This is a genomic window from Klebsiella sp. D-Nf1 (assembly GCF_002810515.1).
Taxonomy (GTDB): domain Bacteria; phylum Pseudomonadota; class Gammaproteobacteria; order Enterobacterales; family Enterobacteriaceae; genus Klebsiella; species Klebsiella variicola.
Genome location: NZ_PIOK01000002.1, coordinates 567,730 through 746,127, shown reverse-complemented (window position 1 = coordinate 746,127; position 178,398 = coordinate 567,730). Strand labels below are relative to the sequence as shown.

The following is a 178,398-nucleotide window of genomic DNA, read 5'->3' as shown; positions in this document are numbered from 1 at the left end:
AGCAAGCTCTCTGTGCTACCGCTCGACTTGCATGTGTTAGGCCTGCCGCCAGCGTTCAATCTGAGCCATGATCAAACTCTTCAATTTAAGTTTGATGCTCGTGAATTAAACTTCGTAATGAATTACGTATGTTCACTCAGAGACTTGGTATTCATTTATTGTCCGAAGACATTAAGAATCCATGTCACTTTGAGTGCCCACACAGATTGTCTGATAAATTGTTAAAGAGCAGTTGCAACGCGGCTTTCAGCTCACCGTTGCGAGGTCCCGTATAATACGTTTTCCTCATTCAGAGTCAAGCACTTATTTTGCTTTTCTCTGTCGGTTTTCAGCGTTGAACTTCACCGCCGAAACCCTGCTAACCCGGCGGCTTGCTTGCCGTTGTTCCGTGTCAGTGGAGGCGCATTATAGGGAGTAATTCTGAAGTGACAAGGATAAATTCAAAAAAAGAATCCAACCGCTCACTTTTCAATCAAAATGATTGTTGAGCTTTAATTCTTGCCTGGTTTTTAAACAAAAACGAGCCCGTTGGGCCCGTTTTTGTCGTTTTGTGACTTACTGCACTGCCACGATACGGTCGTCTTTCACCACCAACTCGACGGTTTTTCCCGGAACCAGCTCACCGGAAAGGATCTGCTGGGCTAACGGGTTCTCAATCTGCTGCTGAATAGCACGTTTCAATGGACGAGCGCCGTACACCGGATCGTAGCCATTGGCACTGAGCAACTTCAACGCCTCATCGGACATCCGCACTTCATACCCACGCTCTTCCAGACGTTTATACAGACGCTGCAGCTGGATCTGGGCAATAGAAGCAATATGTTTTTCACCCAGCGGATGGAAGACCACCACTTCGTCGATACGGTTGATAAACTCCGGACGGAAGCTCTGGCTAACCACACCAAGCACCAGATCCTTCATATGACCGTAGTCCAGCTCGCCAAAACGTTCCTGAATCAGATCGGAACCGAGGTTCGAGGTCATGATGACCACCGTATTACGGAAGTCGACCGTTCTCCCCTGCCCGTCGGTCAGACGCCCGTCGTCAAGCACCTGCAGCAGAATGTTGAACACATCCGGATGCGCTTTTTCCACTTCATCCAGCAGAATGACGGAATAAGGACGACGACGCACCGCCTCGGTCAGGTAACCGCCCTCTTCATAGCCGACGTATCCCGGAGGCGCACCGACCAGACGCGAGACGGAGTGTTTCTCCATAAACTCGGACATATCGATACGCACCATCGCGTCGTCGCTGTCGAACATAAAATTAGCCAGCGTTTTGCAAAGTTCGGTTTTACCGACCCCGGTTGGACCGAGGAACAGGAACGAACCAATCGGCCGGTTCGGATCGGACAGCCCGGCACGGCTGCGGCGAATAGCGTTAGATACCGCTTCAACCGCCTCATCCTGGCCAATCACCCGATGATGCAAATCCTGCTCCATACGCAGCAGTTTTTCACGCTCGCTTTCCATCATTCTCGCCACAGGAATGCCGGTCCAGCGTGCCAGCACTTCGGCAATCTCCGCATCCGTTACTTTGTTACGTAACAGGCGCATGGTTTTACCTTCGGACTGAGTGGCAGCCGCCAGCTGTTTTTCCAGTTCCGGAATTTTTCCGTACTGCAGCTCGGACATCCGCGCCAGGTCGCCGACGCGGCGCGCCTGTTCAATAGCGATTTTCGCCTGTTCAAGCTCGGCTTTAATAGTCTGGGTACCGGAGAGGGATGCTTTTTCCGCTTTCCACTCTTCTTCCAGTACCGAGTACTGACGCTCTTTATCCGCCAGCTCCTCATTGAGCATATCAAGACGCTTCAGGCTCGCTTCATCAGACTCTTTCTTCAGCGCCTGCTGTTCCAGTTTCAGCTGGATAATACGGCGATCGAGACGGTCCAGCTCCTCCGGCTTGGAATCGATCTGCATACGGATGCTGGACGCCGCCTCATCGATAAGGTCGATGGCTTTATCCGGCAGCTGACGGTCGGCAATATAGCGGTGAGACAGCGTCGCCGCCGCGACAATCGCCGGGTCAGTGATCTGCACGTGGTGGTGCAGCTCGTAACGTTCTTTCAGGCCACGCAGAATAGCAATGGTATCTTCTACCGTCGGCTCGGCGACGAACACCTTCTGGAAGCGACGTTCCAGCGCGGCGTCTTTTTCGATGTACTGACGGTATTCATCAAGCGTGGTCGCCCCGACGCAGTGCAGTTCACCACGCGCCAGCGCTGGCTTCAGCATGTTGCCCGCGTCCATCGCGCCGTCGGCTTTACCCGCGCCGACCATGGTGTGCAGCTCGTCGATAAACAGAATGACGTTGCCTTCCTGTTTTGACAGGTCAGTCAGCACGCCTTTCAGACGCTCTTCAAACTCACCGCGGTATTTCGCCCCGGCCACCAGCGCCCCCATATCCAGCGCCAGCACCCGACGGCCTTTCAGCCCTTCAGGTACTTCGCCGTTAACGATGCGCTGCGCCAGCCCTTCGACGATTGCCGTTTTACCCACCCCGGGTTCACCAATCAGTACCGGGTTGTTTTTGGTACGACGCTGCAGTACCTGAATGGTACGGCGAATCTCTTCATCACGGCCGATCACCGGATCCAGCTTGCCCTGCTCGGCTCGCTCGGTCAGATCGACGGTAAATTTCTTCAATGCCTGACGTTGGTCTTCGGCACCCTGATCGTTCACGCTTTCACCTCCGCGCATTTGTTCAATCGCCTGAGTCACGTTGGCGGTTGTTGCTCCGGCGGATTTTAAAAGGTCGGTCAGCGTACCGCGCGATTCAAGCGCCGCCAGAACGAACAGTTCCGACGAAATAAAGTTGTCCTTTTTCTTTTGCGCCAGCTTGTCGCAAAGGTTCAGGATCCGCACTAAATCCTGAGAAGGTTGTACATCGCCGCCGGTGCCTTCCACCTGCGGTAAACGGCTCAAGGCCTGTTCGATGTCAGTGCGTAGTTTCCCGGCATTCACGCCCGCCGAGGTTAATAAAGGACGTACCGATCCCCCTTCCTGATTCAGCAAGGCGCTCATTAAATGAAGAGGTTCGATGAATTGGTTGTCGTGCCCGAGTGCGAGTGACTGGGCATCGGCAAGAGCAAGCTGGAATTTATTGGTAAGACGATCCAGACGCATAACTCCTCCCATAAACAGGTCAAATTTGCTACTGGAGATTAAATGAGGTCATCCCTCAATTATTCAAGGTTAAAGACCTGAACTATGCGAAAAATAAGTTTGCCTTCTGGATCGTCTTGATTCTCTAGGTTATATCAGCCAAATGAAACTTGCCATACGACCAGTGGTCTTGTCGCGCCGGTAAGAGAAAAAATCATCCTTTTCGCTTAGCGTGCAGCGATCGCCGCCGAAAATCTGCTCAACGCCGACGTTTGCCAGACGCTGCCGAGCCAGTTGATAGATATCAGCAAAATATTTCTCGCCTGCCGGACGAAAAGCCCGGTGCGCGTTCTCGTCCTTCGCCATAAAGGCATCCCGGACTTCCGGCCCCACCTCAAACGCCTGCGGACCGATGGCAGGGCCCAGCCACGCCATCATGTTTTCGGCTTTATCGGCGAAACGGGCAACCGTCTCTTCCAGAACCCCTTCGCATAAGCCGCGCCATCCCGCATGCGCCGCGGCGACTTCGGTGCCGTCGCGGTTACAGAACAGGACCGGCAGGCAGTCAGCGGTCATCACCGCACAGACGGTGCCTGGCGTACGACTATAAGAAGCATCTGCGCGTTTCGACGGATAGGGTCCGCCGTCCAGCGTCAGAACGTCGGTGCCATGAACCTGCTCCAGCCAAACCGGGTAAGACGGCAAGCCACCGGCGGCAAACATCCGCCGCCGGTTTTCTTCAACATGCTGCAGATTGTCTCCGCAATGGGCGCCCAGGTTGAGCGAGTCATAGGGCGGCAGACTCACGCCGCCAATGCGGGTCGAACTACAGGCCGCCACGCTGCGGGGCATCGGCCACTGCGGTACAATCAGTTTAGTCATAACCAGTCAATATCGTCCTTATGGGCTTCAAAATCGGCACGCATCGCCTCGATGAGCTCGACCATATCCTGTGGGATGGGCGCATGCCACTCCATTTCAATGCCGGTGATCGGGTGGTACAGACGCAGCATGGTGGCGTGCAGCGCCTGGCGGTCGAATTTACGCAGTGCGGTGATGAACTCCTCCGACGCGCCCTTAGGTGGACGCGGCCGGCCGCCATACACCTGGTCACCCACCAGCGGATGGGTGATATGCGACATATGCACGCGGATCTGGTGCGTACGACCGGTTTCCAGGCGCAGGCGCAGGCGCGTATGGATGCGGAAATGTTCCATAATCCGGTAGTGGGTCACCGCCGGTTTGCCCATCGGATGCACCGCCATATGGGTACGTTTTGTCGGGTGACGACTGATCGGCTCTTCCACTGTGCCACCGGAAGTCATGTGGCCGATGGCCACCGCTTCATACTCGCGGGTGATCTCGCGCAGCTGCAGCGACTCCACCAACCGGGTTTGTGCCGGAATGGTTTTCGCCACCACCATCAGACCGGTGGTGTCTTTATCCAGACGGTGCACGATCCCCGCGCGCGGCACATCGGCAATCGGCGGATAGTAGTGCAGCAGCGCATTCAGCACAGTACCGTCAGGGTTGCCCGCGCCAGGATGCACAACCAGATCGCGCGGTTTGTTAATCACGAGGATGTCATCATCTTCGTAAACGATATTGAGCGGAATATCCTGCGGCTGGAAGCGCGCTTCTTCTTCGATTTCGACATCGATAGCGATGTGCTCTCCCCCCAGCACTTTTTCTTTCGGCTTATCGCCAATGGTGCCATTGACTAATACGCGTTGGTCAAGGATCCATTCTTTTATCCGCGATCGCGAATAATCAGGGAACAATTCGGCCAAAGCCTGATCTAAGCGTTGACCGAGTTGATTTTCGGTCACCGTTGCGGTGAGTTGTACTCGTTGTGCCATATACAGCTTCTTCGTTTAACGTTGGGTTTTACGGCTTTGCCGTTTAATATAGTGTGCTATTGTAGCTGGTCTTAATCGGGAGCAGGAACAGAGATTCTCCCGCATAAACATTTTGAGGAAGTCAAAACGTCATGACGCGCATGAAATACCTGGTGGCAGCCGCCACACTGAGCCTGGCTTTGGTGGGTTGCTCCGGCTCTAAGGAAGAGGTGCCTGATAATCCGCCGAATGAAATCTACGCGACTGCCCAGCAAAAGCTGCAGGACGGTAACTGGAAACAGGCGATAACGCAACTGGAAGCGTTGGATAACCGTTATCCATTCGGCCCTTATTCCCAACAGGTACAGCTGGATCTGATTTATGCGTATTACAAAAACGCCGATCTGCCGCTGGCTCAGGCGGCCATCGATCGCTTCATGCGTTTGAACCCCACCCACCCGAATATCGATTACGTCATCTATATGCGCGGCCTGACCAACATGGCCCTGGATGACAGCGCCCTGCAGGGTTTCTTTGGCGTCGACCGCTCTGACCGCGATCCGCAGCACGCGCGCGATGCCTTCAATGACTTCTCCAAACTGGTTCGTGGTTACCCGAACAGCCAGTACGCCACTGACGCCTATAAACGCATGGTGTTCCTGAAAGATCGCCTGGCCAAATATGAGCTGTCGGTCGTGGATTACTACACCGACCGTGGCGCCTGGGTTGCCGTCGTGAACCGCGTGGAGGGTATGATGCGTAACTATCCGGATACCCAGGCCACCCGCGATGCCCTGCCGAAGATGGAAAACGCCTATCGTCAGATGCAGATGAACGCCCAGGCAGACAAAGTCGCCAAAATCATCGCCGCCAACGACAAGAACACCTGAGGGTAATACCCGAAAGCAAAACGGCAGCCAGCGGCTGCCGTTTTTTTATACTTTATCCCGGCTAGCTGAAGCGGTTTAGCGCCGGGTTAACTCATCAAATATGGCCTGCTTTGTCGGGTTCGACAAGTAAAATCTCACTTCTTCCTGCCCTGTCTCACAAAATGAATTCGTTGACAAAAAGTGACAATAAAATGTGATTTAGATCACACATTTTGACATTGGGAAAGGTATGCTGGATTCACCAAGACGGGAAAGACAAGAGGTAAAATTTATGACAATGAACATTACCAGTAAACAAATGGAAATTACTCCGGCAATCCGCCAGCATGTCGCAGACCGTCTCGCCAAACTGGATAAGTGGCAAACTCATTTAATTAACCCGCACATCATTCTGTCTAAGGAGCCGCAGGGTTTTATCGCTGATGCAACCATCAATACGCCCAACGGTCATCTGGTTGCCAGTGCGCGCCATGAAGATATGTACGTCGCCATTAACGAATTGATCAACAAGCTGGAACGGCAGCTGAATAAAGTGCAACACAAAGGGGAAGCCCGCCGCGCCGCGACGTCGGTGAAAGAGGCAGGCTTTGTGGAAGAAGAAGAGTAATCCTTAACTTAAGTTGTGTCATGCCACGCGCCTTCGGGCGCGTTTTTTATTGACAGAGTGAAAACAGTACAGGTACTGTAATCCCCACTACCTAAAGGAATTCATCATGAAACGTGTCCCGTTCTTCTTCGCATTCTTTTTTACCTTCCCCTGATCGGGAGGCAATTCGTCGTATAAGAAAGAATGCGAAGACGAACAATAAGGCCTCCCACCCGGGAGGCCTTTTTTATTTGATAACGACAAAGGCAACATCTATGACCGAGGAAAACCCATTACTGGCGCTGCGCGATAAGATAAGCGCACTGGACGAGAAACTGCTTGCTCTGCTGGCGGAGCGCCGCGGGCTGGCTGTTGAGGTTGGTAAAGCCAAACTGGCTTCCCACCGTCCAGTGCGTGATATTGACCGCGAACGCGATCTGCTGGAGCGTCTGATGACCATCGGCAAGCGTCATAATCTGGATGCACACTACATCACCCGCCTGTTCCAGCTGATCATCGAAGACTCTGTCCTGACCCAACAAACCCTGCTGCAGCAGCATCTGAATAAAATTAATCCGCATTCGGCCCGCGTGGCGTTCCTCGGCCCTAAAGGCTCTTATTCGCACCTGGCGGCGCGTCAGTATGCTGCTCGCCACTTTGAGCAGTTTATTGAGAGCGGCTGCGCGAAGTTCGCCGATATTTTTAATCAGGTAGAGACCGGCCAGGCCGATTACGCGGTGGTGCCGATTGAAAACACCAGTTCTGGCGGGATCAACGACGTCTACGATCTGCTGCAGCACACCAGCCTGTCGATCGTTGGCGAACTGACGATCCCTATCGATCATTGCGTGCTGGTCAGCACCTCGACGGATGCCGATAAAATTCATACCGTTTACAGCCATCCTCAGCCGTTCCAGCAGTGCAGCCAGTATCTGAGCCGCTACCCGCACTGGAAAATCGAATATACCGAGAGCACCTCGGCGGCAATGGAAAAAGTGGCGCAGGCTAACTCCCCGGCCGTTGCGGCACTCGGCAGCGAAGCGGGTGGCGCCCTGTATAGCCTGCAGGTGCTGGAGCATTGCCAGGCCAACCAGACGCAGAATATCACGCGCTTCCTCGTCCTGGCGCGCAAAGCGGTGAACGTCTCCGATCAGGTTCCGGCCAAGACCACGCTGTTAATGGCAACCGGTCAGCAGGCGGGCGCCCTGGTGGAAGCCCTGCTGGTACTGCGCAACCACAATCTGATCATGACCAAACTGGAATCCCGTCCGATCCACGGCAATCCCTGGGAAGAGATGTTTTACCTTGATATTCAGGCCAACCTGGAGTCATTGCCCATGCGCAAGGCACTGAAGGAGCTGGCGGAAATCACTCGCTCCATGAAGGTCCTCGGTTGCTACCCCAGCGAAAACGTGGTGCCGGTGGATCCGGTTTAACGTTCGCGGAACGGTAATTTCTTCATCCCTGCCACCGCAACCGGCAGGGTGAAGATGGCGCCTGACAGCGGATACTGAGCCAGCTCATCGTCCCCCATATTTTCCCGGGTTGTGGTGATATAGAGCGTTTTCATATCAGCCCCACCGAAGCAGACCATTGTCGGACAACGAACCGGCATCGGGTAAGTCTCCAGCTCCTCGCCCTGCGGCGAGAAACGAGCAATCCGCCAGCCGTCAAACATCGCGCTCCAGTAACAGCCCTCCACATCGATCGCCGCCCCATCAGGGATGCCTTCGCCCGGCTGGAAACGGCGAAACACCTCGCGTCGTCCAGGCTCACCCTGTTCATCCAGCGGCGTACGGTAGATCACGGCGTTCGGCGTATCAGAGGTATACATCCAGCGCTGGTCGGCGCTAAACGCCAGACCGTTGGCGCCATGGATATCACACTGGATCACTTTCGGCTTCAGGTCATTATCGACTCGCATCAGCAGCGCGCCGTTGTAATCCCCCGGCCCCCAGAAGGTGCCGGCATAAAAACGCCCCTCGCGATCGGTCCCACCATCGTTAAACCGCGCCAGCTCCGGATTGCTCGGATTATCACAGACTTTCCGCCGCAGCAGGCCGTGGGCGTCGGTCAGCCAGATGCCACTGCGTAATGCAACGATAAACCCGCCCTTCTCACGCAGGGAGAAACAGCCGACCTCCTCCGGAAACTGCAGCACCTGGTGTTCGCCGCTGCGGGTATCGTAGCGGTGGATTTCACACTCCATGATATCGGCCCAGTAGAGGGCCTGTTCAGCCTCGCTCCAGGTCGGGCATTCCGGCAGGTATCCGGTGTAGTCAAACAGCGGTTGTGGTTCAGCCATCGTTGTCATCCCTATAAATAAAGCCAGCGGTCGCTGGCTTTATTGTATACATCTTTTTCGCTTTACTGCCGATTATCGTTCGCCTGACGCAGTAGCGTGCGGCTCTCGCTCTGGAAACGCTGAGCGTAATCGCCAAACCAATGTTCGACTTTACGGAAGCTGTCGATAAACGCCTGCTTATCGCCCTGCTCCAGCAGGCCAATCGCTTCACCGAAACGCTGGTAATAGCGCTTAATCAGCGCCAGGTTGTTTTCCGATGACATAATAATGTCGGCGTACAGCTGCGGATCCTGGGCAAACAGGCGCCCCACCATCGCCAGCTCCAGCCGGTAAATAGGTGACGAAAGCGCCAGCAGTTGCTCAAGACGCACATTCTCTTCTGCCAGGTGCAGACCATAGGCGAAGGTGGCAAAGTGGCGCAGCGCCTGAATAAACGCCATGTTCTGATCGTGCTCAACGGCGCTGATGCGGTGCAGCCGCGCGCCCCACACCTGAATCTGCTCGAGGAACCACTGATACGCTTCCGGCTGGCGGCCATCACAATAGACCACCACCTGCTTCGCCAGGCTGCCGCTGTCCGGACCGAACATCGGGTGCAGGCCAAGAACCGGACCCTGATGCGCTGCCAGCATCGCCTGCAGCGGCTCCGCTTTCACCGAGGCAAGGTCGATCAGAATGCAATCCGCCGGCAGCGGCGGCAGCCTGCCGATCGTCTCCACGGTGGTGTGAATCGGTACGCTGACGATGACCATGCCGGCATCGGCGACGATATCCGCCGCCCGCGCCCAATCCTCTTTTTCCAGAATACGCACCTGGTAGCCGGACAGCGTTAACATCTTCTCAAACAGACGCCCCATCTGCCCGCCGCCGCCGACGATAACCACCGGTCGCAAATTCGGGTGCAGGGTTTTGAAGCCTTTGTCGTTTTCGCTGGAATAGGATTCCCGCATCACGCGACGCAGAACATCCTCGATCAGATCCGGCGGTACGCCGAGCGCAGCCGCCTCTTCACGCCGGGAGGCGAGCATCGCCGCCTCGCGCTCCGGGACGTAAATCGGTAGGCCATACTGGCTCTTCACCTCGCCGACTTCGGCCACCAGTTCCAGACGCTTAGCCAGCAGGCTAAGCAACGCTTTATCTACTTCATCAATTTGATCGCGTAACGCGGTCAGTTCAGCAACCATACTTTCCTCTTACATCAAACGGGCCGCCAGATGGCCGCGGAGATCCTTATCCAGTTCACGCAGCAGCGCATCGGTGCTTTCCCAGCTGATGCAGGCATCAGTCACCGAGACGCCGTATTTCATCGCCTCACGCGGCTGTTCAGAGGACTGATTACCTTCGTGGATATTACTCTCGATCATCAGGCCGATAATGGAGCGGTTGCCATCTTTGATCTGCGCGACAACGGATTCAGCCACGGCTGGCTGGCGGCGGAAATCTTTATTGGAGTTCCCATGACTGCAATCTACCATCAGCGACGGTTTCAGTCCCGCCTGCGCCATCTCTTTTTCGCATTTCGCCACATCTTCCGGACCGTAGTTCGGCGCCTTGCCGCCGCGCAGGATCACATGGCCATTCGGATTACCCTGCGTTTGCAACAGACAGACCTGCCCGGCCTGGTTGATGCCGACGAAACGGTGCGGCATTGCCGCGGCGCGCATCGCGTTGATGGCCGTCGCCAGGCTACCGTCGGTACCGTTTTTAAAGCCGACCGGCATCGACAGGCCGGAGGCCATTTCGCGGTGCGTTTGTGATTCCGTGGTACGTGCGCCGATGGCAGACCAGCTGAACAGATCGCCAAGGTACTGCGGACTGTTCGGATCCAGCGCTTCCGTCGCCAGCGGCAGTCCCATGTTCACGAGCTCGACCAGCAGACGACGCGCAATCTTCAGGCCGCCTTCAACATCAAACGAACCATCCATGTGCGGATCGTTAATCAGCCCCTTCCAGCCCACGGTGGTACGGGGTTTTTCAAAGTAGACGCGCATCACCAGGTAGAGGCTATCGCTGACCTCTGCGGCAAGGGCTTTAAATCGACGAGCATATTCAATCGCAGCTTCCGGATCGTGAATCGAGCAAGGACCGCAAACCACCAGCAGGCGCGGATCGCGGCCAGCGATGATATCGGAGATGGTCTCACGGGCATGCGCAATCTGCGCTTCCTGTTCAACGCTCAGCGGGAATTCCGCCTTCAGTTGCTCCGGGGTCATTAACACATGTTCGTCGGTAATATGTACGTTATTCAGCGCGTCTTTTTGCATGATTGCGATCCTGTGTAGCTCGTTTGCGATAAAGGTTGCCTCAGCGGGCATGACGTAACGATACCACACGGAGTAAAGAATTCAATCCATATTCCGTAAATTTTACTTTACACCAATAAATTAATTGGCTCTTAACCCGGCAATAAACGTACAACAATGTTTACATCACCCTAAATCACACCAAACTTGCGCACTATCGCTATCGCTATTACGAAAAATCCTGGTGAGATTTGTCCCAAAGCAAAGGGCGCATGTAATGACGGGTTTTGTTAACAGTGGTATTCTGCGCCGGGCATCGGCAGCGGTATTTCCCGCGCTATGGCGAATTTGACGGAAGCGTTAATGACAGTATTACACCGTCTTTTATTGACTGTATTTTTTCTCATCGCGGTATCTCCTGTTTTTGCTGCCGGACCTTCAGAACATGTTCGCGCTATTGTTTCCGGGATCGTGACCTACACCCGTTGGCCGGCATTAACAGGGGCGCCGAAGCTGTGCATTTTTGCCTCATCACGCTTCACCCATAGCCTGGCTCATGAAGATCCGGATGCCTTGCCCTATCAACCGGTGATAGTACGTAATAGTGAAGAAGCGTTAAAAACGACCTGCGATGGTTTTTATTTTGGCAGCGAATCACCGACCCAACAGTCGGAATTAACTCGCCGCTATGGCCCGAAGCCGCTTTTACTCATCGCAGAACAAAATACGGATTGCTCCATTGGTAGCGCGTTTTGCCTGATCATCAACGACGACAGGGTCCGCTTCTCCGTTAATCTGGACGTTCTGACGCACAGCGGGGTCCGGGTTAACCCGGACGTCCTGATGCTTGCCCGGAAAAAACCACATGAATAAGGACTTTTCACAGACCGCGCGCCCGACATTTAAACGCGCGCTTCGTCGAATTAGCGTGATAAGCGTGGTGATCTCCATGACGCTGGTCTGGCTGCTGCTAAGCACAGCCTCAATCTTCACGCTCAAGCAGTACGCGCAGAAAAATCTAGAGCTCACTGCCGCGACCATGGGTCGCAGCCTTGAAGCCGCCCTGGTATTTGGCGACAGCGCGGCGGCAGAAGACACCCTCGCTTCACTGGGGAAGCAAGGGCAGATTTCCCAGGCCATTGTACTCAATGGCCAGAAGCAGCACTTCGCCGCGTGGCGCCACGAACCGCTGGCCAACAAAGAGCAAGTGAGCGGACTTGTCAGTAAATGGCTGTTTCCGGAGCCCACGGTGCAGCCCATCTGGCACCAGGGCAAACAAATCGGCGAACTGCAGCTGACTGCTCTCGATAAGCTGATCAGCCACTTTCTTGGGATCTCGATTCTGGTACTGACCGGCAGCATTCTGCTCGCCTCGTTTATCGCCCTGCTGCTGACTCACTCTCTGCACCGGGGGATCGTTGCCGCGCTGCAGAGCATCACCGAAGTCGTGCACGATATTCGCGAAAATCGCCATTTCTCGCGTCGGGTGCCCGAGGAGCGTATTGAGGAGTTCCATCTTTTCGCTCAGGACTTTAACAGTCTGCTAGGGGAGATGGAGGACTGGCAGCGACAGTTGCAGGCCAAAAACGCCCAGCTGTTACGTAGCTCGCTACACGACCCGCTGACCGGCCTGGCTAACCGCGCTGCCTTTCGCAACGCGCTCGCCGAACTGATGAAGAACGAGGTGGGCCATCAGACCTCGGCGTTACTGTTTCTTGACGGTGATAACTTCAAGCTGATCAATGACAACTGGGGACACGCGGCGGGCGATAAAGTGCTGACGGAGGTCGCCAGCCGCCTGATGGCCTTCGCCGGCAAACGCCATCTGGCGTGGCGCCTTGGCGGCGATGAGTTTGCCGTTCTGCTGCGCGAGGTGCGCTCGGAAGCCGAAGTGCAGGCCCTGTGCCAGGCGCTGTCCGAACAATTTCTTCCGCCATTCAACCTGCACAATGGCCATAGCGCCACGCTCTCGTTGAGCGTCGGTTATGCCCTGGCGTGGGAGCACGCCACCGCGGAATCACTGCAAGAACTTGCCGATCAGAATATGTATCGGATGAAAAACCAACGTATCCAGCAGACGCTGAAATAATAAAGGACTCATTATGCTCAGGAAATATTTCGCTCCCGCCCTGATGGCGGCGGCGCTTTTGACAGGTTGCCAGGCTCCTCAGGGAAAATTTACCCCCGAGCAGGTGGCGGCGATGAAATCTTACGGCTTCACTGAAAACAATGGCGATTGGTCCCTGGGCTTATCCGATAGCATCCTGTTTGACAAGAATGACTACCGACTACGTCCCGACAGCCGCCAGCAGATCACCACGATGGCCTCGCGGCTGGCGGCGACCGGGATCACCCATAGCCGCCTTGAAGGCCATACCGATAATTACGGTGAGGATAGCTATAACGAAGCCCTGTCGCTTAAGCGCGCCAATAGCGTGGCCGATGCCTGGGCGGAAGGCGCCCATGTCCCGCGCAGTCATTTAGTCACCCGCGGCCTAGGCAAGAAATACCCGATTGCCAGCAACGACACGGCGGCCGGGCGCGCTGAAAACCGCCGGGTCACGGTGGTCATCAGCACGCCGTAAGCCTTCGCTTAATCGCTCGACTTCGCCGTCCTCATTGCCGTTGCCGCGCGCCAGCGCAGGTAGTCAACGGCAATGAACAGCACCAGACTTGCCCCCATCAACGGCATGGCCAGCCCCAGGAATAATGCTATCCCCAGCACCAGCCCACGGGCAGGCCAGACGAGTGATAACCACGCCTGCAGCAGCGAATGCGCCGGATCCCAGACCGCCTGAGGCGGACGACGGATCCACCACAGCCGATACCCCACCCCGATAGTGACGCACAGCGCGCAGCCGAACCCCACCAGCAGCAGCTGATTCGCCAGACCAAAGAGGATCCCCATGTGGAAATCGACGCCCCAGCGGGTCAGCTTCGCCATCAGCGGGAAGTCGGCGAACCGGGTGCGATCCACCACCTGCATCGTGGCGCCATCGATCGCCACCGCGTCCACCTGCGTCGGCCAGCGGCGGTCTATCTCATTCACCGTCCAGGCACGTTCCTCCGAAACCGGCGGACGGATCTCCAGCCGGCTGGCGTTCAGCCCCGCCTGACGGGCCACCGCCAGTGCCTGGTCAAACTGCGCTGGCTGCAGCGATGACTGATGCTGCATGGCCATCCCGTCCATATGATGCCCGGCGTGGGGATCGTGCGCCATCGGCGCCTCACCGTGCAGCAGGGTATTCACCTGCGGCGTCCACCAGCCGAAAGCCGCCCGCATTTTATCCACATTACCGCCAGCCCATTGCGACCAGGTCAGGCCGGTGGCGGAGAAGAGCAGCATGCCCAGCAGTAAGCTCCAGCCCAGTGTCACGTGCAACCGACGATGATTCTGCAGGGCGTTATTGATCCGCCGTTTTGGACGCGTCATCGCCCACAGGGCAATTCCCCCCAGCGCGGCGACCCACATCCATGAGGCAGCCAGTTCGCTATAGAGTCGCCCGCTGTCGCCCAGCAGCAGCGAACGATGCGCATAATCAATCCACTGGCGCAGCGGCAGGATGCCGCTGGTACCATAGACCGTCATATCGCCCTTCACCCGTAGCGAGATCGGATCGACAAAGATGGCCCGGGATTCTGACTCGCCCAGGCTCGGGTCAACAAACATAATCCGGGTGGTCTCCCCCATCGCAGGGGCCGGCCGCACCGCCAGCAGCCGCAGATTACCCTGGGTCGCTTCTTCCGCCACCGCAATCTGGGCACTGAGCGGCTGCGGGGTCCCGTCGGCAAGGCCATGCAGCGCGTCGTGATAGAGCCAGTTTTCCAGCTGCGGCGTCGCCACGTACAGCGTGCCGGTCAGGGCAGCGACAAAGATAAACGGTCCGATAAACAGTCCGATGTAGAAATGGAGGCGGCGCAGCAGGTTTAACCATGCCGCGCGCGAGGTGCAGGTTGTCATACTTTTCCTTTTTTAAAGCAAAAGAGGTCATTGCGCGGTGCGCAGATTGATTTTTATTAAAGGGAAAAAGCAGACAGCCGCGGCGGGGCGCGGGTTTCAGGGTAGAGCCAGGGAAAGTAGTGCCAGTGTTTTAATACCGGGCGAGAAGCCGGCAGGCTAATGCGCCGCAGGAGCATGGCGACGAACAGCGCCAGCGCGAAAAGCAGTCCCGGGACATGGGCTAACAGCACGCAATAGCCACACGCTTCGGCATGGTCCAGCGGCAGTTCGTGTCCGGTATGCGTGGCGCCGTCTGTGCTATGCATCATCGCCATCTCGTGGTCGGGCATTTGCGCCATGCTCGCGGAAGAGCTGTCCATCATCATGGCGTGGTGCATGCCAGGCATGGCGCTCATGGGGTCTTTTTGCAGGGAGATGGAGATCAGGGGGGCCACGACGATCAGCAGGATCGCCAACAGCGCCAGCCAGGCGGCTCGCCGTTTAGGTGTCGTTTGCTGGAAACTGTTGCTGACCACCGCCCCTCCGAAATGAGGCCGTATTGTAAATGATTTGCATCACGATGGTTACAACAAAGATAAAAAAAGGGCCAGCCACTTGGCCAGCCCTTCTGTCAGGATGTCGCGAAAGCGAATCTTAGTTAAGACGCTCTTTGATACGAGCAGACTTACCAGTACGCTCACGCAGGTAGTACAGTTTAGCTTTACGTACAGCACCACGACGTTTAACAGCAATGCTGTCAACTACCGGAGAGTGAGTCTGGAAGACACGCTCAACGCCTTCGCCGTTGGAAATTTTGCGAACAGTGAATGCAGAGTGCAGACCGCGGTTACGAATAGCGATAACCACGCCCTCGAATGCCTGCAGACGTTTTTTGGAACCTTCAACAACCCATACTTTCACTTCCACGGTATCACCCGGACGGAAGGAAGGTACGTCCTGCTTCATCTGTTCTTGTTCAAGTTGCTTAATAATGTTGCTCATAATTTAATCTCTTATCCTGGGTAAACTGATATTGGGGGCTCACGCCTGCCCATCATGTTTATGCTGCTGTTGCGCGTGTTCGCTTTTGAACTGCGCCAGCAACTTTGCTTGCTCTTCAGTCAGAGCCAGGTTTTCCAGAAGTTCAGGTCTTCTAAGCCAGGTGCGGCCCAGCGACTGCTTCAGACGCCAGCGACGTATCTCAGCATGGTTTCCCGACAGCAATACTGGCGGTACCTCCATCTCTTCTAACACTTCAGGACGGGTATAGTGCGGGCAATCCAGCAACCCATCAGCAAAGGAATCTTCCGTTGCCGAAGCTTCATGGCCCAGTACTCCCGGAATGAACCGGGAAACGGAGTCAATCAGCGTCATTGCCGGTAACTCACCACCGCTGAGAACGTAATCGCCGATTGACCATTCTTCGTCAATTTCGGTTTGGATTACGCGCTCGTCTATCCCTTCGTAGCGACCGCACACCAGAATCAGTTTCTGATTCGTTGCCAGTTCGCTGACGCCCGCTTGATCAAGCTTGCGTCCCTGAGGTGACAGATAAATCACCTTCGCGCCTTCACCTGCCGCGGCTTTTGCTGCATGAATAGCATCCCGTAAAGGTTGCACCATCATTAGCATCCCCGGTCCGCCGCCGTAAGGACGATCGTCCACGGTACGGTGCCGGTCATGAGCGAAGTCGCGAGGACTCCAGCTTTCGATGCTCAGCAGGCCATTTTTTACTGCCCGGCCAGTTACCCCGTAATCGGTAATTGCGCGGAACATTTCAGGAAACAGGCTAATTATGCCAATCCACATAGCGCCGTCTTTTACCGTTTATCCGGAGAATTTAAAAACCAGGATCCCAATCTACTTCGATAGTACGCGTAGTGAGATCGACTTTCTTGATAACCTGCCCATCGAGGAACGGAACCAACCGCTCCTTGATGCCAAATGCATCTTTCAGGTTTGCCTTGATGACGAGTACGTCATTAGACCCGGTTTCCATCATATCGATGACTTTACCGAGGCTATAGCCTTCCGTTGTCACTACCTGGCAGCCCATCAGGTCTTTCCAGTAGTAGTCACCCTCTTCCAGCTCCGGCAACTGCGATGAATCCACGATAATTTCGCAATTAGTCAGTAGATTCGCGGCATCACGATCGTCAACGCCTTTCAGCTTGATGATGATGTCCTGATTGTGGTGGCGCCAGCCTTCCAGCTCAACAACCTGCCACTGACCCGCCTTCTGGATTAACCAGGGCTGATAGTCAAAAATGCTTTCGGCGTCTTCGGTGGAGGAAAACACTCTGAGCCAACCACGGATACCGTAGGAAGAACCCATTTTCCCCAATACGATCGGATCAACAGGTGCTTGTGCGGTGTGTTGCTTGCTCATCATGACCACCGTGACAGATTAAGCTGCTTTGTTAGCGGCTTTGATCAGCGCGGCAACGCGATCGGAAACAGTAGCGCCCAGGCCAACCCAGTGAGCGATACGATCCAGATCCAGGCGAGTTTCTTCTTCCGCGCCGCTAGCGATCGGGTTGAAGAAACCAACGCGCTCGATGAAGCGACCGTTGCGTGCATTACGGCTGTCGGTGACAACAACCTGGTAGAACGGACGCTTTTTAGCGCCGTGACGTGCTAAACGAATAGTTACCATAACATCCTCTTGTGTGAATAAAACAACCGGGCCCCATCGAGGAACGGAGCCCGGTGTCATATTAAAAGCCCGAAAATTTTACTGATTTCTGTGCAAAAATCAATTCAAAACTACATACGCTAAATAATTTGAGTTGCAGGACAAAACGCGAAAGCGTTTTGAACAGCGCTTGCGCTGGCCCCGAAGGGGTGAGGCCGAATGGCCGAATCACGCGGCAAGTGAGTAAATCCCCGGGAGCGTACACAAGTACATGACCGGGGTGAACGAACGCAGCCAACGCTCCTGCGGCTTGAATTATGACGCGTATTAGCGGCCCGGGAAACCTGGCGGCATCATCCCTTTCATCCCGCGCATCATCTTCATCATGCCGCCTTTCGACTTCATCTTCTTCATCATGCGCTGCATGTCGTCGAACTGCTTCAGCAGACGGTTCACATCCTGCACCTGCATCCCGCAGCCGGCGGCGATACGGCGCTTACGTGAGCCTTTGATGATTTCCGGCTTGGCGCGCTCTTTCAGGGTCATCGAGTTGATGATGGCTTCCATACGCACCAGCACTTTGTCGTCCATCTGCGCTTTTACGTTGTCCGGGATCTGGCCCATACCCGGCAGCTTGCCCATCAGGCTGGCCATGCCGCCCATGTTTTTCATCTGACGCAGCTGCTCAAGGAAGTCGGTCAGATCGAAACCGTCGCCTTTCTTCAGCTTGGAGGCCAGCTTCTCGGCCTGCGCGCGGTCAACTTTGCTCTCGATATCTTCGATCAGCGACAGCACGTCGCCCATGCCGAGGATACGGGAAGCGACGCGGTCCGGATGGAACGGCTCCAGCGCTTCGGTTTTCTCGCCGACGCCGAGGAATTTAATCGGCTTGCCGGTAATATGGCGAATCGACAGCGCCGCACCGCCGCGGGCGTCGCCGTCCACTTTGGTCAGCACCACGCCGGTCAGCGGCAGCGCTTCGTTAAAGGCCTTCGCGGTATTCGCCGCATCCTGACCGGTCATCGCATCGACGACGAACAGGGTTTCAACCGGGTTAATGGCGGCGTGGACGTGCTTGATTTCGTCCATCATCGCTTCGTCAACGTGCAGACGACCGGCGGTATCCACCAGCAGCACGTCGTAGAATTTGAGTTTCGCTTCTTTCAGCGCCGCATTGACGATATCCACCGGCTTCTGGCCGACGTCAGACGGGAAGAAATCGACGCCGACCTGCTCGGCCAGGGTTTCCAGCTGTTTAATCGCCGCCGGACGGTAAACGTCCGCGGAAACGACCAGCACTTTCTTCTTGTGCTTCTCGCGCAGGAATTTCCCCAGCTTACCGACGCTGGTCGTTTTACCGGCACCTTGCAGACCCGCCATCAGCACCACCGCCGGCGGCTGCGCCGCCAGGTCGAGCGTCTGGTTCTCTTCGCCCATCGCCGCCACCAGCTCGTTGCGGACGATTTTGACGAACTCCTGACCCGGGGTCAGGCTTTTATTGACTTCATGGCCGACCGCGCGCTCTTTCACGCGGCTGATGAAATCACGTACTACCGGAAGCGCAACGTCCGCTTCCAGCAGCGCCATGCGCACTTCGCGCAGGGTGTCTTTAATATTGTCTTCTGTAAGGCGTCCGCGGCCGCTAATGTTGCGCAGCGTACGCGACAAACGATCGGTTAAATTATCAAACATTGTCTCTCGCCTGAGGTGGAAACGGTCGGTCGCCGCAGCGACACACAAAACGAATGTGGCGGAGTATAACACGACATCAATCTGAATGTGCTGCAACGGTTGGAGCAGAGGCCTGCTGACGTTATACTGCTTCTCTTTCTTATTTAGCCAACAGCCGACACCTATGCCTGTTTTTGCTCTACTCGCCCTTGTCGCCTACTCCATCAGCCTGGCGCTGATTATCCCCGGCTTGCTGCAAAAAAACAGCAGCTGGCGGCGTATGGCGATTTTATCTGCGACTATCGCGTTGATCTGCCATGCTTTTGCGCTGGAAGCACGGATATTCCCCGGCGGCGAGAGCGGGCAAAACCTCAGCTTACTGAACGTCGGGTCGCTGGTCAGCCTGATGATCTGTACGGTGATGACTATCGTGGCCTCGCGCAATCGCGGCTGGCTGCTGCTGCCTATTGTCTATGCCTTCGCGCTAATCAATCTGGCCTTCGCCACTTTCGTGCCTAACGAATATATCACCCACCTGGAAACCACCCCGGGGATGCTGGTGCATATCGGTCTGTCGCTCTTCTCGTACGCCACGCTGATCATTGCCGCGCTGTATGCGCTGCAGCTGGCGTGGATCGACTACCAGTTAAAGAACAAAAAGCTGGCCTTCAGTAGCGAAATGCCACCGCTGATGAGCATTGAGCGCAAAATGTTCCACATCACCCAGGTCGGCGTGGTGCTGCTGACCCTGACTCTGTGCAGCGGCCTGTTCTATATGCACAATCTGTTCAGCAGCGAAAACATTGATAAAGCGGTGCTGTCGATTATTGCGTGGTTCGTCTATATCGTCCTGCTGTGGGGCCACTATCATGAAGGATGGCGCGGACGTCGCGTGGTCTGGTTCAGCGTCGCTGGCGCCGGTCTGCTGACGCTGGCCTATTTTGGTAGCCGCGTGCTGCAGCAGTTCGTGAGCTAAGTCTTTTAAGGAATCCTACGTGGAACATATCTCCACCACCACGCTGATCATAACACTGATCGTCATGGTGATTATCTCTGCCTATTTCTCCGGCTCCGAAACCGGCATGATGACGCTGAACCGCTACCGGCTGCGTCATATGGCGAAACAAGGCAACCGCCAGGCTAAGCGCGTGGAGAAGCTGCTGCGCAAGCCGGACCGCCTGATTAGCCTCGTGCTCATCGGCAATAACCTTGTCAACATTCTCGCCTCGGCGCTGGGCACCATCGTCGGCATGCGCCTGTACGGCGACGCCGGCGTTGCGATCGCCACCGGCGTGCTCACCTTTGTGGTGCTGGTATTTGCCGAAGTGCTGCCGAAGACCATCGCCGCCCTCTATCCGGAAAAGGTCGCCTACCCCAGCAGCTTCCTGCTGGCGCCGCTGCAGGTGCTGATGATGCCGCTGGTGTGGTTGCTGAATACCATCACCCGCATGTTGATGCGCATGATGGGCATCCGCACCGATACCGTCATCAGTAGCGCCCTGAGCAAAGATGAACTGCGCACGATTGTGAATGAATCCCGTTCACAAATCTCACGGCGCAACCAGGATATGCTGCTGTCGGTCCTGGATCTGGAAAAAGTCAGCGTTAACGACATCATGGTGCCGCGCAACGAGATTGTCGGCATCGACATCAATGATGACTGGAAATCTATCGTCCGCCAGCTGACCCACTCGCCGCATGGCCGCATCGTGCTCTACCGCGATTCACTGGACGATGCCATCAGCATGCTGCGTGTTCGCGAAGCCTACCGTCTGATGACGGAGAAGAAAGAGTTCACAAAAGAGATCATGCTGCGGGCGGCAGATGAGATCTACTTTGTTCCGGAAGGGACGCCGCTCAGCACCCAGCTGGTGAAATTTCAGCGCAATAAAAAGAAAGTCGGTCTGGTGGTCGATGAATACGGCGATATTCAGGGGCTGGTCACCGTCGAAGATATTCTTGAAGAGATTGTCGGCGACTTCACCACCTCTATGTCACCCACCCTGGCGGAGGAAGTGACCCCGCTTAACGATGGCACGGTGATTATCGACGGCAGCGCCAACGTTCGCGAAATCAACAAAGCGTTTAACTGGCACCTGCCGGAAGATGAAGCGCGCACCGTCAACGGTATCATCCTCGAAGCGCTGGAAGAGATCCCGGTCCCGGGCACCCGCGTGCGCATTGAGCAGTACGATATAGATATCCTCGACGTGCAGGACAACATGATCAAACAGGTGAAAGTGATGCCGGTGAAATCATTACGCGAGAGCGTCGCGGAGTAGCGCGAGCGAAGGAATTAACATCACGGCGGGCTGCGGCCCGCCGTTTTTTTATCTCGCGCCGGGAGCGGTGGCATAAAAAAACGGCCGCCCGCGGGCAGCCGTTGAGCAATGCAGCAGACGTTATTTCGCTTTCGCTACCGTCACCATCGCGGCGCGAATAGTACGGCCGTTCAGGGTATAACCTTTCTGCATCACGGCCAGCACGTTGCCCGCCGCCACGTCTTCAGATTCGACCATCGCAATGGCCTGGTGGACGTTCGGATCCAGCGGAACGTTGGTGTCGGCGATCACTTCCACGCCGAACTTACGCACCACGTCCAGCATGGATTTCAGGGTCAGTTCGATCCCTTCCACCATCGGCGCCAGGTCCGGATTAGCCTTGTCGGCCACTTCCAGCGCGCGGTCCAGGCTGTCGATCACCGGCAGCAGTTCATTGACGAATTTTTCCAGCGCGAATTTGTGCGCTTTCTCGATATCCTGCTCGGTACGGCGACGCAGGTTATCTTCGTCGGCTTTGGCACGCAGCATCACTTCACGTTCACGTTTCTGCGCTTCAGCCAGCTGGGCTTCCAGATTCGCAATTTTTTCATCGCGCGGATCCACCTGCTCAGCCGAAACTTCAGGCTCTATTGCCTCAACGTCGTCGTGCTGCTCCGTGATAATTTCTTCCGGGGCTTGCCCCTCAGGCGTTTTCTGTTCTTTACTACTCATGAATTTCTCCGCGTTTTTTTTCGCATTCATCTCGCTAACTTCGCTTATTATGGGGATCAGTTTCCGGGTTTCAAGGGAAGCGGACAGATTGTCACTATTTCATTTAACGCAAGGACATCCAGATCATGAAGAACCATTTCAAGTGTATCGGCATTGTGGGACATCCTCGTCACCCCACCGCCCTGACCACACATGAAATGCTCTGGCGCTGGCTGTGCAGCAAAGGGTATGAAGTGCTGGTTGAACAGCAGATCGCCCATGAACTTCAGCTCAGCAACGTGAAAACCGGCACGCTGGCGGAGATTGGTCAACAGGCCGACCTCGCGGTGGTGGTGGGCGGCGACGGCAATATGCTCGGCGCGGCGCGGACCCTGGCCCGGTATGACATTAACGTCATCGGCATTAACCGCGGCAACCTCGGCTTTCTCACCGACCTTGACCCGGACAACGCCCTGCAGCAGCTCGCCGACGTGCTGGAAGGCCACTACATCGCCGAGAAACGCTTTCTGCTGGAGGCCCAGGTGTGCCAGCAGGATTGCCAGAAACGCATCAGCACCGCCATCAACGAAGTGGTGCTGCACCCGGGCAAAGTGGCGCATATGATTGAGTTCGAAGTCTATATCGACGAAGTCTTTGCGTTCTCTCAGCGCTCTGATGGCCTGATAATCTCCACCCCGACCGGCTCCACGGCCTATTCGCTGTCGGCCGGCGGCCCGATCCTCACGCCGTCGCTGGACGCCATCACCCTGGTGCCGATGTTCCCGCATACCCTTTCAGCGCGACCGCTGGTGATCAACGGCGACAGCACCATCCGTCTGCGCTTCTCTCATCGCTGCAGCGATCTGGAGATCAGCTGCGACAGCCAGATTGCCCTGCCGATCCAGGATGGCGAAGACGTTCTCATTCGCCGCTGTGATTATCACCTCAATCTGATTCACCCTAAAGATTACAGCTATTTCAATACATTAAGCACCAAGCTCGGCTGGTCGAAAAAATTGTTCTGATTTACATCGCTGCCTCTTTACTGGATAAAAAACCAGTCTATACTGTACGAAAACACAGTATTGGTTTTTCATACAGGAAGGCAGCTATGTTGGCGCAACTCACCATCAGTAATTTTGCTATCGTTCGTGAACTGGAAATTGATTTCCACAGCGGCATGACCGCTATCACCGGGGAAACCGGCGCCGGGAAATCCATTGCCATCGACGCGCTGGGGCTGTGCCTCGGCGGCAGAGCGGAAGCCGACATGGTGCGTCGCGGCGCCACCCGTGCCGACCTGTGCGCGCGCTTCGCGCTGAAAGATACCCCGGCCGCCCAGCGCTGGCTGGAAGAGAACCAGCTGGAGAGCGGGCGTGAGTGTTTACTTCGCCGGGTGATCAGCACTGACGGTCGCTCGCGCGGCTTTATCAACGGCACCGCCGTCCCGCTCTCGCAGCTGCGCGAGCTGGGCCAGCTGCTGATCCAGATCCACGGCCAGCATGCGCACCAGCTGTTAACTAAACCCGAACACCAGAAAACGCTACTCGACGGCTATACCGGTGAGTATGCGCTTACTCAGCGTATGGCCGAGCATTACCGTCAGTGGCACCAGAGTTGCCGCGAGCTGGCTCAACACCAGCAGCAGAGCCAGGAGCGCGCCGCCCGCGCCGATCTACTGCAGTATCAGCTTAAAGAGCTGAACGAATTTAACCCGCTGGCGGGCGAGTTTGAGCAGATTGACGAAGAGTACAAGCGCCTGGCCAACAGCGGGCAGTTGCTCAGCACCTGCCAGCACGCCCTGACGGTACTGGCGGACGGCGAAGAGGCCAATCTGCAGAGCCAGCTTTATACCGCGAAGCAGCTGGTCAGCGAGCTGGTGGGTATGGACAGCAAGCTCTCCGGCGTCCTGGATATGCTGGAAGAGGCAGCCATTCAGCTCAGCGAGGCCAGCGACGAGTTGCGCCACTATCACGACCGTCTGGATCTCGATCCGAACCGTCTGTTCGAACTTGAGCAGCGGATTTCCCGGCAAATCGCGCTGGCGCGTAAACATCAGGTGATGCCGGAAGAGCTGCCGGCGGTTTATCAGGCGATGCTGGAAGAGCAGCGCCTGCTGGACGACAGCGCCGGCTCGCTGGAATCCCTCAGCCAGCAGGTGGTCGAACATCATCAGCTGGCGCTGGAGACCGCGCGCCAGCTGCACGCCCTGCGCCAGGCCAGCGCCGACGAGCTGACCCAGCTTATCACCGAGAGTATGCACTCACTTTCGATGCCACACGGGGTCTTCGCGATTGAGGTCGCTTTCGATGAACGCCATCTGACCGCCGACGGCGCCGACCATATTGAGTTCCGTGTCACCACTAACCCGGGTCAGCCGCTGCAGCCGATCGCCAAAGTGGCCTCCGGCGGCGAACTGTCGCGCATTGCACTGGCGATTCAGGTGATCACCGCGCGTAAAATGGAAACCCCGGCGCTAATCTTCGACGAAGTGGACGTCGGCATCAGCGGTCCGACCGCCGCCGTGGTCGGCAAGCTGCTGCGCCAGCTGGGCGAGTCCACGCAGGTGATGTGTGTGACCCACCTGCCGCAGGTTGCGGGCTGCGGCCACCATCATTTCTTTGTCTGCAAAGAGACCGATGGCGAGATGACCGAAACCCATATGCAGCCGCTGGATAAGCGCGCTCGTCTACAGGAGCTGGCTCGTCTGCTGGGCGGCAGCGAGGTCACGCGCAACACCCTGGCGAACGCGAAAGAGTTGCTTGCGGCGTAAACTTTTTGATTTTCACAGGGTCATAGTGAACAGCAAATTGCCTGCTGACCTGCAGCCGGAGGTTTCCATCGGCGCGAAGGTCTATTATTATCGGCATATTACAGATGAGCCACGTACTGCTCGGGCCCAAAAAGGAATCAAATCACTATGCGCTGTAAAACGCTGACTGCTGCCGCAGCGGTTCTTCTTATGTTGACCGCAGGCTGTTCCACTCTGGAACGAGTGGTTTACCGTCCTGACATCAACCAGGGTAACTATCTGGCACCTAACGATGTAGCAAAAATTCGTGTCGGTATGACGCAACAGCAGGTTGCTTATGCTCTCGGAACGCCAATGATGTCGGATCCGTTCGGCACCAACACCTGGTTCTATGTATTCCGTCAGGAGCCAGGCCACGAGAAAGTGACTCAGCAGACCCTGACCCTGACCTTCAACAGCGGCGGCGTGTTAACTAACATTGATAACAAGCCCGCGCTGACCAGTCAGTAAGGCCCGGAAAAGCAAAAAGCGCTCAGTGAGCGCTTTTTTTATGACTGATAGCCGGTCTGCTGCTGCGGGTTACTTCGCAGCGCTTTTCTCTGCCCGCTGGCGACGCAGCTCTTTCGGGTCTGCGATAAGCGGGCGATAGATTTCTACCCGGTCGCCGTCGTGAACTTCGTCATGCAGCTTAACCGGACGACTGTAGATCCCCAGCTTGTTCTTCGCCAGATCGATATCATCACGCAAGACCAATAGCCCGCTGGCGATAATCGCCTGCTCGACCGTCGCTCCCTCATCCAGGGTGACTCGCTGCAAATACTGCTTTTCAGGCAGCGCGTAGGCGACTTCAACACGAATATTAGCTGGCACTGTAGACCTCTTTGGCGCGCGAAGTGAACGCCTGCACCATGTTGGCGGCCAGCTCTTTGAAGACCCGGCCAAAGGCCATCTCAATCAGCTTATTGGTAAACTCAAAATCGAGATGGAACTCGATTTTGCACGCCTCGGGGCTCAGCGGAATAAACTTCCAGCCGCCAATCAGTTTCTTGAACGGGCCATCCACCAGGCTCATTAAAATGCTCTGGTTGCTGGTCAGTGTATTCCGGGTCGTGAAGGTCTTACTGATGCCGGCTTTGGACACATCAACCGCCGCCGTCATTTGCGTCGGCCCGAATTCCAGCACGCGGCTACCGGTGCAGCCTGGCAGAAAATCAGGATAGGACTTCACATCGTTTACCAGTTGATACATCTGTTCCGCGCTGAAAGGCACCAGCGCAGTACGGCTAATCTGAGGCATAGCAGGTTCCACATTTAAACACAGTGCAAATAATATCATTTATCTGCTGCTAAAAAAAACGCTGTGCCGCAACTCGTGCTAAGATGCGCAGTACACCTCGCAGGATGCGATCGAGGTAACTGTGTATAAGACGATGACTTCAGGACATTATGACTAAGAAAAAAGCCCACAAACCTGGATCAGCCACCATTGCGCTGAATAAACGCGCCCGTCACGAATACTTTATCGAAGATGAATACGAGGCTGGTCTCGCCCTGCAGGGCTGGGAAGTCAAATCCCTGCGTGCAGGCAAAGCCAACATCGGCGATAGCTATGTCATCCTGAAGGATGGCGAAGCCTTCCTGTTCGGCGCCAACTTTACGCCTATGGCCGTGGCTTCCACCCACTATGTGTGCGACCCGACGCGCACTCGTAAGCTGCTGCTTAACCAGCGTGAGCTGGACACGCTATACGGCCGCATTAACCGCGAAGGTTACACTGTCGTCGCCCTGTCACTGTACTGGAAGAACGCCTGGTGCAAAGTGAAAATCGGCGTCGCCAAAGGTAAGAAACAGCACGACAAGCGTACCGACCTGAAGGATCGTGAATGGGCGCTGGATAAGGCGCGGATTATGAAGCACGCCGGACGCTAACCCCCTCCCCTGAGGGCCAGCTCTCGCTGGCCCTTACGCTATATCCTTGTTGATGCTGCTTTTTCATCCACCCCGTTGAAACAATCCTGCGTAATGGGGCTGGTAACGACATTCACAAATCTGTTATACTTGACCTACACATTGGGGCTGATTCTGGATTCGACGGGATTTGCGAAACCCAAGGTGCATGCCGAGGGGCGGTTGGCCTCGTAAAAAGCCGCAAAAAATAGTCGCAAACGACGAAAACTACGCTTTAGCAGCTTAATACCCTGCTCTGAGCCCTCTCTCCCTAGCTTCCGCTCTTAAGACGGGGATCAAAGAGAGGTCAAACCCAAAAGAGATCGCGTGGATGCCCTGCCTGGGGTTGAAGCGTTAAATCTAATCAGGCTAGTTTGTTAGTGGCGTGTCTGTCCGCAGCTGGCAAGCGAATGTAAAGACTGACTAAGCATGTAGTGCCGAGGATGTAGGAATTTCGGACGCGGGTTCAACTCCCGCCAGCTCCACCAAAATTCTCCATCGGTGATTACCAGAGTCATCCGATGAAGTCCTAAGAGCCCGCACGGCGCAAGCCCTGCGGGCTTTTTTGTGCCTGCAATTTGTCCCGCGAAGTCCGAAGAGAACTAATTAAATCCGAACCTTTTAGGCCCATTGATAGGCCCAACGAAAAGCTCTATTGTTTTCGTTGGGCCTATACGCATGGAGACTCCCCATGGCAAGAAAAACCAAGCCGTTAACCGATACGGAAATCAAAGCCGCCAAACCTAAAGATGCCGATTACCAGCTGTATGATGGTGACGGGCTTACTCTGCTAATCAAGTCCAGCGGTAGTAAGCTCTGGCAGTTCCGTTACTATCGCCCTCTAACCAAGCAGAGAACCAAACAGAGCTTCGGTGCCTACCCTGCCGTCTCGCTTTATGATGCACGTAAACTCAGAGCCGAATCTAAAGTTTTACTAGCGAAAGACATTGATCCCCAAGAACATCAGAAAGAACAGGTCAGAAATTCACAAGAGGCCAAAACCAACACTTTCTTGTTGGTCGCCGAACGTTGGTGGAACGTGAAGAAAGCCAGCGTAACAGAGGACTATGCCGACGACATCTGGCGTTCACTTGAGAGAGATGTTTTTCCAGCAATCGGTGATATCAGTGTCACTGAGATTAAGGCTCATACTCTGGTTAAAGCAGTCCAGCCGGTTCAGGCCAGAGGGGCATTAGAGACTGTCCGACGCCTTTGTCAGCGTATTAACGAAGTCATGATTTATGCTCAGAACACAGGCCTAATTGATGCTGTTCCCAGCGTTAACATCGGGAAAGCATTCGAGAAACCGCAGAAGAAAAACATGACTAGTATCCGCCCGGATCAACTTCCACAATTAATGCAGACTATGCGTACGGCAAGTATCAGTGTGTCCACGCGGTGTCTGTTCATGTGGCAGCTTCTCACCATCACCCGCCCTGCCGAAGCCGCTGAAGCTCGATGGGATGAGATCGATTTTGATGCTAGCGAATGGAAAATTCCTGCTGCTCGAATGAAGATGAACCGGGACCATACGGTTCCATTATCTGATGAAGCTCTCGCTATTCTGGAAATGATGAAGTCTCTCAGTGGTGGCCGAGAGTTTATCTTTCCCAGTCGCATCAAACCAACCCAGCCGATGAACAGCCAAACAGTGAATGCAGCACTCAAGCGCGCTGGTTTAGGAGGCGTACTCGTATCTCACGGCTTGCGTTCTATCGCCAGTACGGCACTCAATGAGCAAGGATTTCCGCCTGATGTTATTGAAGCAGCATTGGCTCATGTGGACAAAAATGAGGTACGTCGTGCTTACAACCGCAGCGACTATCTTGAGCAGCGTCGTCCAATGATGCAATGGTGGACTGATTTCGTGATGGCCGCGGACCGCAGAAGCATGATTGAAAATGGAATAAAAGGAATGCGGCTTGTGGAATGATTCGATAGTACTAAAACAGAGCTATTCATTAACCCTATGTTGTAATTAGGAATATTTATAATCAATATTGAAATTGATAAAAGATTAATTCATTATAAAAGGTGTAATAATCATGAAAAAATTAATTAAAAAACCTAAGTGTTGTAACGATGCAGAAATCGCAATATTTGAAGCACTTGTTAACGAGGGTGGAGAAGTAGAATTGGCAGGACTTCAAGAACGGATTTTGCGCGCAGAACTGCTTATTTTTATTTACGACAATGACGACCAAATTCTTGCAGTTGGAGCTATCAAAAACCCAAGTAAAGCATATAAATCCAAGACCTTTGAAAGGTCTGGTGTTTCCGGACAAGACAATTACGACTTTGAGCTAGGCTGGCTATATGTTGCAGAAATAGCACGAAATAAAGGTTACGGGCACATCTTGATGGAATTAATTTGCAAACAACTAACTGACAAATCATGCTTCGCCACGACGCGTGAAAATAATACAGCAATGCAGTATTTATTTAACAAATTTGGCTTTTCCAAAGTTGGCAAACCTTACAAAAGTAAGAGAGGAAACCATTCTCTTATTCTTTACGTCAAGGAATAACCTAGTAGCTTGAGGTAAGAACATCTCTCATGCTCAATTTAGCATTCAATATAATTTCGAAAATATTAAATTCTGTAAAAATATCAGTATATTAGAATTATGAGCGGAACATAAAAACATCCGCTCAACACTCCTCAATTGCTGCGAGATTTCAACTTCATTATTTTACTCGCTGATAATGGTAGTGCCTATGAGTAAAACGCTAGCGTAGCAACCATTTTATATTGGTTATGTTTAAGAGGATTTGAACCAAGCATTCCCTGTCTGCTCCGACTCAATCTGAATTGCTTTTACCTGATAAGGGGCACAACTCACAATTTCAACAGCGCTTAGGTCAAAGATCGCAATGTTATATCCCAATTGCTTATCGTTATCTCCAAAGTGACTCTTGTATGCAATTGCATCATAGCCAACACTACGAAACAGTTCAGTCAGTATCTGAGTGGGCGCATAATCGGCACGGTCATCCGAGTGTGTGACAGGAGTTGAAAAGGCGTTATCTATATCAATCCAGACGGCTTTCTCTTTCTCCTGTGCTGTTGGCTCTCGTCCTCCCAGCACGTGTCTTAATATAGGCCCAGAAAGTGATGATTGGCCATGTCCAAGTGAAAGCTCAAGAGTCCGCAATGGACGCAAGAGCTGACAGACAGCAACCGACACATCAGCACCAATCCAAGGCCGCACCTCGGAAATCGCGGTCTTCACTGTCGTTCCTACATATAGGACCGGGATACCCGAGGAATTTGCACGTCCTTCTCTGGCTCGGTCGGTAAGAGGCTTCATACGTGAAGCTCCGAAACCCCATATATCCTCGCCAATCCAGTTGCCGTCACTATCGATCCTGTCACATTGATCTATCCCAAGCTGTGCCCGATAGAACACATCCCCTTCTTTCAACTCGCCGTCACGCCCCCTAATCGTCGCAATAACCGTATTAAGGAATGTTCTCTGTTCTTCACTTAAGATATAACGATTGACACTACTAACGTAGCGCGCGAATCGAGAATAACTGTCCCAGTGTGCAAACTCAGGTCTACAGTTCAAGTCGTTTTCACTGATAGTCATTAGCAAGTCCACTACTGAATAAAGCCTCTGCATCTTGGGCCGTAGCAATTGCGTCTTGTACTTCCTGCCGTTTCAAGTCTAGAACTCGCAATTTTCCGTTCATCTTAATCTGCGCGATGGACTCAATTCGGCGGTATACATTGGCATGGCTTGCGGCGTATTGCGCCAAGCCCTGTAACTTAGCAAGTGCGTCACTCAAATACAGCCCATGTGGATCAACTAAGTCGACAGCGATAGAACCATCCTGTTCGGCAAAGAATAAAAAGTCAGGACGAACAATTCCATATTGCCCAGCCTTTTCGTAAGCTATGCCAAGCGAAGATTGTCCTGGTTGTTGCGGGTTACGATACCAGTAACAGAATCCAGATCTCCCAGATTCAGTCTCAACAACCGTCCGCTCCCAGTCATTCAGCTCAGTTGGGTATTTTCCATCCAATCCACACAACAGGTGGTCATCCCAGACAGGCAGAACTTTCACATTTCCATTTTCGTTCGCTTTAGTCGCCTCATAGCGGGCCTCAGGCTTCAGCAATCCAACATCCTGTGGTTCAGTACTCATTTCAATGATCTGCCGATAGGACTCCCTGCGATCATCGCTTAACATATTAATCTGTTGGTTATATTTTGACAGCCAATCTTTCGCAAGCTTTTCGGCCTCGGAATCGACATAAGGCTGCACTTCCGTTACAAGTCCCAAACTAGCAACTGTTACACGTGCTTCGAAAATAGCCTCAAGAAATGCTTCTGGATCAACTTTGCGATCGGAAACCTGACTCGCTAGGTGATCAACATACGAATGCGCAATAGATGGGCTAAAGATACGTGCAGCCCGGCGGTATGCATCATCGATCACTGCCACGTCCGCATCTTCCCAGAATTGCTCCAAGCTACGTCCTTGTCCTAGCATGTCTGCTTTCACAGTCTTTCCATCTACAACCAACACGGATCTACGCTTGGTGTTTATTTTATCCTCATTTTCGTACTGAAATTTATCTAAGATGGAATGGATTTTAGAATGTGCAATTTTGCCTGCACTAGGCAAAATATCGTCGGAGGCCAATTCATGTGCTAACGCAGTCAACCTAACAGCTGGCTTAGCGCCTCGTTGAGGACGTGTTTGAGACGGTAAAGCCTCGAATACTGCCCATACAGTAGAGGAAACCACCGGGTTTGGCAGCACTTCAATATAATCAGTCAAAACGCGACCAGGTGTTGCGGCTTCGCTACCACTCGTTAATTCGTCAACCACTTGCTCAACAGCCTTACGGTTGAATTTCGGCAATAGACAATCCACCGCATTCAAACGATCATTGCCCGGGATGCGGCGAGCTAATGGTGAACGAACAAGGCGCCCTAGCAACTGCGTGATGTGAGTCTTATCGCTGGCCGCACGGAAAGAAACCATTACCTCGGCGCGAGGACAGTCCCACCCTGTACTTATAGCATCCTTTGCAATCAATATCCGTACCCACGTCGAATCCTCAACTCGCTGCGGCTCGATATAAAGTACGTCACGGTTTCCAAATCGCTGTGTGGTACGCTCCCCGAAAACATGCGCCACACTTGAAGAGGTTAGTTCCGGGTAACGTTCGAAAATTATATCTAAAGCCCGCCCAATTTCATCTGGATCCGGTGTGTTTGGAACCTGCAAGACCATTAATGGAACAACAATATGGGCTTCCTGTTGCTGCCTGGAGTATGCACTCCAAGCCAAACTGGATTCTTTCAATTTATCGGTCGCACGCCGTACTAGCACTGTATCGAAATCACCAACATTCTCGGGAATCTCCAGCAGGATAGTATCTTTGATAAGGCCTGACTCCTGAACTTTGGATACATCCACTTCTACATTCGGCAATTTTATATGCTTGCCTGCAGACTCAATAGCCTTGTTGAAACGTTCGACCGTGGCGGATATTCCCCATACCACAGGAATACCGGGCACACTGCCCACACCATTGATAAGGCGCTGGACGATAGTGCTCTTGACATTCTGACTGGCCGCAGTCTGGAGGCCCATGCCTCTATGCGCCTCATCCAACACAAGATAAAGCGTCAAATCAGGGTCTTCAATGGTATTTTGAATCGTGTCCCAAATCGTATAGGCTCGCAGGTCAGGTCTCATTTCAGGGAATGTTGCATCAATTTTGGCCGACATTTCCTCAGGATCGTAACCACGCACCAGCAAACTGTTCTTACTCAACTTCTGAGTGTTAAGAAAATAAATTTTTCCCGCCTGAAATTTCGGTCTGCTGAAAGTATTTCCCACAACTACGAGGTCAGTATAGTTGATGCGATCGCTGGCCTCGATGAAGCGAAAGCGAGTCTGCTCGTTCAATAATGGATCGTCGCTAAACCAGATTACAACTGCGCCGGGGTCGGCATCAAAATTGAAATCATCGTCACCATGGAAAAGAGCCTCAAAAGTGGCTGCAGCCATAACTGTCTTGCCCGCGCCAGTTACTGCAGTCAAAGAGAAGGCTGTCTTATCTGAATCCCTGTGCCACAAGCGCCGAGCCTTATTCAGGTTGTTCAAGGAATCACGGATAGCATCGCGTTGATAGTCTTTGAGTGTGAACTTCATCCGTTAATCCCCATTACTGAAGCTAAAATTGTTTAGATACGATTCATATAAGCGCACAGCCTCAATACCATCAGGTAAACGTTTTGCAATGGCTTGAAAACGGCGGTCATCGTTAGTAACGATATAAGCAATATTTAGCTCCTTCCCTAATGCTTTAATAAATGGCGTAACAGCGTCCACATTAGTTAGCAATCCATAAGTATCCGCTACAGCCCAACCTTCGTCTGGAAGATTTTCGATACGACTTCCCCTCGCCCCCGCCCGTAACCACAGTAATGGAGCAATTCGGTGGAACGCCAAGTTATAACTTATTGATATAGGAGTTTCATAAGTCAGAGTAAAAAACTCAGCATTCTCTTCAAAACCCTCGGACATAGGAAATTCATCGATAAATTTGTAATCACCCACGACTTTATTGCCCTCAGGCGTCTTACCTGTTATCGCGGCGGCTACTCGAGGTTTAGTGATGTAATCACAGATACCAAATTTTTCCCACTCTACATCACCAGGACGCAATTTCTTGGCTAATAGTATTTTTTGCTCATCTGCACTAACTTCATTGTTAGTAATACAAATACATTGACGACTGCCTCCATCCTGCTTATTAAGGCGCATCACCGCGTGAGCGGTGGTACCTGAGCCAGAGAAAAAATCCAGGACGATTGCATCTTTTTTGTTCGCCACAAAAAGACGCAACGAATCTTCAACGGCATACAATGATTTTGGAAAAGGGAACGTCCTTGCAGGAATAAGCGCTCCTAGTACTTTCTTTCCGTGATCGGGAGCACTATGCCGACTTTCAGCCCATACGGTTGTCGGTCGAGTAGTTTTGCCACTTGGCGCAATAACAATTTTTGTTCCATCCTCTCGAAGTCCAGATACGATGTACTCGCCAGACTCGACTTTACTAATCGCTGGAGCGGTAAGGTAGGAAATCGCATATGGCTGGAGAGAATTTGTACGATTTGCACGAGCGAAACCGCCACGCACAGCGCGCATCAGACTGGGCCCGGTAAGCCCCCATTCCATCTCGACCCCATCGTCGCGAACAGGAAATACTGCAACAACACCGGGAGGTGGCTTGATGCTTTCTCGTGATACATCATGAGCTAAAGGCTCACCTACACCAACAATCTTCGAGGTTTTCGGATCGACAAATACCGGATAAAATTGTCGAGGTCGGTGTCCTCTAGTCGATTGCTCATCTGAACGACGTAAATATGGCCAACGAACTGGCTGTCCCTGCGAATCATTTACTGTAATTCCAGAAACGCTGGAATTACCAATCAAAACAAAATAAGCAAACTCATCTACCCTAGCAAACATATCAGGGCGAGAAGCTCCTTTTGGATTTGTAGTGATCGATACCATTTGGATCCGTGCTTCTGGAAAAATTTGTTCCAGTAGTAAACCCAATCGTAGATATTCCTTCTCGTCAATAGTAACGATTAGTACTGAATCTGCTGGATTAAGGAGCTGGTGTGCAATCAACAAGCGACGCTCCATCATCGCCAACCATTTACTGTGGCGGTAAAGGTCATCAGCTTCTACATAATCATTATTATATTTCCAATCCTTTGCCCCAGTATTATATGGTGGGTCAATGTAGATAGCATCAACACAGCCTCGATGTGTATATGTTAATGCCTTAAGGGCATGGTAATTCTCACCATTAATGACAGTGTGGAATGGTTTCTCCCCTCCGCGCAATACCTTACCTGTACTAACAAGACCAGGATAGATAATGTCACGAGACTCCGCCACCACTACCAAGTCCTCAAGCATGACTGTCTGTGTATCGTTCTCTGCAGCCCCAGTTAATTCTAAAACAGCAACCATCTTAGCCTTATTAATGCTTTTTACCTGCCAAAGCCGCTGGTCACCTTTCTTGACCGCTCCACGCTCCGGTAGAATACGCACCTTGTCACCTTTTCGGACAGGTCGCAATGGTAACTCAACAGCTTCAGGGCTGTGCCGCTCAAAATTTAGTCCGAATGGAAGGCGCGACGACAAAATTTTGAACTCTCGATCTAGTTCAGCCCCTAATACCGGGTCTTTAGCTTTTGCTTTAGCAAGCAAATCAGTCAGTCTGGACACTGAAATTTTTTCTCTCTATTGTGTATCTTGTTATTGACGATGCGCTTGAACCATGCGCCATAAGCCCTGCAGCATGCTGATTCAGTTTCAAATCATCAGTTGGGGAAGACTTTACCTCTACGTTCAATAACCTATACAACTAATGCACTGAAAATTTAGAGTAATGTTAACATCCATCATCAATACCGACGACCCCCAAAAACGGATGACATTGTGAACGACTAAGTGATGCTAAGGTATGAACTGCACTTCTTCTTCATTAAACCATTGACTTTCTTTAATTCTGGCCATTGCTGCAGCTGGATCGGACGACCAAAGCACTAAGGCGAGCGATTCTTGCGCCCTGCTACAAGTCACGTACAGCAAACGTAACGTCCGGTCGATTGTTGTCTCCTTACCAGACTCTGCATTCTTTTTATCTGTTGGACTTAACTCCGTACCACCAAAAATCTTGTCGTATTTAATGAGGAACCCTCCGGCAAGCTCATCATCCATTACAACCATAACATGCTTGAACTCAGAGCCTTTAACTACCTGATGTGTTGCAAGCTCTGAAATCCCAGCAAGGTAACTCCGATAGCACTTAAGTTGTTTCCATGGAGCAGCCAACAGTGCACACCATCCACGGCGCATTCTTGTTTGTTTTGACTCATCCTCACCTCGTCCAGGAGCTGGGGGTGTTGGTGACTTATCGGCATAAGCCTCATGAAGGCGATGATCTATCTCGAACAAGCTTGCACACAAGACTGGAGCTAACACATCAGCAACCGTTGACTCTGGTTTAGCGCAAGCCGCCGCAAATATATTTACCGCCTTGAGTATTTCGTCAGTACGTGCGGCTCTTGCTTCATAGTCTTCAGGAATATTATCTAACCTGCCATATCGTCTAAAAACCTCAGTTGCCATGTACTCATTTACAATCCCGTCATTGCTTATACAGGCTTCCAAGTGTGCCAGTTCATTAAGCAATGTTTGTACAGATGAAGGCCCCTTATTATCACCACTGCCAGATGGCGCTGCTGCATGAGGATCTAACAGAACCATTGCCTCATAAACATCAAGAAACGAGCCACGAGTGGCGACAAGCTTATGCTCAAGCGCAAGCAACTGATATTGCCCTTGATTCCAATCTGCCAAACCACTAATTTCAAACATTCGCTCAGCGCACCAGCGTTCACTAAGCACTTTATCTTCTGGACTTCGTGATGTATCCCCCAAGAAGAGCCGAACCGTTCCACCAGCTTTTTCCGTTCGGGGATGTTGTGCTGAACCCTTTGTTGGTTGCGTCCTGCCTTCCAGTTCAGTTTCCCAGATTTTATTAATCAGTGTGACTATCCGCCGCTGACTACGATGATTCATTTGTAACTCAGGCGTTGCCCAGCTTTCCGGAACAATGCTTGGAAGATCGGCATGACCATCCATATAAATTCGTTGTCGATGATCTCCCAGCAGACCAAGAGTCAAATCTCTCTCCCGTTTTTTGGCAAGCACCATCAAGGAGTCCAGTACACCTTTCATCGTGTCCTGCGACTCATCAATCAGTATGATTGGATGTCGATCTTTGAGAATGGATTGGAGTGTTGGCTTATTTTGAAGCAACCAAGCTGTCGCATCGAGTACGTAATTGTGCGGTAGTGCGCCAGGCCCATATGTATTGCGATCGGGATGGTATTTGAATACTTCAGTTGTCCGAAGATCCTCGATTTCATTCGTGATTTCGTCAAGGTCACGCTGTTTTGCTGCAGTAATACCCTTCGGTTTCGCTTGTGCCTCTGCAGTCTCTTTAGCGAGTTGAGCTTCTTTTACTGCTATAAGGGACTCGCGAATATCATCGTTGAACCCATTAATTAACTCCCAACAAAATGAATGGATAGTAGACACACTGACTAAGCTATTGTCCCCAAGACGTCCGTTGATTACAGAGACAGCATTCTTTGTGTACGTCACCACTCTAATCGAACGCCCATACATCTTCAGGGACCGTGCCAATTGTCCCCCCTTCTCATGCTCGGTCACACCCGTAAGGCGACGTAAAACTTCCACCAATGTTCTTGTTTTACCAGAACCAGCCCCCGCAAAAAGGAAGTAGTTACGAGGTGGAATGTCTGTAAGATAGCCGCAAATCTCTTCTACTACCCCTGCATCGCGATCATTACCGTCAAGGATTGGTGAGTTAGTCATGGCATCACCTCCTTGCTTGGCTCAAGCTGTGTCTGGAGCCATTCCAATGCATCCACGATATATTTAGGACAGACAATCGGCTCTTCCGCAGCGACCATTTCAAAGATGCTTGCGGCAAAGTCTCCTTTATTAAAAGACCCATGCATTAATTTATGAAGAGCCGCGAGAAGTTCTGGAATATTATCATTTTCAGCAACCTGTCTTGCTACTGAGCCCAGCGCGCCTTTCGGCGGTGTGATTTGCTTGCCTTCGTCATCGACTTTTTCATTCATCAACTCCTTAAGCCAAGGAATATTCCTTAGTATGAGAGAATCCTCAAAAGTACTTGGCCACTGACTATCAGCCTCGGCTACAGGCAACTGCCATGCGAAACGTACAGAACATTCGGCAATTTCGTTCCAGACAAGATGCTCATCTTTCGGGTTCTTGAAATCCTCAAGCTGTTGCAGCTTAGGGTGCCATCCGCGAAGAGTCGGGTTCCCACATTGCAGCCCGGGTTGTCCTGTATTAGCTACAGCAACCAAGGTTGTAGTCGGCTCCCCATTTTTCTTAGGCTTACCAGGTCTTTCTTCAACTGGATCGATATCAGTAATAATTACAGTTGGAATACGGAGTCTTTCAACGAGAGACCTTAGCCGATGAGCATGGCTACCTCCAATATCAAGGAAGGACAGATAGCGACTGTTGAGTATTGCAAAATCTCTTTCAATGAAAAGAGGTAAGAGCATTCGCTCAGCAACCCCCTCGACAAAGATTGCAGCATTGGCAAATAAAAGATCTGTGTGTTGAACGCGAAAATAACGCTCAGCGAATTGACGGGTCGTTTTATCATCACCAAAAACTTGCCCAAGATTGACCACCTCAGTGGCAGGCATGTTTTGTTCTTCACTCTTAGCAATGCGGCGAACATAACGCAGCCGGTCAAAACTCTCAGCATGTGCTAGATGACTAGAATGAGTACTGATAATCAATTGGCTTTTAAGACCAGACTCATCGCTACCGTTAGGACTGATTAACTTATGTGCCTTACCCGGGAAAATACGTTGTACCTGTACGTGCAAATGAGCCTCGGGTTCCTCAATCATAACCAGATGAACAGGTGCAGGAGCGCCCTTTTCAGGATTTAGTCGAGCAGCTTTGAAAGAAACTAGTTGGTAACTAAGGGACTGTAAATTCTGATAACCGAGTCCAATGGAATATTCCGGTAGAAGCTCTTCTAATGAATCCTTCTGCATACTGTATTGAACAGCTGTCCCATGGTCGAGTAATTCGGCTGTCTGTATGCGCGTGCGGAAACGAATCTCTTGGGGATCATGCAAGCCGGGGTACCCAAGCTCTTTAACCTCTTCTACCGATGGTCCAATAGCCTCATGAATCTTTTTATCCAGCGCCTGCTGCGCCTCAGCAACAGCTTTTATGAGGTCAGCTCGGTGCCCATGGCCTGTTGCTGCCACATTTAGATGCTGTCGAGCAAATTTGAGAAGCTGATTAGAGAATAAACCTATGCGATGGGGGCCAGAAGCAGATCGGGAATCAGCTTCCTCACTACCAAGGCCACGCTGTGCAGCCACAAAGTCTACTTTTATTAGTTTCTGCAGATGCTTACGATCAATTGGGCTAGAGTCAGCATCCAGTATCTGGCTAACATAGGTCTTTATTCCGTCCAAAGGATTATTATCTGCATCCAACTTATAGGCCCGAACCTGGCCGAGTAAAGAAGGTTCTCGCAACCAAAAATCGAGAAGATCAATCGGCCATGCAAGCGAATCTTTGCCCATATCTTTCACAGGTATTCTCGCCAGGTGATACTTCCAAGCCAACTGCTTCAGATCCTCAATATTTGTAGCAGGTTCCAGACGTAATCGGACACCTACCCCGCCCCCCTTCCAACTAAATTTTGACAAGAACGGGGACACATAGTGGAACATACCAGCCTTAGCATCGAACCATAGATCTAGCGTTGGCATCGCCGAAAGTAAGGTTCCAAGTTGCTCTCCCCATTCACCTTCGGATGCGCCAGAAGTGGACGGATCTTCCTCTAATACGTCCCAAGCTCTTCCAAGTTCCCGCAATTTTGGCCATTGAGAAACACTGATGTCAAAAGCACCAAATGGCGAACCATCTGCGAGGAAATGGCGCAGCGCTGCCAGAATTGATGTTTTGCCGCTATTATTAGCACCGACGAGAATAGTAGTCTTTGGATCAACCTCAAGCTGGACCTTACCAAGTCGGCGGAACTGGCGAAGCTCAACAAATCGAAGGGATATCTGCCCAGATAATGATGTGGTGGCGTCTGCTGCTGACATTGTGGCTCCTCTCAATCCGTATAGGGATGCGCCAACCTGTAGCAGCTTAGCGCCACGCCGTAAGCTCGAGTCCTTCTAACTTAAGCCTTTTAACTAAGAATCATTGAGTTGACTGAGAGTCGATACGGCAACTTATTTTACCACTCCGCTAAAAAATGCCCATCAGTAAATACGCTTTAAATGACTATTATCACACTACTTTTGCCCTCTGCTGACCACTCTTGTAACTGCAGCATTCACAGATAAATCGACTTTCAGCCAAACCTGCAACCTTTTGGGTAGTCCTAACTCAGTCAACATATAGGTTTTTCTACTCATGGCTTTTCAACTTTTTTATTTTTACTTCATTATTTCTTTGCTGAATGAACGCTCTTAATTAATTAACAATACTATTAATAGCAGCCTCCTATATGTTAGGTTTTACATGAGACAATCACCTATAATCATCAATGCCGCACTAAGTGGTAGTTACTGAAAAAAGTCTGCAATTTTGCTGAAACTGTCAGCCCATCCCCCGGAAATAAAGATGAACTGGCAGAAGCGTAGCGATATTCGGAGCGCTTATTTAGGGGGGCCGTTTCGCGTTACAAAAAATTGAACCTTCCCCCGACGTAATCAGATTCCGGGCCTTTTTAATATTTCATTAACCTTCTTGCCAAATTCGGGCGACTTCTTGTTCCGACACCAGTCACCAATCAGACGTTGCAAGTCAATATCAATCGGTTCAGGCTTTATTTTTAGTCCGGCGATGAATACACGTAACTCAGGCGCGACAAGCTTTACTGCTTGGGCCCGGCTTTTCCAGCCCCCTGAAGGCATATGCTCTTCGATCAGGGATAAAAATTTTTTTTTGACTAACTCAAAAGCCCTGCTTTTCGCCTTTGCCCCTTTTTTTCCAGCCTCGCTCCGCACTTCACTGAGTGACTCACGCACCTCCTCCTTATCAAATTGATTACGGGCTCCCTGCCATGCCCCCAAACAGTGAGCGGCTCGCAGCATGGCGCGAATACCTTCTCTCCGGCCACCTCTCTTCCAGGCATATTGCCCCCACAAGAACAAAACCCCAGCAGCATCCAGATAATGATCAATATCCTTTCCGAAAACACCGACCATAAGGTGAGACTGCTCGTAACAATCATTCACCTTCCCATTAACAATTCTGGTTTTAGATTCTCGGCTCCACCCCCTCATATCACTCAAGGCATCCCGGAACCATTGTTTTACTCGTCTTTTTTCCTCTTCGCTGGTAAGTCTTTTTTCCTGATGAAGCAGGGAATACATGCTCTGCACCTGATCTTTAACCATTGAGAAAAAAACATCCGTGCATTCAGCATCACATGAACACAATTCGTTGTTATCAGACAAAATATCTCCTTAAAAAGTACGTTGAGCAAAATCTTTTAGTATTTTTGGTCTGCGTCTACCCGATCATTTTTACTCCCTGTACCGTGACACTATCAATCCATGTAGCGCTAAAGGGGATCAAATGAGTACGATCATACAAAGCATCAGGGTACTGCGCATTCGCGCCGTTGTTAACAAAACGGGCATCGCCCGCTCAACCATCTATGACTGGATCAACCCGAAGTCACCGCGCCACGACCCGACCTTCCCAAAACAGCGCAGGCTGGGTATGCAGTCCGTCGGCTGGCTTGAGTCAGAGCTGGATGCATGGCTGCTGGAACGCCAGCAGGCATCATAAGCGATGAGATAGTGGTGGTAAAAATTAAAGGAGGATACGCAGGTTATATAACAACGTCTCTGATTTAAATATGTGCTCGCTGCGCCATATTTTTGCCAGTTGCAAAGAAAGTGAATGCGATTATTTATTGGGTAAGGTTATTACTTTAAATAAACAAATTTTGACGTCTGGCTATTTATTATATTCACAACTAACCCGTTACTGAAAACAGTAACTAGGAGATTATTACATGCAGAATTTACTGCCATACACTGCCATTCCGAAAATGCCGGAGCCTTATATCCCCGTACAAAACAGAACCCCGGAGGGTTACCCTGTCGGTGCGTTCCCGTCGGTGATGCGGGATGTCATTGATGCTCTTTATAACGAGACGGGTATCCCGGCGGAACTGATAGCGGGGGCCGTACTGGCAGCCGCTTCCCTCGCCTGTCAGGCTCATATTGAGGTGGTACCACCACACTCATCGGATCCGATGCACTGCGCACTGTATTTACTGACGCTGGCGGTCTCCGGTGAAGGTAAGACCAGTATCAGCAAAAAAGTGATGAAGCCTTTTTTCCGGTTCTCTGAGCAAATGAAGCAACAGCACGACGGTCTGATGAAAGCACACCTGCGTGCTGACAATATCTGGAAAATACACCAGAAAGCGCTGACCAGTAATCTGTACACTGCCATCAAAAACGGTTCTGAAGGGACGGAGGAAGAACGGCTGTTAGATGAGCATGCAGAAAGCCGGCAGCAGCCCCCAGCCCGTCTGGCGATGCTTTATGATGACACCACCGCAAAGGCGCTCCTGGAAGGTCTGAGCCGGTATTCTGAAGCCGGGGTGCTCTCAGATGAGGCGATTACCTTTTTTAAAGGGTATCTGAAAAACAACCTCGGTTTACTGAATAAAGCCTGGGACGGGGAGACCTATGAATACCACCGCCCGGGCGGCGAGGAGTACGATATCAACGCCTGCCTGACCCTGGCATTAATGGTTCAGCCTCCAGTCTTTGAAAATTACCGCCGTAACCACGGTGAACTCAGCAAGGGAAGTGGTTTTCTGTCACGGTTTCTTTATATCAATACCATCAGCACGCTGGGACGTCGCCGCGCAAATACGGACCACGCTCATTCTGATGAAGCATTAAATGTGTTCCACAGTAAAATTAACCAGTTACTTGATAAGCAAAAGGCGCGTTTTTATAGTCATGAAACGCAGAAACAAACGCTCAGGTTATCTGATGATGCGACCACTTACTGGGCAGACAAACAGTCAGAGCTCAGCCGTAAAACAGCCCCCGGACAGCAGATGGAGCATATCAGTGAAATTGCAGCCAAAGCGGGGGCGAATGCACTCAGGGTTGCGGCCATTCTGACATATATGTATTCACCTGAGAGTTTATGTATTTCGCGGGGGGTCATCCAGGCTGCCTTCAACATTGTGGAATGGCACCTTGAAGAAGCGGAAAGGCTTTTTTTCCCCTCTTCTGAACGGAATGCATTTATGGAAGACGTTTACGAGATGTTCAGGTGGCTTAAGGAGAAATTTCTCGATAATGAGGGATATCCACTCAGGAAAAATGAAGTAAACCGGAACGGCCCGAACCGGCTGCGTGACGCCAGTAAATCACAATCTGTTCTTGAGCAGTTAATCGCACTGGGTCTGATTTGTTTTATTCGTCCCGGCCGTCATTCTGCGGTGTATATTGCCATGCCCTCCCTGGAATGTCGCCACTCATGGTGTATTCCACCGGCATTCCTGGAGAACGGACATAATCCGATTATTGCATCGCCAGAGAATGTCACTGGCAGGTATGGTTTTGAATACTTTGACTTTAACAGGCTGGAATATTAATCGGGACACCTCACTACAGAGACCCGAATGGCCAGAGCGTAAACCGGTTAAATGTCTTCGAAAAACAGCCACAGAGGCAAAAACCCCGCGCCAGTCGCGACTGGTCGCAATCCGCGCGGGGTTTTCTCAGAATACAGTGCTAAAAAACAGATAATGACGACTGGTGGAAAGCTCTGTGGATATGAACCATTAACAGCCATCAAAACATGTAATTTAACACAATGTGTTTTGCTAGTGTATTTCTTACTCATTTGAGACAAATACATTAACATTTAATTAATGTTGATTAATAAATATATTTAATGACATATAAAAATAGCATCATTGTTATTAACAACAAAAGCAAAGACATTATCACATTAAATAAGAGTTTAATTATGGCCGTATGTAAAAGAAATAACTGCATGGCACAGATCGGCCATTCACCCGCCGAACGGATATTACGGCTATGCCCGGTACATTATCAGGGCAGACAGTTAAATGCAGCCAGACGAACGGAAAGAGCAGCATTAATATGCCAGTATCCCGCCTGTGGTATCAGTATATCTGAAACCCGCAATCAGTTTTATTGTTGTAAGGAACATCGGGATAAAGCCCGGAGGTTAATCGATGACGATGCTATTATAAGACTGGTTAAGCACTCTTACTGGCTCAATGTGGAAGCTATGCTAAAAAATAATTCCCTTGGACTGGGGAGTATCACCGCTCCGACGGATATTGCAGACCTCATTCGGTTATATCAGCGCAAAGCTGTCCACCAAAAAACGTATAATATGCTGAACGGGCACAGAGTTGCTGATACGACAAAAAGGTTAATCCCCTGGCTGGATCTTGAGCTATGCCACATTTACCCTAACTCTAAGGGCGGTGCAAATATCGCCAGAAACATTATCATCGCACCTGCTGCTATAAACCGGATGATGAAGGATTTTATCCCCTGCTGTCAGTCAGGAGTGCTGAGTGGCATAAAAGCAATGGAAACACCTCAACCGGTTAAATCGACCTTACTGAAAGCGTTAACGGATAAATACGGTTCAGATGCCGTACAGGAAGCATTGTACGGAGTTAAGCATCTTGCCTTTGCTGATTTAAGTCTGTCACGCAGGCTATTTGACACTGATATTTACGCATTCCCTCCACTAACCCGTCTGTTAAAAGAGGAAGCCTTACGCCTGAATTTGATGTCACTATGGGAAACGCTGGTTTGTACCGAAGTCAGCGTCTGGCTTAATGCCGGGCCTGCGAATGAATTATTTGCCGTTGCCGCGTTTCATGCGTTGCTGAACGGCGACGCCGACCACCTGCTGGAGCAATGTTATCGTTTAGTCGATGAAATCAGGGTGAAGCACAAGCGGGGGTCTCAACAAATCTACGACGAATTTCAGCATATACTCAGCCAGTACATGGCAAAATATTTTCACATTGACACCAGCGACCACAGAGCCTGTAATCTCTTCTATAACCGCTTTTTTAGTGTTCCTCCTGTCACAGAGGACGGTGTCTGCGCCATACCGCCTCAGTGATGCATTTCCTCAGCCTGTGTTCAATAAAATCTCAGATATATATCACCCTTCTGAAGTGAAACCGGACCATCGATAAACTCGGGCGAGGTTTACGGTAAATATATTTACTGAACCACGATCAATTTTGTCGATCGGTTCGATCGAATTTCATCGTTATCCCCTTCTTTTTTGCAGCTATAAAATCCCAACGGGATGCTTATGACTGTCTGTCTTCTACTAAAAATCATGCAGATACCCTTTCCGGGTAGCGTTTTACGAAAACCAGAGGTGCACAAAAATGAACAGAAAAATGATTCACCCTTTACTACTGACCTGTGCGCTGGTACCGGCAGTGGCAATGGCCTTCGGTAATCAAACCACCTGGACCCGGGGATGGGGCCAGGGAGTATCAGAGTTTGTTATCAATGGGGAAAGTCAATCGCAACTGTCTCTGACCTGTGAGGATTACGGCTCGCAACCAGCCACGGTCATATTCACTGACGCCAGCGGGCATCAGGTCAGTATGGATGAAGATAAAAGCCTTCAGGTCAGTATCGACGGTGGAGCCCCCATCGACATCAGCGAATCTGGCAGTCGAGTGGGCGGTAATAACCTGGCGCTGGCCTGGGCTCAGTTACGTAATGGCAAACAGGTCTCAGTAACCGGAGACGGTGTTAAGGATGCCACATTCACGCTGGCTGGGGCAGCAAAGGTATTGCCGGTATTCGGGACCCACGGCTGCGTGGGTAAAGATGCACTCTAGCCTGCATCTGAATTTAATACCTGTTGATTACGTTATTTTTAAAAGGAATAGTTTATGAAATTTAAACACATGCTGGTGCCCGCACTGTTTGCACTGTCAGCCCTGGCGCTGGCAGAGCCAACGCCATCCATCAAAGTGGAGACCAGTAATCAGGTTCACCCTGCCGGAACACGCTACGTCACTGTCGTGGTCACTGCACTGGATAACACCGTGAAAGTCGAAGATATTGACGTGAACCGGGGAAACTGTCGCATTGCCAACCAGAAATATCTGTACTCCAGCAATAAAGAAACTATTTTGCCTGCCACCCTGCGTTACGGGCAGTCCGTCAGCGTAAGTTTTTATAATAACTGCGTGGCTTCAGAAGTCGTCGTCACTACTGATAAGGGGGGATGGCGTTACACTTACCACTGAGTCCCCCGCCCCTGATTAACGTTTCCCAACCTAAAAAATGCCACATGACCAACGGGCTGCCGCTGCGCAGTCCAGAGTAAATCCTATGACCTTTCTGAAAATGCTGGTGACCGCCCTGAGCCAGGTGCTGACCTGGTGCGGCGGACATCATGCCCGGCAGTATATTGAAATCCGCTTTCGTCAGGCCGGTTACGATGACGACTGCATTGATACAGCCCGGGAAGCGGTCACGTTGCTGGTCACTGCACTTATCACCGCCCTGATGGCGCAGATACTGAAGATTCTGGATACGCTGTAATCCCGCCCACCCTATCCGTTCATTGAGAACAACACATCCAGCCCTGCCTCCTCACGGAGCAGGGGCTTTTGCTTTTATGCCTTCAGATTAATCAGATGAGGAATCAACTATGCGATTAGCCAGCCGTTTTGGTCGGGTGAACCAGATTCGCCGTGACCGCCCCTTAACCCACGAAGAACTGATGCGGCATGTCCCCAGCGTCTTCGGGGAAGACAAGCACGACTCCAGAAGCGAAAAGTACACCTACATACCCACGATCACCCTGCTGGAGAACCTTAAACGCGAAGCGTTCCGGCCATTCTTTGCCTGTCAGTCACGAGTGCGCGACCAGAGCCGACGGGAACATACAAAGCATATGCTCCGACTGCGTCGTACCGGTCAAATAAACGGTCAGCAGGTGCCGGAAATCATCATTCTGAATTCGCACGATGGCGCATCAAGTTTTCAGTTACTGCCGGGGATATTCCGAAGCGTCTGCACCAATTCGCTCGTTTGCGGACAGTCGTTTGGCGAGATCCGCGTGCCACACAGGGGCGACGTTGTCGGGAAGGTGATTGAGGGGGCCTATGAGGTTCTCAGCGTCTTTGAGCGGGTGGAAGAGAAACGTGAAGCCATGCAGTCCGTGCAACTCCCGTCACCCGCACAACATGCACTGGCTAAAGCGGCGCTCACATATCGTTTTGGGGAAGAGTACCAGCCAGTAACTGAATCGCAAATTCTTGCTCCTCGACGCTGGCAGGACGAGAGCGATGACCTGTGGACCACTTACCAGCGCATTCAGGAAAACCTGCTGAAAGGCGGGCTAAGTGGCCGTACCGCGCAGGGGAAACGTACCCACACCCGCCCAGTAAACGGGATTGATGGCGACGTTAAGTTAAACCGTGCGCTCTGGGTGATGGCGGAGAATATGCTGAAACTGTTGGACAGGTAATCATCCGCGCCCCGCCACCGAAATCAATCCCCGGCCCGAGACCTACATTCGACTGCATAAGGAAAAATTAACATGACCGACATTATTAATATTAACGACAACCATCAGCTACCTCTGCAGGCTGGCGATAACGGTTCTGCACCTGCTCTGACAGCCACGCCCGTACCGGACGAACAGCGTGTGGAGTTCTGGCCGCAGCACTTTGGTAACATCCCGCAGTGGATGACCCTTGAACCGCAGGTCTTTGCGTGGATGGACCGGTTCTGCGCTGACTACAGCGGTGGTATCTGGAATTTTTATACTCTCAGCAACGGCGGGGCCTTCATGGTTCCGGAAACGGACAACGATGCCTTCTGGTCGCTGTTCAACGCCATGAATGGCAACGCCGCAGACATGAGCGCCGAAGCTGCAGGGATTGCAGTCTGTCTTGTCGCTTACAGTCATCACGCATGCCGCACAGAATGCGATGCCATGACGGAACATTACTGGCGTCTGCGTGACTATGCGCTGCATCACCCGGAATGCAGCGCCATCATGCGCATTATCGACTGAGTGTCCCGCCATGCCGTATGAACTGTCTCACCTGAATGCCCTGTGGGATGCGCTGGGGAAAACAACGGTCAGGGATGAGGACGGTGACGTTGTGATCGACGAACCCTTCCTGCATTTCCCGACGGGTTCGTCGTTGCGGTGAAGCTGTACAACACATCCGTCCCGGATACGTCAACAGACAGGAAAAGCAAATGAATACCACCACGTGTCCCCCTGACCGCGGGGGAATATCTCCCGTCGCACAGCGCACTATCAGACGCGCACTGACCCTGCTGGAACACCAGTTACGCGAACCCGGCGAGGCATTCACCTCCAGTCAGGCGGTCCGCGACTGGCTCCGTCTGCAGCTCACCACGCTGGAGCGTGAAGTCTTCATGGCACTCTTCCTCGATAACCAGCATCGTCTTATTGCCCATGAAACGCTCTTCACCGGCACCATCAACCATACGCAGGTACATCCCCGTGAAGTGATAAAGGCAGCACTGAAATACAACGCGGCTGCCATCGTGCTTTCACATAATCATCCGTCAGGTTATGCGGAACCTGGCCATGCCGACCGGCTGCTCACTGACCATCTGAAACAGGCACTTAAACTCGTGGATATCAGTCTGCTGGACCACCTGGTCGTGGGAGGCATGGACATCGTCTCGTTTGCCGAGCGTGGCTGGCTTTAGGGAGAGAATTACGATGAAAATCATCAGCAAACGTCAGGCAATGGCGATATACCGCCAGCATTCTGAGTCCCGGCTGTTTCGCTTCTGTACCGGGAAATATAGGTGGTCCGGCAGTATCTGCCATTACCACGGCAGGGAAGTGCAGGATATCCGGGGTGTGCTGGCCGTGTTTGCTGAACGCCGACAGGACCGCAACGGTCCGTATGTGATCCTGCGCAGCGTTACCCTGAACTGACTCACCGTTAAGGAGTACTTACATGCAGAAAGCAACCCGTGTAATCAACCATAACATCACGGAACCCTGGTGGGGCCTCAGACGCAACATCACGCCGTGTTTTGGTGCCCGGCTGGTACAGGAGTGTAACCACCTGCATTACCTTGCTGACCGCGCCAGCATTGCCGGGACATTTAATGACGCAGATTTACGCCATCTGGACCAGGCATTTCCGGTACTGATGAAGCAGATGGAGCTTATGCTGACCAGCAATGAACTCACGCCCCACATTCAGCGCTGCATCACGATCCACGAAAAAGGGCTGATATGTGAGGCCGATACGCTCGGTTCCTGTGGCTATTTGTATATCGTAATTTATCCGGCGTCTGCAACAACCGCATAAACCCCGGACGCTTTTCCTTCGTCAAAAGAGTGCAAACCATGCAAATACAATCCCTGCCCCCTCAAACCGTCGGGTCCGTCGGGTGAGGTCACCGCCTTTATCATACCAGTGTTCGACGATATCCCTTGCGGAGCGAATGGAGTCATCACCCGTTGTCGCAGTTTGCCACGACCGCACCAGAAGCGTTGCGATATCCATAGATTAACGCCGCACCTGCGAAACGGCTGCGGGAGTATTGCGGACACCAGGCAGATAAATATTGCGGACCAGCTTCAGGAGGAAAAAGACATCGCTCAGGTTGCTCACGCCGGATACCAGATGGCGAAAGGCTATCCGCGCACGAAAACGCGCCCGGACTGCCAGCCGGTCATTCACCCTGCGCCGGTACAGGCCCAGAAAATGGCGGCTTTCCACCAGCGCATGCCTGACCAGCGCTCGTCTGACAGATCGGTACTGCGTCTGTGTACTGAGTGCCAGAATATCTGCAATCACGTCGCAATAGCTGAACGCGCGGATGTCGTAATAATCCGGGCGGTGGGTAATTGACGCCGGGTTATTCACCCACAGGTAATCCTGTCTGTCAGAGAAATAAAATCGGCCATCTGCGGCGGCAAGCTGTATCGTCCAGAGAATGTCCTTGTGGCTTTTCCCTTCCTGGAATCGCAGGTCATGCTCGCGAATATACGCTGAACGGATTATCTGCAGCCACAGATAATGCGGCCATTCCCTCTGACTGACGCAATGGCGTATCCACTGCTGACCCGTCAGCGTCTGACCGTAAGGCTGTCTGCGGTGAACGGTATGCCGCAGATGTCCGGCGCTGTCTGTATGCCGGGCATTGAAAAGGACGACATCGGCCTGTGCTTCGCGGGCTGTGCACAGCCGCTCCTGCAGAAAATCTGCCGCAACCCGGTCATCCGCATCCAGGAACACCACCCATTCACCACGGTGAATCGCCAGTGCAGCATTACGGGCAGCATACACGCCCTGATTTTCCTGACGAATGAGAATAAGCCGTTCATCTGTAATGGCGCTGAGTAGCGTCCATGTTTCGTCGGTTGAGCCATCTTCCACAACAATGATTTCAGTACTCAGCGTTGTTTCGCCAAGTAGTGTATGGATCAGACCCCCGATACTCTCAGCCGCATTGAAGACAGGAATGATGACGCTGATATCGATGTTGTTTTTCATTGAACAAAGGAAATGTAAACAGAGGGAAAGTTCAGCGTTGTCACCCCATCAGAGGTAATAACCTGCCGGGTAAGATGCATTATCAGGAAGAACGCTCCAATGATTTTTGTGCTGGCGCGGACACCGCTCGTTTTTCTCTGATTTCCTGGTTAACCACCATCAGACAGTCATCGCAGAATTCTTTATCAAGCCCGAAAATTCGGTCCAGAACGCCTCTTTTCTTGTTGCATCTGGTACATCTTTTCATTCCATCACCTGCTGTCGCATTCCCATGCCGTGCCCGCAGGACAAAAGAAGGCCGCCCGCCAGAAGACAGGAAATAAATTAACAAACAATACGTTAAATGAGTTTTTGGGAATTTATCACAGGGACTACCGGGCCGGATAATTCATTTTGCAGATCAATTTTTACCAATCGATCGGTTTAATCGATCATCTTTTCACTCTGCGTTATACGCCATCCATGTGCCTGCACACCCTGTCGGAGCGTTCAGTTTGTCTGATCTGTAAAGGATGCTATGCCTGCTGGATAGTCAAACAAATCCAGATAACTGAGATTATGTGGGAAAAATTATTAACTCCTTGAATGGCCGCGTGGAGCAGAGGTTCGAGTGGTTCTGCGAGCGGGTAGTGGTTTTGCTAACGTGGTCGCGTATTAATTAACAAGGGATTGGTCAACATCCACGTGCCGGTGACAGTGAACCGTAACTGGTAACAATAGGCCACCTTCGGGCGGTTTATCTCAACTAAATGATGACAAATTAAGCATCATCTGTATAAATTAGAAGGGTGATTAATACCAAGGGCTATTACTGTCACTGTCACTGTCACTGTCACTGTCACTTTATGGATGATTCATATGGCACAGGCTAGTAAGAGAAACAAAAAGCATCCAAAGGCAACACCTAGTGCTGAAGAAATTGTTCAAGGTTTTCTGACTCACTTCGTACGCTTAACCACCATCAATCTGGTTATGCACGAATCTAAAAACCCGCCAAAACTCCCCGGTGGGCATACCATATTCAGGCATGTAAATATGACTGACGCACAGCTTCAGAACCGGTTAGATACAGAAAATATTCCAGCTGCAGGAAGATTTACTGATCTCGACACGGCTCATGCAGCGATTACTGAAACCATCGCTGCAAATTTCCAGCAAGTGCTAAGATGGGCAACTAAGACTACATCAACCTCCATAACCCTCTCCCATGAACTTAGCTACGATATTGGGGTTGTGATTGAAAGAGACAAACCGGGTAAAATACAGAAGGCGAGAAGGATTGTAGTTAGCTTTTCTAAAGACAGAACAGGTGCTTATCCACTGGAGAATAGCATTATCACCTCTCACCCCTCCCTGGAGGAACGTTAATGTCTGCATATCCAACACTTGACACCCTCATGTCTCTATATTTAGGCCAAGATAGTTTTTATTTTACAGGGGAAGGGGATGCCTCCAAATGCATTGATTTTTATTTGAAAAATGAGTCAGAAGAAACCAAAGCAGAACTTTTAGACGAACTATTCGACTTTGTTAGTGAACACAATGACGCATTGACAGAAAATTTCAATCGCCGCTACCGTCATTCAATTTATGACCATGCGGATGTATGCGGCTTTTTAGAGTTAATAAATGACAAGGTTAGTCAGTATATTGGCATTCCTACTGAAAAACTCATGAAACCACTTCAGAAAACAGATGCCTTCTTAACTGTAGTCGGTGGTAATGTTCAACAACCAAAAAGCGTCACTACTAATCGAACTAGAAGAGTGCCTCAGAACGATAGTGAGTCTCTATTGCGCGCAGTGGCTGAGTTAGGAAGAAATGGTACACTCATGATTCGCACTACAGCAGGGGGCTACATTTTACAGCCTACACCAAGAGCTGCCGGGCGATCGGCAAGTGCGAAACGCAAGGCACGACTCACTCCAGGCCAGAACCAGAAGCCTACAAAACAAAGAAGCTAATCCCTTCAAGATGTATGCTGGCGTGGTGCGGTATCTTAATTGAATAGTATTGCTGGTTTGATGGTGAACGCTATTCAATTCATGCTAGGCGCAAAAATTACCCACCAGCATTGTTCTATTCATGGTAAATAGCCCATATTCGTGCAAATACTGACAATTTCCACTCGTTTCAGACAGTTTTACCATGAAACTAGAAAAATTATCCATGAAGTGACAATCAGTACTTGCAAGTATGCTGTTTTAACAGATACTTCTTCAAAGCTTAAAGGAAAGCAAACCGCTAATCTCTAAGAAAAAAAGCTCCCGTAGTAACGTCTGCTACTCTATAAATAACCTAACATTTTCTTTTAGGACCAACAATGGGACCAAAATGAAAATTGAACTGAAGATTACAATCAATTTAACAACAAGTTACATAACCAATTCAGACTCCGCCAGCCCACCAAAATTCTCCATCGGTGATTACCAGAGTCATCCGATGAAGTCCTAAGAGCCCGCACGGCGCAAGCCCTGCGGGCTTTTTTGTGCCCTCAATTTGTCCCGCAAAATCTCAAGAAAACTAATTTAATCTGAACTTTTTAGGCCCATTGATTGGCCCAACGAAAAGCTCTGTTGTTTTCGCGCTACCAATTACCCGCCCCCCCTCTCAGGATAAGACCACCCACAACATCTCGCACAACCCTTTCACCCTCCGGCCGCGTCCGCGGCCGGAGAGATAGATTTACCCCTTGGCAGAATAGGCGTCCAGCATGGCAAGGACCGCCCGACGCGCCGCATCGTCTGCGATATTGTCAGGCAGCGCATCAGCCCGCAGAGTGACATAAGCGTCAGCAGCCCTTCGAATGGCAATCCCGACGGAGTCACGATCGTGCGTTGCCAGGGTGGAAGTCAGCAGGCCATCGGGATCAATGCCGAGGGCTTCTATTCGGCGAACGCCGCGTTGCGGTAGATTGGCGCGACGGAACAGCATCGGCCCCAGCACTTGTTCCCGGAAGAAGGACAGCATCCCCAGCGCTTCGAAGAGTTCGCCCCTCCCCAGCTTAACCACGGCATAATGCAGCCAGATCCAGGCTCGGGACTCAAACCACTCCGGCGTCATGTTCGGCCAGTGCGCGCTAAATTTTGCCAGCTGTCGCTCGAGAGCATCATTATCACGGGTAAATAGCACGGCAGGCTCCTCAACGCGCTGAGTGAGCATGTCCAGGGTGATAAATTTCATATCGACATGCAGAAGTTGCGGGCCAAACAGGCAGATCAGCAGGCGAGGCTCACCGACGTGTTCCCCGGTGAAAGCATGCAGCAGATGGCCGAGCGTTCCGGCGAACGCCATACGCTTAGCCATGATTTCGTCATAATAGAGAGGGTCGACCACCACCACAAAATCCAGATCGGAGTATTGATCAAACCCGCCATGGATAAACGAGCCGCCAGCGAGAAGGGAGTGGATCCGCGAATCAGACTGTAATTTAAGCTTCAGTTGCTCTGCAAAACTTCTGTGTAAATCGGGTAGCGTATTAAGCATACTTTTTCCTGTTCACAAAAAAGACAAAGCATTACAGAATATCGAGCGATTCATCCGCAGACCAGATATTTCTGCTGGAACCCTCCCCTCCCTGGCGGGGCTCCCGACGCGCTATATCGGAAGCAATACCTCCCTCAAACCACCTCGTTCATCCACTCAGCAAACGCCCGCACGGCGGGAGAGAGAAAGCGCTGGTGCGGATAGAGCAATGTGACGGGTACCGGGGGCGGCTGCCAGTCCGTCAGCACTTCCACCAGCCTCCCCTCCTGTAGATGGTCAGCAACGATATTCTCCGCCAGCTGCGCCAACCCGAAGCCCGCCAGGCACATTTTTATATAGAGCCCCGTTTCATTCACCGCGGCGTTGCCGCTGACGGGTACAGAAAAGGTCTCGCCGTGGCGAACGAAGCGGAACTCATCGGCCCGCCTCGCCTGACCGGAGAAATAATGCACCGCCCGGTGCTGAGAGAGTGCCTCCGGTGATGGCGGCACGCCATATTCCCTGAGATAGTCCGGCGACGCGCAGGTTACCCAGCGAAAGCGGCCCAGAGGGCGGGCCACCAGGCTGGAGTTGTTCAGCTCTCCCGTTCGTATCACGCAGTCGACGCCTTCCTGAATGAGATCGACCTGGCGATCGCTGACGCCGATCATCAGGTAGATATCGGGATAGCGCCGGTAAAAGTCCGGCAGATGCGGCATGACGATGAAATGCGCGATGCCCGCGGGCATATCAACCCGCAGGCGTCCCTGAGGCCGCGCGACAGACTCGCTCAGGCTGGATTCACTATGTTCGATGAGGGCGAGAATTTCCCGGCACTGCGCCAGATACTGCATCCCTTCCGGGGTAAGGCTCACCCGCCTTGTGGTCCGGTTCAGCAGCCGCACCTTCAGGTATTTCTCAAGGTTTTTAATGGTACTGGTGACAGTGGAGGCGGGCAGGGAAAGGGTTTCCGCGGCACGCACGAAGCTCCCTGCCTCCGCGACGCGCATAAACATCTGCATAGCCTGGATACGATCCACCTTCTTTCTCCCCTGTAGCGAGCTGCTTACCGACAGACGGCATGATTATTCGTTGATTATGAATAATGAAAACAATTTATGCACCTTTTTGCGCTTAATCGCCTGGCGTATCGTTGCTCGGTGGATGACGAAGGAGGGGCCGAAAATGAACATGCCCTCAACAAATATCCAGATAATCATTACGTTAAATAGCATGCGCAAAGGAAAAACCATGTCCGTTCAGCCTGTCGAATTAAGTAAGGCGTATCGTTTATTGCAGGTCGGGTCCACCACCATGATTTCCGCAAAATATAATGGCGTCGAAAATGTCATGTCAGCCGCCTGGGTTGGGCTGGCAGGCGAGCGAAAAGTGGTGGCCTATATCGGCCCCCAGGCCTTCACTCGTCAGCTGGTCGAAAAGAGCGGCTATTTCGTGGTGCAGATCCCCGTAGTCAGCCAGATGGCAACCGTCCTCTACGCTGGCGGGCGCAGCTATGCCGACGCGCCGGATAAAAATGACTCCATCCCCTTCATTTATCAGCCGGGGTTCGACATCCCCCTCGTGGCAGGCTGCGCGGGCTGGCTGGTGTGCAAAGTGATGCCCTACCCGGACATTCAGCAGCAACACAATCTGTTTATGGGCGATATCATCGCCGCCTGGAGCGATGATCGGGTATTCCGTAACGGACACTGGATCTTTGATGATGCGCCGGACGAGTTGCGGACCGTTCACTATGTCGCAGGCGGGCAGTTCTATGCCATCGGTAAGGGCAGCAAATTCGATCATGGGCCGGGTCAGGACTGACCCTGCCCGGTCATGCGGATCACTGGCGAGATGTCTGCGCAGCAGAGCGGCTGATGCTCCGGCGCCAGACGCCGGGCGCCTGGCCATACTGGCGCTTGAAGCTGCGGTTGAAGGACTGCTGGGAGTCAAAGCCGAGGGCGATCGCCACGTTCAGGATCGGCTCGTTGCTGTGGGCTAAGCGTTCGACCGACTTTTCAAGCTTTTGCGCCCGAATATATTCTCCGAGGGGCTGACCGGTATGTTCTTTGAAGATCCGCTGCAGGTGCCACTTCGAATAGCCGGATCGTCGGGCAACGGTGTCAATATCCAGACGGCTATCAAGATGGTTATCGATCCAGTCAATGAGATCCTGAATGATGGCGCCAGTGTTCATCATGTTACCTCCGCGCAGCCGGTTAAAAGCATCTTTGTCAGTTGCATTTAAAGGTGGACTGGTTTGACACAAAATGCAAGTTTTATTGTTACATTTAAATCCGCGCCGGGATCGCGGTTTTTGTCTCCAGCCAGGACCGCACATAAAGTGCAACAATTATTCTTGCACTTAGTTAAGCGCCTTCCTACAATCGCCGCGATAGTGTATTCGAAATTGTTACAGTTTTGTGGCGATGATCGACACAAATGGCCTTAAGCCAGCCCGGTCAAAGGAAGTGGCGCAGCGTCTCGCGCTGCGTCTTGCCCGGCGGCTACAATTACCGGAATAAAAATAATGAGCCTGCAAAAAACCTGGGGAAACATTCACCTGACCGCGCTCGGCGCGATGATGCTCTCCTTTCTGCTCGTCGGCTGCGACGACAGTGTCGCGCAAAACGCCGCGCCGCCCGCCCCGGCGGTCAGTGCTGCGACGGTGGTAGTGAAGTCGATCAGTCAGTGGGATAGTTTTAACGGTCGGATTGAGGCGGTGGAAAGCGTTCAGCTTCGCCCCCGCGTCTCGGGATATATTGATAAAGTGAATTACACCGACGGTCAGGAGGTGAAAAAGGGCCAGGTGCTGTTCACGATAGATGACAGAACCTATCGCGCCGCGCTGGAGCAGGCGCAGGCGACGCTGGCGAGAGCCAAAACGCAGGCCAGCCTGGCGCAAAGCGAGGCGAACCGCACCGATAAATTAGTCCATACCAATCTTGTCTCCCGTGAAGAGTGGGAGCAGCGCCGGTCAGCCGCGGTTCAGGCGCAGGCTGATATTCGCGCCGCGCAGGCGGCGGTGGATGCCGCGCAGCTTAACCTCGACTTCACCAAAGTGACCGCGCCTATCGATGGCCGCGCCAGCCGGGCGCTGATCACCAGCGGTAACCTGGTCACCGCGGGCGACACCGCCAGCGTGCTCACCACTCTGGTCTCGCAGAAGACGGTGTACGTCTACTTTGACGTCGACGAGTCAACCTATCTTCACTATCAAAACCTCGCCCGCCGCGGGCAAGGCGCGTCCAGCGATAATCAGGCGCTCCCGGTGGAGATTGGCCTGGTTGGCGAGGAGGGCTACCCCCATCAGGGCAAAGTGGATTTTCTCGATAATCAGTTAACGCCGAGTACCGGCACCATCCGCATGCGCGCGCTGCTGGATAACTCGCAGCGCCTGTTCACGCCGGGGCTGTTTGCCCGCGTGCGTCTGCCGGGCAGCGCGGAGTTCAAAGCCACGCTGATCGACGACAAAGCGGTACTGACCGATCAGGACCGTAAATACGTCTATATCGTTGATAAAGATGGTAAAGCGCAGCGACGTGATATTACCCCGGGGCGTCTGGCAGACGGTTTACGCATCGTTCAGAAGGGGCTGAACCCTGGGGATAGCGTCATCGTCGACGGGTTACAAAAAGTATTTATGCCGGGTATGCCGGTGAATGCCAAAACCGTTGCCATGACCACCAGCGCCACCCTCAACTGATCCCTAATCAGAGAATCCAACACATGGACTTTTCCCGCTTTTTTATCGACAGGCCGATTTTCGCCGCGGTGCTGTCGATTTTAATTTTTATCACCGGGTTAATCGCTATCCCGCTGCTGCCGGTGAGCGAATATCCGGACGTCGTCCCGCCGAGCGTCCAGGTGCGCGCGGAGTATCCCGGCGCCAACCCGAAAGTGATTGCCGAGTCCGTGGCGACGCCGCTGGAGGAAGCGATCAACGGCGTTGAAAACATGATGTACATGAAATCGGTCGCCGGCTCCGACGGCGTGCTGGTCACCACCGTGACCTTCCGCCCGGGTACCGACCCGGATCAGGCGCAGGTTCAGGTGCAGAACCGGGTCGCGCAGGCGGAAGCGCGTCTGCCGGAGGATGTACGCCGTCTGGGGATCACCACCCAGAAACAGTCCCCGACGCTGACCCTGGTGGTACATCTGTTCTCCCCCGGCGGAAAGTACGACTCGCTGTATATGCGCAACTACGCCACGCTGAAAGTGAAGGATGAGCTGGCGCGCCTGCCCGGCGTCGGCCAGATCCAGATTTTTGGCTCCGGTGAATATGCGATGCGCGTCTGGCTGGATCCCAATAAGGTCGCTGCCCGCGGTCTGACGGCCTCGGATGTGGTGACGGCGATGCAGGAGCAAAACGTCCAGGTGTCTGCCGGACAGCTTGGCGCCGAGCCGCTGCCGCAGGAGAGCGATTTCCTGATCTCCATTAACGCCCAGGGCCGTCTGCATACCGAAGAAGAGTTTGGCAATATCATTCTGAAAACGGCGCAGGACGGCTCGCTGGTCCGCCTGCGCGACGTGGCGCGCATCGAGATGGGTTCCGGCAGCTATGCGCTGCGTTCCCAGCTCAACAATAAGGATGCGGTCGGGATCGGTATCTTCCAGTCGCCGGGGGCTAACGCCATCGATCTGTCGAACGCGGTACGCGCCAAAATGGCCGAACTGGCCACCCGCTTCCCGGAAGATATGAAATGGGCGGCGCCGTACGACCCGACGGTTTTCGTGCGCGACTCCATCCGCGCGGTGGTGCAGACGCTGCTGGAAGCAGTGGTGCTGGTGGTGCTGGTGGTGATCCTGTTCCTGCAGACCTGGCGCGCGTCGATTATCCCACTGATCGCGGTGCCGGTATCGGTGGTAGGTACCTTCAGCATTCTCTATCTGCTGGGCTTCTCGCTGAATACCTTGAGCCTGTTCGGGCTGGTACTGGCTATCGGTATCGTGGTGGACGACGCCATCGTGGTGGTGGAGAACGTCGAGCGTAATATCGAAGAGGGGCTTGCGCCGCTTGCCGCGGCGCACCAGGCGATGCGTGAGGTCTCCGGGCCGATTATCGCCATTGCACTGGTGCTGTGTGCGGTGTTCGTGCCGATGGCGTTTCTCTCCGGGGTCACCGGCCAGTTCTACAAACAGTTTGCGGTGACCATCGCCATCTCGACGGTGATCTCGGCCATCAACTCGCTGACGCTCTCCCCGGCACTGGCGGCCCTGCTGTTAAAGCCGCACGGCGCGAAGAAAGACCTCCCTACCCGGCTGATCGATCGTCTGTTTGGCTGGATTTTCCGTCCGTTTAACCGCTTTTTCCTGCGCAGCTCGAACGGCTATCAGGGACTGGTGAGCAAAACGCTCGGACGCCGTGGCGCAGTGTTCGTGGTGTATTTGCTGCTGCTCTGCGCCGCTGGGGTGATGTTTAAAATCGTCCCCGGCGGGTTTATTCCCACCCAGGACAAGCTGTATCTCATTGGCGGCGTGAAGATGCCGGAAGGTTCGTCGCTGGCGCGCACCGATGCGGTGATCCGCAAAATGAGCGAGATCGGGATGAATACCGAAGGGGTCGATTATGCGGTCGCCTTCCCGGGTCTTAACGCACTGCAGTTCACCAACACGCCGAATACCGGGACGGTCTTTTTTGGCCTCAAACCGTTCGATCAGCGCAAACACTCGGCAGCGGAAATTAACGCGGAGATCAACGCCAAAATCGCGCAAATTCAGCAGGGCTTTGGCTTCTCCATCCTGCCGCCGCCGATTTTAGGACTGGGCCAGGGCTCCGGCTATTCGCTCTACATCCAGGATCGCGGTGGGCTGGGCTATGGCGCGCTGCAAAGCGCGGTGAATGCGATGTCCGGGGCGGTTATGCAGACGCCGGGGATGCACTTCCCTATCTCGACCTACCAGGCTAACGTGCCGCAGCTGGACGTGCAGGTTGATCGCGATAAGGCGAAAGCCCAGGGTGTATCGCTGACCGATCTGTTCGGCACGCTGCAGACTTATCTCGGCTCGTCTTATGTCAATGACTTTAACCAGTTCGGGCGTACCTGGCGCGTGATGGCCCAGGCCGATGGGCCATTCCGTGAGAGCGTGGAAGATATTGCTAATCTGCGCACCCGCAATAATCAGGGCGAAATGGTGCCGATCGGCAGTATGGTGAATATCAGTACCACCTACGGGCCGGATCCGGTGATCCGCTACAACGGTTATCCGGCGGCGGACCTGATTGGCGATGCCGATCCGCGGGTCCTCTCTTCTTCACAAGCGATGACGCACCTGGAGGAGCTGTCGAAGCAGATCCTGCCGAACGGGATGAATATTGAGTGGACGGATCTGAGTTTCCAGCAGGCCACCCAGGGCAACACGGCGCTGATCGTCTTCCCGGTGGCGGTGCTGCTGGCGTTCCTCGTGCTGGCCGCGCTGTATGAAAGCTGGACTCTGCCGCTGGCGGTGATCCTTATCGTACCGATGACGATGCTCTCCGCGCTGTTTGGCGTCTGGCTGACCGGCGGCGATAACAACGTCTTCGTGCAGGTGGGTCTGGTGGTCCTGATGGGCCTGGCCTGTAAAAACGCCATTCTGATCGTCGAGTTTGCCCGCGAGCTGGAGATCCAGGGGAAAGGCATCATGGAAGCGGCGCTGGAGGCATGCCGCCTGCGTTTGCGCCCGATCGTGATGACCTCCATCGCCTTTATCGCCGGGACCATTCCGCTGATCCTCGGCCATGGCGCGGGGGCGGAAGTCCGCGGTGTCACCGGGATCACGGTGTTCTCCGGGATGCTGGGCGTGACGCTGTTCGGTCTGTTCCTGACACCGGTGTTTTACGTGACGCTGCGGAAGTTCGTGACCCGCAGGAAACCGGTCGAGGAGGATCTGCCCGCCTAACCTGCAGCAGATAACAAAAAACCGCCTTCACAATGAAGGCGGTTTTTTTTCGTCACCAGAAAATGATTAATGCGCTTTTTTAAAGCGGGCGATCATTTCCGGCACCGGGTCGCAGCCGCTGCTATCACCATTTTTCACCGCCTCCAGCGCGCTTGCCACGGTGTGACGAGCGAGGACGTTTAGCGAAGCCTGCTCTGCTTCATCGGCGATAGATTTGAAGTACCAACAGGCGTTGGCGCTGACCACGCAGCGGGCCGGAACTTCGGGACGCGACGCCCACAGCTTTTTATCTTCAATAACCGAAAGATAGATATCACGCAGGGTGATCTTGTCTGCCGGGCGGCCAAGATGAATAGAGCCGTTGCGGCCAAGCGTGGAGACGATGATGCCGTCACGAGTAAGCGGAACCATTAGTTTACGGATAAAGCTCGGGTTCGCTTCCAGGCCGTAGGCCAGAATCGCACTCGTCGAACGTTCACCCATCTGCTCCGCCATTGCTACGCTGAGAACCATCTGCAAAGCTGTCGGGAAGCGGTAATCTAACATGGTATTGTCCTGGGTTGCGGTGAATCTTGTTCTTTTTGGCACCGCAGAGGTGAATAATCAATGAACAACAATATAACAAATACGGGAATTTTTTTGAAGCAATCTGCGGTTAGCCTGCGAAGTAAATTTTCTGATTTCACGGGCAAAGGCTGCCGGATGACAAACCCGGCAACCGCATACCGTGCCATCTAAAAACCGCGAAGATCATCCACCGGTAAGTTCAGCTGGCTATTCTCAACAATGCGTTGCAGGGTCAGGCTGATCACATCAATGTTGTTATCGAAACTACCGTGGGAAGCATCGATCATCACGCCTGGGCCACTATTGACCTTGTCGGTATCAATGATATTGGTTCGGTCGCGCTTTTCCAGCCCCGCCTCAGCCGCGGCATGACGCCAGTTACGCAATGCTTCCCCGGTGCTCGACGAACCGTCCCAGCCCGAGTAGTTTTTGTCGCGTATCTTGTCCATTCCCAGCAGCGGTGTTCGCCGATCCCCTTCTAAGGCGTTGGAGACGAAATAGAGGAGCGACTTGCGATAAATAGCTGCCACATTGTCGGCTCGTTCAATGCGATCGGACAGGATATGGAGATACATACGTTTCATCAGCAATTCATGCGGGGCATAGTGTCGGTTGGCAAACTGTACCGTACATGCCGGCGCATAGAGATGCGCAGACTTGAGAGCGTCACCCAGGCCGCGGGATGACAACAGATCGACGAAATGGCCGAGAATAATACTGCCCGCCGAGTGACCAATTATATGAATTTCAAGCGCTTTCCCCCAGGTTTCCACTAACTTTTGCAGGGCCGTCACCAGCAGATCGCCTGCGCGTCCTGAAACGCAACTAAATTCAGCGTTCTCCTTCATTTCGCTCCACAGAGGCTTCGCGGCCGGCCGACCAATAGTTTCCTCAATCAGCAGATCGGAAGCCTCAGTCAATGCCTCACGCACGCCACCCGCGCGCGAGGGTTCACGGCGAAAATGGTCGGAGAAGATATCGCCAATGGACTCCAGGATCCCTGTTTTCCACACCAGAAAGAGTGGATAGCAATCGTTGCCAGTGAAGTAACGTCCCATCGCCCGCGCCCGCGCAATCGACCCCGCCTCATTGTTGAGCCCGCCATGCGCATAGATGACTAAGCGTTTAGTCTCTTCGTGTTGTAAGCGAAACCAACGATCGGGCAATACGCATCCCTGATACATCAGCGTACGCGTCATCTCGTCCTGGGTCAGGTAGCGATCCACCCGACCATCGTTGCCGATAACAATACTGTGCTGATAGGCCGTGGTTTCGTCCCACCACTGCGGGTGATTACCCGCGGCGGCCGGTGTGGCAAGGGCTGGCGAACCCGTTGCAAGCTGCCCTGGCACCACGCCGGGCACGCCCAGCGCCGCCACCCAGGCATCCATCGCGTTGGTCAACCAGTCGGCATAACTCAGTACCGCGAAGCCACCGCATCCCCACTCTGTACCCCAGGAGTTTTGTACGATAAACCCGTCGCGGTTAAACCCAACCAGCGCAAACGCATGACCGCCCGTTTTAGTAGGCTTGCCATTGAACGCGATGACGGCCAGCGAGTCATGATTGGTGGGCGTCTTTTTCGCCGTCGGGACCGTCTGCCAGCCCTCATGGGTAAAGGCGGAAACGTAGATAGCCCCCACGTCATGGATGGCGGCCTGCATATCGGTAATATTTTTGATATCAATACGATAGTAGACCCCCAGAGTCGTATTCACCGCGCGCTCCGCGTATCCGTATTGCGGCGGGATATTTTCCTGCTCCCGGTAAGGCCAGTCAGACTCCAGACACACGCCGTGATGGAACCACCCTTTAAGCGCACCACGGCAGCTCGAACCGTCATAATCTTCCCCGGCGTATTCGTCGTATCGCCGGGCAAAGTTGTAAAGCATGCGGGGGCTCACTGAATCGAGTTTTTTCGGGAAACCGGCTTTACGCCAGCGCAAATAGTTCACCACGCAGGCTAAGCCAAAACCCGTGCAGGCGCCTTCCCGCCCCTGATCGAGGATCAGCTGCGCCTGGGTGTAGACGGTCAGTAGCGTGGCGATATCCTTATCAACCGGAAAGCGGTCCGGTAGGCTCACCGGCGGCGGCGTATAGGTACGATCGCGCAGATCAAGCGGATCCTTTGACGCATTGAGAACCGGTCCCTCTGCCGGGACCGCGATCGCGGCTGCGCCCGCCTGCTGTCTGGTCCCTCTGCCAGCTCCCGCGCCCTGAATCTGGCTGGTCTGCTGCATAACCGCTGGCAAGACCGCTGCAAGCGTGAAGACTTTTTTGAAACTATCCAGCCCGTGCGCCCCGCCATTCACCAGCCTGCGCGCTTTCCGATAGTCGGGGGGCGTGGCTGTCAGGGCCGTGGTTAACGCCTCTCGACGATCGCCGAGGAACATCGCCAACAATACCGCCGCCACCTCGGGTGCATTAGCTAAATCGGGAGAGCCGATAATGTCCACACCTATGCGGGAAGCATATTTCTGGTAGTTCGAACGCCCCGTAAGCTGTACGAAACCACGTCCGCGAAACCTGGCGCCATCCCCAAGGGTCATGTTACCAAGATTCTTGCCTTTGTCGGTCCCTGCGTCGTAGGCGCTGAACGCCGGCAGCCCTGGCAGCGTGTTGAACTGCGAGGGATATTCGGAAATCGGCACGAAGCCTTCGGTCTCCGCGCGGATGGTCCCCAGGGCGGCCAAGATCAACGGGATCGTCGTGAGTCCTTCGCTGGTTAACGCTGCCGCGACGTACGGCAGATAGCGCAGCACATTGGATGGTTTGGTGGCGGGGAATAAATGCTGCACCTCATCTGCCCGCAGCGTAAACGCAGGCAGCGTGATAAGCGCCAGCAGGCTCTGGCAATAGGGACCGACGACGCCATCGGCGATGATGCCGATATGCGACTGCCAGTGTCGGACCGCCGAGGCCAGCGTGGCATCGAACGTGTCGCTATTCGATGACAATGCAAACATGTTCGCATCCGCCCCCAGCGTTTTCGCCAGACGTTTGCGTAACTGGACAACCTCCGGGCCGGATGAGCCCTGCAACAGCAATTTAACCATGACAAGAATCCTCGAAAAGCGATGACCGTGCGGCGATATTGATATAGGCCGCAGTACGCAACATGACGTTGAGCTGTCCTTGTGAAATGAGGCTGACAAGTGGTATTGCTTCAGGCTTCAAAGCGACCCGGCGGCCGCGGATGATATCCCTCGACAAAGATGGCGCGTGTCGCCCTCTCGTTTGAGGCGGGCAAACTTCGTCTGGGCAGGCGTTCCGGCATGCTCGTATGAGTATAGGAGAAGCGTAACGGCACCCGAGGATTTATTACTGGCTGAAATCTGGCACGGGTCAGCCGTTGACAGGTGGTTCAGGAGACATCATCCCCTCCCCGTTCGCCAACTATCCGCTGCCATAACGGCAGCGGATCCTGCGAGATTTGTCTGGCGCTGATCTGCCTGCACAAACTCTCCACCATCGCGATTGCGGAAAAAACCATTAAAGCGAATCGCTAACGACTGCGCTGCCCGACGACCTGTCCACACCAGCGGCGCCTAACCCTGTGGATAACCTGGAGGCAGTTGCCTGGCAGCCGCAGCCCGGGCGGGCTACCGGCTGCCGTTCGTTTTTTGAACAGGAGAAATGCCACCGCCGGGCTGCGCGCTGAGCGCCAGAGTCACCACCGCGGCGGAGGGAAGCCCCTACCCCACTCAGTAATTCCACTTCGGCCGCGCCACCGTGTTTTTCTTCAGCAGGTCGCGGAACGCTTTCAGGTAGGGCTCATTGCTGCGCCCGCGCTTACAGATGGCCGAGAACGGCGACTGAAAGCCAAACTCGTTGGGCAGCAGTACCCGCAGGCGGTTCTCTTTGATCCACGGCCAGGCGTAATGCTCCGGCAGATAGCCAATATATTTCCCCGAGAGGATCAGCAGCAGCTGGGCGTCGACGGTCTCGACGGTGGCGCTGCCTTTGCTGAAGCCCCGGCGGCGCAAATCGCTGGTGTTCCAGTAGCTGCGGGTCACCAGCGGGCACTGGCTGATCTGCTCTTTATCCAGCTGACGGCTGAAGAACATCGGGTGCAGATCGCTGCAGTAGAGCCAGTGCTGTTCGCGGTACAGCGGCTCGCTGATGATGTTATGCACCTGCGAGTTGTAGCTGCCGATGGCCAGGTCGATATGGTTGTTCAGCACGCCGTTCAGTTGCTCCGCCGGGGTGCGAATAATCAATTTGATATGCACATGGGGAAATTTGTCGCTGAAGCTGCGCAGAACCACCGGCAGCGAGAGCGCCGTTTCGGTCTCGATGGAGTCGAGTGTCGAGATGCACAGGGTACCGCTGTGCTCCCCTTTGAGCAGTGCTGACTGCCGCTCCAGCTCATTGAGTTCGCTCAGCACGCGGATCGCCTGCTGTAAAAACTGCTGACCTTTCTCGGTCAGGGAAAAGCCGCCGCGCCCGCGCTGGCAGAGGGTGAAGCCGAGCTGTCCCTCCAGCTGCGACATCGCATTACTGATGGCGGAGACCGAAATGCCCAGCTCCTGCTGGGCCCGGCTATAGCTCTCCAGGCGGGCCACCGCCTCGAAAACCTGCAGCTGTCGAATATTAAGGCTGGCGTCGTGATGCATCGTATTTAGTTCACCAATAAATGAACTGAGTATTTACGTCAGACGATGTAAAGTCCAGCGCGGGTTGCGCACTATCTCTCCTGTTACGTTTCATCCGTCAGATTCAGGAGCAGACATGGATAACCTCTTTCACCAACCGCAGGGTGGCAATGAGATGCCACGCTTCGCCGGCCGCGCCACGATGATGCGCCTGCCGTTTATCGAAGATTTACAGGGACTTGACGCGGCATTTGTCGGCATTCCGCTGGATATCGGCACCTCGCAGCGCTCAGGCACGCGCTACGGACCGCGCTATATTCGCGCCGAATCGGTGATGATCCGTCCGTACAATATGGCAACCGGCGCCGCACCGTTCGACTCGCTGTCGGTGGCCGACATCGGCGATGTGCCGATCAATACCTACAGCTTGCTCAAATCGGTGCAAATTATCGAAGATTACTACACCGGTTTGAATAGTTATCCGCTGATCCCGCTGACCCTCGGCGGGGACCACACCATTACCCTGCCGATCCTGCGGGCGCTGACCAAAAAACATGGTCCGGTGGGGCTCATCCACGTCGACGCCCATACCGATACCAATGATGAGATGTTCGGAGAGAAAATCGCCCACGGCACCACCTTCCGCCGCGCCGTTGAGGAGGGACTGCTCGACCTCAAACGGGTGGTGCAGATTGGCCAGCGCGCCCAGGGCTACGCCGCCGGCGACTTCCAGTGGGGCGTTGACCAGGGCTTTCGCCTGGTGCAGGCGGAGCAGTGCTGGCATACCTCGCTGGCGCCGCTGATGGCCGAAGTTCGTCAGCAGATGGGCGACGGGCCGGTGTATCTCAGCTTTGATATCGACAGCCTCGATCCCATCTGGGCTCCGGGAACCGGGACGCCGGAAGTCGGCGGCCTGACCTCCATTCAGGCGCTGGAGATCGTCCGCGGCTGCCGCGGCCTGAACCTGATTGGCGCCGATCTGGTCGAGGTCTCTCCCCCCTATGACGTGAGCGGCAATACCTCCCAGCTGGCGGCCAACCTGCTGTACGAGATGCTCTGCGTCCTGCCCGGCGTGAAGTACGCCTGAGGGAGCCGCCATGGAGCTGAAATGCTTTCGCACCCTCTGGGGAGTCACCACCCCCTGGTCGCAAACGCTGGATGAACTGCAGCGCGTCGGCTGCTGCGGTATCGAAGCCCGCGTGCCGTTAACGGTGGCCGAGCGGCGGCAGCTCGCCGACCGCCTGCAGGCGTCGGGGCTGGAGTATATCGCCATTCTTTTCAGCGGCGGCGGAGTGCTCCCCGCCCAGCATGAAACGCCGGAGCAGCATCTGGCGCGCCTGCAGACCCGCTTCGCCGAGGCCAGCAGCCTCAACCCGCGCTTTGTCAATCTGCTGGCGGGCAACGATCGCTGGCCGCTGGCGCAGCAGGTCGATTTTCTCGGCAAGGCGCACGAGCTGGCCGCCGGGTTTGGTTTGACCTGCAGCTTTGAAACCCATCGCGCCACCTCGCTGTACAGCCCGTGGCTCACGCTGGAGATTATTCAGCAGCTCCCCCAGTTGCGCTTTACCGCCGACATCAGCCACTGGGTGGTGGTCAGCGAGCGCCTGCTGGATGACCCCTGCGATGACTTCAGCGCCTTTATCGACCGCGTGCATCACGTGCAGGCTCGGGTGGGCTACGACCAGGGGCCGCAGGTGCCGCACCCGGCGGCGCCGGAGTATCAGCCGGCGCTGGCTTTTGCCGAGCGCTTCTGGCAGCAGGTCTGGCATTCACAGCGCCAGCGCGGCTACCCGCAGACCACGCTGACCCCGGAGTTTGGCGCCGACGGCTATCTGCACCATCTGCCGTTCACCAACGTTCCGGTGGCCGACCTCTGGTCGCTCAACGCCTGGATGGCCGCGCGCCAGCAGGCCCACTTTCAGCAGTTTTTAACGCTCACTGAACAGGAGCCGCAGCCATGACCGCCGTGAAGCACGCTTTTACTGAACTCCCGACCATCGATATCCGCGATCTGGCCGGCGACGATCTCGCCAGGCGCCAGGCGGTGGCCGACGCCATCGGCCGCGCGGCGCGCGAGGTGGGCTTTTTCTACATCACCGGCCACGGCATCGACCCGGCGGTGATCGCCGGCGTCCGCGAGGCGGCGAAGCAGATCTTCGCCCTGCCGATGGAGGAGAAGATGAACTATTACATCGGCCACTCCAAAAGCCATAAGGGCTACGTTCCGGAAGGAGAAGAGATCTACGGCTCCGGCAAGCCGGACCATAAAGAGGCTTTCGATATCGGCTTCCAGGCAGCAGATGACCATCCGCTGGTGCTCGCCGGCACGCCACTGATCGGCGCCAATGAGTGGCCCGATCTGCCGGATTTCCGCGCGCGGGTGCTGGCCTACTACGACGCAGTCTTCGCCCTCGGCCACCGTCTGTTCGACGCTTTCGCCCTCGCGCTCGGCCTGCCGGAAGGGTATTTCAAACCGATGGTGACCTGCCCACCGGCCAAGCTGCGGCTGATCCATTACCCGTTCGACGCCAGCGTCGAAGATGTTCCCGGAATTGGTGCACATACCGACTATGAGTGCTTCACCCTGCTGCTCGCCGACCAGCCCGGGCTTGAAGTCCTCAATGAAGAAAGCGTGTGGATCGATGCACCTCCCGTCAAGAACGCCGCCGGAGAAGAGGCGTTCGTGATCAATATCGGCGACATGCTGGAAGTGCTCAGCGCTGGCACATTTGTTGCTACAGCCCACCGGGTGCGCAAAGTGCCGCAGGAGCGGTACTCCTTCCCGCTGTTTTTCGCCTGCGATTACCACACGCTGATCCGCCCGCTGCCGACCTTCCTCGCCGCCGGCGAAGCCGGTGAATATCAGGAGCTCAGCATCGGGGAGCATATGTGGAGCCAGGCGCTGCAAACCTATCGCTACCTGCGCGAGAAGGTCAATCGCGGTGAACTTCAGCTACCGGAGCGCGCGCGCGGCACCAATACGTTTGGCCATTTGAAAAAACAGGCACAGCAAAAAAACCCCTAACCACCCGTGAGGAACCATGATGACTAGCACCCTAAAAAAAATCTCGCGCCGTGTCGCGCTTACCCTCGCCGTCAGCGCCTGTTTTTCCCCTGTCACCCAGGCGGCGGAACTGCTGACCGAGGGCGTCTTTAAGGTGGGGATGGAAGTCACCTACCCGCCGTTTGAGTCCTATGACAGCAATAACAACATCGTCGGTCTCGACCCGGATTTTGCCGCGCTGATCGCCCAACATCTGCAGGCCAAACCGCAGCTGATCGACACCAAGTTCACCAGCCTGATCCTCGGCATCGGCAAGAAATATGATGCGGTGATCTCCGGGATGTACGTAACGCCGGAACGCCAGAAGCAGGCCGACGCCATCCCTTACGCCCTCTCCGGCGCGTCGATCATCGCCCTGAAGGGCGGCGCGGTGCAGCCGAAAACCGAAGATGAGCTGTGCGGTGTGAAGGTCGGTCTGCAGGCAGGCACTACCTGGGTGACCAGCCTGAAAAAACACTCCGATGAGTGGTGCCTGAAAAACGGCAAACCGGCCATCACCATTCAGGAGTTCCCGACGGCGCCGGAAGCCTCGCAGGCGCTGCTGTCGAAGAACATCGGCGCCCAGCTTGAGATTGCCCCGGCGGCGCAGATCATCGTCGACAAGAGCCGCGGCCGCCTGGGGATAAGCTCTACGCGCCTGGTCTACCCGCTGCCGCTGGGGATCTACGTCGCCAAAGGCAACACCGAGCTGGCGGAGGCGATTAAGGCCACCCTGGCCACGCTGAAAGCCAACGGCCAATATGCCGCGCTGATCAAGAAATACAACTTAGAAAGCATCGATTAAAACAATAAGCACTGCGCAACAGGAGTCGGTATGGCGTTCGATTGGGGATACTTTTTTTCATTGTTTAGCATTGGAGCATTCTGGCAGGCGTGCGTGACCGTGATCGTGGTCAGCACCTTGTCCTGGGGGATCGGCCTGGTGGTCGGTTTTCTGTTAGCCTGCGCGAAGCTCTCCGCGCCGCGCTGGGTCAAGATCCCCGTCGAACTCTATATCTGGTTTTTTCGCAGCGTGCCGCTGATGGTGCTGCTGGTGTTTGTCTACAACCTGCCGCAGCTGTTTCCGGTGACCCAGCCGCTGCTCGGGGTGCCGTTTATCGCCGGGCTGGTGTCGATGACCGTCACCGAAGCGGCCTATATGGCGGAGATCCACCGCGGCGGACTGCTGTCGGTGGCCAAGGGGCAGAGCGAGGCGGGCCATGCGCTGAGCTTCAGCTTTATCGGCATCCAGCGGCTGATTGTTATTCCTCAGGCGTTTCGCATCTCGCTGCCGACGCTGATCAATGAATACATCACCATCATTAAGCTGAGCTCGATTCTGTCGGTGGTCTCCTTACCCGAGCTGCTGCTCACCGGCCAGCGCTTGTATGCGCAGAATTTTCTCGTGATGGAGACCCTGCTGGCGGTGGCGGTGTACTACGTGATGGTGGTTACCGTCTTCACCTGGCTGTTCCGGGCGCTGGAAAATCGTCTCGATATTCAGCGTAAGCGTCCGCAAACCCTCAGCGAGGCGGAATGCCAGGCACTGCGCCAGAGCCTTCCGGCGCTGACCGAAGAGATCAAAACCCCGGCCGTCAACGGCGCGCCGCCAGCGCTCGATCTGCGGGGCATCCGCAAATCCTGGGGTCAGCATGAGGTGCTGAAAGGCATCGATCTGCAGGTGGAGAACGGGGAGGTGATCAGCATCATCGGCCCGTCCGGCTCCGGCAAAACCACCCTGATCCGCACCATCAACGCCCTCGAAAGCATTGATGGCGGGGAGATCATTCTCTACGGCGAAGACTATCTGAAAGGCGGAGCCATCGTTGATAAGCGCCAGATGCGCGCCGGGGTGCGGCGCATCGGCATGGTCTTCCAGAGCTTCAACCTGTTCCCCCACCGTACGGTGCTCGACAACGTGATGCTGGCCCCGCGCTATCACCAGCTGCTGGACCAGCCGGTCGCCAGAGAACAGGCCCTAGTGCTGCTCGACCGCGTCGGCCTGCTGGCCCATGCCCACAAATACCCCTGGCAGCTCTCCGGCGGCCAGCAGCAGCGCGTGGCGATCGCCCGGGCGCTGGCGCTGAAGCCGGACATTATGCTGTTTGACGAGCCGACCTCGGCGCTGGATCCGGAGCTGGTGGGCGAAGTACTGAAGGTCATTCAGTCGCTGGCCCGCGAAGGCATGACCATGCTGATTGTCACTCACGAGATGGACTTCGCCCTGTCGATTTCCGACCGCGTAGTGCTGATGGAGAACGGCGTGGTACAGGCCGATATCGCCCCGCAGGTGATCCGTAGCCCGCTGGAGGCCCCTTCTCTGCAACGAATCCGTGAATTTATGGGAGTACGCTAAATGGCAACTGAGCAACACCTGCGCCAGCAGCTGGCCGCCGCCTACCGGCTGGCGGCGCTGTTCGGCTGGGAGGATACCCTCTACACCCACTTCTCCGTGCGCCTGCCCGGCGATGGCGAGCCGCGTTTTTTAATTAACCCCTTCGGCATGATGTTTGACGAAGTCACCGCCAGCAACCTGATCGTGGTGGATATGCAGGGCAAGGTCGTAGAGGGCGACGCGCCAGCTAACTCGGCGGGCTTTACCATCCACAGCGCGGTGCATATGGCCCGGGAAGACGCCCACTGTGTGATCCACACCCATACGCTGCCGGGAATGGCGGTGGCCGCCTGCGAGGACGGCCTGCTGCAGCTCAACCAGATCAGCACCGAATTTTACCAGCGCGTCGGCTACCATCCCTATGAAGGGGTGGCCTTTGACCTCGACGAACGGGCGCGCATCCAGCGCTCGCTGGGGAATAATATCGCCATGATCCTGCAGAGCCACGGCCTGCTGTCGGTGGGCCGCACCGTGGCTGACGCCTTTTACATCATGTACTACCTGAACCGCGCCTGCGAGATCCAGATGGCCACCGCCCAGCTGGCGGCTCTCAGCCCGATCCACACCATCGCTCCGCACCTCAGCCAACACGCCTGCGAACAGCTGATGGGCGTGGAGCATGAACGTCAACAGGTCTGGCAGGCGTGGCTGCGCCGTCTTGACCGTCTCGATACCTCTTACAAAGACTAACGCCTATGTCTGATATCACTATCGTTGTGGATTGTAACGACGCGGATTTCGCCCGCGATATTTGCGCCGCCCTGCAGCAGTTTCCCGACGTCACGGCGCTTCTGCCCCATCACCAGGCGGCGCGTGACGCCCAGTACGCCAGTTGCTGGTTCCCGGACCCGCAGCTGCTGAGCCGCTCGCCGGGGCTGAAGCTGATCCAGGCCGCGTCAGCCGGGGTCGATCATCTGCCGCCCGCGCTGTTCGCCAGCGAGATCCCGCTGTGCCGGGTGATCGATGAAGATTTTCGCCACGGCATGTTCGAATATGCCCTGTGGAGCGTCCTGTGGTTTCAGCGCCATTTCGACCGGGCGCTGGCCCACCAGCGAACCCAAACCTGGAAGCTCTATCCCCAGCGCGCCGCCGCCGACTTCCATATCGGCATTATGGGTCTGGGCGAAATTGGCGGCTATATCGCTGACCAGCTGGCCCGCCTCGGCTATCGGGTCTCCGGCTGGTCGCGCAGTGAAAAGCAGCTGGCTGGCGTCACCTGCTATCGAGGCGAGGAGGCGCTCGGCAACTTCCTTGGGTCGCTTGACGGGCTGATTAACCTCCTGCCGCTCACCGCGCAGACCCGCGGTATCCTCGCCGCGCCGCTGTTCAACCAGCTACCCGCCGGGGCGGTGTTGATCAACTGCGGCCGCGGGGAGCATATGGTCAATGAAGATGTGCTGGCGGCGCTGGAGAGCGGCCAGCTCGCCGGGGCGGTGCTCGACGTCTTCCCGCAGGAGCCATTGCCGGCGGACGATCCGCTGTGGCGCCATCCGCAGGTGGTCATCACCCCGCATATGGCCTCTGCGGCCCCTGCCGAGGTGATCGCCCGCCAGCTGCTGGAGAACATTCAGCGCCAGCGCCGTGGACTGCCGCTGAAAAACCTGGTCAATAAGCACGCCGGTTACTGATCCCCAACCATACCGCCGCTGCTACGCTTAATGGGAGATCCACAACCAGAAGGCAGGAACATGAAGATTGATTTAGCGGGGAAAGTCGCACTGGTCACCGCCTCCACGGCGGGGATTGGCTTCGCCATTGCCAAAGGCCTGGCGGAGAGCGGCGCAGAGGTCATCATTAACGGGCGCAGCGAGCAAAGCGTGAACGCCGCGATCGCTCGTCTGCAAAATGAGGTGCCGGGCACGAAGGCGCGCCCCGCCATCGCCGACCTCAGCGACGCCGACGGCGCAGCGCAGCTGCTGCGGGCGGTGACCGGCGTCGATATTCTGGTCAATAACGCTGGGATCTATGGCCCGCAGGATTTCTACGCCACCGACGACGCGACCTGGGACAACTACTGGCAGACCAACGTCATGTCCGGCGTACGCCTGTCGCGGGGGCTGCTCCCGGCGATGGTCAGTAAAGGCTGGGGGCGGCTGGTGTTTATCTCCTCAGAATCGGCGCGCAATATCCCGGCGGACATGATCCATTATGGCGTGACCAAGACCGCGCAGCTGTCGCTGGCCCGCGGCCTGGCGAAATATGTCGCCGGCAGCGGAGTGACCGTTAACAGCATACTGCCAGGGCCGACGATTTCCGACGGCTTTGCCGAGATGCTGAAAGACGACGTGGCGAAAACCGGCCAGTCGCTGGAGGAACTGGCGAAAGCGTTTGTCATGACCCATCGTCCGAGCTCGGTGATCCAGCGGGCGGCCTCGGTGGAAGAGGTCGCCAATATGGTGGTCTACATCTGCTCGCCACAGGCGTCGGCCACCTCCGGCGCCGCGCTGCGCGTCGACGGCGGCGTGGTGGATGATATTCTCTGAATCGCAGGGGAGACCCTCTCCCCTCTTAGCTCAGCGGTTAACCGCGAATTTTCCACTTCCGTTTGAGAACCTCTTTGTCCTGGCTATCCAGCCACTGGTTCACTTTCTCCAGCAGCGCCGGGTTATCCTTATTCATCATATACACCTTGTCGCTGGCGGTGCCGGCAAACGGCGTTTCGTTAGCAACGCAGAACACGCCGGGCTCTTTGCTCTGGTAGTAGTCGCCTTCGATCAGATCAGTCACCATCATATCGGCCGTTTTCTGCCGCAGCGCCTCCAGGTTGTCGACGTTGTTCTGCACGCGAATGATCTGCGCCTGCTTAATATGCTCATCGACAAAGCTCTGGTTTGTGCCGCCAGGGTTGACGACCACCTTCACCTCCGGGCGGTCAATCTTCTCCAGCGAGCCGAGCCGCGGGGCGGCCTGGCAGTTGGCTAAGGCGATTTTACCGTTCGCCACTACCGGGTGACTGAGGGCGAAGGCTTGCGCCCGCGCCGGGGTCTGCGTCACGCCGCCCATTGCAATATCAAACTTGTCCGCCTGCAGATCGGCGGCGAGCGCGGGCCAGCTGGTGTAGACGAAGCTCACCTTCAGCCCCAGCGTGCGCCCGAGATCGCGGGCCATGTCCACGTCATAGCCCTGCAGCTCGCCGGCGGTATTGCGAAACGCCAGCGGGGCATAATCGCCCGGCACGCCCACCTTCAGCTCACCGCTGTGCTCGATGGTTTGCATATCGCGCGCCTGGGCGCCGCAGGTCATTATCGCCAGCGTCAGCGCCAGCCCCACCGTCAGTTTCATCTCGCCATCCTTATCATTATCGGTTTTTCGCGCCGGGGTGATCGGCCGCTTATCAGTCAACACCATCCGCAGCATGTGCCAGGGCATTCATCCTATTTTTAATCATCGTGACATACAACCCGGCAGCGCGGTTGCCGATCGCAAATCTGGCGATAAAAAACAGCCCCCCTCCGGTGAATGATCTCTCATCCGCCGGGCGTAGCCTTACGTGAACGATCGTATTTTCCACCATGAAGCGGGTTCGAACACCTGGTAAAAAAGAGCAATAGGCTATTTCTAATCTATTGAATTAAAATAGCAATTTATTTTATCGAGAGATATTTAGCATTCAACTCGCGTTAATAACCGTCTTATTTACGTCGCAATTCCCCCACGCTACTATCCCGACAAAAGCAGCCCATAAATAACAAGCCAGTTTATTTCCAGGCATTAATAAATTTGTCAGTCAGATGAATTAATAAAAAACATACCTGGCGTAAATAATTCTCACCAAATAACGGCCCTGGCGCCGGCTTTACGGGCACTAGAGAAGGAAAGAAAATGAAAATAATCACGCTGTGTCTGGCGACGGTCTTTGCCGGACTGGCCGCCAGCTCAGTACTCGCGGCAGAGGGCAAGCTGAATTTCATCGGCAAGGTCGTGAACGCCTCCTGCAAGCTCGAAGGGGTGAGCGACAGCGGGGTCATCGACGTCAGTATGGGCGCTATTCCGCTGTCGAGACTGAAAAACAGCCAGTCTGGCACCGGGCCGGCGGTCGGCATCGACATTCGCGTTAAAGATTGTGAGAAAGGCACTTACTACATTGTGGTTGACGGCCCCTCGCCTGCCGGCACGCCTGAAAACCGCGTGCTGGCGCTCGACGGCAGCGGCAAGACGGCCAGCAAGGTGGGCATTCTGCTCACCGACCGCACGGGCACCCCGCTCAGTCTCGATGAACGCCTTGATCCGCAACATGATCCCCGCATAGAGATCCCGGTGGACGGCGGCTCCGGAACCTTCAGGCTGAAAGCCTTCTATTACACCTGGGATAAAGCCCACGTGGATCCCGGCGACGGCAACGCAACGGCCCGATTTACCATTATGCAGGAATAGCTTCCCGGTCAGGGATGAGACGTCAAGGGAGTCTTCATGAAAACACAGCTGGCGGTTCTGCTCTGCGCCGTGACCTTTCAGACCTGCGCCGGGATCACCATTAATGCCACGCGGGTGGTCTATTCCGGGAAAGAAAAGGTCGCCAGCCTGAACATTCACAATCGCAGCAGCACGCCTTATAAAGTGCAGATCTGGCTGGACGCCGGACTCAATACCTCGCGCGTCGGCCTGCCGATAGTGGCGACGCCGCCGCAGGTCTATTTATCGCCGCAACAATCCGCCCAGCTGCGCTTTATCTATTTCGGCGGCGGGCTGCCCGGCGATCGGGAAAGCGTGTACTGGGTCAATATCCAGGAGACGCCTCCCGCAGCCGTCGGCACGCATACGCTGCAATTTGTCGTCCGTACCCGCCTGAAGCTCTTTTATCGTCCGCCCGCCATCACCACCACCCTCGCCAGAGAGGTGCAAAAGCTGCAGTGGCAGCAGAGCGGGAATAACCTGCGTTTTACCAACTCAGGCCCACTGCATATCACCCTGGTCAACGGGACGCTGATCGATAATAAAGGCCACCTCTCGCCGATGAGAAACGTGATGCTCCGCCCGTACAGCAGCCATACCGTGATGACCACCGACAGCACTCGCCTGTACCAGCTGAACTATATCGACGACTACGGCGCGGTGGTGCCCATCCCCCTGCAGAATGCCCATGCGCCAGCGTCAGGTTAGTTATACTCCAGGGCGAAGGTCACCATGCTGTTGGCCGTGCCCGCCCCCACCGTGGCGTCAGTCTGCACATACTGGGCGTTAAAATTGATCGCCTCGGCGGTACCGGCGTTCGTGCCGGTCACCCTTTTCAGGATCGGCAAGTTGCTGGCCTCATTGATCTTAACGCTGGTGCCATCAGAGACCGCCGCGCCGGGGTTATTGCCGTAGGTCAGCTTCACGCCGACGCCGCTGGCGCTGTTGCTGGCCTTGCTCAGGGCCAGGGTATCGCTCTCCACGCTGACGCCGAAAAAGCCGATGCGCACGTCGGTCGGCGACGGGCAGAACACCGGAATCGAAAAGCGCTTCGCCTGGCCGCCGGTGCTCCCTTTACCGTGAAATTCCGCCCGGTTTACCGTGCCCAGAGTGACCTGGATCGTCGACGTCGCTACCTGACAGCTGCCGCTGCTGCCGATGTCCACGTTCAGGGCAGCCATATCGAGACTGACCGGCGCGCTGGCGACATAGCCGGCGCTCCCGCTGGCCTGCTGCTCAATGGTCATCTCCCCGACCAGCGGCAGCGACGGTGAGTTGGTGTGCGTCCCGTCCGCCAGCTGCACCGTCCCGGTTTTATAGAAGGTCACCGCGATCCTGACCGTGGTTTGCTGCTGCGTCATCAGCGCCGGGAGCATTGCACTGTCGCACACCACCACCGACTCGCCGCCCGCGGAGTGGCTACCGTCGATAGCGCGCATCGGGCCGCCCGCGCACTGAAAGCTGAGCGAGTAACCGATGCCGTCGATGGCGCTGGGGTAGACGTGCTGTCCGTTAATTACCACCGGCGCGCCGCCGGTTTTCAGTTGCTTATAGACGATGCGTTTGGCGCTCGCCGTCGGCAGCTGCAGGTCGCAGGAAAAGGGGATCCCGCTGCCGTTATCCGCCATCGCGCTGGTCATCTGGGTATTGACCGGCAGCGTGGGTAAATATTTGATATTGGGAATATTGACCGTGGTCTGGCCGATATTCGCGCGGCAGGTTTCAGCCCGCACGCCGGGGAGGTAACCACTCAGCGCCAGCAGAAAGAGAACAGGAAGTAGACGAAAAACAGATTTCATAGCCGCCTCAGCGTGTCTTGCACAGCCCGGAGACGGTTTTCACCGTATTCAGACTCTGCTGTGGGTTATCCGGAAGTTGAAAATGCAGCGTGCAGCTCTGCGACTGGTTGTTAACGACCCAGCTCACCGCCAGGGTCCCCTCCTGCGGCACGCCGCTGAGGTACACCTGCCCACCGTCGGCCACCATGCCGCCCGGCGCGTTGCTGCCCTCCTCCGTCGTGACCAGCCGCGCGCTGGCGCCAAACGGCAACGGCCCCTGGGCATTGCGCAGGGTAAACAGCACCCGGTTGCCAATGTGGGTCCGGTAGTTGGCCATCACCACCGCGCCGCCGCCGGGGATCACGGTCTGCCCCTCCTGATCGACGTCGGTATCGTCGGCCATCGACTCTGTGTCGAGGGTAATGACATTTTTTCGATAGGCGGTCAGGGATGGCACCACGGCATAGCCGCGCCAGTCGGTGTGCACATTGTTGCCGTTTTGTACCGCCACCCCAGCGGCCCCCGGCGCGCGGACGATGGCGAAGCTCTCGCCCACCGTCTGGCCGAAGGTGACGCCGTGCGGATGCGCGACCACCGAGCCGGCGCCTCCCCAGGTCAGCTGGTTGCTGGCGGCGTCATGACGATAGCCGAGCTGGGCGTTGCCGAAGCCGCCGTGGTAATCCAGCGCGACGCTGCTGTTGCTGCCTCGCCCCTGGTTGCCATAGCCCTGCTGGACCGAATAGAACAGATTTGGCCGCGTCGGCACCGCGCCATACAGCGAGACCTGCTGCGAGGTATAGCCATTGCTGTCCGAGGTGGTGTTATAGCTTACCGCGCTGTCGGACAGCGGGCCGCCCAGCGGGATGTTGATATTAAATGACCAGGAACGGTCATTTTTTTCCTGATTGCTGGCGCGGGTGTAGTAATAGCCCACGCCCCAGGAGATCCCCTTCCAGGCGCTGTAGAACCCGAGGTGTACCGTCTCATCCCGGCTCTGCCGGTGCCAGTAATCCTGCGACCAGGCGGAGATCGCCAGACTGCCGAGGCCGCCAAGGCTTTGTGTCACCGACAGCTCTTCCCGGCGACGCCGGTTGTCCACCTGCCCCTGCGCGCTTTCCAGCGCGCTGGCTTCGGCAAAATCGTAATAGCCGCTGGAGGAGTAGCGGTAGCTGGCGAGGCTGAATGAGGTCCCCGAGCTGACAAAATCTTTCTGATACTGGGCGCGCAGCGAATGGCCCGCGTAGCGCTTGCCCGACGGTGTGCGGGTGACGGCCTGGGTCACGTCGCCTCCCAGCGACCCGAACTCGCCGAAGCCACGACCCAGGCCCAGCGCCCAGGACTGATAGTCCTGCGCCAGTTGCGTACCGCCGTAGAGGGTAAATCCCGCCGACAGACCGTAGAACAGGGTTCCCTGGAGGAATTCCGGCGAGCGGACGGTATCCGCCCCCGAATGGTAGCGCCCGGCGCTAAGGCTGAATTTGCCGCGCCCTTCGCGCAGCATAAAAGGAACTGCGGAATAGGGCTGAGTAAAGGTGCGCACCGAACCATTGCTCTCGGTCACCTTCACCTCCAGATCGCCGCTCTGCGAGGTGGGGTAAAGATCGCTGATGGCAAATGCCCCCGGCGACACGAAGGTTTCGTAGATCACATACCCGTGCTGAGAGACGGTCACTTTGGCATTGCTGTGCGCCACGCCGCGGATGGTGGGGGCAAAGCCGCGCTGGCTGTCCGGAAGCATCTCATCGTCAGACATCAGCTGGACGCCGCGAAAGGGGATGCTGTCAAACACATCGCCGGTGGTGTAGGTATCGCCGATCCGCAGCAAGCTCTTCAGCGAGCGGACGTCGCGCTGCAGCCAGGTGCTCTGGGTATCCCAGTGCCGGCGCTGCTGGTCGTACTGCATTGAGGAGACGTTGCGCAGCCGCCAGGCGCCCAGGTTCACGCCGCTGCGTAAATTGAGGTAGTTTGAGCGGCTGCTCTCCCCGTCATCGGCGTTCTTTATTTGCGCGCCGGAAAAATAGTAATCGACAAACGCGGCCGGCACGCCATCGTCCCAGCGCGAGGGATCGACATAGCCGCGGCTTTGCACGTTCATCGCCGCCTGGGGAATACTCAGCGTCAGGCGCTGGTTAGCAAAGGTGAACCGACTGCTGGCATCGGGAATAAACTTCTCGATCCGGGTGAAGGTTTCTCCTTCATGCAGCGTTTGAAAGGCGGGAAAGGCGCTGACGTTGACCCCATAATCCGCCAGCTGAGCGGGCGTCAGCACCGGCTGCAGCTTCCCGCCATCGTCAACAAACGTAATATCAGCCTGACCCAGCTCCTGATCGTTAACCACCACGGTGACAGAGTAAGTGCCCGGCTGCTGCCCGCCGGGTTTGGCGAAGTAGTGCAGGTCGGAGGTTTGCTGCTGCGGGTCGGCAAACTCCAGCGCCGCCGGGTCAAAATAGTCGTCGGCCAGCGCCCGGTTCAGCGGGCTGAGACAAAACATCATCGTCGGCACTGTCGCCAGCGCCAGCGCCCGTCCTGCGGTCACTGGCATTGCGGCATACTCCCGCACCTTCGCTGTTGTTGTTCTTTTCATGCTGGCGCCGTCCGGTCATGTCATCACAAAAGGGAATTACTGCTGGGCGAAATCGCTGACGCCACCGTAGTCGTTAATCGCCCGCCATTTGACGGCGCCGTGCCCGCTCACCGGCCACGTTTTCTGGCCGAACGGAGCCACCATGCCTGGCTCATCGATGCTCTGCCCGCCCACCGCGACGGAGTAAAAAGAGACAAAATAGGGAGTGGGGTTTGCCACCGTCAGATGACCGCCGGACTGGGTAAACTTCAGTTGCTGCCAGGCTTTTGCCGGGTCGCCTGCCAGACCGTTGGGGCGATAGAAAATTTTGAATTTCGACTTAATATTGACCTGCAGCTTATTCACCTCGCCCTGCGGCGTCGGAGAAATACTTTTGACGTTCAGCCAAAACACCGACTCACGATCGCCGGGCAGCGAGGCGCCAATAAAGTTAATACGCAGAACGTTATTCTGCTCCGGATCGAGACGGAACAGCGGTGGGGTCACAATAAAGGGCACCTTGCTCTTGTCATTTTCCGCGTAATTTTCCACCCACGACTGCACCAGATAGGGTGTGTGAGTATCGGCATTGGTGACTGAAATAGCGGCTTCACGCTTCCCTTCCTGATAAATCACACGGGTTCCCCCCATGACAATACCGGCCTGCGCTGCCGTGGAGCACAGCAGAAAAGCCGCAACGGCAATTATTTTCTTCATCATTAATAACCATCAGGTAAAGGTTGAACAGACAATAAAATAAAGCTGTGAATAACAGAGCCAGTAACCATTGAGATAATTAGCAGGAACAACAATACCGTCACGAATATATATCGCGACTGCTTCGCCATTAATATTTCAACAGACTGCTATGGATCCAGACGCAATGGACTGGCTCTGAATAACGCGCAATATGCTTAGTTATAAATCATATTGAAATTAGCCGTACCGTTGGCATCGCCCGCCGCCACGGCCCCGGTAGAGACATAGTCGGCGTAAAACTCGAGGTCAGCAGAGCCGGTGCCGGCAGTGGCGCCCGCGACGACCGGGTGATCTTTGGACACTTTGCCGAGGCTAACCGCCGTGTTCTGGTCGTCTTCATACAGCTTGATCGCCACGCCGGTGGCGCCGCCATTGGTGGCCAGCAGAGTGGTATCAGACTGATCGCGCGCGCCGTCAAACAGCACCGCAACCTTGGCCACGCTTGCCGGGCAATCTTTGACTTTGATATGGAAGGGAGTTTTGGTGGTTTCGGAGCCGGTGCCGGTAAAATAGCTGCTGGCCCATTTGCCCAGATCCACGGTCTGGCCGGTTGAACCGCTGTCGACGTTGCAGGAGCTGTCGGTAATAGAGCCGTTAAAAATTACCTGCCCACCGGTACCCTGAGTGCCTGCGCTGGCGCCTGGGTTAACGGTCATTGTCGATCTTGCCGGTTGCGTATTGCCTGAAATTGCCGCGCCAGAAACCAGCGCGCCCATGAGAATTGCCATAATACGAAGTTGGGTTTTCATTATTTATCTCATCGTTAACGAATATATCGCACAGTCATCGGCAATAGCGCATGGCTATCGCGAAGCTGCTCATTAGTTCCTCCCTGTAAATGTTCATTGCGTTCCTTCCGCAGGATAGTAGGCACACGCCCTCTCACTCTGTTTTATTTCGACAAAGTGTCGCTAATAATAAAAAACAGAAGACAAAGAGTTATTTTGGTGTGCGAAATAAATATATTACCGGTCCCACCAAAAGGCAACCCAACGCAATGTTGCGGATAAGTTAAGGATTATCGGCGTCATAGAATTTATTTTTGAAATGCCTTTTCAATGTTAATTTACATATCTATACAAACGGTAATTAAACACGTTCAAACAACAACAGATCAAAGCCATTAACAAATTTAAAAGTAATCGCCCAAAAAGTCGTCTTGTTTTATCGTGCTTCCGATCGGTAGTAGAGGAAAATTAGGAATTTTCCTGGTATTAATATTCATCATTTCTACATAAATGAAGCCCAAGTGTCCGCCTCACTGCGCATAATTTCTTGTTGTGGAACCGTTTTTATTTTCAAGTGAAAGATGTTACATCAGCAGTGTGAATGTGTTGGTCATGCCGCTCAATAAAGTCGACTAAATAGCAGGGTTATTTTGCAGTTAAAAAAAATCCGCAACCCGGACGGATTGCGGATAGAGGATGGGTCAGACGCGCGGGAATGCCTCAGAACAGGCCCAGTGGCGCGGTGCCGTAGCTCACCAACAGGTTTTTGGTTTGCTGGTAAGCATCCAGCGCCATCTTATGTGTTTCCCGGCCAACGCCGGACTGTTTATAGCCGCCGAACGCCGCATGGGCCGGGTAGATATGATAGCAGTTGGTCCATACGCGACCGGCTTTAATCCCGCGGCCCATGCGATAGGCAAGGTTGGTATCCCGCGTCCAAACCCCGGCGCCAAGGCCAAACTGGGTCTCATTGGCGATGGTCAGCGCTTCCGCTTCGTCCTTAAAGGTGGTCACCCCGATCACCGGCCCAAAGATCTCCTCCTGGAAGCTGCGCATATCATTGCGGCCTTTAATCAGCGTAGGCTGAATATAAAAACCGTTATCCAGCGCCGGGGCGATGACCGCCCGCTCGCCGCCGGTCAGGATTTGCCCGCCCTCTTCGCGGGCAATCTGAATATAGGAGAGGATCTTATCGAACTGTTGGCGGGAAGCCTGCGCGCCGATCATGGTGTCGGTATCTAACGGATCGCCACGGCGGATCTGCGCCACTTTATCCATCACCAGCGCCATAAAGGGTTCATAGATGGATTCATGGATCAGCGCCCGCGACGGGCAGGTACAGACCTCACCCTGGTTGAAGAAGCCAAGCACCAGCCCCTCCACCGCCTTTTCAATAAACTCTTCTTCGCCGTCCATCACGTCGGCAAAGTAGATGTTGGGCGATTTTCCTCCCAGCTCGACAGTGCACGGGATAATATTCTCCGCCGCACAGGCGAGAATATGCCGGCCGACCGGCGTGGAGCCAGTAAACGCCAGCTTGGCGATACGCTTGCTGGTGGCCAGCGCCTCGCCCGCCTCTTTGCCGAATCCCTGTACCACGTTAAGCACCCCGGCCGGGAACAGATCGCCGATCAGCTCCAGCAGCAGGGTAATGCTCAGCGGCGTCTGTTCAGCCGGCTTGAGCACCACGCAGTTACCCGCCGCCAGGGCCGGGGCCAGCTTCCACGCGGCCATCAGCAGCGGGAAGTTCCACGGGATAATCTGTCCAACCACCCCCAGCGGTTCATGGAAATGATAGGCCACCGTCGTTTCGTCAATCTCGGCGGTGCTCCCCTCCTGGGCGCGCAGGCAGCCGGCGAAGTAGCGGAAATGGTCCACCGCCAGCGGCAGGTCGGCATTCAGGGTTTCGCGGATCGGTTTCCCGTTGTCCCAGCTCTCCGCGACGGCCAGATACTCAAGGTGCTGTTCAATACGATCGGCGACCTGTAGCAGCAGCCTGGAGCGCTGCTGCACTGATGTTTTACCCCACGCCGGCGCCGCACGGTGAGCGGCATCGAGGGCGAACTCAATGTCTTTGGCGTCCGAGCGGGGAAACTGCGCAATGTTGCTGCCGTCGACCGGGGAGGTATTCATAAAGAATTCACCGCTCAGCGGCTCGACAAATTTACCGTCAATGAAGTTGCCGTAAGCGGATTTAAATGAAACCAGGGCGCCGGGCTGGCCAGGGTGTGCATAACGCATCGCAAATCTCCTTCTGTAGGGTTGAGACGCAGCGGCATATTGATTATTTAAACTTGCCGCCGAACGCTTCTCACTTTGCAGGGGTTATGCCAGTTTTTTATTGCCAATAATTTATATTATTTATTAATGGGTTAGGATTATTGATTTACCAGACGGGCAGGCGCTGTCGCACAGATGTCCACTTATGTGTCGCAAATCGCAACACCAAATAAACCAAATAGCTACAATATTGCAACACAGCAACATCGACCCTGAGGTGCCCTGTGCCAGGCAATCCCTATCTTCTCGCACCAGAGGTTAACGCTAACCCCCTGCTCAGCGATTCGTGGTCTCGCTGCCAGCGCTATGGTCTGGATCCCGCTACCGAGGATTTTCCCCGTCTGCGCGCCGGGGAACTGGCGGACCGGCTCGCCAGCCACCGCAGCCTGCAGCAGCTGGCGCAGCCGATGGTGGAGGCGCTGTCGCGCCAGGTGGCGGACCTGCAGTCGGTGGTGATCCTCTCCGACCCCAGCGGCCTGGTGTTGCACACCGTCGGCGATACCCAGGCGATGCTGAAGGCTCAGCGCGTCGCGCTGGCCCCCGGTAACCTGTGGAGCGAAAGCGGGCGCGGGACCAATGCCATTGGCACCGCGCTGGTCATTGACGACGGCTGCGAAATCGATGGCCGCCAGCACTTTCTCACCCGCAACCAGAATCTGTACTGTGCAGCGATGCCGCTCCAGCGGCCGGACGGAAGCATTGCCGGCGTGCTGGATATTTCCGGCCCGGCGGATTTTCCCCACCAGCACACCTTCGGCTGGGTGAAGGCGGCGGCAAAGCAGATTGAATATCTGTGGGTGAAACAGAGCCTGCATCCGGAGCAGTGGCTGATGAGCCTGCACCGGCAGGTGGACAAGCTCGACAGCGTCGAGGAGCTGCTGCTGGTCTTTTCTGACAACGTCCTCACCGCCGGCAACCGACTGGCGATGCGCGAGTTCGGCCTGAGCGCGGCGCAGTTTGGTCAGCTCACCTTTGCGTCGCTTTTTCCGACGCTGGCGCAAAGGGCGGTCAGCGTCCCGCTGCCGCTGACCACCCCGCAGGGCCGCTATCACTATCGCCTGCGGGAGCCCACCCGCCGCCGGGTGGCGGTAAGCGCCCCGCCGGTCATGCATCTCCCTTTCACCAGCCCGCGCGAAGGCGAAAAGCTGCTGCGGCTGCTCAACGCCGGCATTGCGCTATGCATTGAGGGGGAAACCGGCAGCGGCAAGGAGTATGTCAGCCGCACGCTGCATCAGCACAGCCGCTGGCGCAGCGGCAAATTTGTCGCCATCAACTGCGCGGCCATCCCGGAATCGCTGATCGAATCCGAGCTCTTCGGCTACCAGCCGGGGGCATTTACCGGCGCCAGCAAAAACGGCTATATCGGTAAAATCCGCGAGGCTGAGGGCGGGGTACTGTTTCTCGATGAGATCGGCGATATGCCGCTGGCGCTGCAGACGCGGCTCCTGCGGGTGTTGCAGGAAAAAGAGGTGGCCCCGCTGGGCGCCAGCCGCAGCGTGCCGGTGAATTTCGCCTTGATCTGCGCCACCCACCGCAATCTGACGCAACGGGTCAGCGTCGGCGAATTCCGTGAAGATCTGCTGTGGCGCCTGCGGGAGTATGCCCTGGCGCTGCCCCCGCTGCGCGAGTGGCCGGCGCTGGAAACCTTTATCGCCACGCTGTGGCGCGACCTGGGCGGTGTTTCACGCCGGGTGACGCTGTCAGGCGCGCTGCTGAGCCACCTCAGCCAGCTGCCGTGGCCGGGAAACGTGCGCCAGCTGCAGAGCGTCCTGAAGGTGATGCTGGCTCTGGCCGATGAGGGCGACACGCTGACGCCCGACGCACTGCCGGAGGCGTATCGCACCGCGCCTGCGCCGCTGCCGCGCGGGGGATTGCAGGCCCATGACGAGCAGTTGATTGTCGATACCCTGGCCAGCGTCAACGGCAACGTCAGCCGGGCGGCACAGATGCTGGGTATCGCCCGCAGCACGCTGTACCGCCGCGCCGCCCGTGCCGGACGGCCTCGTCGCTGAGGCTACGGCGTAAAGCGCGCCGGCAGCCAGGAGAACATCCGCCGGCTGACGGCCTCGCACAGCAACACCAGCCGTGGGCCGACCGCCTGCCAGACCCGCTTCGCCACGATGACCCCGCCGATGGAGACCAGGGCCGCGCCCACCATATCCAGCGGAAAATGTACCCCAAGATAGATGCGCGACCAGGCCACCGGCAGCGCAGCCAGCAGCACCAGCAGGCCAAGCGCCCGCAGGCGCAGCGACAGCAGCGCAAACGCGGCGCTGAACATCACCGTACCGTGATCGCTGGGGAAGCTATTATCCGCCGGATGGCTTATCCAGGTATGACCGAGGGGGATCATAAACGGCCGCGGATGGAACCAGAGCGTCCCGCACACCATCCCCAGCCCGAGGGAAATGACCACGGCCAGGGTCATAAACAGCGCCTGGCGGTGCCCCTCGCGACCACCGAGAAACCACAGACCGAGCGCGATCGCCGGCATAATAAACACGATGCCGCTGGCACAAATACGCGCCAGCGACAGCAGACTCTCCGCGGCGCCAGGCTGCGCGTTAAGCGCGAAAAAAACAGATTGATTCAGGGTTTCCAGGGCGTTCATAGCGATAGCTCTCAGTCGTCATCTTTCTGTCATTATCGCCCGGACGCCTTAAGATACCCTTAACCGCTGGACGGTGTGCTTTTAGCAAGGCGCAGTCCTTCCCGCAGAGCATCGATCGCCACCCGCGTTTTTTGCGGCAACCACGGCCCCTCCGGCCACACCGCGTGGATGGCGAAACGCGCACAGGCACTGGATGCCAGAACCTGCTGTAGCGCCCCATCGGCAAGCCCCTTGGCCACCAGCCAGTCCGGTAGCCAGGCGATGCCCATCCCCTGCTGCACCGCCGCCGCGATGGCGGCAAAATCATCCTGTACCAGCCCCGTCTCCGGACTGAAGCGCACTTCACCCTGCTGCGGGTCGTACAGTTGCCATTTTTGCAGTTGGCCGTTGTGCAGATAGCCGAGGGTGCGGTGCTCGCTCAGCCCGGCGATGGTCTGCGGCGGCGGCTGGCGTCGCAGGTAATCCGCCGCCGCGCACAGCACCATGCCATGCTCCCCCAGCGCCCGCGCCCGTAGCGACCCGGTATCGGCCAGGTTTCCGATACGCACCGCAAGATCAACCCCCTCCTCCAGCAGATTGACCTGCCGGTCGCTGTAGTGGAGCTCGAGCTTCAGTAACGGATAGCGCTGGCTCAGGCGGAACAGCAGCGGCGCCACGCAGCGCTGACCAAACAGCACCGGTAACGAAATCCGCAGCCGCCCCTGCACCTCACCCTTCCCGCGCTGGAGCGCCTCTTCGGCCTCGTGGATACGCGCCAGCGCTTCCCGGCACTGGTGGTAGAATTGCTCCCCCTCTTCCGTCAGCAGTTGCCGACGGGTGGTGCGCTGGAATAACGCCACGCCGAGGCGCGCTTCCAGCCGGGCAATGGTTTTACCCACCGCCGAACGCGTCACGTGGAGGATCGTCGCCGCGCTGGCAAAGTTACCGCTCTCGACCACGGTGACAAACACCGGGATCGCGTTCAGATCGTCGCGCACAGATTGGTTCCTTATGGGATACAATAGAGGAAAATAATGTCACTCCAGAGAGAAAAAAGACAGTGTTAGTCTCTGCCTCCATCCTTCACTTGAGGCATCCCTTATGGCAAACGTTCTGGTGTTAAAATCCAGCATTAATGGCGAAACATCCTTGACCAATCAGCTGATTAACGAATTTCTCGCGGCGCGCCAGGCGGCGGGACACCGCGATCGGCTCACGGAACACGATCTCAGCGCCATGGCGCTGCCAACGCTGGATCACCCCCTGTTCGCCGCCCTGCGCGGGGCGGTGGATCCGCAGCCGGCCATCCGCGCGGCGGTTGCGCTCTCCGACCAGCTTATCGCCGAGTTAAAAGCCAGCGACCTGCTGGTGATCGGCGCGCCGATGTATAACCTCAACGTCCCGACCGATCTGAAGAAATGGTTCGACCTCGTGGCGCGGGCGCGGGAAACCTTTCGCTACACCGACAGCTGGCCGCAAGGGCTGGTCGAGGGCGTTCGGGCGGTGGTCGTCAGCAGCCGCGGCGGTATTCACCAGGGAGAGACCACCGATGCCATCACGCCTTATCTGCGCGCGGTACTGGGGCTGATGGGGATCGGCGAAGTGGAATTTATCTATGCCGAAGGGCTGGATAATCGTCCGCATGGTCGCGACGCAGGGATCGCCAGCGCCCGGGCGCAGATTGCCCAGCTCGCCGTTCCGGCCTGAGTCACGGATAACCTGAGTCACGGATAAATAGTGCTGGCGCAGGCGATGTTTTTATTTTAGAGTTATCTAAATTTAGAGAAAGCTAAAATACATGACCACACCTGAAGACCTGCAGGCCCGCGCCGGAGAAGCCGCCGCGCTGATGAAAGCCATGAGCAATCCTCACCGATTGCTGATCCTGTGCATGCTGTGCGATGCGCCGCGCGCCAGCGCCGGTGAACTGGCCCGCGCCACCGGCCTGAGTCCTTCCGCCACCTCGCAGCACCTCGCGCGGATGCGTGACGAGGGGCTGATCGACAGCGAGCGCGATGCCCAGCGTATCCACTATTTCATCACCCACCCTGCGGTACAGCAGGTGATCAACACGCTGAAAACGCTCTATTGCCCGTGAGGATCCTATGACTATCGCCACCTTAACCCCTGCCGAAGCCCGGGCGCTGATTGCCCAGGGTGCCAGACTGATTGATATCCGTGATGCGGATGAATACGCGCGCGAACATATTCCCGATGCCGAGCTGGTGCCGCTCGCCAGCCTGACCAACGGTGCGACCCTCAATGCCCGGGCCGGTGAGACGGTCATTTTTCACTGCCAGGCGGGTTCCCGGACGCAGAATAACGCGATTCATCTGGCCGCCGCCGCCGCGCCGGCGCAGGCAAGCCTGCTGGCCGGGGGGATTCAGGGCTGGAGGGCCGCGGGGTTCCCGGTTGAGGAGGATAAATCCCAGCCGCTGCCGCTGATGCGCCAGGTACAAATTGCCGCTGGCGTCCTGATTTTACTCGGTGTACTGCTGGGCTATACCGTGAGCAGCGGCTTCTTTCTGCTCAGCGGCGCGGTCGGCGCCGGGCTCACGTTTGCCGGGGTGACCGGCTTTTGCGGCATGGCGCGCCTGCTGGCGATCATGCCCTGGAACCGGCGTCAGGAGGGTTAAAACGCACTCCAGATAAGCCAGGCAATGCCGCCGAAGAGCAGCCATTTAACGATGTAATAGACCGTCTTATTCCATTTTTTCAGCCGCTTGCCGACAATGCGGATCTGGTAGATATAGCGAAACGCCCGGTTAATCCCGCCAATGCGATCGCCGGTATCGTTGGGCGCCGAGGCGGCGCTCATCAGATGACGTCCCAGCCAGTGGTTAACCTGTTGCGCCCAGCGGTAGCGCATCGGCCGTTCAATATCACAGAACAGAATCAGCCGATTCTCACCGCTGGTATTTTCCGCATAGTGAATATAGGTCTCATCAAACAGCACCCCTTCCCCATCGCGCCAGCTGTAGCGCTGGCCATCCACCTCAATAAAGCAGCGGTCATCGTTCGGCGTCGCCAGGCCGAGATGAAAGCGCAGCGAACCCGCGTAGGGATCGCGGTGGCGCGGCAGACGGCTGCCGTCCGGCAGGGTGGCGAACATGGCCGCTTTCACCGATGGGATATCGCGCAGCAGCGCGGTGGTGTATGGACAGAGTTGGCTGGCGGAGGGATGGGCATCCTCATACCATTTCAGATAAAAGCGTTTCCAGCCGGTTTTAAAAAATGAGTTAAATCCGGCATCGTTATATTTATCGGCCGCTTTAATCTGCTCCAGTTGCTGCAGGTGGATCCCTTCGTCGCGAATAACTTGCCAGTTCTGCTGCAATATCGCCAGCTCGGGAAACATCTCCGGGCGCAGATATGGCGTATTCGGCACGCGGGAAAATAAATACATAAATCCATTCAGCGGAGCAGTAAATGTTGAATGATCGGAGAGCTGTCGCCAGAAACGATAGCGCACCCGCCCGCGGTAATGGACGTACAGCACAGCAATAACAATAATTAATAGAATGATATACTTCATAATGTCTTTCCTGACCAACTCGGTGGTAACCCTACCTTCGCCGTCCCCCTTGTCAGCAGCGGTTTGGCGCCAGCAAAACATTAACAACACTAATACATATACCACCAAATTGTTTTAACAAAAAACAACACAGCCGGTGTTCAGTGGCCAGCCGTTGAGCTATGGTTGAGGTTCATCCAGGATGTTAACCGTGAGGAGTGAATGATGTTTTCTGTCGGCGATCTGGTACAACCGCGTGCGGGTGGGCCAAAACTGAAAGTGGTTGAAGTGCAGGGAGAACAGCTGGTGGTGGTTCAGGCCGCGCAAGAGCAGGGTGAGCGCTATACGCTGAAGTCAGACGAGGTGACGCCCTATCAGGAAGAAGGCGACTTCGGCGTCTGCTAAAGCCCCCCTCCCGCTGATTCACAAGGCCAGACTGAACGGTGGGTCTCCCCCCACCGTCATGACACTGGCCGGATCGGCTTTAAATGAGAAAACTGTCCAGCGATTTCCCCTGAGCGACCGCCTGAGCAATCGGCTTCGGCATTCTTCCCTGACCGGTCCAGGTTTTTTCTGCGCCAGTATGATCGGTATAACGATATTTCGCCGGGCGCGGTTGCCGCTTTTTCCCTGCCGCCATCGACGGCTGAATATCCGCCACGAGGTCGTCAGGAGAAATACCGTCGGCGCGCATCAGCTCAAGCCAGGTATTCACTTTTTCCTGATATTCAGCCTGCTGCTGCGCTGCCAGCTGCTGTTGCGTACGTTTTTCTTCAGTGACGATCCTGAGCTTTTCCAGCATCTCTTCAAGCACGTCAATGGAGAATTCACGGGACAGGGCACGGAGTGAACGGATATTATTCAGTTTGTGTAACATTAAAGACATAAAATTAAAAAATCCCAGATAACCAATTAAAAGATACAACGCGGCAAGTGTAATAGAAACGCTTATTTATTTCCAGCCTTCGGTTATCCAGAAAAATATATTACGCAGAAAGTAGTGGTTATCCGCATGACTATATTGGCAAAGTGCCTTGCCTTTTTCATCAATACCCACAAAAGAGAGAATGAATAAATAAAAACAGCGCAATAGCGCACAATAAAATATATCTCATTGAGGATATTATCTTTATGGTCAGAGACTTACCTTCTGTTCATCAGTGACCGTGCCGATATGCCCCTCACGACACACTGAATAGTTAATCAGGTATTCAGAATAAAACGACACACACCGATTAAGAGTTTTACACCACAAAAAAGCGACTAATGGCATAAAAAATTCTAAACACGATATCAGTCACAGTCTAACGTGATTTTGCTCCACAGCGGGCAGTCAGGCGTCAACTCGCTGACCAGAGACGATAGAAAAATAAACCATAAGCATCTGAAAAATAATAACTTTATTAGAGATGGGAATAAAAGTAGCGTAACGGACAGAAAATGAACCATTGCAGAGTATTTTATCGACAAAAAGGCAATAAATAAAAATTTATAGCTAGTTGCCACTTTTAATGCAGAGATATACTCTACGCACATCAAAACAGGCAGCCCAAAAACGCTATACCAACGCGCATTTTTCGGCGTTATTGACTTCATTTTCGAGGAGCACTCCGATGTTCTCTGCGCACTCCCGCTTGCGGCATGCGGTTGCAGACACCTTTGCGATGGTGGTTTACTGCACCGTCGTCAACATGATGATCGAAATTTTTCTCTCTGGTATGACGTTTGAGCAGTCGTTATCGTCGCGCCTGGTGGCAATCCCGGTCAACATTATTATTGCCGTGCCCTATGGTTTTTATCGCGACTTTGCGATGCGTCAGGCCCGGCGCATTAGCCCGGCCGGCTGGATGAAAAATATGGCCGACGTGCTGGCCTACGTCACTTTTCAGTCGCCAGTGTATGTCGCGATTTTGTGGAGTGTGGGTGCAGACTGGCACCAGATTGTCGCTGCGGTGAGCTCAAACCTGGCAGTATCGATGATGATGGGCGCCGCTTACGGTTACTTCCTCGACTATTGCCGCCGCCTGTTCCGCGTGGCCCCTTACCAGCAGGCGAAAGCCTGACCGACGCCATTCCAGCGACTGGCCCTGCCAGTCGCTCTCTCGTCAGCCTGCTCCGCCCCGGTCCTCAACCACCGTATTAATTTGTCGACATCGCCGGCTGGGCTTCGCCAAATAGTCCATTCAGAAAACGCTCAAGCGCCATCCGTGAGCTAAATCCATGCGGAATACCATAATGCTGCTGCGCATCTCCGGCTAAATACAGCGGAAATTGTTCATAATGGTCGCAGGTTTTGATATCTGAGGCCGGTTCGGCCAACATATTGCTACGCTCTTTTAGCGCTGGATGAATAATTAACGCTGTCCGCCCCATGCGCGCTTCGCGGTTCACATAAACATAATTATCGCCTCGGCGATAGCCGTACGCTTTTTGCGTCACAACATCCATGGTGAAGCCGGCTTTTTCAAGAACACGCGCCACCTCATCGGGTCTTAAATACATACTGATTCCTCGTTATCTTTTACCGCACATTGACCTTACCTTATTCGTTAAGCGCAGTGCTTTCGGAAAATTCCAGAAACCACAGCAGTAAGCATAATTCAAAATCTTGTCCTACACTTACTCACTCGATGGAATTAAGGGAGATAACGATGGCTAACCATGTGAACCGCAACAATTTTGACGAGAATGCTGAGGATATCCATAACGATGTCAGTCAATTAGCGGATACGCTGGAAGAGGTGCTGAAATCGTGGGGCAGTGACGCGAAAGAGGAAGCGGAAGCGGCGCGCGTTAAAGCACAGTCGCTGCTAAAAGAGACCCGTGCCCGCCTCAACGGTCACAACCGGGTGCAACAGGCGGCGTTGGATGCCCGTCAGGCAGCCTGTGATGCGCTGGGCTGCGCCGATACCTACGTGCGCAATAAACCGTGGCACAGCGTCGGCGCCGCCGCCGCCGTCGGGGTATTTATTGGCGTATTGCTCAATTTACGTCGATAATAGAGACAGCGTCAGCTTCCGCGCGCGCCTGGCGAGCGGAAGCCCGCGAGCTTCACGGAATCTAATGAAGATAACAAATACGCGTCAGCCCCTGCGCGCCTCTGGCCGCAGGGGTTTTTTATGCGCCATCGTTCGCGATCGCCTCTCTGAGCCGCCGGGCCAGTTCGTCGGCCATCGCCGCTGAGCGAATATTGGTAAAACTCATCAGTAATCCCCCCTCGCCTGCATGGCGAAGACGCCAGTCGCTCAGCGCCTGCACCGCCAGCCCGGCCTCAACCGCCTGCCGGGCCAGCAGGCGATCGTTGCCGCTGACCGGCATGACCAGCTGAATGCCACCCTGCTGCGGCGTGACCTGAAAGCCCTGCGCCTGCAGGGCCGACTCCAGCCACTGTCGGCGCTGGCTATAGCTGGCGCGCATTTTTTTCAGATGACGCCAGAAATGTCCCTGCTGGATAAAATCCGCCAGCGTCTGCTGCCACAGAGTAGGAACGGTACAGGGCTGGCGCTCCGCCGTCTGATGAAAACGCGCCACCAGCGGGGTCGGCACCACCAGCCAGGCGGTGCGCAGCGCCGGAAACATCGACTTACTGAAAGTGCCCGCGTAGATAACCCGCTGCGGCGCATCGAGGCTTTTCACTGGCGGCAGCGGTTTGCCGTGATAGCGAAACTCGCTATCGTAATCGTCCTCAATAATCCATGCGTCGCGCGCTGTCGCCCACGCCAGCAGCTGGCGACGCCGGGGAAGCGACAGCGCGACCCCCAGTGGACTCTGGTGCGCCGGGGTGAGCAGGGCAAACCGCGCTTGAGGATGATGGCGCAGGCCCCAGCCAACATTCATTCCTTCGTCGTCCACCGGGATCGCATCCACCACCAGCTGCCTGGCCTCAACGACCGGGCGGATAAAGGGATACCCGGGATCCTCCATCCACATATGCTGTCCCGGCTGCGCCAGCGTACGCAGGATAAGATCCATGGAGGTAGTATAGTTGCCGGTAATCAGCACCTGCTCCGGCTGGCAGTCAATACTGCGCGACAGGCGCAGATAGTCCACGATCGCCTGGCGCAGAAGCGGGTCGCCGCCAGGATCGCCAGGAGCAAGGTCGAACCGCGACTGCGTCCGCAGCCGACGCCCCATCACTCGCGCCCACAGCCCGCGCGGAAAGAGATCCAGCGCCGGCAGCCCCATCTGAAAGGGCAACGGGTCCGTCGAGGCGGCTAATTGCGCTGGCGTTACCGGTGCCAGCTGGCGCGGACTGAGCCGCTCGCTGACAAAGGTCCCCGCCTGCCCACGCCGCTCGAGCCACCCCTGGGCGACCAGTTCGCCCCAGGCGTTTTCGATAGTCGCCCGGGAGACACCCTGCTCCTGAGCAAACACCCGGCTGGCGGGCAGACGGCTACCCGGGGTCAGTTCGCCACGTTCAATCGCCGATTTCAGCTGGCGGGCAATACGCTGATAGAGAGGGAGGTGGGTCGCTTCCATTATGGTCTGCTTTTTTCATCACAATATGGCTATCTTTTGCAGTCCATTATAGTGCTATTTTGGCTGCCGTCTTAGAGAGGAGAACACCATGAGCCAATTACGTCAGCCATTCAGTGAACTGAGCCCGGAAGTCTATAAAGGGCTGGTACAGGCCAGCATCGCGCTGGAGAAAAGCGAACTGGGCAGCGCCCTGGTGGAGCTAGTTTATTTACGCGTCTCGCAGATCAACGGCTGCGCCTTCTGCCTTGAGAAGCACAGCCAGGCGCTGCGCAAAGGCGGTATGGCACAAAGCAAACTGGATGCCCTGGCGGGCTGGCGGGTAAGCGCTCACTTCACACCTGCCGAACGCGCAGCGCTGGCGTGGGCCGAGTCGGTCACCGACATTGCCGTCAGCCATGCGGAAGATGACGTTTACCTGCCGCTGCGCGAACATTTTACCCCGCGTCAGATAAGCGATCTGACCTTAGCCATCAGCCTGATGAACGCCTTTAACCGTCTCGCCGTCGCCATGCGTCTGTAGTTCCGCACAGCCTTCCCCCTCCTCCGCCGAATTGTCCTGGCGGGGGATCTTCAGACTAAAAACGCTATATATTGAGTGGTTGAACTTTTAAATAACTACATCTAGTATTTCCTTATCGAATGACCCACAACGTTCGACGCTGCGTTTAGCGCCGTGCTGTTATCTTAAATGGAAATACGAATCATGCGCATTATTATTTACACTCGAAATGACTGCGTGCAGTGCCATGCCACACGGCGAGCCATGGAGAGCCGGGGACTGGCCTTTGAAATGGTGAACGTCGACCAGCAGCCGGATGCCGCCGACACCCTGCGCGAGCAGGGGTTTCGCCAGTTGCCAGTGGTGATCGCCGGTGACCTGCGCTGGAGCGGCTTCCGCCCGGATATGATCAACCGCCTGCGCCCCTCCGTCACGGCGGCCAGCGCATGAGCCTCATCGTCTACTTCTCCAGCCGTTCGGAGAATACCCATCGCTTTGTGCAGCGCCTGGGGCTGCCGGCGGTGCGCATTCCGCTGAACGAGCGTGAACATCTGCAGGTAGACGAACCCTATATTCTCATCGTTCCCAGCTATGGCGGCGGCGGCACCGCCGGCGCGGTGCCGCGTCAGGCGATCCGCTTTTTAAACGACGTGCATAACCGCCAGCTGATCCGCGGGGTGATTGCCGCTGGCAATCGCAACTTTGGCGACGCCTGGGGGCGTGCCGGGGAGGTCATCGCGCAAAAATGCGCTGTGCCCTATCTCTACCGCTTCGAGCTGATGGGAACCCCCGACGATATCGACAACGTGCGTAAAGGAGTCAGCGAATTTTGGCAACGACAACCGCAGAACGTATAACCGCCGCGGCGGATTTTCACGCCCTCAACGCGATGCTGAATTTGTACGACAGCGAGGGCCGCATCCCGTTTGAGAAAGATCGCCAGGCGGTGGAGGCCTTTATGACCGCCCAGGTCCGGCCCAACACCCTCACCTTTGCCAGCCAGGACGATAAACTCACCTGGCTCGTCCGCGAGGGCTATTACGATCCGCAGGTGCTGGCCGGCTATGACCGCGGGTTTGTGCTGGCATTGTTCGCCCATGCCCGGCGCGCCGCGTTTCGCTTTCAGACCTTCCTCGGCGCCTGGAAGTTCTATACCAGCTACGCGCTGAAGACCTTTGACGGCAAGCACTACCTCGAGGATTTTGCCGATCGCTGCGTAATGGTGGCGCTGACGCTGGCCCAGGGGGATGACCAGCAGGCGCGGCAGCTAATGGAAGAGATGCTCAGCGGCCGCTTCCAGCCCGCGACCCCCACCTTCCTCAACGCCGGAAAACAGCAGCGCGGGGAGCTGATCTCCTGCTTCCTGCTGCGCATTGAAGATAATATGGAGTCCATCGGCCGGGCGGTTAACTCGGCGCTGCAGCTGTCGAAGCGCGGCGGCGGCGTAGCCTTTTTACTCTCCAACCTGCGCGAGGCCGGGGCGCCGATCAAGCGCATCGAAAATCAGTCCTCCGGGGTGGTGCCAGTGATGAAGATGCTGGAGGACGCCTTCTCCTATGCCAACCAGCTTGGCGCCCGCCAGGGGGCTGGAGCGGTCTGGCTGCATGCGCACCATCCCGATATTTTGCGCTTCCTCGATACCCGGCGTGAGAATGCCGATGAGAAAATCCGCATCAAAACCTTGTCGCTGGGGGTCGTGATCCCCGATATCACCTTCCAGCTGGCAAAAGAAGACGCGCAGATGGCTCTGTTCTCGCCATATGACGTCGAGCGGCTGTACGGTAAACCCTTCGCCGACTGCGCCATCGGCGATCTCTATCCGCAGCTGGTGGCCGATGAACGGGTCCGCAAGCGCTGGATCCGCGCTCGCGATCTGTTCCAGCGCCTGGCGGAGATCCAGTTTGAATCCGGCTATCCGTACATCATGTTTGAAGATACCGTCAATCGTGCCAATCCGGTGGCCGGACGGATCACCATGAGCAATCTGTGTTCCGAAATTCTGCAGGTCAGTACGCCATCCACCTATGATGAGAACCTCAGTTACGCCCATACCGGAGAAGATATCTCCTGTAACCTCGGCTCGCTGAACATCGCCCATACCATGGACTCGCCGGATTTTGCCCGCACTATCGCCACCGCGGTGCGCGCCCTGACCGCGGTGTCCGATATGAGCGACATACAGTCGGTTCCCTCGGTGGCGGCCGGCAATGCGGCCTCCCACGCCATCGGCCTGGGTCAGATGAATCTTCACGGTTACCTGGCGCGGGAAGGGATTGCCTACGGTAGTCCGGAGGGGCTGGACTTCACCAATATCTATTTCTACACCGTGACCTGGCATGCCCTGCACACCTCAATGCTGCTGGCCCGCGAGCGCGGCCAGCGCTTCGCCGGCTTCGAACAGTCGCGCTACGCCAGCGGGGCGTACTTTGACAAATATCTGCAGGAGGAGTGGCAGCCGAAAACCGAACGGGTGCGCGCACTGTTCGCCCGCGCCGGTATCTCCCTGCCCGACCGGGAAAGCTGGCGCCAGCTGCGCGACGATGTCATGCGCTATGGCATCTATAACCGCTATCTGCAGGCGGTGCCGCCCACCGGGTCGATCTCGTACATCAACCATGCCACCTCCAGCATTCATCCGATCGTCTCGAAGATTGAGATCCGCAAAGAGGGGAAAACCGGGCGGGTGTACTACCCCGCGCCGTTTATGAATAACGACAATCTGGCCCTTTATCAGGATGCGTACGAGATAGGGCCCCAGAAGATCATTGACACCTACGCCGAGGCGACGCGCCACGTCGATCAGGGGCTGTCGTTGACGCTGTTCTTCCCGGATACCGCCACCACCCGCGATATCAACAAGGCGCAAATCTACGCCTGGAAGAAAGGCATTAAGACCCTCTACTACATCCGTCTGCGCCAGCTGGCGCTGGAAGGCACTGAAATTGAAGGCTGCGTGTCCTGCGCACTGTAAGGAGAACAGGATGACCCATTTAACGCGCATCAGCGCTATCAACTGGAACCGCATTGATGACGACAAAGATCTTGAGGTCTGGAATCGTCTCACCAGCAACTTCTGGCTGCCGGAAAAAGTGCCGCTGTCAAACGACATTCCCGCCTGGCAAACCCTCAGCGCGGCGGAGCAGCAGTTGACCATTCGCGTCTTCACCGGGCTGACGCTGCTCGACACCATTCAGAACACCGTCGGCGCCCCGGCGCTGATGGCGGACGCCCTGACCCCGCATGAGGAGGCGGTACTGTCGAACATCAGCTTTATGGAAGCGGTTCATGCCCGCTCTTACAGCTCCATTTTTTCCACGCTGTGCCACAGCAAAGAGGTGGATGCCGCCTTCGCATGGAGTGAAAGCTGCGAACCCCTGCAACGTAAAGCGCAGCTGATGCTGGGCTACTATCAGGCCGACGAGCCGCTGAAGAAAAAAATCGCCAGCGTGTTCCTCGAATCCTTTCTCTTCTATTCCGGCTTCTGGCTGCCAATGCACTTCTCCAGCCGGGGAAAACTGACCAATACCGCGGATCTGATCCGTCTGATCATTCGCGATGAAGCGGTACATGGCTATTACATTGGCTACAAGTATCAGAAAGGACTGGAGATCGTCAGCCCCGGAAAGCGCGAAGAACTGAAAAATTTCGCCCTCGATCTGCTGATGGATCTTTACGACAACGAGCTGGTCTACAGTCGGGAACTGTATGGCGAGAGCGGCTGGTTTGACGACGTCAGCGCTTTCCTGTGCTACAACGCCAACAAAGCGCTGATGAACCTCGGCTATGAAGCGCTGTTTCCGGCGGAGATGGCGGCGGTTAACCCGGCGATCCTCGCCGCGCTGTCGCCTAACGCCGATGAAAACCACGACTTTTTCTCCGGCTCCGGCTCCTCGTACGTGATAGGCAAAACGGAAGAAACCGCCGACGACGATTGGGACTTTTAACCGTACTTTCACCAGGAATATGGCGGGCTGGTTCCTGGTGATCTATTTCGCAGAAAAGTGGGTTCATCTGCCAAATATTCTCTCCATCGCATAACCGTCATCACTCCGTCATATTTAACAGAAAACTGGTCCATTTCAGTCGAATAACCCAGAGATAATCAAAAAATATTACCCACAACGAATTGACGCTCAGCCCTTATATCACGGGGGCTGCGCCGCTCTGTCTCTCACGCCATTTTGCCGAGAGTTTGCCATTGAGGGTTGTCACAGAATCTGAGTATGTTAGGGTGTAAAAAGATCATAATCACCATCGGGTATCGTATCGCAATAAACAAATAACAGGAACTTCTCTATTGCATGGCAATTAAATTAGAAATTAAAAATCTTTATAAGATATTTGGCGAGCACCCAAACCGGGCTTTCAAATATATTGAGAAAGGACTCAACAAAGCGCAAATACTGGAAAAAACGGGGCTGTCGCTTGGCGTCAAAGACGCCAGTCTGGCCATTGAAGAAGGCGAGATATTCGTCATCATGGGGCTCTCCGGCTCGGGGAAATCCACCATGGTTCGCCTTCTCAATCGCCTGATTGAACCCACCCGCGGCCAGGTGCTGATTGACGGAGTCGATATCGCCAAAATGTCGGATGCCGAGCTGCGCGAGGTGCGTCGCAAGAAAATTGCGATGGTTTTTCAGTCCTTTGCGCTGATGCCACACATGAGCGTGCTCGACAACACGGCGTTTGGCATGGCGCTGGCCGGCGTCCCGACCGCCGAACGAGAGCAAAAAGCCCGGGAGGCGCTGCGGCAGGTGGGGCTGGAGAATTATGCCCACGCCTGGCCGGATGAACTCTCCGGCGGGATGCGTCAGCGCGTCGGTTTAGCTCGCGCGCTGGCGATTAATCCCGATATTCTGTTAATGGATGAAGCCTTCTCCGCGCTCGACCCGCTCATTCGCACCGAAATGCAGGATGAGCTCATCAAATTACAGGCGAAGCATCAACGCACTATCGTCTTTATTTCTCATGACCTTGATGAAGCCATGCGAATTGGCGATCGCATTGCCATTATGCAAAATGGCGAAGTGGTCCAGGTCGGTACGCCGGATGAAATACTGAATAATCCGGCCAATGATTATGTGCGCACCTTCTTCCGTGGCGTGGATATTAGCCAGGTCTTCAGCGCCAAAGATATTGCCCGTCGCAGCCCGGTTGGATTGATTCGTAAAACCCCAGGTTTTGGCCCCCGTTCCGCGCTGAAATTATTACAGGATGAAGACCGGGAATATGGCTATGTCATCGAACGCGGAAATCGCTTTGTCGGGATTGTCTCGATCGATTCTCTGAAAACCGCGCTCAGCGTCGGCCAGGGGATCGAGGCGGCGCTGATTGACGCCCCGCTGGCGGTGGAGGCGCAAACGCCGCTCAGCGATCTGCTCTCCCACGTCGGCCACGCCCCGTGCGCCGTCCCGGTGGTGGATGAAGAACAACAATACATTGGCATCATTTCCAAACGAATGCTGCTCCAGGCTTTAGATCGCGAGGGGGTGAATCATGGCTGATCAAACTAATCCGTGGGACAGCGCCCCGGCAACCGACAGCGCTGCGCAGGCCGCCGATGCCTGGGGTGGCGCCTCTACTGCCGCGCCGGCCAACGGCGGCGGCGCCGACTGGCTGCACAGCGCGCCCGCGCCGCAGCCGGAATCGTTCAACATCATGGACCCGTTCCATAAAACGCTGATCCCGCTCGACAGCTGGGTCACTCACGCTATCGACTGGATCGTGCTGCACTTCCGTCCGCTATTCCAGGGGATCCGCGTGCCGATCGACTACATCCTCAGCGCCTTCCAGCAGCTGTTGTTGGGGATGCCGGCGCCGGTGGCGATTATCGTCTTCGCGCTGATCGCCTGGCAGATCTCCAGCCTCGGCATGGGGGTCGCCACCCTGGTTTCGCTGATTGCCATCGGCGCCATCGGTGCCTGGTCGCAGGCGATGGTCACCCTGGCGCTGGTCCTCACCGCCCTGCTGTTCTGCATGGTTATCGGCCTGCCGCTGGGGATCTGGCTGGCGCGCAGTCCGCGGGCGGCGAAAATTATCCGCCCACTGCTCGATGCCATGCAGACCACGCCGGCGTTCGTCTATCTGGTGCCGATCGTGATGCTGTTCGGCATCGGCAACGTGCCCGGCGTGGTAGTGACGATTATTTTTGCCCTGCCGCCGATCGTCCGCCTGACCATTCTCGGGATAAACCAGGTGCCAGCGGATCTGATCGAAGCGTCGCGCTCGTTTGGCGCCAGCCCGCGCCAGCTGTTGTTTAAGGTTCAGCTACCGCTGGCGATGCCCACCATCATGGCTGGGGTAAACCAGACGCTGATGCTGGCCCTGTCGATGGTGGTGATCGCCTCGATGATCGCTGTCGGCGGTCTCGGCCAGATGGTGCTGCGCGGCATTGGCCGCCTGGATATGGGTCTGGCTACCGTCGGCGGCGTGGGGATCGTGATCCTCGCGATTATTCTTGACCGCCTCACCCAGGCCGTCGGTCGCGACGCCCGCAGTCGCGGCAACCGCCGCTGGTACACCACCGGCCCACTGGGGCTTATCACTCGCCCTTTCTGTCGATAACAGCGCTGCCCCCCGGCAACAGCCGATGCCGGGGAGCCGGCCTCCCCATTAAACAATAAGAGGAACCACCATGCGACATCGCACGATGATGGCCACCGCCGCCTTTGCCACCCTGATCGCCACCAGCGCCTTCGCCGCCGACCTGCCGGGCAAAGGGATTACCGTGAAGCCTGCTCAGAGCACCATTTCGGAAGAGACCTTCCAGACCCTGCTGGTCAGCCGCGCACTGGAGAAGCTAGGCTACACCGTTGAGAAACCCAGCGAAGTGGACTATAACGTCGCCTACACCTCCATTGCCGCCGGCGATACCACCTTTATCGCCACCAACTGGCAGCCGCTGCACGATGATATGTACGCTGCGGCAGGCGGTGATAACAAATTTTATCGCAAGGGGGTGTTTGTCACTGGCGCCGCCCAGGGTTATCTGATCGACAAAAAAACCGCCGAGCAGTACCACATCACCTCCATCGATCAGCTTAAAGATCCGCAGATCGCCAAACTGTTTGATACCAATAACGACGGTAAAGCGGATCTCACCGGCTGTACACCAGGCTGGGGCTGCGAAGCGGTCATTAACCATCAGATTAACGCCTATGGCCTGAGCAACACCGTCACCCATAACCAGGGCAATTACGCGGCGATGATGGCTGACACCATCGCCCGTTATAAAGAAGGCAAACCGGTGCTCTACTACACCTGGACGCCGTACTGGGTCAGCGACGTGCTGAAGCCAGGTAAAGACGTCGTCTGGCTGCAGGTGCCGTTCTCCTCCCTGCCAGGCAAACAGAAAGACATCGATACCAAACTGGCCAACGGCGCCAACTATGGCTTCCCGGTGAACACCATGCACATTGTCGCCAACAAAGCGTGGGCGGAGAAAAACCCGGCCGCCGCCACCCTGTTTAGCGTCATGAAGCTGCCGATTACCGACATCAACGCCCAGAATGCGATGATGCATGAAGGCCATGCTTCCGAAGCCGACATTAACGGCCATGTCGATGGCTGGATCAAAGCCCACCAGCCGCTGTTCGACAGCTGGGTGAAAGCGGCGCTCGCTGCGCAGCAGTAACCCAGTCTCCCGGATAAGGCGCTCAGTCTTATCCGGGCTCCCTTCCCCTCCAGCATGCAACACAGGTTGCGGAAAAACGGATTGCGGTCATTTTCATAGTGTTAAGGCGCGCCGCGCTCTGTTAAGGTGGACCCATCGGTCAAATTGCCACCTTCTCATGGATCCAGCGATAAGTTATTCATATGGAAAACCCCGCGCCCTTAACCTGTGCCTTACCTGAACGTGTCGCCACGGTTGGCGAAGGCATCAAAGACAGCCTCCCCATCGTTATCAGCTACCTGCCGGTGGCTTTCGCCTTCGGACTAAACGCCACTCGGCTGGGATTCAGCCCGCTGGAAAGCCTGTTTTTCTCCTGCATTATTTACGCTGGCGCCAGCCAGTTTGTGATCACCGCCATGCTGGCCGCCGGCAGTTCACTGTGGGTCGCAGCCCTGACGGTGATGGCGATGGATGTCCGTCATGTGCTGTATGGCCCCTCATTGCGCAGCCGCATTCGCTCGACGCTGGATAAAAAGAAAACCGCCCTCTGGGCCTTCGGCCTGACCGATGAGGTTTTCGCCGCGGCCACCGCCAGGCTGGTCCGCGATAACCGCCGCTGGAGCGAAAACTGGATGCTCGGTCTCGCTTTTACCTCCTGGGCGTCGTGGGTGTGCGGCACGCTGGCCGGCGCCTGGTCCGGCAACGGCCTGCTGGTGGATTATCCCGCGGTGGAAGCCGCGCTCGGCTTTATGCTGCCGGCGCTGTTTATGAGCTTCCTGCTAGCCTCATTCCAGCGCCAGCAGTCACTCTGCGTCACGGCAGCTCTGGCAGGCGCGCTGGGCGGCATTCTGTTATTTTCCATTCCGGCGGCGATCCTCGCCGGGATTGTCTGCGGGTGTCTGACGGCGCTGGTCCAGGCCATGCTGAAGGGGATGCCGGATGAACAGTGAAGTCCTTCTGCTCGGGGTGATTGTCGGCAGCGTGAATTATCTGTTTCGCTATCTTCCCCTGCGCCTGCGCGCGGGCCATGCCCGGCCTGCTCGCCGTGGCCCGGTCAGCGTGCTGCTGGATACCATTGGCATCGCCTCGATTTGCGCGCTGCTGGTGGTCTCCAGCGTGCCGGAGATCCTCGCCGATGCCCATCGTCTGGCGCCGACGCTGATCGGCTTCCTGGTGCTGGGGGCCGCCTTCTGGAAAACCCGCAGCATTATTGTCCCGACGCTGCTGTCGGCGTTGGCCTATGGTCTGGCATGGAAAATCACCAGCGGACTCTAAGCCTTACGTATCAATTTTAGTCAATAATTCATTTGATTTATTTGTCACAATAGTTATTATATCGGCTGTAATTAATGAGGTCATACCCAAATGGATAGTTCGTTTACTCCCATTGAGCAAATGCTCAAATTCCGCGCCAGCCGCCATGAAGATTTCCCGTTCCAGGAGATCCTGTTAACTCGTCTTTGCATGCACATGCAAGGTAAGCTGCTGGAAAACCGCAATAAAATGCTCAAAGCGCAGGGAATTAACGAGACATTATTCATGGCGCTGATTACCCTGGAGTCGCAGGAAAACCACAGCATTCAGCCGTCCGAGCTAAGCTGCGCGCTGGGCTCGTCGCGGACCAACGCCACCCGTATCGCTGATGAACTGGAAAAACGCGGCTGGATTGAACGCCGCGAGAGCGATAACGATCGCCGCTGTCTGCATCTGCAGCTGACCGAAAAGGGCCATCAGTTTTTGCGTGAAGTCCTGCCACCGCAGCATAACTGCCTGCATCAGCTGTGGTCTTCACTCAGCACCAGCGAAAAAGATCAGCTCGAACATATCACCCGCAAACTCCTGAGCCGCCTTGACCAGATGGAAGAAGAAGGCGTGCTGGCGGACTCTCTACGCTAAGGGCGGCGTCGCTCAATCCATTTTTACGTTGCAAGGAAAACAGCCAGGCCAGCAGATCTCTGCTGGCCTTTCTGATAAACAGGTCGGCTCAGCCGATGTGAAATAATAAGATCGTGGAGAATAACATGAGCGCAAATGCGGAGAGCCAAACCCCGCAGCAACCAGGCAGCAAAAAAGGAAAGCGCAAAGGCGCACTCCTGTTGCTGACATTGCTCTTTATTATTATTGCCGTGGCATATGGGATTTACTGGTTTCTGGTACTGCGTCACTACGAAGAGACCGACGATGCCTACGTGGCAGGGAACCAGGTACAAATTATGGCCCAGGTCTCGGGCAGCGTGACCAAAGTCTGGGCGGACAACACGGACTACGTGCAGAAAGGCGATCCGCTGGTGACGCTCGATCAGACCGATGCCCAGCAGGCGTTTGAGAAAGCCAAAACGCAGCTGGCCGCCAGCGTCCGTCAGACCCGCCAGCAGATGATCAACAGCAAGCAATTGCAGGCGAACATCGACGTCAAAAAAACCGCCCTTGCCCAGGCCCAGGCTGACCTGAATCGCCGCATCCCGCTGGGCGCCGCGAACCTGATCGGCCGCGAAGAGCTGCAGCACGCCCGCGATACCGTCGCCAGCGCGCAGGCCGAACTCGACGTGGCAATCCAGCAGTACAACGCCAACCAGGCGATCGTGCTGGGCACCAAACTGGAACAGCAGCCGGCGGTGCTGCAGGCGGCCACCGAAGTGCGTAACGCCTGGCTGGCCCTGCAGCGTACACAAATCGTCAGCCCGATTAGCGGCTACGTTTCCCGTCGCTCGGTACAGCCTGGGGCGCAGATTGGCACCACCACGCCGCTGATGGCGGTGGTCCCGGCGACCAACCTGTGGATCGACGCCAACTTTAAAGAGACCCAGCTGGCGCACATGCGCATCGGCCAGCCGGCTACCGTAATCAGCGACATCTATGGCGATGACGTGAAGTACACCGGCAAAGTGGTCGGCCTCGATATGGGCACCGGCAGCGCCTTCTCCCTGCTGCCGGCGCAGAACGCCACCGGTAACTGGATCAAAGTGGTACAGCGCCTGCCGGTCCGCATCGAGCTGGATGAAAAACAGCTGGCGGAACACCCGCTGCGCATCGGCCTCTCCACGCTGGTGGAAGTCAACACCACCGATCGCGATGGCGAAATGCTGGCCAGCCAGGTGCGAAGCTCCCCGGTTTACGAGAGCAATGCCCGCGAAATCGCGCTTGAGCCGGTCAATAAACTGATCGACGGTATCATCCAGGCCAACGCCGGATAATTCGGGGTGAGCGTAATGCAACAGCAAAAACCGCTCGAAGGCGCGCAACTGGTCATTATGACCATTGCGCTGTCGCTGGCGACGTTCATGCAGGTGCTGGACTCCACTATCGCCAACGTGGCGATTCCGACCATTGCCGGTAACCTTGGCTCGTCGCTGAGCCAGGGAACCTGGGTCATCACCTCGTTCGGGGTGGCCAACGCCATCTCCATCCCCATTACCGGCTGGCTGGCGAAGCGCGTCGGCGAGGTGAAGCTCTTCGTCTGGTCGACGGTGGCATTCGCTATCGCCTCCTGGGCCTGCGGGGTGTCGAACAGCCTGACGATGCTGATTTTCTTCCGCGTCATTCAGGGGATCGTCGCCGGTCCGCTGATCCCGCTGTCGCAGAGCCTGTTGCTCAGCAACTACCCGCCGGCGAAGCGGTCGATTGCGCTGGCCCTGTGGTCAATGACCGTGATCGTCGCGCCGATCTGTGGCCCGATTCTCGGCGGCTATATCAGCGATAACTATCACTGGGGCTGGATCTTCTTCATCAACGTGCCGATTGGCGTGGCGGTGGTGATCATGACCCTGCAAACCCTGCGCAACCGTGAAACCCGCACCGAACAACGGCGCATCGACGGCGTGGGTCTCGCCCTGCTGATCATCGGTATCGGTAGCCTGCAGGTGATGCTCGACCGCGGTAAAGAGCTCGACTGGTTCGCTTCCAACGAGATTATCATCCTGACCATCGTGGCGGTGGTGGCGATAAGTTTCCTGATTGTCTGGGAGCTGACCGACGATAACCCGATAGTCGACCTCTCGCTGTTTAAGTCACGCAACTTCACCATCGGCTGTTTGTGTATCAGCCTGGCCTATATGCTCTACTTCGGCGCCATCGTGCTGCTGCCGCAACTGTTGCAGGAGGTCTACGGCTACACCGCCACCTGGGCCGGTCTGGCGTCGGCGCCGGTGGGGGTGATCCCGGTTATTCTGTCGCCAATCATCGGCCGCTTTGCGCATAAGCTCGATATGCGGCGGCTGGTGACTTTCAGCTTTATTATGTATGCGGTGTGCTTCTACTGGCGCGCGTGGACCTTTGAACCGGGTATGGACTTTGGTGCTTCGGCGTGGCCGCAGTTTATCCAGGGCTTCGCGGTAGCCTGCTTCTTCATGCCATTGACCACCATCACCCTCTCCGGCCTGCCACCGGAGCGGCTGGCGGCGGCGTCGAGCTTGTCGAACTTTACCCGAACGCTTGCCGGTTCCATCGGTACCTCGATTACCACCACCATGTGGACCAACCGTGAGGCGCTGCACCATGCGCAGCTCACCGAGTCGGTGACGCCGTTCAACCCCAACGCCCAGCAGATGTACGATCAGCTGCAGGGCATGGGAATGACCCAGCAGCAGGCTTCCGGCTGGATAGCACAGCAGATAACCAACCAGGGGTTGATTATCTCCGCCAACGAAATCTTCTGGGTGTCGGCGGGGATATTTATTCTTCTGCTCAGCCTGGTGTGGTTCGCCAGGCCGCCATTCAGCGCCGGCGGCGGCGGTGGGGGCGCACACTAAGTATCAGACTAAGGGACCTGCGGGTCCCTTTTTTATGGCGTCAGATTGTCCAATTCTCGCTAGTTTCTGTCTCGTTTGCGAGAGCCCGCCACCCGACGCTCGGGCAGGATAAAGGCTGACCATTAAGGAGAATACTATGCTGAGCCATCCTGCTGAAAAGTACCGTCCCTATCCGCCGATTGCCCTGCCCGACCGCCGCTGGCCCGACCGGCAAATCAGCCACGCCCCGCGCTGGCTGTCGACCGACCTGCGCGACGGCAACCAGGCGCTGGCGGAGCCCATGGACAGCGCCCGCAAACTGCAGTTCTGGGATCTGCTGCTGGAGTGCGGCTTTAAAGAGATTGAGGTCGCCTTCCCTTCCGCTTCGCAAACCGATTTCAACTTCGTCCGCCAGCTGATCGACGAGCAGCGCATCCCAGAAGATGTCACCATCCAGGTGCTGACCCAGGCGCGGGATCCGCTGATCCTGCGCACCTTTGAGGCGCTGCGCGGCGCCCGCCAGGCCACCGTCCACCTCTACAATGCCACCGCGCCGCTGTTTCGCGAGCTGGTCTTTGGGATGGATAAAGCCGAAGTGATCGCCATGGCGACCCCCGCCACCCGACTTATCCGCCAGCAGTGCGAACAACAGCCGGAGACCCGCTGGCAATACGAATACTCACCAGAGACCTTCTGCTTTACCGAACCCGAGTTTGCACTTGAGATTTGCGAGGCGGTGGCGGACGTCTGGCAGCCCTGCGCCGAACGGCCGATGATCGTCAATCTGCCGGCGACGGTGGAAGTGAACACCCCCAACGTCTATGCCGATCAGATCGAGTATTTTTGCCGCCACTTCTCCCGCCGTGGCGAGGTCTGCATCAGCGTGCACCCGCATAACGACCGCGGGACCGGTGTCGCCAGCGCCGAGCTGGCGGTGATGGCCGGCGCCGATCGGGTGGAAGGCTGCCTGTTTGGCAATGGCGAACGTACCGGCAACGTCTGCCTGGTCACGCTGGCCATGAACCTCTACAGCCAGGGCATCGACCCCCAGCTTCGCTTCGAGCAGATGAACCGGGTGGTGGAGGTGGTGGAAAACTGCAACCAGATCCCCGTTCACCCGCGCCACCCGTGGGCGGGAAGTCTGGCTTACACCGCCTTCTCCGGCTCCCATCAGGATGCGATCAAAAAAGGGTTTGATACCCGTCAGCCAGGCGATCCGTGGCAGATGCCCTACCTGCCCATTGACCCACAGGATATTGGCTGTAGCTATGAGGCGGTGATCCGCGTCAACAGCCAGTCGGGGAAAAGCGGCAGCGCCTGGCTTATCGAACAAAACCATGGTCTCAAGCTGCCCCGCGGGCTGCAGCAGGACTTCAGTCAGCATGTACAGCAGGCGACCGATAGCGACGGCAAAGAGATGACCCACCACGCGCTGTGGCAGTTGTTCCGCACGCGCTACGGCCTGCTGGCGCAGCCTGCGCTGACGCTGCTTGATTATCAGAGCGCCAGCCAACAGGATGGCCAGCTTTCGCTGCAGGCGACGCTGCGACACCACGGCGAAACCCGACGCCTGCAGGGCCAGGGCAACGGCCTGCTGTCGGCCGCCGCCAGCGGCCTCAGCGCACTGCTCAGACAGCCGTTTATGATCAAGGACTACCATGAGCATACCCTTGGCGCGCGCAGCGACAGTCGGTCGGTCGCCTATATCCGCTGCGTTTTTCCGCAAGGTGAAAGCTACTGGGGGGTAGGGATTGATAATGACGTGGCGCGCGCTTCGCTGCAGGCATTGTGCAATGCGATCAGCGTCGCCGATCAGGTCGGAGGGCGAAAATAGTCGCTGGGAGCAACGCCCATCACCCGACGAAACATGGCGCTGAAGGCGCTGTGGCTGCCGTAGCCCAGCTCCAGCGCCACCCGCAGCACGGAGTGACCCTGTGCCAGGCGAATCAGCGCTTCCATTAGCTTCGCCCGGCGCACCCACTCACTCCACGTCAGGCTAGTCTGCTGCTGAAAATGGCGGTTAAGCGTTCGCTCGCTCATGCTGCACGCCTTCGCCGCCTGGCCGCTGCTCCAGACATCGCCCGGCGTCTCACGCACCTGCTGACATAGCCGACGCAGCGTGTCGCTTTGTGGTTCCGGCAGGCCAAACGGCAGGATCGCCATCCCGCGGATCTCATCGAGGATCAGCTCATAAATGCGTTCGTCACGGCTGGCGGGGGCATAGCGCTCGGCCAGTCCCAGGGATGAGACGATCAGTTCCCGTAGCAGCGGCGTGATCTGTACGATCTGGCAGCCCGCCGGGAGATCGGCGCGCGCCAGCGGATCGATAAACAGCGTGCGCGCCGCCACGTTGCCGGTCATACGCAGCGCGTGCGGCGTTCCCGCCGGCAGCCAGACGCCGCGTCCGGGCGGCACCACCCAGTAACCTGCCGGTGTCGCGACCCGCACCACGCCGCTTAAAATATGCAGCAACTGGGCGCAGTCATGCTGATGCCAGTCTTCCTGGTCACCGTGGGCATAATCATGGGCAAAAGGCACCAGCGGGCGGTGCTGAAAGGAGAAAGCCGTGGTGGTCGTCATGGCGGCGTCAGGAGAGCGGCCCGGCGACAGGCGTCGGGCCGTGGCGGAAGCACTAGATGTGCAGTTCCTGCAGTTTTTCTTTCGGCAGCGCCAGTTCGTCGTTGCTGTTGATGCGCACATCGCGCTCAATGATATGACGAGCGATGTCCTGGGCCTCTTCCAGCGAGTGCATCGTGTAGGTTCCGCACTGGTAAACGTTCAGCTCCGGGATCTGGTTCTGATCTTTTACCTTCAGTACATCGGCCATCGCCGCTTTCCAGGCGTCAGCGACGCGCTGCTCATCTGGCGTACCAATCAGGCTCATATAGAACCCGGTGCGGCAGCCCATCGGCGAAATGTCGATAATTTCCACGCCATTCCCGTTCAGGTGATCGCGCATAAAGCCCGCGAACAGGTGCTCCAGGGTGTGGATACCGCGCTCCGGCATCACTTCCTGGTTCGGCACGCAGAAGCGCAGATCGAAAACGGTGATTTCATCGCCATGCGGCGTGTTCATTTTCTTCGCGACACGCACCGCTGGGGCTTCCATTCGGGTATGGTCGACTGTGAAACTATCTAACAACGGCATTCGTCACCTCCGGGAGTGATTTTTTTTTAAAATAAAATGAACTCTTTGTTCAGCCGCGAGTCTCAGTATATGAAAGACGCGCATTTATTATCATCATCATCCCTGAATCAGAGATGAAAGTTTGGCCACATTGATGTGGCCTTTTTCTTTTGTATCGTCAGCGGCTACGCGTGTCGTGCCAGCAGCGCTTCAAACGGCTCACTGTCTTCCGCTTCCACTTTCTTCTGCCGCGCCACCGATGCCTCGCACTCGGCGATGAAATCGGCTTCGCTCAGGATCTCCAGCGGCTCTTCACGCAGCTGCGTCCGATAGCGATCCGCCAATGCACGGCCAGTGCCGCCAATCCCTTCTTCAATCATAGAACGCAGAATGCGGGCTGAGAAGGTTAATTCCGGATCGTCAAAGCAGGCCAGCAGCTCGTCGCAGACCTGCTGATATGCCTGGCCACCGTGGATACTGTCAAGGGTCTGCGCCACGCGGCGTAAATCGCGGAACAGATCTTTGCCCACCTGAGCCAACGGGAACTGCGCGCTTTCGCAGCCAATCCCCAGCGTTAAGCCCGGCTTACGCCCTTCCAGAATCACCCGATTCCAGTTGGTGCGGGTGCACAGCAGCTCATCGCTGCTCATCTCCGGCGCGTCGGCCAACGCGCACCAGACCATAAACAGATCGAGGAAACGCACCTGCTGGGCGTCAACGCCGATCGGCGAGAACGGGTTGATATCCAGCGAACGCACTTCAATGTACTCAATGCCGCCGCGTAGCAGCGCATCGGACGGGGTTTCGCCCCGACGGGTCACGCGTTTCGGACGGATCGGCGCATAGAGTTCGTTTTCAATCTGCAGGATATTGCTGTTGATCTGCAGATACTTGCCGTCTTTCTGCAGCCCGATTTTGGCGTACTCTTCCGACGGCGTTTTAATCGCCCGCTTCAATCCTGCCACATACTCGTGCAGATCGTTAAACGTAATTCCGAGATTGCTTTGCGACTTATTGGTATAACCGAGGTCGCTGAGGCGCAGCGAGGTGGCGTACGGCAGGTAGTACATACCGTTACCCGCTTCCTCAAAAGGCAGCGTCGTCGGTTTCCCTTGCAGGAACGAAGAGCAAATCGCCGGCGAAGCGCCGAACAGATAAGGGATCACCCAGCCAAAGCGATAGTAGTTACGAATCGAGCGGAAATAGCCCGCCGAGATAGCTTCTTTACCGCTTTCGACGTCTTCCACGCCGCACTTCGCCTGCCAGAACGCCATCGGCAGCGAGAAGTTATAGTGCACGCCGGAGATAGTCTGCATCAGCGCGCCATAGCGGTTCTTCAGCCCCTCGCGATACAGCGTTTTCAGACGCCCCACGTTTGAGGTGCCGTACTGCGCCAGCTCAATATCCTGACCGGGAGCGATATAGCATGGCATACTCAGCGGCCACATCCGCTCGTCGCCCAGCTGACGCGCGGTATAGCGATGGACATCGCGCATAAAGGTCAGCATATGCTCAATATCGCCATCTACCGGCGTAATGAACTCGAGTAAAGCTTCGGCAAAATCGGTGGTAATCCATTTATGCGTCAGCGCTGAGCCTAACGCCAGAGGGTGACCGGTCGTTGCAAGGGTGCCGTCGGCGTTAACGCGCAGCGTTTCCCGCTCCAGACCACGTTGAATACCCTGCAGAGCCTGCGGATGTTTTTCCAGCCAGGCCAGCGCCTGTGATACGTCCGGGATCAATTTGACCTCCCGCCTGTCGAAATCGTTTGAATAAGCATAATTGTAATGGATGAACTATCAGTCCAATTAGTGCCACCACGTCATGCCCTGAAGCGTCGCTGCCGCAATAACGATATAGCGCAGCGCCTTACCAAGGCATAAGAAAAAGAGTACCGGTCCCCAGGAAATGCGCATCCATCCCGCCAGCAAACACAGTAAATCACCGACAACCGGCGCCCAGCTCAGTAAGAGCGTGACCGCGCCGTAGCGCTTAAGCCAGCCGGCCGCCCGCTCCTGCCAGCGCGAGGTTTTGCGCAGCGGAAACAAGCGCCCCAGAATAACGTTAGTTACCCCTCCAAGGCTATTGCCGATTGTTGCTATTAATACTAACCACCATGGATGACTGACCCCTGCAAGTAGCATAGCCACCAGCACAACCTCCGAATTACCGGGAAGCAGCGTGGCGCTTAAAAAGCTACTGGCAAACAGCGAGGTGAGTGACAGCGCGTCGCTCACAGCAAACGCACGTCAACAGCGTCCATGCCTGCGCGCTTCGCCGCCTGCAGACCAAAGTCGGCATCTTCGAAGACCACGCAGTTTTCCGGCGCGACGCCCATGCGCTCGGCGCACAGCAGGAAGGTATCGGGCGCGGGTTTATGGTTGACCACATGATCGGCCGCCACCACCGCGGTGAAGTAATGACGCAGGCCCAGGTGCGCCAGCAGTGCCTCGGCGACGGCGCTTTCGCTGCCGGTACCCACCGACATCGGGCGACGGCCATGCCATGCCTTGACCACCTCAATCAGCGGCAATGGGCGTACGCTGTCCAGCAGCATCGCCTTAACCGCCTGGGTTTTTTCCTGCGCCAGGCGATGTGGATCGAGATCCGCCTGGTTGAGTTCAATAATCGCCTGGGCAATCCGCCAGGTTGGTGAGCCATTGAGCGCGACCATCGCCTGTTCGTCGAAACGCATACCGTAGCGGCCCAACACCTCGTTCCATGCCTGACGATGCGTCGGCTCGGTATCGAGAATGGTGCCATCCATATCAAAGATCAGTCCTGCGTAACCTTCGTACATTGTCTTCTCACCAACCGGTTAATGAATGGTTACTCTATCGCAAAAGCCCGTCGTTGTCGCGGCCAGCGGCTTAAACGACAAAGGCGCCCTCAGGCGCCTTCAGGCATAAAACCAGATAGCCGGTCTTATTTAATACGCAGATCGTTCTCGACCATTCGCACGCCCTGCACCCGACGGGTGACTTCTACCGCACGTTTAGCGCTATCAGCAGAGGAGACAAACCCGCTCAACTGCACGCGGCCTTTAAAGGTCTGGACGCTGATTTCTGAGGACTTGATTTCTTTATCATTAAAGAGCGCCGTTTTCACCTTAGTGGTCACCACGGTATCGTCAATGTAACCGCCGGTGCTTTCTTTGGTGGACGAACCGGCACAGCCAGTAAGGGCCGTCGCCACCAGCAGCGTCGCGCAAAAAGCAGGTATTGCTTTGAACCATTTCATGGATTTCTCTCCTTGCATTTATCTCAGCCTGATAACGCTGATATACAAGGATAAATTATAGTGGAAAGCGCGGCTTGCCAATAAAAAAAGTCAGGATGAAATCGGTGATGGAAAACGAGGTAATCGGGATGGAGAGAGAAGAGTGAGGATGGTGTATTCGAAAGGGTGCTGGCGATAATTTCGCAGACCGTAAAACAACATCGTCGCTGTTATTAAGGAGAATATGGTGCATCCGGGAGGATGACTCGGCTACGCCTCGCCCTTCGGGCCGTTGCTTACGCAACGTTATCCCCCCTGGTGCTGGCGATGATTTCGCAGACCATACAACAACATCGTCGCTGTTATTATGGAGAATATGGTGCATCCGGGAGGATTCGAACCTCCGACCGCTCGGTTCGTAGCCGAGTACTCTATCCAGCTGAGCTACGGATGCATCGGGAAAGCTATTTTACTGCGGGGTTACTCTCCTAGCACTTGCGATGGTTTCGCAAACCAGATAACAACAATGTTGCTGTTACTAAGGAGAATATGGTGCATCCGGGAGGATTCGAACCTCCGACCGCTCGGTTCGTAGCCGAGTACTCTATCCAGCTGAGCTACGGATGCATCGGGATTACTGCTGTAATTCTGATATCAAATTTCGCGATTTGCCATTCTTATTAAAGAATGGTGCATCCGGGAGGATTCGAACCTCCGACCGCTCGGTTCGTAGCCGAGTACTCTATCCAGCTGAGCTACGGATGCATCGGGAAACTTGCTTTACTACGCGTCAGTGTCACAACTAACACATGCCACACTGAGTATGATGGCCTAATCGGTAGAGTGACTCGATTATGCCTCGCACTGCGGGCCGCTGCTTTCACAGCGTTCTTCTCTCTTAATTCAGAAAGAAGATGGTGCATCCGGGAGGATTACTCGGCTGCGCCTCGCCCTACGGGCCGTTGTTTACTCAACGTTATCCTCCCTGGTGCTGGCGATAATTTCGCAGCCCCTGCAACAACGATATCGCTGTTACTAAGGAGAATATGGTGCATCCGGGAGGATTCGAACCTCCGACCGCTCGGTTCGTAGCCGAGTACTCTATCCAGCTGAGCTACGGATGCAAAATGGCGGTGAGGCGGGGATTCGAACCCCGGATGCAGCTTTTGACCGCATACTCCCTTAGCAGGGGAGCGCCTTCAGCCTCTCGGCCACCTCACCACACACACGCCTCTTTCGAGTGCTTTGAAGAACTTGTTTCTGCTCTTCGTCGCTGCGATGGCGCACATATTACTTTCTGGTACTTATAAGTCAAACACTTTTTCGAGACCTTTTTTCGTTTGCACACTTCGCACGCAATTCGCGTGCAAAAACGGCAAAAAGGGCAATTTATCAACAGGAAATCAGACCTGGCGCTGGCATAACGCCAAACAGCCAAAGCGGTAAAGGGTGATGAAAACCGGTATTGCGCAGGGGGAAAAAGTGAAAAAGGCAAAAATAACGGCGGGAAGGGATGCGCCTCACTGGACAGCGAGGCGCGGAAACCTTAGTAACTGGACTGCTGGGATTTTTCAGCCTGAATACGCTGGTAGATCTCTTCACGGTGAACAGATACTTCTTTAGGGGCGTTTACGCCAATACGAACCTGGTTACCCTTCACCCCTAAAACTGTCACAGTGACCTCATCTCCAATCATGAGGGTCTCACCAACTCGACGAGTCAGAATCAGCATTCTTTGCTCCTTGAAAGATTAAAAGAGTCGGGTCTCTCGTATCCCGGCATTATCCATCATATAACGCCAAAAAGTAAGCGATGACAAATACCTTGCGGTATAAGGCAGTCATGGCATCACATTCTGTTAAACCTAAGTTTAGCCGATATACACAATTTCAACCCGACTTTATCGTTATCAGTACTTATGACGCAAGGTGCCGTTCCCCCGAGGTTACGGCACCTATACCCGTCATACTTCACGTTGCATGTGTGTTGGCTTTCCTCACTCACCCCAGTCACTTACTTGAGTAAGTTCCTGGGGATTCGCTACGTCGCCGCCTTCCTGCAACTCGAATTACTTAGGGTATAGGCGTTTATAGTTATTACAGTTTTGCGCTGACCCAGCCTTTCACACTGGCTAACGCTGCAGGGAGAGCAGACGCATCGGTACCACCGGCCTGCGCCATATCCGGACGACCGCCCCCTTTACCGCCCACCTGCTGAGCGACCATACCAACCAGCTCCCCTGCTTTCACGCGATCTGTCACATCCTTAGACACACCGGCAATCAGGGAAACTTTACCGTCTGCGACCGTAGCCAACACCACAATCGTCGAACCCAGCTGGTTCTTCAGATCGTCAACCATGGTACGCAGCATCTTCGGCTCCACGCCGGCCAGCTCGCTGACCAGCAGCTTAACGCCGTTAATCTCTTCCGCTTTGCTGGAGAGGTTTGCGCTCTCCTGCGCCGCAGCCTGCTCTTTCAGCTGCTGCAGCTCTTTTTCCAGCTGACGGGTACGCTCCAGCGCGGCGCGAACTTTCTCGCCGAGATTGTGGCTGTCACCCTTCAACAGCTGTGCGATATCGCTGAGCTGATCGCTCTGCGCGTGCAGCATGGCTATCGCGCCTTCGCCGGTTACCGCTTCGATACGGCGCACGCCAGCGGCGGTACCGGACTCTGAGGTGATACGGAACAGGCCGATATCACCGGTACGCGCCGCGTGAGTCCCGCCGCACAGTTCGGTGGAGAAGTCGCCCATCTGCAGCACGCGGACACGGTCATCGTATTTCTCGCCGAACAGCGCCATGGCGCCGGATGCGCGCGCGGCGTCGATATCCATGATATTGGTTTCGATAGCCAGGTTACGACGGATCTGCGCGTTCACCAGATCTTCCACTGCACGAATTTCTTCCGGCTTCATCGCTTCGAAATGCGAGAAGTCAAAGCGCAGCGCTTTATCGTTAACCAGCGAACCTTTCTGCGCCACATGGGTGCCGAGCACCTGGCGCAGCGCCGCGTGCATCAGATGCGTCGCGGAGTGGTTCAGACGAATACGCTGACGGCGAGCCTCATCCACATCGGCCTGCACCGCGTCACCCACTTTCAGGGAGCCGCTGGCGACTTTACCGATATGACCAATGGCCTGGCCGTACTTCTGCGTGTCGCTGACGGCGAAGGAGAAGCCCGCGCCTTTCAGTTCGCCTTTATCGCCCACCTGGCCGCCGGATTCTGCATAGAACGGGGTCTGATCGAGGATCACCACCGCTTCCTGGCCGGCGCTGATGCTATCCACCGCTTTACCGTCGATAAACAGCGCGGTGACTTTGCCGTTCAGCTCCAGATGGTCGTAACCTTTAAATTCAGAGGCGCCATCAACGCGGATCATCGCGTTATAGTCAGCGCCGAAACCGCTGGACTCGCGCGCGCGGCGGCGCTGCTCTTCCATGGCGGCTTCAAAGCCGGCTTCGTCAACTTTAATGTTGCGTTCGCGGCACACGTCCGCCGTCAGGTCGACCGGGAAGCCGTAGGTGTCATACAGACGGAAGGCCGTTTCGCCATCCAGCGTGTCGCCTTTCAGCTTCGACAGCTCCTCATCCAGCAGCGCCAGTCCGCGCTCCAGAGTGCGGGCAAACTGCTCTTCTTCGGTTTTCAGCACCTGCTCAACCTGAGCCTGCTGCTGTTTCAGTTCTTCACCGGCGGAACCCATCACGGCGATCAGCGGGGCAACCAGTTTCCAGAAGAAGGTGTCCTTCGCGCCCAGCATGTTGCCGTGACGGATCGCACGGCGAATGATGCGACGCAGCACGTAGCCGCGGTTTTCATTCGACGGGATCACACCATCAGCGATCAGGAACGCACAGGAGCGAATGTGGTCGGCAATCACGCGCAGCGACTTGTTCGTCAGGTCGGTCGCGCCGGTGACTTTCGCCACGCTGGCGATCAGATCGCGGAACAGGTCGATATCATAGTTGGAGTTAACGTGCTGCAGCACAGCGGCAATACGCTCCAGCCCCATACCGGTATCAACGGACGGCTTCGGCAGCGGCTCCATGGTACCGTCAGCCTGACGGTTGAACTGCATGAAGACGATGTTCCAGATCTCGATGTAACGGTCGCCGTCTTCTTCCGGGCTTCCCGGAGGGCCACCCCAGATGTGATCGCCGTGGTCAAAGAAGATTTCGGTGCACGGGCCGCACGGCCCCGTGTCGCCCATCTGCCAGAAGTTATCAGAAGCAAACGCCGCGCCTTTGTTGTCGCCGATGCGGATGATCCGCTCACGCGGAACGCCCACTTCGTTAGCCCAGATGTCGAACGCTTCGTCATCGGTCTCGTAAACGGTAACCCACAGCTTCTCTTTCGGCAGGGCGAACCAGTTTTCACCGGTCAGCAGTTCCCATGCGTATTTGATGGCATCCTGCTTGAAATAATCGCCGAAGCTGAAGTTGCCCAGCATTTCAAAGAAGGTGTGGTGACGCGCGGTGTAACCGACGTTTTCCAGATCGTTGTGTTTACCACCCGCACGCACGCAACGCTGCGCGGTGGTCGCGCGCGAATAATTACGTTTGTCGAGGCCAAGGAAGACATCCTTGAACTGGTTCATCCCGGCGTTGGTAAACAGCAGGGTTGGATCGTTGTGCGGCACCAGGGAGCTGCTGGCAACTACCTGATGTCCCTTACTATGGAAAAAGTCGAGAAACGCCTGACGGATCTCAGCGGTGCTCTTGCTCATAATTATCCTGAAATCAAGCTACACGTCATCCTTCAAGTCGCCTCTGTCCTGGCTGCGCTTGCTCTCCCGGCACCGAACTGACGTGCGTTCCAGAAGATGTTCTCTCTTGCCGCCCTGATGCAGCTTGAATGATTTTGTGTATAAGGAATAATCGCCCTGGACGCTGTCTGTACTGTCACAACCAGCGGCCCGACGGAATAAAGTGGGAATAAGATAAGTTTTCTTTACGGCGAAGTAAAATCCCCGATGGGTCAATCTGCAAAATTTCGCCAGATTTCCTGGATATCTTCCATCAGGTAGCCGCGGTAGAGCAGGAATCGCTGAACTTTCACTTTTTCAGTAAAGGCGGAAGGTAACGGTTCGCCGTATTTACGCTGCGCCTGCTCCCTGGCAAGGCTCACCCAGTCGATATCGCATTCGCGCATCGCCTGTTCAACGGCCTGCCGCGCAATCCCTTTCTGGCTGAGCTCCTGGCGAATACGCGCCGGGCCATAGCCTTTGCGGCTCCGGCTGGCGATGAACTGGCCGACAAAACGATTATCGTCGAGATAGCGGTTTTCAATACACCAGGCAACCACCTGCTCCAGCTCTTCGGGGGTGACGTCCAGCGCCTCGGGGCCATTTTTGCTCATTACCGGAGCAGCCAGTTTGCGCCGCAGCTCCTGTTCGCTGTGGTCGCGCATGGCCAGAATGCGGATAGCGCGGTCCAGCAGGCGAGCGTAGCCGGAGCGGCGTGATGAAGGTTCAGTCACAGGCACCTCAATAATCTAAGAAAAGCAAAAGGGCCGCATAAGCAGCCCTTTATCACTCTGTTAGACGATATCAGAAATCTTGTTCCGTTTCTTCTGCGCCGTTGCCGTCAACGGCGAAGTCCGGCGTAGAGTCCTGGTTGTTGAGCAGCAGTTCGCGAACTTTCTTCTCAATTTCTTTCGCCGCCGCCGGGTTCTCTTTCAGCCAGGTGATCGCGTTCGCTTTACCCTGACCAATTTTGTCGCCGTTGTAGCTGTACCAGGCGCCCGCTTTCTCAATCAGCTTCTCTTTCACGCCAAGGTCAACCAGCTCGCCGAAGAAGTTGATGCCTTCACCGTAGAGGATCTGGAATTCAGCCTGTTTGAACGGCGCGGCGATTTTGTTTTTCACCACTTTCACGCGGGTTTCGCTGCCGACAACGTTGTCGCCCTCTTTCACCGCGCCGATGCGACGGATATCCAGACGCACGGAGGCGTAGAACTTCAGCGCGTTACCGCCGGTGGTGGTTTCCGGGTTACCGAACATTACGCCGATTTTCATACGGATCTGGTTAATGAAGATCAGCAGCGTGTTGGACTGCTTCAGGTTACCCGCCAGCTTACGCATCGCCTGGCTCATCATACGCGCCGCGAGACCCATGTGAGAATCGCCGATTTCGCCTTCGATTTCCGCTTTCGGCGTCAGCGCCGCCACGGAGTCGACGACGATAACGTCAACCGCGCCGGAGCGCGCCAGCGCGTCACAGATTTCCAGCGCCTGCTCACCGGTGTCCGGCTGAGAACACAGCAGGTTGTCGATATCCACGCCCAGTTTGCGCGCATAGACCGGGTCCAGTGCGTGTTCGGCATCGATGAACGCACAGGTTTTACCTTCACGCTGCGCTGCGGCGATAACCTGCAGCGTCAGGGTGGTTTTACCGGAAGATTCCGGCCCGTAGATCTCGACGATACGGCCCATTGGCAGACCGCCGGCGCCAAGCGCAATATCCAGAGAAAGCGAGCCGGTGGAGATGGTTTCTACGTCCATAGAACGGTCTTCACCCAGGCGCATGATGGAGCCTTTACCGAATTGCTTTTCGATCTGGCCCAGTGCAGCCGCCAACGCTTTCTGTTTGTTTTCGTCGATCGCCATTGTTACTCCTAATCATGCAGGGTGAAGCGTGTTCGCTTCGCCGTTAATATTTGTTCAGTTGAAGCAATTATACTGTATGGTCATACAGTATCAAGTGTTTTGTAGAAATTGTTGCCAGAGCAGATTTAGCGCATAGGCCGTCGCCTGACGACGCACCGCTTCGCGGTCTCCGGCAAAGCATTCCCGCCGCGTCACGCCTTGCCCGCTCACGCTGGCGACACCAAACCACACTGTGCCGACCGGCTTTTCGTCGCTGCCGCCATCCGGCCCGGCGACGCCGCTAACGGAGATGGCATAGTCCGCGCGCGCCGCGCGCAGTGCGCCGATCGCCATCTCGACCACCACCGGTTCGCTCACTGCGCCGTTGTCCCGCAGCGTCGCTTCGCTGACGCCGATCATTTGCGATTTGGCTTCGTTGCTGTAGGTCACAAAGCCGCGTTCAAACCACGCTGAGCTACCGGCAATATCGGTGAGCGCTTTCGCTATCCAGCCGCCGGTGCAGGATTCCGCCGTGGTCACCGTCGCACCACGCGCCTTCAGCGCCCGGCCCACCTTCTCGCTTAGCTGCATTAATTCTGAATCGGTCATTATCGCCCCGCTTTGGTCTGGATAAAGAGGCCATCAAAGATAGCACTTTCCACAGAGATATGGGGACGAGGTGTGGAATTTACGAGGGGACATCCAAAATGAGTCATCCCGGCGACGCCGGGATGATAAATCGCACGATTACTTCATGCTGGCGGCGATCAGCGCCACGTTATGACGCATCATTTTCACATAGCTATCCGCGACGCCACCCGGTGCGGAGAGCGCCTCCGGATAGAGTTCGCCCCCCGGCTGAGCGCCCGTCGCGTTGGCGATTTGCTTCACCAGCCGCGGGTCAAGCTGGTTCTCCATAAACCAGGTATGGACGCCATCCGCTTTGATTTGCTTAATCAGCGCCGCCACCTGCGCCGCGCTGGCCTCGCTCTCTGAAGAGAGTCCCTGCGGCGCGAGGAAGGTCACGTGATAAGCCCGGCCAAAATAGCCGAAGGCGTCATGGCTGGTCAGGACCTTGCGCTTTGCCAGCGGAATGGCGCTGAACTGCGCTTTCGCCCAGCCGTCGATGTTCGTCAACTGGTCGATATAGCGCTTGCCGCTGCTGGTCAACGCTGCTTTATCTTCCGGGTCGGCTTTCACCAGACCATCGAGGATATTCTGCGCATACAACGCGCCGTTCGCCGCGCTGTTCCAGGCGTGGGGATCGGTCACCGTTTTACCATCCTCATCAAGGGTATGGGTCTTGACGCCTTTCGACGCCACCACCAGCTCGCCCTTGAAACCGGAGGCCTTAATCAGGCGATCCAGCCACCCTTCCAGCCCCAGGCCGTTGACCACCACCACGTCGGCCTTGCTGAGCAGCGCACTATCCTTCGGCGAAGGTTCGAAGGTATGTGGATCGCCGTCCGGGCCGACCAGCGTATCCACATGGACATGCTCGCCGCCGACCTGCTGCACCATATCACCCAGCACCGAAAAACTGCTTACCACGTTCAGCGTTTTTGCCATCGCCCCCTGCGCCATCAGCCCCAATGCCAGCGCCACAACCATTGCACTACGTTTCATCATTTCCTTACCCCATCAATTTGCGCCAGCCGACCAGCAGCCGGCTATGCGTGCCAAAAAACAGCGAAATAAAAAACAGCGCGCTGGCGGTCAGCACGATGGCGGGCCCGGCGGGAAGACCGACCGCCCAGGAGAGACTTAATCCCAGCCAGGCGCAGAGTGCGCCGGAGAGCGCCGCCAGCAGCAGAATGCCCGGCAGCGTTCGCGCCCAGCAGCGTGCGGCAACCGCCGGAAGCATCATCACCCCTACCGCCATCAGCGTGCCGAGCACCTGAAACCCCGCCACCAGGTTAAGCACCAGCAGCGCCAGAAACAGTCCATGCAGCAGCGCGGGCAGTCGGGGGTTATTCACCTGCAGCCAGGCGCTGTCGAACGCCTCGCTGACCAGACCGCGGTAGCACAGCGCAATGCACAGCAGCGTCAGGCTGGCGACGCCGCTGACAAACAGCGCCGCATCACGATCGACCGCCAGAATAGAGCCAAACAACAGATGCAGGAGGTCGACGCTGGAGCCGCGTAGCGACACCAGGGTGACGCCCAGGGCCAGCGATCCCAGATAAAATCCGGCAAAGCTGGCGTCCTCTTTTAACGGTGTCCGCCGGCTCACCCACCCGGCCACCAGCGCCACCACGATGCCGGCGATGAAGCCGCCCAGGGTCATGGCCAGCAGCGACATGCCACTCAGCAGATACCCCACCGCCACCCCGGGGAGAATGGCGTGCGACAGCGCATCGCCCATCAGGCTCATGCGCCGCAGCAGCAGGAAGACGCCCAACATGGTGGTGCTCAGCGACAGCGCCAGACACACCACGAGGGCCCGGCGCATAAAACCAAATTCAATAAAGGGCTGAAAGAAGGTGTGCCAGATCATGCCGACCTCGCATGACTGAAAGCCGGAAGTACCGCCCGGGTGACGCCCCAGCAGGCGCGTTGGGCGGTCAGCAGCAGCGTCTCGGGGAAAAAGTCGGCCACCCGCTGGTTATCATGCAGCACCGCCAGGATGGTCTGCCCCTGCTGATGCATCTCGAGGATCAATTCCATCAGTTCGCGGCAGGTCGCTTCGTCGATGCCGGTGAAAGGCTCGTCGAGCATCACCAGCGGCGCCTGCTGCACCATCACCCGGGCAAACAGCATGCGCTGAAACTGGCCGCCGGAGAGCGCCTCAATCGGCGATTTCGCCAGACCCGCCAGCCCGACCCGCTCCAGCACCGCGCTGATACGTCGCCGGGTATCGCCGCCCAGACCGCGTAGCAGCGACACGCCGGGCCATGCGCCCTGACTCACCACATCCTGCACGTTGAGAGGAAACTGCGACTCGAGGGCATGGCGCTGCGCCAGCCAGCCAATCACCGGCCGTTTGCCCTGCCAGCGCAGGCGGCCACTGACTGGCGGAAGAAACCCGGCGAGCGTTTTTAGCAAGGTTGATTTTCCGCAGCCATTGAGGCCAACGATTGCCGTCAGGCTGCCGGGGCATATCATCCCGCTCAGCGGAGGGGTGATCGCCACCCCGTCATAGCCAGCGACCAGCTGCTCCAGCTCAATCATGGCAGCGCCACCGCCCACCAGGTCGCTAACCATAGCGCCACCAGCAGCACGCCTGCGATGGTCGCGCGCGTCGCGCCGGAGGCCATAAAAACTGATGTGAACATATTTCACCTCTTTTGATGTTATAACATAACAATACAGAAGCGAAAAAAGAATGTAAATCAGTGTCAGTGGGCAGAAATGTAACAAAGGTCAACAACAGGCATGCGGGCGGGAAAAAACAGGAGGTTAAGCGCGGCCTCCCCGGCGTCATCCCCCGGTCGCGCTGTGCTTACCGGGGCTACCAATCGGATACCAGACCGTAGCCCGGATAAGGCGCTACGCGCCGCTATCCGGGGAGGCTCGAAATCTGTCAGTAACGTAGCCGCAGTGTTGCCGATGGGCGACAAGCTGTCATTGAACTCTCCCCCGGTCGCGCTGCGCCTACCGGGGTTACCAACCGGATACCAGACCGTAGCCCGGATAAGGCGCTACGCGCCGCTATCCGGGGAGGTTCGAAATCTGTCAGTAACGTAGCCGCAGTGTTGCCGATGGGCGACAAGCTGTCATTGAACTCTCCCCCGGTCGCGCTACGCTTACCGGGGCTACCAACCGGATACCAGACCGTAGCCCGGATAAGGCGCTACGCGCCGCTATCCGGGGAGGCTCGAAATCTGTCAGTCGGATGGATCAGTACCCGCCACGGGCCTGCGAAACCGCCAGGCCCAGCTGCCAGACGGCCATCGCGTAGTGCGTGCTGTGGTTGTAGCGGGTGATGGTGTAGAAGTTCGGCAGCCCGTACCAGTACTCATAGCCGGTGCCGACATCCAGCCGCAGCAGACTGGCCTGCTGATGGTTACCCAGCGGTTGGGTTGGGGTAAGCCCCGCCGCCGCCAGCTGCGAAATGCTGTATTTGGTTTTGAAACCATTCTCCAGCCCCGGCGCCTGGCCCAGCGCCTGCACCGCCACCAGATCGCCGCTCACCCAGCCATGCTGTTTGAAGTAGTTGGCCACGCTGCCGATGGCATCCACCGGGTCCCACAGGTTGATATGGCCGTCACCGTTAAAATCGACCGCATACTGCTTATAGGACGACGGCATAAACTGGCCGTAGCCCATCGCCCCGGCGAAAGAGCCTTTCAGATCCAGCGGGTCGTCGCTTTCGCTGCGCGCCATTAACAGGAAGGTTTCCAGCTCCGATGAGAAGTATTCGGCGCGGCGTGGGTAGCTAAACGACAAGGTCGCCAGCGCATCAAGGATACGGGTTTTGCCCATCACCCGGCCCCAGCGAGTCTCCACGCCGATAATGCCGACGATGATTTCCGGCGGCACGCCATAAACCTGATAAGCGCGGTTCAGCGCATCCTGATACTGGTTCCAGAACACTACGCCGTTCTGCACATTATCCGGGGTAATAAACTGTTTCTTGTAGCGCAGCCAGGCGCCGGTCGGCCCGGTCGGCGGCAGGCCGGTCGGCGCCTGACGATCCATCAGCCGCAGGACGTAATCCAGGCGCTTAGCCTGCGACAGGATCTCCTGCAGCTGCTGTCTGTCGAAGCCGTGCTTCGCCACCATCTTATCAATGAACTGTGCCGCCGCCGGGTTGTTGGCGAAGTCGCCGCCCATCTGCATCACGTTATGCTGCGGTTCCAGCAAAAAGCCGCCGGTTCCACTCGCCATCTCCGTTTCCGCGGGGGTCTTGGGTTTGCTGCTGCAGGCAGCGAGGAGCACACAAAGGGGAAGTAAAGCCAGATAGCGACGCTTCAACATGGGAATTCCATTTAACAAATTCAGCAAGGGATAATTATGGTAAAGCATGCGACGACCAACAAGAAAGCGGCAATCCGTTTGTAGACAAAATAGTCCTTCACCGCCCCCTTCCCGGCATGCTGTCATGCGCCTGATCGTTTCATCCTTTTACCTCCAAACTTTCAAAATAAAATATTTATCTTTCATTTTGCGATCTATTTAACACTTTAAAACCTTTCAAAGTGATTAAAATCAGCCTGCAGTTAGCAAGAAAAATAACACGCTGAAGGAGAGAACAATGATTGACGTCGTTACCCACGGCGCGGAGTGGTTTATCGGCCTGTTTCAGAAAGGCGGCGAGGTATTTACCGGCATGGTGACCGGGATCCTCCCCTTACTGATCAGCCTGCTGGTGATCATGAACGCGCTGATCAACTTTATCGGCCAGCAGCGGATCGAAAAACTGGCGCAGCGCTGCGCCGGAAATCCGATCTCCCGCTATCTGCTGTTGCCCTGCATCGGCACCTTCGTTTTTTGTAACCCAATGACCTTAAGTCTCGGCCGCTTTATGCCAGAGAAGTACAAGCCCAGCTATTACGCGGCGGCGTCCTATAGCTGCCACTCGATGAACGGTCTCTTTCCACATATCAACCCCGGCGAGCTGTTTGTTTATCTCGGCATCGCCAACGGCCTCACCACGCTTGGCCTGCCGCTTGGTCCCCTGGCGGTGAGCTATCTGCTGGTTGGGCTGGTGACCAACTTCTTCCGCGGCTGGGTCACCGACCTGACCACCTCTATTTTCGAGAGAAAAATGGCGATTCAGCTTGCCCGGAAAGTGCATCTGTCAGGAGCGACATCATGACCCGTATTCGTATTGAGAAAGGCACCGGCGGCTGGGGCGGCCCGCTTGAGCTCGACGTCGTCGAGGGCAAAAAGATCGTCTATATCACCGCCGGCACCCGCCCGGCGATCGTTGACCGCATCGCCAGCCTGACCGGCTGGCAGGCGGTGGACGGTTTTAAAGAGGGGGAACCGGCGGAGAGCGACATCGGCATCGCCATTATTGACTGCGGCGGTACCCTGCGCTGCGGGCTCTATCCCAAGCGCCGTATCCCTACGGTGAATATCCATGCCACCGGCAAATCGGGGCCGCTGGCGCAGTATATCGTCGAGGATATTTACGTCTCCGGGGTGAAAGAAGAGAACATCAAATTGTTGGAAGATAGCGGCGAGACGGCAGCGCAACCACTCCCTGCCGCGGGTCGCGATTATGACGCCAGCAAAAAGATCACTGAACAGAGCGACGGCCTGCTGGCAAAGGTCGGCATGGGGATGGGATCGGTGGTGGCGGTGCTGTTCCAGGCCGGACGCGACACCATCGACACGGTGCTGAAAACCATTCTGCCGTTTATGGCCTTCGTCTCGGCGCTGATCGGCATCATCATGGCCTCCGGCATCGGCGACTGGATTGCCCACGGCCTGGCGCCGCTTGCCAGCCATCCGCTGGGGCTGGTGACCCTGGCGCTGATCTGCTCCTTCCCGCTGCTGTCGCCGTTTCTCGGCCCCGGCGCCGTTATCGCCCAGGTCATCGGCGTGCTGATCGGCGTCCAGATCGGCCTTGGCAACATTCCACCGCACCTCGCCCTGCCCGCGCTGTTTGCCATTAACGCCCAGGCCGCCTGCGATTTTATCCCGGTAGGCCTGTCGCTGGCCGAAGCCCGTCAGGATACCGTGCGCGTCGGCGTGCCGTCGGTGCTGGTCAGCCGCTTCCTCACCGGCGCGCCAACGGTGCTGATCGCGTGGTTCGTTTCCGGATTTATTTACCAGTAAGAGGTTCCTGAAGATGACCGTCATTTACCACACCACCATTACCCGCATCGGCGCCTGCGCGACGATGGCGCTGGAAGAGCAGATGCTGATCACCTTCCGCGAGGGCGCCCCGGCGGATATCGAAGAGTATTGCTTTATTCACAACCACGGCGAGCTTGCCGGCCCCCTGGTACCGGGCGCAGAGCTGCAGCTCGGTGACAGACGTTATCCGGTGACCGCCGTCGGCGAGGTCGCCGAACAAAACCTGCGCGAGCTGGGTCACATCACCCTGCGCTTCGACGGCCATCGTGAAGCGGAGTTTCCCGGAACCGTTCACGTCGCCGGCCCGGTGCCGGATGCTATCGCGACCGGCTGCGTACTGAAATTTGTTGCTTAGAAGGAGAGAAAGATGAATCAGGTTGCTGTTGTCATTGGTGGCGGACAAACCTTAGGAGAGTTTCTGTGCCGCGGTCTGGCCGCCGAGGGCTACCGCGTGGCGGTGGTCGATATTCAAAGTGAAAAAGCCAGCCGCGTCGCCCAGGAGATCAACGCTGAATATGGCGAAGGCACGGCATACGGCTTCGGCGCCGACGCCACCAGCGAAGCCAGCGTCACTGCCCTGGCTCACGGGGTGGATGAGATTTTCACGCGCGTCGATCTGCTGGTGTACAGCGCCGGGATTGCCAAAGCAGCGTTTATTAGCGACTTCGCGCTGGGGGATTTCGACCGCTCGCTGCAGGTGAACCTGGTGGGCTATTTCCTCTGCGCCCGCGAGTTCTCACGACTGATGATCCGCGATGGCATTAAGGGACGGATCATTCAGATCAACTCGAAGTCCGGCAAAGTCGGCAGTAAGCACAACTCCGGCTACAGCGCGGCGAAGTTCGGCGGCGTCGGGCTGACCCAGTCGCTGGCGCTGGATCTGGCGGAGTACGGTATTACCGTCCATTCGCTGATGCTCGGCAATCTGTTGAAATCGCCGATGTTCCAGTCGCTGCTGCCGCAGTATGCCACCAAGCTCGGTATCGATGAGAGCGAAGTCGAGCAGTACTACATCGATAAGGTGCCGTTGAAACGCGGCTGCGATTACCAGGATGTGCTGAACGTGTTGATGTTTTACGCCAGCCCGCAGGCGTCGTACTGCACGGGTCAGTCAATTAACGTCACCGGCGGCCAGGTGATGTTTTAAAAGGTTCCCGGATGGCGCTGCGCTTATCCGGGCTACAAAACCGGCGCACCACGCCGATCCGTAGCCCGGGTAAGGCGCTCGCGCCGCGACCCGGGTTCTTCCCGGCCCCATAAAGGAGACACCTATGGTTACCGCATTAATCACCGTCGCCGCTATCGCCTGGCTGACTCAGCTGGCTTTCGGCGGCTGGCAAATTCGCCGCTTCAATCGCGCCTTTGATAGCCTTTGCCAGCAGGGCCGCGTTGGCGTCGGCCGTTCCGCCGGGCGCTTTAAACCACGTGCGATTGTCGCTATCGCCGTCGATGAAAACGATCGTATTTGCGACACGCTATTGATGAAGGGACTCACCGTCTTCGCCAGTCCGCAAAAAATCCCCACGCTTACCGGTAAACATCTCAAGGAATTGCAGCCTGATGTGATCTTTCCCAATGATCCGCTCTGTCAGAATGCACTATCATTAGCGCTTAATCCGAAACATGCATAATTTCGTTGTGAAAGTTAATATCTTGCGAAATTATCATTTCGAAACTTAAACGCAGGATACAACGCCTATGAAACCACGTCAGCGCCAGGCAGCCATTCTCGAGCACCTGCAATCGCAGGGCAAATGCTCGGTCGAAGAGCTGGCGCAACACTTCGACACCACCGGCACCACTATTCGCAAGGATCTGGTGATTCTGGAGAATGCCGGGACCGTCATCCGCACCTACGGCGGCGTAGTGTTGAATAAAGACGAGGCCGACCCGCCTATCGACCACAAGACGCTGATCAACACCCACAAGAAAGCGCAGATTGCCGAGGCCGCCGTGCGCTACATCCACGATGGCGATTCAATTATCCTCGACGCCGGCAGCACCGTGCTGCAGATGGTGCCGCTGCTGAGCCGCTTCAATAACATCACGGTGATGACCAACAGCCTGCATATCGTCAACGCCCTTTCTGAGTTCGATAACGAGCAGACCATCCTGATGCCGGGTGGCACCTTCCGTAAAAAATCGGCTTCATTCCACGGCCAGCTGGCGGAAAACGCTTTCGAACAATTCAGCTTCGACAAACTGTTTATGGGCACCGATGGCATTGATCTGGTGGCAGGCGTTACCACCTTTAACGAGGTGTATACCGTCAGTAAGGCGATGTGCAACGCCGCCCGCGAAGTGATCCTGATGGCCGACTCATCAAAGTTTGGCCGTAAAAGTCCCAATATCGTCTGCGGCCTTGAACGCGTGGATAAGTTGATTACCGATGCCGATATTGACCCTGAATTCCAGCGGGCGCTGGAAGCCAAAGGTATTGAAGTCATTATTACTGGAGAACATCATGAGTAACTTTTTGTTAGAGGCCGGACGCCAGACCCTGATGCTTGAGCTGCAGGAGGCGAGCCGCCTGCCGGAACGCCTGGGCGACGACTTCATCCGCGCGGCGGAAACCATTATCCACTGCGAGGGCAAACTGATTGTCTCCGGTATCGGTAAATCCGGCCACATCGGTAAAAAGCTGGCGGCAACCTTCGCCAGCACCGGCACCCCGGCCTTTTTCGTCCATCCGGCGGAAGCCCTGCACGGCGATCTCGGCATGCTCGATAGCCGCGACGTGATGCTGTTTATCTCCTACTCCGGTAGCGCGAAAGAGCTGGATCTCATCGTGCCGCGGCTGGAAGAGAAATCCATTCCGCTGCTGGCGATGACCGGCAAATCCACCTCGCCGCTGGCGCTGGCGGCGAAAGCGGTGCTGGATATCGCCGTGGAGCGTGAAGCCTGTCCGATGCACCTGGCGCCGACCTCCAGCACCGTTAACACGCTGATGCTGGGCGACGCGCTGGCGATGGCGGTGATGCAGGCGCGCGGTTTCAATGAAGAAGATTTCGCCCGTTCCCACCCGGCGGGCGCCCTCGGCGCGCGTCTGCTGAACAAGGTGCATCACCTGATGCGCCGCGACGAAGAAGTGCCGCGGGTCAACGCCGAGGCCAACGTCATGGACGCCATGCTCGAACTCAGCCGAACCGGGCTCGGCCTGGTGGCGGTCTGCGATGAGGCCAGCCGCGTGCAGGGCGTTTTCACCGACGGCGACCTGCGCCGCTGGCTGGTTGCTGGCGGTACGCTCGACGATGGCGTCACTCAGGCGATGACCCGCAACGGCGTGACGCTGCAGGCGGAAAGCCGCGCGGTGGAAGCCAAAGAGCGGCTGATGAAACACAAAATCAGCGCCGCGCCGGTGGTGGATGAAAACGGCCAACTGGTCGGCGCCATCAACCTGCAGAATTTTTACCAGGCAGGGATCCTTTAAGTCCCAGACGTTTCGCCAGCCGATGCAGGTTGGCGACGTCCAGTTCCAGCGCACGGGCGGTCGCCGCCCAGTTGCGCTGGTTCGCCTCCAGCGCGCGGCTAATCGCTTCCCGCTGAAAAGATTCGGTCGCCTCGCGCAGATTGACGTTTCCCGTCGCGGGTGCCGCTGCCGCCGTCTCAGTCGGCAACATCGGCGCCGCCACCGCAAACTGGAAATGCTGCGGCTCCAGCACCACTTCATCGCCGGCCTGGGTGGCCCGCGCCAGCACCACCGCCCGGTGAATAGCATGCTCCAGTTCGCGCACGTTGCCCGGCCAGGACCATTGCTGCAGCCTGCCGCGCGCCGCTTCGCTGAGTATCACCCGCGCCAGCCCCATTCGCAGGCGGCACTGCTCGCAGAAATAGCCCGCCAGCAGCACCACATCGCTGTCCCGCTCGCGTAGCGCCGGTACCGACAGCGGAAAGACGCTCAGCCGATGGTACAGGTCGGCGCGAAAGCGCCCTTCCACCACCTCCTGGCGCAGATCGCGGTTCGTCGCCGCCAGCACCCGCACATCGACTCGCAGACTGCGGTCATCGCCGACGCGCTGAATATCGCCATACTGCAGCACGCGCAGCAGTTTGGCCTGCAACGCCAGCGACAGTTCGCCGATTTCGTCAAGGAACAGGGTGCCGTTATCCGCCATCTCAAATTTACCGCTACGGTTGCTGATAGCCCCGGTAAACGCCCCTTTCACATGACCGAACAGCTCGCTCTCCGCCACGCTTTCCGGCAGCGCCGCGCAGTTGAGATAGACCAGCGGGTTGGCCGCCCGCGGAGAGCCCTGATGCACCGCCTTCGCCACCAGCTCTTTACCGGTGCCGGTTTCGCCGCTAATCAGCACGTTTAAATCCGAGGCGGCGACGATATCGATCTCTTTTTTCAGCTGCAGCATGGGCGCTGACAGGCCGATAATTTCCTGGCGCTCGGGTTGCGCATAATTGACCGGCTGCGCCGGCAACACGTTTTGCGCCTCAAGGCGGGCGATGAGCAGCGCGTTATTCAAGGCGCCGGCCACCAGGGCGGCAATCAGCCGCAGCTCTTCATCGCTGAAGCTGTCAAAACGATCGGCATCCATCCCATCAAGGGTCAGCGCGCCAATCAGCGTCTGCCCGGCAAACAGCGGCAGGCCAACGCAGGCGTGAACCTTCAGACTCTCATGACCGGGGATCAGCCCGTCGTAGGGGTCAGGCAGATCGCTATCCGCCGGGAAGCGCACCACATCCCCGGCACGCGCAATCGCCTCCAGCCGCGGGTGCCCTTCCAGGGCAAAGCGCCGACCAAGCACATCCTGCGCCAGGCCATCGATCGCCAGCGGCACAAACTGATGCGCCTCATAGCGCAGCAGCGCCGAGGCATCGCAGCCGAGGATCTGCCGCAGGGTAGTAATCAGACGCGAAAAACGGTCGGTATGACCAATATCGCTTTGTAAATCAATGGCGATTCTCGCCAGCTCGTCGACGGAAAAACTCATTGCCGCTCCATTGTCATTTTGACAACACCCATTGTCATATCGACTATTTTAGTCATTGTCATTTTGACAGCAACAAAAATCATAAAAAATTAAAAATAGATAATTATCAATGAATTAAAAAGTTGGCATGTAACTTGATATAAGCCAGTCAACTGAGTTTAAACACACTGTATTGATTGAGGTTGCTATGTCTATTGCGGTTAAAAATAACATTCTTTGGGTTGGCCAACGTGACTGGGAAGTGCGTGATTTCCACGGCACCGAATATAAAACGCTGCGCGGCAGCAGCTACAACAGCTATCTCATCCGCGAAGAGAAAAACGTGCTGATCGATACCGTCGATCATAAATTCAGCCGCGAGTTCGTGCAGAACCTGCGCAGCGAAATCGATCTGGCCGACCTCGACTATATCGTCATTAACCACGCCGAAGAGGACCATGCCGGCGCGCTGACTGAGCTGATGATGCAGATCCCGGATACGCCGATCTACTGCACCGCCAACGCCATCGACTCGATCAACGGCCACCATCACCATCCGGAGTGGAACTTCCACGTGGTGAAAACCGGCGATACTCTCGATATCGGTAATGGTAAACAGCTGATCTTCGTGGAAACACCGATGCTGCACTGGCCTGACAGCATGATGACCTACCTGACCGGCGATGCGGTGCTGTTCAGCAATGACGCCTTCGGCCAGCACTACTGCGACGAACACCTGTTCAACGATGAAGTGGACCAGATTGAACTGTACGAACAGTGCCAGCGCTACTACGCCAACATCCTGACGCCCTTCAGCCGCCTGGTGACGCCGAAAATTACTGAAATCCTCGGCTTCAACCTGCCGGTGGAGATGATTGCCACCTCCCACGGCGTGGTCTGGCGCGATAACCCGACGCAAATCGTCGAGAAATACCTCGAGTGGGCGGCGGATTATCAGGAAGATCGCATCACGATTTTCTACGACACCATGTCCAACAACACCCGTATGATGGCGGACGCCATTGCCCAGGGGATCACCGAAGTTGACCCGCGGGTGGCGGTGAAAATCTTCAACGTCGCCCGCAGCGACAAAAACGACATTCTGACCAACGTTTTCCGCTCGAAAGGCGTACTGGTGGGCACCTCCACCATGAACAACGTGATGATGCCGAAAATCGCCGGGTTGGTGGAAGAGATGACCGGGCTGCGTTTTCGCAATAAACGCGCCAGCGCCTTTGGCTCGCACGGCTGGAGCGGCGGCGCGGTAGACCGCCTGTCCACCCGCCTGCAGGATGCCGGCTTTGAGATGTCGCTGAGCCTGAAAGCCAAATGGCGCCCGGATATCGACGCGCTGGAATTGTGCCGCCAACACGGACGCGACATCGCCCGCCAGTGGGCCCTCTCGCCGCTGCCGGTTGCTGAAGCAGCGACAACGCCGGAACCACAGGATTGCGCCTGTGCCGCCGCCGCGGGCGCCGATCTCGGTCCCATGATGCAGTGCAGCGTGTGCCAGTGGGTCTATGACCCGGCGAAAGGCGAACCTAATCAGGATGTCCAGCCGGGTACGCCGTGGAGTGAAGTGCCGGACAATTTCCTCTGCCCTGAGTGTTCTCTTGGCAAAGATGTCTTTGACGTTCTGGCAACGGAGGCAAAATGAGTGATGGCATCGTCATCATCGGCTCGGGCTTCGCGGCCCGCCAGCTGGTGAAAAATATCCGTAAGCAGGATACACAAATCCCGCTGACCCTTATCGCCGCCGATAGCATGGATGAATACAACAAACCGGACCTCAGCCATGTCATCAGCCGCGGGCAGAAGGCCGACGATCTGACCCTGCAAAGCGCCGGCGAGTTCGCCGAGCAGTACAATCTGCGTCTGTTTCCCCATACCTGGGTAAGCGATATCGACGCCGAAAACCGGTTAGTGAAGAGCCAGGATAACCAGTGGCGATATGACAAACTGGTGCTGGCCACCGGCGCGACGCCGTTTATCCCGCCGGTGCCGGGACGCGAGCTGATGCTGACGCTGAACAGCCAGCGCGAATATGGCGCGGCGCAGAGCCAGCTGCACGACGCGAAGCGCGTGCTGATCGTCGGCGGCGGCCTGATTGGCTGTGAACTGGCGATGGATTTCTGCCGCGCCGGTAAAGCGGTAACGGTAGTCGATAACTCCGCCAGCGTGCTGGCGGCGTTGATGCCGCCGGAGGCCAGCAGCCGCCTGCAGCATCGGCTTACCGAGATGGGCGTACATCTGATGCTGAAATCGCAGTTGGAAGGGCTGGAGCAAACCGCCGATGGCATCCGCGTCAGCCTTGACCGCCAGCGGGCGATAACCGTCGATGCGGTGGTGGCCGCCGCCGGCCTGCGCCCGGAAACGTCGCTGGCGCGCCACGCTGGATTGCAGATTAACCGCGGCGTGGTGGTCAATAATCAACTGCAAACCAGCGACCCGGCGATTTATGCGCTTGGCGACTGTGCGGAAATCAACGGTACGGTACTGCCGTTCCTGCAGCCGATTTTACTCAGTGCCATGTGCCTGAGTAAAAACCTGCTGGCGCAGACGGGCGAGCTCACCTTGCCGCCAATGCTGGTGAAAGTGAAAACGCCGGATCTGCCGCTGCATCTGGCCGGCGACACCCGCCGCGACGATCTGACGTGGAATATCGTGGCCGCCAAAGAGGGGCTGGTGGCGAAAGGCGTGGATGCCGAAAACCAGCTGCGGGCCTTTGTGGTGAGTGAAGACAAAATGAAGGAAGCCTTTGCGCTGCTCAGGCAACTGGTGAGGTGATTACCGTCCAGGCGACCCTGTTTTGCCGGGTGGCGCTACGCTTACCCGGCCTACGGAGGCCGCCCGTAAGCTCATATACTGTACGCCCCCGCCGGGGCAGGGGCGGCGACTGGCCGCCCCCTGTGCGCACCCTGCGCCACGGAAAACAGAGTGCAGAAAAATTAACCGGGAGCGCAGGTTCGGTTAACACTTAATACGTTGATTCTGTCTGAGCCGACTCCTGCAGCACCTGCAGAATGTTGGCCGCGGCGGCGGTCCCCATTTTGATGTAAGAGGCGTCGCTTACGCCGCCAACGTGCGGAGACAGAATGACATTATCAACCGCCTGCCAGATGTGCGGCGTAGTTAATGGTTCACTGTTAAAGCTGTCGAGCGCCGCCCAGCGCAAGGTCCCCGCTTTTAATGCTGCGGCCAGCGCCGCATCGTCAATCAACCCGCCGCGCGCAGTATTCACCAGGATAGCGCCCGGCTTACACTGCGCCAGCGTGGCGGCATTGATCATTCCCCTGTTGTGTTGCGTCAAGGGACAATGAAGGGACAGAACATCGGCCTGCATCAGCAGGTCTTTGAGTTCGTCAACACGTTCACATTCCGGCGGGACCGTTTTCGCGTAGGGATCGTAAGCCAGAACCTTCATACCAAAGGCGACGGCAATTTTCGCCACACGGCTGCCAATGGCGCCGAGGCCGACCAGTCCCAGCGTTCTGCCCTCAAGTTCGAGCGATTTATGCGTTGATTTATCCCAGTGCCCTTCACGCAGGCGGCGGTCAAGGGGAATGACCGACTTGGCACAGGCCAGAATTAACGCCCAGGTGTGTTCGGAAACCGCGGCGGCATTGGCCCCCGTCGCCGCGCGAACCATTATGCCGCGCGCGGTGGCCGCCTCAACGTCAATGACATCAATACCGCTGCCATGTTTGGCAATCACCTTCAATGCCGGGGCGGCATCCATGACGGCGGCCGTGATTTTGCCATAGCGCACCAGTATCGCGAGCGGATTGTGCTGCTGGCACAGGGCTATCAGCTGAGATTCTGTTGGCTGGCGGCCGGCAAAGACAAGCTCGTAATCTTCCAGCATCCCCAGCGCTGCTGCAGCCAAATCGCTGCCGGTAATCAGTATGACATTTTTAGCGCTCATGGCAGTGTCTCCCCTTCGCTCAGCATCCCTGCCTGACGCAGAGCGCTCTCCAGCCAGTGCGGACGAAGGTCGCCGTCGCGGATAGCAACCAGACGTTTTGATTCCATCGCCAGTTTGCCTTTCGCCAGTTCGATGATGGTGCGGACTTCATCGCGCGGGATAACGACCACGCCGTCAATATCCCCTACCACTAAGTCACCTGCCTGCACGGCGGCGCCACCGACTGAAATAGCGTGATTGACCCTGCCTGGAATGAACTTGGTGGGGCCGCACGGATTCAGGCCGGCGGCGAAAACCGGAAAGCGTTGTTTACTTAAGGTTTCCGCATCGCGAACGGCGCCGTCGATGATGATCCCTGCGATACCGCTGGCCTGGGCCTGCGTCGCCATGATCTCTCCCAGCAGCGCGCAGGAGAGATCGCCCTTCCCGTCGATGACCAGCACGTCGCCAGGTTTGGCGACGGCCATTGCGGCGTGAATAGCCAGGTTATCCCCCGGGCGGACCTCTACAGTAATCGCCGGCCCGGCAACCGCCATATGCGGCGCCAGCGGCTTGATGCGGCCATGTAATGTGCCACGGCGTCCGGCCACGTCAGCCAGAATGGCGGCCTGAAATTCGGCGGCCTGGCGGACCTCTTCCGCGTCAACACGCGCAATATCAAAGTTGATGAGTTTCTGTTGCGAAGCAGGCATGGTTACTCTCCATTTGTTTTACTAGATACAACTCACGTGTACTATATAAAACAACTATACGAGCATTGCTTCGCTTTTCGCCAGTGTTGCGAAGTTGTTTGTGATGTAAACACGAAGTTACTCACAAAATTCAGGTACAATTTTGTTCGGCAAAAAGGAGAACATGATGGGGAATGAAGGTGTAATTGCCGTTGAAAAGGCGCTGGCTTTACTTGATTGCTTCCGTCCTGGTAATGACAGTCTGACGTTAACGGAGCTGGCCCAGCTTTCGGGATATCACAAAACAACTGTTTATCGCCTGATGAATTCGCTTGAGCGAATGAACTACATCATCCGGCACGACGATGGCACCTATACGCTCGGCCACCGTCTGCTCTATCTCGGCAAGCTCTATGAACAATCATTTGAACTTGCCAGAGTCGTACAGCCGGAATTGCAGGCGCTGTCACAGGCCTCCAGCGAAAGCGCGAGCTGGTACGTGATTGAGGGGGGGCAACGCCTGTGTCTGTTCCGCGCCGAAGCCTCCCAGGGATTACGCCACAGCAACCTGCCCGGCAGCCAGTTCCCGCTGGATGGTTCCGCTATCAGCAAAGTTTTACGCCACTGGGGATTGGGTGAATCGTTGCAGGAAGACGAACCGACGCTGCCGTTTTATACCTCCGGCGCGCGCGACCCGCACACCGCGGCCTTCGCAATGCCAGTGTTTGGCGTCCACGATAAACTGATCGCGGCGCTGGCCCTGACCGGGCCGGCATCGCGTCTGACGGAAGATCGTAAAGAGAGCGGCATCAGCCAGCTCATGCAGGAGACGGCCAACCGCCTGTCGCTCAAGCTAGGCGCCAGCAAGCCATTCTGCGAAAGGTTTTACGGTCTGAAAGAGTAAGATTGGCTAAGAAGGCGGGAAAAATCCCGCCTTTGCTTATTAATGGGTCACCTGTTTTTCCTGCCTGGCAGTCTGCGAGTAACGGCGTCCCATGGCCAGCACCGCAATGCCGCCTGCCAGACACAAGGCGGCCAGCGGCAGCATCGCCAGCGTATGGCTTCCTGTCCGTTCGTTAATAATGCCATAGGCATTCACCATCACCGCGCCGCCAATCAGGTTGGCGATCGCGCCGATGGCCGCCAGCCCGGCGGCAGCTGACGTGCTGCTCATCCAGCCCGATGCCAGCGCCCAGAAGGGGCCCTTCGCCGCATAAGCGCCAATCAGTATGGTACTGAGGATCATAATGGTGGCCGGAAGCGACAGATTGATAAACGCCGCGAACACGCCAGCCGCAATCATAAAGAGGGTAAGCGCCGTGTGCCAGCGACGTTCATTTTTCCGGTCCGAACTGCGTCCCCAGACAATCATCAGCACCGACGCCAGTCCATAGGGGATGGCATTCAGCAGCCCGGTGGTCAGGTTATCAAGATGGAACGACTTCAGCAGCTGTGGAGACCAGACGCTAAGCGTGGTGCCGGCAGACGACGCGCCGGCGTAAATCAACGCCATCAGCCAGATTTGGCGGTGCTTCAACAGTTGCCATGTGGTGGTGTGGCCGATCTGTGTCTGCTGTTGGCGCTCCGCCTGAAGCGTGTTTTCCAGCCACGCTTTCTGCCGGTCGTTTAACCAGGCAGCCTGATGCGGGCGGTCGCGCAAAATAAAGAAAGCGGCAATCCCCAGCAGCACCGCCGGCAACCCTTCAATAATGAATAACAGATGCCAGCCGCGCAGCCCTAACCAGCCATCCAACATCAGGATCAGCCCAGAAAGCGGTGAGCCGATAAAGTTAGCCAGCGGAATGGCCACCATAAAAGAGGCAATGATGCGCGCACGGTAGCGTGACGGGATCCACCAGGTAAGATAGAGCACCACACCAGGAAAAAAGCCCGCTTCGGCAGCACCCAGCAAAAAACGTACGATGTAAAGGGAGGTGGTGTTTTGCACCAGCGCCATACACATCGATACCACTCCCCAACTGATCATAATGCGCGGGATCCACAAGCGGGCCCCCACCTTCTGCATCGCCAGGTTGCTGGGCACCTCAAAGATAAAATAGGCCACAAAATACAAACTGCTGGCGAAGCCAAAAGCCGCCTTACTCAGGCCCAGATCCTCATTCATCTGCAGCGCAGCCATACCAATATTGCCCCGGTCAATAATCGACACCAGGTAGCTGACAACCAGGAAAGGCAGGATGCGCCAGATAACCCGCCGCATGGTCTCTTTTTCCAGCGCGTCGTTATCGGTCGCGCGGTTCGGTAATTGATCGATCATGGTTTCCTCGCAGGGTTTCATTATGTTTATCAGGAAAACGATGTAGTGACGAAATAAGTGGCTTCAGCCTGATGCGTCCGTTTTGCCGCGCCCGGAGATGAGGATGGGCTACCTGGGTTGTCATGTTGCTTCACCAGGTAACGCAAGCCACACGTTTCTGGCCGCAAGGTGCGGCGCGGTTACGATCTCCATGAACATCTCGCCTTTGTTGCACTGTGTACAACTTAGTTTTATTTTACAAAACTACTATAACGAGGCTGCCGTGTTTTTATCCAGTTAACGATTGGTTTAAATTATGTAAATAAGAGGTAAATCACAGATGCTTCGGGTCGTTAAAACGAGGGAAAATGAAGATTTGATAAAAAATAATAATTTTTCAATGAGTTAAGTAATTGAGATTATTGACGCAGAGCGATGCCTCGCCAATACCTGGGTCAGCCTGCGCAGAGCAGCGCCGCCTGGCAGGTCGGGTAGCCCGGCTAAGCGCAGCGCAAGCCGGGAAAATATCCAGGCTAACGCGCCAGATTGTCGTAGCCGCGCCAGCGGTAGTTAAGCACCGACAGCGCCCAACAGGCGACAAACAACCCGACCACCACAAATCCGGCGTCGCCAAGGTTATCGTTTAACATCCCCACCCAGCGCCATATCCCGCCACTGAGCGCAAACTTATCCATCAGCAGGCCCAGCGCTTCCAGGCCGCCGATAAACAGCGCCACCACCACCGAGGTGCCGGTGATGGTCATATTGTAATAAAGCTTGCGCTGCGGTTTGCTGAACGCCCAGCCGTAGGCGCCGACCATCAGCACGTTATCGAGGGTATCCACCAGCGCCATACCGCTGGCGAACAGCGCCGGGAAGACCATAATCGACCAGACGGAAATCCCGCTCGACGCGCCGGCGGCGGAGATACCCAGCACGCCGATTTCGGTAGCGGTGTCAAAACCGAGGCCGAACAGGAAGCCGACCAGGTACATCTGCCAGCTGCGGCTGACCAGACGGAAGGTTTTGCCAAACAGCCAGCTCATCACCCCGCCGCCGCTGACGATTTCGTCGCTCACTTTCTCACCGCGCTTCCACGCCCGAAAGCTGCGCCACACGCTGCGTAAAATCACCAGGTTGATAAAAGCCATCGCCAGTAAAAACAGGGCCGACACGGCGGTGCCGATGACGCTACCGGTGTCATGCAGCCAGCTCATCTGCGCGCTGAAGGCCGTGGCGGTCGCGGCAATCGCCGCCGAGGCCAATACCACAATCGATGAGTGGCCCAGCGAGAACCAGGCCCCGACGGCGAAAGGCCGCCGCCCCTGCTGCATCATCTTGCGGGTCACGTTATCAATCGCCGCGATATGGTCGGCATCCACCGCGTGGCGCAGGCCGTAACCCCAGGCCAGAAGGCTGGCGGCCATCAGCGCGCCGCTGTCGCCAAAGGCCTGCAGCGCCCAGCACCAGGCCAGTAAGTTTGCCGCGATCAACCCCAACACCAGTCCCGCAGCGCGCGGCTGCTGGCGTAAAACTGTCATTATCATTGTTGTGTTCCTTGAGCCTGCCCGCGGGCGGCGGCGATCACCGCCTGACCATATGCGATTGCGCCGTCGCCGGCCGGCAACTGCTGCGCAAACAGCAGAGTAAAATCCGCCAGATAAAAGGTCAATCGCACCGCCAGCAGGCGGTTATGCAGCACCCCGCCGCTGCAGACCATCGTGTCGATGCCGCGGGCGGTGGCGCAGTCACGGGCCATCGCCGCCAGCCCACAGGCCAGGGCGTCATGGAAGGCCCAGGCTTTCTGCGCCGGGGTCGCCTGCCAGCCCAGCCATTGTCGCCAGAACGTTGCTAAGTCCAGCGCGTCGTCGCGCCACGGCAGCGTAACCGGGTGGCGGACGCCGGGGCAGCTGGCGGCCAGCGCCTCCAGCCGACAGGCCGCTTCGCCTTCATAGCTCAGGCTCTCCGGCGCGCAATCCAGCGCACAGGCAACGGCGTCAAACAGCCGTCCGCAGGACGAGGCGCGCGGCGCGTTAATGCCGCGATCGATGGCCTGCGCCAGCAGCGGCCAGGTGCGCTGGCGCAGGGGGGCGGTCTGCGGATAATCCTGCCAGTCAGGGACAAAGGCCAGACAGTGGGCCAGCAGATTTCGCCACGGCTGGCGCGCCGCCAGGTCACCGCCCGGCAGCGCGACGGCCGGCAACCCGCCAAGATGTTCGCACTGGCGATAGTTAACCCGCAGGCACTCCCCGCCCCACAGCGCGCCGTTCTCCCCCATGCCGATGCCGTCGAGGGTCAGGGCGATAACGTCACCGCCGTCAAGCGGCCAGCGGTGCTCGGCCAGGCACGCCGCGGCATGAGCATGGTGATGCAGCACCGTCTCCACCGGCAGCGACAGGGACGCCGCCCACTGCGTTGAGCGATAGCCGGGATGGGCATCAACCACCACCCGCTGCGGCACAAACGCGTAAATGCTTTGCATCAGTTGCAGGGTGCTGCGCCACTGCTGTTCAACGCCTTCCTCGCCAAGATCGCCAAAGTGCTGGCTCAACACCGCTTCGCTGCCGCGCGCCAGGCAGAAGGTATTTTTCATATCCGCGCCGAGAGCCAGCAGCGGCGGGATGTCTCGTAGCCCCGGCGGCAGCGGCAGCGCATCCGGGACGTAGCCCCGGGCGCGGCGCAGCATTTCACCGCTTGACCGCACCAGCGAATCATCCAGCCGCTGCACAATGTCGCGATTATGCAAAAGAAAGCCGTCGGCAATGTCGGCTAAATCGTTGAGCGCCTGGGTATTACTTAACGCCGGCGGACGGCCGCTAAGGTTGCCGGAGGTCATGACGATGGGGCGCGCCAGAGCCTGCAGAAGCAAATGCTGCAGCGGATTAGACGGCAGCATCACCCCTACTTCCGCAAGCCCTGGCGCAATCTCGTCACACAGGCCGGAGACCTGCGCTTTAGCAATCAGTACGATGGGCGCCGCCGGGGAGCCCATCAGCGCCGCGGCGTCGGCGGGTAAGCCCGTCGCTGACGGCAACATCACCGCCAGCGGTTTCGCCGGACGGTGTTTCCTCGCCCGCAGCGTGGCAACGGCAGCGGGATTACCGGCATCGCAGGCCAAATGAAAGCCGCCGATACCTTTTATCGCCACGATGTCGCCTGCCGCCAGCCGCGTGATGGCCACCTGCAGCGCCGCCTCGCTGTTCAGCGTTTCCCCCTCTGCCCGCCATTCCAGGCGCGGCCCGCAGTCGGGGCAGGCCACCGGCTGGGCGTGAAAACGGCGATCCGCAGGATTGCGGAATTCAGCCTCACAAGGGGAACAGAGCGGGAACGGCGCCATTGCGGTGAAAGGCCGGTCGTAGGGCATGGCGCGGATAATGGTCAACCGCGGCCCGCAGTGGGTGCAGTTGATAAAGGGGTAGCGGTAGCGGCGCGCCCGGGGGTCATTCATCTCCGCGAGGCACGCCGGACAGGTCGCGGCATCGGGCACGATCTGGGTGCGCATGCGTCCCGCCCCGCTCTCGCGGATGGTGAAATCCTGCGGCGTGGCCGTCCAGCAATAAGGGGTGCAGTCGGTGCTGTCGATACGCGCCAGCGGCGGGCAGTGGTCAGCCAGGGCGGCAGTAAAACCATCGTCGCCCCCGGCCAGCCGCACCAGTACGCCGTCACCGTCATTACAGACATCGCCGCAGCGGGCCTGCGTCCGGGCCAGCTGCCAGACAAAGGGGCGGAACCCCACCCCCTGCACTTTACCGCGAATGCGGATTTGCACCCCGTTCATCCCGCGACTTACCAGGCCAGCGCCGTACGGCGACGTTTCTCGATATTCATCTGCTCCAGCTTGTTGCGGTCAACGCACACCAGGGCGTGCGTCGGGCAGACTTCCATGCAGGCCGGGCCGCTCTCGCGGTGGAAGCAGAGGTCGCACTTGTTGGCTTCGGCTTTTTCCGCCACAACGTTCAGTCCGGCGCCGCTATGGCGGATCACCGGGCGCACCACCACCTCCATCGCCCCGTACGGGCAGGCAACAACGCAGGTTTTGCAGCCGATGCAGCGCTCCTGCATCACATGGACAAAGCCTTTATCGCGGCTGATGGCGCCGTTCGGGCAGACGTTGGCGCAGGGGGCGTCTTCACACTGACGGCAGGCGGTCGCTGTGGAGACATTGACCCCTTTGATCACGTGAATACGCGGTTGAAAGGTGTGAGGCGTCAGGGCGGCGCAATCCTGATGTTCCTGATGGGACACCACGCAGGCCACTTCGCAAGTGCGACAGCCGATACATTTGCTCGCATCGGCGATAATGAAACGGTTCATCCATTTCTCCAGCAGTAAGAAGGTTAGGCGCCGGAGTATGCATAATACGTTCCAGTTTTTATATTATTGATAGTTAAGAGAATTGAATCGAATATTTGCTGTCATCGTCAGTAGTGACGATGACAGCTGACGACGTCAGGCACCGGGACCCGCCACCAGTGAATCACGCTCAATTAGCGCCCCGGGGAAGCTCTGCTGAAAGTTGAATTCCCCACCATCCAGCATAAATATCAGCCGATTGATGCTCTCTTTAATCATCTCCGTCACCGGTACCCGAACGCTGGCGAGCGACGGCACCATATACGGTGCCAGCACAATATCGTCAAACCCCACCACCGAGACCTGATCCGGTACCTTAACGCCCAGCTGGTGAAGCTGCTTCATCGCCCCGATCGCCATATCGTCATTGCTCGCCACCAGAGCGCTGTAGGTCACCCCGCGTTGACGCAGGCTCTCTACCGCCGCCGCGCCGGTTTCCGGCGTCCAGCGCCCCTCCGCGATGAGCGCCTCGTTCAGGGCGATGCCGTGGCCAGCCAGCGCGTCTTTGTAGCCGGCAAGGCGTTCGACGCCGGTGGGTGAGTCAAGAGAGCCGGTAATAAAGGCGATATCGCGATGGCCAAGCGCAATCAGCCGCTCCACCACCCGCATCGCCGAGGCTTTTTGATCGGACCAGACGCAGTGGCTGGCGTGGCGGCGCAGACGGCGGTTAAGCACCATGATCGGCTGCGAGTGGTTCTCAACGATCTCGTCCATCTCGTCAACGGTGAGAAAGCGCGGGTAGATGATGATCGCATCGCAGCGCAGGTCCAGCAGGTACTGGATCGCCTCCCGCTCCTCTTGCGCGCTGTGCTTGCCGTCGGCCAGGATCAGCTGTCGTCCCTTGTCTTCCGTCATCCGCGCCACGTGATACAGCAGCTCGCTGAAATAGACGCCGTGGTACAGGGTGTTGGTCACCACCAGACCCAGGGTTTGCGTCGTTTTGGTCGCCAGGTTGCGCGCCAGCAGATTAGGCCGATAGCCGCTCTCCGCCACTGCCTTAAACACCCGGTCTTTGGTCTCCTGACTGACATAGCCGTTGCCCGACAGTACCCGCGAAACGGTTGCCTTCGATACCCCCGCGCGCTTTGCGACCTCCAGCATCGTTGCCATGTGATTCTTCCTGTTGCAAAAGTTGCAGGCAGTGTACTGCACGTTTCCCGCTTTTACAGCATTCCCCTGTTCACCACCGCGATCCGGCTCACGGCGACGCTTAGCGATCAAAATCACAAAATTGAGATCATATTTTTTTATTTCTTGTGCAATCAAATGAAACTCACCATGATTTTGTGGAACCGGTTTCCTATATAAACATGGTATCGCCCGGCGATGCGGCGCGGTAGCAGATCAGTACCCTATTGATAAACAGGATAAAATCCGATGTCGAAAAATTATGCAGCCCTGGCGCAACAGATAGTCGCGGCAATCGGCGGAGTCGATAACGTCGCCGCCGTGACCCACTGCATGACCCGTCTGCGCTTCGTGGTCAAAGACGACGAAAAGGTCGATAGCCCCACCCTGAAAGGCCTGACCGGGGTACTCGGCGTTGTGCGCAGCGATAACCAGTGCCAGGTGATCATCGGCAATACCGTTTCCCAGGCCTACCGCGAGGTCGTGAATCTGCTGCCTGGCGACCTGCGTCCGGCTGAGCCGCAGGGCAAAGCGCCGCTGACCCTGAAACGCATCGGCGCCGGGATCCTTGACGCGCTGATCGGTACCATGTCGCCGCTGATCCCGGCGATTATCGGCGGATCGATGGTCAAGCTGCTGGCGATGATCCTTGAGATGAGCGGCGCGTTGCCGAAAGGCTCACCGACGCTGACCCTCCTGACGCTTATCGGCGACGGCGCGTTTTTCTTCCTGCCGCTGATGGTGGCCGCCTCCGCGGCGGTGAAATTCAAAACCAATATGTCGCTGGCTATCGCCATCGCCGGGGTGCTGGTACATCCCGGGTTTATCGAATTGATGGCCAAAGCCGCCCAGGGCGAACACGTTGAATTCGCCTTTATTCCGGTTACTGCGGTGAAATACACCTACACAGTGATCCCGGCGCTAGTGATGACCTGGTGCCTGTCGTATATCGAGCGCTGGGTGGATCGCATTACCCCGGCGGTGACGAAAAACTTCCTTAAGCCGATGCTGATCGTGCTGATCGCCGCCCCGCTGGCGATCCTGCTGATTGGCCCGCTGGGTATCTGGATCGGCAGCGCCATTTCCGCGCTGGTGTATACGATCCACAGCTATCTCGGCTGGCTGTCGGTGGCGATCATGGGCGGACTGTGGCCGCTGCTGGTGATGACCGGGATGCACCGCGTCTTTACGCCAACCATCATTCAGACCATCGCCGAAACCGGCAAAGAGGGCATGGTGATGCCATCGGAGATCGGCGCCAACCTGTCGCTCGGCGGCGCTTCGCTGGCGGTGGCGTGGAAAACCAAAAACCCGGAGCTACGCCAGACGGCGTTGGCCGCCGCGGCATCGGCGATTCTGGCCGGGATTTCCGAACCGGCGCTGTACGGCGTGGCGGTGCGCCTGAAACGCCCGCTGATCGCCAGCTTAATCAGCGGCTTTATCTGCGGCGCGGTGGCGGGAATCGCCGGTCTGGCCAGCCATTCGATGGCGGCGCCGGGGCTGTTTACCAGCGTGCAGTTTTTCGATCCGGCCAATCCAATGACCCTCGTCTGGGTGTTTGGCGTGATGGCGCTGTCGGTGGTGCTGTCGTTTGCCCTGACGCTGATCCTCGGCTTTGAAGATATTCCCGTTGAACAGGCCGCTGCCGACGCCAGAGCGCGCCAGGCCCGGGCCCAGGCATCCCACGCCTGAACACACAATTGATAATGAGGTAATGCATGGCGAGTTTCCCACAGGGATTTTTATGGGGCGGCGCACTGGCCGCCAACCAGTCTGAAGGCGCTTATCTTGAAGGCGGCAAGGGGCTGACCACCGTGGATACCCTCCCCCACGGCGCCCACCGCCTGCCGGTAAAATTAGGCCTGGAGAAGCGCTTTACGCTGCGTGAAGACGAATTTTACCCCAGCCATGAGGCGATCGATTTTTACCATCGCTATAAAGAAGATATTGCCCTGATGGCCGAGATGGGGTTCAGCGTCTTTCGCACCTCCATCGCCTGGAGCCGCCTGTTCCCGCGCGGCGACGAGCAACAGCCGAATCCGCAGGGCATCGCCTTCTATCGCTCACTGTTTGAGGAGTGCAAAAAGCACGGTATTGAGCCGCTGGTCACGCTGTGTCATTTCGACGTGCCGATGCACCTGGTGATGGAGTACGGCTCCTGGCGCAACCGCAAAATGGTGGATTTTTTCAGCCACTACGCTCGCACCTGTTTTGAGGCCTTTGACGGGCTGGTGAAGTACTGGCTGACCTTCAATGAAATCAATATCATGTTGCACAGCCCCTACTCCGGCGCCGGGCTGGTGTTTGAAGAGGGAGAAAATCAGGAGCAGGTGAAGTACCAGGCCGCGCATCACGAGCTGGTGGCCAGCGCGCTGGCGACAAAGATCGCCCATGAGATTAACCCACAGAACCAGGTCGGCTGCATGCTGGCGGGCGGCAATTTCTATCCTTACTCCTGCAAGCCGGAAGATGTGTGGATGGCGCTGGAGAAGGACCGCGAAAATCTGTTCTTTATCGACGTCCAGGCACGCGGCGCCTATCCGGTGTGGGCCGCGCGGGTGTTCCGGGAAAAAGGGGTCACGATTGCGAAACAGCCGGGCGATGACGAGATCCTCAACAACACCGTCGATTTCGTCTCCTTTAGCTACTACGCTTCGCGCTGCGCCTCGGCGGAGATGAACGCCAGCAACACCAATGCCGCCAATATCGTCAAGTCGCTGAAGAACCCGCACATCCCGGCCAGCGAATGGGGCTGGGGCATCGACCCGCTGGGCCTGCGCATCACCATGAACATGATGTATGACCGCTATCAGAAACCACTGTTCCTGGTGGAAAACGGGCTTGGCGCTCGCGATGAGATCGACGCCAATGGCGACATCAACGACGACTATCGCATCAGCTACCTGCGCGAGCACATCAGGGCAATGCGCGACGCTATCGGCGACGGCATTCCGGTGCTGGGCTACACCAGCTGGGGCTGCATCGATCTGGTCTCAGCGTCAACCGGCGAGATGAGCAAGCGCTACGGCTTTGTCTATGTCGATCGCGACGATGCCGGCAACGGCACGCTGGCGCGTAAGCGTAAAAAGTCATTCTTCTGGTACCAGAAGGTGATAGCCAGCAACGGCGCCGATCTCGACTAAGCACCCTCGCCCACACGCGCCCATTTCACGCGATAAACGGGGATGGGCGTCTGCTTTCTGTTGCATCCATTACATGCTTTTTTCTCGAGCCTGATTCCAGTTTCTGGTTTGCCTCCTGTTTACAATAACTGGTATTTTATCCAGTACTTTTACAGGGGTATCTTCAGCAAGGAGCACATCATGAGCGCACAGCACCCTACCGCAGCCAGAGGGATAGCCAGGGCCATTCGCCAGTTAACCGTGGGATATGTCAGAAAACGCCATGAGGACCGCAAAACACGGGAGACGCGGCGCTACACCCGCCACGCAGCCCTGAGCCTGAACGGCGACTGGCTGGAGCAGGCGGGGTTTCCGGTCGGCACGCAGGTCAGAGTCTCGGTGTCGCCCGGGAAATTAGTGATAGAGAATCTTGAGCTGGCGCCGCCGGGAACGGGGCTCCCGGCCGGTCAGTCGTGCGCCGGCGGAGAGCCCGGTTCGCCGCTGGGTTAATCGTCTTCAGCCTCCAGCCGGGCAAAGCCGCCCTGGCCCTGCCAGCCTGCCAGCTGCTGGTACACCCGGGCAACGGCCTCTTTTACCGGCTGGGTCATCGGATAATAAAAACCGACGATATCCGGCTGAATGCCGAGGAAGATCACCTCGCCGACGTCCTCTTTCAGCTGATCGACCAGATAGTTGAGCGGCATGTTATGGGTGGTCATCATAAACATCTCGGCGATATCGTCGGGATCGATGACGCGAACGTCACCGGGGTTGAGTCCCATATCGGTGGCATCGACAATCAGCAGGCGTTCGGGGCGTAATTCGCGGATCGCCACGATGTCGTTTTCCGGCGCGCTGCCGCCGTCGATGACCACCCACTGGCCGGCCGGGTTCGCCGCGCACATCTCCGCCAGCAGCGGGCCGGCGCCGTCGTCGCCCATCATGCTGTTGCCAACACAGAGTAAAACGTCAGTCACGTAATCTCCTCACCATCAGGTAGATGGCGCTCTCCTGGTGAATATCATGCAGCATGCTGAGCAGGGTTTTGCTCCACGCCTGCTGCTGCGGGGTCTGCGCGGACTGCGCTTTATCAAAGGCGTTGGCCAGCATCGCCACATGGCTGCTGTCGATAACGATCTCGCCATACTTCGGCACGCCCTCCATTTTGCGCCGCGCGACGCTCCCGGCCTCAAGGGTGGCGATCCATGCCAGATACGCGTCCCACGGGCAGCTCAGCGCCGCCTCCAGACAGTCGATAACGCCGAGGTGGTGGCCAATCGCCAGGCTGTAATAGACCACCTGCTGCGCCTGATCCGGCGTGGCGTCGTTCTCATCAATAAATTTACGGCTCAGCTGACTGAACACCACCGTCTCGCTCATCGGATACGCGCCCCCTCGACCACCTGGTTGAGATGGGTGACGATCTCGGTCAGACGCGGATCTTTCTCCGCCTCCAGCCAGCGCAGCACCTGACTGTCGCCCTGGCCAAGCAGACGCATATAGTCGTCAGCAATCTGCCGGCCATAGCGATAGCCCGCCAGACGCCGCGCTTCGCGATCGATGCGCACCCGCAGGGGTTGCACCATATCGGCATGCAGCAGCTCGGTCGGCTGTTCGTCGAGCTCGCCCGGCAGACGAGCATGGATTTTCTGCTCCAGCAGGCCGAGCGCCATGGCGAAGCCGTACAGGGTAGCAGCGGGCGTCGGCGGGCAGCCCGGAATATAGACATCGACCGGTACGATTTTATCAGTGCCGCCCCAGACGCAGTACAGGTCGTGGAAGATGCCGCCGCTGTTGCCGCAGGCGCCGTAGGAGATACAGATCTTCGGATCCGGCGCCGACTGCCAGGCGCGCAGCGCCGGGGAGCGCATGGCGCGGGTCACCGCGCCGGTAAACAGCAGAATATCGGCATGGCGCGGCGAAGGCACCACCTTAATGCCGAAGCGTTCAGCGTCGAACAGCGGCGAAAGGGTAGCGAAGATCTCGATTTCACAGCCGTTGCAGCCGCCGCAGTCGACGCGGTAGACGTAGGCCGAACGTTTAATTTTCTTCAGCAGCGAGGCCTTCATGCTGGCGATGGATTCATCCACCGTCATCGGCACGGGAATGCCGTTTTCATCGCGCGGGCCAAGTAAAGTACTCATCAGTTGGCCTCCCTCATATGGCGGGTCAGTTCAATACGATCGGACGGCACCAGGCATTTCTGGCGCTTGCATTCCGGGCAGGTTTCGAAGCTTTCGCGGTGCAGCTCGGCGCGGGTATCGCCGTTATGCTTGAGCAGCGCGATGGCGTAGTCGATCTCCTTCTGCACCGCGAACGGACGCTGGCACTCCCGGCAGTGGCAGATAGCGAAGCGCGACTGCTGGAGGAAATCCTCTTTCTTCCACACCGCCAGCTCATACTCCGGCGACAGCTTAATCGCCGCCGTCGGGCACACCTCTTCACAGCGGCCGCAGAAGATGCAGCGCCCGAGGTTGAACTGCCACGCCAGCTGGTTAGTGGTCAGATCGGTCTCGACCGTCAGGGCGTTCGACGGGCAGGCGTTCACGCAGGCCGCGCAGCCGATACACTGCTGCGGATTGTGCTCCGGTTTGCCGCGGAAGTTTTTGTCCACCGGCATCGGCTCCAGCGGGTAGGCGTGCGTCGCGGTGCCGGTCTTAATAACTTTTTTAATAAAGGTAAACATGGCGATTCCTTATTTCAGCGGCGAGTTTTTACGCTCGATGCTGTACCGCTCCAGCTCTTTGTACGGCACCACTTTGCTCTTCTTCTTACGTACATCGACAACGGTCATGCGGTCGGTACAGGAGTAGCATGGGTCGAGGCTGCCGATGATCAGCGGCGCATCGGAAACGGTATTGCCGCGCAGCATATAGCGCAGGGTCGGCCAGTTGGCGTAGGTCGCCGCCCGGCAGCGCCAGCGGTACAGTTTCTGGTTGTCGCCGGTCATGCTCCAGTGGATATCGTCGCCGCGCGGCGCCTCGGAAAAGCCCAGTGCGAAGCGGTGCGGAATATAGGTGAACCCTTCCACCATCAGCGGGCCGCCCGGCAGGTTATCGAGACCGAAATCAATCATATTCAGCGCGGTATAAACCTCGTTGATCCGCACCTTGAGGCGAGATATCACGTCGCAGCCCTGCTCGCTGTGGACTTCCATCGGCAGCAGGCCATAACCGACAAACGGGTGGTCGGCGCGGGTGTCGCGGGCGTGGCCGCTGGCGCGAACCATCGGGCCGACGTTACTGAAGTCGCGGGCGATTTCCGGATCCAGACGGCCAATACCGACGGTACGCTGTTCCATGTTCGGCGTGCTGAGCAGCATATCCACCAGCTCCTGCACGTCGCGGCGCATCTGCTGCGCCAGCTGACGGGTCTGGATCATGTCCTCTTTCAGCAGGTCGCGGCGGATCCCGCCGATCAGGTTCAGGCCGTAGGTTTTACGTGCGCCGGTGAGAATTTCCGCCATCTTCATTGAGGTTTCGCGCACGCGGAAGAACTGCATAAAGCCAGAGTCAAAGCCGGTAAAGTGGCAGGCCAGACCGAGGTTCAGCAGGTGCGAGTGCAGGCGTTCCACCTCCAGCAGAATGGCGCGGATCATCTGCGCCCGCTCCGGCACCACGATGCCCATCGCGTTCTCCACCGAGGTGGTGTAAGCGGTACTGTGGGCGAAGCCGCAGATGCCGCACACCCGGTCCGACAGAAAGGTCACTTCGTTATAACCCATGCGGGTTTCCGCCAGCTTTTCCATCCCGCGATGGACGTAGAACAGGCGGTAGTCGGCATCGATAATGTTCTCGCCGTCAACGAACAGGCGGAAGTGGCCAGGTTCATCAGAGGTGACGTGCAGCGGGCCGATCGGCACCACGTTGTTTTTCTTGCTGCCGAGCTCGTTAATGAACTCGTAGGTTTCGGCGTCGGTGGTCGGCGCCGGACGCTGGCGATAGTCCATGCTGTCTTTGCGCAGCGGATAGAGTTCGTCCGGCCAGTCGTCCGGCAGCACCAGACGACGTTCGTCCGGCAGACCGACCGGCACCAGACCGTACATATCGCGCACTTCGCGCTCGCCCCATACCGCCGCCGGGACGCGCGGCGTCACCGACGGGTATTCCGGTTTGTTGGCATCCACTTCCACGCGCACGGTGATCCAGCATTTGGTGCCCTGCTCCATCGACAGCACGTAATAGACCGCGTAGTGGCCGTTCAGCTTGCGCTCATCGTTGCCGAACAGCACCGACAGCCAGCCCCCCTGCTGGTAGTAGAGAAACTCAACCACTTCCGGCAGGTAGTTGACCTTCACGGTGATAGTTAACTGGTCTTTGGTCTGCCAGGCTTCGTCCAGCACCACGCCCGGAAAGGCCTGGTGCAGCGCCGCAAGATAGTGTTGACCGATTTTTTCTTCAGACATGCTCAAACTCTCTTAATCACGCCACCAGCAAGGAGACGAAAGCTAAAAAGGCAAAACCAAACCCGGCCCAGGTGACGCGGGAGGTGGCACAAAAACGCAGACGCGCCATGCTGTTTTCAAACAACGCGATAATCAGCACCCCTACCACCAGCTTGACGACGGCGACCACCAGCGCCAACAGCAGGCCGCCGACGCTGAAGCTGGTCATCTGGCCCCACGGGAAAAAGACCCCGACAAACATCTGCAGCACCACCAGCTGTTTGAGGCTGATGCCCCACTTCAGGATGCCAAAGCCGCTGCCGCTGTATTCCGATAGCGGGCCCTCCTGCAGCTCCTGCTCCGCTTCCGCCAGATCGAACGGCAGTTTGCCCATCTCAATAAAGGTGGCGAAGGCGCAGGCGCACAGCGCCAGAATCAGTGGAATGCTGCGCGCCGCCGGCCAGTGGTAAAGGGTATCGGTGATGGTGCTGATATGGGTCGAGCCGGCGACCTGCGCCGCCACCCACAGGCCCAGCAGCAGGATCGGCTCCACCAGCACGCCAAGCATCGCTTCGCGACTGCTGCCCAGCGCGGTAAACGGGCTGCCGGTGTCCAGACCAGAAATGGCAAAGAAGAAACGGGCGATGGCGAACAGGTAGATCAGGGTGATGAGATCCCCGAGCACCGGCAGCGGAGAGTCCACCGTCACCACCGGCAGCGCGGTGGCGATGGTCAGCATCACGCCGACCATGACGTACGGCGTCAGGCGGAACACCCAGCCCGAGGCGTCAGGACCGACGCTCTGACGGCCCAGCAGTTTCAGGATATCGCGATACTCCTGCAGTACCCCCGGTCCGCGGCGGTTATGCAGCCGCGCGCGGGCGACGCGAACGATCCCGGACAACAGCGGCGCGACGGCAAACAGCACCAGCGCCTGTAGCAATGCAATTAACAAACTCATTCTCAGGCTCCTCGCGAAATGACAATCACCACCAGCACCGCCAGCTCAACCAGCGCGATCCCGCGCAACAGCGCTGGCGCCGAGGCCGATTGCCAGCCCGGCACCAGACGCACCGGGTTTAGCCAGTGGCGCAGCTTCAGCAGCGGCGCAAAGGCTTCTTTCACCGGCATGGCGAAGCCGTGGGCCGTCACCACCATCGACTGCTCATGGTCATACCCGCAGACCCACGCCGCGCCGCGCGAGCGCGCCGCCAGGCGATCGCCTTTAAAGAAGATCATCAGCAGGAACGGCAGCAGCGGGCAGGCGATAAGCAGCAGCGCGATCATCGGCTGCGATACCACGCTCGACACCTGGGCCTGCACCGGGAAGGCACCGCTCACCAGCGGCAGCAGCCACGGCGCGGCGATGCCGCCAACAAGGCAGAAGACCGCCGCCAGCACCACGCTCAGGGTCATCAGCCAGGGGGCGCAGGTGGCGTTCTCCGCCTCTTTCGTCCGCGGCGCGCCGAGGAAGGTCACGCCATAGACTTTCGCCATACACATCACCGCCAATGCGCCGGTGATCGCCAGGCCGACGGCCAGCAGCGGCCCCAACAGACGGCCAATAAACAGGTCGCCGGTGCTCATTTTGAAGAAGGACTGATAGATAACCCACTCGCCGGCGAAGCCGTTCAGCGGCGGCAGGGCCGCCATTGCCATCAGCCCCACCAGCATGGCGAGGGAGATCAGCGGCATTTTTTTACCAATGCCGCCCAGCTTCTCGATATCGCGATGGCCGGTACGGAACCACACCGCCCCGGCGCCAAGAAATAGCGTGGTTTTGAACAGGCTGTGGTTAATCAGGTGATACATACCGCCGATAAAGCCCAGCACCATCAGCGTGCTGTTACTGGTCGCCACGCCGGTGACGAAGGCGCCCAGCCCCAGCAGGATAATGCCGATGTTCTCCAGGGTGTGATAGGCCAGCAGACGCTGAATGTTATGCTCCATCAGGGCATACAACCCGCCGATGAAGGCGGTGATCATCCCCAGCGCCAGCAGCATGACGCCCCACCACAGCGGCGGCACGCCGCCGGCCAGCGAGACGGTCAGCATGCCGTACAGACCGACCTTCATCACCACGGTGGAAAACAGCGCGGCGGCCGGCGCACTGGCCCCGGCGTGAGCCTGCGGCGCCCAGCCGTGCAGCGGGATCGCCCCGGCCAGCAGGCCGAACCCCACCAGCCCCGGCAGCCAGAGCAGCGGGTTCTGCATCATATCCACCGCCTGGAGGTTGATCTGCGCCAGCTCGAGGGTGCCGTAGGTCGACCATACCAGCCAGCAGGTCCAGGCCATCAGCAGAGTACCGAGACGGCCCAGGACAAACCACAGCTTACCGGAGGCGGCGCAGCCGGTGAGAAACGCCGCGCAGAGCGCCATGATCTCCGCCATCACCACCAACGAACCGATATTGGTCACCACCACCGCGCAGGTGGCGGCGGCCAACAGCAGGTTGACCAACAGGCCGTTGGCCTTCACCTGCGGATGGCGATGCCAGCTAATATTGAACAGCGACACCGGCAGCGCCGACAGGCCGATGGCCAGCAGCCACAGCGCATTGACACCGCCCACCCGCATCGTCAGATGCAGAAACTGCAGCATGCCGCCGTGGATCCGTTCCGGCATCAATAGCGCTGCGCCGCCGGCAACCACCAGCATGGCGCTGGCCACTGCGCCGCCGATCCCGGCAATAGCGCCGCTGAGCGGTTTACGCATGGCAAACACAAAGGCCAGCACGGCGCTGGCGGCGTACCACATCACCGCCTGATTGACTAATCCCATTACACTCATTCCCTCTCCCCCTGTTGCGCCTGGAACAGCGACAAGTCGCCAAGGTCGGTATTAAAGGTCAGCTGGCGTTTACGCTTGCTGGCCTGGGCGATATCCCGGCTATCCACCAACAGCAGCGCGTTGGTCGGGCAGGTCCGCACGCAGGCCGGGCCCTGCTCATCGAAGTGGCAGAGGTCGCATTTCACGGCAATGGCGCGCACGCCGGGCACCCAGTCGAGCAGCGAGCTGACACGGGCCGGCGCCGGCGGCGCGGGGGGCGCCAGTCGGGTATTGGCATTGGCCGGAATATCCAGCGGACGGCTGCCGGAAAATTCGATGGCGCCAAACGGGCAGGCGATGCCGCACAGTTTGCAGCTTACACACAGGCTCTCGTTGAGCTGGACGGCGCCATCGACGCGCTGGATGGCGTTAACCGGGCAGACGGTGGCGCAGGGGGCATCTTCGCAATGGTGGCACATCTGCGGTGCCGATTCTTTTTCATTACGCATCACCTGCAGCCGCGGCATAGCCTGCAGGCCGTGCTGGCGATGCGTCTCAGAGCAGGCGGCTTCGCAGGTGCGGCAGCCGATACAGACAGTGGAGTCAGCAATTACAAAACGGTTCACCGGGTCATCCTCGGGTGAAAGTCATTTTTGACGAAATCAGGTTGCGCAGGTGTCATTTTCGACACGTGTCGACACCTCGCGATCAGTGGGTCAGGGCCAGATGGCTTAAATCCACCGGTTGGTCTTGCTCCATGGCGTCATACAGACGGTCATAGACGGTGGCGATAATCGCCAGATAGTGCTCCAGCACCTGGTCGCGGGAGCGGTTGCTGATCCGCCCGTCCACCGTGCCATCCGCCGCCAGCGTGGCCTGAGCAATCAGGTACTTATCACCGCCGCCTTTGTTTTCGACGTAGTATTCGATGGTGTGGCTGTTAAAGCCTTCCGCCAGCGCGACAAACACCTGAAAATGGCCGAACAGCACGAAGCACAGCTCTTTATCCGGCGCGCAGCTCATCGCATGATGCAGGCGGGCCTTAGACAGGGTGATCCCCTGAACCAGCGAGTTACAGTAGATGTGCCACTGCTCCTGCTGCTGCCGGTGACGGTCGGCGATGTAATCCGCCTTTTCACTTATTTCCCAAATAGTCATATCGGTTTCTCCGTAGCATGAGATGCACCCTCTAAGCATTTTTCATGCCAGTTTTTATTTAATTGATTTAACTATGTTTTTGTATTCATCCCTGCCGACGCGACATGTCGATGACAGCCCCGGGGCGTCGACATCGACATCGACGGCCACGATGATTTCATTCTGGCATCGTTATTGCATATAAGGCGCATCGCGATACGGAGGCGACTATGCACGAAATCACCCTCAGCCAGCGGGCGCTGGAAATTATTGAACAACAGGCGCAGCAGGCCGGCGCGCGACGGGTGACCGGCGTGTGGCTCAAGGTCGGCGCATTTTCCTGCGTGGAAGCCAGCGCCCTGACCTTCTGCTTTGAGCTGGTCTGCCGCGGCACGCTGGCGGAGGGGTGCGAACTGCATATCGCCGAACAAGAGGCTGAATGCTGGTGCGAACGCTGCCAGCAGTATGTCCATCTTGTCTCGCAGCACGTCCGCCGCTGCCCGCTCTGCAATAACGACCAGCTACAGATCGTGGCGGATGACGGCTTACAGATTCAGCGTTTAGAACTGGAGTAAATTATGTGTACAACATGCGGCTGTGGCGAAGGCAACCTCTATATTGAAGGAGACGAACGAAACCCGCATTCCGCGTTCCGCAGCGCCCCCTTCGCGCCCGCCCCACGCCAGACGATGATCATCACCGGTGTGAAAACCGACCACTTCGCCCCCACCCGCACGCCAGAGGGCGACCTGCATTACGGCCATGGCGAGGCTGGGACTCACGCCCCGGGGCAGAGCCAGCGGCGGATGCTGGAAGTGGAGATCGACGTGCTGGATAAAAACAACCGTCTGGCGGCGCGCAACCGCGCACGCTTTGCGGCGAAACAGCAGCTGGTGCTGAATCTGGTTTCCAGTCCCGGCTCCGGCAAAACCACCCTGCTGACCGAAACCCTCACCCGGCTGAAAGGACGTGCCGACTGCGCGGTGATTGAAGGCGATCAGCAAACGGTCAATGACGCCGCCCGCATTCGCGCCACCGGCACCCCGGCGATTCAGGTCAATACCGGGAAAGGCTGCCATCTCGACGCCCAGATGATCGCCGACGCCGCCCCGCGCCTGCCGCTGGCTGACCACGGCATTCTGTTTATCGAAAACGTCGGCAACCTGGTCTGCCCGGCCAGCTTTGATCTCGGCGAACGCCATAAGGTGGCGGTGCTGTCGGTCACCGAAGGCGAAGACAAACCGCTGAAATACCCACATATGTTTGCCGCCGCCAGCCTGATGCTGCTCAACAAAGTCGACCTGCTGCCGTATCTCAATTTCGACGTTGAGAAGTGCCTGGCCTGCGCCCGCGAGGTCAATCCGCATATTGAGATTATCCTCCTCTCGGCCACCAGCGGCGAAGGCATGGATCAGTGGCTCACCTGGCTGGAGACGCAGCGATGTGCATAGGCATTCCGGGACAAATTTGCGCCATCGACGGCGTGCTGGCGAAAGTGGAAGTCTGCGGCATTCAGCGCGACGTCGACCTGACGCTGGTCGGCGCCGTTGACGAGCAGGGTCAGCCGCGGCTCGGCCAGTGGGTGCTGGTGCACGTTGGGTTCGCCATGAGCGTGATCAATGAAGCCGAAGCGCGCGATACCCTCGACGCGCTGCAAAATATGTTCGATGTGGAGCCGGACGTCGGCGCGCTGCTGTACGGCGAGGAGCGATAATGCGTTACGTTGACGAATACCGCGCCCCCGAACAGGTGATGCAGCTGGTGGCGCATCTTCAGCAGCGTGCGCGTCTGCTGCCGCACACCGCCGCGCGACCGCTACGCATCATGGAGGTCTGCGGCGGCCATACTCATGCCATTTTTAAATTCGGTCTCGACCAGCTGTTGCCGGAGAATATCGAATTTATTCATGGGCCAGGCTGCCCGGTGTGCGTCCTGCCGATGGGGCGCATCGATGCCTGCATTGAGATTGCCAGTCGTCCAGGGGTCATCTTCTGCACCTTTGGCGACGCCATGCGCGTGCCAGGTAAAAACGGCTCGCTGCTGCAGGCGAAATCCCGCGGCGCCGATGTCCGCATCGTTTACTCGCCGATGGACGCCCTGCGGCTGGCGCAGCAAAACCCGCAGCGTGAGGTGGTCTTTTTCGGCCTCGGTTTCGAAACTACCATGCCCGCCACCGCCCTCACCCTGCGTCAGGCGCGAGAGCGCAACGTCGATAACTTCTACTTTTTCTGCCAGCACATCACCCTGCTGCCGACCCTGCGCAGCCTGCTGGATCAACCGGACAACAGTATCGACGCCTTTCTCGCCCCGGGCCACGTCAGTATGGTGATCGGCACCGAGGCCTACGGCTTTATTGCCAGCGACTATCATCGTCCTTTAGTGGTCGCTGGTTTCGAACCGCTTGATCTACTGCAAGGCGCGGTGATGCTGGTTGAGCAGACAATAGCGCAGCGCAGCGACGTGGAAAATCAGTACCGTCGCGTGGTGCCGGACGCCGGCAACCCGCTGGCGCAGGCGGCGATGGCCGACGTCTTTCGCCTGGATGGCGACAGCGAATGGCGCGGCCTGGGGGTCATCAGTGACTCCGGCGTGCAGCTTACGCCAGCCTATCAGCGCTTCGATGCCGAGGCGCATTTCCGCCCGGCGCCGCAGCGCGTGTGCGACGACCCGCGCGCCCGCTGCGGCGAGGTGCTGACCGGCCGCTGTAAACCGTACCAGTGCCCGCTCTTCGCCCGCACCTGCAATCCGCAAAGCGCCTTTGGCGCGCTGATGGTCTCCTCAGAAGGGGCCTGCGCCGCCTGGTATCAATATCGCAGTCAGGAAAATGAAGCATGAAAAGCGTCCAGTTAGCCCACGGTAGCGGCGGTCAGGCAATGCAGCAGCTGATCGGCGACCTGTTTATGCAGGCCTTCGCCAACCCCTGGCTGGCGGAGCAGGAGGATCAGGCGCGCCTCGATCTGGCGGCGCTCGCCGCCCAGGGGGACCGACTCGCCTTCTCCACCGACAGCTACGTGATTGACCCGCTGTTCTTTCCCGGCGGCAATATCGGCAAGCTGGCCGTCTGCGGTACCGCCAACGATGTGGCGGTCAGCGGCGCCATCCCCCGCTATCTTTCCTGCGGCTTTATTCTCGAAGAGGGGCTGGAGATGGCCACCCTGGAAGCGGTGGTCGCCAGCATGGCCGACACCGCCCGGGCGGCAGGGATCGCCATCGTCACCGGCGACACTAAAGTGGTGCCGCGCGGCGCGGCGGATAAGCTGTTTATTAACACCGCCGGCATCGGCGCCATCCCGGCGGACGTTCGCTGGGGGACGCAGCAGATTAGCGCCGGTGATGTGCTACTGGTCAGCGGCACGCTGGGGGATCATGGCGCCACCATCCTTAACCTGCGCGAGCAGATGGGGCTGGACGGCGCGCTGTCGAGCGATTGCGCGGTGCTGACGCCGCTTATCCAGACCCTGCGGCCACTGAGCGGGGTGAAAGCCCTGCGCGACGCCACCCGCGGCGGGGTCAATGCCGTCGCCCATGAGTTCGCCGCCGCCAGCGGCTGCGGCATCGAACTGCAGGAGGCAACGCTGCCGGTCAACGATACGGTGCGTGGGGTCTGCGAGCTGCTTGGGCTGGACGCGCTGAACTTCGCCAACGAAGGCAAACTGGTGCTCGCCGTCGCCCGCGAGGCCGCGGAAAACGTGCTGGCGCATTTGCGGTCTCACCCACTGGGACGCGATGCGGCGATAATCGGCGAAGTGGTCGACCGCCCGGGCGTGCGTTCCGTTGGGCTGTACGGCGTGAAGCGTACGCTCGATCTTCCCCACGCCGAGCCGCTGCCGAGAATTTGTTAACGACGGCGTCGGGCCCCGGATAGCGGCTGGCGCCTTATCCGGGCTACAAAACTGCGCGCACATGTAGCCCGGCTAAGCGCCAGCCGGGGTTAAAGCGGCAATAACCGCTTTATTAACATACTATTATTTGTACCATCATTTTCTTATGCGCCACGTTGTCGGCGCGTTTTGGACGTAAGCAATGTCGTATACACCGATGAGCGATCTCGGCCAGCAAGGGCTGTTCGATATCACCCGGCTTTTATTACAGCAGCCCGATCTGGCCGCGCTGAGCGAAACTCTCACCCGCCTGGTGCAACAGTCTGCGCTCGCCGACGAGGCGGCCATCATCCTGTGGAACGCGGGTAACCACCGCGCGGCCAGGTACGCCTGCGATGAAGCCGGCCACCCGGTGAGCTACGAGGACGAAACCGTGCTGGCCCACGGTCCGGTGCGCCGCTTACTCTCCCGGCCGGATGCGCTGCATTGCGACCACGAGACCTTTGCCGACACCTGGCCGCAGCTTATCCGCAGCGGGCTCTATCGCCCGTTCGGGTACTACTCTCTGCTGCCGCTGGCGGCTGATGGGCGGATCTTCGGCGGCTGTGAATTTCTGCGCCGTGACAACCGGCCGTGGAGCGAGAAAGAGTTCCAGCGGCTGCATACCTTCACGCAGATCGTCGCCGTCGTCACCGAGCAAATTCAGAACCGGGTCAGCAATAACGTCGATTACGATCTGCTGTGCCACGAGCGCGACAACTTTCGCATCCTGGTGGCGATCACCAACGCGGTGCTCTCACGCCTGGATATCGACGAGCTGGTCAGCGAGGTGGCGAAAGAGATCCATCGCTACTTCCGGATCGATGCCATCAGCGTGGTGCTGCGCAGCGACCGCAAAGGGAAGCTCAACATCTATTCCACGCATTATCTTGACGCCAGCCATCCGGTCCACGACCAGAGCGAGGTGGACGAAGCCGGCACCCTCACCGAGCGCGTATTCAAAAGCAAAGAGATGCTGCTGCTCAACCTGCACGAGCATGACACCCTCGCGCCGTATGAGAAAATGCTCTTCGAGATGTGGGGCAATAAGATCCAGACCCTGTGCCTGCTGCCGCTGATGTCCGGCAATACCCTGCTCGGGGTGCTAAAGCTGGCGCAGTGCGACGAACAGGTCTTCACCACCACCAATCTCAAGCTACTGCGGCAGATCGCCGAGCGGGTGTCGATCGCTATCGATAACGCCCTCGCCTACCGCGAAATTCAGCGCCTGAAAGAGCGGCTGGTGGATGAGAACCTCGCCCTCACCGAGCAGCTCAATAATGTCGAGAGCGAATTCGGCGAGATCATCGGCCGCAGCGAGGCGATGAACAATGTGCTCAAGCAGGTCGAGATGGTCGCCCACAGCGACAGCACCGTGCTGATCCTCGGCGAAACCGGCACCGGTAAAGAGCTTATCGCCCGCGCCATCCACAACCTCAGCGGGCGTAACGGTCGACGGATGGTGAAGATGAACTGCGCCGCGATGCCCGCCGGGCTGCTGGAGAGCGATCTGTTCGGCCACGAACGCGGCGCGTTCACCGGGGCCAGCGCCCAGCGTATCGGCCGCTTCGAGCTGGCGGACAAAAGCTCCCTGTTCCTTGATGAAGTGGGCGATATGCCGCTGGAGCTACAGCCCAAACTGCTGCGCGTCCTCCAGGAGCAGGAGTTCGAACGTCTGGGGAGCAACAAGCTGATCCAGACCGACGTCCGGCTGATCGCCGCCACCAACCGCGATCTCAAGCAGATGGTTATCGACAGGGAATTCCGCAGCGATCTCTACTATCGGCTCAACGTGTTCCCCATCCACCTGCCGCCGTTGCGCGAGCGCCCCGACGATATCCCGCTGCTGGTGAAGGCGTTTACCTTTAAAATCGCCCGCCGCATGGGGCGCAACATCGACAGTATTCCGGCGGAAACCCTGCGCACCCTGACGCGGATGGAGTGGCCGGGCAACGTGCGCGAGCTGGAAAACGTCATCGAACGGGCGGTGTTACTCACCCGCGGCAACGTGCTGCAGCTCTCCCTGCCGGAGCTGGATATCGTGGAAGCCCCGCGGGCGCCGGCGGTCCTGCCTGAGGAAGGTGAGGATGAATATCAGCTGATCGTCCGGGTGCTGAAGGAGAGCAACGGCGTGGTGGCCGGGCCGAAAGGCGCCGCCCAGCGGCTGGGGCTCAAGCGCACCACGCTCCTGTCGCGCATGAAGCGGCTGGGTATTAATAAAGACGAACTGGTGTAACCTCGCGCGCTCCCCCTTTCCGCGCCGGTGAGAGGGAGCGCTGGCGCAGCGCGCTATTTATCGCTGGTAAAACCGTTGCTGGTCGCCAGTTCGGCAAACCACAGCGCATTGCGTTTTATCTGTCGCTCGCCGGTCTCCAGATCCAGTCGCCAGAAGCCGTAGCGCCGTTTGAAGGCATTGATCCACGACCAGTTGTCGATAAACGTCCACTGGTGCACGCCAAAGCAGTTCGCGCCGTCGGCTATCGCCCGATGCAGCTGCACCAGATGCTCCTCCATCAGCTGGATGCGGAAAGTATCGTCTATCACCCCGTCCGCCCCGGGCTCGCCCTCTGATTGTCGATCCATCGCGATGCCGATTTCCGCGAGATACCACTTAATATTGCCGTAGTTATCGCGAATATTGGCGGCAATGTCATAGATCGCCTGCGGCAGGATCTCGTTGTTATCACGATAAGGATTAAAGCGGCCCTGCGGGTTCACCGCGTTTTCGAAATAGTATTCCGGGGTGAAATAATCGAGGTCATATTCGCTCTCACGCGCTTTTACCCGCCGCGGCACGTAATAGTTTACCCCAAGAAAATCGATATCCGCGCTGAGGATCAACGCCGCGTCGTCTTTGCTGGTCGTCGGCAGGCAGTCGTGGGCGGCAAGGATCTCGCACAGCGCTTTGGGGAATTCATGTTTTACCAGCGGGTCAAGGAAGCTGCGGTTAAAAAACAGGTCGGCATACCCGGCGGCTTTTTTATCCGCGTCGCTGTCGGTGAGGGTATAGCTCGGGGTCAGGTTGAGCACCACGCCGATCTCGCCCGCCAGCGCCAGTTCACGATAAGCCGTTACCGCTTTGGCGTGCGCCAGCATAATGTTAAACGCCACCTGCGCCGCCAGCCGGCCATCTTTCTTACATGGATAGTGGAAGTCGTACAGGTAGCCTCCCTCAACCGGCACAATCGGCTCGTTGAAGGTTATCCAGTATTTAACCTTATGGCCAAACAGGCTAAAGGCGGTGCGGGCAAAGCGGGCAAACAGCTCGGCTACGTGCGCCGATTCAAAGCCGCCGTACTGTTTCTGCAGCGCTTCCGGCATATCAAAGTGGTAGAGATTGATCATCGGCTCAATGCCGTTGGCGCTCATCTCATCCAGATAGGCATGATAAAAACGCACCGCGTCCGGATCCGGCGCGCCGGTTTCCAAATCAGCGATCAGTCGTGACCACTGTATCGAGGTACGAAATGAGTTGAAGCCGGTCTGTTTCATCAGCGCCACGTCCTGCGGATACTGATGATAAGTATCACACACGGTTTGCGGCCCTACCTGCTGATAAAATCGCTCCGGCTGTTCGGCAAACCAACTGTCCCAGATGGAACGATGGCGCTTATTGGTGACTCCTTCCGTTTGCGGGCCGGACGCCGCCGCCCCCCACAGGAACCCTTGCGGAAACTGATACTGCTGCATAACCTCTCCTTCGAAAAAAGGCTGCGCCCGTCTGGCGCAGCCTGAACGTACTACTCAGCGACCACTTCGATCGATTTAATGAACATATAGCCCCAGTCGCCGGCGAAGCGGCCGAAGTCAATCTGATTAGTCCCCGCGTTAAGCGTCACCGGTATCCGCAGCTGTTGGCCCTGCTCATCCGTCTGCGGGAAGGCCACGGCCTGCGGAGCGTCCCCGTTGACGACAAACGAGTTCTGCTTACCGCCCCATTTGCCGTTGAAGGTCACATTGAGCAGGAACTGACCGCTCCACGGCGCCTGCACCTGCCAGCTGACCTTATCCCCCTCGTTGGCGAATGGGCCGAGGAAGCCGTCCTCGCCAACTGTCAGCGCGTCTTTTTCACTCTTCATTACCGTCAGCCGCCCCTCAGCCACGCCATAAACTTCGCCGTGATAACGACAGAAATCCGCTGGCGCTTTCCCCGCCGCTTCGCCCACCGTCACGGTCACGGTTTTGCTGCTTTTCAACAGCCCATCGTCCGCCGTGAACGTCAGCGCATAGGTACCTGGCGCCGTAAACCAGGCCCGGGATTGAGCCCGATCGGCATGGCAGAAATGCACCTGGCCATCGCCGGCGTGCTGCCAGCCCACCTTAACCTCTCGCGACGGCAGGCCATCGTCCTGCCAGCTGGCCGTAAGCTCGACGCCCTGGTCCTGCGTGGTGGTTAGGGCCGGTTCCAGCGTGACAACCGGCGGCTGATTCTCCTCGCTATGCTGCACGCTAATCACATTGGAAGGAGCCGAACGACCGCTCTCGTTTTTCGCTGTCACCCGGTAGTAGTACGTATGCCCGAGCTGAAGCTGACGATAATCGTCGCGGAACAGAACCATGGTTTCCGGGTTCCATTCGTTAACGCCATCGGAGATATCCCGGCCCACCACCGTCCACGGCCCGGTCGGCGAGTCGGCGCGTTCAACATCGTAGCTGCGTCCCACCGCGGCTCCCATCCAGTTGATCGCGAAGGGCGAGGTGGTCTCGCGCAGCAAAGGCGCGTCCGGCTTCGGCAGCGGCGCCATCGTCTGCTGCCCAGCCATCTGCGCCGCGGCCGTGCGCACCAGATCGACCACCGCCTGCTCCTGGTTCGCTTCGCCTTCTTTGGCAAACCCCGGCAGGTGGTAGCTGTAGTGCCCGGTCGACTCCTTATGCCAGTAGAAGCCGCCGTCGTGACGATGGCCGCGAAAGCCCCAGATAAGCCCGCCGGCGGCTTGCGCCCCGTTGACCTCGCTGTGAACAATCGACTGCATAATGGCGTTCAGTTGATCCGCCGGCAGCAGGCCAAACTCGCCGACGAGATAGACTTTTTGCCCGCCGACGGCGCGCAGATCCTGCGTCACCTGCCCGGGATGGTTATTATCGGCATTGGTGTAATAGTGATTGCTGACGATATCCACATTGGGGTCGGTCAACGCAAACGGATTAATTTTCTTATAGGTGCCATCCACCACCAACTGATGAGGGGCCCACTTTTTAATCCACGCCGCGGTCTGATGCAGGAAATCGGCGTTGGTATCCTCCAGCTCGTTACCGGTTTCCCAGGCCATGATCGCCTTTTCATCATAATAGGCGCGGCCGGTGACAGTATTTGTCCGGGTGATAACCTGGCGGATCACATCCAGATAGGCTTTGAAGGTCTTGCTATCGGTCCGATAAAAGTCTTCCGCTTTTTCATGGTAGAACGCCGCCAGCTGCTCGCGCCCGCCCCACCACCACCAATGGTCGATAAACGGCAGGATCAGACGCAATCCCTGTTTATCCGCTTCGGCAATCATGTTGTCATACACCTGCATGGCTTTTTCATTCAGCCGCGGCATGCCGTCCGCCGTTTCCGGCGCCAGAATATGGGTCTCGCGCCCGCAGGCTTTATCAAATTCCTGCTGTACCGACAGCACGTAGACGCGCTGGGCTTTCGCCCCGGTTTGCACCATCGCCTGGATCCAGTTTTGCTGCTCCTGCGCCGTTGGCCATTTAAAGTATTGTCCCCAGCCGCGCGGGTCTGCTCTGCAGGGGCCACGGGCGTCGTCTTCAATGCGGTGCAGTTCCGGCGCGTGGATCCCGGCGAAACGAAACACCTTGTCGCCGTCCTTGAGGGCGGCGCCATCGCGAGTGATAAAGTGCGTAAAGTGCGAGCGCTCGGCGGCCAGCGCCCCGCCGGCTCCCAGCGCGGACAGCAGCCCCATCAGCAGCAGGTTTTTCATCGGCTTCATCGTTGTCTCTCCTTAGAACCAGACCTCGGCCTGTACGCCGAAGTTAACGGTGTCGGTAGAGCCACTGCGGGAATACCCGCCGGCGGTGATGGTATTGGTATCCCAGTTGTAGTTGCCGTCCAGCGCATCGGAGACACCTTTATCCCACTTCGCGTAGGTGACGAAGAAGCGCAGCTGCGGGCGTGCCCAGAAACCGGAGTCAAAGGTCAGCGTTGGCGCAACGGTGACTTTGGTCAGGCCGCCTTTGCCTTTGCCGTTTACCCCTTTGTAGTTTTTGTCATCCAGGTATTCGTAGCCCAGCTCGTACTGCATGGCAAAGTTGCGGGTAATCTGATGATAAGGGCGGATACCGGCGACCCACATCGAGCGTCCCCAGCCATGGTCATCTTCCGTCCACCAGCGGTAGTTTTTATCTTTCTGCCAGAAAGCGAAGGTCGAGATCTCCAGGTCGCCCATCGAGGCCACGCTATCCAGCACCACTCGCCAGGACTGAGTGTTTTCCAGATTGGCCCAGCCCCAGCCGTTTTTACCCAGCGAGTCACCCGCCGCCAGCCCTTTCCCGTACTGCAATGCAAGGCGGGAGTAGCCTCCGGTCAGACCATAGAAACCGTCAAAGTTATAAATACCGGTCACGCCATAGCCCTTCTCGGCGGAAGTCGGGTGGTTTTCGTTACGGTTCATATGGTGGCCGATCAGCTCCAGATCGAAGCCTGTCCCCGCGATCTTTTTCAGCCACAGGTTGAGGGAATAGTCATCCGGATAGCCCTGATCTCCCTTATCCACCGGGTAGGCTTTGGTTTCATCGGTGGGTGAAAAGGCGTACACCCCGGCGTCGAAGCGGGCGAAGCCGAGATCCATGTTGTCGAAGCCGCCGCCGGTGCCGTTGTACTGAATGTACTCCCAGTCGAACTGATGGCTGGAGGTGTTGGAGCTGCTGTAGCGCTTACCGGCCCAGAAGGTCATCTCCGGCGCAAAATCCAGATTGCTCAGCTCGGCGAACCCTTCACGAAACTGTACGTCATGGCCATCGTCATCCTGACAGTTCCAGTCGGAGGTGCATTTCGACTGGTGAGTGAGGTTGGCCTGCACTTTCGCCACCACGCCGCTGTCCGCCGTCAGCGTCACGGTGGGGATCAGTTCGATCTTGGTGTCTTCTTCGTTGCCCAGTCGCCACTTACCGTCCGGCATCAGGCCGACGGAGTCCGCGCGGTTGCCATCGGAGTTCGCCAGGATCCCGGAGCGGATATAGCCATGCAGCGCAAAATCATACTTCGGATCGGCGCAGGCCAGGCTGCTGGCCCCTGCCAGCGAGAGGAGAGCCAGAGGTATTGAATGTTTCAGCTTTATCATTATTTTTTTCCCACGTTATGTTTGTTAACACGAACCGATAACGGAGGGGAAATTTACGGATCAAAAATGGAAATGTACATCCGTTAATGGAAATCGCTTTCCATAGTTGCCTATCTGGTTCACAAAATTCGCTCTGCGACGAATATATTCGTGAGACTGATCACATAAAATAACAAGAATGCCGCCGGGAGCCGGCAGCAGAGCGGAAGGAGGAGCAGGTGAATGAGTGCCGCCGGGGGATAAGCCGCCGACGGCGAGGGGTCAGCGTTCGGTTTCCGCGAGCTGGCGTTCGTACACTTTGAAGAAGGGGCGATAGAGCATCCAGGCGTTAAACATCGCGAACAGGCTCATGCACAAATTTTTCCAGCTACCGTTCGCCGACCATGCTGCCCCCAGCGGGGAAGGCATCGACCATGGCAGCATCGCCACCGCGCGGTCGAGGATACCCAGCTGAGTTAAATACCATGCGATACAGGCATTTATCAGCGGAACAAAGAGAAACGGCAGTAAAAAAACCGGGTTCATGATCACCGGAAAACCAAACAGTATTGGCTCGTTGATGTTAAACAGCGACGGCAGCAGGCCAATTTTTGCCACGCTTTTCAGCTGCCGCGAGCGGCTGCGCATCGCCATCAGCACCAGCGGCAAAGTGGAGCCAATACCACCGATCAGCAGGTAAAAATCCCAGAACCCCTGCAGATAAATATGCGGCAGCGTTGGCGAACCGGCCGCCAGCGCCTGCTGATTTTCAAACAGATAGGTCATCCAGAACGGGTTCATGATCCCGGTAATAATCAGCGCGCCGTGGATACCGATAAACCAGAGTAAGTTACAGATAAATAAAGATATCAGTACCGCCATCAGCGTGTCGGACGCCAGCACCAGCGGCCGCACCGCTTCGCTGATTAACTCCGGTACGATGCGTCCGGTGGTCTGCAGCAGTATGGCATTCATCACGCTTATCGACAGCATCACCACCAGCAGCGGGATCAGCAGTTGAAAGCCATTGCGAGTCATCAGCGGCACTTCATCAGGCAAGCGAATACACCAGCCTTTTTTGTAGAAAAAGCGAATTATCTCAATGGAATAGGTGCTGGATATCAGGGCGGTAAATATCCCCATACCGCCGAGATAAACATTGCTCACCGTAGTCTCGCGAAAGCCGATAAACAGCAGAAAAGCCAGACACCCGGTTAAACCGCAGAGCCGTTCCGGCAGACGGTACTGCTTGGCGAGACTGGCGCTGGCGCCGAAGGCGACAATCAGCGCCACCAGGCCAATGGTTAGCTGAAAGGTCGGCAGCAGGATAGGCCGCAGCAGCAAATAGACCTGGCCGAAACGCGAGGCGCCGTCTATGGAAACGGGCGGAAACAAAATGGGCACCAACAGGCTGCCAACAATCACAAAGGGCATCGCCAGCGCAAAGCTATCGCGCATCGCCGTAATGTGGTTGTTGCGCGTCAGAACATTCGCCAGCGGCGCCAGCCGCTGCTCGATGATATCCACGGCCACATTCATTAACTGAATGTTCATACTCCTACCTTTGCGAATGGTTGTCTCGCCGGGATGATCGCCCACAATACCGGAAAGTGAAAGCCTGCCATAGGTGATCATGGTCACAATTAATAAATCCACAAACGGAAAGCGCTTTCCGTAATGCATCCATTTTGACTATAGTCCGCACATCCAACCTCATCAGGAGCGGTACTTATGAAAAAAATTATGTTGTGTTGTTCGGCAGGCATGTCCACCAGCCTGCTGATGAAAAAAATGATTGCCGAAGCCGAACAGCGGGGCCTGCCGGTAGAGATCAATGCCTATGGCGTAGCGGAGTTCGCCGAACAGGTTGGCCATTATCAGGTGGTGCTGCTGGGGCCGCAGGTGAAATACATGCAGCAGGATCTGCAAAAACAGGCGGATAAATACGGTATCCGCGTCGAACCCATCAATATGATGGACTACGGCATGCAAAAAGGCGCTGCGGTCCTCGATTTCGCCCTTTCCCTCATCGAAAACAAGAACTAAGGAAAGAACATGAGCTCTCTGTACGCTAAATTGATCGATGTGATCGAACGGCAGATCACGCCTATGGCGGGGGCGATCGGCCAGCAAAAATACGTCACCTCCATCCGCGACGGCTTTATTACCGCCCTGCCCTTTATGATCGTCGGCTCGTTTTTGCTGGTGTTTATCTTTCCCCCCTTCTCACCCGACACCACCTGGGGATTCGCCCGCGCCTGGCTGCAGTTTTCTCTTAACCATCGCGAGTCACTTATGCTGCCGTTCAACTTCAGCATGGGGGTGATGACCCTGTTTATCGCCGTCGGGATCGCCGCCAGCCTCGCCAAACACCATCATCTGGACTCGCTGACCGCCGGGATGCTGTCGCTGATGTCGTTTCTGCTGGTAGCCGCGCCGCTGAAAGATGGCCAGATCTCTACGGCCTACTTCTCCGGCCAGGGGATCTTTACCGCCATTCTGGTGGCCATCTATTCCACCGAGCTGTACGCCTTCCTCAAGCGGCATAACATCACCATTCGCCTGCCGCCGGAAGTGCCTGCCGGGGTGGCGCGCTCGTTCGAGATCCTGATCCCGGTACTGGCGATCATTCTGACGCTGCATCCGCTGAACCTGTTTATCGAGGCCCAGCTGGGGATGATCATTCCGGAAGCGATCATGTCGCTGGTCAAACCGCTGGTCGCGGCTTCCGATACGCTGCCGGCCATTCTGTTGTCAGTGCTGGTCTGTCAGGTGCTGTGGTTCGCCGGGATCCACGGCGCGCTGATCGTCACCGGGATCATGAATCCCTTCTGGATGGCCAACCTGTCGGTCAATCAGGCGGCCATGGCCGCTGGCACCGCTATCCCGCACATCTATGTCCAGGGCTTCTGGGATCACTATCTGCTGATCGGCGGCGTCGGCTCCACCCTGCCGCTGGCGCTGATGCTGCTGCGCAGCAAGGCCGTGCATCTGCGGACGATTGGCCGGATGGGGGTCGTACCTGGGGTATTCAATATTAACGAACCGATCCTCTTCGGTGCGCCGATCATCATGAATCCGCTGTTTTTCCTGCCGTTCGTGCTGGTGCCGATGGTCAACGCGACCCTGGCGTACTTTGCGCTGAAGCTGGATCTCGTCAGCCGCGTAGTATCGATGACGCCGTGGACAACGCCGGCGCCCATCGGCGCCTCGTGGGCGGCGAACTGGAGCTTTAGCCCGGTGATCCTGTGCCTCATTTGTATGGCCACCGCCATGGTGATGTACCTGCCATTTCTCAAAGCTTACGAAAAACAGCTGCTGGCCCAGGAGCGTGAAAACGCCGTCGGCCAGGCTGACAACGCGGCGCAAACCGCTTAACGCTAACGATTCAGAGGATAATCATGGAATTAGAAGAACAGGTGATGGGGATCATCATCAACGCCGGCCAGTCACGTAGCCTGTGCTACGAAGCGCTGCACGCCGCTAAAGCGGGTGATTTCGCCACCGCCGACGCCAAAATGCAGGAAGCGGCCCACTATTCCCGCGAAGCTCACCTTGTACAGACCCAGCTTATCGAAGCTGACGAAGGCGAGGGAAAAACCAAAATGACGCTGGTGATGGTCCATGCTCAGGATCACCTGATGACCTCCATTCTGGCGAAAGAGCTGATTGCCGAACTGATTGCGATTTACCGCGCGCAACCGCTTCACGCCTAGCGCGTTCCCCGGCCAGGCGCGCTGGCCGGGCCTGATTCCCCGAGGTCACTATGTTACATCTTGGAATAGATATTGGCGGCACCAAAATGGAAGCCGTACTGCTGGACCCGGCAGGCGAATGCGTCCAGCGCCTGCGCCGGCCGACCCACAAAGAGAGCTATGACGCCTTTATGCGTCAGCTGCTGACCCTGATTGCCGATATTCGCGCGGTCAGCCCCCAGCCATTCACTCTGGGGATCGGCCTGCCCGGGGCTATCGATCCGCAAAGCGGGCGCATTAAAAACTGCAACTGCCTGGTGCTCAACGGTCACGATCTGCGCCGGGATATCATGCAGCAGCTTGGCCAGCCGGTGTGGATGGCAAACGATGCCGACTGCTTCACCCTTTCGGAGGCGGTGGATGGCGCCGGCGCCGGGGCCTCCACCGTCTTCGGGGTGATTATCGGTACCGGCTGCGGCGGCGGGATCGCCGTTCATCAACGGCTGCTCAGCGGCCCCAACGCTATCGCCGGTGAATGGGGGCATAATCCGCTGCCGGGCTATACTCCTGAGCGCGATGGTCCGCCGCAGCCCTGCTACTGCGGCAAAACGAACTGCATCGAAAGCTTTCTCTCCGGCACCGGCTTCGCCCGCCGCTATGGGGAACAAGCCCGTGCGGAAGCCATTGTCGCCGCGGCGCAAAACGGCGATCCGCGCGCGCTGGCCCACTGGCGACACTTTATCGATGCCTTTGCCCGTAGCCTGGCGTCGGTGATCAATATTCTCGACCCGCAGGTGATTGTGCTGGGCGGCGGTCTGTCCAACGTCAGCCAGATCTATCGCGATCTGCCTGCCGCCATCGTGCCGTGGATCTTCTCCGACACCTGCCGCACGCAGATCAAACCGGCCCGCTTCGGCGACGCCAGCGGCGTGCGCGGCGCGGCCTGGCTGCCCCGGCTGCCCGGCGCCGCGGACGGGCAGCGGTAGACACTTTTTTCAGCAGGTATGTTAAGCTAGGCGAAAATGTTCAGACAGAAAAAGCCATGCCAACAATTGATGATGTTTCAAGATTAGCGAATGTCTCAAGAGCGACGGTTTCCCGCGTGCTGACCGGCACCCGGGGCGTGCGCGAAGAGAGCCGGGAAGCTGTGCTGCGGGCCGTTGAAGAACTCAACTATCGCCCGAGCTTTGCCGCGCAAAACCTCGCCAGTCAGACATCCAGCCACGTTGGTCTGGTGATTTCCGCGCAGGACGAAAGCCACGGCACGCGTCTGCTGCCGCTGCTCTCTCAGGCGCTGAAAGGACTGAACAAAAGCCTGCTGGTCCAGTATGTCAGCGATCCGGTAGAGCTGGCGGCGGTGATCGACGATCTGCAGCGCCAGTGCGTGGCGGTGGTGGTGGTGGGCGCCGTTGCCGCCGACGCGCCGCGCAACGTTATCGCCTTTGACCGCTTCGGCGTCGCCGGAAGCAACAGCCAGGGCTACGACTTCGCCTTCGCCACCGAAAGCGCCTGCCGCTATGTGATTGGCAAGGGACACCGCAACATCGCCCTGCTGGTGGACAGCGATAGCGACGATGCCAGCCGTCAGATGCTGGAAGGCTACCGCAACGTCCTGCAAAACTACTCCATTCCTTTTAACCGCCAGCTGGTGCTGACGGCCAACGATGATGTCGAGCAGGCGCTGCTGACCTTAATTAACAGCTTCAGTAAATACTCAGTCATTATCGTTAAACGCGACCGCTACGCGGCTGAGGCGATGCGTCTGTTACGTGAATTCACCATCGCCGTCCCGCAGGAGGTCTCCCTGCTGAGCCTTGAGGATTCTCCGCTCGCCTCGCTGCTCTACCCGCCGCTGACCTGCATCTCATGGCCACTGGAGGCGCTGCTGGATAACTGTATTCAGCGTATTCGCAGCCTGATTGACGACCGGCCAACCTTCACCGCCGAGGGCCGCTCGCTGGCTGGCCGCCTGATCCCGCGCCAGTCGGTCGCCGATATCTCTTGATCTTCGCCCGGTTCGCGCCGGGCCAGACTTGCCTCCCCTTTTCGCGCTTTCGTTTCCCGGCTCATTATTACCCACGCATGCAAATAAGAATTATTTTCATTTGTAAATAGCTTGTGCTATATAACATAGCAATGGCTATAAATGCTGGGAAATTAACCACACTATTGCGAGGGATCCTATGCAACACCTGACACCGCTGAAATCATTGCTGCTGGCCAGCGCGCTGGCCCTGCTGGCCGCGGCGCCGGCCTCGGCGCAGGAGAAATTCAGGGTTATCACTACCTTCACGGTTATCGCCGATATGGCGCAGAACGTGGCCGGCGACGCCGCCGTCGTCAGCTCCATCACCAAACCGGGAGCGGAGATCCACGATTACCAGCCCACGCCGGGCGATATCAAACGCGCGCAGGGGGCACAGCTGATCCTCAGCAATGGGCTTAATCTCGAACGGTGGTTTGCCCGTTTTTATCAGCACTTACAGGGCGTTCCGGAGGTGGTAGTCAGCGAAGGGATCCAGCCGATGGGCATCAGCGCGGGCCCCTATAGCGGGAAGCCCAATCCCCATGCCTGGATGTCGGCAGATAACGCCTTGATTTATGTCGATAACATTCGCGATGCGCTGGTGAAGTACGATCCGCCTCACGCCGACACCTATCGCCGTAACGCCGAGGCCTATAAGGAGAAGATCCGCCAGACGATGGCGCCGCTGCAGGCCAGACTGGCGCAACTGCCGGCGGATAAGCGCTGGCTGGTCACCAGTGAGGGGGCCTTCTCCTATCTGGCCCGCGACTATGGTCTGCGCGAACTGTATCTGTGGCCGATCAATGCCGACCAGCAGGGCACTCCGCAACAGGTGCGCAAGGTTATCGACACCATGAAGAAAGAACGCATCCCGACCATCTTCAGCGAAAGCACCATCTCCGATAAACCGGCGCGTCAGGTGGCGCGCGAAGCCGGGGCCCACTACGGCGGCGTGCTCTATGTCGATTCGCTGAGCGCCGCCGACGGTCCGGTGCCGACCTGGCTCGACCTGCTGCGTGTCACCACCGAAACCATCGTCAACGGTATCCAGGACGGGATGAGGAAGCAGCCATGAATGCAGCGCAAGCGGGACTGTATGTCGACCAGCTCACCGTCACCTGGCGCAACGGCCACACCGCCCTGCGCGACGCCTCATTCAGTGTACCGCGCGGCTCCATTGCCGCGCTGGTAGGCGTTAACGGCTCGGGTAAATCCACACTGTTTAAAGCGCTGATGGGCTTTGTTCGCGTCGGTCACGGCGAGATCTCCATACTCGGCCTGCCGGTCAACCGCGCGCTGCGCCAGAACCTGGTCGCTTATGTCCCGCAGTCAGAAGAGGTGGACTGGTCCTTCCCGGTGCTGGTGGAGGATGTGGTGATGATGGGGCGCTACGGCCATATGGGCTGGCTGCGGCGGGCAAAGCCGCGCGATCGCGACATTGTCGATGCCGCGTTGGCCCGCGTGGGCATGAGCGAGTTCCGCCACCGGCAGATTGGCGAGCTCTCCGGCGGGCAGAAAAAGCGCGTCTTCCTTGCCCGCGCTATCGCTCAGCAGGGCCAGGTTATCCTGCTGGATGAGCCTTTCACCGGCGTCGATGTGCAGACCGAAGCGCGGATCATCAGCCTGCTGCGCGAACTCCGCGATGAGGGCTGTACCATGCTGGTCTCCACCCACAACCTCGGGTCAGTGAGCGAATTTTGTGATTACACGGTGATGGTGAAAGGCACCGTGCTGGCCAGCGGCCCGACAGAAACCACCTTCACCGCCGAGAATCTGGAGCGGGCTTTCAGCGGCGTGCTGCGCCACGTCGCGCTAACCGGCGGGGAAGCGCAGATTATCACCGATGACGAGCGGCCGTTTATCAGCCGGCGCGCGGCGGGAGGCCCACGATGAGCTGGCTGCTGGAGCCGTTTGGCTATCACTATATGCTCAATGCGATGTGGGTGTCGGCGCTGGTGGGCGGCGTCTGCGCGTTTCTCTCCTGCTACCTGATGCTGAAGGGCTGGTCGTTGATTGGCGACGCCCTCTCCCACTCGATTGTGCCCGGCGTCGCCGGGGCCTATATGCTCGGCCTGCCTTTCGCGCTCGGCGCGTTTCTCTCCGGCGGTCTGGCGGCGGGCAGCATGCTGTTTTTGCAGCAGCGGTCGCGGCTGAAAGAGGATGCCATTATCGGCCTGATCTTCTCCTCCTTCTTCGGGATCGGGTTGTTTATGGTGTCGCTGAATCCGACGTCGGTGAATATCCAGACCATTATCCTCGGCAATATTCTGGCCATCGCCCCGGAGGATATTATCCAGCTGGCGGCGATCGGCTTTATCTCGATGGCGATCCTGCTGGTGAAATGGAAAGATCTGATGGTGACCTTCTTTGATGAAAACCACGCCCGCTCGATTGGCCTGAACACCCGCGGCCTGAAGCTGCTGTTCTTTACCCTGCTGGCCGCCTGCACCGTGGCGGCGCTACAGACCGTCGGCGCCTTTTTGGTCATCTGCCTGGTGGTCACCCCCGGGGCCACCGCGTGGCTGTTAACCGACCGCTTCCCGCGCCTGCTGGCTATCGCCGTGGCTATCGGCAGCCTGACCAGTTTCTTCGGCGCCTGGCTCAGTTACTATCTCGACGGCGCCACCGGCGGCATTATCGTGGTCGCGCAAACGCTGTTGTTCCTTATCACCTTTATCTTCGCGCCGAAGCACGGCCTGCTGGCTAACCGCCGCCGCGCCAGGGAGGCCGCATGCTGAATCTGTTCCTGGCCCCGTTCCAGTTTCCTTTTATGGTCAATGCGATAGCAGTATCGATCATCGTGGCCGTGCCCTGCGCGCTGCTGTCGGTTTTTCTGGTGCTCAAAGGCTGGGCGCTGATGGGCGACGCCATGAGCCACGCGGTCTTTCCGGGCGTGGTGCTGGCTTACATCCTTGGCATTCCTTTCGCCATCGGCGCGTTTATCGCCGGGCTGCTGTGCGCCGTGACGACCGGTTTTCTCGACGATAACAGCCGCCTTAAGCGCGATACCATTATGGGGATTGTCTTCTCCGGCATGTTTGGCGCCGGACTGGTGCTGTACGTAGCGATCCAGTCCGATGTTCATCTCGACCATATCCTGTTCGGCGATATGCTGGGAATATCCCTTCGCGATATTGGTCAGACGGCGGCTATCGCGCTGGTGATTGCGCTGATTATCGGCCTTAAATGGCGCGATTTTTTGCTGCACGCCTTTGACCCGACGCAGGCCAAAGCCAGCGGCCTGCGCGGCGGACTGTTGCACTACGGCCTGCTGTGTATGATCGCCCTGACCATCGTCGCGACGCTGCAGTCGGTGGGGATTATTCTGTCGATTTCGCTGCTGATTGCTCCAGGGGCGATCGCGCTCCTGCTGGTGCGGCGCTTTATCCACGCCCTGCTGCTGGCAGTAGCGGTGGCCGTCGGTTGCTCGGCGGGAGGGGTGTGGCTGGCGTTTTATCTCGATAGCGCGCCGGCGCCGACTATCGTGGTGCTGTTTTCCGCGCTGTTTGTGGTCGCCTTTGTGGCAAGCACGATCCGGGATAGTCAGAAACAGAGGGCTTCAGCAACCATCCCCGGTGGCGGCTAACGCCTTACCGGGGCTACAAAAGCACGACTTGTCGCCCGGCTGCGCGCCGCGCTGACCAGAGAAAGGCCGCTATTTTTTCGGTTGGTATTTTTCCGGCAGCGTCGGCACCGGGCGCCTGTCGTCCAGCAGATGGCGAATAGTGAGGATCGGGTGGCGCCAGAGCATCCGCGGCCCGGCCCAGCGCATAATCTGCTTCATCTCTTCGCGCTTCGCCGGCTGGTAGCAGTGCACCGGACACTGCTTGCAGGCCGGTTTATTCTCGCCAAACACGCACTTATCAAGGCGCTTGTCGGCGTAGGCGTTCAGCGCCTGATAGTGATCATTATTGGCCAGCGCCTCGGGACAGCGCCGCTGGTAGAGGGCAATCATCCGCTGAATCGTCAGTTTTTCCCGTTCGATACGCTTCTCCATCTCCCCGCCTTTCGTCTGTTTTTAAGATGCATTTATCATACACCTTAATGTCCCTACCCGACCAGACTCACTGCTTCAGATGCTGGATCAGCTGTAAGGCCGCCCCGGAGAGCACCCCGAAGTGGCTGTAGGCGTAGAAATCGCGGATAAAAACGCTGCCCTCGAGCTCAAACGGACGCAGCAGGCCCAGCGCTTCCTCGTGCCGGTAAACCGGGGCTGGCATCGACGTTAACAGATCGCTCTCGCACAGAAAGGCCTTAATGGCCGAGGAGGACGCGCACTCAATCACCGGCTGCGGACAGGGTAGCTGATGGGCACGAAAGATATCCTCCAGGATGCTCATCGGGGTACTTAACGGCGGCGGCATGATCCACGGATAGTCCAGCATCGCCTCGAGGGATAAGTTCGCCGCCTGATGCAGCGGGTGGTGCTGCCTGGCGACGATGCAGATCCGGTCCTGCCAGTTAATTTTACCGCGCACCACGATTTTCTCATCATGCGCTAAGGGGCCGCAGAGGGCGATATCGATGTCGTGCATCAGCAGGAGTTTAAAGAGCTCAGAGTCAATGCGGTCGACGATCCGCAGATGGATCTTGGGATGACGCTGATGGAAAGCCGCCAGCTTATCGATGAAATGGCTGGTCAGCAGGCTGGAAACACAGCCAATCCGCAGGATACCTTTCCCGGCGCCGCGGATGAGCGCAATCTCCTCGCGGGCCTTTTGTTCGGTATTCAGCATCGTCATTGCATAGGGTAAAAAGGCGCTACCATACTCGCTCAACGCCATACCGTGTTTGTGTCTTTCGAATAAGGTCGCACTCAGGTCCGCTTCCAGGCTCAATAACAGCCGGCTCAGTCCCGACTGAGTGATCCCCATCTTCTCCGCGGCCAGGGTCATATTGCCTTCGTGAGCGACAGTAATAAACGCCTGAATCTGCTTAAATTTCATTGGCATGATATTTACTCATTGAACAAACGGTTTTTACATTTCCCCTGCGGCCTGTTTTAGCGAATAAATGTCACTATCAACACGCTCGAAAATAGCTACCGCGCATCAGGCAAAACGGATTTATTGACCTCACCACGCACCGCAAAACGAATTTCTGACCCGAAGATAATTTATAATGAGAATATATCACCATGACACAGAACAATATTCTATTAATTTCAGGCGCTATATTACCGGTTATCATTACCGTCATCATCGGCTATATAAGCGGTAAACGAAAAGACTTTAACTGGCAGCAGGCAGGAGACATCAATAAAATTGTGATGCTCTATGCATTACCGCTGAGTATTTTCAGCAATATGGTGATGACGCCGCGACATATTGTCATGACCATGGGCCCGGTTGCGGTGGCCATTATCCTGGCGCTGATTCTGAGCTTCGTCATTCCCTTACTGGTCGCCCGCTATCTGTTTCGACGCGACCTCGCCCTCAGTACGCTGCAGGCGCTGGCCATCGGCTCGCCGGCAGTCCCGTTTATCGGCACCTCAGTGCTGGCCTTTTTATTTGGCACCGTCAGCGCGTCGCTGATCACCGTGTCCAGCATCACGCAAAACGTCTTCCAGCTGCCGCTGGTAATGATTCTGATGTCGGTCGCCACTGGCGATAAAAGCCAGCATATCTCCTTTGGCACACGGGTGATAAACGCCATTAAACAACCTGTGGTCTGGTCACCGGTGATCGCCCTGATCATCGTGCTGGCGGATATCCATATTCCGCAGACTATCTCGATGTCGCTGGGTCTGCTGGGTAAAGCCTCTGGCGGGCTGGCGCTGTTTGCCGCCGGGATCGTACTCTATACACGCAGCATTGTTATCACCACCGCGACCATTATCACCGTTATCGCCCGCAATATTATGGTGCCCGGCGCCTGCTATCTCCTGTTATTAAAAATGGGCTTCAGCATGGAGCAAATAAAGGAAGTCGTATTGACGATGGCTATCCCGGTAGGCTCCATCGCGATAATTATTGCCATGCAGTATAAAACCGGCGAGCAGGAAATGGCCTCGACGATGGCGCTGAGTATTATTGCCTCCATCATTACGATGGGCGGATTTATTTTCTTAACCTTTTAATTACCGCGATAACATCGCGTGAATACGGAGAGAATATGGCCTCTATCACATTATCGGCTGCAGAATTGTTACTGCATCGGCTACAGGCGCTGGACGTGGCATATATTTTTATTAACTCGGGCACCGAT

General features: G+C 56.9%; 170 protein-coding genes, 5 tRNA genes, 1 rRNA gene, 1 other RNA gene, 2 pseudogenes and 1 other annotated feature (1 of these 180 only partly in view). Of the genes and pseudogenes, 94 read left to right on the top strand and 85 right to left on the bottom strand.

From position 1 onward, the window contains the following. From CWM54_RS13650 to rluD, 4 genes are all read right to left on the bottom strand, one after another. Nucleotides 1-87, bottom strand: a 16S ribosomal RNA gene (locus tag CWM54_RS13650); the annotation flags it as partial. A gap of 468 nt (nt 88-555) precedes the next feature. Next, nucleotides 556-3,129, bottom strand: a complete 2,574-nt coding sequence (gene clpB / locus CWM54_RS13645; RefSeq protein WP_061153632.1) for an ATP-dependent chaperone ClpB — start codon at nt 3,127-3,129, stop codon at nt 556-558. Between the two features lie 129 nt (nt 3,130-3,258). Continuing rightward, the gene (gene yfiH, locus CWM54_RS13640; RefSeq protein WP_008806081.1) at nt 3,259-3,990 is read right to left on the bottom strand and encodes a purine nucleoside phosphorylase YfiH; all 732 of its coding nucleotides are present in this window, start codon (nt 3,988-3,990) and stop codon (nt 3,259-3,261) included. Further along, a complete protein-coding gene (rluD, locus tag CWM54_RS13635; RefSeq protein WP_032433442.1) occupies nt 3,987-4,967 on the bottom strand; it encodes a 23S rRNA pseudouridine(1911/1915/1917) synthase RluD in 981 nt (326 codons plus the stop codon). The genes yfiH and rluD overlap by 4 nt, the downstream gene beginning before the upstream one ends. Nucleotides 4,968-5,098: 131 nt before the next feature. Between rluD and bamD the strand changes: the two genes are divergently transcribed. The 4 genes from bamD (at nt 5,099) to pheA (ending at nt 7,858) form a co-directional block, all read left to right on the top strand. Further along, nucleotides 5,099-5,836 (top strand): outer membrane protein assembly factor BamD, encoded by a 738-nt coding sequence (gene bamD, locus CWM54_RS13630; protein WP_061153630.1) that lies wholly within the window; start codon nt 5,099-5,101, stop codon nt 5,834-5,836. Between the two features lie 271 nt (nt 5,837-6,107). Then, complete coding sequence (gene raiA / locus CWM54_RS13620; protein WP_061153629.1) at nt 6,108-6,443, top strand: ribosome-associated translation inhibitor RaiA; 336 nt, start codon at nt 6,108-6,110, stop codon at nt 6,441-6,443. A gap of 105 nt (nt 6,444-6,548) precedes the next feature. Continuing rightward, nucleotides 6,549-6,673 (top strand) — a sequence feature (Phe leader region). Next, on the top strand, nt 6,550-6,597 hold the full coding sequence (pheL, locus tag CWM54_RS13615; protein WP_100632159.1) for a pheA operon leader peptide PheL: 48 nt from the start codon (nt 6,550-6,552) through the stop codon (nt 6,595-6,597). Its footprint overlaps the feature before it by 48 nt. Before the next feature lie 24 nt (nt 6,674-6,697). Further along, nucleotides 6,698-7,858: a bifunctional chorismate mutase/prephenate dehydratase gene (pheA, locus tag CWM54_RS13610; protein WP_100697475.1), complete on the top strand. Its 1,161-nt coding sequence runs from the start codon at nt 6,698-6,700 to the stop codon at nt 7,856-7,858. Here pheA and CWM54_RS13605 read toward each other — a convergent pair. From CWM54_RS13605 to aroF, 3 genes are all read right to left on the bottom strand, one after another. Next, nucleotides 7,855-8,727, bottom strand: a complete 873-nt coding sequence (locus tag CWM54_RS13605; RefSeq protein WP_100680870.1) for an SMP-30/gluconolactonase/LRE family protein — start codon at nt 8,725-8,727, stop codon at nt 7,855-7,857. The genes pheA and CWM54_RS13605 overlap by 4 nt on opposite strands. 62 nt (nt 8,728-8,789) lie before the next feature. Beyond that, the gene (gene tyrA, locus CWM54_RS13600; RefSeq protein ID WP_061153626.1) at nt 8,790-9,911 is read right to left on the bottom strand and encodes a bifunctional chorismate mutase/prephenate dehydrogenase; all 1,122 of its coding nucleotides are present in this window, start codon (nt 9,909-9,911) and stop codon (nt 8,790-8,792) included. 9 nt (nt 9,912-9,920) lie between these two features. Beyond that, a complete protein-coding gene (aroF, locus tag CWM54_RS13595; RefSeq protein ID WP_100697473.1) occupies nt 9,921-10,991 on the bottom strand; it encodes a 3-deoxy-7-phosphoheptulonate synthase AroF in 1,071 nt (356 codons plus the stop codon). Nucleotides 10,992-11,333: 342 nt separating this feature from the next. Between aroF and CWM54_RS13590 the strand changes: the two genes are divergently transcribed. From CWM54_RS13590 to CWM54_RS13580, 3 genes are read left to right on the top strand one after another with little or no spacing between them, the layout of a single operon-like run. Further along, entirely contained in the window at nt 11,334-11,843 is a 510-nt protein-coding gene (locus CWM54_RS13590; protein WP_012540842.1) for a YfiR family protein, read from the top strand. Beyond that, on the top strand, nt 11,836-13,059 hold the full coding sequence (gene dgcN, locus CWM54_RS13585; protein ID WP_074387821.1) for a diguanylate cyclase DgcN: 1,224 nt from the start codon (nt 11,836-11,838) through the stop codon (nt 13,057-13,059). The genes CWM54_RS13590 and dgcN overlap by 8 nt, the downstream gene beginning before the upstream one ends. A gap of 13 nt (nt 13,060-13,072) precedes the next feature. Beyond that, nucleotides 13,073-13,555 (top strand): OmpA family protein, encoded by a 483-nt coding sequence (locus CWM54_RS13580; RefSeq protein WP_100675887.1) that lies wholly within the window; start codon nt 13,073-13,075, stop codon nt 13,553-13,555. 8 nt (nt 13,556-13,563) lie between these two features. Here the strand turns inward: CWM54_RS13580 and CWM54_RS13575 are convergent, their stop codons facing one another. The 7 genes from CWM54_RS13575 to ffh all read right to left on the bottom strand — a co-directional run bounded on the left by CWM54_RS13575 (nt 13,564) and on the right by ffh (nt 19,237). Continuing rightward, nucleotides 13,564-14,931 carry a PepSY-associated TM helix domain-containing protein gene (locus CWM54_RS13575; protein ID WP_100680867.1) on the bottom strand — a complete coding sequence of 456 codons (1,368 nt, stop codon included), beginning with the start codon at nt 14,929-14,931 and terminating at the stop codon, nt 13,564-13,566. A gap of 56 nt (nt 14,932-14,987) precedes the next feature. Beyond that, on the bottom strand, nt 14,988-15,446 hold the full coding sequence (locus CWM54_RS13570) for a DUF2946 domain-containing protein (protein WP_100697471.1): 459 nt from the start codon (nt 15,444-15,446) through the stop codon (nt 14,988-14,990). Between the two features lie 118 nt (nt 15,447-15,564). Beyond that, entirely contained in the window at nt 15,565-15,912 is a 348-nt protein-coding gene (rplS, locus tag CWM54_RS13565; RefSeq protein WP_002914145.1) for a 50S ribosomal protein L19, read from the bottom strand. Nucleotides 15,913-15,951: 39 nt separating this feature from the next. Continuing rightward, nucleotides 15,952-16,719: a tRNA (guanosine(37)-N1)-methyltransferase TrmD gene (trmD, locus tag CWM54_RS13560; protein WP_008806092.1), complete on the bottom strand. Its 768-nt coding sequence runs from the start codon at nt 16,717-16,719 to the stop codon at nt 15,952-15,954. 31 nt (nt 16,720-16,750) lie between these two features. Then, a complete protein-coding gene (gene rimM, locus CWM54_RS13555) occupies nt 16,751-17,299 on the bottom strand; it encodes a ribosome maturation factor RimM (RefSeq protein ID WP_008806093.1) in 549 nt (182 codons plus the stop codon). A gap of 18 nt (nt 17,300-17,317) precedes the next feature. Continuing rightward, nucleotides 17,318-17,566 (bottom strand): 30S ribosomal protein S16, encoded by a 249-nt coding sequence (gene rpsP, locus CWM54_RS13550; protein ID WP_012540839.1) that lies wholly within the window; start codon nt 17,564-17,566, stop codon nt 17,318-17,320. Between the two features lie 306 nt (nt 17,567-17,872). Continuing rightward, nucleotides 17,873-19,237 carry a signal recognition particle protein gene (gene ffh / locus CWM54_RS13540; RefSeq protein WP_100697467.1) on the bottom strand — a complete coding sequence of 455 codons (1,365 nt, stop codon included), beginning with the start codon at nt 19,235-19,237 and terminating at the stop codon, nt 17,873-17,875. A gap of 163 nt (nt 19,238-19,400) precedes the next feature. Here ffh and CWM54_RS13535 point away from each other — a divergent pair, with 163 nt between their 5' ends. Together CWM54_RS13535 and CWM54_RS13530 are read left to right on the top strand one after the other, a co-directional pair. Continuing rightward, a complete protein-coding gene (locus CWM54_RS13535) occupies nt 19,401-20,192 on the top strand; it encodes an inner membrane protein YpjD (RefSeq protein WP_023282914.1) in 792 nt (263 codons plus the stop codon). Nucleotides 20,193-20,211: 19 nt separating this feature from the next. Next, nucleotides 20,212-21,498: an HlyC/CorC family transporter gene (locus tag CWM54_RS13530; RefSeq protein ID WP_061153620.1), complete on the top strand. Its 1,287-nt coding sequence runs from the start codon at nt 20,212-20,214 to the stop codon at nt 21,496-21,498. A gap of 120 nt (nt 21,499-21,618) precedes the next feature. Here CWM54_RS13530 and grpE read toward each other — a convergent pair whose 3' ends face one another. Further along, on the bottom strand, nt 21,619-22,209 hold the full coding sequence (gene grpE / locus CWM54_RS13525) for a nucleotide exchange factor GrpE (protein ID WP_100697465.1): 591 nt from the start codon (nt 22,207-22,209) through the stop codon (nt 21,619-21,621). 125 nt (nt 22,210-22,334) lie between these two features. On the opposite strand from grpE, the gene nadK reads away from it, so the two are divergent. The 3 genes from nadK to bamE all read left to right on the top strand — a co-directional run bounded on the left by nadK (nt 22,335) and on the right by bamE (nt 25,450). Beyond that, nucleotides 22,335-23,213, top strand: a complete 879-nt coding sequence (nadK, locus tag CWM54_RS13515) for an NAD(+) kinase (protein ID WP_002914158.1) — start codon at nt 22,335-22,337, stop codon at nt 23,211-23,213. An 86-nt stretch (nt 23,214-23,299) separates the two neighbouring features. Next, the gene (gene recN, locus CWM54_RS13510; RefSeq protein ID WP_100697463.1) at nt 23,300-24,961 is read left to right on the top strand and encodes a DNA repair protein RecN; all 1,662 of its coding nucleotides are present in this window, start codon (nt 23,300-23,302) and stop codon (nt 24,959-24,961) included. Between the two features lie 147 nt (nt 24,962-25,108). After that, nucleotides 25,109-25,450 carry an outer membrane protein assembly factor BamE gene (gene bamE, locus CWM54_RS13505; protein ID WP_008806098.1) on the top strand — a complete coding sequence of 114 codons (342 nt, stop codon included), beginning with the start codon at nt 25,109-25,111 and terminating at the stop codon, nt 25,448-25,450. A 69-nt stretch (nt 25,451-25,519) separates the two neighbouring features. Here bamE and CWM54_RS13500 read toward each other — a convergent pair whose 3' ends face one another. Together CWM54_RS13500 and CWM54_RS13495 are read right to left on the bottom strand one after the other, a co-directional pair. Beyond that, nucleotides 25,520-25,810, bottom strand: coding sequence for an RnfH family protein (locus tag CWM54_RS13500; RefSeq protein WP_100697461.1), 291 nt, complete (start codon nt 25,808-25,810; stop codon nt 25,520-25,522). Then, complete coding sequence (locus CWM54_RS13495) at nt 25,800-26,237, bottom strand: type II toxin-antitoxin system RatA family toxin (protein ID WP_008806099.1); 438 nt, start codon at nt 26,235-26,237, stop codon at nt 25,800-25,802. The genes CWM54_RS13500 and CWM54_RS13495 overlap by 11 nt, the downstream gene beginning before the upstream one ends. 149 nt (nt 26,238-26,386) lie before the next feature. Here CWM54_RS13495 and smpB point away from each other — a divergent pair, with 149 nt between their 5' ends. The 4 genes from smpB (at nt 26,387) to CWM54_RS13475 (ending at nt 29,415) form a co-directional block, all read left to right on the top strand. Next, nucleotides 26,387-26,869 carry an SsrA-binding protein SmpB gene (smpB, locus tag CWM54_RS13490; protein WP_002914164.1) on the top strand — a complete coding sequence of 161 codons (483 nt, stop codon included), beginning with the start codon at nt 26,387-26,389 and terminating at the stop codon, nt 26,867-26,869. 143 nt (nt 26,870-27,012) lie between these two features. After that, nucleotides 27,013-27,375: a transfer-messenger RNA gene (gene ssrA, locus CWM54_RS13485) on the top strand. A 203-nt stretch (nt 27,376-27,578) separates the two neighbouring features. Next, nucleotides 27,579-28,820, top strand: coding sequence for an integrase (locus tag CWM54_RS13480; protein WP_100697459.1), 1,242 nt, complete (start codon nt 27,579-27,581; stop codon nt 28,818-28,820). Between the two features lie 112 nt (nt 28,821-28,932). Beyond that, a complete protein-coding gene (locus CWM54_RS13475) occupies nt 28,933-29,415 on the top strand; it encodes a GNAT family N-acetyltransferase (protein WP_100697457.1) in 483 nt (160 codons plus the stop codon). 234 nt (nt 29,416-29,649) lie between these two features. Here the strand turns inward: CWM54_RS13475 and CWM54_RS13470 are convergent, their stop codons facing one another. From CWM54_RS13470 to CWM54_RS13445, 6 genes are all read right to left on the bottom strand, one after another. Continuing rightward, nucleotides 29,650-30,480, bottom strand: a complete 831-nt coding sequence (locus CWM54_RS13470) for an RES family NAD+ phosphorylase (protein ID WP_227521627.1) — start codon at nt 30,478-30,480, stop codon at nt 29,650-29,652. Then, nucleotides 30,467-33,064, bottom strand: coding sequence for a DEAD/DEAH box helicase (locus CWM54_RS13465; RefSeq protein ID WP_100697455.1), 2,598 nt, complete (start codon nt 33,062-33,064; stop codon nt 30,467-30,469). Before CWM54_RS13465 ends, CWM54_RS13470 begins: the two co-directional genes overlap by 14 nt. A gap of 3 nt (nt 33,065-33,067) precedes the next feature. Further along, nucleotides 33,068-35,161 (bottom strand): site-specific DNA-methyltransferase, encoded by a 2,094-nt coding sequence (locus tag CWM54_RS13460; RefSeq protein WP_100697453.1) that lies wholly within the window; start codon nt 35,159-35,161, stop codon nt 33,068-33,070. A 231-nt stretch (nt 35,162-35,392) separates the two neighbouring features. Beyond that, nucleotides 35,393-37,342: a UvrD-helicase domain-containing protein gene (locus CWM54_RS13455; protein ID WP_100697451.1), complete on the bottom strand. Its 1,950-nt coding sequence runs from the start codon at nt 37,340-37,342 to the stop codon at nt 35,393-35,395. After that, complete coding sequence (locus tag CWM54_RS13450) at nt 37,339-39,648, bottom strand: AAA family ATPase (protein ID WP_100697449.1); 2,310 nt, start codon at nt 39,646-39,648, stop codon at nt 37,339-37,341. Before CWM54_RS13450 ends, CWM54_RS13455 begins: the two co-directional genes overlap by 4 nt. Nucleotides 39,649-40,263: 615 nt before the next feature. After that, nucleotides 40,264-41,013, bottom strand: a complete 750-nt coding sequence (locus CWM54_RS13445) for a hypothetical protein (protein WP_133123768.1) — start codon at nt 41,011-41,013, stop codon at nt 40,264-40,266. Nucleotides 41,014-41,134: 121 nt separating this feature from the next. Here CWM54_RS13445 and CWM54_RS13440 point away from each other — a divergent pair, with 121 nt between their 5' ends. The 12 genes from CWM54_RS13440 to CWM54_RS13385 all read left to right on the top strand — a co-directional run bounded on the left by CWM54_RS13440 (nt 41,135) and on the right by CWM54_RS13385 (nt 48,941). Then, entirely contained in the window at nt 41,135-41,350 is a 216-nt protein-coding gene (locus tag CWM54_RS13440) for a helix-turn-helix transcriptional regulator (RefSeq protein WP_100697445.1), read from the top strand. A gap of 229 nt (nt 41,351-41,579) precedes the next feature. Further along, nucleotides 41,580-43,190: a YfjI family protein gene (locus CWM54_RS13435; RefSeq protein WP_100697443.1), complete on the top strand. Its 1,611-nt coding sequence runs from the start codon at nt 41,580-41,582 to the stop codon at nt 43,188-43,190. A gap of 302 nt (nt 43,191-43,492) precedes the next feature. After that, a complete protein-coding gene (locus CWM54_RS13430; RefSeq protein WP_227521626.1) occupies nt 43,493-44,713 on the top strand; it encodes a hypothetical protein in 1,221 nt (406 codons plus the stop codon). A gap of 277 nt (nt 44,714-44,990) precedes the next feature. Continuing rightward, nucleotides 44,991-45,455 (top strand): hypothetical protein, encoded by a 465-nt coding sequence (locus CWM54_RS13425; protein WP_004114621.1) that lies wholly within the window; start codon nt 44,991-44,993, stop codon nt 45,453-45,455. Between the two features lie 54 nt (nt 45,456-45,509). Continuing rightward, complete coding sequence (locus tag CWM54_RS13420; protein ID WP_100697439.1) at nt 45,510-45,869, top strand: hypothetical protein; 360 nt, start codon at nt 45,510-45,512, stop codon at nt 45,867-45,869. A gap of 85 nt (nt 45,870-45,954) precedes the next feature. Beyond that, nucleotides 45,955-46,167, top strand: coding sequence for a hypothetical protein (locus CWM54_RS13415; protein WP_100697437.1), 213 nt, complete (start codon nt 45,955-45,957; stop codon nt 46,165-46,167). A 109-nt stretch (nt 46,168-46,276) separates the two neighbouring features. Further along, nucleotides 46,277-47,098, top strand: a complete 822-nt coding sequence (locus tag CWM54_RS13410) for a DUF932 domain-containing protein (protein WP_100697435.1) — start codon at nt 46,277-46,279, stop codon at nt 47,096-47,098. A gap of 72 nt (nt 47,099-47,170) precedes the next feature. Then, nucleotides 47,171-47,650 carry an antirestriction protein gene (locus CWM54_RS13405; protein ID WP_100697433.1) on the top strand — a complete coding sequence of 160 codons (480 nt, stop codon included), beginning with the start codon at nt 47,171-47,173 and terminating at the stop codon, nt 47,648-47,650. A 10-nt stretch (nt 47,651-47,660) separates the two neighbouring features. After that, a complete protein-coding gene (locus tag CWM54_RS29405) occupies nt 47,661-47,792 on the top strand; it encodes a hypothetical protein (RefSeq protein ID WP_264755260.1) in 132 nt (43 codons plus the stop codon). A 49-nt stretch (nt 47,793-47,841) separates the two neighbouring features. Beyond that, entirely contained in the window at nt 47,842-48,324 is a 483-nt protein-coding gene (gene radC / locus CWM54_RS13395; RefSeq protein WP_100697431.1) for a RadC family protein, read from the top strand. 13 nt (nt 48,325-48,337) lie between these two features. Beyond that, complete coding sequence (locus CWM54_RS13390; RefSeq protein WP_040198493.1) at nt 48,338-48,559, top strand: DUF987 domain-containing protein; 222 nt, start codon at nt 48,338-48,340, stop codon at nt 48,557-48,559. A 22-nt stretch (nt 48,560-48,581) separates the two neighbouring features. Next, nucleotides 48,582-48,941: a type IV toxin-antitoxin system YeeU family antitoxin gene (locus CWM54_RS13385; protein ID WP_100697429.1), complete on the top strand. Its 360-nt coding sequence runs from the start codon at nt 48,582-48,584 to the stop codon at nt 48,939-48,941. A gap of 201 nt (nt 48,942-49,142) precedes the next feature. On the opposite strand, the gene CWM54_RS13380 is transcribed toward CWM54_RS13385, so the two are convergent. Further along, nucleotides 49,143-50,132: a glycosyltransferase gene (locus tag CWM54_RS13380; RefSeq protein WP_100697427.1), complete on the bottom strand. Its 990-nt coding sequence runs from the start codon at nt 50,130-50,132 to the stop codon at nt 49,143-49,145. A gap of 858 nt (nt 50,133-50,990) precedes the next feature. Here CWM54_RS13380 and CWM54_RS13375 point away from each other — a divergent pair. Both CWM54_RS13375 and CWM54_RS13370 read left to right on the top strand, forming a co-directional pair. Next, nucleotides 50,991-51,500: an RNase A-like domain-containing protein gene (locus CWM54_RS13375; protein WP_100697425.1), complete on the top strand. Its 510-nt coding sequence runs from the start codon at nt 50,991-50,993 to the stop codon at nt 51,498-51,500. Beyond that, complete coding sequence (locus CWM54_RS13370) at nt 51,500-52,096, top strand: contact-dependent growth inhibition system immunity protein (protein WP_100697423.1); 597 nt, start codon at nt 51,500-51,502, stop codon at nt 52,094-52,096. Before CWM54_RS13375 ends, CWM54_RS13370 begins: the two co-directional genes overlap by 1 nt. Nucleotides 52,097-52,817: 721 nt before the next feature. Here CWM54_RS13370 and CWM54_RS13365 read toward each other — a convergent pair. Both CWM54_RS13365 and CWM54_RS13360 read right to left on the bottom strand, forming a co-directional pair. Beyond that, on the bottom strand, nt 52,818-53,618 hold the full coding sequence (locus tag CWM54_RS13365; RefSeq protein ID WP_100697421.1) for a hypothetical protein: 801 nt from the start codon (nt 53,616-53,618) through the stop codon (nt 52,818-52,820). Between the two features lie 134 nt (nt 53,619-53,752). Beyond that, nucleotides 53,753-54,637 (bottom strand): LysR family transcriptional regulator, encoded by an 885-nt coding sequence (locus tag CWM54_RS13360; RefSeq protein WP_100697419.1) that lies wholly within the window; start codon nt 54,635-54,637, stop codon nt 53,753-53,755. 211 nt (nt 54,638-54,848) lie between these two features. Between CWM54_RS13360 and CWM54_RS13355 the strand changes: the two genes are divergently transcribed. Then, a complete protein-coding gene (locus CWM54_RS13355; protein WP_023323138.1) occupies nt 54,849-55,421 on the top strand; it encodes a flavin reductase family protein in 573 nt (190 codons plus the stop codon). Between the two features lie 19 nt (nt 55,422-55,440). Here CWM54_RS13355 and CWM54_RS13350 read toward each other — a convergent pair whose 3' ends face one another. Then, complete coding sequence (locus CWM54_RS13350) at nt 55,441-55,794, bottom strand: helix-turn-helix domain-containing protein (RefSeq protein ID WP_077274722.1); 354 nt, start codon at nt 55,792-55,794, stop codon at nt 55,441-55,443. A gap of 333 nt (nt 55,795-56,127) precedes the next feature. Between CWM54_RS13350 and oqxA the strand changes: the two genes are divergently transcribed. Together oqxA and oqxB are read left to right on the top strand one after the other, a co-directional pair. Further along, nucleotides 56,128-57,303, top strand: a complete 1,176-nt coding sequence (oqxA, locus tag CWM54_RS13345) for a multidrug efflux RND transporter periplasmic adaptor subunit OqxA (protein WP_100697417.1) — start codon at nt 56,128-56,130, stop codon at nt 57,301-57,303. A 23-nt stretch (nt 57,304-57,326) separates the two neighbouring features. Further along, the gene (gene oqxB / locus CWM54_RS13340) at nt 57,327-60,479 is read left to right on the top strand and encodes a multidrug efflux RND transporter permease subunit OqxB (protein WP_100697415.1); all 3,153 of its coding nucleotides are present in this window, start codon (nt 57,327-57,329) and stop codon (nt 60,477-60,479) included. Between the two features lie 66 nt (nt 60,480-60,545). On the opposite strand, the gene CWM54_RS13335 is transcribed toward oqxB, so the two are convergent. The 3 genes from CWM54_RS13335 to CWM54_RS13325 form a co-directional block, all read right to left on the bottom strand. Beyond that, nucleotides 60,546-61,025 (bottom strand): RrF2 family transcriptional regulator, encoded by a 480-nt coding sequence (locus CWM54_RS13335; RefSeq protein WP_008806108.1) that lies wholly within the window; start codon nt 61,023-61,025, stop codon nt 60,546-60,548. A 188-nt stretch (nt 61,026-61,213) separates the two neighbouring features. Continuing rightward, nucleotides 61,214-64,102: a C1 family peptidase gene (locus CWM54_RS13330; RefSeq protein ID WP_100697413.1), complete on the bottom strand. Its 2,889-nt coding sequence runs from the start codon at nt 64,100-64,102 to the stop codon at nt 61,214-61,216. 648 nt (nt 64,103-64,750) lie between these two features. Then, complete coding sequence (locus tag CWM54_RS13325) at nt 64,751-65,662, bottom strand: LysR family transcriptional regulator (protein WP_002914199.1); 912 nt, start codon at nt 65,660-65,662, stop codon at nt 64,751-64,753. 115 nt (nt 65,663-65,777) lie between these two features. Here CWM54_RS13325 and speB point away from each other — a divergent pair, with 115 nt between their 5' ends. The 8 genes from speB to CWM54_RS13285 are packed head-to-tail and all read left to right on the top strand — an operon-like array spanning nt 65,778 to nt 73,562. Then, the gene (gene speB, locus CWM54_RS13320; protein ID WP_004145693.1) at nt 65,778-66,728 is read left to right on the top strand and encodes an agmatinase; all 951 of its coding nucleotides are present in this window, start codon (nt 65,778-65,780) and stop codon (nt 66,726-66,728) included. 10 nt (nt 66,729-66,738) lie between these two features. Continuing rightward, complete coding sequence (locus tag CWM54_RS13315) at nt 66,739-67,602, top strand: sugar phosphate isomerase/epimerase family protein (RefSeq protein WP_100680855.1); 864 nt, start codon at nt 66,739-66,741, stop codon at nt 67,600-67,602. Continuing rightward, nucleotides 67,599-68,666, top strand: coding sequence for an isopenicillin N synthase family dioxygenase (locus CWM54_RS13310; RefSeq protein ID WP_100680854.1), 1,068 nt, complete (start codon nt 67,599-67,601; stop codon nt 68,664-68,666). The genes CWM54_RS13315 and CWM54_RS13310 overlap by 4 nt, the downstream gene beginning before the upstream one ends. Nucleotides 68,667-68,685: 19 nt before the next feature. Further along, complete coding sequence (locus tag CWM54_RS13305; protein WP_016161662.1) at nt 68,686-69,489, top strand: ABC transporter substrate-binding protein; 804 nt, start codon at nt 68,686-68,688, stop codon at nt 69,487-69,489. A gap of 30 nt (nt 69,490-69,519) precedes the next feature. Beyond that, nucleotides 69,520-71,040 carry an amino acid ABC transporter permease/ATP-binding protein gene (locus tag CWM54_RS13300; RefSeq protein WP_074387812.1) on the top strand — a complete coding sequence of 507 codons (1,521 nt, stop codon included), beginning with the start codon at nt 69,520-69,522 and terminating at the stop codon, nt 71,038-71,040. Then, on the top strand, nt 71,041-71,769 hold the full coding sequence (locus tag CWM54_RS13295; protein WP_004899997.1) for a class II aldolase/adducin family protein: 729 nt from the start codon (nt 71,041-71,043) through the stop codon (nt 71,767-71,769). Nucleotides 71,770-71,774: 5 nt separating this feature from the next. After that, complete coding sequence (locus CWM54_RS13290; RefSeq protein ID WP_061153609.1) at nt 71,775-72,707, top strand: 2-hydroxyacid dehydrogenase; 933 nt, start codon at nt 71,775-71,777, stop codon at nt 72,705-72,707. A 60-nt stretch (nt 72,708-72,767) separates the two neighbouring features. Further along, nucleotides 72,768-73,562, top strand: coding sequence for an SDR family NAD(P)-dependent oxidoreductase (locus CWM54_RS13285; RefSeq protein WP_100697411.1), 795 nt, complete (start codon nt 72,768-72,770; stop codon nt 73,560-73,562). A gap of 37 nt (nt 73,563-73,599) precedes the next feature. Here the strand turns inward: CWM54_RS13285 and CWM54_RS13280 are convergent. Continuing rightward, nucleotides 73,600-74,452 (bottom strand): annotated as a pseudogene (locus CWM54_RS13280) (transporter substrate-binding domain-containing protein). Between the two features lie 449 nt (nt 74,453-74,901). On the opposite strand from CWM54_RS13280, the gene CWM54_RS13270 reads away from it, so the two are divergent. Then, a complete protein-coding gene (locus tag CWM54_RS13270; RefSeq protein ID WP_061153605.1) occupies nt 74,902-75,453 on the top strand; it encodes a fimbrial protein in 552 nt (183 codons plus the stop codon). 36 nt (nt 75,454-75,489) lie between these two features. Continuing rightward, nucleotides 75,490-76,179, top strand: coding sequence for a molecular chaperone (locus tag CWM54_RS13265; RefSeq protein ID WP_100697409.1), 690 nt, complete (start codon nt 75,490-75,492; stop codon nt 76,177-76,179). On the opposite strand, the gene CWM54_RS13260 is transcribed toward CWM54_RS13265, so the two are convergent. The 5 genes from CWM54_RS13260 to CWM54_RS13240 all read right to left on the bottom strand — a co-directional run bounded on the left by CWM54_RS13260 (nt 76,176) and on the right by CWM54_RS13240 (nt 83,540). After that, the gene (locus CWM54_RS13260) at nt 76,176-77,270 is read right to left on the bottom strand and encodes a fimbrial protein (protein WP_100697407.1); all 1,095 of its coding nucleotides are present in this window, start codon (nt 77,268-77,270) and stop codon (nt 76,176-76,178) included. The genes CWM54_RS13265 and CWM54_RS13260 overlap by 4 nt on opposite strands. Before the next feature lie 7 nt (nt 77,271-77,277). Continuing rightward, nucleotides 77,278-79,791, bottom strand: a complete 2,514-nt coding sequence (locus CWM54_RS13255; protein ID WP_100697405.1) for a fimbria/pilus outer membrane usher protein — start codon at nt 79,789-79,791, stop codon at nt 77,278-77,280. A 78-nt stretch (nt 79,792-79,869) separates the two neighbouring features. Further along, nucleotides 79,870-80,532 (bottom strand): molecular chaperone, encoded by a 663-nt coding sequence (locus CWM54_RS13250; RefSeq protein ID WP_008806121.1) that lies wholly within the window; start codon nt 80,530-80,532, stop codon nt 79,870-79,872. Nucleotides 80,533-80,726: 194 nt separating this feature from the next. After that, on the bottom strand, nt 80,727-81,320 hold the full coding sequence (locus CWM54_RS13245; RefSeq protein ID WP_008806122.1) for a fimbrial protein: 594 nt from the start codon (nt 81,318-81,320) through the stop codon (nt 80,727-80,729). Between the two features lie 699 nt (nt 81,321-82,019). Then, on the bottom strand, nt 82,020-83,540 hold the full coding sequence (locus CWM54_RS13240) for an aldehyde dehydrogenase family protein (RefSeq protein ID WP_100697403.1): 1,521 nt from the start codon (nt 83,538-83,540) through the stop codon (nt 82,020-82,022). Nucleotides 83,541-83,803: 263 nt separating this feature from the next. Between CWM54_RS13240 and CWM54_RS13235 the strand changes: the two genes are divergently transcribed. Beyond that, nucleotides 83,804-85,591 (top strand): sigma-54-dependent Fis family transcriptional regulator, encoded by a 1,788-nt coding sequence (locus CWM54_RS13235; RefSeq protein ID WP_100680846.1) that lies wholly within the window; start codon nt 83,804-83,806, stop codon nt 85,589-85,591. 2 nt (nt 85,592-85,593) lie between these two features. On the opposite strand, the gene CWM54_RS13230 is transcribed toward CWM54_RS13235, so the two are convergent. Continuing rightward, a complete protein-coding gene (locus CWM54_RS13230) occupies nt 85,594-86,190 on the bottom strand; it encodes an undecaprenyl-diphosphatase (RefSeq protein ID WP_100697401.1) in 597 nt (198 codons plus the stop codon). A gap of 59 nt (nt 86,191-86,249) precedes the next feature. Continuing rightward, nucleotides 86,250-87,167, bottom strand: coding sequence for a LysR family transcriptional regulator (locus CWM54_RS13225; protein ID WP_100680844.1), 918 nt, complete (start codon nt 87,165-87,167; stop codon nt 86,250-86,252). 103 nt (nt 87,168-87,270) lie between these two features. Between CWM54_RS13225 and CWM54_RS13220 the strand changes: the two genes are divergently transcribed. From CWM54_RS13220 to CWM54_RS13210, 3 genes and pseudogenes are all read left to right on the top strand, one after another. Then, entirely contained in the window at nt 87,271-87,876 is a 606-nt protein-coding gene (locus CWM54_RS13220; protein ID WP_100680843.1) for an FMN-dependent NADH-azoreductase, read from the top strand. 91 nt (nt 87,877-87,967) lie between these two features. After that, entirely contained in the window at nt 87,968-88,267 is a 300-nt protein-coding gene (locus tag CWM54_RS13215; protein WP_002914277.1) for an ArsR/SmtB family transcription factor, read from the top strand. Between the two features lie 7 nt (nt 88,268-88,274). Beyond that, nucleotides 88,275-88,821: pseudogene (locus CWM54_RS13210) on the top strand (rhodanese family protein). Here the strand turns inward: CWM54_RS13210 and lpxO are convergent. After that, nucleotides 88,802-89,704, bottom strand: a complete 903-nt coding sequence (gene lpxO, locus CWM54_RS13205) for a lipid A hydroxylase LpxO (RefSeq protein WP_074387797.1) — start codon at nt 89,702-89,704, stop codon at nt 88,802-88,804. The pseudogene CWM54_RS13210 and the gene lpxO overlap by 20 nt on opposite strands. 204 nt (nt 89,705-89,908) lie before the next feature. Between lpxO and CWM54_RS13200 the strand changes: the two genes are divergently transcribed. Next, nucleotides 89,909-90,088: a hypothetical protein gene (locus tag CWM54_RS13200; RefSeq protein ID WP_100675870.1), complete on the top strand. Its 180-nt coding sequence runs from the start codon at nt 89,909-89,911 to the stop codon at nt 90,086-90,088. Between the two features lie 79 nt (nt 90,089-90,167). Here CWM54_RS13200 and stpA read toward each other — a convergent pair whose 3' ends face one another. Next, on the bottom strand, nt 90,168-90,569 hold the full coding sequence (stpA, locus tag CWM54_RS13195) for a DNA-binding protein StpA (protein WP_012540800.1): 402 nt from the start codon (nt 90,567-90,569) through the stop codon (nt 90,168-90,170). Between the two features lie 727 nt (nt 90,570-91,296). Between stpA and alaE the strand changes: the two genes are divergently transcribed. Then, nucleotides 91,297-91,746 carry an L-alanine exporter AlaE gene (gene alaE / locus CWM54_RS13185; protein ID WP_008806131.1) on the top strand — a complete coding sequence of 150 codons (450 nt, stop codon included), beginning with the start codon at nt 91,297-91,299 and terminating at the stop codon, nt 91,744-91,746. 76 nt (nt 91,747-91,822) lie between these two features. Here the strand turns inward: alaE and CWM54_RS13180 are convergent, their stop codons facing one another. Then, complete coding sequence (locus CWM54_RS13180; RefSeq protein WP_008806132.1) at nt 91,823-92,185, bottom strand: DUF2002 family protein; 363 nt, start codon at nt 92,183-92,185, stop codon at nt 91,823-91,825. A gap of 149 nt (nt 92,186-92,334) precedes the next feature. Here CWM54_RS13180 and CWM54_RS13175 point away from each other — a divergent pair, with 149 nt between their 5' ends. Further along, nucleotides 92,335-92,682: a DUF883 domain-containing protein gene (locus CWM54_RS13175; protein WP_002914293.1), complete on the top strand. Its 348-nt coding sequence runs from the start codon at nt 92,335-92,337 to the stop codon at nt 92,680-92,682. A 118-nt stretch (nt 92,683-92,800) separates the two neighbouring features. Here the strand turns inward: CWM54_RS13175 and CWM54_RS13170 are convergent, their stop codons facing one another. Beyond that, nucleotides 92,801-94,162 carry a PLP-dependent aminotransferase family protein gene (locus CWM54_RS13170; RefSeq protein WP_100680840.1) on the bottom strand — a complete coding sequence of 454 codons (1,362 nt, stop codon included), beginning with the start codon at nt 94,160-94,162 and terminating at the stop codon, nt 92,801-92,803. A gap of 88 nt (nt 94,163-94,250) precedes the next feature. On the opposite strand from CWM54_RS13170, the gene CWM54_RS13165 reads away from it, so the two are divergent. The 14 genes from CWM54_RS13165 to leuA all read left to right on the top strand — a co-directional run bounded on the left by CWM54_RS13165 (nt 94,251) and on the right by leuA (nt 108,834). Then, nucleotides 94,251-94,682: a carboxymuconolactone decarboxylase family protein gene (locus CWM54_RS13165; RefSeq protein WP_080897708.1), complete on the top strand. Its 432-nt coding sequence runs from the start codon at nt 94,251-94,253 to the stop codon at nt 94,680-94,682. A 183-nt stretch (nt 94,683-94,865) separates the two neighbouring features. Further along, the gene (gene nrdH, locus CWM54_RS13160; protein ID WP_061153588.1) at nt 94,866-95,111 is read left to right on the top strand and encodes a glutaredoxin-like protein NrdH; all 246 of its coding nucleotides are present in this window, start codon (nt 94,866-94,868) and stop codon (nt 95,109-95,111) included. Then, nucleotides 95,108-95,518, top strand: a complete 411-nt coding sequence (nrdI, locus tag CWM54_RS13155; protein ID WP_008806136.1) for a class Ib ribonucleoside-diphosphate reductase assembly flavoprotein NrdI — start codon at nt 95,108-95,110, stop codon at nt 95,516-95,518. The genes nrdH and nrdI overlap by 4 nt, the downstream gene beginning before the upstream one ends. Then, nucleotides 95,491-97,632, top strand: a complete 2,142-nt coding sequence (gene nrdE, locus CWM54_RS13150; RefSeq protein ID WP_100697399.1) for a class 1b ribonucleoside-diphosphate reductase subunit alpha — start codon at nt 95,491-95,493, stop codon at nt 97,630-97,632. The genes nrdI and nrdE overlap by 28 nt, the downstream gene beginning before the upstream one ends. Nucleotides 97,633-97,642: 10 nt before the next feature. Further along, nucleotides 97,643-98,605, top strand: a complete 963-nt coding sequence (gene nrdF, locus CWM54_RS13145; protein WP_100697397.1) for a class 1b ribonucleoside-diphosphate reductase subunit beta — start codon at nt 97,643-97,645, stop codon at nt 98,603-98,605. A 357-nt stretch (nt 98,606-98,962) separates the two neighbouring features. Next, complete coding sequence (proV, locus tag CWM54_RS13140; RefSeq protein ID WP_008806139.1) at nt 98,963-100,165, top strand: glycine betaine/L-proline ABC transporter ATP-binding protein ProV; 1,203 nt, start codon at nt 98,963-98,965, stop codon at nt 100,163-100,165. Further along, entirely contained in the window at nt 100,158-101,225 is a 1,068-nt protein-coding gene (gene proW, locus CWM54_RS13135) for a glycine betaine/L-proline ABC transporter permease ProW (protein WP_008806140.1), read from the top strand. The genes proV and proW overlap by 8 nt, the downstream gene beginning before the upstream one ends. 70 nt (nt 101,226-101,295) lie before the next feature. Beyond that, the gene (gene proX, locus CWM54_RS13130) at nt 101,296-102,294 is read left to right on the top strand and encodes a glycine betaine/L-proline ABC transporter substrate-binding protein ProX (RefSeq protein WP_100697395.1); all 999 of its coding nucleotides are present in this window, start codon (nt 101,296-101,298) and stop codon (nt 102,292-102,294) included. Nucleotides 102,295-102,476: 182 nt separating this feature from the next. Then, on the top strand, nt 102,477-103,223 hold the full coding sequence (locus tag CWM54_RS13125; protein ID WP_061153582.1) for an AzlC family ABC transporter permease: 747 nt from the start codon (nt 102,477-102,479) through the stop codon (nt 103,221-103,223). Continuing rightward, complete coding sequence (gene ygaH / locus CWM54_RS13120; protein ID WP_008806143.1) at nt 103,213-103,548, top strand: L-valine transporter subunit YgaH; 336 nt, start codon at nt 103,213-103,215, stop codon at nt 103,546-103,548. The genes CWM54_RS13125 and ygaH overlap by 11 nt, the downstream gene beginning before the upstream one ends. Before the next feature lie 90 nt (nt 103,549-103,638). Continuing rightward, nucleotides 103,639-104,169, top strand: a complete 531-nt coding sequence (mprA, locus tag CWM54_RS13115; protein ID WP_002914337.1) for a transcriptional repressor MprA — start codon at nt 103,639-103,641, stop codon at nt 104,167-104,169. Nucleotides 104,170-104,294: 125 nt separating this feature from the next. Continuing rightward, a complete protein-coding gene (gene emrA, locus CWM54_RS13110) occupies nt 104,295-105,467 on the top strand; it encodes a multidrug efflux MFS transporter periplasmic adaptor subunit EmrA (protein ID WP_061153581.1) in 1,173 nt (390 codons plus the stop codon). A 15-nt stretch (nt 105,468-105,482) separates the two neighbouring features. Then, nucleotides 105,483-107,021 (top strand): multidrug efflux MFS transporter permease subunit EmrB, encoded by a 1,539-nt coding sequence (emrB, locus tag CWM54_RS13105; protein ID WP_061153580.1) that lies wholly within the window; start codon nt 105,483-105,485, stop codon nt 107,019-107,021. A gap of 136 nt (nt 107,022-107,157) precedes the next feature. Further along, nucleotides 107,158-108,834, top strand: a complete 1,677-nt coding sequence (gene leuA / locus CWM54_RS13100; protein WP_100697393.1) for a 2-isopropylmalate synthase — start codon at nt 107,158-107,160, stop codon at nt 108,832-108,834. Here leuA and CWM54_RS13095 read toward each other — a convergent pair. The 20 genes from CWM54_RS13095 to mltB all read right to left on the bottom strand — a co-directional run bounded on the left by CWM54_RS13095 (nt 108,813) and on the right by mltB (nt 124,850). Beyond that, nucleotides 108,813-109,580: an AraC family transcriptional regulator gene (locus CWM54_RS13095; RefSeq protein ID WP_100697391.1), complete on the bottom strand. Its 768-nt coding sequence runs from the start codon at nt 109,578-109,580 to the stop codon at nt 108,813-108,815. The two genes, leuA and CWM54_RS13095, sit on opposite strands and share 22 nt — an antisense overlap. A 52-nt stretch (nt 109,581-109,632) precedes the next feature. Then, nucleotides 109,633-110,148 carry an S-ribosylhomocysteine lyase gene (gene luxS, locus CWM54_RS13090; protein WP_002914351.1) on the bottom strand — a complete coding sequence of 172 codons (516 nt, stop codon included), beginning with the start codon at nt 110,146-110,148 and terminating at the stop codon, nt 109,633-109,635. Between the two features lie 164 nt (nt 110,149-110,312). Beyond that, nucleotides 110,313-111,869 carry a glutamate--cysteine ligase gene (gene gshA, locus CWM54_RS13085; RefSeq protein WP_100697389.1) on the bottom strand — a complete coding sequence of 519 codons (1,557 nt, stop codon included), beginning with the start codon at nt 111,867-111,869 and terminating at the stop codon, nt 110,313-110,315. Nucleotides 111,870-111,935: 66 nt separating this feature from the next. Further along, nucleotides 111,936-112,364: a YqaA family protein gene (locus tag CWM54_RS13080; RefSeq protein WP_008806149.1), complete on the bottom strand. Its 429-nt coding sequence runs from the start codon at nt 112,362-112,364 to the stop codon at nt 111,936-111,938. Then, nucleotides 112,361-112,927 carry a fructose-1-phosphate/6-phosphogluconate phosphatase gene (gene yqaB / locus CWM54_RS13075; protein ID WP_061153577.1) on the bottom strand — a complete coding sequence of 189 codons (567 nt, stop codon included), beginning with the start codon at nt 112,925-112,927 and terminating at the stop codon, nt 112,361-112,363. The genes CWM54_RS13080 and yqaB overlap by 4 nt, the downstream gene beginning before the upstream one ends. A gap of 125 nt (nt 112,928-113,052) precedes the next feature. Continuing rightward, nucleotides 113,053-113,367, bottom strand: coding sequence for a BON domain-containing protein (locus CWM54_RS13070; protein ID WP_061153576.1), 315 nt, complete (start codon nt 113,365-113,367; stop codon nt 113,053-113,055). A 356-nt stretch (nt 113,368-113,723) separates the two neighbouring features. Then, nucleotides 113,724-113,800: transfer RNA gene (locus CWM54_RS13065), tRNA-Arg, on the bottom strand. 96 nt (nt 113,801-113,896) lie between these two features. Further along, nucleotides 113,897-113,973: transfer RNA gene (locus CWM54_RS13060), tRNA-Arg, on the bottom strand. Nucleotides 113,974-114,034: 61 nt separating this feature from the next. Further along, nucleotides 114,035-114,111, bottom strand: a tRNA-Arg gene (locus CWM54_RS13055). Nucleotides 114,112-114,393: 282 nt separating this feature from the next. After that, nucleotides 114,394-114,470 (bottom strand) — tRNA-Arg (locus CWM54_RS13050). 4 nt (nt 114,471-114,474) lie between these two features. Further along, nucleotides 114,475-114,567: transfer RNA gene (locus tag CWM54_RS13045), tRNA-Ser, on the bottom strand. Between the two features lie 325 nt (nt 114,568-114,892). Further along, nucleotides 114,893-115,078: a carbon storage regulator CsrA gene (gene csrA, locus CWM54_RS13040; protein WP_000906486.1), complete on the bottom strand. Its 186-nt coding sequence runs from the start codon at nt 115,076-115,078 to the stop codon at nt 114,893-114,895. Nucleotides 115,079-115,442: 364 nt separating this feature from the next. Then, on the bottom strand, nt 115,443-118,070 hold the full coding sequence (alaS, locus tag CWM54_RS13030; protein WP_100697387.1) for an alanine--tRNA ligase: 2,628 nt from the start codon (nt 118,068-118,070) through the stop codon (nt 115,443-115,445). A 251-nt stretch (nt 118,071-118,321) separates the two neighbouring features. Beyond that, nucleotides 118,322-118,822 (bottom strand): recombination regulator RecX, encoded by a 501-nt coding sequence (recX, locus tag CWM54_RS13025; protein ID WP_061153574.1) that lies wholly within the window; start codon nt 118,820-118,822, stop codon nt 118,322-118,324. A 70-nt stretch (nt 118,823-118,892) separates the two neighbouring features. Then, nucleotides 118,893-119,951 (bottom strand): recombinase RecA, encoded by a 1,059-nt coding sequence (gene recA, locus CWM54_RS13020; protein WP_061153573.1) that lies wholly within the window; start codon nt 119,949-119,951, stop codon nt 118,893-118,895. A 90-nt stretch (nt 119,952-120,041) separates the two neighbouring features. Then, on the bottom strand, nt 120,042-120,539 hold the full coding sequence (pncC, locus tag CWM54_RS13015; protein WP_061153572.1) for a nicotinamide-nucleotide amidase: 498 nt from the start codon (nt 120,537-120,539) through the stop codon (nt 120,042-120,044). Between the two features lie 138 nt (nt 120,540-120,677). Continuing rightward, nucleotides 120,678-121,556, bottom strand: a complete 879-nt coding sequence (locus tag CWM54_RS13010) for a metal ABC transporter substrate-binding protein (RefSeq protein ID WP_100680833.1) — start codon at nt 121,554-121,556, stop codon at nt 120,678-120,680. Nucleotides 121,557-121,563: 7 nt separating this feature from the next. Next, a complete protein-coding gene (locus CWM54_RS13005; RefSeq protein WP_100631381.1) occupies nt 121,564-122,427 on the bottom strand; it encodes a metal ABC transporter permease in 864 nt (287 codons plus the stop codon). Next, a complete protein-coding gene (locus CWM54_RS13000) occupies nt 122,424-123,134 on the bottom strand; it encodes a metal ABC transporter ATP-binding protein (RefSeq protein ID WP_162677017.1) in 711 nt (236 codons plus the stop codon). The genes CWM54_RS13005 and CWM54_RS13000 overlap by 4 nt, the downstream gene beginning before the upstream one ends. A gap of 636 nt (nt 123,135-123,770) precedes the next feature. After that, entirely contained in the window at nt 123,771-124,850 is a 1,080-nt protein-coding gene (mltB, locus tag CWM54_RS12985) for a lytic murein transglycosylase B (RefSeq protein ID WP_074387779.1), read from the bottom strand. Nucleotides 124,851-125,127: 277 nt separating this feature from the next. On the opposite strand from mltB, the gene CWM54_RS12980 reads away from it, so the two are divergent. From CWM54_RS12980 to gutQ, 7 genes are all read left to right on the top strand, one after another. Continuing rightward, nucleotides 125,128-125,691 carry a PTS glucitol/sorbitol transporter subunit IIC gene (locus tag CWM54_RS12980; RefSeq protein WP_061153569.1) on the top strand — a complete coding sequence of 188 codons (564 nt, stop codon included), beginning with the start codon at nt 125,128-125,130 and terminating at the stop codon, nt 125,689-125,691. Further along, nucleotides 125,688-126,659, top strand: coding sequence for a PTS glucitol/sorbitol transporter subunit IIB (locus CWM54_RS12975; RefSeq protein ID WP_100697385.1), 972 nt, complete (start codon nt 125,688-125,690; stop codon nt 126,657-126,659). The genes CWM54_RS12980 and CWM54_RS12975 overlap by 4 nt, the downstream gene beginning before the upstream one ends. A 13-nt stretch (nt 126,660-126,672) precedes the next feature. Beyond that, nucleotides 126,673-127,035 carry a PTS glucitol/sorbitol transporter subunit IIA gene (srlB, locus tag CWM54_RS12970; protein WP_061153567.1) on the top strand — a complete coding sequence of 121 codons (363 nt, stop codon included), beginning with the start codon at nt 126,673-126,675 and terminating at the stop codon, nt 127,033-127,035. A 12-nt stretch (nt 127,036-127,047) separates the two neighbouring features. Continuing rightward, the gene (srlD, locus tag CWM54_RS12965; RefSeq protein ID WP_008806161.1) at nt 127,048-127,827 is read left to right on the top strand and encodes a sorbitol-6-phosphate dehydrogenase; all 780 of its coding nucleotides are present in this window, start codon (nt 127,048-127,050) and stop codon (nt 127,825-127,827) included. A 124-nt stretch (nt 127,828-127,951) separates the two neighbouring features. Further along, entirely contained in the window at nt 127,952-128,311 is a 360-nt protein-coding gene (gene gutM, locus CWM54_RS12960; protein ID WP_061153566.1) for a transcriptional regulator GutM, read from the top strand. 67 nt (nt 128,312-128,378) lie between these two features. Further along, nucleotides 128,379-129,152 (top strand): glucitol operon DNA-binding transcriptional repressor SrlR, encoded by a 774-nt coding sequence (gene srlR / locus CWM54_RS12955; RefSeq protein WP_008806163.1) that lies wholly within the window; start codon nt 128,379-128,381, stop codon nt 129,150-129,152. Next, a complete protein-coding gene (gutQ, locus tag CWM54_RS12950) occupies nt 129,145-130,110 on the top strand; it encodes an arabinose-5-phosphate isomerase GutQ (protein ID WP_061153565.1) in 966 nt (321 codons plus the stop codon). The genes srlR and gutQ overlap by 8 nt, the downstream gene beginning before the upstream one ends. Here the strand turns inward: gutQ and norR are convergent. Further along, on the bottom strand, nt 130,073-131,623 hold the full coding sequence (gene norR, locus CWM54_RS12945; protein WP_100697383.1) for a nitric oxide reductase transcriptional regulator NorR: 1,551 nt from the start codon (nt 131,621-131,623) through the stop codon (nt 130,073-130,075). The genes gutQ and norR overlap by 38 nt on opposite strands. A 187-nt stretch (nt 131,624-131,810) precedes the next feature. Here norR and norV point away from each other — a divergent pair, with 187 nt between their 5' ends. Then, complete coding sequence (gene norV, locus CWM54_RS12935; RefSeq protein ID WP_100697379.1) at nt 131,811-133,259, top strand: anaerobic nitric oxide reductase flavorubredoxin; 1,449 nt, start codon at nt 131,811-131,813, stop codon at nt 133,257-133,259. Next, nucleotides 133,256-134,389, top strand: coding sequence for an NADH:flavorubredoxin reductase NorW (gene norW / locus CWM54_RS12930; RefSeq protein WP_100697377.1), 1,134 nt, complete (start codon nt 133,256-133,258; stop codon nt 134,387-134,389). The genes norV and norW overlap by 4 nt, the downstream gene beginning before the upstream one ends. 190 nt (nt 134,390-134,579) lie before the next feature. On the opposite strand, the gene CWM54_RS12925 is transcribed toward norW, so the two are convergent. Then, entirely contained in the window at nt 134,580-135,527 is a 948-nt protein-coding gene (locus CWM54_RS12925; RefSeq protein ID WP_100680824.1) for a hydroxyacid dehydrogenase, read from the bottom strand. Beyond that, nucleotides 135,524-136,219, bottom strand: a complete 696-nt coding sequence (locus CWM54_RS12920; RefSeq protein ID WP_074387771.1) for a methyltransferase — start codon at nt 136,217-136,219, stop codon at nt 135,524-135,526. Before CWM54_RS12920 ends, CWM54_RS12925 begins: the two co-directional genes overlap by 4 nt. 166 nt (nt 136,220-136,385) lie before the next feature. Here CWM54_RS12920 and CWM54_RS12915 point away from each other — a divergent pair, with 166 nt between their 5' ends. Then, nucleotides 136,386-137,102 carry an IclR family transcriptional regulator gene (locus CWM54_RS12915; RefSeq protein ID WP_012540776.1) on the top strand — a complete coding sequence of 239 codons (717 nt, stop codon included), beginning with the start codon at nt 136,386-136,388 and terminating at the stop codon, nt 137,100-137,102. Between the two features lie 39 nt (nt 137,103-137,141). Here CWM54_RS12915 and CWM54_RS12910 read toward each other — a convergent pair whose 3' ends face one another. The 5 genes from CWM54_RS12910 to CWM54_RS12890 all read right to left on the bottom strand — a co-directional run bounded on the left by CWM54_RS12910 (nt 137,142) and on the right by CWM54_RS12890 (nt 143,918). Beyond that, the gene (locus CWM54_RS12910) at nt 137,142-138,476 is read right to left on the bottom strand and encodes an MFS transporter (RefSeq protein ID WP_100697489.1); all 1,335 of its coding nucleotides are present in this window, start codon (nt 138,474-138,476) and stop codon (nt 137,142-137,144) included. Nucleotides 138,477-138,988: 512 nt separating this feature from the next. Next, entirely contained in the window at nt 138,989-140,002 is a 1,014-nt protein-coding gene (locus tag CWM54_RS12905; RefSeq protein WP_008806172.1) for a HoxN/HupN/NixA family nickel/cobalt transporter, read from the bottom strand. Beyond that, nucleotides 139,999-142,233, bottom strand: coding sequence for a carbamoyltransferase HypF (gene hypF, locus CWM54_RS12900; RefSeq protein WP_100697375.1), 2,235 nt, complete (start codon nt 142,231-142,233; stop codon nt 139,999-140,001). The genes CWM54_RS12905 and hypF overlap by 4 nt, the downstream gene beginning before the upstream one ends. 8 nt (nt 142,234-142,241) lie before the next feature. Continuing rightward, complete coding sequence (gene hydN, locus CWM54_RS12895) at nt 142,242-142,769, bottom strand: electron transport protein HydN (protein ID WP_008806174.1); 528 nt, start codon at nt 142,767-142,769, stop codon at nt 142,242-142,244. A gap of 135 nt (nt 142,770-142,904) precedes the next feature. Then, entirely contained in the window at nt 142,905-143,918 is a 1,014-nt protein-coding gene (locus CWM54_RS12890) for a LacI family DNA-binding transcriptional regulator (protein ID WP_100680820.1), read from the bottom strand. Nucleotides 143,919-144,185: 267 nt separating this feature from the next. Here CWM54_RS12890 and ascF point away from each other — a divergent pair, with 267 nt between their 5' ends. The 3 genes from ascF to CWM54_RS12870 all read left to right on the top strand — a co-directional run bounded on the left by ascF (nt 144,186) and on the right by CWM54_RS12870 (nt 147,568). After that, a complete protein-coding gene (gene ascF / locus CWM54_RS12880; protein WP_100697371.1) occupies nt 144,186-145,628 on the top strand; it encodes a PTS cellobiose/arbutin/salicin transporter subunit IIBC in 1,443 nt (480 codons plus the stop codon). 26 nt (nt 145,629-145,654) lie between these two features. After that, nucleotides 145,655-147,079 carry a 6-phospho-beta-glucosidase gene (locus tag CWM54_RS12875; protein ID WP_100697369.1) on the top strand — a complete coding sequence of 475 codons (1,425 nt, stop codon included), beginning with the start codon at nt 145,655-145,657 and terminating at the stop codon, nt 147,077-147,079. Between the two features lie 180 nt (nt 147,080-147,259). Continuing rightward, a complete protein-coding gene (locus CWM54_RS12870; protein WP_074387766.1) occupies nt 147,260-147,568 on the top strand; it encodes a SymE family type I addiction module toxin in 309 nt (102 codons plus the stop codon). Here CWM54_RS12870 and hycI read toward each other — a convergent pair. The 9 genes from hycI to hycA all read right to left on the bottom strand — a co-directional run bounded on the left by hycI (nt 147,565) and on the right by hycA (nt 155,369). Continuing rightward, nucleotides 147,565-148,035: a hydrogenase maturation peptidase HycI gene (gene hycI / locus CWM54_RS12865; protein WP_100631370.1), complete on the bottom strand. Its 471-nt coding sequence runs from the start codon at nt 148,033-148,035 to the stop codon at nt 147,565-147,567. The genes CWM54_RS12870 and hycI overlap by 4 nt on opposite strands. Beyond that, a complete protein-coding gene (locus CWM54_RS12860; protein ID WP_061153554.1) occupies nt 148,028-148,438 on the bottom strand; it encodes a formate hydrogenlyase maturation HycH family protein in 411 nt (136 codons plus the stop codon). The genes hycI and CWM54_RS12860 overlap by 8 nt, the downstream gene beginning before the upstream one ends. Next, the gene (locus CWM54_RS12855) at nt 148,435-149,202 is read right to left on the bottom strand and encodes an NADH-quinone oxidoreductase subunit B family protein (RefSeq protein ID WP_002914891.1); all 768 of its coding nucleotides are present in this window, start codon (nt 149,200-149,202) and stop codon (nt 148,435-148,437) included. Before CWM54_RS12855 ends, CWM54_RS12860 begins: the two co-directional genes overlap by 4 nt. Beyond that, on the bottom strand, nt 149,202-149,744 hold the full coding sequence (locus CWM54_RS12850) for a formate hydrogenlyase complex iron-sulfur subunit (protein ID WP_100697367.1): 543 nt from the start codon (nt 149,742-149,744) through the stop codon (nt 149,202-149,204). Before CWM54_RS12850 ends, CWM54_RS12855 begins: the two co-directional genes overlap by 1 nt. A gap of 9 nt (nt 149,745-149,753) precedes the next feature. Beyond that, nucleotides 149,754-151,463 carry a formate hydrogenlyase subunit HycE gene (gene hycE / locus CWM54_RS12845; RefSeq protein WP_004151044.1) on the bottom strand — a complete coding sequence of 570 codons (1,710 nt, stop codon included), beginning with the start codon at nt 151,461-151,463 and terminating at the stop codon, nt 149,754-149,756. Between the two features lie 16 nt (nt 151,464-151,479). Further along, nucleotides 151,480-152,403 carry a respiratory chain complex I subunit 1 family protein gene (locus CWM54_RS12840; protein WP_046882467.1) on the bottom strand — a complete coding sequence of 308 codons (924 nt, stop codon included), beginning with the start codon at nt 152,401-152,403 and terminating at the stop codon, nt 151,480-151,482. Between the two features lie 2 nt (nt 152,404-152,405). Next, nucleotides 152,406-154,232, bottom strand: a complete 1,827-nt coding sequence (gene hycC / locus CWM54_RS12835; protein ID WP_100680816.1) for a formate hydrogenlyase subunit 3 — start codon at nt 154,230-154,232, stop codon at nt 152,406-152,408. Continuing rightward, complete coding sequence (locus CWM54_RS12830; RefSeq protein ID WP_100680815.1) at nt 154,229-154,837, bottom strand: 4Fe-4S dicluster domain-containing protein; 609 nt, start codon at nt 154,835-154,837, stop codon at nt 154,229-154,231. The genes hycC and CWM54_RS12830 overlap by 4 nt, the downstream gene beginning before the upstream one ends. An 82-nt stretch (nt 154,838-154,919) precedes the next feature. Further along, nucleotides 154,920-155,369, bottom strand: a complete 450-nt coding sequence (gene hycA / locus CWM54_RS12820) for a formate hydrogenlyase regulator HycA (protein ID WP_004205645.1) — start codon at nt 155,367-155,369, stop codon at nt 154,920-154,922. A 209-nt stretch (nt 155,370-155,578) separates the two neighbouring features. Here hycA and hypA point away from each other — a divergent pair, with 209 nt between their 5' ends. The 6 genes from hypA to flhA all read left to right on the top strand — a co-directional run bounded on the left by hypA (nt 155,579) and on the right by flhA (nt 161,444). Next, a complete protein-coding gene (gene hypA, locus CWM54_RS12815) occupies nt 155,579-155,923 on the top strand; it encodes a hydrogenase maturation nickel metallochaperone HypA (RefSeq protein ID WP_100697365.1) in 345 nt (114 codons plus the stop codon). Between the two features lie 3 nt (nt 155,924-155,926). Beyond that, complete coding sequence (gene hypB, locus CWM54_RS12810; protein WP_100697363.1) at nt 155,927-156,799, top strand: hydrogenase nickel incorporation protein HypB; 873 nt, start codon at nt 155,927-155,929, stop codon at nt 156,797-156,799. Continuing rightward, on the top strand, nt 156,790-157,062 hold the full coding sequence (locus tag CWM54_RS12805) for a HypC/HybG/HupF family hydrogenase formation chaperone (RefSeq protein WP_048268092.1): 273 nt from the start codon (nt 156,790-156,792) through the stop codon (nt 157,060-157,062). The genes hypB and CWM54_RS12805 overlap by 10 nt, the downstream gene beginning before the upstream one ends. After that, a complete protein-coding gene (hypD, locus tag CWM54_RS12800) occupies nt 157,062-158,183 on the top strand; it encodes a hydrogenase formation protein HypD (protein WP_100697361.1) in 1,122 nt (373 codons plus the stop codon). The genes CWM54_RS12805 and hypD overlap by 1 nt, the downstream gene beginning before the upstream one ends. Further along, nucleotides 158,180-159,190 carry a hydrogenase expression/formation protein HypE gene (gene hypE, locus CWM54_RS12795; protein WP_008806188.1) on the top strand — a complete coding sequence of 337 codons (1,011 nt, stop codon included), beginning with the start codon at nt 158,180-158,182 and terminating at the stop codon, nt 159,188-159,190. The genes hypD and hypE overlap by 4 nt, the downstream gene beginning before the upstream one ends. Before the next feature lie 181 nt (nt 159,191-159,371). Continuing rightward, complete coding sequence (gene flhA, locus CWM54_RS12790) at nt 159,372-161,444, top strand: formate hydrogenlyase transcriptional activator FlhA (RefSeq protein WP_100697359.1); 2,073 nt, start codon at nt 159,372-159,374, stop codon at nt 161,442-161,444. A gap of 53 nt (nt 161,445-161,497) precedes the next feature. On the opposite strand, the gene CWM54_RS12785 is transcribed toward flhA, so the two are convergent. The 4 genes from CWM54_RS12785 to CWM54_RS12765 all read right to left on the bottom strand — a co-directional run bounded on the left by CWM54_RS12785 (nt 161,498) and on the right by CWM54_RS12765 (nt 168,024). Next, nucleotides 161,498-162,898 (bottom strand): glycoside hydrolase family 1 protein, encoded by a 1,401-nt coding sequence (locus CWM54_RS12785; RefSeq protein ID WP_060876872.1) that lies wholly within the window; start codon nt 162,896-162,898, stop codon nt 161,498-161,500. Between the two features lie 50 nt (nt 162,899-162,948). Further along, nucleotides 162,949-165,141 (bottom strand): CBM35 domain-containing protein, encoded by a 2,193-nt coding sequence (locus tag CWM54_RS12780; RefSeq protein ID WP_100697357.1) that lies wholly within the window; start codon nt 165,139-165,141, stop codon nt 162,949-162,951. Between the two features lie 12 nt (nt 165,142-165,153). Then, nucleotides 165,154-166,491, bottom strand: coding sequence for a maltoporin (locus CWM54_RS12775; protein WP_008806192.1), 1,338 nt, complete (start codon nt 166,489-166,491; stop codon nt 165,154-165,156). Between the two features lie 261 nt (nt 166,492-166,752). Next, a complete protein-coding gene (locus tag CWM54_RS12765) occupies nt 166,753-168,024 on the bottom strand; it encodes a PTS sugar transporter subunit IIC (protein ID WP_100697355.1) in 1,272 nt (423 codons plus the stop codon). 177 nt (nt 168,025-168,201) lie between these two features. Between CWM54_RS12765 and CWM54_RS12760 the strand changes: the two genes are divergently transcribed. From CWM54_RS12760 to CWM54_RS12720, 9 genes are all read left to right on the top strand, one after another. Then, complete coding sequence (locus tag CWM54_RS12760; RefSeq protein ID WP_002914979.1) at nt 168,202-168,516, top strand: PTS sugar transporter subunit IIB; 315 nt, start codon at nt 168,202-168,204, stop codon at nt 168,514-168,516. A 9-nt stretch (nt 168,517-168,525) separates the two neighbouring features. Next, a complete protein-coding gene (locus CWM54_RS12755; protein ID WP_100697353.1) occupies nt 168,526-169,848 on the top strand; it encodes a PTS sugar transporter subunit IIC in 1,323 nt (440 codons plus the stop codon). A 23-nt stretch (nt 169,849-169,871) separates the two neighbouring features. Further along, complete coding sequence (locus CWM54_RS12750; RefSeq protein WP_002914983.1) at nt 169,872-170,186, top strand: PTS lactose/cellobiose transporter subunit IIA; 315 nt, start codon at nt 169,872-169,874, stop codon at nt 170,184-170,186. A gap of 50 nt (nt 170,187-170,236) precedes the next feature. Beyond that, complete coding sequence (locus CWM54_RS12745) at nt 170,237-171,151, top strand: ROK family protein (RefSeq protein WP_100697351.1); 915 nt, start codon at nt 170,237-170,239, stop codon at nt 171,149-171,151. 56 nt (nt 171,152-171,207) lie between these two features. Next, nucleotides 171,208-172,170, top strand: a complete 963-nt coding sequence (locus CWM54_RS12740) for a LacI family DNA-binding transcriptional regulator (RefSeq protein ID WP_100697349.1) — start codon at nt 171,208-171,210, stop codon at nt 172,168-172,170. Nucleotides 172,171-172,348: 178 nt separating this feature from the next. Then, entirely contained in the window at nt 172,349-173,266 is a 918-nt protein-coding gene (locus CWM54_RS12735; protein ID WP_100697347.1) for a metal ABC transporter substrate-binding protein, read from the top strand. After that, nucleotides 173,263-174,084 carry a manganese/iron ABC transporter ATP-binding protein gene (locus CWM54_RS12730; protein WP_100697345.1) on the top strand — a complete coding sequence of 274 codons (822 nt, stop codon included), beginning with the start codon at nt 173,263-173,265 and terminating at the stop codon, nt 174,082-174,084. The genes CWM54_RS12735 and CWM54_RS12730 overlap by 4 nt, the downstream gene beginning before the upstream one ends. Beyond that, nucleotides 174,081-174,929 carry an iron/manganese ABC transporter permease subunit SitC gene (sitC, locus tag CWM54_RS12725; protein ID WP_100697343.1) on the top strand — a complete coding sequence of 283 codons (849 nt, stop codon included), beginning with the start codon at nt 174,081-174,083 and terminating at the stop codon, nt 174,927-174,929. The genes CWM54_RS12730 and sitC overlap by 4 nt, the downstream gene beginning before the upstream one ends. Further along, nucleotides 174,923-175,777 (top strand): metal ABC transporter permease, encoded by an 855-nt coding sequence (locus CWM54_RS12720; protein ID WP_100697341.1) that lies wholly within the window; start codon nt 174,923-174,925, stop codon nt 175,775-175,777. The genes sitC and CWM54_RS12720 overlap by 7 nt, the downstream gene beginning before the upstream one ends. A 69-nt stretch (nt 175,778-175,846) precedes the next feature. On the opposite strand, the gene CWM54_RS12715 is transcribed toward CWM54_RS12720, so the two are convergent. Continuing rightward, the gene (locus tag CWM54_RS12715) at nt 175,847-176,188 is read right to left on the bottom strand and encodes a nitrous oxide-stimulated promoter family protein (protein WP_100680810.1); all 342 of its coding nucleotides are present in this window, start codon (nt 176,186-176,188) and stop codon (nt 175,847-175,849) included. 67 nt (nt 176,189-176,255) lie between these two features. After that, a complete protein-coding gene (locus tag CWM54_RS12710; protein WP_100697339.1) occupies nt 176,256-177,143 on the bottom strand; it encodes a LysR family transcriptional regulator in 888 nt (295 codons plus the stop codon). A gap of 185 nt (nt 177,144-177,328) precedes the next feature. On the opposite strand from CWM54_RS12710, the gene CWM54_RS12705 reads away from it, so the two are divergent. After that, nucleotides 177,329-178,270 carry an AEC family transporter gene (locus CWM54_RS12705; protein ID WP_100680808.1) on the top strand — a complete coding sequence of 314 codons (942 nt, stop codon included), beginning with the start codon at nt 177,329-177,331 and terminating at the stop codon, nt 178,268-178,270. Between the two features lie 35 nt (nt 178,271-178,305). Further along, a protein-coding gene (locus tag CWM54_RS12700; RefSeq protein ID WP_100680807.1) for a thiamine pyrophosphate-requiring protein crosses the window boundary here: on the top strand, nt 178,306-178,398 show its start. 1,617 nt of this gene lie beyond the right edge of the window; only the first 93 of its 1,710 coding nucleotides appear in the window; the start codon lies at nt 178,306-178,308; the stop codon falls past the right edge of the window.

Excerpts from the sequence above, each read along its gene's own strand:
- gutM (WP_061153566.1), top strand. The coding sequence starts at position 127,952 with ATGGTTACCGCATTAATCACCGTCGCCGCTATCGCCTGGCTGACTCAG.
- CWM54_RS12780 (WP_100697357.1), bottom strand. The coding sequence starts at position 165,141 with ATGAAGCCGATGAAAAACCTGCTGCTGATGGGGCTGCTGTCCGCGCTG.
- rimM (WP_008806093.1), bottom strand. The coding sequence starts at position 17,299 with ATGAGCAAGCAACACACCGCACAAGCACCTGTTGATCCGATCGTATTG.
- srlR (WP_008806163.1), top strand. The coding sequence starts at position 128,379 with ATGAAACCACGTCAGCGCCAGGCAGCCATTCTCGAGCACCTGCAATCG.
- CWM54_RS12875 (WP_100697369.1), top strand. The coding sequence starts at position 145,655 with ATGGCGAGTTTCCCACAGGGATTTTTATGGGGCGGCGCACTGGCCGCC.
- CWM54_RS13470 (WP_227521627.1), bottom strand. The coding sequence starts at position 30,480 with ATGACTATCAGTGAAAACGACTTGAACTGTAGACCTGAGTTTGCACAC.
- emrA (WP_061153581.1), top strand. The coding sequence starts at position 104,295 with ATGAGCGCAAATGCGGAGAGCCAAACCCCGCAGCAACCAGGCAGCAAA.
- CWM54_RS12870 (WP_074387766.1), top strand. The coding sequence starts at position 147,260 with ATGAGCGCACAGCACCCTACCGCAGCCAGAGGGATAGCCAGGGCCATT.
- CWM54_RS13355 (WP_023323138.1), top strand. The coding sequence starts at position 54,849 with ATGTCCGTTCAGCCTGTCGAATTAAGTAAGGCGTATCGTTTATTGCAG.
- radC (WP_100697431.1), top strand. The coding sequence starts at position 47,842 with ATGAATACCACCACGTGTCCCCCTGACCGCGGGGGAATATCTCCCGTC.
- CWM54_RS12785 (WP_060876872.1), bottom strand. The coding sequence starts at position 162,898 with ATGCAGCAGTATCAGTTTCCGCAAGGGTTCCTGTGGGGGGCGGCGGCG.
- CWM54_RS12975 (WP_100697385.1), top strand. The coding sequence starts at position 125,688 with ATGACCCGTATTCGTATTGAGAAAGGCACCGGCGGCTGGGGCGGCCCG.
- yqaB (WP_061153577.1), bottom strand. The coding sequence starts at position 112,927 with ATGTACGAAGGTTACGCAGGACTGATCTTTGATATGGATGGCACCATT.
- CWM54_RS13390 (WP_040198493.1), top strand. The coding sequence starts at position 48,338 with ATGAAAATCATCAGCAAACGTCAGGCAATGGCGATATACCGCCAGCAT.
- proV (WP_008806139.1), top strand. The coding sequence starts at position 98,963 with ATGGCAATTAAATTAGAAATTAAAAATCTTTATAAGATATTTGGCGAG.
- CWM54_RS13220 (WP_100680843.1), top strand. The coding sequence starts at position 87,271 with ATGGCAAACGTTCTGGTGTTAAAATCCAGCATTAATGGCGAAACATCC.
- srlB (WP_061153567.1), top strand. The coding sequence starts at position 126,673 with ATGACCGTCATTTACCACACCACCATTACCCGCATCGGCGCCTGCGCG.
- CWM54_RS13180 (WP_008806132.1), bottom strand. The coding sequence starts at position 92,185 with ATGTATTTAAGACCCGATGAGGTGGCGCGTGTTCTTGAAAAAGCCGGC.
- ascF (WP_100697371.1), top strand. The coding sequence starts at position 144,186 with ATGTCGAAAAATTATGCAGCCCTGGCGCAACAGATAGTCGCGGCAATC.
- CWM54_RS13605 (WP_100680870.1), bottom strand. The coding sequence starts at position 8,727 with ATGGCTGAACCACAACCGCTGTTTGACTACACCGGATACCTGCCGGAA.
- CWM54_RS13240 (WP_100697403.1), bottom strand. The coding sequence starts at position 83,540 with ATGCGTTATGCACACCCTGGCCAGCCCGGCGCCCTGGTTTCATTTAAA.
- bamE (WP_008806098.1), top strand. The coding sequence starts at position 25,109 with ATGCGCTGTAAAACGCTGACTGCTGCCGCAGCGGTTCTTCTTATGTTG.
- bamD (WP_061153630.1), top strand. The coding sequence starts at position 5,099 with ATGACGCGCATGAAATACCTGGTGGCAGCCGCCACACTGAGCCTGGCT.
- CWM54_RS13165 (WP_080897708.1), top strand. The coding sequence starts at position 94,251 with ATGAGCCAATTACGTCAGCCATTCAGTGAACTGAGCCCGGAAGTCTAT.
- CWM54_RS12765 (WP_100697355.1), bottom strand. The coding sequence starts at position 168,024 with ATGAACATTCAGTTAATGAATGTGGCCGTGGATATCATCGAGCAGCGG.
- CWM54_RS12705 (WP_100680808.1), top strand. The coding sequence starts at position 177,329 with ATGACACAGAACAATATTCTATTAATTTCAGGCGCTATATTACCGGTT.
- CWM54_RS12925 (WP_100680824.1), bottom strand. The coding sequence starts at position 135,527 with ATGAGCGCTAAAAATGTCATACTGATTACCGGCAGCGATTTGGCTGCA.
- CWM54_RS13575 (WP_100680867.1), bottom strand. The coding sequence starts at position 14,931 with ATGACAACCTGCACCTCGCGCGCGGCATGGTTAAACCTGCTGCGCCGC.
- CWM54_RS13535 (WP_023282914.1), top strand. The coding sequence starts at position 19,401 with ATGCCTGTTTTTGCTCTACTCGCCCTTGTCGCCTACTCCATCAGCCTG.
- yfiH (WP_008806081.1), bottom strand. The coding sequence starts at position 3,990 with ATGACTAAACTGATTGTACCGCAGTGGCCGATGCCCCGCAGCGTGGCG.
- CWM54_RS29405 (WP_264755260.1), top strand. The coding sequence starts at position 47,661 with ATGCCGTATGAACTGTCTCACCTGAATGCCCTGTGGGATGCGCTGGGG.
- CWM54_RS13385 (WP_100697429.1), top strand. The coding sequence starts at position 48,582 with ATGCAGAAAGCAACCCGTGTAATCAACCATAACATCACGGAACCCTGG.
- CWM54_RS12710 (WP_100697339.1), bottom strand. The coding sequence starts at position 177,143 with ATGCCAATGAAATTTAAGCAGATTCAGGCGTTTATTACTGTCGCTCAC.
- dgcN (WP_074387821.1), top strand. The coding sequence starts at position 11,836 with ATGAATAAGGACTTTTCACAGACCGCGCGCCCGACATTTAAACGCGCG.
- trmD (WP_008806092.1), bottom strand. The coding sequence starts at position 16,719 with ATGTGGATTGGCATAATTAGCCTGTTTCCTGAAATGTTCCGCGCAATT.
- recN (WP_100697463.1), top strand. The coding sequence starts at position 23,300 with ATGTTGGCGCAACTCACCATCAGTAATTTTGCTATCGTTCGTGAACTG.
- CWM54_RS13590 (WP_012540842.1), top strand. The coding sequence starts at position 11,334 with ATGACAGTATTACACCGTCTTTTATTGACTGTATTTTTTCTCATCGCG.
- rplS (WP_002914145.1), bottom strand. The coding sequence starts at position 15,912 with ATGAGCAACATTATTAAGCAACTTGAACAAGAACAGATGAAGCAGGAC.
- CWM54_RS13260 (WP_100697407.1), bottom strand. The coding sequence starts at position 77,270 with ATGAAATCTGTTTTTCGTCTACTTCCTGTTCTCTTTCTGCTGGCGCTG.
- CWM54_RS12735 (WP_100697347.1), top strand. The coding sequence starts at position 172,349 with ATGCAACACCTGACACCGCTGAAATCATTGCTGCTGGCCAGCGCGCTG.
- CWM54_RS12860 (WP_061153554.1), bottom strand. The coding sequence starts at position 148,438 with ATGAGCGAGACGGTGGTGTTCAGTCAGCTGAGCCGTAAATTTATTGAT.
- CWM54_RS12850 (WP_100697367.1), bottom strand. The coding sequence starts at position 149,744 with ATGTTTACCTTTATTAAAAAAGTTATTAAGACCGGCACCGCGACGCAC.
- smpB (WP_002914164.1), top strand. The coding sequence starts at position 26,387 with ATGACTAAGAAAAAAGCCCACAAACCTGGATCAGCCACCATTGCGCTG.
- gutQ (WP_061153565.1), top strand. The coding sequence starts at position 129,145 with ATGAGTAACTTTTTGTTAGAGGCCGGACGCCAGACCCTGATGCTTGAG.
- CWM54_RS13270 (WP_061153605.1), top strand. The coding sequence starts at position 74,902 with ATGAAAATAATCACGCTGTGTCTGGCGACGGTCTTTGCCGGACTGGCC.
- CWM54_RS13330 (WP_100697413.1), bottom strand. The coding sequence starts at position 64,102 with ATGGTTAAATTGCTGTTGCAGGGCTCATCCGGCCCGGAGGTTGTCCAG.
- hypF (WP_100697375.1), bottom strand. The coding sequence starts at position 142,233 with ATGAACGGGGTGCAAATCCGCATTCGCGGTAAAGTGCAGGGGGTGGGG.
- CWM54_RS13005 (WP_100631381.1), bottom strand. The coding sequence starts at position 122,427 with ATGATCTGGCACACCTTCTTTCAGCCCTTTATTGAATTTGGTTTTATG.
- nrdF (WP_100697397.1), top strand. The coding sequence starts at position 97,643 with ATGACCCATTTAACGCGCATCAGCGCTATCAACTGGAACCGCATTGAT.
- CWM54_RS13070 (WP_061153576.1), bottom strand. The coding sequence starts at position 113,367 with ATGAAATGGTTCAAAGCAATACCTGCTTTTTGCGCGACGCTGCTGGTG.
- CWM54_RS13475 (WP_100697457.1), top strand. The coding sequence starts at position 28,933 with ATGAAAAAATTAATTAAAAAACCTAAGTGTTGTAACGATGCAGAAATC.
- CWM54_RS12775 (WP_008806192.1), bottom strand. The coding sequence starts at position 166,491 with ATGATAAAGCTGAAACATTCAATACCTCTGGCTCTCCTCTCGCTGGCA.
- CWM54_RS13175 (WP_002914293.1), top strand. The coding sequence starts at position 92,335 with ATGGCTAACCATGTGAACCGCAACAATTTTGACGAGAATGCTGAGGAT.
- CWM54_RS13310 (WP_100680854.1), top strand. The coding sequence starts at position 67,599 with ATGACCGCCGTGAAGCACGCTTTTACTGAACTCCCGACCATCGATATC.
- CWM54_RS12920 (WP_074387771.1), bottom strand. The coding sequence starts at position 136,219 with ATGCCTGCTTCGCAACAGAAACTCATCAACTTTGATATTGCGCGTGTT.
- CWM54_RS13440 (WP_100697445.1), top strand. The coding sequence starts at position 41,135 with ATGAGTACGATCATACAAAGCATCAGGGTACTGCGCATTCGCGCCGTT.
- CWM54_RS13430 (WP_227521626.1), top strand. The coding sequence starts at position 43,493 with ATGACATATAAAAATAGCATCATTGTTATTAACAACAAAAGCAAAGAC.
- hycE (WP_004151044.1), bottom strand. The coding sequence starts at position 151,463 with ATGTCTGAAGAAAAAATCGGTCAACACTATCTTGCGGCGCTGCACCAG.
- CWM54_RS13410 (WP_100697435.1), top strand. The coding sequence starts at position 46,277 with ATGCGATTAGCCAGCCGTTTTGGTCGGGTGAACCAGATTCGCCGTGAC.
- CWM54_RS12905 (WP_008806172.1), bottom strand. The coding sequence starts at position 140,002 with ATGATAATGACAGTTTTACGCCAGCAGCCGCGCGCTGCGGGACTGGTG.
- norR (WP_100697383.1), bottom strand. The coding sequence starts at position 131,623 with ATGAGTTTTTCCGTCGACGAGCTGGCGAGAATCGCCATTGATTTACAA.
- norW (WP_100697377.1), top strand. The coding sequence starts at position 133,256 with ATGAGTGATGGCATCGTCATCATCGGCTCGGGCTTCGCGGCCCGCCAG.
- ffh (WP_100697467.1), bottom strand. The coding sequence starts at position 19,237 with ATGTTTGATAATTTAACCGATCGTTTGTCGCGTACGCTGCGCAACATT.
- CWM54_RS13405 (WP_100697433.1), top strand. The coding sequence starts at position 47,171 with ATGACCGACATTATTAATATTAACGACAACCATCAGCTACCTCTGCAG.
- recA (WP_061153573.1), bottom strand. The coding sequence starts at position 119,951 with ATGGCGATCGACGAAAACAAACAGAAAGCGTTGGCGGCTGCACTGGGC.
- lpxO (WP_074387797.1), bottom strand. The coding sequence starts at position 89,704 with ATGAAGTATATCATTCTATTAATTATTGTTATTGCTGTGCTGTACGTC.
- CWM54_RS13255 (WP_100697405.1), bottom strand. The coding sequence starts at position 79,791 with ATGCCAGTGACCGCAGGACGGGCGCTGGCGCTGGCGACAGTGCCGACG.
- CWM54_RS12980 (WP_061153569.1), top strand. The coding sequence starts at position 125,128 with ATGATTGACGTCGTTACCCACGGCGCGGAGTGGTTTATCGGCCTGTTT.
- CWM54_RS13215 (WP_002914277.1), top strand. The coding sequence starts at position 87,968 with ATGACCACACCTGAAGACCTGCAGGCCCGCGCCGGAGAAGCCGCCGCG.
- rluD (WP_032433442.1), bottom strand. The coding sequence starts at position 4,967 with ATGGCACAACGAGTACAACTCACCGCAACGGTGACCGAAAATCAACTC.
- CWM54_RS13435 (WP_100697443.1), top strand. The coding sequence starts at position 41,580 with ATGCAGAATTTACTGCCATACACTGCCATTCCGAAAATGCCGGAGCCT.
- flhA (WP_100697359.1), top strand. The coding sequence starts at position 159,372 with ATGTCGTATACACCGATGAGCGATCTCGGCCAGCAAGGGCTGTTCGAT.
- CWM54_RS12730 (WP_100697345.1), top strand. The coding sequence starts at position 173,263 with ATGAATGCAGCGCAAGCGGGACTGTATGTCGACCAGCTCACCGTCACC.
- CWM54_RS13580 (WP_100675887.1), top strand. The coding sequence starts at position 13,073 with ATGCTCAGGAAATATTTCGCTCCCGCCCTGATGGCGGCGGCGCTTTTG.
- hydN (WP_008806174.1), bottom strand. The coding sequence starts at position 142,769 with ATGAACCGTTTCATTATCGCCGATGCGAGCAAATGTATCGGCTGTCGC.
- CWM54_RS13295 (WP_004899997.1), top strand. The coding sequence starts at position 71,041 with ATGGCAACTGAGCAACACCTGCGCCAGCAGCTGGCCGCCGCCTACCGG.
- CWM54_RS13480 (WP_100697459.1), top strand. The coding sequence starts at position 27,579 with ATGGCAAGAAAAACCAAGCCGTTAACCGATACGGAAATCAAAGCCGCC.
- nadK (WP_002914158.1), top strand. The coding sequence starts at position 22,335 with ATGAAGAACCATTTCAAGTGTATCGGCATTGTGGGACATCCTCGTCAC.
- srlD (WP_008806161.1), top strand. The coding sequence starts at position 127,048 with ATGAATCAGGTTGCTGTTGTCATTGGTGGCGGACAAACCTTAGGAGAG.
- hycC (WP_100680816.1), bottom strand. The coding sequence starts at position 154,232 with ATGAGTGTAATGGGATTAGTCAATCAGGCGGTGATGTGGTACGCCGCC.
- hycA (WP_004205645.1), bottom strand. The coding sequence starts at position 155,369 with ATGACTATTTGGGAAATAAGTGAAAAGGCGGATTACATCGCCGACCGT.
- CWM54_RS13495 (WP_008806099.1), bottom strand. The coding sequence starts at position 26,237 with ATGCCTCAGATTAGCCGTACTGCGCTGGTGCCTTTCAGCGCGGAACAG.
- CWM54_RS13305 (WP_016161662.1), top strand. The coding sequence starts at position 68,686 with ATGACTAGCACCCTAAAAAAAATCTCGCGCCGTGTCGCGCTTACCCTC.
- mltB (WP_074387779.1), bottom strand. The coding sequence starts at position 124,850 with ATGTTGAAGCGTCGCTATCTGGCTTTACTTCCCCTTTGTGTGCTCCTC.
- CWM54_RS13315 (WP_100680855.1), top strand. The coding sequence starts at position 66,739 with ATGGAGCTGAAATGCTTTCGCACCCTCTGGGGAGTCACCACCCCCTGG.
- tyrA (WP_061153626.1), bottom strand. The coding sequence starts at position 9,911 with ATGGTTGCTGAACTGACCGCGTTACGCGATCAAATTGATGAAGTAGAT.
- norV (WP_100697379.1), top strand. The coding sequence starts at position 131,811 with ATGTCTATTGCGGTTAAAAATAACATTCTTTGGGTTGGCCAACGTGAC.
- CWM54_RS12760 (WP_002914979.1), top strand. The coding sequence starts at position 168,202 with ATGAAAAAAATTATGTTGTGTTGTTCGGCAGGCATGTCCACCAGCCTG.
- CWM54_RS13200 (WP_100675870.1), top strand. The coding sequence starts at position 89,909 with ATGTTTTCTGTCGGCGATCTGGTACAACCGCGTGCGGGTGGGCCAAAA.
- CWM54_RS12720 (WP_100697341.1), top strand. The coding sequence starts at position 174,923 with ATGCTGAATCTGTTCCTGGCCCCGTTCCAGTTTCCTTTTATGGTCAAT.
- raiA (WP_061153629.1), top strand. The coding sequence starts at position 6,108 with ATGACAATGAACATTACCAGTAAACAAATGGAAATTACTCCGGCAATC.
- sitC (WP_100697343.1), top strand. The coding sequence starts at position 174,081 with ATGAGCTGGCTGCTGGAGCCGTTTGGCTATCACTATATGCTCAATGCG.
- CWM54_RS13335 (WP_008806108.1), bottom strand. The coding sequence starts at position 61,025 with ATGTTAGATTACCGCTTCCCGACAGCTTTGCAGATGGTTCTCAGCGTA.
- emrB (WP_061153580.1), top strand. The coding sequence starts at position 105,483 with ATGCAACAGCAAAAACCGCTCGAAGGCGCGCAACTGGTCATTATGACC.
- CWM54_RS13290 (WP_061153609.1), top strand. The coding sequence starts at position 71,775 with ATGTCTGATATCACTATCGTTGTGGATTGTAACGACGCGGATTTCGCC.
- ygaH (WP_008806143.1), top strand. The coding sequence starts at position 103,213 with ATGAACAGTGAAGTCCTTCTGCTCGGGGTGATTGTCGGCAGCGTGAAT.
- CWM54_RS13420 (WP_100697439.1), top strand. The coding sequence starts at position 45,510 with ATGAAATTTAAACACATGCTGGTGCCCGCACTGTTTGCACTGTCAGCC.
- CWM54_RS13265 (WP_100697409.1), top strand. The coding sequence starts at position 75,490 with ATGAAAACACAGCTGGCGGTTCTGCTCTGCGCCGTGACCTTTCAGACC.
- CWM54_RS12740 (WP_100697349.1), top strand. The coding sequence starts at position 171,208 with ATGCCAACAATTGATGATGTTTCAAGATTAGCGAATGTCTCAAGAGCG.
- CWM54_RS13450 (WP_100697449.1), bottom strand. The coding sequence starts at position 39,648 with ATGTCAGCAGCAGACGCCACCACATCATTATCTGGGCAGATATCCCTT.
- CWM54_RS13245 (WP_008806122.1), bottom strand. The coding sequence starts at position 81,320 with ATGAAAACCCAACTTCGTATTATGGCAATTCTCATGGGCGCGCTGGTT.
- leuA (WP_100697393.1), top strand. The coding sequence starts at position 107,158 with ATGCTGAGCCATCCTGCTGAAAAGTACCGTCCCTATCCGCCGATTGCC.
- CWM54_RS13455 (WP_100697451.1), bottom strand. The coding sequence starts at position 37,342 with ATGACTAACTCACCAATCCTTGACGGTAATGATCGCGATGCAGGGGTA.
- oqxA (WP_100697417.1), top strand. The coding sequence starts at position 56,128 with ATGAGCCTGCAAAAAACCTGGGGAAACATTCACCTGACCGCGCTCGGC.
- CWM54_RS13425 (WP_004114621.1), top strand. The coding sequence starts at position 44,991 with ATGAACAGAAAAATGATTCACCCTTTACTACTGACCTGTGCGCTGGTA.
- csrA (WP_000906486.1), bottom strand. The coding sequence starts at position 115,078 with ATGCTGATTCTGACTCGTCGAGTTGGTGAGACCCTCATGATTGGAGAT.
- CWM54_RS12910 (WP_100697489.1), bottom strand. The coding sequence starts at position 138,476 with ATGATCGATCAATTACCGAACCGCGCGACCGATAACGACGCGCTGGAA.
- CWM54_RS12750 (WP_002914983.1), top strand. The coding sequence starts at position 169,872 with ATGGAATTAGAAGAACAGGTGATGGGGATCATCATCAACGCCGGCCAG.
- CWM54_RS13095 (WP_100697391.1), bottom strand. The coding sequence starts at position 109,580 with ATGACGACCACCACGGCTTTCTCCTTTCAGCACCGCCCGCTGGTGCCT.
- hypA (WP_100697365.1), top strand. The coding sequence starts at position 155,579 with ATGCACGAAATCACCCTCAGCCAGCGGGCGCTGGAAATTATTGAACAA.
- CWM54_RS13415 (WP_100697437.1), top strand. The coding sequence starts at position 45,955 with ATGACCTTTCTGAAAATGCTGGTGACCGCCCTGAGCCAGGTGCTGACC.
- pheA (WP_100697475.1), top strand. The coding sequence starts at position 6,698 with ATGACCGAGGAAAACCCATTACTGGCGCTGCGCGATAAGATAAGCGCA.
- CWM54_RS13350 (WP_077274722.1), bottom strand. The coding sequence starts at position 55,794 with ATGAACACTGGCGCCATCATTCAGGATCTCATTGACTGGATCGATAAC.
- CWM54_RS12915 (WP_012540776.1), top strand. The coding sequence starts at position 136,386 with ATGGGGAATGAAGGTGTAATTGCCGTTGAAAAGGCGCTGGCTTTACTT.
- alaE (WP_008806131.1), top strand. The coding sequence starts at position 91,297 with ATGTTCTCTGCGCACTCCCGCTTGCGGCATGCGGTTGCAGACACCTTT.
- CWM54_RS13230 (WP_100697401.1), bottom strand. The coding sequence starts at position 86,190 with ATGAACGCCCTGGAAACCCTGAATCAATCTGTTTTTTTCGCGCTTAAC.
- CWM54_RS13380 (WP_100697427.1), bottom strand. The coding sequence starts at position 50,132 with ATGAAAAACAACATCGATATCAGCGTCATCATTCCTGTCTTCAATGCG.
- CWM54_RS12855 (WP_002914891.1), bottom strand. The coding sequence starts at position 149,202 with ATGAGTACTTTACTTGGCCCGCGCGATGAAAACGGCATTCCCGTGCCG.
- CWM54_RS13250 (WP_008806121.1), bottom strand. The coding sequence starts at position 80,532 with ATGATGAAGAAAATAATTGCCGTTGCGGCTTTTCTGCTGTGCTCCACG.
- CWM54_RS12805 (WP_048268092.1), top strand. The coding sequence starts at position 156,790 with ATGTGCATAGGCATTCCGGGACAAATTTGCGCCATCGACGGCGTGCTG.
- CWM54_RS13000 (WP_162677017.1), bottom strand. The coding sequence starts at position 123,134 with ATGGTTAGCGACCTGGTGGGCGGTGGCGCTGCCATGATTGAGCTGGAG.
- CWM54_RS13300 (WP_074387812.1), top strand. The coding sequence starts at position 69,520 with ATGGCGTTCGATTGGGGATACTTTTTTTCATTGTTTAGCATTGGAGCA.
- alaS (WP_100697387.1), bottom strand. The coding sequence starts at position 118,070 with ATGAGCAAGAGCACCGCTGAGATCCGTCAGGCGTTTCTCGACTTTTTC.
- nrdI (WP_008806136.1), top strand. The coding sequence starts at position 95,108 with ATGAGCCTCATCGTCTACTTCTCCAGCCGTTCGGAGAATACCCATCGC.
- CWM54_RS13465 (WP_100697455.1), bottom strand. The coding sequence starts at position 33,064 with ATGAAGTTCACACTCAAAGACTATCAACGCGATGCTATCCGTGATTCC.
- proX (WP_100697395.1), top strand. The coding sequence starts at position 101,296 with ATGCGACATCGCACGATGATGGCCACCGCCGCCTTTGCCACCCTGATC.
- CWM54_RS12745 (WP_100697351.1), top strand. The coding sequence starts at position 170,237 with ATGTTACATCTTGGAATAGATATTGGCGGCACCAAAATGGAAGCCGTA.
- CWM54_RS13010 (WP_100680833.1), bottom strand. The coding sequence starts at position 121,556 with ATGAAACGTAGTGCAATGGTTGTGGCGCTGGCATTGGGGCTGATGGCG.
- CWM54_RS12840 (WP_046882467.1), bottom strand. The coding sequence starts at position 152,403 with ATGAGTTTGTTAATTGCATTGCTACAGGCGCTGGTGCTGTTTGCCGTC.
- hypD (WP_100697361.1), top strand. The coding sequence starts at position 157,062 with ATGCGTTACGTTGACGAATACCGCGCCCCCGAACAGGTGATGCAGCTG.
- CWM54_RS13285 (WP_100697411.1), top strand. The coding sequence starts at position 72,768 with ATGAAGATTGATTTAGCGGGGAAAGTCGCACTGGTCACCGCCTCCACG.
- luxS (WP_002914351.1), bottom strand. The coding sequence starts at position 110,148 with ATGCCGTTGTTAGATAGTTTCACAGTCGACCATACCCGAATGGAAGCC.
- CWM54_RS12755 (WP_100697353.1), top strand. The coding sequence starts at position 168,526 with ATGAGCTCTCTGTACGCTAAATTGATCGATGTGATCGAACGGCAGATC.
- pncC (WP_061153572.1), bottom strand. The coding sequence starts at position 120,539 with ATGACCGATTCAGAATTAATGCAGCTAAGCGAGAAGGTGGGCCGGGCG.
- rpsP (WP_012540839.1), bottom strand. The coding sequence starts at position 17,566 with ATGGTAACTATTCGTTTAGCACGTCACGGCGCTAAAAAGCGTCCGTTC.
- CWM54_RS13125 (WP_061153582.1), top strand. The coding sequence starts at position 102,477 with ATGGAAAACCCCGCGCCCTTAACCTGTGCCTTACCTGAACGTGTCGCC.
- CWM54_RS13325 (WP_002914199.1), bottom strand. The coding sequence starts at position 65,662 with ATGCATCACGACGCCAGCCTTAATATTCGACAGCTGCAGGTTTTCGAG.
- proW (WP_008806140.1), top strand. The coding sequence starts at position 100,158 with ATGGCTGATCAAACTAATCCGTGGGACAGCGCCCCGGCAACCGACAGC.
- clpB (WP_061153632.1), bottom strand. The coding sequence starts at position 3,129 with ATGCGTCTGGATCGTCTTACCAATAAATTCCAGCTTGCTCTTGCCGAT.
- CWM54_RS13375 (WP_100697425.1), top strand. The coding sequence starts at position 50,991 with ATGGCACAGGCTAGTAAGAGAAACAAAAAGCATCCAAAGGCAACACCT.
- nrdH (WP_061153588.1), top strand. The coding sequence starts at position 94,866 with ATGCGCATTATTATTTACACTCGAAATGACTGCGTGCAGTGCCATGCC.
- oqxB (WP_100697415.1), top strand. The coding sequence starts at position 57,327 with ATGGACTTTTCCCGCTTTTTTATCGACAGGCCGATTTTCGCCGCGGTG.
- CWM54_RS13370 (WP_100697423.1), top strand. The coding sequence starts at position 51,500 with ATGTCTGCATATCCAACACTTGACACCCTCATGTCTCTATATTTAGGC.
- hypB (WP_100697363.1), top strand. The coding sequence starts at position 155,927 with ATGTGTACAACATGCGGCTGTGGCGAAGGCAACCTCTATATTGAAGGA.
- hypE (WP_008806188.1), top strand. The coding sequence starts at position 158,180 with ATGAAAAGCGTCCAGTTAGCCCACGGTAGCGGCGGTCAGGCAATGCAG.
- aroF (WP_100697473.1), bottom strand. The coding sequence starts at position 10,991 with ATGCAAAAAGACGCGCTGAATAACGTACATATTACCGACGAACATGTG.
- CWM54_RS13365 (WP_100697421.1), bottom strand. The coding sequence starts at position 53,618 with ATGCTTAATACGCTACCCGATTTACACAGAAGTTTTGCAGAGCAACTG.
- speB (WP_004145693.1), top strand. The coding sequence starts at position 65,778 with ATGGATAACCTCTTTCACCAACCGCAGGGTGGCAATGAGATGCCACGC.
- mprA (WP_002914337.1), top strand. The coding sequence starts at position 103,639 with ATGGATAGTTCGTTTACTCCCATTGAGCAAATGCTCAAATTCCGCGCC.
- stpA (WP_012540800.1), bottom strand. The coding sequence starts at position 90,569 with ATGTCTTTAATGTTACACAAACTGAATAATATCCGTTCACTCCGTGCC.
- CWM54_RS13170 (WP_100680840.1), bottom strand. The coding sequence starts at position 94,162 with ATGGAAGCGACCCACCTCCCTCTCTATCAGCGTATTGCCCGCCAGCTG.
- grpE (WP_100697465.1), bottom strand. The coding sequence starts at position 22,209 with ATGAGTAGTAAAGAACAGAAAACGCCTGAGGGGCAAGCCCCGGAAGAA.
- CWM54_RS12890 (WP_100680820.1), bottom strand. The coding sequence starts at position 143,918 with ATGGCAACGATGCTGGAGGTCGCAAAGCGCGCGGGGGTATCGAAGGCA.
- CWM54_RS12715 (WP_100680810.1), bottom strand. The coding sequence starts at position 176,188 with ATGGAGAAGCGTATCGAACGGGAAAAACTGACGATTCAGCGGATGATT.